Consider the following 186,530-nt stretch of genomic DNA (forward strand, 5'->3'; position numbering starts at 1 on the left):
TCCTCCTAAATGAAAACGCTCTACATTTTCATTGACAACATGTATATACAAGATTACAATTGAACTATATCTTGTATATACAACACAGTATTTTGGAAGCGTTACCGATAGATTAGGAGTTTCTACTCATTCCATATGGGGAATGGTTGTTACAAATGTAAGCGAACACATTTTGGGAGGGATACACATGAGTGTGGATAGACAATCGGTTAAACAGATCATCGAAGCCATCGGGGGAGCGGACAATATTTCGACCGCGACGCACTGCGTGACACGTCTTCGTCTTATTCTGAAGGATGAAGGAAAAGTAGATAAAGAGAAATTGGATGATATCGATATCGTAAAGGGATCATTCTCTTCAAACGGACAGTTCCAGGTCGTCATCGGGCAGGGGCTCGTCGATAAGGCCTATAAAATCCTTGCTGAGGAAACAGGCATCCAGGAAGTATCAAAGGAAGATGTAAAGAATGAAGCATCCAAGAATTTGAATCCGCTTCAACGGGCCATCAAGACCCTGGCTGACATCTTCATCCCGATCCTGCCGGCCATCGTCATGGCGGGTCTGTTGATGGGTCTCAATAACATTTTGACTGGTAAAGGAATTTTCTTTGATACGAAATCCGTCATCGACGTCTATCCACAATGGGCAGACCTCACCAATATCATCAACCTGATCGCCAACACGGCCTTCACCTTCCTGCCTGCACTCATCGGTTGGTCGGCCATGAAGCGTTTTGGCGGGAATCCACTCCTTGGGATTGTCCTTGGATTGATTCTTGTCCATCCGGACCTTCTCAATGCATGGGCCTACGGATCTGCTGAAAAGATTCCGACTTGGAACATCTTCGGTCTTGAAATCGACAAAATTGGGTATCAGGGACAAGTCCTTCCGATCCTCGTTGCTTCTTATGTATTAGCGAAAATTGAGCGTTTCTTGGATAAACATGTACATGATTCAATCAAACTGTTGGTTGTAGCACCTGTTGCCTTGCTTGTCACTGGATTGCTTTCATTCATTGTCATTGGACCAATCACATTCTTCATCGGTAACCAACTGACAGACGGCGTCATCTGGATCTTCAGTCACTTCGGCTGGCTCGGTGGCCTACTGTATGGTGGATTGTACGCAGTCATGGTCATCACCGGGATGCACCATACGTTCCTGGCCGTCGACCTGCAGCTCGTATCCAACACAGGCGGAACATTCCTATGGCCGATCCTGGCACTATCCAACATCGCACAAGGATCTGCCGCACTCGCCATGATGTTCCTTGCCAAAAAACAAAACCAAAAGCTGAGCGGCCTGGCCGGTACCTCCGCCCTATCCGCTTATCTCGGAGTCACTGAACCTGCCATGTTCGGGGTCAACCTGCGCTACAAATTCCCGTTCATCGCAGCCATCATCGGTTCCGCCGTCGGAGGCGTCCTGCTGGCCACAACAGGCACCGAAGCCTTCTCCATCGGCGTAGGAGGAATCCCAGGTATCTTCTCCTTCAAACCGCAATACTACCTGACATTCGCCATCGGAATGGTCATCTGTATCATCATCCCATTCCTGCTCACCATCCTATTTGCCAAATTCAGCAAAAACAAAATCAGCTAAAACAGTTGAACCAACTTGTATATACAAGTTAAAATGAGGGAGCGACAAGGACAACCAGTCCCGCTCCCTTTTTACTAACTAAAAAGAAAAGCAACCTGGTTAGGTCGCTACACACAATTGATTTTGGACAGAATGGGGAATGGTAGCCTTAAAGAGAAGGGGCATGTATATAAACAACCATGAAGTAGGACAGGAATGTCGAACATACCATCCTACCTACCACCATAAAGTGCCTTGCAGCGAAGGCCACCTGACTCCTACGGGAATAGAGGGTAGCTTGAGACCCTGCATGCGCAGCCGAAGCGGCTCAACACCCTCCCCGAGGAAAGCAGGTGGCCGAAGCGGAAAGGCACGAACCCAATCAAATAGTCTATGAAATAGAAGAATTTTTTCACACCTATTAAAACGGATGTCGAACATACCATCCTCTCTATCACAACAAGTGCCTTGCAGCGAAGGGCGGCCGACTCCTTCGGGAATAGAGGCAAGCTTGAGACCCTGGAGGCGCAGCTGAAGCGACTCAACTGACTCCCCGAGGAAAGCGGACGACCGCAGCGGAAAGGCACGAACCCAATCAAATAACCAATGAACCACACCCTAAAAAACCACACTAAAAGGAAGGTGTCCCAAATGACCCAACAACCACAACCATGGTGGAAAAAAGCAGCCGTCTACCAGATCTACCCCAAAAGCTTCAACGACACAACAGGAAACGGAGTCGGAAACATCCAAGGCATCACCCAGAAACTCGACTACCTCAACAAACTCGGCGTCGACGTCATCTGGCTCACCCCCATCTACGAAAGCCCGCAGCGCGACAACGGCTACGACATCAGCGACTACTTCTCCATCCACGCCGAATACGGCACCATGGAAGACTTCGAGAACCTCCTGAGCGAAGCACACGCCCGCGGCATCAAAGTCATCCTCGACATCGTCATCAACCACACCTCCACAGAGAACCAGTGGTTCATCGAGTCACGTCAGTCAAAAGACAGCGAATACCGTGACTTCTACATCTGGCGCGATGGCAAGCCCGACGGATCCGAGCCGACGAACTGGCAGTCGAAGTTCGGAGGAAATGCCTGGCAGTATGACGAAGCGACCGGTCAATACTACCTTCATCTCTTTGATGTCACACAGGCCGACCTCAACTGGGAAAATGACGCTGTCCGCCGCAAGCTCTATGACATGATGCTCTTCTGGCTAGATAAGGGCGTCGACGGCTTCCGCCTGGACGTCATCAACCTGATTTCAAAAGACCAACGTTTCCCTGATGACGACGGCTCCACGGCTCCCGGAGACGGACGCAAGTTTTACACGGACGGTCCTAAGGTCCATGATTACATGCAGGAGATGAACCGTGAAGTCTTCTCGAAGCACGACATCATGACCGTCGGGGAGATGTCGTCTACGACGATCGATAACTGCATCAAATACTCGCGCCCGGACCGGAACGAACTCAGCATGACGTTCAACTTCCACCACTTGAAGGTGGATTACCCCGGCGGTGAGAAATGGACGGTCGCCGACTTCGACTTCCAGCAGCTCAAGGACATCCTTTCCACCTGGCAGAAGGAAATGCATGACGGAGGTGGATGGAACGCCCTCTTCTGGTGTAACCACGACCAGCCACGGATCGTGAGCCGCTACGGAAATGACGGAGAGTTCCATAAGGAATCGGCGAAAATGCTCGCCACAACAATCCACATGATGCAGGGGACGCCTTATATTTACCAAGGGGAAGAATTCGGGATGACGAATCCGAAATTCACAAGCATCGATGAGTATCGGGACGTGGAGTCGATCAATATGTTCAACATCATGAAAGAACAAGGGAAATCGGAAGACGAAATCCTTGAGATCCTGCGTCACAAATCCCGTGACAACTCCCGTACGCCTGTTCAGTGGGATGGAAGTGAAAATGCAGGATTCACTACAGGACAGCCGTGGATCCCTGTTGCAAAGAACTTCCGGGAGTTCAACGCTGAAGCCGCAATGGATGATCCATCATCTGTGTTCTATCATTATCAAAAGCTGATCAAGCTAAGGAAAGAGTACGACGTGATCACGGATGGTGATTACCAGCTCATCCTCGAAGACGACCCACACCTGTTCGCCTATGTGCGGAACGGAGAGGACGAGAAACTGCTGGTAGTGAATAATTTCTACGGAACAGACGCCACATTCACCCTGCCTGAAGAGGTGGACGTGAATGGATGGACGAGTGACATCTTGCTCTCCAACTATGAAGATACCGCCAATGTTTATACCCATATGAACCTCCGACCTTATGAATCCGTCGTGTTCCGCTTGACGAAATAAGTTCACCATACAAAAACCGGGCAGCCCCTTCAGGCTGCCCGGTTTTTATATGGTGATCATATCAAGCCAGGACTTAATTCGTTGATGATCCTCCTGGCTTTGGAGACCATCGGGGATGGCAAGTCATCAAGGGCGAAGTACCTGAGCTCCCGGGATTCTCCACTGGCCTCGAGGGTCCCTGTGACAGTATGCGTCACGTACACCGCTGTGACACCGTAGATTTGATCGCCGTTCGGGTAAGTGTGGCACTCATCCGGTCCCGAGAGGATCCGGATGAACTGCAGCTCCCCTGCGAGGAGCCCCGTTTCTTCATGAAATTCCCGGGCAGCCGTCTCTTCAAGGCTTTCCCCATACTCCATCACACCGCCGGGAAGCCCCCATATATCGGCATCCGTCCGGTACTGAAGGAGTAGTTCTTTCTTCTCATTTATACACAGGACAGTGGATCCCACCACCATAAGTGGCCGGGTTCCCACCAATCTCCTCATTTCCCTGATGTAATCACTCATCCCCACACCCTTTGGATGACAGGTGCGTCTATCGTGAAATCCAACCGATAGATATCCGGGTTTGATAGGGTCTTCCACTGTGTGAAACCGAACGCATCATCGAATTTTTTCAGCAGAAGAGCCATCAGATTCCCATGGGTCGCCATGACCGTGACGGAGTGATGACCTTGAAGGATCTGATCGATTACCTCCATTCCCCTCTGCATCGCTTGGAGGCTCGACTCTCCTCCTGGATATGAAAGCTCCAGATCTGTGAAGGTCCGTTCCAGCATCGTGAGCCAATCGGGATGATACTGCCCCGTCAACACCCTTTCCGAGAGGCGGGGCTCTTCTACAAGGCGGATCCCGTGATTCTCTGCCAGCCCCTTTACCGTCTGGACCGCCCTTAGATAAGGACTCGTCAAGATGGTATCGACGTCGATATCTTTAAAAAATGCCGTGATACGCCCCGCCTGCTCTTCTCCTTCTGCGGTCAAGCGGGCATCAGGTGCCTGCCCTTCAGCTTTACAGTGGCGGACGAGATAGATGGTTTTCTCCATGTTCTTTCCCCCTTTTATGTCATTATTCGATTCATGTAGAATGATACCCTTTTTTGTAAAAAGTTTGATTATATTCTCTGAATATGGGTATATAGTAACCTGTACCTTATCTCCTCTCAACTACCTCCTTTTTTGGTATCTTAGACCTATTTATCTTAAATGTTTCCATTTGATACCATAACATAGGTATATACAACACATTTTTGAAGGGGCTGAATCCTTTGTCCTACCTATCATTCATGGTCACGCAGATCGGGGAAAAGCGTAAGCAGCTTGAACGTCTGAGGACCTCCAAAACCAACATGAATCAACTCCAAGGTGAATTCAATCAGTATACTCAAAAAGTAAAGCAACCCGAGCTCAGTGCAACGACCTGGCAGGGAACCCGCGCCAACGAGTTTGAAGAAGTCCGGGAACAGTTCAATGAAGCCTATCGGGATATCTCCCAAAGTCAGATGGACTCTGCCATCACATCCATCGAATCGAAGATTTCCTCTCTCGAAGCAGAGATCGCTGCCCTTGAAGTGAGTATGGACAAAGAGGTCAAGCGTCTCGAAGAAGAGAATAAGAAGGACCCGATGATGTAACGAACCTCTTGAGAAGGGATTTAGTCCATGACACCAGAACAACATTTCAAGCGGAATACATACCGCATGATTCTGCTCGTATTCGGAATTCTTGGCCTGATAGTGGGAATCATACCACTGATCACTGCCTTGAGTATGATCAGCAAGCATCCTCTTACGGATTATCTTGCCTTCTTGATCGCCGGGGGTGTGAATATCCTTGTTGGATACGCGCACGCTTCTTTCCAAAGGTGTCCGCGTCCGAGGTTCAGCCTTCAACGCCCGGTCCACCTGAAGAACTGACGCCACTGAGGAAGTTTTTGAGAATCGCGATTCTCGTTTATGCACTCTTCATCGTGATCGCGTCGACAATTTCTTCCGGCACTTTGTTCATCGTCTCTCTCATCCACGGCGAGCTCACTTGGAAGAATCTAGCGGGAATTGCATTCGTGCTTGTCTTATCATACGGATTTGCAGGCATCATCCTGTGGATCCGTTCCAGGTTTTTAAGGAAACCCGCATAAAAAGGACTGCCCCATCAGGAGCAGTCCTTTTTCTCATTCCTCGTCATCGCTTGCCTGGAAGAAGATCGCTACAACCTTCCATCCGTCATCCTGACTCTTGAATACCGTTACCTGACGGCCGGATCGCGTCACTTCTTTCCCGCTGTCGGGATCCTTTGTGGTTGCGCTGATTTCAGCGTATACGTCTGCCTTCGCTTCATTGAAGTTGATGATCTTGACGTTTTCAGCTGTACGCTTCGAATCGACAGAATCGAAGATCTGCTTCACGTACTTTTCTTCATCTTCATATTTGAAGTTGATCGGTTGTTTCGAGATGAGATTCATATACGCATCATAGTCCTTCTCATTGAAGGTCTTGATATATTGATCAAACGTCTGGGTCAACTCTTCTTTATCTTCTGCAGGGATTCCTTCTGCTTCCTCCAGCTTCTGGGCCCGTTCGACAATTTTGTCATTTTCGGAGGTCGGGAGCTCTTGTTGAACTTGTTCCTCGCTCTTTTTGCTTTCATCCGCCTTGGATTCTTCAGAAGTCTTCTTGTCTTCCTTCTTCTCTTCGTCTGCGCTGCACGCCCCGAGAAGCAGCGTACTGATGCCTATACCCAACATGATTTTTTTCCAATGCTGTTTCGACAATGCTCTTCACCCTTATTCATTAGATTTGCACTATCTCCATTCTATTGAAAATATTCGCAACACTCAAGTCGATTCTCAATTCTTTGTGACAGATATGGTAAAATGAGAGCAGGTGATCATAATGACAAAACGGAATAAATATTATCAGATCTATACCGATTTATCGGACCATATACAGAACGGTACCTACGCACCCGACACGATCCTCCCTTCGGAGAATGAACTGTCCGACATGTATGATACCTCCCGGGAAACGATCCGCAAGGCGCTTACGATGCTTGCACAGAACGGATACATCCAAAAGCTGCGCGGAAAGGGATCCCTTGTCCTGGACGTATCCCGGATGAACTTCCCCGTCTCGGGACTCGTGAGCTTCAAAGAACTGCAGCAGTCCATGGGCCGCGAATCGATCAAGACACATGTTCACCGTTTCGGTCTCATCCTGGCTGATGATCAGCTCGCCTCCCTTCTCCAGACCACCGTCGGCGATGAAGTATGGGAGGTGGCCCGCTCCCGTGAAATCGGCGGGGAACGGATCATCCTCGATAAGTCGTATTTCCTGAAGTCCCGCGTCCCTCTCCTCACCCAGGAAATCTGCGAGAATTCGATCTATGAGCATCTTGAAGGCACCCTCGGTCTCCCCATCGATTTTGCCAAAAAGGAAATCGTCGTGGAGCCCTGTACGGAAGAGGACGAAAAGCTCTTGGATTTGAAAGGGTATGACCATGTAGTGGTCGTGCGGAACATGGTCCACTTGAAGGATGCCGTCCGGTTCGAATATACCGAATCACGCCACCGACTGGATATGTTCCGGTTTGTGGATTTTGCGAGGCGGAAGCATTGATAGAGGAAGAGCCATGGTGGTTGCCGTGGCTTTTTTCTGCAAAAAAAGAAGGCAGCCAGAACGGCTACCTTCTCAAAATCCGTATTATCGTACTTCCACCCAACCATTTTTGATGGCTGTGACAACTGCTTGCGTTCGGTCGTTCACATTCATCTTCTGAAGGATGTTACTGACGTGGTTCTTGACGGTTTTCTCACTGATGTAGAGTGCTTCACCGATCCCACGGTTGCTTTTCCCATCTGCAAGCATCTGCAGGACTTCACACTCACGGCGTGTGAGGAGGTGAAGCGGGCGGCGAACTTCGGATTGCTGGAATCCGCCAGAGTTGGATGCATTCGCAAGGCGGCGGTATTCGGCCACCAGGTTGTGCGTCACTTTCGGATGGATGTATGATCCACCTTCAGCCACGATCTTGACTGCTTCCACAAGAGCGTCGGAATCCATTTCTTTAAGAAGATAGCCGAGTGCTCCTGTTTTCAGAGCATGGTTTACGTAGTTCTCATCATCGTGGATGGAGAGGATGATGACTTTTGTCTCCGGATATTTATCCATGAGCTCGCGCGTTGCCTCGACGCCGTTGATTTCGGGCATATTGATATCCATGAGGACGACATCCGGCTCGTGCTCTGCCACCAGACCTGAGGCATCAGCTCCGTCATCCCCTTCTGCTACTACGTTGAATGAAGGTTCGAATTCCAAAATCCGTTTTACCCCTTCACGAAATAGCTGATGATCATCGATGATAACGATATTAGTTGTTGCCATGTCATTCGCCTCCCTAAACCTTAGAAAAATTTACATATTCAGAGGTACGCGGATCAGTATGACTGTCCCGCCTCCTACTTTTGAGTCGATCGTGATGTCTCCTTCCAGAAGGTCGACACGCTCTTTCATCCCCATGATGCCAAAGGATCCCGTTTTTTGTGTATGTAGATCGAATCCTTTGCCGTTGTCTTTGATGACGACGGTTATATTGTCTTTCTTTACTTCCACTTTTACTTGAATGTGTGTGGCCTCGGCATGCTTGAGCGAGTTCTGGACGCTTTCCTGCACCATTCTGAAGAGGGCGACTTCGAACTTCGGCGGGAGCCGTATATCAAGTCCCATATTGATGAACTGGATACTTGTCTTATCGTTGTATTCTTCAATGGTACTCAAGTATTTCTTGAGTGTCGGCACGAGTCCCAAATCATCAAGTGCCATGGGACGCAGGTCGTAAATGATTCGACGGACCTCATAGAGTGCCGAGCGGACCATGCGTTTCAGATCGCGGATTTCCTTGATCGCATCATCGGTCGTCTTCTCACGGAAGACCCGTTCGATGAGATCGGAACGGATGAGGACGTTTGCCATCATCTGGGCCGGTCCATCATGGATTTCCCTGGAGACACGCTTGCGCTCATCTTCCTGGGCTTCAATGATCTGGAGGCCGAAATCCTGACGCTGCTTCGCGTCTTCAAGGGCTTCATTCACTTCACGTAAATCACTGTTCAAATAATTGAGAACCACGGAAATCTGCGAGCAGAGATTCTCTGCCTTATCGATCGTTTCCCCCAATGACCTCATACGTCGTTCAAGTTCATCGCGGCGATCGCGCAGCTGCTTTTCCTGCTGTCGGTTCATAAGAAGTTTCATCTGGAAATCGTGGGCTTTTTCATAGGCGTCCCTCACCTGGTCTTCGGAGTAGGTCTGAAAATGCTTGCTCACCTCAGAAAGCCTCAGGCGTGCGAGCCTTGACCTCTTGTGGAGCTCATCCCCCTCGTCGATGACCTGAAGGACCTTATTCTTAACATCTAATAGTTCTTGCATTAAGTCTTGGTAATCATTACGGCATTGCTCACCGATCTGAAAGATTTCACCCTTGCTCTCATCGACCGTGTCGATCATCTTCTCAAGGATTCCATCCAGGATCTTGGTGTCGATTTTTTTCAGTGACACGGTACACCCCTCTTTTGTTCCACGATAATCATGGACATCGATTAGAGTTGGAAACGCTATACTTCTATACTAAGTACACATCCAACAATGTTCAACACGTTTCGGGTGAAAAGACAGTGACCTAAGTCCCAATCAGCATCGAAACATCGCATTCTCTAACCATTTCCATAGGGATAGTTGAAACTCCTTTATTCATCTAGGCATATTCCTACATCCTTTACATACCCAAGGAAGGCATTGGCAAAAACCTGTACCTTTCCAGGAGGTAGAAAGTATGACTATCAGCGTCCATTATACCATGTCGCCTATAGGAGGAGATTAAAGTTTCATTACATTGTATTACCATTATTTCATGTAATACCAACTATTCCCTCGAACGAAGTCGTTCCCTTGTGCATTATGATTCATTTTTTTATATAGTAGGAATAGAGTATTCACGCCGATAGGAGGTAAGCGAATTGCTTCATAAATATTATACTGTAAAAGGACCCGGCGAGAACGAGATCGTCATCGAGCGCTCACGCTTCATCGCCCATGTAGCCCGTGTGGAAACAGAAGAAGATGCACAGGCGTTCATCGCCGATATCAAGAAGAAGCATTGGGACGCAACGCATAACTGTTCAGCCTACATGATCGGGGAAAACAACCTCATCCAGAAGGCCAATGACGACGGTGAACCAAGCGGAACGGCCGGCGTTCCCATGCTTGAAGTGTTGAAGAAACGCGACCTGAAGGATACCGTCGTGGTCGTCACCCGCTACTTCGGTGGCATCAAACTCGGTGCAGGCGGCCTCATCCGTGCGTACGGAAAAAGCACATCCGAAGGCTTGAACGCGACCGGTGTCGTCGAACGGAAGCTCATGCGCATCATGAAGACTAAAATCGACTATACCTGGCTCGGAAAAGTAGAGAATGATATCCGTTCCTCTCACTACCAGCTCAAAGAAATCCACTATCTCGACGCTGTCGAAGTAGAGGTCTATGTCGAAGAAGCAGCGAAGGATGACTTCACTTCCTGGATGACCGAACTCACCAATGGACAAGGTGAAATCACTGAAAGCGAAGTGGAATATTTGGAGACGCTTATATAAACACTAAGGAGACAGATTCCACGGGATCTGTCTTTTTTCATCAAGTGGAGTACGATGGATGGAAAACGGGTATGGAACCATGTTGAGCATGATTGAAGTTGGCTCTAATGTATACCTACTATCTAGAGGATTGCAGCCGCGGGGTTTGTCCCGCTTTTTTTGTAAGTGTACTGTAATAAAAATTTCATTTTACGGTGGTTATGTAACATAGTACAATTGAGCTTAGGTAAAAAACGCGAATATTCTTAGATATTGTAGGTATTACTCGAAAAAAGGAGCTTCTTAAATATGTCGCATAACGGAATATATCGAGATGATCAGATCATGAAAAAGAAGAAACGCCGCAGAAGAATCTTCTTCTTCCTCATCATCCCCCTTCTAATCGTCACCTTTTCAGCCGCCGCATTCGGTGCAGTCGTTCTAAAAAAAGCAGAAACCGTATTCAATAAATCCTACGATAACATCGACGGCCGTGAAAAATCCAACCTCCGCGAAACCGCAGTGAACCCCGACGTTGATAATGTATCCATCCTGTTCATCGGTGTCGATGGCAGTGACGTACGCGGAAACACGAAGGACCGCTCAGACGCACTGATGCTTGCCACCTTGAACGAAAAAGATAAATCAGTGAAACTTGTCAGCATCCCGCGTGACTCGTATGTCTACCTGGAAGACGCAGGCTATAAAACGAAAATCAATCACGCCCATGCCTATGGAGGACCGAAAGCCTCCATTGAAGCAGTGGAACAGCTCATGAACATCCCGGTTGACTACTACGTGAAAATGAACTTCAATGCCTTCATCGATGTAGTCGATGCCCTTGAAGGCATAAATGTCGACGTTCCATATGAATTAAAAGAGCAGAATTCAAAGGACAAAGCCAATGCCATTCACCTGATGCCTGGCGAACAGACCCTGGACGGGGAAGAAGCCCTTGCACTGGCAAGGACCCGACACTATGATAACGACATCGAACGAGGCAAACGCCAGCAGATGATCCTACAGGGAATCGTAAAGAAAGCTGCTTCGGCCAACGCCCTCACGAAGTACGACGACATTCTTGAAGCAATCGGGAACAACATGGCCACCAACATGACGTTCAGCGAAATGAAAGCTTTCTCCAGCTACGGCCTGACCAAGAAGCTGTCCATCGAGAACATCACCCTTGAAGGTGAAGACACCTACATCGACGGCGTATACTACTGGCTCCTCGACGAGACAAGCGTTGCCAACACCAGCCTGGAGCTGAGAAACCACCTTGGACTGTCCCAATCGCAGACAGCGGATAACATCAACACCGAAGAAAACGGTGAAGAAACCGACCCTTATGGCACCGAAGATGATACGACCACTACAGAAGAAGAAAGCGATCCTTACAGCGAGTCTACCGATGAATCCGGAACGTATGATGATACTTCGGATGACACCGGAACCTATGATGAAACCGGAGAAGATACGGGCCCTGCATTGGAAGAGATTCCACATGCAGAAACCGAATCCGATCCATATGCAGAACAGTGATTGGAAGAGCCCCCGCCTGGATGGCGGGTGTTTTTTTGTTGTGGTGGGAGGTGCGTGCGGTGGTGGTGCCAGGCACCTTTTGCCGTTTTTGTGCCTGGCACCATATCCCCTTTTTGTGCCTGGCACCATATCCCCTTTTTGTACCTGGCACCTTTTCCCCTTTTTGTGCCTGGCACCTTTCCCCCTTTTTGTGCCTGGCACCATATCCCCTTTTTGTGCCTGGCACCTTTCTCCCTTTTTGTACCTGGCACCATATCGCCATTTGGTGCCAGGTACAAAAATTCCTCCTCCGCTCCTCCCACCAAACGCAAAAAAGCAGCCAACCCTCAGGGTTGGCTGCTTTCTGCATCAAACATCTTACTTCTTACTCGTCCGCGCCTTTACGAACTTGATGAGCGGTTGGTAGTTGGAGTTGACCAAACCGATGCTCTCGATGAACCATTCGATGGCGAAGAGCAGGATCGTGAGGATGATCAGGCCTCCCCAGACGGTGGACATGGAGAAGATGATGGCGGCCAGGCTGAACATGGCAGCCATGGCGTAGATGATGATGACAGTTTGTTTGTGACTGAAGCCCGCCCTCAGCAAGCAGTGATGCAGGTGGGATTTGTCCGGTGCGGACAATGGGCTTTTGTTCTTGTACCTTCTGAGTATGGCGAAGAAGGTATCTGAGATCGGTACTCCAAGGATGATGAACGGGATGACGAGTGAGACCATCGTGACGTTCTTGAATCCTAGGAGGGCCAGTACGGATATGATGTATCCGAGGAAGAGGGAGCCGGTGTCCCCCATGAAGATCTTGGCCGGATGGAAATTGTAGTACAGGAAGCCAAGGGAGCTTACGAGTACGATCATGGCGAGCGTCATGACGAAGATATCGCCTTTCAGCATGGCCATGAAGCCGATGGTGGCAAGTCCGATGGTGCAGACACCCGCTGCCAGCCCGTCGAGGCCATCAATGAAGTTGATGGCATTGGTGATCCCCACGATCCAAAGGATGGTGATCGGGATGCTAAGCAGTCCGAACTTCAGCTCTGTGTCGAAGAACGGCACGTTGATGAAGTTGATCTTTACACCGCCAAGGACGACGATGAGTGCCGCTGCGATTTGGCCGACGAACTTCCATTTAGCTGAAAGCTGAAAAATGTCATCTGCCATTCCTGTCAGAAGGATTACACCGCTTCCGATGATGATCGGGAGGGCGTATTGATCTTCAGGACGGAGGATGAGATATCCCGTGATGAATCCGATATAGATAGCCAGTCCGCCAAGGCGGGGCATGATTTTGCTGTGCACCTTGCGATCCTCCGGTTTGTCGGTCGCGCCCACTGCGAATGCAAACCGCTTAACAAGGGGTGTGATCGCGATGGTGAGGGCAAAGCATATGAGTAATGTCAGAATTAACATTGGCATTGTCATTGTACACCTCTTAATCGTTAATCTACCCGGTTGGTCGATTGTTGAATACAGGTAATTCTTAGATGCGGCTATCCGAGCAGCCTCAAATATACATTATAAACGTTCTTGGCGAAATGCTCTACTGAAAAATTGTCCCTGCTGTGCATTCTTAACTTTTGTCCTATTTCCCGCAGGCGTTCACTCCGCTTCAGTTCAATGGCGGTGAGGAGCTTTTCCGTCAGGCTCTTCTCATCATCGATGGGGACAATCCATCCGTAGTCTTCTGATGGAATCAGGCGGTCAACCCCGCCGACGTCCGTGGTAATCACGGGGACATTGGAACGTGCGGCCTCTAACAGGACAAGAGGAAAGCTTTCACTATAGGATGTAAGGAGTACAAGGTCCGACAGAGGATATAATCGCTCAACATCATTACGGTGACCGAGGAACCCTACACAGGATGTAAGTCCGTTAGTCTTGACGAAGGCTTCCAGTCCATCCCGTTCCGATCCGTCACCGACAATGAGAAGTTTGATTCCGGTCTGGTGGTGGTGTTGAATCAGGTTCCGAAGTGCGGTGAGTGCCAGCTTATGGTTCTTCACTGCTTCGAGCCTGGCCACCATCAGCATAACGAAGTCTCCTTCTTTTACCCCTAATTCTTCTCTTTCAAACGGTTTCGACAGCGGTTTGTCGAAGTCGATCCCGTTCAGGATGACGGTGATCTTCTCTGGAGGGATGCCGAGATCCATCAGGATGGTCTTGAACCGCTCCGAAATGGCAAGGAAGTGGTCTGCCTGCTTGAGGGCATTCAGGTTGGTCCTGGTGAAGACTTTCCCCGTGATCCCCTGACCCATGAAGTCATCGCGTGGATCACTATGTACGGTCACCACCCACTTCACGCCCGTCCTTTTTCGTATGAAGGGGGCATAGCAGTTCGCTCTCGCTCCGTGGGTGTGAATCATGTCGATTCCATGCTTTCCTATAAAGGTACCAATTTTTCTGACAACCGTAAAGTCGAATCTTGACTTTTGGTCGAAATTTACCAGTTGGATGTTCTGCTCAATCCCACGCTTATACATTTCTCCTTTTTCAAAGACGCCGAGAAAGAATTCTTCCCGGTTCAATTCGTTCAACAATGACAGGATGTGAAACATGCCTCCGCCGCTTTCGTTGCCGGCATTCAGGTGCAGGATCTTCACGGTGGGACCTCCCAGCGTTAGTGTTTGGATTTCATGACAGTGATGATGAATTGTGGCAGCACGAGCATCCTTCTCCAACGGGAAGGCTGCTTCAGGAGACGGTAGAACCACTCCAGGTGAACCTTTTGGAAAAAGACCGGTGCTCTCTTCACATGGCCCGCCAGTACATCGATGCTGCCGCCGACTCCCATGAAGACCCCTTTTTCGACCTTGGGCAGATTGGCAGCGATCCATTTCTCTTGGCGCGGGAACCCAAGGGCGACCAGGATGACATCCGGTTTGGTTCGCTGGATGTCTTCAATGATGGTTTCATCGTCATCTTGGAAGTACCCATGATGATGACCTGCCAGGTGAAGATTCGGATACGTGGTGTGTAGGTTCTGAACGGCTTCTTCAAGGATTTCGGGTTTTGCTCCCACTATATAGAAAGAAATGGGGTTTTCATTCCCGAGTGCAAGCAAGTCCTCCATCAGTTCAAAACCAGGCACGCGCTCCATCAGGGGCGTCTTCTTCATCTTGGAGGCGATGATCACACCGATCCCGTCGGGGACGATGATGTCGGCTGTCTGCAGGATGGCGTGGTATTCTTGATCTTCCCTCGCCTGCATGACGATTTCTGGATTGGCCGTGACCACAAGTGCTTTCTTTTCTTCTTTTATATACTGATGATAGAGATCATGTACGACCTCGGATTTACGTTGATTCACAAAAGGTACGTCGAGTATGGTGATGGTTTGATTTGTCATTATCGTGTCTACCTCTCTTGTCGATTCTCCCCTTTATTCTATCCCAGCCGCCCCGCTACTGAAACAGTTATTGTGTTACAACTCCATGACGTTGGAGGAATTTCCGATTCGATTCTATAATAAGATAGATTGTCGGCGGATGGTTCCATGTCATCAATTTTTTACCATTCCTTTAGGAATCTTTACAAAATGTTAAATAAAACAATAAATTCGTTTATTAAGCTTATACTAGGAAATAACCTCTCAGAAGGGTGGTCATGTTTTGTTGTCGAAGCTTCAGCATCTGGTATTGTTGGCGGTCATTGCGCTAGTGGTACCTTCCGTATTTACACATCCGGTGGTTGCCTATCTCTCCACCCTCCTTAGCTTATTCTTCATTGCATGGAATAAGAAGAACGGATTGTTGCTCTTATTCATATACTTCCCAATCCGCCCGTTCTTACTAGAATTGAATCCTGGCTTCAAGCTCATGGGCGACTGTCTGCTGATCGTCTTGTTCCTTGCCGCCCTTTACGGGTTCATCCGGGACCGTGGTTCGTGGAAGACGTATGCCTTTACGGGCTTCATCCTGCTGTTCTGTCTCGTCGGGACGATTGCAGCCTTTCAGACGGGCGTCGGCCTGTCTGCCATCATCTTTCAGAATCGCGCCTATCTCATCACCTTCCTGATCCTCTTCATCGTCGGTCAGTGGAAGATGAATAAAGAAGATATCGGATATTTCCTCCAACTCTCTATCGTGATGGGGTCAATCCTGTCTGTACACGGAATCATCGAGTACCTCTTTTCTAGGACATTTCTTGTTCCGGAGGCATGGACGAACTGGAATCTGTCCTCTGTAAATGAGATGAGGGTGTACGGCCTGACGGCGAATCCGAACGTACTTGGTACATATTTATCCATCTGTCTCTTTATCACCCTTTATGTCCTGTCCGTTGCGAAGCGATGGCGGATCCTTTACGTTCTTGCCTCCATCCTGATGCTCGGCACCCTCTGCCTCACCTACTCCAGGGGTTCGATCCTGGCATTCGGGATTGCCTTCATCGTCTATGTGCTGTGGAAGAGGGCTTGGAAAATGGGGGCGGGACTGATTCTATCCATTGTATTGGGGCTCTTCCTCATCTATTACCCTGCCGGTATTGCACGGGAAGAGATCGACGCCCATACGATCAGCGATGGGCATATGCCCGATGTTCCACAGGAAGAAGTTGAGCCTGACAGCGCACCGCCGCCGAATGAACGGTCATCCGCATTCTCCAATCGCTTCAAGGAAATATTCTCTGACGACATCATTGAGAAAAGCAGCCAGTGGGGCAGGCTGTATGTGGTATTCAAGGGGCTTGATATCTATCTCATGAATCCTGTGATCGGGACAGGATTCGGGACGTTCGGGGATTCTGCGACGCTGAGCTACGGGACACCGATCGCCGAGAGGTATCAGCTGCCGGACAGGATGTACTCGGATAATCAATACATCCAGCTCCTCGTGCAGACCGGGACACTGGGGACAGTGAGCGTCTTAGCATTTGTGGTGGCGATCTTCATCATCACGTGGAAGAGGAGAAAAGACCCCATTGCTCCGGTGCTTTTCTGCCTGACCCTGGCGACATTGCTCATGGCCCTGTTTTATAATGTACTGGAGGAGAAGATTCTTACGCTGTATTTCTACTCCGTACTGGGCTATTTCCTTACGAAAGAAAGGACGCCCCATTCTCTTGAAAAATGAGGAATTCATATGAAATCGCTCATCAAAGCCGTCGGGCTTGTCACAATCATCTCCGGTCTTGGAAAACTGCTCGGATTCGCACGGGAGAGCATCATTGCCGCGTACTTCGGCACATCTGACGTAGCAGACGTGTTCTTCGTCTCGAGTCTTGTCCCGACCCTGCTCTTCACAGCGATCGGGACGGCAATTCAGGCAGGGACGATTCCGCTCTTCATGGAAGCACGTGAGAGAAGCAAGAGGGAATCTCGGGAGCTCATGAGTCTCCTCGGCACGTTTTTCCTTGTCATTTCCATCGCCTTCATCGCAGTGACGCTCCTCTTCACGGAGCCGCTCATGAAGTTGATGGCACCGGGCTTCACCCCGGGTCAGCTCGATCTCGCGGTGGATCTTACGCGCATCATGATCCCAAGTATGATCTTCCTGACGTTGACGGCGATCTCGACAGGAGTGCTGAACGCCAACAAGCAGTTCGTCCTGCCGGCGTTCACATCCACGGTGCAGAATATCGTCATCATCCTGGCGACCGTCCTCCTGACAAACATGTACGGGGTGTTCGGACTCGCCGCCGGTGTCCTCATGGGAGCTGCCGGACAGTTCTTCATCCAGTATCCTTCGTTCAGGAAAGAAGGGATCGGGTTCAATTTCGCCTTCAAGGAAAACAAGGAGCAGATCAAACGCATCATGATCCTGTTTTATCCGATCATCATCGCGGCGATTTGCATCCAGTTGAACAGTCTGGTGGACCGCATGGTGTCATCGGGACTCGAAACGGGAAGCGTCTCGGCTCTGAATTACGGGAACCGGCTTCTCTGGCTCCCCCTCAGCGTGATCCTGACGCCGCTGATCACGGTACTCTACCCGTCACTCGTGGAAGGAGCACTCGAGAGCTACAAGCGATTTTTCACCATCATACATAAAGGGACGGCGATCATCCTGTTTGCCGGACTACCCTTCACGGTGCTGCTTGCCGTGAGTGGGGATGACCTGATCCGTCTCGCCTTCGAGCGGGGAAGCTTCGATGCGGGTGCAACCTCCATCACCTTCCAGGCCCTCTTCTATTACGGGATCGGCCTTGTCTTCTTTGCCCTCAGGGACTTCCTGATGAACGGGTTCTACGCCTTGAAGAAGACGAAGATCGCCATGTACTCTTGTCTCGGTGCGGTCGCGGCCAACGTGGTCCTGAGCATCATCCTGGCAAGGTTCATGGGTGTCGGAGGGATCGCCCTCGCATCGAGCATCTCCATGCTCATCCAGTGCATCGTGCTCTTCAGCTATTTGCTGAAGGGATACGAAGAAAAGAAAACCTACTCAAAACGACTCGGAAAAGAATCAGGTAAGCTCCTCCTCACGACGGCAGGAGCTGCAGCAGGGGCGCTTGCGACAAAGGCCTTGCTCGCAAATGACCTGAACATCATCATCCATACGGCGATCATGACCGCCGTCATCTTCATCATCTATTGTATGCTGGCCTTCCTCTTCAAGGTACAGGCCGTATCACCGCTCACCCAAAAGCTGAAAAGGAGCCGATAACCATGAAGATCCTTTTATCCACCATATTCGAATACCCCCACGAGGGCGGCCTCTCCACCCATGTGGCGACACTCAAGAACGGACTCGAGGCCCTCGGGCACCATGTGGACGTCCTTTCCTTCACCAACCTGAATCCACTCGTGCGAAAAGCATACGCCCAGGCACCGGGATTCATCGCGAGTAAGATCAAACCGGGATCCGGCCAGCTCATGAACGATCAAAACCGGATGACGCTTATCCACAAAGAAATGAACAAGCTCAAAGGACAGTACGATGTCGTGAACACCCAGGATGTTTATGCCACATTGGCAGCGGAAGGAACCGGGACCCCCGTCGTGGAGACGGTACACGGCTACTATTCCTTCGAGGCCATCAGCCGAGGAGCGATCGCAGAAGGCAGCAAGGAAGACATCACCGTCAGAGAGCGCGAAAAAAGGGCCTACACCCTCGCTGACGAAGTCGTCACCGTCGATCAGCGGATCAAGGAGTATGTGAAGTCCATGTCAGGGGTTGAAGCGACAGCCATCAAGAATTTCATCGATGTGGAAGACTTCGACCCGGGGAAACTTGATCTGTCAGGCATACGGGAGGAATTCGGCATCCCGGCAGATAAGAAGATGCTCTTCGTCCCAAGGAGGATGACGGAGAAAAACGGGGTCATCTATCCGACCCTTGCCCTCAGGAAGGTCCTTGACCGCCATCCTGATACCGTCCTCGTCTATGCAGGGACCGGTGAACAGATGCCCGCCATCAAAAGGGAAGTCGAAAAGCAGGGCCTTGATGGAGATGTCCTTCTCCTTGGTACGGTGCCTCATGAAAAGATGAAGTATCTGTACGGGACGTCGGACGTCGTCCTCGTGCCGAGCGTCCATTCCTACGGTGTCGAAGAGGCTACCTCAATTTCCGCCCTGGAAGCGATGGGTTCACGATCCCCTGTCATCGCCGGCGCCGTCGGCGGTCTGAAGGAAATCATCGAGCACGAGAAGGACGGTCTCCTCGTGACAGAGAAGGATGTGGACGGCCTTTCCGAAGCGATCCTGAAGGTATTGGACTCACCCACATTCGCCGAACAGCTCGCCCGGAACGCCAGGACCAAGATCGAGCAGATGTACTCCCATCACTCCGCCGCCGCACGGTTCGAAGAGATTTATATGAAAGCCGCCAACAAGGCTTGAGCCCATCGCTCAAGCCTTTTCTTATGGCGTATAATCCCACTGGGGAAATCATACACTAATTCCTATACTCTACTGGGATGTGACTGTATGCATACGCTTCGAAACCCACTCACGTACATAAATGAACTTCTGTATATCCTGCTCTTCTTCAAAGTGATCCTGTTTCACACGTTCACCGATACCCCCTTATCAAGCGGGGTCTTTTCCACCTCCATCGGTTTCCTTCTTGCCTGCTACGGCCTGTCATTCTTGTTCAGCGGGAAATGGCGTCTTGCATTCAGCGGACTGATTTCCCTCCTTGTGTCATTCGTCTTCCTATCGAATGCGGTGTACCTGGATTACTACAGCTCCCCCATCACCCTGTCGATCTTCGGGCAGATGGCCAACCTCGGCGGACTCGGCGATAGCATCACGTATCTGTTCAAGATACGGTACCTGCTCTTTGTGGCCGACCTGGTCATTCTTCCTTTCTTCCTTTGGAGCAAGTTTCGCTACACGAAAAAACGAGAGATGGTAAAGGGCGTCATCCCCTTTCTCACCCTTGGCCTCCTCTTCCTGGTCATGAAGCCCGCAAAGCTCATGTTCGTTGACGGCATGGAGAACCCGGTCCAGGCCTACGATTCTCTGGATCACGTTGTCCAATACGGCCTCATCGGCCATCACATGCTGGATTCGTATTCCTACATCAGGGACCGGAACTACAAGCTGACTGCCGATGACAGGAAGCGGATCGGAACGGCCTTCGCTGCTGAACGTGACCCGGCCGATCACCCTTATAAGGCCTACGGGAAAGATAAGAATCTCATCATGATCCAGGTGGAGTCCCTCCAAAGCTTCGTCCTGAACGAAGAGATCGGAGGCAAGGAAATCACCCCGACCATGAACCGGATGCTGAAGCACAGCCTGTCCTTCCCGCACTTTTACGCCCAGACGATCGCAGGGAACAGCTCTGACGCCGAATTCCTGACGCAAACCGCCCTATACCCTTTAAAGTCCGGATCGGTCTTCTTCCGCTATCCGTCCAATACGTACCACAGCATCGGAAACTCACTCAAAGAGGACGGGTATTCGACCCTCGGCGTCCATGCAGACGAGAAGACGTTCTGGAACCGTCATCTGATGTATCCGTCCCTCGGCTTTGAGGACTACAAGACCATCGAACAGTTTCCCCAAAAAGAACTCGTCGGAATGGGCGTCGGCGATAAAGAAATGTTCACGGAGACAGCCGGCACATTGAAGGAGCAGCCTTCCCCCTTTTACTCCCTGATCGTCACCCTGACCAATCACATGCCGTATGATCTTCCTGTGGAGAAGAAGTCCCTCTCCCTCCCCAAGGAAGTGAACGGTACGTTGCTTGGGGATTATCTCCAGACCGTACGCTATACCGATGAAGCCATCGGGCTGTTTTTAAAGGAACTGGAATCCGATGGACTGCTTGAGGACTCCATCATCGTGCTGTACGGCGATCACAATGGGATCTTCGAGCGTGATAAGTCCCTGATCGAGAAATGGAAGGGCAAATCGATCTCCACCGAGGAATGGTACCGGGAATACGCCACCGTCCCGTTCATGATCTACAACCCAGGGATAAAAGGAAAGGAAATCGATGCGTATGGCGGCCAGGTGGATGTGTATCCGACGATTGCCTCCATCATGGGAACTTCCTACACCTCCGGGCTTGGCGAAAACCTTTTGGGCTCCCCTTCGGGTACGGTCGTGATCCCGAGCGGCGGGTATGTGACGAAGTCGTTGATGATCGGGAAGGACAGAATGAAGAGTGGGCTCAGCGAAAAAGCCATTCATACACTGGACATTTCAGAGTCCCTGATAAAAGGAAATTATTTTGTCGAAGATTGAATAGGCAAAGAGGCTGAGACAAAAGCTTTTTAGCCATGGTAAATCCCGAATTCGTTTGCCTAGGATCAGGCAAATGAATTCGGGTTTTTCATTTGTTTCATGACCATTATGATTTCATTGTTTCCAGCGGTTGATTGGAGGGCAAAACGAAGACTGCAGCGGGAAGAGTAGCTGATGTGAGACGTCGCAGACTTGCCGAGGAGGCTAACGGGCTATCCGCGGAAAGCGGAGTCTTGCACGGAAATCATGAGCGGTATAAAGAACCTATGCTGATATTGTTCGTCATGAAACGATACCTTTTTCGTTTTGCCCAACCCCTTTTTTCTACAAAATACGACACCCACTCATTAGATCTTTCGGCATGTATCTTTTCTCCTTTTACAGGATATAACGGTTACACACATAGAACAATTCGCATTCCAACGACCAAAAACGAGTCTATTTACCTATTATCAATGAATAATTTAACAATATTACAATACTATTATAATTCGACATATGGTAGAATGTTTTGTCATAAGAGTAACTATATTGTAAATTACTCGATTATTTCTACTATTGGAGGGATTATGTAAAGCACTATGAATTTTTACAAGAGAATAAGCTTTTCTTTGCTGGCATTACTATTGGTCTTATCTAGTTTTTCTGGAATAGCGCAAGCAGAGACAAGTGTGGATTCTGTCGTTTCTAAAGCCCTTGTGATAAATGAAGAGAGCGGGGAAGCGGTCAGCGTCTATGCCGATCCTTCCTTGGAGAGTGAAGTCGTACTCGAGCTGGAAAGCGGTTCCGAAGTGGATCTTCAGCCTGAACCTAATCTCGATGAAGCTTTCACTAAAATCTCTGTTAGCAACAAAGAAACACAGGAAACGATTGATGGATACATATTGAGTACGTTCGTATCGTTACCTGAAGATGAGGCTACTGAAGAGAAGGCTCCTGTCGAAAAGTCAGATGCAGATACGCAGGTACCTGAAGAAGAACCTGCTGCGGTTGAAGAGGAAACTGTTGATGAGCCACCTGCAGAAGCAGACCCTATTCAAGAGGACGAGGAAGAAGCAGACACCATGCAGATCCAATCCTTTGCAGCAGCGGCTCCAATTGCTACGGCAGATGCATGGCAGGCTCAGTATTTCGCTAATACGAAATTACAAGGTACCCCTGTTCAGAAAACGCATCCGGCTATCAATTTTGATTGGGGAAGCGGATCGCCCGACAGTAAGATCCCGAACGATAACTTCTCAGCTAGATTTACGAGAGTGATGCAGTTCGACCGGGGTGTGTATCAACTTGTCGGCGAAGTGGATGATCATGTGAAGGTATATATTGATAATAAGCTGGTTTTTGAGATCACCAAAGCCGGTCATCACACGATTAACCAACCCATCCAAGTTCCAGTTGGAAAGCATGAAGTTTATGTGGAATATGTTGAGCTCACGGGTAAAGCAAAGCTCAAGCTTGATTTCCAAAAGCCTACCGGGTGGACTGCTAAGTATTATGGAAATACCACTCAAAAAGGAACTCCCCTCATTAAAACACATGCTCAAGAAAAATTGGCATTTGACTGGGGACATGGTTCACCTGATGCTTCCATTCCCGTAGACAATTTCTCCGCTGAATTTGAAAACATCATGACGTTCAATGAGGGAGTCTACCAGTTGACTGGCAGGGTAGATGACGTAGCGCGAGTATTCATCGATGACAAGCTAGTGTACAAAGTGGAAACTCCGGGGAGTCACCCCGTTGATCAATTGATTGAGGTTCCCCAAGGCAGCCATCGCGTGAAGGTGCAATACGTGGAGTTTACCGGCTCTGCCAAGATCTCACTTGATTTCAAACAACCTGACGGATGGATCGCCAAGTATTACAATAACTTGGATTTCAAAGGGGATCCGGTTATCCACCGTTCAGAAAAGCTTGACTTCAATTGGGGACACGGTTCTCCTGATAAGAAGATTCCGGTTGATAATTTCTCCGCAACCTTTGAGAAAGATGTATCCTTCCAAGGTGGTGAGTATCGCCTAGTCGGAAGAGCGGACGATGTCGCCAGAGTCTATATTGATGGAAAGCTGGTTTATGAGGTCAATAAGGCCGGAAATCATCCCATCGATAAAGTCCTGTCGATCACTCCTGGTACTCACCGCGTTTATGTAGAGTATAAGGAATTCACAGGCGGGGCAGCACTATCCCTTGATTTTGCCAAAGTCAGTGGAGACGGATGGTTCGCAAAATATTACTCCAATAACAACTTTAAAGGAGTACCCGTTTATTACGATACACCGAAGAATCTACAATTCGACTGGGGACACGGTTCACCCGATAAAAGTGTACCTGTGGATAACTTTTCGGCTGAATATACCCGTAAAATGGACTTTGAAGGCGGCGTCTATACCCTCACTGGCCGATCGGATGATCTGATCAAGGTATATATTGACGGAAAGCTGGTTCATGAGATTTCCAAACCAGGAAGTCACGCCATCAACCAACCTGTCGAGATTTCTAAAGGAACCCATGAAGTCAAAGTCCAATACGTGGAATTTACAGGTTCAGCCAAGCTGTCACTTGATTTCACAAGGCCAAATGGCTGGGTGGCAAAGTACTACAAGAATACGGACCTGAAAGGGACGCCCGTTATCAAAGAGCATTCAGACCTGAACTTCAATTGGAAAGCAGGATCACCTGATTCAGCTATTCCGAATGATTACTTCTCTGCTTCCTTCGAAAAAGAAATGAATTTCTCTGGAGGCATCTACAAAGTCACAGGTCATGTGGATGACAAGATCAAAATTTATATCGATGATCAATTGAAATACCAGATCACTAACCCTGGTCATCACGTTATGGATGGACTAATCGATATTCCAAAAGGAAACCATAAGGTTAGAGTGGAGTATGTCGAACTGACAGGGAATGCCCGGGTATCACTCGACTTCACTTCTCCTCAAGGCTGGATCGCGAAGTATTATAAAAATACCTCATTCCAAGGGACTCCTGTTCTCCAGGAACATGATGCAGTGAACTTCGACTGGGGTTACGGCTCTCCGGACCCGCAGATTCCAGTGGATCATTTCTCGGCAACCTATGAAAAATCCATGAGCTTTGATGGAGGAATATACGAAATCACTGGTCAGAGTGACGACTTGGTCAAGGTATCAATAGACGGAAAAGTTGTGTATGACGTAACCAAACCTGGGAATCACTCGCTGAGTAAGTTCCTCGACATTTCCAAAGGAACTCACGCCATCAAGATTGATTATGTAGAATTCACGGGCAAAGCCAAACTATCCGTTGACTTCAAGAAAGCAGATAGCGGCTGGGTAGCAAAGTATTACCCGAATACCACTCTAAGCGGAACTCCTGTATTGAAGGTTGTAAATGAATTGAACTTCGATTGGGCTCATGGATCACCCGATCCAGCAATCCCTGTTAATTACTTCTCAGCAAGTTTTGAGAATACCCTTAACTTCGAAGGCGGTCTCTACAATCTGCGCGGAAACGTCGATGACAAGATGAAAGTATTCGTGGACGGCCAACTGGTCTATGAAATGAACAAAGCCGGTAGTCATAAGATCGATGAGTTCCTTAACATTACGAAAGGGTCACATAAGATTCGAGTCGAGTACGTTGAACTGACTGGATCTGCCAATATGTCCCTGGACTTCACGAAGATGCAGGGAATCATCAAAAAATATGAATCTACCACTTACTCTACTTCACTTCAGGATATGGTGACGAAACAGGTAAACGCACGTGCACAGATTGATCCGTATACGTATGACACGTATATCAGAAGTGACGGTTTCATCAGCATCAGCAACAACGTTGGAATTGTTGATTACTCTAGCAATTGGAAGCTGAGAGAAGGACCTGGAACAAACTTCTGGGAAGTTACCCAGATCTCTTCTTCTAAGAGCAATCCCTATTCGTTGCGAATTCTTGGACAAGTCAAGGGTAGCGACGGTTACATCTGGTACAAGGTCAACTATACCGGTTGGCAAAATGCCAAGCCTGAAGCCGTTGAACGTTTGGTGAACCCATTGAACTATACGGATAAGAATTCAAAAGACTACCTGCAGTTCCTGAAATTATCGGGTACTGCCGGACTCGATGCAAACGAAGTCAATAGTAAGGTACTGTGGAATAAAGGAATACTCGCCAATAAAGCTTCTTCCTTCATTCAAGCTTCGAAAGAATACAACGTGAATGAGGTTTACCTTATCGCACATGCGCTTTTGGAAACAGGTAACGGAACCTCCGCCCTTTCAACCGGTGTAGGAATCATCGTTGAAAATGGGAAACCGCGTCTGGCGAAAAATGGTGAGAAACCACAGGATTACTCTTACAATATGTATGGAATCAATGCCAAGGATAGTTGCGCATTGGAATGTGGAGCACTTTACGCATATCAAATGGGCTGGACAACTCCGGAAAAAGCCATTGTAGGCGGGGCTTCATTCATCGCCTCAGGGTATGTTTCCCAAGGACAGGATACCATTTATAAAATGAGATGGAATCCAGCTGCACCAGCTACACATCAGTATGCTACCGACATTGGCTGGGCTCTCAAGCAGACGGCACGGATCAAAGAAGTCTACGACCAACTGAACAACTATACGATGGTGTTTGATGAACCTGTCTTCAGTAACAAGTAGTAAGCAGCCCCCGCCGAATGTGGCGGGGGCTTTTCTATTGGAATGTTCGACAAATTCTAACAAACTTTAACATAAAGTTGTATATACCTCCAAAAAAATCTATAATGAATCGTATATGATGAAATGAGAAGTTTCTATAAATTCTGAGGTGTATTATGAGTAAAGTCTATACAAACGCTATTGAAATCATCGAATTGAACCAAGATATCATCCATATCTACATGAAAGAGCAAAATGACTTCATCAAAATGAACCTGGAAGAACTGAAAGACGGGGAAGCCGTCCGCTGTCTTGATTATCAAGAAGAAAATCAAGTCCTTCTTGAGCACGAGCTGGGCACCAGTCGACTATATGTATATGTCTTCGAACAGTCTATCTATGTACTGAAAGAAAACCTGAGCAGCATGAACGTGCCTACTGCCGCATACCCCTTCACCATCGAAAACTTCACTGACCTGCTTACTGTCAACCAAATCGGGCTTACCCGTTTAGGCTTATTTGGAGTGAATGACGTATTTATTGCGTCTATAGATGAATTCTTTAACAAAGATGAATTGGTGTATACCATCGACGTTGAGTTGACCTTCCTGGACATTGAAGAGGACAAACGCTTCACCCTACTCGCTAAAGTGAGTTATCTTCAGTATCACCTCGTCGTAACATATGATCACTTGAACAGTTGTATCCAAATTGCCAAGGTGTTACTCAATGTGCTGCAGGAGCACCCCGACATCTCCCTTCAACTGATGAGCAAGAATAAAATTCAGATTGAGCTTCCGTCCCTGGGGACCTCAAAAATCGTTAATTTCAGCCAGATCAAAAAGAAAAGCCCCAAAAAAATCTTCAAACAGGCAGTGGCTAAGGAATTCAAAGGGGAGCATCTACTCTCCATCATCGTAATCAACAAGTCCCGCTATTATATCTACCTGAAAAAAGGCGGAGTCTACCTCGGGAAAAGCAATATTTATAATGTCACCGGGCATATTCCCAAGCTTCGTGTATTATCCACGAAAGATGCTTTCTACATCTATGGGCGGTTCACCCATTATGCCCGGAATTCCGATCAAAAGTACGATTATCTGTATATCAGGAACTCTGAACACCGACTTACACGTTTTGTACGACCATTTAAAAACGTAAAGATCCTTAAGAGATACGGATTCTTCAAAGTTCCCATGGCTGAACTTGATATTAATGAGCGCATTCATAATAATCTCTACGTTGGCAGCGAGGATCGACTCCTTCACAGCTTAAAACTTAAATATAAAGATCAAAAAGTGAAGACCCTTACCTTCAAAAAGCGCGGCGATCTCCTCCATGTTCTGCGCACGAACCTGAAAGGCAACCTCACCTCTACGATCGTCCCATTCTCCGAGGAGTACACTCTCGGAAGCCGATTAAAAGTGAAGCTTGCCAAGTTCATGTCCAAATTCACCAATGGAAGCAAAAATACAAACTTATACTTTGAAAAGAAAAGTGACAAAGCAGATGAGTCCGGATTCAGGGTATTTGAGAAGGTAATGGCAGCAAACCCAACCGGATCCGATAATTTCTTCATCTTGAATAAGAATTCTGCGCACTATCCTTATATGAAGAAAACCTACGGCAAGAACGTCATTGAGAAGTATAGTTATAAGCATTATCTTTCCATCTTCAACGCGAACTATTTCATCTCGAGCGAACTTTCGAATCATTTGTTGAATGACAGGCTGTACATTGACAGCCTTCGGAACAGAATCATGCAGGTTCCTCTCATTTTCCTTCAACACGGGATCATGTTTGCTAAACCGGTTGATAATCCGATGGCATTTGGATTCCACAAGGATAAGAACCTTTATAATATGTATAAATCCGTCATCAGCTCTGAACTTGAAGCCGGTGAATTCTATAAGATGAAATATGATCGTGACGATCTGATTTTGACTGGATTGGCTACCTTCGATTACGCGAAACTCGAACCTGATGCGGATAAGATTGCCTTCATGCCCACTTATCGTTACTGGGAAGAAGGATTGGTTTACAATAACCGCATTGAAGAAACATCCTATTATAAGACCTTGATGAAGGTCATCAAAGCGTTTGAGCAGCATAATCTATTGCATCGACTGTTGATTGTGCCGCACAATAAATTCTCTGAGTTCATTTATCATAATATGCCTGAATACAAACACATCATCTCGGATAATCCGTCCGAAGCGCTAAAGATAGCCAATGTGTTCATCACAGACTATTCTTCAGCCATCTATGATGCTCAATTCAGGGGGGCTTACCCGATCTTCTATTGGGAAGAGAAGGACTATCTGATCCGTCAGTACAAAGCGATCCCGCCGGTTAATGACGAAAACGCACCCGGCCCCATCGCCTATTCCGTCGACGAGCTCCTCTCCATTGTGAAAGAGGCCATCGACAACGATTATAGGCTTGATCAAGCCTATACCGAAAATTATCGACGCATCAATGAATTCGATGATCGTCAGAATACGACCAGGATCCTGGAATTCCTGAAAAAGGAACAAATCATCTGAACCGTTTAAGCCATCCTACTCAGTAGGATGGCTTTTTCTGAAAAACGGTACGTTCAGACACAAAAAAATGATCCTCCACATTCGGAAGATCATCTTATTACAGGCAATCATTGATCAACCTCACTACATTTTCACTTGAGTGACCTTGACTATACTGATTCCATTTCTCACAGAATTCAGCCACTGAGGCACTTTCTTCATTAAAGGGGTCCTCCAGCAGTATGCGGGTTACTTCCTCTGTCGTATACGCTACAGGTCCTGGCAATGATGTTTTGTAGTCCTCCCATACCCCTCTTTCCAAGAGATAGCTCTCATGATCGTACAAGTAGAAGATCATCGGCTTTCTGAGGAGTGAATACTCAAACGGAATGGACGAATAATCGGTAATGAGGACATCCGATACAAAAAGCAGTTCATTCATTCCTGCATAAGTGGATACATCAAAGACCTTATCCTTCAACTCATCCGGAATAACCATTCTGCCTCGAACAGCAGGGTGAAGCTTCACCAACAGGATCATATCTTCAGAGAACGATGGCACCATTTTTTCAAGATCAAGCTGCAGCTTGAATGCTACAAGGTCCTGTTCACGATAGGTCGGCGCATACAAGACCACTTTCTTTCCTTTTAAATAGGGGAACTTCCCGTATAATTTATCAACGATCCTTCGTTGCTTCCGTTTATCAAAAAATGGGTCTGTTCTTGGGATACCTGTCCGGGCAAACTGTTCTTCCTTCGCCCCGAAAGCCTCCCTGAAAATATCAGCCATGGCTTCCGATCCGACAATAATTTTGTTGAATTTGGCGTACACCTTCTTGAACCGGGAAATGGCTTTTGCAGATCTCATCTCGTTAGAAGGATCCTGAAGGCCGAACTTCTTGATTGCGCCATTAGCATGCCATAACTGGATGCAGGTTACTTCTTTTTTAAAGTCGGATACGGCCATGAAGCCATAGTAGTTATCAACTAATACCACTTTGGACGTTGCCAGATGATAGATCCCTTTCAAGAATTGAACCGGATGCTTCACCTCGAACAGAAGGGTCTCTGCTTCTTTCTCCCTCGAGAAAATTGGATGCATTTTATCTGTAGCTAAAAAAATGACGCGACAAGGGACATCCTGCCGCATCATTTCTTTCCATATACGCTGATTGTTCTCGCTGAACGAAACCACAAAGACGACTTTCCTCTTGATGGGGAATCCTTTCGCCAATGCAAAGATCGTTTTGAAGACAATCAGATATAAGGTTATGGCCATTTCTCTAGCCATTATTCACAGTGAAAAGATCGTTTTTGATCTTTGAAGTAGAAATTCCAATCGTCCTAGGAAGATATACGACTTCACAATGTTCCTTAAGGAAGTCAAACTTCCCTTCCCAATCATCCCCCATGACAAATACATCGATGTCACGGTTCACAACGTCGGATACTTTTTGTTCCCAGTCGTTTTCAGCAATGACCTCGTCCACATATCGGATGGACTCAAGAATCATTTTTCTGTTCTCGAAGCTATGATATGATTTCTTGTTCTTGATTGCGTTGAATTCGTCTGATGAAATGGCGACAGTCAGATGATCTCCCAACTGCTTGGCCCTTTTTAGTAGATTAATATGTCCCCAGTGCAACAAATCAAAGGTTCCATAAGTGATGACCTTCTTCATTACTAAATCCCTCCAAAATGATAATCTCTATAGTCAATTTCGTTTACGTTTCTTAAACCATTGTTGCTCATTATACATGCTGTACTTTACGAATAGTTTATAGGAACTTTACAATCTCGTAATAAATAACTGTCGAAAATTGTAAGTGCCCAATACATTCAATTTTAACTGAGACAAAGGAACTTAGCAAGTTGACTTCTGTGAAAAATAGTTGAACATTTTACATACAATACCCACAAAATTAAAAATTGACACCACTTTATAAACTTTCCAGATTTCATTTGTTCCCTTTAGAGTAGAATTTTACAATGGCGACATTTTATCGTTAAATAAGATTACAGGGTTGATGGAAAGTTACCTATTGAAGATTTCCCGCTTTTATAGCAGAATAGTCATGACCAACGATTAAACGCAATGTATACTTTCACAATGTGAACATAAGAAAGGAAAACTTATGAAATCTGCCTTAACCGTTTTGAAAGAACAATTTACCAGCTTCTATTTGATCCAGAGGCTATCTTTATATGAACTGAAAAGCAATAATAAAAACAATTACCTGGGTATGCTCTGGGAATTGATCAATCCCGGAATCCAGATCGCCATTTATTGGTTTGTATTCGGGTACGGGCTGAAAAATGGTGGCCAAGGACGCGCCGATGTCCATGACGTCCCATTCTTCATCTGGCTCCTTGCAGGTATGGTGGTATGGTTCTTCATCAGTCCCGCCATCACGCATTCTTCCAAGTCCGTCTATACCAGGATCAGGATGCTCTCTAAAATGAGCTTTCCCATGAGTGCCATTCCATCATATGTGATCCTGTCCAAGTTCTACCCGCATCTTTATTTGACCGGGATTACCATCATCCTGTTCCAGTTCATGGGTTTTCCGGTGAGTGTGTACTATCTGCAGCTACCTTATTTTATGGTATCCGTATTGGCTGTCATTTTCGCCCTCTCCCTGATTACGTCGACGTTGTCCACGATGATCCGGGACGTCCAGATGGTCGTACAAGCTGTTGTGAGGATGCTTCTGTATATGTCGCCGATCCTATGGAATATGGAAGACTTATTAAGTGACCGGCTTGTTACGATTATGAAATTGAATCCTTTCTACTATATAGTGGAAGGATATAGGAGTGCCCTCCTTGGAGAGGGATGGTATTTCATCGAACATTACCAATATACTCTGTACTTCTGGGGATTAGTACTGGTCCTCTTCATCTTTGGTTCTTATATCCATGTGAAGTTCAGAAGACATTTCGTCGATTTCTTATAATAGAAAGTAGTGGATACAATGCCTAAATCAGTCATTGCCAAAAATGTAACCAAAAAATATAAGCTTTATAATAAACAATCTGAACGCATTCTCGATATGATCACTCCAAAAAGCTTCGGAGAAGACTTCTACGGTCTGCGTAACGTCAGCTTCGAAGCTGAACAAGGAGACATCATCGGATTCGTAGGGGTTAATGGATCCGGTAAATCGACCCTAGCGAATATCCTTGCAGGTATCATACCCGAAACGTCAGGAACGGTTGAGGTGAACGGGAAAACTGCTCTGATCGCCGTCTCTGCCGGTTTGAATAATCAATTGAGCGGCCGCGAGAACATTGAATTGAAATGCCTCATGCTTGGTTTCAATAAAAAAGAAATCAAGGCACTTGAACCTGAAATCATAGAGTTCTCAGAGCTGGGGAAATTCATCGACCAGCCCGTTAAATCTTACTCAAGCGGAATGAAATCCCGCCTCGGCTTCGCCATTTCGGTCCATATCGATCCAGATATCCTTATCATCGATGAAGCCTTGTCAGTAGGGGATAAAGCTTTTTCCGAGAAAAGCCTTGAAAAAATGAATGAGTTCAAGAAGAGCGGAAAGACCATGTTCTTCGTCAGTCATTCCATCGGCCAAATGAAGAAGTTCTGCGAAAAAATCCTATGGCTGGAGTACGGGGAGGTTCGTGCGTTCGGACCTGTGGAAGAAGTGATTCCCCAATATGAAAACTTCTTCAAGGAATACAAAGCCATGTCCAAAAAAGAAAAGAAACAATTCCGTGAAGAAGCGTTGCGGAAACAAAGTGGCGCTGACTTTGTACAGTCCACATAATGAATGGGGGATCCTTTATTGAATAAAGGGTCCTTTTTTTCGGAACAATTGGCCTAAATAGTTTATAAAACTTGGCAAATCGCAAATGCTACTAAAAAATAGGGTTTGAATTCTTTTTATATTCGTATATAATACCGTTTAGGTTTAAAGGACGAATAATTGGCGGAAGGGGATCTAGCACGAATGGCTGAATACGAACTGAAACATAAGCGCATTCATACCCTGCAGATAAAAGAAACTTCTTCAGGAAAAACGCTTTATGTTGAATTTGCGCTTTTGGATCGTTATATAGAAAATTTGACCGATTACGAATTATGTCTCTTCGAAAGAGATACTGAACATTATTTGACTATAGAAACAAAAGAAGTAAGCACCGAAGAGTCTTTTACCATTTTGTCAGGACAATTGGTTCTTGATGGATACTTGGACTCGTTCAAGGCCAATACATTCTGGGATTTGTACTTACGAACCCACAAAGAAGAACATGAAGACCCGAAATTGGTCCGTATCAAAGCAAACAACGAAGACATTCGACTTCATTCCTTCTTCGTATCGGATTACATGTTCATACCCTATCGTACAAAAAAGGGAAATGTTTCGTTTAAAATTGCAGCTCCCGAAATATTTGGCCGCATTGAGCACGTTGACCTGAAAGAAAATGGAGAGTTAACATTTTCAGGATACTCTGTCGTGCCACCGGGAATTACTACAGCTAATAAAACCCTTGTGATTTCAAGCACAGAGACAGAAGAAGAAGTCATCATCCCACTCCCTTCTGAAGATCGTGAAGATTTAAGGGAGCTATTCCAAAATACCGCACTCTCCTTCACAGAGAGTGGATTTCATGGAAGCGTTGACCTAAAAGAACTCTTCCAGGATGGTACGAATACCTATTTCAAATTCTTTGTTGAATATACAAATGTGATTAATGGCGAAGAGGTCAAGATAAGAAGTCACCGGCTTCCTTTCTTCCCTAGGAATCCTGAAACGGAATTCCAGTCTGTCTTCATTCAATCAAACGGAAGAAAGTTGTTGGCGCGTGTAAAACCGACGAAAAAATCCCGTTTCTTATCCATCAGGGTGTTCCAATACAATGCACTCAAAGAAACCGTTCGAAAGGCTAAGAACTTTCTTGTTCGCGTCAAGAGAGGAAGAACGGTCAAAAGAGCATACAAACTTGCCTTTACGTTCTTAGGAAAACTTCCTGCGAAAAAGAAACAAGTGGTTTTTGAAAGCTTCCTTGGCAAACAGTTCAGCTGTAATCCCCGAGCCATATACGAATATATGCTTGAGAATCATCCGGAGTACGACATGTACTGGAGCATCGATCCACGGAGCGCTGCCGTATTTGAAGGCAAGGGACTTAAGACGATCAATCGCTTCTCAATTCCGTGGCTCTTCAAAATGGCCCGTTCGAAATACTGGGTTTCCAACAGCAGGCTGCCGATCTGGATACCAAAACCAAGTCACACGACCTATCTTCAAACATGGCATGGTACTCCGCTGAAACGCCTTGCGGCCGACATGGACGAGGTTCACATGCCTGGTACCAACACGGCTAAGTACAAGAAGAATTTCCTACTGGAGTCGAGCCGTTGGGATTACTTGATCTCACCAAACCGTTATTCTTCAGAGATATTCGCCAGGGCTTTTGGCTTTGAGAAGGATATGATTGAATCCGGTTATCCGCGGAATGATTTCCTTCATAATGCGAATAATGCAGAGACCATGAATTCGTTGAAAGAACGCCTTGACCTTCCTTTGGATAAAAAGGTGATTCTCTATGCACCAACGTGGCGCGACAATGAGTTCTACGCAAAGGGTAAATACAAGTTCAACCTTAAGCTGGAGCTTGATAAGATGCAGGAAGAGCTTGGCGATGAGTATATCGTCCTTCTCCGCATGCACTACCTGATTGCCGAGAACCTGGATATCACTCCGTTTGCCGGATTTGCGTACGATGTATCGCATCATACGGATATCAGCGAGCTGTACCTCATCTCTGATCTTTTGATTACCGATTATTCGTCTGTGTTCTTCGATTATGCGAATCTTGGCCGTCCGATGATCTTCTATGTGTACGATATCGAGAATTATCGCGATACGCTTCGCGGGTTCTACTTCGACTTTGAAGCACAGGCCCCTGGTCCACTGGTGAAGACCACCGAAGACGTGATCCGTCATATCCAACACCCGGATCCAGCATCCCAGGCGAACTTCGATGCGTTTTATCAAAAGTTCTGTTACCTCGAAGATGGAGAGGCAAGCAAACGAGTTGTCGAAAAAGTGTTTAAAACGAAATAAATGTGGGTAAAAGACGCAGGTGATCCCTGCGTCTTTTTTTGTCGATTTTTCTCTCTCTCCTCCCATTTGCTCTTCCGTCATTCGGCACGTTGTGATAACACAGTCCAAAGTACTATTTCTTTTTACATTTTTGGTGATTTTACTCCCTTTTTTCTATTAATTTATGGTAAAATGACAAAAAACTATCAATCTATACATAGAAGGAGAAACCCATTGAAAAAAACGATTGTAACATTTGCTGCTACCGCCGTTCTGTCTTCTACCTATGCATCTGCTGCCGCGGCAAGTTCGCACAAAGTAGAATCAGGAGACTCCCTATGGAATATTGCCCGTAAGTATAATACGTCTGTCTCGAATTTGAAATCGCTTAACAATCTGAAATCTGACATGATCTTCCCGAATCAGGTCCTTAAGGTGAATGCAAAAGCCTCCACTGCACCGTCTAAACCTTCAACGCCAGCGCCGGCACCGTCTTCGCCAGCTAAAACCTATACGGTCAAATCTGGGGATACGCTGATTGCCATTGCCAACCGCCACTCCATTTCACTCGGTGAACTGCAGAAATGGAACGGGATCTCAAGCCACTTGATTTACCCGGGACAAAAACTAGCGGTTTCATCCGGTGGGTCCGGATCTTCTTCCCCTGCACCAGCACCGGCACCTTCCAAGCCTTCACCGGCACCCGGAAACAGTGCAACAGGTTCTTACAAAGTTGTATCAGGGGATACCCTTTCCCACATCAGCTTGCGCTTTAACATGAGCGTGAGCGAGCTAAAGAAACTTAATGGACTATCGGGTAATATGATTTATGTGGGTCAGACACTTAAGGTGAACGGTGGTTCTTCTTCGTCTCCATCACCTGCACCATCTCCATCACCTTCGGCACCTAAGGAAGATACGGTCACTTCTTTTGACGTCAACCGCCTTCTCTCAGCTGCAAAAGGACAGATCGGTAAACCGTATGTATGGGGTGGATCGACCACTGCCGGCTTCGACTGCAGCGGATTCATCTACTATGCCTTCAATCAGGCGGGCGTCAGCATGTCCAGAACGTCTTCAGAAGGATACTACAGTCGCTCATACTATGTCGATAAACCGGCAATAGGAGATATTGTATTCTTCTCGAATACATACAAAAAAGGCATCTCTCATCTGGGAATCTATGTCGGCAACAATCAGTTCATCCATGCAGGTGACAATGGAGTCGAAATCTCCAGCTTGAACAACTCGTATTGGAAATCAAAATTCGACAGCTTCAAACGCTTCTACAGCCTTTAATCACTACCTGGTACTATGTTCCCAACAGGAATGGAAATGTACTACCCGGCAGTGTAAACCGGTTGCCCCTGGCAGCCGGTTTTTTCGTGTCATTATTTGGCGAATAATATTTCGCTTTTGCGTCAAGAAATATATACCAATTAAGAGGGTTATGTGGTTTAATTAATTGATTTTACTAATTAGATATTGGAGGATACTATGAGGAAAAAGTTGATCAAGAGTTTACTAGCTTTGATTGTGATTTTCAGTATTTGCCTGCCACAGCTCCCTCAGGCAAACGCCGCAACGGTGATTGAAGAATTGCCGCTTGCCATGTCGGAATTAACAGAAGGGAGTTTTATTGGTGATGATCATGTTCAGTGGTATAAAATCACCCCTGGAAATGACACCATTGAACAGTTCACACATCTGAGAATCAAGCTTGAATCCGAATCCGAGGTGAACATGAGTGTCTACTCCAGCCTCGAGAATGCCACCAATGACAATACGTTCGAACAATACAGAGGCTATTCCTACGATCAGGAAACCGCGTCCATCGATTTCCCGATCTCATGGGTGGGCCCTTACTATATCAAACTGGAAAGCTATGTAGAAGAGGATGAAGAGGGCAAACTGTTGCCTAACCCTTATAAAATCAGCTACGACGGCGTGTCACTTCCACCTTCCAATGGGGCCGTAGGAGAAGAATGCCCTGCAGAGCTCAGCGTCGAGAAAAAGAAAAACGGAAAAGTGATTTTATCCGACCTTCGTTCGATCCGTGAGAACCTTCTTGCCAAAACAGATAATGGGAAAGAACTGACGGCTGTTTATTATAAGTCAGCTCCATTCATCACGTCTAAAATGCTGTTTGATAAAAATCTGCGTGAAGACGTGTATGCAAACCTGTCCACTTTGAAAAATCTCTTGAGTGACACAGCGAAGAACGGCGGATCAAGTACGTATGCCATTTCTGACAAAGAGCAGGAAGCCATCAGCAACCTGTACGCGATTGCCCATGATGCCGTACCGGGTCCCCTGAAGACCCAGCTTGAAAACTCCGTTAAGAATGTGGATCTTTCAAAGCTATCCGGCACTTCTGTCTCGCAAGTAGTCTCAAAAGCTGGTCTCAGTACGACAAGTTCAACCGCTGATCCTTCCCGCTTGATTGTGAAAGTGAAGGACGGTCAGCCGACAAGTCGCGTCAAATCCAAAGTAGAGTCTTACGGAATTAAATCTGTGGATGACTTATCAAAAAAAGAATTGAAATCAGACCGTTTCCTTGTCGTGGAAGTGAAGAATAATGGTAAAGGATTCTCGGCAAGCTCCAAGACGACCGCCAATCAAATCGCCAAACTTCCTGAAGTCGAATTCGTAGAGCAGGTCCAGACCTACACGGCTCTGTCCGCAGACGTTCAGTATGAGCATCAATGGTCTTTAAATAACGGCGAGAAAAAAGGCAGCGATATCGGGTATGAAGCCCTTGAGAAACTGTTGAAAAATAAGAAACTAGACAAAACTGTGATTGCCGTTGCTGATACTGGTGTTGATCACACCCTTGCCGATCTTTCGGGTAATGTCCTTATAGACAAAGGATACAATTTTGTGGATCGAAACGATGATGCAATGGATGACAATGGCCACGGGACACATGTTTCCTCCATCATTGCTGCAAAGTCCGATAACCATTACTCCATGGCCGGGATCAATCCATATGCTGAAATCCTGCCAATCAAGGTCCTTGATTCATCCGGTGGCGGCGATACCGAACAGATCGCAGCCGGGATTATGTATGCAGCGGATAATGGAGCAAAGGTGCTGAACCTGAGCCTCGGAGGCGGATACAGCCGTACGATTGAATATGCCCTGCGTTACGCAAGTGAAAAAGGGGTTACCATCGTAGCCGCAAGCGGTAATGACGGTATGGAGGAACTGAACTACCCTGGTTCTTCTAAATATGTAATCGCAGTCGGTTCAACCAGCAAATTTGATATCGTTTCCGATTTCTCGAATTACGGAAAAGGGTTGGATCTTGTAGCGCCAGGCTCGGACATCCCTGCCCTCCTTCCAGACGGGAACGTCACCTACATGAGCGGAACATCCATGGCGACACCACATGTTGCCGCAGTAGCCGGTCTGCTCATTTCTCAGAAACCAACGATGAAGGCTTCTGAAGTGCAAGCACTCTTAAACAAGACAGCCGTCGATGTCGCTTTCGACGAACAGGATAACCCGTATACTGGAGAAGAAGAATATTGGGATGAAGAAGTAGATGGTCCATACCCTGTCGAGGTCTTACCGCCTGGATACGATCACGTATCTGGATACGGCCGCCTGGATGCATTCAGTGCCGTCAGTACACTTGACCTGGGGGCAACCATCAATCCGATTCTTAATAACTCAAAAGCCGTTACAGGGAAAGCCAAGAACGGATCCACAGTCGAAGTATGGAACGGGAAGAAGTCACTCGGCAAGGGAACCGTCAAATCCGGCTCCTACAGCGTTGCCATCCCGGTTCAGAAAACCGATCAGATCCTGACCGTCGTCATTACGAACGGCAATGCAAAGACATCCGTGAAACAAGTCGTGGAAAAAGCACCGGACAAACCGAAAGTCAAAAAAGTCACGAATAAAGATACATCCCTGTCAGGTACGGCCCAGGCAAACCTGAAGGTGATTATTAAAAATGCTTCCCGCAAAGTCATCGCAACGGGGAAAGTTGATAAAAATGGTTCATTCAAAGTGACCATCCCTAAACAAAAAGAAAACGCGATCCTCTACGTAACCGTGCAGGATGGCTACAAAGAAAGCTCTGAAACAAAAGTGACCGTCATCGATGTGATCCCACCTGCCGCTCCAAAGGCAAAAGCAATCAGCGATAAGAGCACCTCCATCACCGGCACAACCGAAGCAAAAGCTCAGGTCGTCGCCAAGGTGAAGGGTAAACAGATCGCGAAAGCCAAAGCGGATGCAAAAGGGAAATTCACCCTTAAGATCAAAAAGCAAAAAGCAGGTACCACTGTAGTTGTTACCTCTACCGATGCTGCAGGCAATACGAGCAAAGGCACGAACTTAAAGGTAGCGGACAAAACACCACCTGCTGCACCAAAGGTGAACAGCGTCAACGACAAAAGCACTTCCGTCAAAGGTAAGACTGAAGCCGGTGCCACCGTCACCGTCAAAGTGAAGAACAAAAAACTCGGTGAAGCCAAAGCCAACAAAAAAGGCGAATTCACCGTCAAAATCAAGAAACAAAAAGCGAAGACCGTTCTATCTGTCACAGCCAAGGACAAAGCTGGCAACGTAAGCAAGGCGAAAAACGTGACGGTGAAAAAGAATTAATCCAAAAACCGCTCCAGGGTTCCATACCCGGAGCGGTTTTCTTTGCATAAAAAAGACACCGGACCTTCTTCCTCCGATGTCATGCTGCTTCGTACTTCCTGCCTTTCTCCCTTTTCCGTAATTGAAGGCCCACAAACAGCGAAACCAAGCCGGCAAATGCTGTTGAAATCAAGGTCAACACCGGGTGATCCTGATAAGGGAGACTGGTATGGTAGCCAATGTTATCTTCCGTCAGCCCCCGGATCCACTGTGTCTCAAGCTTCGAATTCGCCCCCGATGAGAAGGTCGACTTTTTCACGACGCCATTTTCATTGATCCGGAACGTCTGGAACTTCTGGTCGCCCTCTTTCATGGCTTCCGGCGTCAATCGGAGGGCCGCAATAAACCACTCTTCCCCCGTTTCCTTCTCCTTCATTACCTTGTACAGGACAATGCCCTTGAACGCCTTCATGTCGCTCTTTTCATCTGTTTGGTCTCCTGGCACCTTCACCTTGGCCCGCTCCTCTTCCTGAAGCTCCAGGAGCACCTCAGTGCCATCCCGGTACGTCTGCACCTTCACCCCATGGAATACCTGAACCGTTTCCGCATCCTCCGGTGACTGGAACGAATAGCGCTTTTCTATTCCATTCTGATACACAAGCTCCCTGACTGACTGCACGGTGAAATAAAGGGCGATGGTGAGCAGGACGGCTCCTGCGGCGAGTAGTAAGACTGAGATGAGTTTTGATAGATTGAAGGGTTTGTTTGGCATTGGGATCACTCAGATCTTTTTAGATTAGCCTAACTCTGATAATTCCTCAATTTTATTCCTAATTAAAGGAGAGAAAACATGGTCATTTTGCAGTTCAAAAACAACCAGTGCTTTTTGCATATATTTCCTTGCTGACTCGTTATTACCTAATAGTTCATGATTATATCCAATTTGATAATGGAGTTGTCCAAGAAGATACAATGAGTCTTTTTCAAGACACCATTTAATTCCTTTCTCACAATAATCACTCGACTCTTTTAGCTGGTTTAGTCTAGTGAGTACCCTGGAATAGTTATATAAATGCCTTGTCTTTATAGTGTAATCATTAAAATGTGGTAAATGCTTTAGACGTTCACTTATCTCTTCAAAAACAAGCAAAGCTTTCTCTAGATTTTCTTTTCCTAGTATTGCCCCTATTGAAAGTAAGATTTCAATTTCTCTTTCAGTATAAACCTTAGTCACTGAATGATTAATTTCTATTGCTTCTTCCATGGTCTTTATAGCTTTATTAACATCTTTTTCTACTTCGTAAAAGTAAATTCCTTTATGCCATAGCAGATTCTGAGAATTTTTTGTGTTCTGAGCAAATAATGGATTTTCTTCTTCAGCCTTTACAATCTCCATCATTTCGTTAAAACGATGTTCTCGTCTCGCTATCTTCAACTGCTTTTCAACTTCTTGAACATAATCCAGTCGAGGTGTCATTCCAATATCGAAAAAATAATTAACATCAACACCAAGTTTTTGTGATATAAGGTATAATGTTGAAGCATACGGAAAAACAATTCCCTTTTCGATTTTACTGATTTGAGCTTGGGTACAGATCCCTTCAGACAGTTCTTCTTGGGATAGGCCTATATTTTTTCTCAACTCTTTTATTTTTTTTCCCACCGCTGAAAAATCCATGACATTATTCTCCCCTAATATTATTCCTAAAGTTATATTTTTAAAGAATTCTTATGAAATGATGTCTGAAAGCGACTAAAAATAGGCTATAAGACCTCTCAATCCAAATGTTATATTTTTTAGAATATGCTTTAATAATAATAACACTTATACAATTATCATAGCCAAAAAAATTCTATTTACGAAAGGGATGAAAGACCCATGAAGAAACATTTGTTCGTATTTTTAACCGCTTCCATCTTGGTATTTAGTTTTGCAGGGCTAACTTCTAGCCCAGATACTGCACCAACTTTCCAACGCGAACTGCCAATCAGCTACTAACTATAAGGATATACCCTTCAGCTTCCTTTGTGGAAGTTTTTTCTTTTCTGAAGAGACTTGATTTGTAAATATGCCCAAAGTTATATATTTACTCAAAAACAGAACATATTTACCCAAAATCAAAGATGCATCAATTATATACCTTACTGAGCCAAAATCCCCTTGTTTTTAAGGTGTGGTAGTATAAAAGTACAATAAAAGAAAGGGGGCTTCATGATGAATAGCATAAGCATGAAAGTAAATCCTCTATATTCTGAAATTGATTTGTCGATTCAGTTCCATTTTGAGTTCTTGCAAGGTGATTGCAAGGTCGGGGAGGCACTCGCATCCACGTATCCGATCGAGAATCATCAGCAAGCCCTCAAGCCTAAGCATTTGTCGTTTCCAAAGGTAGAAAAATGTGCAGTCATTGATTTGTTTGATGTCGTTGGGGATTTGGAGAAGGGCTGTCTGAAAAAGCTCCACCACTTCCTGAAGGTGATCGGAATGAAAGAAGTTCATGCAGGTTATGACATACAGCGCGAAAGCATGGTATAAGAAAAGGCGGTCCTCATGGGCCGCCTTTTCTTATGTGTTGAGAACCGCTGCCGTTTCCACTACAAGGAGCGCTGCGATCCGGCTCGTCATATCCCTGAAATCAAGCGTAGGGTCGATCTCCACGATATCCATGGCCCTGACAACAGGGTGCTTCAGAGCCTCGTGGAGGCCTTCCAGAAGCTCTTCAGGGTTCATGCCTCCTGGACTGATGGCAGGGCAGCCTGGAGCGTAGGATTGATCGAGGACGTCCATGTCTACGGACAGATAGATGACGTCAACCCGCCCCTTCAGCATCTCGATTCCTTGGCGGACAAGTTCTGCCGTCCCCCTCTCCCTTATGTCTTTCATTGTATGAACCGTCACACCCTGATCGAGGGCGTATTCATGATAGGCTTTTGCATTGCTGTAGTTGCGGATGCCGATCTGGATGAGATTCTCTCCCTTTATGATTCCTTCCTGTAGCAGCCTTCTGAACGGAGTCCCGTTGGTGGGTCCGCCATCCTCTGTGTTCCGGAGGTCGTGGTGGGCATCGAATTGGATGATCCCCACCGTCCCTTTTTCTTCACAGAAGGCTTTGACAGCGGATGTGGTGATGGAATGATCCCCTCCGAGCAGGATCGTGAACGGTGCCGCTTCCTGAGTCAGTACATGACGGACGGCTGTGGTGATCCGTTCATGTGATTCCATTATGGAGGTCGGGTGCATCACGACATCGCCGAAATCGATGAGGGGGGAAGTGAGATCTTGCCCGCTCTCGATCCGGTAGGTGGTGAATCCATTCAGGGCGTTCCGGATCGCACCCGGTGCGAAGCTTGCCCCTGAATGGGAAATGGACGGCTTGGATAAGGGGACGCCCAGGATGGCCGCTGCTCCCCTATCCCCTTCTTCCCACGGCTTCAGGAGCTCGGCGACCTTTGTGGTATAGCGATCCTTGAATGCCGCCTGCCCTGCCGGTTTAATAGGCATATTCATGGTCGATTCTCCTGCGGTACACGACGCGGCCCGATTTCACGACGGCAGCCGTGTGATTGACTCCGTAATGATACGGGATGTAGTGGTGGTTCGGTGCATCCCAAAGGACGATATCCGCCTTCCTGCCGACGGCAATCTTCCCGGCCACGTCTCCACGGTTGATGGCATGGGCCGCATTGACGGTGACGGCGTTCCAGATCTCCTCCGGTGTCATCTTCAGCTGTAGGGAAGCGAGGTTCATGATAAGCTGCAGGTTTTCCGTCGGTGAGCTTCCCGGATTGAAATCCGTTGAAAGCGTGACGGCGGCCCCTGCCTCGATCATACCTCTTGCATTCGCATATTTCCCTTTGTTCAGGTAGAACGACGTACCCGGTAACAGGACGGCAATCGTATTCCCTTCCCCGAGGGCCTTGATGCCTTTAGGGGATGCCCCGACGAGGTGATCGCCGCTGATGGCACCGATCCCGACGGCCATTTCCGTACCGCCTAGAGGATCGATTTCATCAGCATGGATTTTCACCGAGAAGCCCTTCTCTTTTGCTTTCAGGAGGAAAGCTCTGGACTGGTCCACGGAGAATACCCCCGTCTCACAGAAGATGTCGACGAATTCAGCAAGCTCGTCTTTTTCGATGTCTTCCAGAAGATGAAGCATGGCATCCAAAAATGCCTCCGGCTTTCCTTTGTATTCAGGCGGGATGGCGTGGGCTCCGAGGAACGTCGAGACGATCTCGACTGGATGATCATGGTTGAGCTGTTTGGCGACCCTGAGCTGCTTCAGCTCGGTTTCCTTATCCAGGCCGTAGCCCGATTTCGCTTCGACCGTGGTGACGCCATGGGAAAGCATCCGGTCGAGATGGAACTTCGCCTTGGCTAGGAGCTCTTCCTCCGTCGCCTGCCGTGTAGCGCCGACGGTGGAAAGGATGCCTCCGCCCTGTTTGAGGATCTCGAGATACGGGACCCCCTGCTGCTTAAGGGCCATTTCGTGCTCCCTCGATCCCCCGAATACGAGATGGGTATGGGGGTCGACAAGACCTGGCGAAACGAGCTTCCCTCCTGCGTCCAGCCGTTCTTTTGCATGAAGGCTTGCTGCCTCTGCCTGTGTCCCGACCCAGGCAACGAGGCCGTCCTTGATGGCAATGGCCGCGTTCTTTTTCACTGGGAGGTGCTTCATGTCTTCTCCCCTGACCGGCCCCTCCCCATGGTCCATGGTGAGGAGTTCGCCAATATGTTCGACGATCAGATCGTATATCATTCTTCATTCCCCCTCTTCATCGGGATATGGATCCCGTGCTTTTCCGCGGTCTCGTTGGCGATGTCATACCCTGCATCAGCGTGACGGATGACGCCCATCCCCGGATCCGAGGTGAGCACGCGTTCCAGCCGTTCCTTCGCGAGGTCCGTACCGTCTGCGACAGCAACCATCCCGGCGTGGAGGGAGTAGCCCATGCCGACTCCACCGCCGTGGTGGAAGGAAATCCACGAACCACCTGCTGCCGTGTTGATGAGGGCATTCAGGATTGCCCAGTCACCGACGGCATCGCTTCCGTCCATCATGCTTTCGGTTTCCCGGTTCGGGGAAGCGACGGACCCACAGTCGAGATGGTCGCGTCCGATGACGATCGGTGCTTTCAGCTCCCCGTTTCTCACCAGTTCATTGATGGCAAGGCCCATCGTCACGCGTTCTCCGTATCCGAGCCAGCAGATCCGTGAAGGAAGCCCTTGGAATGCCACTTTCTCCTGGGCCATATCGATCCAGCGGTTGAGGGCCTCATTCTCAGGGAAGAGCTCCTTGATCAGGCGGTCCGTCCGGTGGATGTCTGCAGGGTCACCTGAGAGGGCTGCCCAGCGGAACGGTCCTTTCCCTTCGCAGAAGAGCGGACGGATATAGGCCGGGACGAAGCCGGGGAATGCGAAGGCATCCTCGACACCTTCATCCTTGGCAACCTGACGGATGTTGTTGCCGTAATCGAAAACGATGCTGCCGCGCTTCTGGAACTCGAGCATCGCCTCCACGTGCTTCGCCATGCTCTTCTTGGAGTGGTGCGTATAGCGTTTCGGATCGGAACTTCGCAGCTCTGCCGCTTCCTTGAGGCTGTAGCCTTCAGGGACATATCCGTTCAATGGATCATGTGCCGACGTCTGATCGGTGACGATATCGATCTTCACTCCGCGTCGCAGCAGTTCATGATGGACTTCTGCCGCATTCCCGAGAAGGCCGATGGATAGCGCTTCCCCTTTGTCACGGGCTTCATGGGCCATGAGGAGGGCTTCGTCGACGGAATCTGTCTTTACATCGCAGTACCGTGTATCCAGGCGCTTATTGATCCGTTCCTCATCCACATCGACGGCGATGACGACCCCACCGTTCATGGTGACAGCAAGGGGCTGAGCGCCGCCCATCCCACCGAGTCCGGCCGTCAGGGTGATGGTGCCCTTCAGGGATCCGCTGTAATGCTTTTTGGCAAGGGCAGCGAACGTCTCGTATGTCCCCTGAAGGATTCCCTGGGTCCCGATATAGATCCAGCTTCCCGCCGTCATCTGGCCGTACATGATGAGCCCCTTCTTGTCGAGCTCATGGAAGTGATCCCAGTCCGCCCATTTCGGTACGAGGACAGAGTTGGACAGAAGCACCCTCGGGGCTGCTGTGTGGGTCCTGAATTTACCGACAGGCTTACCCGACTGGATCAGGAGGGTCTCATCATTCTCCAGTTCCCGTAAGGAGCGGACGATGGCATCGAAGGATTCCCAGTTCCGGGCAGCCTTCCCGATCCCTCCGTATACGACGAGCTCCTCAGGGATTTCCGCTACTTCGGGGTCAAGATTGTTGTAGAGCATGCGGAGGACCGCTTCCTGTTCCCACCCTTTGCATTCAATCTCTGTTCCTTTTTTCACGCGTACGATTCGTTTATCCGCTTTAACCATTGGTCGTTTCCTCCTTCGTCTCTGTCGAAATGATGGTGTGCAGTTGAATGGATTGAAGCCATGAAGCTGCGGCTTCGATATCTTTCGAGAATATACGGTCCTTGGTGATGCTCGGGATGACCTTGCGTGCCTCATTGTAGAAGCGCTTCGTGCTCGGTGCCATGAGATCCACTCCCCGGTGCTCCACAGCTTGAAGGCTGCAGACGAGCTCGATGGCCACGACGCGCCGGGTGTTCTGGAGGATCTGATAGGCGTGGCGGGAACCGATCGTCCCCATGCTCACATGATCTTCCTGGTTCGCAGACGACGGGATGGAATCGACGCTCGCCGGATGGGCCAGGGTTTTATTTTCCGATACAAGGGAGGCGGCACAGTATTGCATGATCATCGCTCCAGACTGAAGACCGGGCTCGGGGCTCAGGAACGGCGGCAGGTCGCTAAGCTGCGGATTGACAAGGCGCTCGATCCTCCGCTCGGAGATATTGGCAAGCTCAGCGACGGCGATCTTCATGAAGTCCATGGCGAAGGCGATCGGCTGACCGTGGAAGTTACCTCCCGAGATGATCTTCTCACCGTCTTCAAAGATCAGTGGATTATCTGTCGCCGCGTTCATCTCGATCTCGAGCTTTTCCTTCACATAGTCGAGTGCCTGCCACGAAGCTCCGTGCACCTGCGGGATGCACCGGAGGGAATAAGCATCCTGGACCCTGAGCTCCCCCTGTCTCGTCGTCAGTCTGCTGCCCTGGAGATAGCCCCGGATCCGCGAGGCTGTGTCGACCTGCTGCGTATAGCCCCTGGCCAGATGCACATCTTCATCAAAGGCATCGGTGATCCCCCTCAGTCCTTCCATTGTGAGGCTGGCGATCAGCTCGCTCTGATGGGCGAGTTCTTCTGCTTCCAGATAGCCGATGACCCCCATGGCCGTCATCGCCTGCGTTCCGTTGATCAAGGCAAGGCCTTCTTTTGCCTGGAGCTGGATCGGGAAAATGTTTTCTTTTGAAAGGACGGTCAGGGTGTCATGGATCCCGCCGCGATAGTGCACCTGCCCTTCTCCCATGAGTGCGAGGGCGAGATGGGAAAGGGGGGCAAGATCTCCGCTTGCACCGAGTGATCCCTGCTGTGGAACGACGGGATGGATTTCCTTATTGAGGAACTCCACCAATCGCTCAACGATGACGGGCCGCACGCCCGAGTACCCTTTCAGCAGGGCATTCGCCCTCAAGAGGAGCATCGCCCTCGAGACGTTCTCTGGGAACGGATCCCCCACTCCGCATGCGTGGGAGTGGATCAGGTTCAGCTGCAGCTCTTCTACATCCTCAGGATCGATGAGAACATCACTGAACTTCCCGAATCCTGTGTTGATGCCGTATACGACCCGCTTTTCCTTCACGATCCGCTCAACCGCTTCACGACTTTTCTTTACCCTGTCCATGCTTTCCTGCGATAGGGTGACGAACACCTTCTCATCGATTACCTGCTTTGCCTGAGCCAATGTCAGGGAGCAGCCTGTCAATTCCACCATCACGATCACCTCGTTATAATTGTTTGTCCACATGAAAAGGAGGCTCGGTCAAAGACAGAATCCTGTCCTTGACCGAGCCTCCTTTCGACTGATTTCTATAGGCTCTTATTTACATATGATTGATTCCGAGACCGATCGTCTCATGTTCAAGTCCCTTCACCGGGGCACCGATGGTCCCATATAGGGCGACGGCGATCCACTCGCCTTCCTCTTCCCTGGGATAGGGTGTTCCCCTGACGACCGCAAAGCTCAGCCCCACTGTCCTGAGGACCTCTCCCAGCTGGGCATGGCCCCTCGTGACGCCCGTGAGTGCTTCCATGATGGCATGGTAAAGAGCGTGCATGTCGCGGTACAGGTCTTCACGGACGATATCGCTCCGCTTCGCAGCGGTCTCGATGGCCGCGACGATCTTTTGGCTGTCCATCGATCCGATCCTGCCGGTGCAGTAGCTCCAGTTCAGTTCGTTGAAATGTCGGTTCCAGTCCTCTTCTGACCTCTCGGTGAGAAGAAGGAGCATGGCATTTTTGCCGATCCGGTTATTCCCTGCTGTTTTCATGGAGTCATCACCTTGAGAGAAAATTCTAAACATACTAATAACTATCTTCATTGTATGTAGGATATCGGCCAAGGTCAACGGAAATCATCGTGATTTTAGAAACTTAGAGAGGTAGTTCGGTAGCGGGGTAAAGCCTCATTCCCCCACGCTTCTTCCTCTTTTGTACACATTGGGCTTCCATTGGAAGGTGACCGTTCTGGCATCGGTCTTTAAACTGAAGAATGAGAGTATATCACTTTTTATGTCGTCATCGAGGGGGTCTTCATGCGGGTGGGAAGGCAGGATATTCAATCGGGTCATCGTATTCGTTTTTTCCAGAATGAGCTTGCATACCGCGATCGTGTTCGCGTCGATATCCACACATTTGAATGGCAAGGAGCTTCCTTCGGCGATCGGAAGGGCATACAGGGTGCAGCCTGCCGTTTCCATGATAAAGTTCGAATACAGGATTCCCTTTAGAGGATGTGAAAATCCGGGCGGTCTGCAGATCGCGACGATCCCTTCCTTGTAGTGCTTCCCTTCGAAGAGGAGCAGGTGCTTATTCTTCCAATCGGCCTTGCGTCTCGTCAGATCATACTCTTCGAAAACAATCAGATATTCTCTTGCCATTGTATCCTCCTTTATAACTAGTAATATTTTACTACTTCTGGTTTATTCTACATATAATGTGGTTTTTCCTCCTTTTTTTTTACAAACATAATAGTATTTTTTAACTTTATAATGCTATTATCCCACCCTTATAGCGGGTGTATGAAATAGGTTCTCTATACCGCTCATGATTTTTGTGCAAGACTTCGCTTTCCGCGGGTAGCCCTAGAGTCGGTCTCACATCAGCTACTCTTCCCGCAGGATTCTCCGTCTTGCACTCCAATCAACCGCTTGAAACGATGATGGTCATGAAACAAATGAAGAACCCGAACTATTGCCTGATCGCAGGCAAGTGAATTCGGGTTTTTCTATGACTCAAACACTTTGACCCAGCCTGGTTTTCAGGTGGACCTTATTCAGACGCCATGATCATTCCCCTTGACCATAGCTCAGGAGATTGGTAAAGATGCGATAGCCTCCCGGAACCTGACCTTGTATCTGGCGATAGAAGACCAGATTGGTATAAAGATAGGTGCCTTCTCCGTAAGGCGCCATGAGGATTCCCCCATCGAATGATTCTTCTCCTGGATCATTCATGCGGACGAATGTTTCATAACGGCTATCCCAATCCATCGGGTAGTAGAGGCCCCTTTCCTGTACCCAGTTGTCCCAGTCGTTCTTGGAGAGAACATTAGGATAAGAGAAGAGACTGGACTCAGGCTTCAGGAGCTCGACGTCTGCATTTTCATCCGTCACTCTCCAGCGAATGGATGGATTACCGATCGTGAGTGGATAAGGTGCCGTTGTGGCTGCATCCCATCTGTCATTCGGTTTATGATACTGAACGACAAGATGTCCCCCCTCCTCCACGTACGTCTTCAACCGTTCGTTATTCTCTGTGAGTGCATCGCGGGAGAGATAGGCCCTGATCCCCGTGACGATCGTATCAAATTGGGATAGATCGCCGGAAGCGAGATCCTCATCCGTCAATTTGGTTATATCCATCCCGACATTGGACAGGTAGTCAGCCACCTGATCGAAGCCGCTCTCGATATACCCCACCTTCATTCCTTCAGGGGTCAGGAGCTCGAAGGAAACCCCATTGATTCCTGCATCATACTGGTAGTAAAACGTACCGATGTGACTGTAGGTGATTTCCTGGACCGTGGTACCGAATGTTTTCCCGTCGACCTTTGCCTGTGCCCTTATCTTGAAATCCCCTTCTTCAATCTCTGCAGGCGGATGAAGGACAAAGTCAGCTGATTTCTTTTCTTTATGTTCCGTTAAGGGGACGTCTACTGATGAAGGCGTAACCGTCCATCCTTCAGGGACCTCGAAGGAAACCCTGGCATTCGCTTTTCCTTTCTTGTAGTTCGTCACCTCGACACTGACGGGTACGTCGGCCTTCACATCCGCCGTGTTCACGACAAGGTCTTCCGGGCTCATGGTCAGACCGACATCCGGAAGGACGGCAATGGTGCCGTTCAGCTCCTCTTTCTGCACCGTTTCCACTGAACCGGAACGGAACTTGACCAATGCCTGGATCACCGGTTCTTCATACGCATGGTATGTTTCTGCGTCTTCTGGAACATCCACTTTGAATGTGAACGTTCGCTCTTCACCCGGCTTCAGGTTTTTCTTCTTCGTCTTTTTCGAGAAGTGGAAAGGCGTGTCCAGGGTGACATCTGCATTCTTCAGAACATGGTTGCCTCCATTTTTCAAGGCCACCTCCACTTTTACTTGCTGCCCACCTGTCAGCACGTCGGATTCCGATGTTGCCTGGACATCAAGACCGGACGACATGTAGCTTACATTCATGAGCTGCTCTTCCTTCAAGGATAGCTTGTGAAGGAGATCCTCCTTCAATCCTGAGTCAAGTTTGGCTTTCTTCGTCTTCTTGGTGGCCTCTTCTACCAGCTTCAAGGATTTCTGGGCCTCTTTGAATGCTTCAGAACGATCCGGATAGCTGGAAATCGTCCGTTCGAGCTGGCTTTGGAGCTTGTGATACTGCTTCACGAGAGATTTCTCTTTCTTTGGAAGCTTCCCCGCCCATTCATTGAAATCATAAGGAACCCCTTTAAAGAGCTGGTCCTTCCCGGAGGACGAATCACGGGATTTTACCAATTCAAGGTGCACCTGTCTTGGAGCCACGGGGATCTCGCTCCCCATTCCCTGGCTTTTATGGAGGAAACGGGATTCTTCCCCGATTTGAGGATATGATTTCCCGTAGATGTCATCGAGCATGCCGATTTCAATCGATGATGTGGCGCTCTCTTTTGACTCTGCCGGTAAGTAAAGTTTTTTGATTTCCCAAGGGGACAGGCCTTCTTCAAGGTGGTCCGGATAAACGGACGGATCGGCTGCATCTTCAAATGCACGCTGAGTCAGGATCGATATCGCCCTGTGATGTCCATGCTGGGAATCGACATCGCGGAAGGACGGCATCACGATATCCGGCTGATATGTTCGGATGAAGCGGATCAACCGCTCATAGGTAAGGTCTTCCCCCCATTTGGAGAGGGTTTCTTCTGGAGTCTTCGAAAATCCGAAGTCATAGATGGGATCAGAGGTGGTTTCACTGAGGTGGTATGCTTTTACGCCTGTCACTTTCGCTGCTTCAATCATTTCCCTCGAACGGATGATGCCCAGGGCATTGTCGAGCTCTTGGCCGATTTCATTCTGGCCGCCTTCCCCCCGGTTGGCAATGAGGCTGGACGTCTTCACGCCCAGGCCCCTGGAGAGATAGGCGAGGAAATCACTCCGTTCATCATCAGGATGCGCTCCTGTATTCAGGAAGGTTACGGTCGTTTCAAGTGGTTTGAGGGCACTCCAAAGTTCGGGGTCCTCTTCGCGGGCCAAAGGATTCATCGGAAGGACGAGTAAGAAGGCGATCAGAAGGCAAATCAGTTTCTTCATGTTCATGCTCCTCTCAAATTGGATTACCGCATGCGAATGACATCCCTCCTCCGGGTTGGTTTGTTTATCTTTTTAACGAACTGAAGGTTGTTTTTTCCGTTCTTTTCATTAGTAGCACAGGCATATATTTCCTGTAAATGGGTCAATGACCCGACCAGTAAAGCGCTCACATGTCATAAGGAGGAAAAATTCGACAAAATCGTTGGAGGTCCTACCCGATTCCACTAGCCGGGAACACAGCTTCACGCGTTGATATGACGGGGTTTTCAACTATTCTTATCAAGTGGGTACAAAGTATGTCGTTTTGTCGATTAATTCTGAATAATAAAAATATTAATTGTGAGAGGAACAGAACTACTGTATATTTTTAGTTGATTAGTTAGGTTCACTAACCAAATACGAAAGCCGTGATGCAATGAATCAACGTGTGCAGCAGTCGAAAGTAATGAACAAAAAACGAGTATTGCACTGCATTCAGCAAGAATCCCCCATCTCCAGAGCCGATATCGCCGCAAAAATCCATCTCAGTAAACCGACCGTCTCCCTTCTCGTCGATGAGCTTCTCCAGGAAAACAAAGTGTATGAAAAAGGCATCGGGCCCTCCTCATCACAGGGAGGAAGAAAGCCCATCCATTTATATTTTAATGCACGTGCAGCTTACGTCATCGGAACGGATATCGGCGGCACGAAAGTCAAAACCATCCTCTCAGACCTAAACGGCACCATCATCCACACCAAAAGCTTTTCTACTGCCAGCCACCTAAGAACCGGTTTACTTGAACAACTGTCGAAGGACGTCTCGTCCATGCTAGCTGCTGAAGGGATCGACGTGACGGATGTCCTCGGCATGGGCATCGGTGTGCCCGGAATTACGAAGAACGGTGTCGTCATCGATGCCCCTAGTCTCGACTGGGTCCGCTATCCCATCCAATCAGAAGCCGAGCGCCACTTCCCTTTTCCCGTTTATGTGGAAAATGACGTGAATGTGGCCGTATTGGGGGAACAGTGGATCGGAAACGCCAGGAATAAAAAGCATGTGCTTTTCATTGCTGTCGGCACGGGAATCGGCAGCGGGATCATCATTCACGATCAACTATACCGGGGGGCCACCCATGCTTCCGGGGAAGTGGGCTATATGGTGACGGACAGACGCGACCTGGAGGGTGACTTCCAGCCGATCTTCCATCGTTACGGCTATCTCGAGAGCGTGGCCGGAGGGAAGGCAATCGGGGCAACGTTCACCCGGTCCGTGGTCCTAGACCCGGCCCACCCGGCTCATCAAGCGGCCATGGCAGGTGAACTGTCTGGTGAACTTGCCTTTCGATACGCATCTGAAGGCGATGCCGCCGCCATGGCGATCGTGGATGATGCCATTACGCAATTGGGTTATGGCATCATCAATGCTGCAAGTGTATTGAATCCTGAAGTCATCATTTTAGGGGGTGGTGTCTTGAAATCGGCAGATTATATCTTGCCGAAGCTTGAGCGGATGGTCAATGAATATCTTCCCATTCCAATCGAGCTGAAAGTGTCTGAATTAGGGTCGAATGCCGGTGTGATCGGGGCCGTTTCTTTATTCCTACGAGAGCATGAAGGCACGGGCCACTTATTATGATCAGGGGGAATGAATGATGGGATCAAAGAAGAAACAATCGGCTTTTGCGGTGTTATCACTGTCAGCGATGCTTGTCCTTTCCGCATGCGGCGGATCAGAAAAAGGTTCAGGAAGCGAAAATAAAGAGGGCAAGGACTTCGAGGATAAGATCGTCGTCTACTCACCTCACGGGAAAGATATCCTCTCGAAGTTCGAGCAGCAGTTCGAGGAAAAATACAACATCGACGTGGAATGGCTGGATATGGGCTCCCAGGAGATCCTTGACCGGGTACGCTCTGAAAAGAATAATCCTCAAGCCGATGTATGGTGGGGTGCCCCATCAACGAACTTCGACCAAGCCAAGGATGAAGGACTGTTGACACCCTATGAACCGACATATGCAGACAGTTTGGCAGACGGCTTCCATGATCCAGACTGGAACTGGTCCGGCACAAGCCAGACGCCTGAAGTGATCATGTACAACAGTAAGAAGGTCTCTGCTGATGAAGCACCGAAGGATTGGGATGAACTCCTTGATTCCAAATGGAAGGATGAAATCATCATCCGCTACCCGCTCGCCTCTGGAACCATGAGGACGATCTTCTCTGCCATGATCTACCGTGACTTCAAAGATTCAAATGATCCGGCCAAGGGCTATGAGTGGCTCGAGAAGCTGGATGCCAATACGAAGGAATACTCAGCCAACCCTGAAATGATGTACAACAAGGTGGCCAAAGGCGAAGGGACCATCTCCGTCTGGGCCATGCCGGATGTCGTCATGCTGAAGGAAAACAAAAATTACCCATTTGAATTCATCATTCCAGAAAGTGGGACACCTGTATTGACTGAAGGGATCGCCCTCGTCAAAGATGCTCCCCATCCGAAAGCAGCTGAAGCCTTCTATGAATTCGTCAACACACCGGAAGCCGCTAAGCTGTTGGCTGAAGAATTCTACCGTATCCCGACCCGGGACGACGTAGAAGGACTTCCTTCATGGATCACCGACACCGAAATCAAAAGCATGGATATCGATTGGAAGGTATTCCAGGAAAACAGCGATGAATGGATGAAGCATTGGGATGAAAACATTAAAAACGGGGACAAAGAAATCAAAGAATAGGATGTGTAAGCGAAAATGGCGTCCATACAAATAGATAGCGTCCAAAAAACCTTCGGAAAAGTCACAGCAGTCGATCACCTTGATCTCGCCATCAAGGATGGTGAATTCTTTACCTTCCTCGGTCCGAGCGGCTGCGGGAAAACGACAACCTTGAGAATGATCGCAGGATTCTACTATCCCACCAAAGGGGTCGTCCGATTCGGTGACAAAGATATGACGCGGGTGCCACCAGAAAAGCGGAATACGGGCATGGTGTTCCAAAACTATGCCCTCTTCCCTCATATGACTGTTTTCGAAAACGTGGCATTCGGTCTCAGGGTCCGTAAATTGAACATCAAAGAAGTGAAAGCGCGGGTGAAGAATGTCTTGGAGAAGGTACGCCTCGACCAATATGCCGAGCGCCAGGTCAGCCAGCTCAGCGGAGGTCAACAGCAGCGCGTCGCCCTCGCCCGTGCCCTCGTCATCGAGCCTGAGATCCTCCTCCTCGATGAACCCCTCAGTAACCTGGATGCGAAACTCAGGGACGAGATGCGGAGCGAGATCCTCCGGTTACAGAAAGAGTACAACATCACGACCATCTATGTTACCCATGATCAGGCGGAGGCCCTTTCCATGAGCAACCGGATCGCCGTCTTCAATTACGGTGTCTGTCATCAGGTAGGGACGCCTGCCGAGATCTATAATGAGCCCGCAAACGATTTTGTAGCTAGTTTCATAGGGGAGATCAATCTCTTGCCGGCCGCCATCGAGGAACGGGAAGGGGGAATGGCGTACGCCACGGTGCTGAGCGGGGCCCTCCCCCGCCCCATTGCGGTGCGCGGGAATAACATTATCACTGCCGGTGCTGCGGGGCAAGGCACCGCATTATCGATCCGTCCAGAAGCGATCAATCTTGTTGACTCTTCAAGGAGCGCAGATGAGAACGTATTCCCAGGCGTCATCAAGGAGATCCACTTCTTCGGCTCCGTGATCAATGTCATGGTCGAAGCGGACAACCAACTCATCCGCGTGCATACGCTGAATGGTGAAGGGTCACGCTCATTGCATGCAGGTTCCCCGGTTTTCATCGAACTGCCGAAGGAGCATATCCGGGTGATTCCCATGGTCAGCGGTGATCCCTCATGATGAAGAACCGCGATCATCGTCTCACCCTATGGCTGCTCATACCAGTCCTGCTCGTCTTGATCGCTTATGTTCTCTACCCGTCGCTTCGGACATTCCTTGAGAGCATGAACACAAAAGAAGGAGTCGGCCTCGGGAACTACGGGGATTTCTTCACACAGGAATCCAAGACGAATCTTGAGGCATTATGGAATTCCGTGTACATTTCCCTATTGAGCGTCCTTGCCAGTGCCATCATCGGGGTGCCCCTTGCCTTCATCTTCAATCGATATGACTTTCCCGGCCGGGGGTTCTTCTCGACGGCAGCCATCATGCCCATCGTCCTCCCTTCCCTGGTCGGGGTCATGGCATTCATGTTCCTTTATGGCGAAACCGGGCTTGTTCCGAATGCCATCAAGGATTTGTTCCATCTTGACGAAGTTCCGTTCAAGATCGGGGGCGTCTCCGGCATTCTCATCGTCCATGCCTATACGATGTATGTGTACTTTTATATGACCGTTTCTGCGGCAATCAATAAGATCGATCCTTCCCTCGAGGAAGCAGCCCATAATCTTGGAGCAAGTCGATTCAGCGTGTTCTGGAAGGTCACCTTCCCGTTGCTCACACCTGCCATTGTGGCCGCTTCCCTCTTGGTGTTCATGATTTCCATGGCATCATTCAGTGCGCCTTTCCTTCTCGCAGGAGGATTCAGGGTGCTCAGCCTGCAAATCTATTTTTCTAAGATCAATGGCGATATGGAGGTCGCTGCGACTCAGTCTGTCATTCTGTCCATCGTTTCGATCAGCTTCCTCTTGTTCATGAGGTGGTATCAGAACCGCAAGGACTACCGGATGGCCTCGAAGGGGATCGGCGCTCACCGGAGCGAAGTGAAGAATCCCTTCATGAAGTGGGTGCTGGTGGCGACGGGGATCATCGGGGTCTTCATCCTGCTCCTGCCTCATTTCACGATCCTTCTTCTCTCCCTTGTGCCCGATGGTACGTGGACCTGGCAGACCTATCCGTCCGTATTCAACTTTGAGAACTACCGGCTTCTCTTCGAAGATCCAAATATCTTTAAGCCGCTGAAAAACAGCTTGATTCTATCATTTATTGCGACGGCGGGGAATCTCGTATTCGGGGTCCTGACCTCCTATCTTCTCGTGAAGCGGAGATTCGTCGGGAAGGGCTTCGTCGACGTCCTTGTCATGATTCCCTGGGCGCTTCCGGCAACGGTCATCGGGATGAACTTGATCTTTGCCTTCAATGAACCTTCCATTTTCTCGTTCGGAAATATCCTGGTCGGGACGTTTTGGATTCTGCCCCTTGCCTATTTCGTCAGACATATCCCGCTTGTGGTCCGCTCGACGAATGCCGCACTGGAACAGCTCGATGATTCCATTGAAGAGGCGGCCAGAAGCCTTGGTGCAAAATGGTTCTATACGTTCCGCAAAGTGATCCTTCCCATCATCATGCCCGGCGTCCTTGCGGGGACATTGCTGGCCTTTGTAGAATCCGTAGGGGAATTCCCGACATCGGTGTTGTTGTACACGATTTCAAACAGGCCCATATCCATTGAAATCATGAATCAGCTCCGCATGTTCAATATGGGGCAGGCGGCAGCCTACGGGATGATCCAGATCACCTTGATCGCCGTCGTCCTCCTGATCTCGAATAAGGTATTCGGAGTAAAAGCTGAGAAATCTTTATCCTAGGAGTGGAACGATATGAAGAATATACAAGAATTCATCCAGAATGAGGGGGATGCGTTTCCGGGAAAAACATATGTAGAGGAATTGTTGAAGCCCGTCTTCAATGACCAGCGGGACTATCTGTTCCATGTAATGTTCGATATCCACCGGGCCCACTGTATCATGCTCATGGAGCAGGGCATCATCGCAAGAGAAGATGCTGCATTGATGCTGAAGGGCATCGATGCCGTCTCCAAAACCGACATCGGAAGCCTGTCATATGAGCCGCAGTTTGAAGATTTATTCTTTATGATGGAGGCAAGGATCGGGGAAGAGATCGGGAGCGAGCTTGCAGGGAAGCTCCATATCGCAAGGAGCCGGAATGATATGGGGGTGGCCATGTACCGCCTCGTCCTCCGTGGACATCTCCTTCAGACGCTGGACGCTGCCATGGATCTCGGGGATATCCTCCTCCGTCAGGCTGCGGCCCATAAGGATACGGTCATGACGGCGTACACCCACACCCAACCGGCCCAGCCTACCACTCTGGGTCATTACCTCCTTGCCGTCCATGATGTGCTCCAACGTGACATCACCCGGCTGAAAGCCGCCTACGCTACAGTGAACCGTTCTCCCATGGGCGCTGCAGCCCTGACGACTACGGGCTTCCCTATCAATCGGGAGCGCGTTGCGGAGCTTTTGGGTTTTGAAGGGCTCGTGGAGAATTCCTATGATGCGATTGGCGGAGCCGATTATCTCCTCGAGACAGGGACCGCCCTCATGACCTGCATGGTGAATACAGGCAGGTGGATCCAGGACTTCCTTCAGCATGTCACAAGGGAATTCGGGACGTTCAAGGTGGCAGATCCATATGTCCAGATCAGCAGCATCATGCCCCAGAAGCGGAACCCGGTATCCATTGAACATTCAAGATCGATTGCAAGCAGCGCCTACGGGGATGCTCTTGCCGCTGTCAATATGATCCACAACACGCCGTTCGGTGACATCGTGGACACCGAAGATGATCTCCAGCCCCACCTTTACCGTGCCTTCCACAATGCCAATCGCGTATTGAAGCTCATGTACGCCGTCATCGCGACCATCTCTGTCGATAAGGAGCATGCCAAATCCATGGCGAAGAAATCGAGCATCACCATCACGGAGCTTGCCGACACCCTTTCCCGGGATTATGGAGTCCCGTTCAGGAAGGCACATGGCATCGCAAGCGCCATCTCCAAGCGTTCGGTTGCTGAAAGAAAAGAGCTCTATGAATGGAAGGTTGCCGACATCAACGAGCTGATCGATGAGGTACAATTGTCGGATGAGGATTGGCAGCGGATCATTTCACCTGATTACTTCGTGGAGATCCGCTCGGTCCGTGGAGGTCCGAATGGTACGGAGGTAGGAAGGATGATTGGGGATCGCATGGAGAGGATGAAAGAATGCAGAAGAGCATGGGCTGAGAAAAAAACAGTCGTCGAAGAAACGCATGAGGCCCTTCATGCGTTTGTGATATGATGGTACACCGCTGAACGACTTCCACGTCGTTCAGCTTTTTTATGGAGCATTATGATTGGAAATGTCAGGTTGATTCCATATATAATGGTTACAACCCCATTCCTTCAGTCGGGGCATCCAATTTATTTTGAGAGGAGGATAAACTCGCCTCACGAAATTAAAGCGTTTCCCCCCTGGTACCTATTCCGGATTGCAGTTCTTGCTCCAGCCACTGAATCATCTTCGCCGTATCCATATCCCCTTGTTGCCCTTTGTCGAATGCCTTTTGCAGCACGGAAAGAACGTGCTCCTTCACTTTATTCTCCATTCGCTATACTCCTTTCTGTGTTTACGTAGATTTCCGAGCGTCTATAAACCACATACTACCAAAAACATGTGCCATTTGACAGATTTTTTATCCTATTCACACAAAAAACACATTATTTACGCGTATTTAACGAAATTCTTTAAAAAATTTAGCGAAAATTGTCGAAATGTTGTATGATTTTAAATAGTTAAAAATAGTGTCGAAAAATAGTTCATTTTTACTATTACAGTTTACAGTAAACAAACCGATAATGATTGTGTGTCGATTTGTCTCATAGCAAAATCATCGAAAGGTGATGACGCAAAGCTACAGGGGCTAACCATGCCAGCCAGCTGCCAAATCAGGAGGGATTGTAATGTCGTTTTTAACACCTGAAGAAATCATCTTAAAGAAGAGGGCCAAAAAGAAGCTCATGTACGCCACCCTTTTCATCTTCACCATTGCTATCATTGCAGGGACCACTGTTCTTGCATACAACATGTAAAAGTGTCCTCAACGGGCACTTTTTTTATTTGCCCCCTGTTCCTTACCCTGCATTCTGATCCAATAGTCCACTCTTCACCAAATGCCTTCGACAATTTATGGTAATATTTCAGAAATTTCGATAGAATAAGAGAAGGATTATCACTATGTTGGAGGCTACTTGTCTATGCACACAGAAGCAAAGCTCATTCAGGGGCTCAAATCCCCATCCACCTTTTTTTACCGCCTCGGTGAAACCGAGATGGTGCCTCGTTTCGGAAAGAGGATGACCTGGCTTTTTGTCCTTTCCGCATCGGTATTCGGATTTCTGGCATTCTTCGGGATCGGGATGGATTCCCTCGCCAAAGAAGCGACTTCCCTTACCCCTTTGGAATATGAACTGGAAAAGACCATGTTCTTCTTTGGACGTCTGATTGCGGGTCTTCTTTACGCCGCTTTGATCCTTTTCTTTTCATCGCTGGTGTTTTGGACGATCTCCGATCACGGCGAATACCGCAAGATTGTGATGGTGCAGGGATTGACGCTTTTGATCCTGCTTCTGGAGAAGCTCACATTCGTGCCGCTCTCCTTATTCTTCTCAATTGAATGGTATTCTTCACCCTTTTCTCTCGGAGTCATCGCCCAGTCCATCACATCGAAGTCCTATGTGGTGTACCTGCTTGGCGCCATTTCCTTATTCAAGGTGTGGATGATCTACCTCCAGTATCGCGGGATCAAATATTTGACCCGACAGAAGAACTGGCTCATCTGGCTTGTGATCGTACTGGTCAACGGGCTTTTCTGGGCATTGAATGCCCTGCTTGCTTATCTTGATCTTTCAACGTTAATTTAAAGGTGATGAATGATGAAGAAACTTATCCGCTACAGCATCGTAACCGTGAGCCTCGTGTTTGTGGGCGTGAATACATACTTAATCGAAAAAGCCGACAGCAGGGTCGAGCGGGAAGTCCGCATCAACCACTGGGAACTGAGCCGGCAGGAAACCCTCAGGAAAATGCTCTACAAGCCTGGAGTTGTCATTCCAGAAGAAGATCAATATCTCTATTTCAATGATGAATCTGCCACCTTCAAGAAGTTCCTTGTAAAAGAAGGGGAACAGATCAAATCCGGGGCCCCGCTATACGAATATGAGGTCACTGACCAGTTCCAGCAACGCGACGTGTTGAAATCGGAAGTGGAGAAGCTGGAAGAAGATGCTTCCAACGTGAAAGACTCCATCAGCGAATTATCCAAGCTGATCTCTTCCCTCCCATCCCCTTCTTCCGATGAAAAGGATGCCCCCATCGAAGCTGGGGCCTTACAATCAGAGTATGATATCAAGCGAGAAATGGTTTCTAAACAGCTTGAAGCCGATCAACTGGAGAACCAGATCAAAAGCCTCGAACGCCAGATTGCCGCTATTGATTCATATGAAACGACCCTTACAGTGGAAAGCAGCGTAAGCGGGACAGTAAAGAGCCTGTCGCACGAAATCCAGAATCCCCTCATCACGATCGCCTCGGATTCCACTGTCGTCACGACCGACCTGACCGAGAAAGAGGTCGATGAGGTGAAGGAGAACCTGAATGTCCGGGTGAAGCATGATGGGAAGAAGTCCCTTGAGGGGATCATCACCAAAGTGGATCGTCTCCCAAAAGCCGATCCCCATCTGAAGACCGAGAGCCTGTACCCCGCTGAGGTGCAGGTCCAGGAAGCACAGTGGAGACCCGGACAGCACGTATCCCTTTCCATCATCATGGAGGAAGCGAAGGATGCCGTGACGGTCCCTGTCTCTGCCATTGAGAAGGTGGACGACCAGTCTTACCTCTGGATGATGATGAAAAACGGCACCGTCAAAAAGCGCAAGATCGAGACAGGGCTTGAAGTCGACGGACGCCAGGCCATCACGTCGGGTGTGAAAGCCGGGGAAATGTACGTAGAGGAACCTGACGAGATTGCATCCCTGAAGGATCAGGAGAGGTTCATCACAGCCCTTGATTGGCGCAGGCTCAAAATCCGTGATTTCAAGACTCTTGACCGTGCTGATGTATACACTAACCTGATGCTTGGAATACTGGAGCGAAAATAGATTGACTCGACACCGTCCATATAAGGACGGTGTTTTTTTATCCCTCATTATCAGCGCTTCCTTGGTTCATACTAAGTTCAACGATGAATAAAGGAGACATACTCTATGAACGGATTGAAAAAGACCGCCTGTATCCTGCTTCCCCTCATCCTTCTGGCGTTTACGGCTCCCGATGAGTGCCTTCATGCCGCTGCCCCCAAAAAGAATGTCATCTTCATGATCATGGATGGCACGAATTCAGATGCTGTCACCCTTTCAAGGTGGTATAAGGGGTCACCGCTCCATCTTGATGGCATCCTCACGGGCGGGGTGAGGACCTACTCCGCCGAATCGGCCATCACGGATTCTGCCGCTGCAGGCACGGCCATGGCGACAGGGGTGAAGACAAAAGCCGATTACATCGGCATGGACCCTGAAGGCCGCCCCCTCATTACGGTACTCGAAGCCGCTAAATTGAACGGCTATGCTACAGGGATCATCTCCACCTCCCCCGTTCAACATGCCACACCTGCCGCCTTCACCTCCCATGCCATCACACGGGAGGAGTTCAGTTCCATCGGTGAACAGCAAGTGTATCAGGATCTCGATGTTGTGCTTGGAGGTGGAGCCGCCTGGCTGGCACCGAAGCAAAAGAACCATCCCCAGGACGACGCTATGCTGAAGACTGATGAAGTCACCCGCAAGGATGGAGAGGACTTGAAGAAATCCCTGCGAGACGCCGGGTATGCCTACGTGGACACCAGGAAGGAACTACTCTTGGAGCCTTCAGCAGGAAAGCTGTGGGGTGCGTTTGCTTCAGAAGACCTTTCTTATGATCTGGACCGCCGCGAGCTGAAGCCGCATGAGCCTACCCTGAGCGAGATGACCCGGTCTGCCATCTCCCACCTGTCCAGGGAAAAGAAAGGATTTTTCCTTATGGTTGAAGGAAGCAAGGTCGACTGGGCCGCCCATCAGAATGATCCCGTAGGCATGATCAGTGAGATCCTGAGCTTCGACCGTGCCGTCGGGGAGGCCCTAGCGTTTGCCAAAAAAGACGGGAACACGATGGTCGTCGCCGTGACCGACCACGGCAACAGCGGGCTCACAATCGGAAACGCTGACCTTGACGGGTCGTATAAGCATCAGTCCGTGAAGCACTTCATCGATCCATTGAAGAAAGCGAGGCTCACGGTCGATGGCGCTGCCTCCCTTCTTGAGGGCAAAGATGCCGGTCACGCCCTCGCTGCATACGGCCTGGACTCTCAATCATGCCGGTGGAGCCCTTCCAAAAAGGAACTCAAGGCACAGATGACCTCCTCCCTTTCACAAAAAGCAGGGCTCGGATTCACTACGCATGGACACACAGGTGAAGATGTATTCCTTTATGCCTTCGGGCCCGGTAAACCTTCAGGACTCCTCGAAAACACGGATCTCCCCGTAAAGATGGCGGACTTCCTTGGCTTTTCTCTGGACAGCTACCGCTCTTGGTACGTAGATGGGAAGACCTTGCTTGAAAAACAGGGATACGACGTGACGTTGAAAACCGGGACGGCCAATCCCGAGATGATGGCCAAAAAAGGGAAGACGGTCCTGCGCTTCCCCGAAAACAAAAACTTTTACATGTCGAATGATGACAAGATTCCACTGAAAAGCGTCACAGTATTCAACGGGAAGACCTTTTATATCCACATGGATTCCATGTAGGCCAGTTCGACAAAAAACACAGCGGCCCCTCTTCCCTCCTCTTCGCACCCGATTTGCGTTATAATAAAAGAATGCGATTTTATAGATTGGAGAGGTTAGCTGATGTCGATTCGTATTGAGGAACTGAAGGAACAACTTTATCACGTGAGCGAATCCCTCGAGGAAGTACTTGACCCTAAGCGGGAAGCGGACCGCAATATCGTTTCCAAGGGGCTTATGCTCTTCAGGCAGAATTCGGTCTCACAGGTGAAGGTGCGCGATGAAGAAGTGACGGCACAGGTCCAGGATGTGACGCCTGTTTCCGTCGGGCTGAACTTCACCTTCCCCCTCATCTCTTCTTGTTCTTGCCCTCAGGACGTCTTTTGCCGTCATCAGCTGGCCGTGTTTTTGTTCTTATTGAATAAGACGGGAAGCGTCAGTGAGTGGGTCGGCAACTGGCGGAGCGGGAAACCCGATACAGCCGGCGGTCTTGAAGACTTGATGAAGAAGCACGGGGGATTGAAGAAGGCGAGCGATCTTCTCAAAGAGCGGAAAACACGGGGGAATACCCCTGAGGAGTGGTGGGAGTACTTCCATACCCTCCTGAAGCCGGATGACTTTGAGCTCCTTCAACGACAGCCCTATATCATGGATGTACTCGTGCAGAACATCATGAAGCGTTTCATGAAGGAATCCCCATTCGAACGGGAATGGAAGCCCCTATACAAGCTGTATGCCACGCTCTATCTGACGATCCATCTCGACCGGTTCATTCAGGAAAAAGGCGTGAAGCCGGGTACGGAGCAATACAGCATGTATGATTACCTTCTCGGTGAAATGGAGGATGCACTGGAGAAGATGTCTGTGCACGCCATGCCGTTCAGCTTCGATCCATTCATTGCGTTCCTGAAGGAAAAAACCGTCTGGCTCAGTGACTCCACCAAAAACAGCACCTTGATCAAGGCCGAAGTGTATCGTTTCCTTTGGTACTTCCTCTTTAAGCAGAAGGCTTGGAGGCAGGAGGAGATCAAACGGATTTCCGAGTCGGGCGAGGACCTTCAGACATTCGATCATCTTGCCCTCCTGCACCACTATCTGATGCTTGAGGAGTTCGATAAAGCCGATGGAGTGGCGAAGGGCCTCGGGAGTGAACTTGTTTCCTTCTCTGAATTCTGGTTGCGCAAGTTCTTCACCGGCAGACGATATGAAGCGGGACTTTTCCTTGTCAGACATCTCCTTGAGCGCCTGCCGGAACACATCGGATACCTCGATCAGTTCGAAGCATCCCGTTTCGTCCGCTGGTTCATCCGCATCATGCCCATGGACTGGCTCACGGAAAAAGATCCGATGCTCGTCAAGGAGCTGCTCCTTGCCATGCTTCCCTACAGCTTCTTCCATTACAATGAATACCTCATCAATGTGAAGGAGTACAAGGAGTGGGTGGAGCTGCAGCGTTATATGAACTACAGCATCCCTGAAATGGAAGGGATGGGGCTGAAGGACCTAACGAAGGAACAACCGGAGCTCGCCCTCCCCCTTTATTTCAGCGGGGTCATGAACTCGATCGAACAGAAGAACCGTGACAGCTACAGACAGGCGGTACGCTATATGAAAAAGATCCGGACCATCTACCGGAAGCTGAAGCAGACAGAGAAATGGGATCAGTTCCTATCCTATATACTTGACCGTTATAAACGCCTCCGGGCTTTCCAAGAAGAATGCAGAAAGGGTAAGTTAATCGATGCTTAAATTGTCTTCAGTCAAGATCAATGTCGAACCATCTGAATATGGCGACCGTTTTGTGCTGACCGCACAGAATGAGAACGGGGAGTGGATCCACCCTGCCGAATGGAAGGGCCAGCTTTTCCTTTGGCATGAAGAGAGCTACTACGGCACCCTCATCGAAGAAGATGGGATGAGTGTATCTGCAGGACACTGGGATTTCCTCACCTTATTGGCAGGTGAACAATTCAGCTCCCTTGTGAGCTGGGATTGGAACGATTCCGGGCAAGCCTATCTTTCCGTCGCACCGGTCCTTCTCGGAGCAATCGAAGCGGGAAAATGGCTACCACGTTTCGATGAATGGCAGGAACAAGGGCTCCAGTTCCACGTTCCCGATGAAGTGTGGGATAATTTCAACAGCGAATTCTGGGACGAAACCCTCCCGGATGGCCGGACTGTCAAGGAACTGACGGATACGTGGTTCCAAACCTCCCTCCAGGACGCCATGAACGCCGGAGGGTCTGGCGCCATGAAGCGGATCAGGAAGCTGAAGGAAAGCACCCTGACGCCTGAAGAGCTTGCCGCTTACTTTGACGAGCAGCGCTGGAGCGAGTGGGTCAGCGGCGAAGAACAGGACCTCCCCTTTACCATTGGCCTGCGCATCACAGAGCCGCTCGATGAGGAAGATACGTGGGAGCTTGAAACGATCCTCCGGGACAAAAAACGGACCAGCCGCGTGATCTCCCTGGTGGAGGATACGGTACCCGCTGCTTGGAAGCCTCATCTGAAGGAAGTCAGCGCCGAACAGGAGCGTTGGGGGAATATGCTCCCGATCCTGAGAGATGAAGACGGGAAGCTACGCACGAGCCTCGGCGAACACGATGCATGGGACTTCCTCTCGATCCTCAGCGAGAAGCTCATCGACCTGAATATCGAGATCCTCCTTCCATCCTGGTGGGAAGCGATGAAGGATGCACAGGTGCTCGTGAAGGCAAAATTGAAGAATACAGATACGACGTATCGCCCTTCCTTTGTGGGCCTGAATGCCATGCTCGATTTCGACTGGCGTCTGTCCATGAACGGCGTCAATCTGTCTGAAGAGGACTTCAACCAGCTCGTCGAAGACCAGCGCCGCCTCGTCAAGATCCGCGGACAGTGGATGAAGCTTGATCCCGCCATGATCCGGCGTATCCAGCAGATGATGACCAAGGCGAAGGAAGAAGGAATCTCAATCCAGGATATGCTCGAGCAGGAGCTTGTCCCGAATGACGGGGAAGGCGGCATGACCGAGGAAGGTGAAGATGAGGACGGGACGAAATATGCCCGCATCCAGCTTGAACTGAACCGTTCCATGAAGAAGATGATTCATCAGCTGACGAACGTATCCACCATCCCGATCACACCTGCGCCTGATGACTTCATCGGTGATCTCCGGCCGTATCAGGAGCTCGGGATGAGCTGGATGCTCTTCCTGAGGAAGTTCGGGTTCGGCGCCTGTCTTGCCGATGATATGGGACTCGGGAAGACGGTTCAGCTCATCACCTATCTCCTTCATGTGAAGGAGCATGAAAAGACCGATTCACCTGCCCTGATCATCGCGCCTACATCGGTCCTCGGGAACTGGCAGCGTGAACTGGAGAAATTCGCCCCATCCTTGAATGTAAGACTCCATTACGGTCAGGTCCGGGCGAAAGGGGAAGAGTTCCAAAAAGCCCTTGAAGGAGTCGACGTACTCCTCACGTCGTACGGCCTGTCCCATCTGGATTTCGAGGAGCTGTCAGAGGTGACCTGGAGCTCCATCTCACTGGATGAAGCCCAGAACATCAAGAACTCCAATACGAAACAGTCCCGTGCGATCCGGAAGCTTAAAGGGAATCATCATATTGCCCTGACCGGGACTCCGATGGAGAATCGCTTATCCGAGCTGTGGGCGATCTTCGATTTCCTCAATCAAGGGTATCTTGGTGGATTCACCTATTATCAGAAGCACTATATCGCCCCGATTGAGAAGGACGAAGATGAAGAGAGGGTCAAGGCTTTACAGGCCAAGATCAAGCCGTTCCTCCTGAGACGTACGAAGAAGGATCCAGAGGTGGAACTCAATCTTCCTGAAAAGCTCGAGCAGAAGGAATACTGCGCCCTCACGGCTGAACAGGCGGCGCTTTATGAGCAACTCGTCAAGGACACCCTGGCCAAGGTGGAAACCCTGAGCGGATTCGAGCGCAAAGGGTTGATCCTGCAGATGCTCAATCAACTCAAACAGCTGTGCAACCACCCTGCCCTCTACCTGAAGGAGCCGGATCCCAAATCGATCCTGAGCCGCTCGGAGAAGATGCAGAAGCTGAGGAGCATCGTGGAGACGGCACTCGATTCAGGGGAAGCATGCCTCATTTTCACCCAGTATATTTCCATGGGAGAAATGATCCAGGACATGATGAAACAAGAATTTGATGTCGACGTCCCTTTCCTTAATGGCAGCATGGCAAAAGCCAAACGGGACGAACTCGTCGACCGCTTCCAGAACGGGGAGTTCCCCGTCTTCCTTCTATCGTTGAAAGCAGGAGGCACCGGGTTGAACCTGACCGCCGCCAACCATGTGGTCCACTATGACCGCTGGTGGAACCCGGCAGTCGAGAATCAGGCGACGGACAGGGCCTACCGGATCGGACAAAATCGATTCGTCCACGTCCACAAGCTCGTCGCTTCCGGTACACTTGAAGAAAAGATCGATGCCATGCTTACGAAAAAGCAGGCGCTCAACGATGAAATCATCCGCAGCGACCAGTGGGTCACGGAGCTATCCGACCAGGATCTCCAATCCCTGCTCGTATTGGACTAATGCCAGGCCACCCCACCGGGTGGCCTGTTTTTTTGCATAAAAAATCCGGTCTTCGTGGAAGACCGGTCTACAGTAGGAGAGATTGAGGAGTTGATTGATTCTTTATATGAAGTCTTACAGAGGTTGGTGTTGCGAGGTTCAAGCGTATAGGTTGGTGATAAGTAAAAGGGTGTATTGGGGATTCTTAAGATGAGGGGATCAAGGAAGGGCCCGCATATTCATAACCCTGTTCAAGGGCGGTGATCCGCTGGGATAGATAAAAGTTCTCTACATTGGTGCGCGCTACTTTCTTGATGAGGTCTTCGTTCAACTGCTCCAAACGATCGATTCGTATTTCCAGCTCTTTCATACCTTCTTCTCCTCTTCATCAAAATGGGATTTCAATCGCTTCCTTCCTTGTTTCTTCGGGAGGCTTGCTGTCGAGGAAACGGACGTTCTCGGCTACCACTTCCGTTACATATGTGCGCTTTCCCGTTTCATTTTCGTAGGATCTCGTCTGGATCCTTCCTGTCACTCCGATAACCGACCCCTTCCGGCAGTATTTCTCCGTATTATCCGCCGCCCGGTTCCATAGCGTGCAGAGGACAAAATCCGTATCGATCTGCCCCTGCTGATTCTTGAATTGTCGGTTCACGGCCACGGTCACATTGAGGACCGATTTCCCTTCAAGGGTCTTCCTGGACTCGGGGTCCTTGGTCAGCCTGCCAACAAGCGTCACTTGATTGATCACATGTTTAACTCCTTTCTTCTGAAATTGTTATCATCATAGCCCCTCCCTGCACTCTTGTAAAATCGTCAATTTAGCAAATTCATAGGGGCATTAAAGAGAATAACAGGAGTTTCTCCTAGGGAAACTCCCTTTTTCCAGGTGAAATCCACCGTGAAAATGCAAAATTCACCTCTAGCGTGATTTTTCTCGTTGGCGAATTGAATTAGGGGTGTGCTCCTTCATATGATATAATTTTTAAAAACCCTTAAGGAGGTTCGGTGATGAAAACATTCAAGGTGGTTTCGCTGCAGGTAGTGCAAAACGAAGAACTCATGGATTTTGATATCGTCGATGGCCTGATCATCAATAAAGAAGATGGAAAGAAAACGTGGCTCGTAGAAACCCTCCTGACCAAAGATCATATTGAATTCTTCCAAGAGGCCCAGCAAAAAAGCGAGGAGCTTGAGATCCAGGTCGTCATCTCCCATAAAGAAAATGATCCTGCCGCCTTCATGACATCGATCAGATGCATCAAAGAGCTCGGCGGGAACATCAGCATCATGTTTGAAGGAAAGCTGAAAAAGCAGAAGAATGAATACGCCGAACTCCTGTTGGACGATTTGATTCAAAAAGGGATGTCAGGCGAAGAGCTCCTGCGTGCATTCAGGGATAAAATGGTGGAAAAACCGCGGATTCCTGCCAGCTCAAAGGCCGGTACCTCATAAACATACACAATTATGTAAAAACAAATAGAGCCTTTCTCTGTATTTTGCTATACTAATAACAACGAGAACGAAAACCCTCAGGCAGGTGAGCTCATTGATCGGAGAACGAGTAAGGAAATATCGCACGGAAAAAAAGATGTCCATGACGGAACTGGCTGATCGGGCAGGCGTCGCCAAGTCCTATCTAAGCTCCATTGAGCGAAACCTTCAACAGAATCCCTCGGTACAGTTCCTGGAAAAAGTGTCGGCGGCACTTGGAATTTCCATGGATGCCCTTCTCCATGATGCACCAGAAGAAACACCACTGGACTATGAATGGATGAAAATCACCGAAGAAGCCATGGATTCCGGTATTACGAAAGAACAATTCCGGGAATTCATCGAGTTCAATAAATGGAAGCTTGGACAAAAATAAAGTCTTGAGAATCATCTATTCTCAAGACTTTATTCATCGGAATGATTTCTCAAGAGACTCACCCAATGCTTTGATATTGTTTATGTGAACGCTCTGTCTGTGGTGCTTCAAGAAATTCCTTGACCTCCCTCAGCGTAATCCCTGCTGTTTTTGCCTCTTTCATCAACTCTACCCATTCTTGATCCAATTCTCGATTAACCATTTCATTCCCTCCCAAAATACATGAATGTATTTCAGGCAATCCAGCCGTCCTAGTATTCGATACGCTCCTGCTGACGGGAATCCTTGCGCATACGTCCAACCTTAGACCTGTGACTTTGCGTCCCTGCCTTTCAACAGGTTTGCCTTTATCTGATTACCTGACTGTGGATGTAATACCATTATAATCCTTATATGTGGAAGAAGATGTTGGATTTTGTCGGCTCAGTAAAATTCTTTACCCTAAATTCCATCAAAATAACCACTTTTACACACTATTCAGAAAATTTTTAATTTTGTTGTTTTTCCTTGTCGAATCTACAGTCTGAGAAATTTCCCTGAAACTTACGGGAGGTTTGACTGGAAGATCCGTCAGGTCGTATCCGCACGCAGGGCAGATCCACTCCCCGCTCTCGGCACTGCTGAAAGATGGACGCGTACAGCGGCTACAATCTTTTTTAAACATAACCTTCACCCCGTACTCTCAGATTTTCGTTTCATCAGAACATTACACGCCAGGATGATGATTCCCGTCGCCATAAGCAGACCCCCGATCAACAGCCATCGGTAAAGATCCGTTCCGGTGTTCGGCAGGAAACCTGTCGGTGAGGGTCCGCCTCCCGTAGAGACCGCCGTTCCACCGTTCGTCCCTTCAACATCCTTCAGACCCGTGTCAGGAGATAAGAATGAGGAGGCCTGCACCTGGATCTCAAATCGTGCCGCGGTTCCTTGGAACTCGTTGCCCAGCTCATAGGGCATTTTAACAATGAAGATCAGTTCATCCGCTGAGCCCTGCGCCAGCTCCCTTGCTTTGAAGGATGAGGCATCCTTCAATTTCCCATCGAACAGAGTCGTTTTGCCACGTAGCATCGTCAAATCCAATTCGTTGTATAGAACATCCGTCTCCGATAGATTAACCACAGCAAGCGTGTAGGTGATATCTTCATCCCCATTATTTCGGACGGTAAGCGAACGTTCTACCCAGTCGCCTGGTTTTGCGTTTTCGATATTGAACAGATAAGGGCCACCTGGTTCAATTGAAATTCCCGGTCCTTCCCCATGGGCAGTCGATAGATGGAAGAACCCGAACAAAAGGGGAAAGAGAATAAAAGAGAGCAGCCGATGCTTCATCATATCCATTCCTTTTTATCAGAGATCGGAACAAAATAGATTGTTCGTTTTAATGAACACTTAAGTGTAGTATACGATTTAAAGGAACCCACTCAAAACATCATATGAACCGATTTAGGGTAATTATTCCATTCATACCGTCTTTATACTCGTCCTCCCGCTTGTTTTCTGAATGTTTTGTACTTTATAAAAGATATATTGTTCTCTATAATGGAATCAAAAACCATAGGAGGAGTTCGATTTATGTCATGGATAAGCCGAAAGGAGATTCGGATAAAGAAAAACTTGCCCATAACCGAACTGTGCCGGCAATGGATCATTTTCACGCCTTCCACCCTTTCCTGGAGACCAGCAGGAAGCCATCCGGTACAATCGGGGTTTCATTGGAGACGGAGGATTCCCCTGTTCTGTGGATTGAATTTGGCCTCTCAAAAGATGAATTCAGCGAGCTCTTCCACGTTCATCTATGAATAAATGGATTTCGCTCGTTGGAATTCTACTGATTTGTACTGGCCTTGTGTATGTGGGGGCGTCCCTCTTCGGCATCCAGCATCAGAAGCACGTTCAGGGTGAATCAATGGCTGCCGCCCAAAAGGCGGTCAGTACGGGGGCGAGTGGTCCCTCCGGAGATCGGCAGAACGGGGAGGCTATCGGAATCCTCCGCATTCCCGCTCTTGACAGGGAGGTACCCATCGTGACGGGGGCTGATGAGGATGATTTGGAAAAAGGGGTGGGCCATGTCCCCTCCACTGCCCTCCCAGGGGAAGGTGAGCGGATTTTCCTTGCTGGACACCGTGACACGGTATTCACGCAGATGGGTGAGCTGAAGCCTGGAGACGTACTGGAGATCCACATGGCTGAGGGGACCTTCACCTATGAGATGACAGACAGCTTGATCGTTGATCAGGATGATCTGTCGGTGATGGATCCTGCGGGGGAAGAGGTGTTGACGCTATCGACCTGTTATCCCTTCGAGTACCTCTCCAGTACCGATCAGCGCTACATCATCCATGCGCGCCCCGTCCATTGATCCCTTCACATGAAAAAAGCCGATCCATATGCGGACCGGCTTTTTGCTTTATTCGCTTTTTTCTCCAAGGGCAAACATCATCTCAAGTTCGCAGGCTACTTCCCCGTCAACGGTGGCAACGCCCTTCCCTTTTCCGATGGCTCCTTTGAAGCGGACCATTTCGACTTCAAGTCTGAGCTGGTCCCCTGGTTTCACCTGACGCTTGAAGCGGCATTTGTCAATTCCAGTAAAGAAGGCCAATCTTCCTCTGTTCTCTTCCTTCTTCAGCATGGCAACGGCTCCAACCTGGGCAAGGGCCTCGACGATGAGGACACCGGGCATGACCGGGTAGTCCGGGAAGTGACCGTTGAAGAATTCTTCATTGGCCGTGACGTTTTTGATGCCGATAGCGCTTTTCCCTTCTTCTACTTCGAGGATGCGATCTACAAGAAGAAAAGGATAGCGATGCGGGATGATGTCTTTGATTTCATTGATATCTAACATGAATGGTCCTCCTACAGTGGTATGTCCCCTTTATTGTACAGAATTGACGGGGAGAATGGAATAGAACGAAGAAAAGGCCCGGAGCTTCAGGGGCCTTTTCTTTATTTTGCTTTTTTCACGATGTCTGCAATATGCTGCCATGTTTCGGCTTTGAACACATCAGAGGCTTTTCCGTCACCGATGACGGCATATCCAAAAACGGCTCCAAGGGCAAGAAACCCGGCGAACAGTACGAGGAATAAAAGGACGCGGAGCCAGATCGGGAAAAGGCGTACCCGTACCCATCTGGGTGCAGCCTGTTCCTCGGCTGTCTTCGTTTCTTCAGTTGGTTGCTCTTGCAACAGTTCTTTTTCGCTCATTTGTTCAAAACTCCTTTAGCGTATACCGTTGACCAATCCCATCATCTGATCGGCCATAGTGATGGATCGTGTCTGGAACTGATAGGAACGCTGGACATTCAGAAGGTCCGTCATTTCCTTACCCATATCCACATTCGATGCTTCCAGGGACTCTTGGCTGATGGAAATGCCCGTTCGCCCGGCGCCGGTCAGATTCGTCAGGACCTCGTTCCGATTCACGCCGACATCGGTCCTGAGTCCGATCAGATTGCCGCCGAGCTGTTCGAGGAACTGGGGTCTGGCAATCGTCACGATGCCAAGGTCTACGTTTTCGGTCCCCTCTGGTCCTGTAATACTCAGCACACCATTGTCGCCAAGCTCAAAGGTGGAAGCTTCACCCGAAAATGTGATGGGGTCATCATTTTCATCCAGGATAGGAAATCCGGAAGCATTCACGAGCATGGATCGGCCGTTATCCATCGGCGTGGAGTAAAAGGCACCGTCCCGTGTATAGCGGACATCGGTTCCATCATCCACTTTGAAGAACTGGCGCTCATCCTTCAGGGCGAAGTCAAGGGACCTTCCCGTGGCCTTCAAGGTGCCCTGCGTGAGGTTCAAAGCGGTTTTGGATAGCCGTGCCCCGCTTCCCTCCCTGACGCCAAGGGGAGTGAGCCTGCCGCTTTCAAAACGGTCCACACGCTGGTTGTTCACCTGTTGGACCAATAGATCGGAAAACGTCGCTTCCCTCTTCTTATAGCCCGTCGTGTCGGCATTCGATAGGTTGTTCCCGATCAAATCCATTTGCTTTTGAAGCTGACCGAGAGTGTTTGTGGCTGTCACCATCATCCGGTTCATGATTTTGTCCCCTTTATTATAAGGTAACTCTTGTCGAATTTCATTGACAATCTTTTACTACCCATTGACACGCCCGATTTCATTCGCGGCTTTGTCCATGCTTCGATCATAGGCCTGAAGGACCTTTTGATTCGCTTCGAACGCCCGATAGGAAGAAAGCATATCGGTCATGCTCCGAGACGCGTCGACGTTCGATCGTTCGAGCTGCCCCTGGACCATGGTGAAGGTGCCTGCCTGAGCAGGGGTAAGAGCCGTTTCCGATGAGAAGAGGCCATCCCCTTCTTTCACCAGGTCTTGGGCATTTCCCGTATAGGCGATGCCCAGCGAGGACTCCTGTGCTCCGTTCACCAGGATCTCCCCATTCTCTCCGAGGGTAAACTCATCGGAATCAAGCTGGATCCGCTCTCCGTTCCCATCAAGGACATAGTGCCCGCTGTTGGTGGTGAGGAATCCGTTCCCGTTAACGGTGAAATTCCCATTTCTCGTGTATCGCTCTTCCCCGCCATCTCCTTCAACGGTGAAAAGGACGGCTCCCCCTTCATCCGGGAGGGTTCCGGTAATCAAGGCAACATCAGTGGCATTGCCCGTTTCCTGCAGGTCTCCTTGAGTAAAGGTAGGGATGGTTTCCTGCATATAGACACCCGTATTCAAGCTCCCGATATTCCGGTGAAGAGGAAGGGACAGCCGATTGTCGGTCGGAACCGTCGTCGAATCCATGCGTTGCATGAGCATTTCTGGGAAAGCCCGCATCGCAGCCGTATCCGCTTTATAGCCGGGCGTGTTGGCATTGGAAATATTATTGGTCAGCATTTCGGTTTTCCGTTGCTGTGACAGCATACCGGATGCCACCGTATAGAATCCTCGGAATATAACGTCCACCTCATTTCTTTCGTCTCTTCTCTTACATCGGAACCTCGCGCGACTATTTCAGTCGATCAGCCGATTTTACGGCGTGAAATTTTATCGATATTCTCAAGCATCAGACCCGTTCCGACCGCTACACAGTCCATTGGGTTCTCCGCTACAAGGACCGGTACTTTCAATTCTTCAGCAAGGAGCGTGTCCATGCCGTGAAGCAGCGCTCCTCCTCCTGTCAGGATCACACCGCGGTCGATGATATCTGCTGATAGTTCTGGCGGAGTCTTCTCCAGGACATTCTTGGCTGCCTGGACGATGACAGATACTGATTCACGAAGCGCCCCTTCGATTTCTTTTGCCGTCACGGTAAGGGTACGCGGAAGACCTGATACCATGTCACGTCCACGGATGTCCATCTCATTCATCTCGCCTTCGCGATTTTCGGAGAAGACCGTACCGATTTTGATCTTGATGTCTTCCGCTGTACGTTCACCGATGAGGAGCTTGTACTCGCGTTTGATGTAATTCAGGATTTCATAATCGAATTTATCCCCTGCCATCTTGATCGACTGGCTTGTCACGATATCACCCATGGAAAGGACCGCTACATCCGTGGTTCCCCCTCCAATATCCACGACCATATTCCCGGTCGGGTTGAAAATGTCCATGCCTGCTCCGATGGCTGCGACTTTCGGCTCTTCTTCAAGGTAGATTTTCTTACCGCCGCTCTTCTCAGCTGCTTCCTTGATGGCTTTTTGCTCTACGCTCGTGATGTTCGTCGGGCAGCAGATCAGGATGCGTGGCTTCGACATGAATCCTTTCACGTTCAGCTTATTGATGAAATGCTTCAGCATCGCTTCTGTTACATCGAAGTCCGCAATGACTCCATCCTTAAGCGGGCGGATCGCGACAATATTCCCAGGCGTCCGGCCAACCATGCGACGTGCTTCTTCCCCTACTGCCAATACTTTATTCGTATTCTTGTCCAATGCTACGACGGAAGGTTCGTTAAGGACGATCCCCTTCCCCTTTACATGAATCAATACATTTGCTGTACCTAAATCGATACCGATATCTTTCGCGAACATTTAATGTGACTCCCTTCTTATCTATCAATTGATCTATGGTTTATTTCCTATGTAGTTACGGTTTAACGTTAAGGTAAAATCTTCACCTAATTAATTATATTACCATAAACGTGTCGAAAGCAGGAGTTGTTTGTCAAAAAAATGAATTTTATTTCAATTGCCCTTCATGACCATACGGAGCAGGCAAAACGCCTTGACCCCACGCTCCTTTTCCAGCTGAAAAAACCTTTTACACGTTACCTCAGACGCAAAAATACGCCATCCGCCCTTCTTCCTGCGGGCGTGGCGCATCGGTTTCAGCTGTGAAGTTCCTCTTTCCTGTATTTTTGCTTCGTTGCTTCTCCCCCTCTTAGGTGTCGGATCGATTTATGATAATCCAGTATCGTCTTCACTTCGTTTGCAAGCTCCGGATTGATTTCAGGCAGCCGTTCCGTTAAATCTTTGTGGACCGTACTTTTGGACACGCCAAACTCCTTCGCAATGACGCGAACGGTTTTCTTTGTCTCCACGATATACTTGCCAATCTTGATTGTTCTCTCTTTGATGTAATCGTGCACACCACTCGACCTCCCCAAATTGGATGTGAGAAGTGTGAAATGAGACTCGCTTCGCATGAGTGATTAGTATAAGTTACGTTGCCGTTATGGCCCGTGGTTTACAGCGTATAAACATATATGTGACTGATTCGCTATGGGATATGGACGATTCCTCACCTCAAACACTCTCTGTATTGATAGGTTTGTTTCATTTTATTAGCATTTGTCCCCATATATGCACACTTTACCGAATAAGGACAAGGTGACGTTTGAATTTTCAGAAAACCTTTTGTGGTATGCGACATATTTTGCTCTATTTCCTGAGAAATAAGTCGAAAACGCCCCTTGAGATCAGGGGCGTTCTGTCTTCATCCTTTAAAATCTACATCTTCATCGATCCATACCTCACCATCCTTGTATGTCATCTGCTCTGGATACCTAAGGTTCTCCACTTCATCCTGAAGTTTCTGCGACGGTGCAGGGGTAAGGAGTGACACGGTGATATTGGCAATGATCGCTGCCAGGGCCCCGAAGACGCCGGCACCTGTGTCGATGATCCCGAGGATGGTATGACCATCCCTTGCCAGGAAGATATACAGCAAGGTGACCCCCAGGCCGACAAGCATGCCTGCCACCACTCCTTGGGCGTTGGAGCGCTTCCACCAGACCCCGAGCAGGAGTGCAGGGAAGAATGTTCCCGAGGCAAGAGCAAACGCCCACGCAACGATCTGGGTGATCACACCAGGCGGATTCAATGCCACTAGACCGGCTAGGAGCGTGGCTATGACAATTGTCCAGCGGGCAACGGCCAGACGATTTGCATCTGTTGCCCCCGGCTTCATGACCCTGTAGTAAATGTCATGGGCAAATGAAGACGAGATGGCGATGAGGAGTCCGCCTGCAGTGGAGAGGGCCGCAGCCATGGCCCCCGCTGCAACGAGACCGATGACGAATACACCCAGGTTGGCAATCTCCGGGGTGGCCATGACGACAATATCATTGGAGATGATGATCTCCTGCCACTGAAGGATGCCGTCGCCATTTGTATCCGCCACTTGAAGCTTCCCTGTATCGACCCACGACTTCGTCCATGCAGGGAGCTCGCTGATCTTACTTCCGGCTACTTTCGTCATGAGGATGAACCTCGAGAATGCTGCATAGGCAGGGGCAGACAAATAAAGGATCCCGATGAAGAGAAGCGCCCATGCCCCGGACCAGCGGGCTGCTTTCATCGTGGAGACCGTATAGAATCGGACAATCACATGGGGAAGCCCGGCGGTTCCGGCCATGAGGGTGAACATAAGGGCGATGAACTGCCATTTTGATCCGTTCGTGAATGGTGCAAAATACTCCGACACACCGAGCTGCCGGTCCAGTTCACCAATCTCTTCCACGATCCTCCCGTACGACAGCCAAGGAGCCGGATTCCCTGTCAGCTGCAGTGACATGAAAATGACGGGGATCAGATAGGCAATGATCAGAACAAGGTACTGTGCCACCTGCGTCCAGGTGATTCCCTTCATCCCTCCGAAGGCTGCGTAGAACGCGATGAGCACGACCCCGATCATCGTCCCGATCTTCGCATCGATTTCGAATAATCGTCCGATGACGACCCCCGACCCGGAAAGCTGTCCGATGGAATAGGTGAAGCTGATGATGATGGTACAGATCGCCGCCGTGATCCGTGCCGGATGGCTGTTGAACCGGTCGCCGATGAATTCCGGAACAGTGTAACGTCCATATTTCCGGAGCTGAGGGGCCAGAAGGAACGTGAGAAGGAGATATCCCCCCGTCCACCCCATGATATAGGCCAGACCGTCATACCCGAGGATCATGACCGTTCCTGCCATCCCTATGAAGGAGGCTGCGCTCATCCAGTCAGCACCGATCGCCATCCCATTGAAGATCGGTGGGACCCCCCGGCCAGCCACATAGAAGTCCGATGTTTCTTTTGCTTTGTTGTATACAGCGATACCAATATATAAGGCAAATGTAACCAAAATGATGATCGTCGATACTAACAGCTGCGAATCCATCTATCCGTTTCCCCCCACACTCTGTCTGTTTTCTTCATCCTAATTTCTCTCATTTATTAATGGTCCAGCGTCTTCCCGTAGCTGAGGGCTTCGTTCTTCTTCGCGTCGATTCCATACTTCCGGTCGATTTTGTCACTTACGACTGCGTTGACGAACAGCAGGAAGATGAAGGTGACGACCGCTCCTTGAGCGCCCATGAAGTAATGGAAAGGAAAACCGCCTATCGTAATAGAAGATAGTGGTTCCGCGAGCAGGACCACACCGAATGACGCTATGAACCAAATGACCAGATACACACCCATATAGATGTTTTTCTCTCTGAAATACCGATCGGCTTTCAGCTTTTCAATCTTCTTCATTCCGTTACCCCCTTCTATTCACATTATCTCAGACTGAAAATGAACTTCACCGTTTCAAAAAACGGAGCCGGCACCATGGCAATCTGGATGATCAGGAATGCAAAAAGTGCCATGAATGGAATGGCCAGATAAAAGATTTTCTTTTTCCTAATGGTGAGAAAGATGCAGAATCCCGTGAGCACAAGAAAAATGAAAAAGTAAATGGATGACACCTCCTTAATGTAAGCGTTTTCTAAAATGAACAGACGTCTCCTTCCTGAATACTTATTCATCATTATGTATAGGGTGCAGGACAGGGTCAATCAAAAAAAGTCGACAGAAATCTCAGGAATCATGAATTTGTTTTCTCACAATAGTAAGATTCCTCTCTCAGAACCGGAAAGCTGCCTGATTTATTTTTCCACTAAACTAACTTCCTGTCGAATGACCACGGAGGTTCTTGACCCACAAAAAGAACCGGCCGCAATGGGCCGGTTCCGTATGGGATCATTCTTCGTCTTTAGTATCAGCTGCGTCCGGGGTAGTGCTGGACTCATCGGACTCTTTCTTCTCCGCGCCTTGTTTAGGCTTGGCTTGTCCTTCGTTTCCTTCAGACTCTTTCTTTTCTTCAGCAGCATCTTTCTTCTCTTCTGTACCTTTGTCTTCAGAAGCTTGCTCTGTGGATACTTGTTGATCCAAGTCAGCTTCTTGAAGAGTGGCAAGGGACTTATTGAAGTACTCAAGCGGATTTACGGCTAAGCTGTCTTTGCGGATTTCAAAGTGTACGTGTACTCCTGCTTCTTCGTTCAGACCGCTCTTGCCTGCTTTCGCAATTTCCTGACCTTGCTTGACTGTGTCACCTACTGCAACCTTGAAGTCTTTGACTGATTGGTAACGTGTGACGACACCTTTGGAATGCTCGATTTCAATCGTGTTTCCAAGTAGGGCATCTTCCTGAACCTTTGTGACTTCTCCACTCATGGCAGCAAGGACATTGAAGTTCTTACCTTCTTTCGAGATGTCGAGCCCTTGGTTCGGGTAGTACTCATTTCCGTGGACGATGAGCGCTGCTTCCTGTTCTTCGGCCGTGGCATTAGCATCATAGAATTCTTTCTCAATGACGGTTTCATCCGGCTTGGCAACTGGCATTACAAAGTTTTCGAGTGAACGGTTGACTTCTTCTGCAGGTTGATCAAATTGATTTTCGGTAGGAACTCCATCATAGCTGTAATCCTTTGCTTTCTCGTTCACATCATTTGATGCCTGGTACCACAAAATCCCTGTGATCACGACTGCTGCACTTGCCAAGTAGATTGCTGGATAGGCCCAGCGCCTTTTCAAAAATTTTGGAGAAGTATGTTTCTTTTCTTCCTCTCTCATTTTCATCACCTCAGCAATCATTCTGAACAGAATTCAGAAAATATATACACGAGGTGAAAAAATTTTTAAATGCTTATCTTTCGACAAAACGAATCGTTCTATGCACGATTTTTTACATCTCTTTGAACTTTTATGCTGATAGGAGAAAAGGAGCGCTCCCCGTGCTACAATGAGAGGATGAAACGAAAGGACGATGTCTGAATGAAATCTGTATTGAAAATCGGGCTGACCGTAGCCCCTTTCTTATATATGCTCTTGATCTGGTATCTCTCAAGCAATCCCGATGACAAGGTCCTGAGCCTCCAAGAACGAGATCTGGATCGTTTCATCAAGGAATCTCTCCACCTGATCGAGTTCGGGATCCTTTACGCCCTATTTGTCCTTGCCCTTCTAGCTCATGGAAAACTCACCTATGCTGTCAATACCGTTGCCGCCTTGATTGCCATCTTTTATGGATTCACAGATGAAATCCATCAGGCCTTTGTTCCGGCACGTTCTGCCACCATGATCGACGCCGCCAAGGATCTGATCGGTGTCACCGTCCTCTATTGGCTCGTCAACCACACGTACTTCCGCTCTCCAGACCGTCCGCTGGGCCGTTGGTTAAAATCAGTAGAGAACTATTTTACAGCGTAAATGAAGAAGCGCCAGGTCCGTAGAGTGGACCTGGCGCTTTTTCAGCGCTGTGCCGTGACTTTTTTCAACAAGGTATCTGCCTGTGTAATCTTCACGTCCTTATAATAATGCTGGACGATCTGCTTATAGTCCTTTCCTTCCTCAGCCATCCCGTTAGCTCCGTATTGACTCATACCCACGCCGTGACCGAAGCCTTTCGTTGAAATGACGATATGATCGCCTTTCAGTGACCAGGTGAAGTCCGATGATTTCAGATTCAGCTTATCGCGTATCTCCCGTCCGGTAAACTTCTTCCCGTTGATCTCCACGTTGGCAACCCGCTTCCCTTCCGTGCGCCCGGTGATCGTACCGACGCTGCCATCCTTCGGCAGGGTGACCCCCAGCTTCTTTTGAAAGTCGCTTGTCTTGATCACGACTTGGTCTTCAAATTTCGGGGATTTAGAATCCCAAGGGCTCTCGACACTCCGTAAGTATGGGAGCTCATTCTCCCAATAGGATTCAGAGTTCTCGGTGTACCCGTTGCTTGTCGAGAAAAAGGCAGCCGTGATCGGCTTATCTTTGTACGTCAGGACTTTGCCCATCGTCCCATGTACGGCATCTTTGATTTTTTTGATTTTCCATTCATAGTCCGCTCCCCATAGTTTGGCGAGCTCTTTTTCATTCTTGTATACCTGATGGGCAACCGTGTCGGTCACATCGGCACCTTTGGGTACGTTGGAGTCATCCACTAGAAGCTGATTCACAATATAGGTCCTGGCAGCCAGCGCCTGGGCCTTCAAGGCTTCGGGTTCAAAGTCGGCAGGCATTTCACCGGCTACGACTCCCACGACGTACTGCTCGAGGGGCAGTTTTTCGATGAGGTCGTCGTTTGAACGATAAACGGCCACCTCCATGGATTGGTCCATGTCTTTGTTGGCGGTTTGTTTGGCTTTGGCTTCGTCCAGGTTGGCTGTTTCTTTTCCTGATGAGAAGGGGAGTACCAGCAGGGCGGGAATCGTGATGATGATGATGATAAAGAGTGAAAAGGTGAGTAGTACGGGTTTCCATTGCTTCATGTGCGCTGCCTCCATATAAAGTGAAATAGGAGATGGTGGTGCGTTTCTCCTCTTTTCAAATGTATGGGGGTGGACAGGCTTTTATGAATGATTTTGTTGGATCGATTGATGTTCATTTTATGAGTTGTTATAAGTTGGAGGGGGTGTTTCTAATTGGGATGTTCCGTTCCGCTGCGGCCACCCGCTTTCCATGGGGCGTGCGGTGAGCCGCTTCGGCGCTGCCTGCAGGGTCTCACCCTGCCCGCTTTTCCCATTGGAGTCGGGTGGCCTCCGCTTCACTCCACTATAGGTGATATATAGATCCTACTCTTAATATTTCTTACAAAAACAGAAAGGGCCCCGCATCAATCTTCTTTGAGAATGGGGCGGCTCCCTTCATATGGGGATGGAGCTAAGTCACTCCCGGTCTCTTTAGGGCTTTTGAGAAATTCAGGAGGGGATGTTCCGCTCCGCTGCGGGTGGCCGCTTTCCGGCGGGGAGGGAGTTGAGCCGCTTCGGCTGGCGCCTGCAGGGTCTCAACCTTCCCTCTTTTCCCGCAGGAGTCGGCCACCCTCCGCTGCTCTTCACTTTTTGGTGGAATGAATGCTGGCTTTCTTTAGAAGTGATTGTACTTTTTTTGAAGGTCACTGAATTTGCAGCATGTTCTAAGTAAACCTTTGTTATCGCATAAGTAATCAAGATCAAATCCCATAAATCATGGGCGTGGCGGCAAGGTTCGCTTACATCTTGATATTTGTATTTTACATACTATAATTACTATTTTTCCACCAAATCTCCGACTACTAAGTGGATTTTATCCCGTACACAAATAAAAACGGACCTCCTGTTGTAAGGAGGTCCGTTTTATTGGATACGCTTATGCGTCTTTGATCATGGTTTCTTCTGTTGCTGGTGTTTCGTCAGCTTCGTTGACGCGTTCGATGTCTGCGCCTAGGGCTGCTAGCTTTTGGTGGAAGTTGACATAGCCACGGTCAAGGTGTTTTAGTTCTGTGACTCTTGTGTAGCCGTCTGCTACGAGTCCTGCGATGGATAGGGCTGCGGCTGCACGAAGATCGGTTGCAGCTACTTCTGCACCTTGAAGGGCAGTTGGTCCATCCATGATGACAGAACGGCCTTCGATCTTGATTTCGGCGCCCATGCGACGGAATTCTTCCGCGTGCATGAAGCGGTTTTCAAATACCGTTTCCGTGATGACGCTTGTTCCGTCAGCTGCAAGGAGCAATGCCATCATTTGGGATTGCATGTCTGTCGGGAATCCAGGGTGTGGCATCGTTTTGATGTCGACGGATTTCAATGAATCCGGACCGATGACACGAACTCCTTCCCCTTCATCGATGATCTTGACGCCCATCTCCTCCATTTTGGCAATAAGAGAAGATAAATGCTCAGGAATTGCACCTTTCACAAGAACATCACCTTTAGTGATGGCGGCAGCAACCATGAATGTTCCGGCTTCAATACGGTCCGGGATGATGCTGTGCTCCACTCCATAAAGGCGATCGACACCCTCGATGCGGATTGTTCCGGTTCCGGCACCTACTACGTTTCCTCCCATTTTGTTCAGGAAGTTCGCAAGGTCCACGATTTCCGGTTCTTTTGCAACATTTTCAAGGATTGTTGTTCCTTCTGCAAGAACGGCAGCCATCATGATATTCTCAGTGGCACCTACGCTAGGGAAGTCGAGATAGACTTTGGCACCATGCAAGCGTCCGTCAACTTCAGCTTCAATGAAGCCGTTACCGACTTTGACTTTAGCGCCCATTGCTTCGAATCCTTTAAGATGTTGATCAATCGGTCTTGAACCGATCGCACATCCTCCAGGAAGAGCTACACGGGCTTTACCTGTACGTCCAAGAAGTGAACCCATCACAAGGACGGATGCACGCATTTTACGTACATATTCAAAAGGCGCCTCTACGAATAACTCCCTTGACGCATTGACGGTGACTTCACCGTTCGCGAATTCTACATCTGTATTTAAATGACGTATAACTTCATTGATCGTATATACATCGGAGAGTGGTGGTACGTTTTTGATGATGCTTTTTCCTTCACTTGCTAATAATGTAGCAGCGATGACTGGTAAAACGGCATTCTTTGCTCCTTCAACTTGCACTGTACCGCTTAAACGCTGACCGCCGCGGACGATAATTTTTTCCAAGAGTATTCCCCTCCGCGTCCAATTTCTCTATATTAATATTCAATAATCAGGATGGGTGTGCCAATGACAAAGGTTGTCTCAGCGCCCATTCCACTTTTCCGTAAACCAAGTTGAATGTTCATGTCTTGATGCTGTTTGGTTTGAATGGTCCGTGACAATTGTTCCGAGTAGGCTGAAATTGAATGAAACTCTTCCTCTTTTAAGGATTCCAATTCATTAGCGTCTAATGTGTCCATCATTTCGACGGCTTGATTCGACAAAACTTCCTCAAGCGTATCACTGAATTTGCCTTTAATACAAGAGAATAACAAGGGTTCATCCGTGAAAATTTCTTCCGCATTTGGGATATATTCACTTTTGATATACGCCTTGGCGCTCTCTCCCCAAGTGGTCTGACTTCCGCGCAGCTCATACATAGTATACGACTGTGATTGCCCGTTTGTGAGGGTATGTAAAATCTTAATGGTTTCTGTTCCGTGAGACGTCTTGCGAAGTCCCGTCACCACTGTTTCTTCCTTCGATTTTTTCGTTACCCATTTGAATCCGGAAAATTTCTCCTGAATCAAATCACTGTGTTTGGCAAACTCTTCTTGTGTGAAGCTAGATGCGTTTTCTCTTGCATACAGAGACCATTCATTGACCTCCCCACCAGCACGTTCGACGGCAAGATCAAGTTTTTCTATATCGGTGAAACGCTTCGCTTCGATAGTGTTGTTCCCATTACTGACATAAAGAAAACCAATTATAATGAAAAAAATTACGAAAATGTAAAAGTTACGCACGATCATTCCTCCCCTTTAGTAAAAGTCTTTCCGTCAGGGTGAGGAACATACTTGCAACTTATCGTCATCTTTTTACAAATCTGTCTTCTTTCAGTCATGTGATCGTTTTCATAATGAAACTTTTTCACAAAGGGCGTAAACACAAAATTAATCTTACTCAAAACAGGTACCTTTGAGAACATGCAGGAAGACCTATTTTTTGTAAGGGTTTGACCCTATTCGAAAAGGGTCGGCAGCTGCTGGGTCCATAAGTAATAGTCCAACAGGAACCTGCTGACGGCAGAACCAATGGCAATGGTCAGTAGGATGTACAGGAGTCTCCCTTGGGCGACCCTGTTTTTTTTAAGGAGCTTATCCAATTGGATGGATTGGAGAGCCCAGAATGTAACTGCGAACACCACCAAGTGAATCAGCATGCTGATCAGCGCCTGCTGGCCAAATGTTACTCCCATTCCCACTCACTCCATAAAAAAAATTAGACACACATAGACTATTTTAACACATTACCTTTGCACTACAATAGTTATTTTTGTAAATGTCAGGTTTTTTTGAGCTGTGTTTTTTAAAGTCCTGTGGATCTGTCCCACGTTTCATTTTACTCCCTTTGTGTAGGTAAAGCTACTTGGAGCACGCAGGATTTTTACTTATTTTTTGTTTCTTCATTATATAAAAATCCACCCTTGAGACAGGTAAGCCCCAGGGTGGATTTTCAAGATCGTATTAGAAGTTACGCTCTGACACGTTGATTCTGTTCATGGCACGTTTCAAGGACAGTTCAGCACGGCGGAAGTCGACGTCATCCCTGCTTCCTTGAAGGCGTCCTTCTGCACGTCCTTTGGCTTCCTTGGCACGTTCGATGTCGATCGCTTCTGCCGTCTCGGCAGATTGTGCAAGAATTGTCACCTGTTCAGGACGGACTTCGAGGAAGCCGCCGCTGACAGCTACAAGCTCAGTGTCGCCACCTTTTTTCAGGCGAACCGCACCGATTTGTAGTGGAGCAACCATCGGAATGTGTCCAGGCAAGATCCCAAGCTCACCGCTTTGGGCTTTCGTACTTACCATGTCCACTTCTGAATCGTACACTGGGCCATCGGGAGTGACAATATTGACTTTTAATGTCTTCATTTTCTTCCCTCCTGGTCCGCGATTATACCTCTACGCCCATTTCTTTAGCTGCAGCCAGTACGTCCTCGATCGGGCCTACCAGACGGAATGCATCTTCAGGAATGTGGTCGTATTTGCCGTCAAGGATATCCCTGAATGCTTTGACTGTATCCTTCACTTCTACGTATGAACCTTTTTGTCCTGTGAACTGCTCGGCCACGTGGAAGTTCTGTGAAAGGAAGAATTGTACACGACGAGCACGGTGAACAGTCAGTTTATCATCATCGGAAAGCTCGTCCATACCGAGGATTGCAATGATATCCTGAAGTTCTTTGTAGCGTTGCAGGGTTTGCTGGACGCTACGTGCTACGCTGTAATGCTCTTCTCCAACGATTTCAGGAGATAGTGCGCGTGAAGTGGAAGCAAGTGGATCCACGGCAGGATAGATACCCATTTCCGAAAGCTTACGCTCAAGGTTCGTCGTCGCGTCAAGATGGGCGAACGTCGTTGCAGGAGCTGGATCCGTATAGTCATCCGCTGGTACATAGATCGCTTGGATCGATGTAACGGAACCGACGTTGGTCGATGTGATACGCTCTTGTAATTGACCCATTTCGGTCGCAAGTGTCGGCTGGTAACCAACGGCAGATGGCATACGTCCAAGAAGGGCTGATACCTCTGAACCTGCTTGCGTGAAACGGAAGATGTTGTCAATGAACAATAGAACATCCTGGCCTTGCTCATCACGGAAGTACTCAGCCATGGTCAGACCCGTCAAGGCAACACGCATACGTGCTCCTGGCGGCTCATTCATCTGACCGAATACCATCGCTGTCTTCTTGATAACGCCTGAATCGCTCATCTCGTGGTAAAGGTCGTTCCCTTCACGGGTACGCTCCCCTACACCGGCGAATACAGAGATCCCACCGTGCTCCTGGGCGATGTTGTTGATCAATTCCTGAATCAAAACGGTTTTACCTACACCGGCTCCACCGAATAGACCGATTTTACCACCCTTGATGTAAGGCGCTAGCAAGTCGACTACTTTGATTCCTGTTTCAAGAATTTCCACCTCTGTGGAAAGCTGATCGAATGTTGGTGCTTGTCTATGAATCGGGTCACGACGGATCCCCTGCTGAAGAGGCTCATCCAGGTCGATTGAATCACCCAGTACGTTGAATACACGTCCAAGCGTGATGTCACCTACCGGTACGGAAATCGGTGCTCCAGAATCGAGTACTGCCGCTCCACGCTGCAGCCCGTCTGTAGAGGCCATGGCGATCGTGCGCACAGAGTCATCCCCAAGGTGAAGGGCAACCTCCAGTGTAAGTTCGCCTCGGTCTGCGATTTGGACCTTCAATGAGTTGTAGATATCCGGTAGCTGCCCGCTAGAGAACTTGACATCGACAACCGGACCCATTACTTGAAGAACATGTCCTGTGTTCATCTCTTTCCCTCCTAACTGGCTTTTGACGATTGATACGTCTCTTTCTATTCGAGTGCTGCCGCCCCGCCGACGATCTCAGTGATTTCCTGAGTGATCGCAGCCTGACGCGCACGGTTATAAGACAATGTAAGATCGCCGATGAGTTCTTTTGCGTTGTCCGTCGCATTTCGCATGGCCGTCATACGTGCCGCATGCTCACTGGCTTTACCATCGAGCAGTGCACCGAAGATGAGGCTCTCTGCGTATTGCGGAAGAAGGACTTCAAGGATCTCTTCAGCGCTTGGTTCAAATTCATAGGAAGTAAGCTTGGTAGAAGTGGATTCAAGTTCCGTCAACGGCAGAACCTTCTTCTGCGTTACATCCTGCTGGATTGCACTTACGTAGTGATTGTAGAACATATAGAGCTCGTCATACGCCCCGTCCGAGAACATAGTGACCGTTTTATTGGCGATATCTTTGATATCGGCAAAATTCGGCTGATCCGGCAGTCCTACGACCCCTTCAAGTACATGGTCTCCGCGCTTCTGGAAGAAATCGCGACCCATGCGCCCCAGTGCAATGATCGTATATTCATCCTTGGAGCTGTGACGCTCCTGGATTGTATTGCTGACAGCACGCAGCACACTGCTGTTATATGCCCCCGCCAAACCGCGGTCAGACGTAATGACCAAGTAGCCGGTTTTCTTTACGGGGCGGGAGACTAGCATTGGATGCGTTACGTCGGTGCTTCCGAGGGATATGGAGGTGACGACTTCCTGGATCTTTTCCATGTAAGGGACGAATGATTTCGCATTCATCTCGGCACGGTTCAGCTTGGAAGCAGAAACCATCTCCATTGCCTTCGTAATCTGACTTGTTTTCTTCGTAGACGTAATACGAGTTTTAATGTCGCGTAACGATGCCACTGGTTCTCACCACCCTTTTTTGAAAATGTTAGACCCTGTCCTTGAATCCAAGACGGAAGGTGCCCCTCAGGACACCGCCCATATTACTCGGATTTTGCGAAAGTCTTTTTGAATCCATCGATGGCAGCTGCCATTGCGCTGTCTTCAGGAAGACCTTTCGTTGTGCGGATTTGATCCAACAATTCTTTTTGGTTGTGGTCGAGCCAGCTTAGGAATTCACCTTCAAAGCGACGGATATCCGCAACCGGGATATCATCGAGATGACCCCTTGTGAGTGCGTAGAAGATCATGACTTGTTTTTCAACCGTCAATGGTTTGTTCAAGTCCTGCTTCAATACTTCTACTGTACGCGCTCCACGGTTCAACTTCGCTTGTGTTGCTTTATCAAGGTCGGAACCGAACTGTGCGAATGCTTCAAGTTCACGGAACGCTGCAAGGTCAAGACGCAACGTACCTGATACTTTCTTCATCGCTTTGATCTGTGCGGATCCACCTACACGTGATACGGAAAGACCTGCGTTGATCGCCGGACGTACACCGGAGAAGAATAGGTCGGATTGTAAGAAGATCTGTCCATCAGTGATGGAAATGACGTTAGTCGGGATATAAGCGGAGATATCTCCTGCTTGTGTTTCAACGAATGGCAATGCCGTGATGGAACCTCCACCTTTTGCATCGCTTAGCTTCGCTGCACGCTCCAACAGACGGGAGTGCAAGTAGAATACGTCACCAGGGAATGCTTCACGACCTGGAGGACGGCGAAGGAGCAAGGAAAGTTCACGGTAAGCGGATGCTTGTTTAGACAAGTCATCATATACAACTAGTACGTGCTTACCATTATGCATGAACTCTTCACCCATCGTGATTCCACAATAAGGTGCAAGGAAGAGCATCGGTGCCGGTTGTGATGCAGATGCCGTTACGACGATTGTGTAGTCGAGGGCACCGTGCTTACGAAGTGTTTCCACGGCATTACGAACCGTTGATTCTTTTTGTCCGATTGCCACGTAGATACAGATCATGTCTTGATCTTTTTGATTCAGGATTGAGTCGATGGCTACAGACGTCTTACCTGTCTGACGGTCACCGATGATCAATTCACGCTGTCCGCGTCCGATCGGCACGAGTGCATCGATCGCCTTGATTCCCGTTTGAAGCGGCTCATGTACGGATTTACGATCCATTACACCAGGAGCTGCGCCTTCAATCGGGCGTGTTTTCGTTGTAGGAATCGGTCCTAGACCATCGACTGGTTGACCCAGTGAGTTTACAACACGACCTACAAGTTCCGGTCCAACCGGTACTTCCATGATCCGTCCGGTACGACGAACCTCATCGCCTTCACGAATGTCTTTATAAGGCCCGAGAATAACGATACCTACGTTGTTTTCTTCTAAGTTCTGTGCCATACCCATGACACCAGTAGAAAATTCAACAAGCTCTCCAGCCATGACATTGTCGAGGCCATGAGCACGAGCGATACCATCCCCGATTTGGATGACAGTACCTACATCGCTTACCTTCATCTCAGACTGATAGTTCTCAATTTGCTTCTTTATCAGCGCGCTGATTTCTTCCGCCTTGATGCTCATGAATTTCACCCCTCATTTATACGAAAGTTAACGAACCAGTTCACGTTCCAGACGATTCAACTTACCTGCAAGCGTACCATCGAAGATCCTGTTCCCAATGCGGATCTTCAAGCCTCCGAGGATGTTGGTGTCTATCACATTCTCGATTCTAAGTGATTGTTTACCTACTTTGTTAGCAAAAGATGTGGAAACGGCTGTTTTCTCATCTTCTGACAGTGGGCGTACAGAGTACACGATGGCATCCGCGATTCCACGTGCTTCGTTGGAAAGATCGATGAATGCGTCCACCACTGCCACGACCTGATCTTCACGATGACGATCGGTCAGGAGTAATAATGTATTCAAGACAGGTGCCGAGACCCCCGCAAATGCTTCCTGGATCAAGGTTTTCTTCTTGACCGCCGTAAGCTTCGGATTCTCAAGCAGGCTGTTCAATTCTTTGTTTTCTGTAAAAACGGTTTTCACTGCGCGGAGCTCTTCTTCGATCGCTTCAAGCTTCAGTTGCTCCTGGGCGATTTGAAAGAGGGCAAGTGCATAGCGTTTTGCGACTGTGGAGCTGCTCATCGCTGATCTCCTGCCTCTTTGATGTAGTCGTTGATCAATTGTTCCTGATCTTCAACCGAAAGCTCCTTCTCGATGACTTTCGACGCGATCATGACAGATAGGGATGCCACTTGCTCACGCAGGGCAGCCATCGCTTGATCTTTCTGCGTCTCAATTTCGCGCTTCGCTGATTCCTTCAGGCGTTCTGATTCCTGGCGGGCTTCAAGGATGATCTGACTGCGTTGGTCATCCCCTTGCTTCTTCGCGCTCTCGATCAGGGCCAGGGCTTCCTGGCGCGCCTCTTTCAATAGCTCACGCTGTTCTTCGAGGTACTTGCTTGCTTCCGTACGGCTCTTTTCCGCCGCATCGATCTCACCTGCTATATGGTTCTCACGTTCTTGCATGATGCCCATCAACGGGCCCCAGGCAAACTTTTTCAATAACGCAAGAAGGACTAGAAACAGGACTAGCTGTACTATAATATCTCCACCTGTGAAGCCTCCTCCGGCTCCAAGGACAAATGCGTTTGATAGCACGCGGTTTCACTCCCTTCAAGAGTCAATGCCTATATGGTACTGCCTTATTTAATGGCCGTGACGCCCCCATCCCCCGAGAGGTCAAAGGACCGCCCGACCTTTCATTCCAAGTCAGGATGTTACTTTACATAAAGGAATGGCGAAGGTTCTCATCGAATGATCTTCGCCATCTGAAACTATTATTATCGACCCAATACCATGAACGCGATAACTGTCGCGATGATAGGAATCGCCTCAACCAATGCAACCCCGATGAACATAGTAGTTTGAAGCATACCGCGAGCTTCCGGTTGACGAGCGATCCCCTCTACTGTACGTGACACGATAAGACCGTTACCAATACCTGCACCTAGTGCTGCTAATCCGATTGCAATTGCTGCTGCTAAAAGACCCATTCTAATTTTCCTCCTTTAATGTATAGAAATCTAAATTTGATTTGTTTTGTTCAATAAGAACAGGGTATATATTAATGGTCATGACTAACTTTATGAGACATATAGACCATCGTTAACATAACGAAAATGAATGACTGGATGGATCCGACGAAAACCGAGAATCCTTGCCAGGCAAGCGTCGGGATGATGGCTCCGATAAAGCCGCCGATTCCCTGGTGAGCGAGCCCTGTGATCAATAATGAAAGCAGGATCTCACCGGCGTAGATGTTTCCGTAAAGACGAAGACCTAATGTTAGGGTGTTCGCAAATTCTTCAATGATCTTAAGCGGGAATAAGAAACCCATCGGTCTGAAGAAGTCTTTACCATACTCACTGAAGCCTTTCATCTTGATGGCGTAGTAGTGAGTCAACACAACAACCATTACGGCCAGTGTCATCGTAACGACCGGATCGGCTGTTGGAGATTTCCACCAGAGTTTATGGTCGATCACGACCGAAAACGGAAGGCCAAGCATATTTGATACAAAAATGTACATGAGGAGAGTAAGACCCAACAGATGGAAGCGACCTCCAGTCTTCCAGTCCATATTACTCTTCACGATGTTCTTCACAAAATCCATAACCCATTCCATGAAGTTCTGGGCGCCCGTTGGCTTTAGCGCCAGTCTGCGGGTACATAACACGGCGATCAGGAACACGATCACGGTCGCCACCGTCATCATCAATACGTTCGCCAGGTTGAATGTAAGGCCCAAAAATTCAGCTGTAGGATTTTCATGTTGCAATGAAATTCACCTCTCTTCCCCGCTATTTATGTGGTTGCAGCTGCTGAATAAAATAATCTATCATAATAACAATATAAATTGTCATTAATCCAATGACCGCGCTCAAGAAATGGAAATATTCAGGATACTTAATCGCGATGATCGCCACGAATGCAGCACCTGCCATCCTTGAAAATGTACCTAATGACCGGACCTTCTGCCCTGCCACGACGGCATCCCCGAAGCGCAACGTTCTCCTCATGATCAGCCAGTGACTGAACAGACTTACGCTTGTCCCTAAGATGAGTCCAAGGAAAATAGACTGATAGGAAGTGAAACCCCAACCGAGGACGTAAAAGGAAAGGAGGAAAAGTATGTACTTCCGATGCCTGTTAAACAGCTCTTGAAGTTCTGGCATTGACATTAATCTCCCGAAAAGAAATGTTGGACTGTGCGAAGCATGGTGTAGATTCCTGTTGTTAACCCGAGAAGCAGTCCAATGATTAAGAATAGTGGTGCGGTGTCCCATAATCCATCCAGCCATCTCCCCCCGAAGATCCCGATTAACATGGAACCAACCAGCTGAGACAGAATGGCAGAATACAAGGCCACCCCTTGATACGGGCGTCGATTTGGTTGACGCATAGTGTCATCCCCACACAGGAATTATAGTGGAAAAACATAGATATAAAACCGTTTTCATTCTGTGGAAGTTTTTGTGAAAACCTTACCATTCTATATCCTTTGTAAGCATACAATAGGGTAAAATCAATGTCAATGCGTACAAAGTAAAAAGTCCACAACCTATCCTAGTGTTCCAATATTGTTCACATTTTAAACACAAAATAAGAAAAGCGGAAGGGGCTTGTTCTGAGGCGACAAGCATAAGGCGGAGACATCGGAAAGGCGCTCTTGGCCTTTTTGATGTCTTTGACTTATGACCTCGAGCCTCAAGCCCCTGGAGCTGGACACCAAGAAATGCGGAGGTGGGTCGTTCTGACCCGACAAGCATAAGGCGAGAATGCCGGAAAGGCGCTCTTGGCCTTTTTGGCATTCTTGACTTATGACCTCGAGGGTCAACCCGCCGGAGCTGGACACCATAGAAATACGGAGGGACTCTCCTCCCGAGGCTATTCACATCAACAAAAATCATTCACTATGTATTCATTTATCCTACTTAACTATTCATTTCACTCAACATTGCTCACCACTGAGCAAACTACCCGAGCATTAAGATACCACAGATTCCGTTGAGACAAAAGAGGAAACTACTGGTTTGTGCCTATTTTTTGTGAAAAAGGAAAAAGGTACACGCATGCAAGCGTGTACCTTCTATATTATAGTCATTCATTTGGAGAGAATGAGTCTGGTCGATCTTCCAGATGACCGAAGTGATAGCGGATCGCTTGGGCAATCCGGTATGAAGCCAGTCCGTCTCCATACGGGTTGGCCGCTTTGGACATGGAGCTGTGCGCTTCAGGATCGGTGAGAAGTTCATGGGCGAGCTTGTAAATGTTCTCTTCATCATTCCCGGCGAGCTTCAGCGTACCTGCTTCGATTCCTTCCGGCCGCTCCGTCGTATCACGAAGCACGAGGACCGGCACCCCAAGGGATGGGGCTTCCTCTTGAACCCCACCTGAATCGGTGAGGATCAAATGGGCCCTGGAGGCGAAGTTGTGGAAGTCGATAACATCAAGTGGTTCGATCAGATGGATACGGGGATCCCGGCCCAACACTTCATCCGCCACTTCACGTACGGCGGGATTCAAGTGGACCGGATACACCACTTGGATATCTTCCTGTTCTTCCACCAGGCGCTTGATGGCCCGGAACATATTCCTCATCGGCTGCCCCAGGTTTTCCCGGCGATGCGCTGTCAACAATACGAGGCGATCTGATCCGATTCGATCAAGTACCTCATGGTGATAATCTTCTTTGACTGTTGTCTTCAGTGCGTCAATGGCCGTATTCCCTGTGATGAAGATACTCTCTTCCTTCTTGTTCTCTTCCAGAAGATTCCGCGCCGATTTGTCCGTCGGAGAGAAGTGGAGATCAGCCATGACACCAGTCAGCTGGCGATTCATCTCCTCCGGGAAAGGTGAGTACTTGTTCCAGGTACGAAGACCGGCTTCGACGTGTCCGACGGCAATCTGATTATAATAGGCTGCAAGACTCGCCACAAAGGTGGTTGTCGTATCACCGTGCACAAGAACGATATCGGGCTTGGCTTCTTTCATGACACGATCCAGTCCTTCGAGGCCTCTGGTCGTGACGTCAATCAATGTTTGCCGGTCCTTCATGATGTTCAGGTCATGGTCAGGACTGATATCGAAGATCGACATGACCTGATCCAGCATTTGACGATGCTGGGCGGTAACCGTCACGATTGTTTCAAAGCTTTCCGGATACTTCTTCAGTTCAAGGACAAGGGGAGCCATCTTGATGGCTTCCGGCCTTGTCCCGAAAATGGTCATAACCTTGATCGGATTCGCCAATGATTTCATCACCCTTCTTATTTCGTTCCGTACAGACGGTCGCCTGCGTCACCTAGACCCGGTACGATATAGCCTTTTTCGTTCAACTTCTCATCAAGGGCCGCAATGTAGATATCCACATCAGGATGTGCTTCCTTGATTGCTTCGACCCCTTCAGGACATGCGACAAGGCACATGAAACGAATGCTTTGGGCACCGCGCTTCTTAAGGGAGTTGATTGCCTCTACGGCAGATCCGCCCGTTGCAAGCATTGGATCGACGAGGATGAAATCGCGCTCTTCTACGTCACTTGGGAGTTTCACATAGTATTCAATCGGTTTCAGGGTTTCAGGGTCGCGGTAAAGGCCGACGTGACCTACTTTGGCTGCAGGGATCAGCTTCAGGATACCGTCAACCATACCCAATCCGGCACGCAGGATCGGAACGATCCCCAGTTTCTTTCCTGCCAGCGTCTTCGCCTGTGCAGGGCTTACCGGAGTTTGAACCTCGATATCTTCAAGGGGCAGGTCGCGTGTGATTTCGAACGCCATGAGTGTGGCAACCTCATCCACCAGCTCGCGGAATTCCTTTGTACCCGTTTCTTTATCACGGATGAATGTTAACTTATGTTGGATCAATGGATGATCAAATACGTATACTTTTCCCACTCGACTCTCTCCTTTAAGTTTGATTTATGTAAATAAGCGGTAGACTTCCTTTACACCTCTGATAATTGTACATAAAAGCGATTTGAAGAGCAACACGGGATTCAGGGTGTAATGGAATCGTTACATATTCTACATGTTCTTTTATTCTATCAGTCCAGCAAAAAACCCCCCGACCATGACGATCAAAGGGGCTTGCACATTATTGCTCCGGATATAATTCGAATCGGCTGGTGAGATCCGTTACACGCTTGCGTGCTTCTTCCAGTTTCGTTTCATCCTCATGGTTTTTCAGTGTAAGGGCGATGATCGAAGCGATCTCGTCCATCTCTCCTGCGCCGAAGCCCCTGGATGTAACGGCTGCTGTACCGATACGGATACCGCTTGTAACGAACGGGCTTTCCGGATCGAACGGGATGGTATTCTTATTCACGGTGATGCCGATATCATCAAGTACCTTCTCAGCTACTTTTCCTGTCAGGCTCAATGAGCGCAGGTCGATCAGGAGAAGATGATTATCAGAACCGCCGGAAACAAGGTTGATTCCTTCTTTCGTAAGGCCTTCCCCAAGACGGGCTGCGTTATCAATGATGTTTTGAGCGTATTCTTTAAAAGAATCCTGCAGCGCCTCACCGAATGCCACCGCTTTTGCCGCGATGACATGCATCAAAGGACCGCCTTGGATACCAGGGAAAATGGATTTGTCGATTTTCTTCGCGAATTCTTCTTTGCACAGGATCATACCGCCGCGTGGACCGCGAAGCGTTTTATGAGTCGTTGTCGTAACGAAATCGGAATATGGTACTGGGTTCTGGTGAAGTCCTGCTGCAACAAGACCGGCGATATGAGCCATGTCCACCATGAGGTAAGCACCGACCTCATCCGCGATTTCACGGAACTTAGCGAAATCGATCTTGCGCGGGTATGCACTCGCTCCGGCTACGATGAGCTTCGGCTTATGCTCAAGAGCTTTCTGACGTACATCTTCATAATTGATCAATTGATTCTCTTCATCTACACCGTACTCCACGAAGTTGTATTGAACCCCGCTGAAGTTCACCGGACTGCCGTGAGTGAGGTGACCCCCATGGGACAGGTTCATACCAAGGACTGTGTCTCCCTGTTCGAGGATGGTAAAGTAAACTGCCATGTTGGCCTGGGCACCTGAGTGAGGCTGAACATTGACGTGTTCTGCGCCGAAGAGTTCTTTTGCACGGTCGCGGGCGAGGTTTTCAGCCACATCGACATGCTCGCATCCACCATAATAGCGACGGCCTGGATATCCTTCTGCGTACTTATTCGTCAACACGGAGCCTTGGGCTTCCATGACTGCTTCACTGACAAAGTTCTCTGACGCGATCAACTCGATCTTAGTACGCTGACGTTCCAATTCTTCTTGAATCGATGCATAAAGTTCCGGATCTTGCTTGGCAATCTTACTCATACGTATCCTCCTTCAATTCATGGACCCGTTTCTACCGGGCTTTGATTCATTCAATCACATTCTAACATGATTGAGCTAAAAGCGAAATAAAAAGAAGCATTTATTAAAAATGTTCGGTTTTACACAAAAACCCTCCTACATACAAGGGCCTTTGCACATAAAAAAAACACCCGACAAAGGGTGCTTTTCACTCATAGACCGCACGGTTTCCACCGATCAATTTAGGGCGGGTCCTTGCCAGGGTGACGTGGGCATGTCCGAGACTGCGCACGCTGACCCGCACAGGAACGGCCACATGCTTCAAATGCATGCCGATGAAGGTATCACCGATATCAATGCCTGCATCGGCCTTGATATGTTCCACAATGACAGGATCCTGAAAGCGATGATAAGCATGGGTGGCCATGGCGCCTCCTGCTTTCCTCACCGGTACGACCGTGACTTCATCAAGACCTTTTGCCTCGGCTGTTTCACGTTCGATGACAATTGCCCGGTTCAAGTGTTCACAGCATTGAAAGGCAAGGGATACGCCTGATTGATCTGCGTACTTCCTCAGCTCTTCATAAATCAATTCAGCCGTATCAATGGTCCCTGCGGTCCCGATCTTTTCCCCCATTACCTCGGAGGTGGAGCAGCCGATGACGAGGACCTGTCCTTTTCTGAGTGGAACCTGATCATGAAACTCCTGAAGAATGGTCTGAAAGGCTTGCTTCAGTTGGATGTGATCCATGATGACCTCTCCTCACTTCTCTTCGTAGCTAGTGATCTTCCCGATGCGGTTTGAATGCCTGCCACCTTCGAATTCGGTCTGGAGCCAGGTTTTGGCGATTTCACGCGCAAGCCCAGGTCCGATGACGCGTTCACCCATGGCAAGGATGTTGCTGTCATTATGCTCACGGGTCGCTTTTGCACTGAACACGTCGTGTACGAGGGCACAGCGAATCCCTTTCACTTTATTCGCAGAAATACTCATTCCGATACCGGTTCCGCAGATGAGGATCCCTCGATCGAATTCACCATTGGCCACTTTTTCGGCAACCGGCAGCGCATAATCCGGATAATCCACGGATGTGCCGCATTCGCAGCCGAAGTCTTCATACTGAAGGCCAAGCTCATCCATCAATGATTTTATTTCTTCACGGATATTCACACCGCCGTGATCGGATGCAATTGCGATCTTCATCTGTCATCCCCCAATTCACTCTTTCCTTCTATTTTGCCACAGGCACCCCATTATATAAAGGAATTGAATTGTTTTTTTCGTTTAACGGGAAAAGCACGGGAACCCCCGTGCTTTTTGGATCATAGATGGAATTTTGTAATGGTTCCTTTGAGTGACTCCGCCTGTGATTTCAATTGATGGGCGAGTTCTTCCACGTTCTTCATGACGCCCGCCTGCTCATTCGTTGCTTCAGACACTTCTTCCGCTCCGGCAGATGTTTCTTCTGCGATCGCCGCGACTTCCTGCGACTGGTTGGACGTGAGCTGGATGCTCTTCATCTGATCGTCCACGAGGACAGAGATCGTCTTGACGGAATCCACGACTTCATGGATGCTTTTGGTCATATTCTGGATGACGCGGTTCGTCTGTTCACCTTTATCCGCTTCCCTGTTCGCGGTGGTCACTTGATCTGTGATCTTACCGACTACCAGCCCGACCTCGGTCTGGATGTTTTGGATCAATCCGGATATTCCCTGGACCGCTTTCCCGCTTTCATCAGCAAGGTTACGGACTTCCTCTGCAACAACCGCAAATCCCTTACCGTGTTCCCCGGCCCTTGCCGCCTCAATGGATGCATTCAGAGCAAGAAGATTCGTCTGGTTGGCGATGTCCCCCACGAGCTGGATGATCTGCTCGACTTCCCGGGCGTGGCCCTCGAGTCGCTTCACGGCCTCAAGGGACGATTCATTCCCCGTCGCCAATCGATTGATTCCTTCCACCAGTGAATGGATGACCTCCTTGCTCTCGTTCAATTCTGCCACCATGGTTTCAGACAGCTTTTCAGAGGATTTGGAATGATCCTGTACTTCCTGTGCGATGCGGATGACATCTTCAACGGATTCCGCCGTTGTCTGGATGGCCGCTGCCGAACTTTCTGCTCCAGCAGAGATTTCGCTGATTGTCCTGGAAACGGAATTAGCCTGGGTGGACGCAAGTTCGGACGCGTCGGAAAGCTCCTGTACATACGTATTGGTCTTGCTGAAATTCTCGTCGATGTTCGCCACCATTTCCCGCAGGTTATGAAGCATCTTGTTATACGCCACCCCGAGGGAGCGGATCTCATCATCGGATTTCGACAGTTCCACTTCTGTGGAAATGTCACCATCCGCCGCTTTCAACGCCGCTTGTTCCAGTCGTTGCAGAGGCTTATCGATATATCCTGCTGCAAGATACGCAAGGAACCCCGACCAGAAGATCCCCATTCCTAGTGTAGCGAGGGTAAACCAGAAATCACTTACATCGGATGCGAATGTCGGTTTGATGAAATAAATGAACGCGGCACTCGTCGTATACGTGATGATTGCCAGAAGTGTGGTGAATAGTACAATCTTCTTCCTGAGACCTTTTTTGGAGCCTTTCCCTTTAGCCATCCTTCTCTCTCCCTGTCTGCTTCACTCACGCTCCAGTTTGTCCATTAACTGACCGATCAAGGAATCCAGTTCATTATATGTATGCCGGTAGATCTCAACGCTGCCTCCATACGGATCGGAAACATCAAGGTCTTCCGGGTCCTCGAGTACGTATTCCTTCAGCGTGAAGATCTTATCGGCGATATGGGGATATTGATCTACGATCGCCCATTTATGGCCCTGTGTCATGGTGAAAATATATGAAGCCCAGTCCAGTTTTTCACGTGTGATGGAGCTGGATTGGTGCTTATGTATTATATCGTTCTCTTTCAGCACTTCTTTAGCTTGAATTGAGGCATCTGCTCCGTCCATGGCGAAAACGCCTGCGGATTTCACTTGGATTCCTTGGTGGTTGTTATGCTTAAGGATTGCTTCAGCCATGGGGCTTCGGCAGGTGTTGCCTGTGCAGATAAATAGAATATTCATTGGATCATCCTCCTTCTTACCTATTATAAATTAATTTCCATTTTGGACAAAGAGCATTCATGCTTATTCGGTTGGAGCGTTTCATGGTGGAGGTGGAAATGTAGTTTTTCTTCATGGGAGCCGTAAGCCGTAGATGGGACGTTTCGTTTCGCTGCGGCCGCCTGCTTTCCACGGGGAGGAAGTCGAGCCTCCTCATTCTTGCGGGGTCTCGACCTTTCCTCTTTTCCCGTTGGAGTCAGGTGGCCTCCGCTTCACTTCACTTCTTGGTGGAGAGGAGGATTGTACTTTTTCATGAGCTATTTTTTATGATTCATGATAGGGCCATTGCATCCATTGGAGTTTTTGATGATTGATCGCTCCCCTTTTGTTACCTGTTGGTTGCTTCTGAATTTTGTTCTTATTCATGACGGCCGCAGACGGGACGTTCCGTTTCACTGCGGCCGCCTGCTTTCCACGGGGAGGAAGCCGAGCCTCCTCATTCTTGCGGGGTCTCGACCTTTCCTCTTTTCCCGCTGGAGTCAGGCTGCCTCCGCTTCACTTCACTACTTGGTAGAGAGTGGGCTTTGATTCTTCAAGAGAATGGTTTAAGATTTTTGATGCGTTTGGGAGCCAACCACCTTGCTCTTATTTAGAAAGAGGTTAAGACTCCAAGGATGGATTTCACTCTTTGAATAAAGATTTTAAACTGGAATCAGTGTTGATAAGATACTGACGCTAATGCCCTCTAAAGAGTGCAATGAAGCGGAGGGCGGCCGACTCCAGCGTGGATCAGAGGCAAGGTTGAGACCCTGCAGACGATAGCCGAAGCGGCTCAACTGCCTCCCCGCAGGAAAGCGGCCGCCCGGAGCGAAATGAAACGAACTATCCCAGAATCCACACACCCTGTCACCATCAAGAGATTCACCTCTTTGCCATTTGAAAATATAAATCTACTTCCAGCCAATCCTTTCCTCTCTACAGAACGCGAAACTTATATCCTCCAACTTTTGCAATGAAGCGGAAGGCAGCGAACTCCAGCGTGGATCAGAGGCAAGGTTGAGATCCTGCAGGCGATAGCCGAAGAACCGCCTCCCCACAGGAAAGCGGCCGACCGCAGCGGCATTCACCCTATCAAGCTACCAAAAAGAAAAAGCCCCAAACAGGGACTTCAAAAAGGAAGAAGCAGCTTGATCCCGAATAAGAACAGGATGCTTCCGCCAAGTGCTTCGCTGTAGGTGCCTAGGACTCCTTGGAATCGCCTTCCTATGAGAAGGCCGGCCCATGTAAGGACGGTGGCGGCAAAACCGAAACAGGCGACTGCGGCAACGGTTCTTGCGCCGAAGATCCCGAGGCTCAGTCCGACAGAGAAGCTGTCGAGACTGACGCTGAGTGCAAAAAGGACGAGACCGAATCCTACGGGGGAAACGAGCGTTGTTTCCTCCTCCTTGAAGCTAGAGAGGAACATCTGGATCCCAAGAACAATCAAGAGGATGCCTCCTGCATATGTAGCAAATGTACCGAACGTGTTGGAAAGGAACTTCCCCGTCATCATCCCGAGCAGCGGCATCCATACGTGGAAAATGCCCACCACGATACCGATATATAGGATCTGCCTTAACCTCAGTTGGAACATCCCCATCCCGATGCCAATCGAGAACGCATCCATCCCAAGTGCAAAGGCCATCAGCATTAGTGTCACCAATTCTCCGATCATTGTCATTCTCACAATTCCTCCCCCGGACATGCCTATAGAGAAATGTATGCATGTCCGGGGAGAATTAGACGAGAGTGTTTGGCTGAAACACAAAAAAGACGCCCTGCAAATGAGCGTCTTTTCCTTTACCATCCTACGATTTCACCGAACCACTCCCAGCCACTTTCTTGACGGCCACGTCCATCCCTTCGATCAGGATCGTTTCGATATGAGCGGTCACCCGTTCTGCGAGCCCATCCATTGCGTCAAGGTCTTCTCCCCAGATGTCCTCACGGCTGAGGATGGAACGGACGGCAGAAAGAATAGTGATCCTGCCCTCTTCAATGGCCTGCCATGTATCAAGAGCGAGAGCGTTTACAACGGGGTTTTCCCGCGTCTCATACTCCTCCTCGCCTCTCTCGGCTATCAGTCCTTTTTCCGTGGTGCGAACCGGCTTGTAGTACACGAGCAGTGCAGCAAGGGCAAGGACCAATGTTTCCGGGAGGTCCCCACGCTCGGCATGGGTCTTCAAGCGGGGCAAAAGCCTCGATGTGTATTTGAAAAAGGAGTTCATTCCGATATCGAGTAGGAAATGCTTATTATAAGGGTTCAGGAAGCGGTCCACGACTCCTGAAGTAAACGCCTTTTTCACCTCCTCTTCCATTGGAAGGGCCTCCTGTATGTCCAGGAATCCCTGCTCTACGAAGGAGCGGAGGGAAGGGGTGGTCATCACGTCCAGGACTGTGTCAGCCCCCGCCAGGTATCCGACGGGTGTCATGAGGGTATGGGGACCGTTGAGGAGTCCCACCTTCAGGTCACGCTGTTCCTTCACTCCACCCCACTTTACATTGAGGCCGGCTTTGTGGAGGGGGAAGATTTCCTTGAATCGTTCATCCGCATCGATGGCGAACAGATGATACGGTTCGCCGACCGTAATGAGCTCATCATCATAGCCGAGGCGTTCTTTGTACTCGGCTTCCTGACCCCGCGGGAACCCGGTGACGATCCGGTCGACCAGCGTGTCGCAGAATACATTCGAGTGGTCTAGCCATTCAAAAAAGGCTTCTGAATATCCCCAGTCTTCCGCTACCTTGTGCACGATGGATTTCAGCTTCTTGCCGTTGTCTTCAATTAATTCACACGGCAGGATGTATAACCCTTTATCCCCTGCCCCCTCGTAATACGTGAACCGATGGTGCAACAGGGCCGCCAGCTTCCCGGGATACGAAAGGGGCGAAGCATCACCGTCATACTGCTCCTCCTGGTAGACGATGCCTGCCTCCGTCGTATTGGACACGATGATTTGGAGGTCTGCGGATTCCACCGCCTGCTTCATGGCCGGCCAATCGGAATAGGGATTGATGCCTCCGCTGATGGAGGAGATGACTTCATGATAATCCACGGTCTCGCCATTCTTGCGCCCCCTCAAGACCGCCGTGTACAGATAATCCTGGGCGGCGAGCTTCGGCAGAACCTTCCCGTGGGGCGTCGGCTGCACGGCGATGATGGAGCCGTTGAAGACGCCCTGTTTATTCATCTCCTGGATCATCCAATCGATGAATCCCCTTAGGAAATTCCCTTCCCCGATCTGCAGGACCTTGGCCGGAAGATGCCGATAGGATGAGCTGGTGGGTACTTCTTTACTAAGCTTCATACAAAATCCTCCCTCTCACAGCGTGACGCCGTCTTTGAAAATGGAAATCTCCTTGAATCCGAGTCGTTCATTATGGGTGCGCGCTTCCCCCGATGCGAGGCCCGTGATGTATTCAAAGAACTCGTCGGCGAGCTCTTCCTTTCCCCTGCCTTCGATTAGCTGTCCTGCATTGAAGTCGATCCAATTCGTTTTCTTCTGGGCAAGTGCTGAGTTCGTGGAGATCTTCACCGTCGGTACAGGACCTCCGAACGGGGTTCCCCGGCCCGTGGTGAACAGGACGATATGGGCGCCTGCAGCCGTAAGGGCGGTGACGGAGACGAGGTCATTTCCCGGACCTTGGACGAGATGAAGGCCTTCACCTTTCGTGCGGTCACCATAGTCAAGGACATCAGCAATCTCCCCGAAGCCGCCTTTCTGGATGTTTCCGAGGGACTTTTCTTCAAGGGTCGTGATCCCGCCTTTTTTATTCCCTGGAGATGGATTCTCATAGACGTTCTGCCCGTGCTTCAGGAAGTATTCCTTGAAGTCATTGACGAGGTCGACGATCTTCCCGAACACGGCTTCATCTTTGGCCCTGCTCATGAGGATCTCTTCCGCGCCGAACATCTCGGGTACTTCCGTCAGGATCGTTGTGCCGCCTTCCGAGATGAGTCTGTCGGAAAATGCCCCGACAAGCGGGTTCCCCGTAATCCCTGAGAATCCGTCCGATCCACCGCATTTCAATCCTACCTTCAACTTTGAAAGGGGTACTTCCTGACGTTTGAATGTCTTGGCATAGTCGGCGAGCTCTTCGATGAGTTCGAGAGATTCGGAGATTTCATCATCGGCACTCTGGACTTCGATGAACTTCACCCTCCGTGGGTCATAATCGCCGATCACCTTCTTGAATTCTTCAATATAGTTATTTTCGCAGCCGAGACCCATGACGAGAATGCCCGCAGCATTGGGATGGTGGACGAGTCCGCTCAGGATCTTCTGGGTATTGTGAAGATCATCCCCAAGCTGGGAACACCCGAAGAGATGAGAGAAGCTGTGCACCCCGTCGATGCCTTCGAATTGATCACCGGCCATCTTTGCCACCATTTCCGCAGTCTTATTGATGCAGCCCACCGTGTTGATGATCCAGATTTCATTGCGGATCCCGACTTCCCCGTTTTCCCTGATATATCCTTGAAAGGTTTTGGTCGACGGCTTCGGTACGATTTTGTCATCTGTGGGCTTGTAGTCATACTGCAGCGTCCCTTTGAGGTTGGTCACCACATTGTGGGTGTGAATCCAATCTCCGCGGTCGATCGGCTCTGACGCCCTCCCGATCGGCATACCGAACTTAATAACGTTTTCATTTTTCTGGATCGGTTCCCTTGCAATTTTATGTCCGGCCGGTACGGCTTCCCTCAGGACGACTTCCCTGTCGCCATCCACCACGCGTTCCCCTGCTTCAAAATCCCTCAGTGCAATCAGGACATTGTCCCGTTCATGAATGACGATCGTTGAACTGTTCAATCCCATTCTCCCCCTCTTGTTGACAAAATAACAACGTTGTTATTATCATAGTATCATTCCTTTTTTCTGTCAATGAAGAGTTGTATCGACAACCGACAGAGAGATATAATGAAAACATCATAGTGCTGGAGGTTACCATGGGAGTCACAATCAAAGATATAGCAAAAGCGGCGGGGGTGAGCTTTTCCACCGTATCAAAAGCATTGCGGGACAGCCCACTTGTCAAGGAACCGACGAAAAAGCGGATCACCGAAATCGCCATGGAGCTCGGATATCAACCGAACGCAGCGGCGAGGAGCCTGGTCTCGAAGAAGTCTCATACAATCGGGATCATCTGGCCGACCATCGAAGGGACCGCCCACTCTTCCCTCATCACCCGCTTGAATACACAGCTGGAGCAGCTCTCGTATACGACCCTGATCTCCATCAACGATAAAGAATTCGCCATCAATCTTTTCAACCGCTATCAGGTGGATGCCATCCTTTGTTTTGATGACAATCCGGAGCTCCAAGCTGATACACCATCGGCGGTTCCCGTCGTCTCATACGGGATTGCCGATAAAGGAAGCGCATCGCCGACGGTAGACGTCCAGCGGAAAAAGGCCGTCTATATGGCGACCAATTATCTTTCCTCCATTGGTCACCGGTTCATCAGCTATATCGGGGTCCTGGATAAACCGATTCAGGATGAAAAAGCGAAGGGCTTCAAACTGGCAGCGGAAGGACTGGGACTCCCCGGTTTCGCACACCAGATCGTGGACGTTCCGAAGCTTGAACCGTATGATGGGTACGTCGCGGCCAAGGAGGTCCTCCAAAGCGTTGAACGTCCCACGGCAATCATCAGCGGGAGTCATGATCTTTCCAAGGGGATCCTGAGGGCTGCAGCAGAGTGCGGAATCAAGGTCCCGGATGACCTTTCCATCATCAGCTACGACAACCTGCCAGATGAAAACGATACCCCCATCCCCCTCTCGACGGTCGGGGTCCCACTGGATCACATCACGTTACGCTTGACAGATGTCCTGATGGATGTCATCAATGAAGATGATATAGAAAAGGTCCTATTCCTGGAACCTGAGCTCAAAGTGACGGATTCTTGCCGTCCACTATCCAACCATTAGGAGGAGAAACCATGTCATTTTCCATTTTTCTTGCAGGTGATTCAACTGTAGCGGATTACCCTGAAACTTCTGCTCCACAAGCCGGTTGGGGGCAAACATTCCCGGCCTTTCTGGATTCGAGCATCTCGGTCCGGAATCATGCCGCTAACGGACGCAGCTCCAAAAGCTTCATCGACGAAGGAAGACTGGATGTGATCGAAAATGAAATCGCTGAAGGGGATTATCTCTTCATCCAGTTCGGTCACAATGACAGCAAGCAGGATGGACGATTCACGGATCCTTTCACCACCTATAAGGAGTATCTGCTCCGCTATATCGAAACCGCAAAAGAAAAGAAAGCGCATCCGGTCCTCATTACGCCCGTGGCGAGAAGGAAATTCGGAAGCGACGGCACTGTGCTGGACACCCACGGGGATTACCCTGCAGCGATGAAGGAGCTTGCACGGGAACAATCCGTCCCTGTCATCGATCTTCACAAGAAGAGCTTGAAGCTCCTGGATACGTTGGGTCCGATCCGGTCCAAAGCGCTCTATATGTGGATAGACCCGCATCCCAATTTTCCAGACGGCGCCATGGATAACACGCATTTTAATGAAGACGGAGCGCGGGAAATCGCCGCTATTGTAAAGAAAGAACTTGAAGGGGTCGTGCCAGAACTGACTCCAACAATAAAATAAATCAACAGAAGCCTGATCCTTTTAATGGGATCAGGCTTTTCTTCATTCAGTATTGAATAACGAAGGAAGGAATTGGATCGTTGAACTGCATCCAGTCCATTCCCATCTCATCATCTGTGAGAAGGCAACGATCCAAGGAGCCCTCGATTTGGTGACGGTCCATATCCATACCGATCATGACGAGCTCGGTCATACGATCCCCGTATTCTGGATCCCACTTTTCCTTGAGCTCGGTTTCCTCTTCAAGAAGCTCGCGGATTTCGCCTTCTGGATAGGTCGCTATCCATGGGCCAGCCCCTTGGATCATGATGGATGGACCCGCTTGTGAAAGAAGGCCGGCAGTATCGTTGCGACTTGCAAGCCAGAAGAAGCCCTTTGCCCTTACAACCTCTTCCGGCCACCCTTCAAGCCATTCCATGAAGCGACCAGGGTGGAACGGCCTCACCCGCCTATAGACAAAGGTCGAGATGTTGTATTCATCCGTTTCAGGGACATGCTCTTCCTGTAGCTCCTTGATCCATCCTGCACTTTGGCTGGCGGACTCGAATTGGAATGAATGTGTGTTCAATACCTCTTCAAGGTCGACCCTTGCATGGCTGGATTCGATGATTCTGGCATCTGCATTGAGCTTCCTCAGGACCGCCCTTAGCTCATTGACAGACTCCTCCGCAACCAGATCGGTTTTGTTCAAGAGGATGACGTTGGCAAACTCGATTTGGTCGATCAGCAGGTCGACGATTTCCCTTTCATCGGTCTCGTCTGCTGCCTGACTTCGATCGAGCAGCGTCTCCCCACTGGCAAAGTCGTGCCAGAAACGGTTGGCATCAACCACCGTCACCATCGTATCCAGCCTTGTTTTCTCGATCAGATCGACACCGGTCGCTTCATCGGCATACGTGAAGGTCTGGGCGACAGGCACCGGCTCGGAGATACCCGAAGACTCAATGACGATATAGTCAATGTCCCCTTGTTCCACAAGGCGATCGACTTCGATAAGCAGGTCTTCGCGCAACGTGCAACAGATGCATCCATTCTGAAGCTCCACAAGTTTTTCATCGGTCCGGGTGAAGCCCTCTTTCTTCACAAGGGACGCATCAATATTCACCTCGCTCATATCATTGACGATGACGGCGATCTTCCTACCCTCCCTGTTGTGGAGAATATGGTTCAATAACGTCGTTTTTCCTGATCCTAAATAGCCGCTCAATACAGTTACTGGTATTCTCAATGGTCTCTCTCCTTTTCATTTACATACTTCCGATGATTCGTTCCGCTGCTTTCCTCGCTCCTGCAATATTCCTGGCGACGGGACCGATCTCCAGTTCGGCCAGTGGTCCGGATACATAAAGGTGATCGCACCATTCCAAGTGCTCGTTGACGATAGGGAATCCGCATTGTGCACATACCAGCCCTTCCTTCCTGACCAGTTCACGGACCCACTCCGTTTCCATTATCTTTGGGCAAAATCCCGTTGCCAGCAACAGTGTTTTCCCTTCCCACCGGGAGTGCTTCAAGGAAAGGGAAAGGGTCGATCCATCCACCCCGCTTCCTTTCACTTCATCCTCGATGAATCGGTACTCACCACGGTCCTCCAGCCTCCTTAACCTGTGCCTGAGCTCGCTTGTCACTGACCCGCGATGGCGTGCATCGTGAATGGCTTGCCTCCTTTTTTTGTACGAAGGGAGTGAGTGGAATCCTCTCAAACACTTCGGACCGAGCCAGCCCGGATCACTGTCGAAATCATGGACCCGATAGGGATGCCTGCTGATTTGAACCACTCTCCCAGGATGTTCCCGAGCAAGCTTGATCACTAGATGGGCTGCTGTGATTCCGCCTCCCACAACGGCGATGTCAGGAGTGACCACCGGGAGCTTCTCTTGAAAGATATGCCCTACTTGGGTCGGTCGACTCGATCGCAACTCCTCGGCCCACTCGGGCACACTGAGCCTTTCATTCATCCCGGTGGCAATCACCAGATTCTTGCCTTCCACTGATCCCGAATCGGTTTCCACCACCCAGTGGTTCCCCGACTTTGTGACCCCTTGTACCCTCCCTTGCTGCCATCTCTCTTGCAAGCCGATGCTGGAGAAAATGGCTTCACTGTGACGATTGAAGAAATCAAGACCCGGCCTTTTGTATTTCCCGTAAAAGACGTCGGATCCCCCATCATTGAAGTAATGGAGGCTGAACGGATGAATATCACAATGATGGACGGATGGAGATCTTAAAAACGGCATGGAAATCCTTGATGTGATGTCCTTCCACTTTTCGATGGGCCCCTTATGAGGATCTATGATACAGATTTGACTCGCAGGAATTCCTTTGCCCTTAATCAGATAGGTTGCGATGGTGCACCCGTGGATGCCGCCCCCTGCAATGATCCATTCCACCTTACCCACTCCTTTTTCGTAATGATTACGATTTATAAGTCATTTGATACCCCGACCTCCCATCAAGGTCGGGATACCATCATTCGACTTTGATATAAAATTCTTCCACATACGGGTTTTCAGGCGGTTCCACCTTTTTAAAGACGGGATGCTTGATGACAGGCATCGCCATCCCATTGAATTCTGCCTTATCCAAGATCCCGCTCACTTGCACCCATGTGTCGGGTTCGAGGGTTGCGAGATCCTCACTTCTTGAAAGGATCCCGTAAACTGAAGCATCCGCGACACAGCACGTCACCGTGAAACGTGATATGACCACTTCATTCTTTGAAAATCCTTCGTCCTTGTAAATGAAGCCCGTAAGCTGGATCTCTTTCCCTATCGAGGAGTCGAGCTGTTCATCCACGACGCTGAGCGTCTGGATGTATTGTTCATCCCTTACGATGATTTTTTCCTTCTGTTTGATCACGTCTTTCAATTTCTCATAATCTTTCTCCAGGGGAAACGTCCCGACGGGATCCAAACTCGCTTCTCCTCCGTGGACCGCTTCGACCGCTTTTCCACTCGATCTTTCTCCTTCATGAGGAGTCAACGTGAATAACCCATTCCCGACCTTCACTCCTCGCTTGGCAGCCACGGACCCATCCAGAAGTTGATCGGGAAGCAGGAAACCTGTGACCAACGGGAGAACAAACAGTGAGTACACCACGAAGGGGCGCACCAACCCCCTTGGCACCTCATGGGCTTCACAGCCGCATTGACCCTTGGCATGGAATCCTGAGGTTCCCCGGATGATTTGAACCGCACCCAGAAGGAAGAAGACGCCTAACGCAAAATATAAATACCCATGCATCTTCGGTGCGACGAAGTTTTGAAGGTTGAATGTCAGAAGCAGCTTCAATAGGAGCAAGGCATAGCCGATCAATATCACCCCACGGATGTATGTATGGAACTGTTGGGTCGATTTCATGGTTCCCCCTCCTTCACGTCAAGATTCCAATCAGCATGGCACATGCATAGACCACGACGGTGACAATGAGAATGAACGCCACGACATATCTCTTCTTGAAATACGACAGCATCAGTAACGTGTTCTTAAAGTCGATCATCGGCCCATAAACAAGGAAAGCCAAAAGCGATGAAGCGGTGAACAAGCTGCCGAAAGAGGATGCGACAAACGCGTCTGCTTCCGAACAAAGAGAAATTACATAAGCGAAGATCATCATCACGGCAGGACCGATCAGGGCGTGTGACCCGATCCCCACCAGCAGCTCACGATCTAAGAACGTTTGAAAAATGGCTGCCACAAGGGCACCGATGATCAGGAATTTTCCCATATCGAAGAATTCATCACTCGCATGGGTCAACGTCAGCATGAGTTTGCTTCCTTGCTCATGATGATGTTGGTGAGGCCCGGTTCCTTTCAGCAGAGGATCCCTATTGTTGAATAACCGGTACCAAGCCCCGCCGATCACTACGGCAGCCACGAAACCGATCACCATCCTCCCCCACACGATCGTCCAGTCCGGCTGGAATGCATAATAGGTCGAAGCAAACACAATCGGATTCAAAATCGGGGCCGTCACCATGATGACAAGGGCCAGATGGGGCGGGACACCTTTTCGCATCAGCCTTCTCGCCACCGGCACAATGGCACACTCACAAACCGGAAGGATGGCCCCGACTATGGCGGCCGGGAAGATGGCCAGGTACGGGAATCGCTTCGGTATCAGCCTTTGCAATGTCTTCTCCGATACGAATACCTGGATCAGAGCTGAAGCAAATACACCGATCAGAATGAACGGGATGGCTTCCAATAGGATGCTAAGGAAGATCGTCGTGACATTCGCCAACCCGGAAGACAGGAGACTTGACGGAATTTCTATGAACTCACCGGCAAGGAATAGGATAACGAGACCGACAAACAACAAAAGTCCAGTCAGATCTTGTCCGATTGTTTTGAGTGTACCCACCTTTTCTCCCCCCTTTTTACAAATCGTAATAATTACGTTTTATATTATAATCTATGTAGCCATAAAAAAACTATGTTTCATTTTTCCTGTTCTCATTTTTCTTGATCTTCCTATTTCATTTCTATGCAGCAGCCTATAAAATCTTTCATTTTTTCTCGAAATGATAGACTATCAAATTACTTTTGGCATTTAAAAAGGATGCTAGCAAGCTAGCATCCTTTTTTCTATCAACTGTGGATAATCTCGTTTTTAAACTTAATATCGTCTATTGCACTGAAGCCTTTATACGCAAGCCACATATTCAAATGAACGAATAATGTGAACCCGAAAAGCGGGATGAAACCGGGAAATGAGATGAAAAAGTAATAGGTCGACAGTGTCGCAATGATCATGAGTACGAGATTCCCCGGCTGTAGGAAACCGATGAACAGCGCCTGCTTGAAGGTCTGGAAGAACTTCAGGTCGTAATGGACATAGACCGGTAGAATATACGTGAGCAGGATGATCAGGACGAAGCCCATGAGCATGAGCAGGTACTGGATGATGGTATAGATCGTCCCTTCCATCTGACGGAAGAAGTGAAGGTCGACGTACCAGAGCAGTGCGAAGCCCGCCAATGAAAAGAACAGTCCGTTGGCACGGAAGAATTCTTTCCTGTAGGTACCCCAAAAGCTCCTGATGAGCGGAAGGTCTTCCACCCCCATGACCGCTTTACGGGTGACGGCATACATTGCCACTGTACTCGGACCTATCCCGAAAACCACTCCTCCAAGGAGGGTACAGCCGATCCAGAGCAGGTTCAAGATGGCAAAGTGCGTGATCCATCGGCAGAAGTTCAACACCCCATTGATCAATCGTCCCATTTCCATGGTATCCCTCTTTTCCGTTCCATTATTGGTGCATCGGTTCTTTCTTCATCAGTTCTTCAATCGTGACGGGACGGTGCTCCTTGACGGATCTCCATACTGCCTCACCCGTCATGACCGCATAGGCACCGTCCTCACTTCCAGATAGGATCTTATACGGGCGGAGCGGATCTTCCCCGAGGAAAAGATCTTCCTGGATCAGGGGATCTCCTCCGCCGTGGCCGCCCTGATTCTTCACGACATGGATCACTTCCTTCGATCCGAAGAGCGGGAAATAGTCGATGGTCTGTTCCGGAACGGGGAAGGGCACCCTGGACGGGGCATGGAATTCCGTCGTTTCCAGACGGCCCTTTGTTCCGTTGATGGCCAGTCGATATCCTTCGTATGGCAGGGAGAAATTGATGGAATAGCTTAAAAGGCTTCCCCTGTCATACTTGACGGTGGCGGTATACGTATCTTCAATGGCAATCTCCGAATCGAAGATACATTGATCGGGACGGTATCCGGTATACGTTTCCTTTCGCTTCTCGTCAGAAGTGATGTGGTCGTCTTCTACCGTGATGCTGTTGCTCCTGGAGTTCCATCTGGAATAGTAGGAGCAATCCCGCTTCACCTCGCAGGTATGGCAGTGACGCCCGTCGACCTGGTCAGGATTGTATTCACTCTCATTCCCGTAGTAGTTCAGATCTCCGTATGCAAAGACTTCCACCGGTTTCTGGTCGAGCCACCAGTTGATGAGGTCGAAGTGGTGACTTGACTTATGGATGGACAGTCCCCCGGAATGATCCCGGTTACGGTTCCAGCGTTGGAAATAACTCGATCCGTGATACGTATCGATATACCAATTCAAGTCGACGGACGTGATCCGCCCGAGCTTCCCGGACAGGATAGTCTCCTTGATCTTGGTGTGATACGGGCTGTACCGGTAATTAAAGGTGACTGTGACCTTTCCCTTGCTCTTTTTCTCCGCCTCCATTACCCTGCGGCTGTCGGCGGCGTTTGTGGTCATCGGCTTTTCTGAAATTACATCAAGATCATGATTAAGCGCTTTCTCAATATACGTGATATGAGTATCATCGCGGCCTGCGACAATGATGACGTCAGGTCTCGTTTCTTCCACCATCCGTTCGAACTCATCTTCCTTATACTCAGGTACTCCCTGGGTGGACGGATGGTCCTGTTTACATACGGCAAACCGCTTCGGATCTTTATCCAGCAAGGCTACAAGTCTTGCCTGCTGGGTGAAGTTGTTCAGCATCGGCTGGATGAACATGGTGATTGCCCGGTTACTAACGCCGCAAACGGCATATTTCTTCATTATGCATTCCTCCCCTTTGTTCATTATTCCATTCTATAGCTCTGGAAGGATATCCTGCATTTCAAGACTGCAAAGCACGAAAGATCCGACGCCATGAAGATCATTTTCAATGACCGGCCGTTCCACGTAGTGTGTGTAGTCCCCCACCCCGGTGCCAATGCAGATTTCCGGCATGATGAAGAGACCGTTCTCGTCAAATTCCATCCGCTTCACAAGGGCGCGGTATCCTTTAATGGCAAACTCTTTGTAGCTTTCATCAAGGACGCCTGATTTCACGGCTCTTGCAATCGTGTAGATAAAAAGAGCCGAGCAGGACGTTTCGATCCAGTTTTTCGGATCATCGGCTTTGTCGACCACCTGATACCACAGATGCTTTTCAGGATGCTGATAGGAAATCAGACTTTTGGAAAGATCCCTGAGGGCACCTGAGATTTCTTCTGTCGCCTGATGGCCTTCCGGGAGGAAATCGAGGATTTCATTAAAGGTGATTCCGTACCAACCGATGGCCCTTCCCCAGAATTCAGGCGATCGGCCCGTTTCGGGATCCGCCCAAGGCTGCACCTTTTGTTCATCCCATGCATGATGGTAAAGACCGGTCTTCTCATCAAGCGTGTGCTTCCTCATGAGACGCTCCTGTTCAAGGACCATTTCGAGGAGGGATGGATCATCGTACTCCTTCCCATAGTTCATAGCGAACACACCGCCCATATAGAGTCCGTCCAGCCACATTTGGTACGGGTAGCGGTCTTTATGCCAGTAGCCCCCGTCAGACGTGCGGTTGAGTGTCGGGAACATATTCAATAGTTTCGTAGCTGCGATCTTATACCTCGGGTCATCCGTTTCCCGGTCAAGGGTGAAGAGAAGGAGGCCAGCTTGGATGGCGTCCAGTTCCCTGCGGCTCCAGAGGAAGTTCCCGTTCTCATCGATATTGTGATCGACATATTCCTTTACATAATCAACGAACGCATCTCCCCCGATCTTTTCCCGGAGCTGGAGCATGCTTACCAGGAACACGCCCTGATGATAATGCCATCTTCCGTCAGGCGGAAGTTCACTTGCCTTGTAGGCTGACATGAGGGATTCGCAGGCTGCTTTCCCCCATGCAAGTGGTGACGTCAATTCATTCTTTCGATTGAGTGCTGTTTCCATTCCACGTTCACTCCCGTTTTAAGTTTTTTCACATTATCCTTTCAATCCGCTCGTACTGATTCCATCCACGATGTAGCGTTGGAAGAAGAAGAAAATGACGAAGATCGGAATGATACTGAGCGTCGACATGGCGAACATTGCTCCCCAGTTCGTGACGGAGTTCGGGTCAGAGAATAGCTTCAAGGCAAGGGATACCGGATACTTCTCGGGGGTGGACAAGTAAATGAGCGGACCCATGAAATCATCCCATCTCCAATAGAAGGAGAAGATGGCCGAAGTCATCATCGCCGGTACAACAAGTGGCACGATGACCCTGAAGAAGATCCCGAACGTGCTGCATCCGTCGATCTTCGCTGCTTCATCAAGCTCCACCGGAATGGTCCGGATGAACTGCATGATCAGGAAGATGAAGAACGGGATCCCGAAGAAGGTCGGGAGGATGAGCGGCAGATACGTATCGATCCAGCCGAATTTATTGAACATGATATACTGCGGGATCATGACCATCTCGAACGGCAGCATCATGGTAAGCATCATACAGATGAACCAGATGCTCTTCCCCCTGAACTTGATCCGTGCAAATCCATAGGCAATGATCGTGGAAGATATGATGCTCCCCACCGTGGCGACGACGGCAATGATGGCCGAGTTGATGAAGAAGGTCTTGAAGGTGATACCGGCGAATCCTTCCCAACCTGTGATATAGTTCTCGAAATGCAGTTCATCAGGTATCAATGAATAGGCGTTGACGAAAACGCTGGAGCTCTCTTTCAACGAGCTGCTGACCATCCAGACGAGGGGATAGATCATGATGAGGGTGAACACAATCAACAGCGTGTGCTGGACGATTTTGAACGTGCGTTTCTTATTCTGCATATGCGCTTCCTCCTTCCCTATTTGCTATCGGATTCATAGTGAACCCAGTGCTTGGATGTTTTGAAGATCAGACCCGTCAGGACGGCGATGATGATGAGCATGAACCACGCCATGGCGGATGCATAGCCCATATCGAAGTATTCGAATGCCCTTCTATACATATACAGGACGTACAGGAGCGTGCTGTTCACCGGACCGCCGTTGGTGACGACAAAGCTCGGCGTGAAGGCCATGAAGCCCTGGATGATCTGCATGATCATATTGAACAGGATGACCGGTGTCAGAAGCGGCAGGGTGATGATGAAGAATTGCTTAATCGGTGAAGCCCCGTCCACGCTTGACGCTTCATAATACGTTTTCGGGATATTCCGCAGCCCTGCAAGGAAGATCAGCATGGAGGATCCGAACTGCCAACCATACAGGACGATCAGCGTCCAGATCGCCGTCTTCGGGTCACCCAGCCATGAATGGGTCGGGATTCCGAGAAGGGCAAGGATGGAGTTGAATGCCCCGTCGTTCCCGAATAGCTGCCTCCACATGATGGAAACCGCGATGCTTCCGCCGACGACGGATGGAAGATAGAGCAGGGTCCGGTACAATCCGGCCATTTCGACCACCTTATTGAGGGCCAATGCCACAAGGAGGGCGAAGATGAGGCGGAACGGAACGGCGACGCCGGCGTACATGAGGGTGACTTTGAACGATTGCCAGAACGTTTCATCCCCTGTGAACATCCGTACGTAATTGTCAAGGCCGATCCAGTTCGGCTCACTCATCAGATCATAGTCTGTAAATGATAGATACAGTGAATAGAGGATAGGGTATAAGGTCAATAGGAAGAACCCAAGAAGGAACGGAGAAATGAACAAGTAACCTGTCACATTCTGATAGTCGGATTTTTTCTTCCGTTTCGGACCGGTGGGCTTCAATTCGGTGATAGGCTTCGGATCAATGGCAGTCTCTCTCAGTACCGGAATCGGATCATCTGATTTATTCGGCAGCACGAAGGTCCACCCCTTTCTTCGATATGATGGAATAATGGCGGCCCGGTCAGGTTCGCCGGGCCGTTACAAACGCTATGGGGATAAGCTTACCTGCCCAGAATGCTTTCAGCTTTCTTGCGGAATTCTTTCGCTCCGTCTTTTGGTGACAGCTGACCGTACATGACGAGCTCATCCACTTCCTGCAGGGCACCGAGTACTTCTGACGCCTGTTGAGGATAGTTGGAATCGATCGGCGAACTGTTATCGGTCACCATTTCGATATAATCGAACACTTTCTTATCCGTATCGCTCAGCGTACTGGCCATTTCATTACGGATCTCTTCTTTGATCGGCACTCCACGGTCGGAACCACCGATTTCATACACTTCGATATTATTCGTGAAGAAGTCGATGAAGCGCGCTGCCTCTTCCTTATGCTTGGAGTTTTCACTGACCGACCAGAGCATGGCAGGTTTCAGGAACATCCCTTCCCTGTTGTTGTCACCCGGCAGAAGGGTCATGGCAAGCTCCTGCTCGCTTGCACTGTCAAGGGCCGTGGCCTGATTGGACCAGCGGAAATCAAATGGTGCTTTGCCGTGGACGATGAGCTCATCTTCCACCCCTTTGATCTGTTGGATCGTGTCGTAACCAGGTGCCACTCCTGCGTCTACCATCTTCTTGTTCAGTTCAAAGTAATCGCTCAGCAGCTTATCATCCTTATAGCCAAGGGCCGTTCCATCCTCATTGAAGAGCTTTTGGCCTTTTTCCCTCAAATAATATTCAAATAGATTCTTAGGTTCCATGAGACGGGTTCCGAATTCACCGGTTTTTTCGTGGACTTTTGTGGCAATATCCACATATTCATCCCATGACCAGTTGCCGTCCAGGTTTTCCACTCCGACTTCCTTCAACATGTCGACATTGTAGAAAGCGGTGAGGGCGTTGGTGCCCGTCGGAATTCCAAGGATCTTATCTCCCTGCTTCCCGGAATCCATGATGATGTCACTTACGCCATCGACGTTGATGGTGCCGTCTTCCACATATTCAGAGAGGTCTGCGAGAAGGTTCTTATCGGCGTACTGATTGAGATACTCCCCGAAGTTCTGCTGCATGATATCAGGCAGATTGTTCCCGGCTGCCTGAGCGGCCATTTTCTCGAAGTATCCGTCAAAGCCCGTGAATTCAGATGTGATCTTGATATCCGGGTTTTCTTCTTCAAATTTCTTGATGATTTCCTGTGTCTGGTCATGACGGCTTTGAGAGCCCCACCAAGTCATCCTCAGTTCTACTTTGCCGTCCTTCGTCTTCCCGTCCTTGCTGTCTGAAGAACTTCCTGTTGAAGACGAACATCCTGCGAGGAACGTCGTCAACACCAATCCAAGAGCCATGGTTTTCATTACTTTCGGTTTCCATCTCATCCCTTTGAACCTCCCTTTGTATTGAAAGCGTTTTCTTATGTCTTGTTTTATCTTAATGGATTAGGATAATTGATTAAATAAAATTTTCAGATATCTTTGTATAAAAAACAGACTTTGTTTTTTATGGGGACGTTTTTCTAATACCGCTGTTGACTTCCGTGACTTTATACCATTTAGGGATTGATACGAAAAGGGGTACGTTCCTTTCCGCTGCAGGCACTTGCTTTCCGCGGGGAGGAAGTCGAGCCTCCTCAGCTGCGCTTCCGGGGTCTCGAGCTTTCCTCCTTCCCGCAGGAGTCAAGTGCCTTCCGCTCCAATCCACTCTGAAGGATCAATCGTAACGTGCATATAATAAAGGACCCCATATGATAGAGAATGGATCTCTACAATGGAGCCTCAGATAAGCACTATTTTATACCTCTTGAACCGTCACTCAAGATTCTTCTTATAATAGTAAAAGTACATGCTGAGCGGCCACCAGGTGATGGCGAAGATGGGGTAGACGGCCCAGATTTCGTGGGGGGTGGTGATGGTGTTGACGGTGATGAAGAATGCACTGATGTAGATGGAGGCGATGATGGAGAATTCGAGGTGCCTCTTGGTTTTTGCATAGTACATGGAGAGCGGCCACCATAGGAAGACGAAGGCAGGGTAGACAGCCCACGGATGGCCCGGCTCGAGGAACAGGTTGAGGCCGACGTAATAAAGGATGGCGACGGCACTTCCGATCCACGAGGCTGCATAGGTCCTTGCCCATCTGCCGAGTACGGTAAAGACCGACCAGCCGATGATCGGGAAAACGGCATAAAGGGCCCACGGATAATGAGGTGTGGTCCTGGTGTTCTCAATGACCAGATACAGGACAAGGATGAAGCTGACGAGGTACGAAAACACCTTGTACCTTCCTTTGCGTGTAAAAAAAACAGAGACCGGCCAGAGGATCATGGCGTATGCCGGGTAAAGGGTCCAGGTAAGGTCGGGATGCCGGAGCACAAAGATGTTCGTCAACGTCAGGAAGATGACAATGAGAACCCCTCCCCCGATGGCAAACGCGATATGCTGCTTTTTCATTTACGCCCACCCTTTTTCCTCAATCTGTAATAATACATGGAGAGCGGCCACCACAGGATGGCAAATGTCGGATAGACGAACCAGATGGTCTTCGGGGTATAGTAGAAATTGATGAACACGAAGAGTGCGATGATCAGGGCGCTTCCCCAAATGGAAAAGCCGAGATTGATCTTCGTCATATCCTTTTTGGCTGTTGGAAGAGTCTCCCCCACACCGAGCTCCCGCTTCAGATCTTTGATATCGCCGAAATCAACGATGGCTTTGTTGATGGCATCTTCTTCTTCCTTGCCCTCTGCCATCAGGTCATAGACCTTTTCCTCAAGATTCTGGATGATTTCCAGTTTCAACGCTTCTGTTCTCTCACTGTAGGGCACATCGTCAAACAAGTCCTCTACATGATGCTGGATCTTTCTCAATTTAACCCCTCCATGAACACATCTATGATTTCTTTCGTCTGCTTCCATTCTGCCGCCGCTTCCCTTAAATAGGCCCTGCCCAATGTGGTGATCCGGTAATATTTCCGTTTTCCTCCGTGGGATACATCCCCGAAATAGGACTCTATGAGGTCTTTTTTCTCGAGGCGCTGGAAGACCGCATAAAGGGTCGCCTCCTTGATTTGGAAGCGGTCGTCGGTCCGTTCGCTGATTTGCTTTGAAATTTCATATCCATACTGATCCTCTTCAAAGATCAGACGCAGGATGATGGAGTCCAGATGACCCCGGATACTGTCGCTTCGAATGATCGTTCACTCCGTTCAGTAAAGGGTTCTGAAGCTCCTTTACATTGGTATATCTCATAGAGTAATTTTACGTTTTATTACTCTATGTGTCAAAGTAATTTTCATATAAAAAGGAGGCGATCCATTAAGGATCACCCCCTTCTTCACCGAATCAAACCTGTTCCTTGTTCAAGTACTCCTTTGGTGTGACGCCGACATACTTCTTGAACACCTGTCCGAAATACCTCGGGTTATTGCCGAATCCCACCGCCTCGGCGACTTCGAAGACCTTGATCTCTCCGCTGCGTTCCATGAGGTCTACCGCTTTTTGGATTCTTTTATCCAACAGGTAGTTGGAGAATTTCTCTCCTTTTTCCTTCTTGAACAGCTTGCCGATATAGTCCGAGTTCATATAGAGGACGTCGTTGGCCACCTGGGAGAGGGAGAGGTCGGGATCCGATAGATGCTCATCCACGTAGTCCATCATGCGCTGGATGATGCTGCTCTGTGAGACCTTATTCCGCTGAAACCGCTCGCCGGCGATGTCACGCGCTGCATTTTCGATGAAACTCCTCAACTCTTCGAAGGAATCCAGGTTGCTGACGATCATCACATCTTTGAGGAGGTCATCCATCCTCTGAGACTGACGGATCATGAGCATGAAGAGCTCGATGCAGTGGGATTTCAACATATTGACAGGATAGCGCTTCTCTTCTATCTCAATGAAAAAATGTCTCAGATGGCACTCGGCTTCTTCGACGTTTCCACTTTTCAGCATATAGAGGAACTCATCGTGATCAAAAAGGAGGGTATCGTTGCTCACCGCTTCATCCCTTACATCCCTTGTCGTAAGGATACTGTTATTCCCCAGATAAAAGCTTTGGGACAAGCACGAGATGGTTTCCCCGTATGCTTCTTTCAGTCCTTCCGGTGTGCTCGGTTCACTTACGGCCGTCGTAAACGTTTTACGATAATAGGAGGTATACTCTTTCCTGAATTCCTTGATATGTTCGATGAGTTCCCTTTCCCCCGCCGCTTCCCCTTCAATGAGGAGCAGGATGCGCTCTCCCGTGATGGTGGAAAGGATGATACGGTGGTGTTTCAAGAGCTCGTTCGTCAGTGCTTCCTTCAATACGAAGCGCTCATCGATGTCATGATCATCATCAAGATGGAAGACGAGGATCCGATACGTCTCTTCCCTGAGATCAAAGAGCTTCCCGTAGTGCTCCCAGTCTTCCGGCCAATAGGTCTTCCCCGTCAGGTAATCCTTGAGGAACTGTTCCTTGGCGATGGGAAGGACCCTGTGCAGACTTTGCTGGATTTCCTGGTAGACCTCCTGCTTCTCCTTCTCCTCATCAAGCCCCTCTACGATCTGTTTAAGGGCTCCCTCGATTTTCTCTTCGTTGCTCGGCTTCAGAAGATAGTGTTTGACGTTATATTCCATGACGCCTTTGGCATATTCAAACTCATCATAGCCTGAGAGGACGATGAAACGGATATGGGGATGAATGGCGTGCACCTTCTGGATGAGCTCGACCCCGTTCATGCCGGGCATCTTGATATCGGTAATGACGATGTCGACGGGATTTTCCCGGATCCACTCGTAGGCCATCACACCATTATGGGCTTTGTACGTCAATTCCGTTCCGCACTCCTCCCAGCGCACGAGGGCCGCGATCCCCTCCAGGATATTCAATTCATCATCTGCAATCAATACGCTATACACGTCCTTCACCTCCACTATAAGGTATGATGATCTTCACCTTGGTTCCGACACCCGGGGTCGACTCGATCCTGACCCCGTATTCCTCACCGAACATGAGCTTGATCCGCTCGATGATATTCTTCAAGCCGATTCCGGAGCTTTTGGAATGGATCTCCCCCCTGTAGATTGCCTGGATGCGTTCCTCGCTCATTCCAGGACCATTGTCCTCGACAACGATCTCAATTTCTCTACCCTTCGGATACATATAAATATTGATCTCGCACTGGGAGGTCATCTCCTCAAGACCATGGGCCATGGCATTTTCGACAATCGGCTGGATGCTGAGCTTCGGAATCAAGTGGCTATCGAGGTCCAATAAACTGTGGAATGAGAATTTCAGCCGATTTTCGAACCGATACTCCTGGATGGTGACGTAATGCTTCACGATTTCCATCTCATCCTTCAGGGTCACGAGGGCATCTTTCTTACTGATGATATTTCGCATCATATTCCCCAGGGCCTCCACCATCACAGAGATTTTTTTCTGCTGACTGATCCTTGCCATCCAGTTGATGGAATCAAGGGTATTGTAGAGGAAATGCGGGTTGATCTGGGCCTGGAGCGCCTTGTATTCTGTCTCCTTGATCATAAGCTGTTTTGTATAGTTTTCCTTGATCAGCTCATTGATCTTATCGATCATGATGCGGAAGTTGGAGTGAAGGAGACCGATCTCGTCTTCATTTTCTGTATCCGCGCGCTCAAGGGTGTGTTCAAAGTCGCCTGACTGCACTTCCTTCATATTCCTCGAGAGATCCTCCAGTGGCTTCGAGATGAATTCCGCCGCCTTCCTGCTCACGATGATGGAAAGGATGAACATCGAGATGAAGGTAAGGATCATGATGCTTTTCACGACGGCATTCTGCTGGGTGATATCACTGAAAGGCAGGAAATGATAATAGGTGAGATCGGAAAAGCGCGAATGCACATAGGTGGTCATATAATCCTTTCCATTGACGCGTTCATTTTCATATCCGCTCCCCCGCTCCTCATCAGGTGGACGGATGGGCCCGATCTCACTGTCCGGATTCTGATAGAAGATCTCATCCCCATTGGTGACAATGAAATTCTTGTTCGGGGAAAAATTAAGGGCTTCCTCGATCAGCTTGTTCATATCAACGGATATGATCAAATAGCCCATTTTCTTCAGCTCTAGATTCTCCTTTGAACGGATGAGCCGCGCAGAGGAAATGATGTTTTCCTCTTCTCTATTCTTCGCCCACACATTGGAGCCTTTGGAGGCAGCGACGATGGGGAGGATTTCTTTCTTATCAAGTTCTACCTTGGTATTGAATCCGTATGTGTATTTTGAGCCGGAACTGTCGATGACCTGGATGGCGGCAATGTAGGGTTCTGAGGTGGCGAAGTAGAGGAGCCGCTCCTGGAGGCGGACTTTCGCCTGATAGATGTCAATATTGACGTCGCTATCCTGGATGATGCGGAGATCTTTCTGGACCTGGTCGTCAGTGAGGACCTGGAAGGATAGATCTTCAACGCCTGCCAGCTCTTCGTCGAGGACGGTGGAGGAAAGTTGGAGCATGGCGGCCGATTCCTCCGAGATCCGGTCTTCGTACATGCTGGTGAAGAATTGGTAGCTGATGATTCCCAGGAGGCCGAATATGCTGAGGAGGAGGAGGGAGACTGCAAATATTTTGTTGCGGATTTTCAGATTTCGGAATATAGGTTTGATCTGCATGCCCCGGCTCCTCCGATCGTTTCCGTCTATTATATCATCGCTGCCTGTTTGTGAGAACGCTTACTTTTGTGGATCGATCTGCTATCTTACTAGGAATTTTTTGATTTGGGAGATGAGAGACTGGTGTTGATTTCTCCTATTTCATCTGCTCATTTGCTCAGAGTGCAATGCTATGGGGAGCGTTTCGTTTCGCTGCGGAAGGCCGCTTCACTACACTCCTTGATGCTGAAGGTAGGGTTGAGATTTACTTGTTCTTGGTTGCAGAATTATCATATTGAATTTGAAAGTACCAATCGGGCTAACTATAAAAATGAACGATCTGCAAAAAGCTTTTGGGTGTTGTGCCTAAGTTCTCTTAAAAGTGGATTGCTCATTATACTTAGGGAGGTTTGACACCGACCTTTTCTATCAAGGTCTCATTCAAAAGCATGGAGGCCATTGAAGCGAAAACGAATCAGCCACATTCCATGTTAAGTAAGGGAGTTCAATGTTTTACTGGTAGATATCTATGCCTGCCACGTCCATTAATAGGATTGCATGCACCAATCTACATATTATGTTTTTTGAAACCGGTCTACCTTACCACTCTCCACCAAAATCGAAGAGTGCATTGTAGCGGAAGGCGCTTGACTCCTGCGGAAAAGGAGGTGTGGCGAGACCCCGCAGGCACGAGGAGGCTCGACACCCTCCCGCTGGAAAGCAATCGCCTGCAGCGAAAAGGAACGGTCTCTTCCCAACTCTCACTTTTCTAAAAGAATTCTACTATTCTCCAGAGGATGCCCCTACCTTCTACACCACTAATAACATTTTCGGTACCATTCTAAATGATCTGGTTTCAATACCAGCCTCCTCACCACTATCTCCCCCAAAACCAAAGAGTGCATTGAAGCGGAAGGCGCTTGACTCCCGCGGAAAAGGAGGTGCGGGGAGACCCCGCAGGCACGAGGAGGCTCACCGTCCTCCCCGCCGGAAAGCAAGCGCCTGCAGCGAAAAGGAACGGTCTCTTCCCAACTCTCACTTTTCTAAAAGAATTCTAATATTCTCCAGAGGATGCCCCTACCTTCTACACCATTAATAACATTTTCGGTACCATTCTAAATGATCTGGTTTCAATACTAGCCTCCTCACCACTACCTCCCCCAAAACCAAAGAGTGCATTGAAGCGGAAGGCGCTTGACTCCTGCGGAAAAGGAGGTGCGGGGAGACCCCGCAGGCACGAGGAGGCTCACCGCCCTCCCCGCTGGAAAGCAAGCGCCTGTAGCGGAAAGGAACGATCTCTTCCCAACTCTCACTTTTCTAAAAGAATTCTAGTGTTCCCCAGAGGGAGGCAAGGCCTACACCTACCACATATCTAATAAAATTCACCGGTCCATTCTAAATGAGATGAAATTCAATACCAGTCCACCCCACCACGATTCCTATCGAAAATCAAAGAGTACATGGAAGCGAAAAGGAACGGTCTCCTTCAAAAACCAAAAAAGAAGAAAGCCCTCAAGCTTCCTTCTTAAGACCAGCCTCTTCGCCCAGCACCCTTGATGCTTTACGGACAATATATATCACAGCGAAAAGACCGATCAATTCCCCGATTGAAACCGCAATGGCCCCGTTTATACCATTCCACTGTGGAACCGTATAAACAAGCAGAGTGAGACATACAACAGCAGCCACGATATTCATCACCTGAGCCATGAGCATCCGCTTCGTCAACCGTTTCAGCATCAGGAAGCCATTCAAAAAGTCCACCCAAGGGAAAACAAGCGTTTTGAAGAGAAAGAACTGCATGACATAGAGTGTAGTCTTGGATAGTTCTGGATCCGCACCCATCACCGACCTCATGAAAGCATCTCCAATCGGCGTATAGCAGAGAATGATCAGAAGAAAAGAAGGCAACAGGCTCACAAAGGAGAAGAATCTGATCACCTTTTTCTTGTTCTTATCATACAGCTGCAGAACGAGCTGATGCGTGTACATAAAAAAGCTCAAAAGTAAGTTCACGATACTATAGGCAAGGGCAAAGGAAGCGATACTCATCTCAATATTTTGAGACTGAGAAAGGAAGATATAAATAATCGGGATCAAAAAGGTCTGAATGACGAAATAGAAGACAAGGGGCGTATAGAATTGCGAGATTTCCTTAATGGTCAGACCCGGACCTTTCGCGGGGTAATAGGTCTTCAAAAGACCATTTCCCTTCCAAACACTGATGGCACATTCCACCATCATCCCGATGAGAAAGATCATGGCACCCGCCATACTCGTTACATGATCGAAGGCAACAAACAAATAGGCGGCTAAAAACATGAGGAACAGCCGAACAACGACCATGATTGAAAGCCACTTGGTTTCAAGCTGACTAATGATGATCCCCTGATAGATTCCTCTTATCCCGGAAAATATGATGACAAGGAAGATTACTTTAAACGTGTCCGAAATGGTCGAGACCATATTGAGATCGGCATTAAAAAGGGTCACATACACCCAATCCCCTACAGAGGTATAAGCCAATAGCAGACTGAATCCTGCAAGCAGGGCAATCACAATAAGCATGAACATATTTAATTTCTTAAATCCAGGACGGTCCTTCACAAGGGTCGAACACGTCTGCCGGAAAACGATGATCGGCCGTTCTACGATACCGAATAGCGAAAGGGCCACGGCGTAACAGGCAATGATAAACGCCGCATTCTCCCCTCTGCTCAGCGTACCATTGATAATGATGTGAGTGAGGGACGTCAAGCTTGCCGAAAAGCCGAGCGGAATGAAGAATGCTGCAAGATTCCCATAGGTGAATCGTGTGGATTGGTCCACTTTACCCCTTCTTTCTAAAGTCGGCGCCTCACCAGGATGGCGGGCCGCTCTTGTTGTGCTCCATCCAGCTGAACCGTTTCCACAGGAAAGTCACCCGTGAAAGTGAGAATCTTTGGTTCATCTTCCACTAGAATGGTATCCTCTGATTTTACTCCTGCAATACTTGGGTTCCAAGCATAAATCTGATCATTTTTCACATATTTCGCCGAAAGTCCGGGAAGAAGGAGCTGCTCTCGGGAGGCGAAACCGCTCAACCCCCCCTGATGATGAAAGGTCCATTCTTCTGGAAATCCTGTATCTTCGTACGCCTGCGTCATTTCATTGAAAAGGTGCGCGTAATCAGTACCGGAACGGGTGGCATTGATTATGCGCGCATCAATGGTGGCGACGGCTTCATGTCTCCTCGTAAGCTCTTCGCCCGGACTGCCGAAATGAACCAGGCGCGAGACAGACATGAACCGCCCCTTCCTCCTTCCGCACAGGACAAGAAGAACGTACTCATCGATCACTGCATCCGTCGGCAGGGGATGCCTTCTCGTAAATACCCGGCGATCTGCCGCCACGAGGTTCACCACCGGTTCGATTCCCCTTTCCCAGCAGGCTTTCGCCACGAGTCCGGCCACTTCGAACTCTGTCATCCCCCTTGTAAGATGGAAGGCCGCGTTCTCGATGGCAGCCGCCGTTTCTTTCCCGAATGTCTTCACCTCTACCTTCTCATCAGGAAGGACGGTGGTCCGCAGGGGCTGCAGGATTCCTTCCAGCTCCTGATCAGTCGTATAGCCTTCCAGTGAAAGGGGCTCATACCAGGGAAACTCCCGAACGTCATCGAAATGTGAGCCAAACTCCTCCTCGATCAGTCTCTTTCCCTCTATATTGTTCACAAACAAGGTGACGTCTTCGCCCGTCAACAGGATGGAGGCCACTGCCCTTTCCGTTGCCGGGTTGACATGACTCCTCCCCCCGGTCAGCCATGATACATTTTTTTGCTGTGTGAGGAGGACCGCTTTTGTATGGCTTTCTGCAAGGACCTTCCTGAGCCCTGTCACTTTCTGTTGAAACAAATTCATTTGGCCACTTCCATTCTTTTCGTGATTTTCGTGAAAAAAGGTCCTGCACATTTCGGTGCAGAACCGTTGGATCTTATTTGTCGTGAAGCCATTTATGGTCTGGGTCTTCGTATGGATTGAGCTTGCGTCCGGTTTCTCCAGCCATGAACCATAGGTAATACACTCTGTAACCGCCGGCGCTTCCGACGGGATGGTAGCCTACATCAATGGCAAAGCTGTCCCCGTGGCGGATCGGATAGGCAGTGTCGATGGATCCGTCTTTTGTGTAGTGGTGCTGGACACCGAAGCCTTGTTCGGGATCAACCTGATAATGGTAGATTTCTTCGAGATTCGGTTCTTCGGGAGCGAATTCCCCGTCATGCTTGTGAGGTGGATAGCCTGACCACTGACCTTCATCATTGATCGTTTCCCCGAGGACGATGCGGTCTACCTTGCCATCTGCATTGTCAGCAAGAATGTCATAGACGGTCCTGTTCCACTGCTTTTCACCGCGCTTATGAACCGTGACTTGATCCGGACCGACGACGAACGGTGCGAATTTATTTTCGGCCTTCACCTTGCAGACGGCAATCTTGACGTCTGTTTCCGCCTTCACGCTGAAAGAAGACTGAATCGGCACATACACGGTCGTCGCCTGGCCTTCGAACACGGAAGAACGACCGCCGAGACCTGTCCATTCTTCTCCGTCTGCCCCAATGCTTGCCTTACCGGTCAATATGACAAGAGCATGCTCATAGTCGCCTGTCTGCCCTGAAAATTCCTCTCCTTCATCAAGTTGAAGCTTTCCGAATGAAAGAAATTCGAGATGTTCATAGTCTTCCCCGAAGATATCCTGGTAGCCTTTTTGATCACTTGCTTTGATGAATCGTGTCATCATGCCATCCCCCTTAAAATAACAACGTTGTTATTTTGAAGTATACGTGATTAGTCAGAATGTTTCAACTCATAAATGAGTAGAAGTGAAAAAAGATGAACCCGGGTTTCGATCAAACCGGGATCATCTTTTCTTTTAAGGGCGGAGAATGCGGTGGCCGGCTGCTTTTTGCAGACGGTTCATGACCGCGAGACCGACGCCCTCTTCCGGGAACACTTCGGAATAGATGATATCAAGTTCATATTTGTTGAACGCTCTCAGCGTGTCATACAGATGATGAGCGACGCTGAGCAGGTCGCTCCTTGATCCCGCTGTCAAGATGACCTCGGCTTCATAAAGAGAAGCACACTCCTCCGTGGTCAGGACCCCCACTTTCAATCCTTCCCGCTTCCTGTCATCAACAAGCTTCTGGATGTCTTCCCGGGTTCCCTCCACAAGATAGACAGGAGCATCCGGGGCATAATGGGTATACTTCATTCCAGGGGACTTCGGCGCCCCTTTCCCTTCCTTCAGTGAAGGATCCACGTCTACCCGGCCCACGACTTCTTCAAGCTGCTCTCTCGTGACGCCTCCCGGGCGGAGGACCACAGGGATATCCGATGTGCAATCCACTACCGTCGACTCCACCCCGATGCCCGTTTCACCACCATCGACGACACCTGCAATCTTTCCATCAAGATCCTCGATGACATGAAGGGCCGTTGTCGGACTCGGCCTGCCGGACCGGTTGGCACTCGGTGCAGCGATGGGAAGTCCGCTTTCCTCGATGAGGGATAGGGCGACAGGATGGTCCGGCATCCTGATTCCCACTGAATCCAAACCGGCGGTCACACGTTGAGAGAAAACGCCTGGTTTATTTTTAAAGATCAAGGTGAGGGGACCCGGCCAATATGCATCCATGAGCAGATGAGCCTTATCCGGAATCTCCTCTACCAGTTCAGTCAGCTGTTGTTTGTTCGCAATGTGGACAATGAGTGGATTATCGGACGGCCTGCCTTTAGCCAGGAAAATCTTTTCGACGGCTTCGTCAGAGGTAGCGTTCGCTCCGAGGCCATAAACGGTCTCTGTCGGAAAGGCCACCGTTTCATTTCTACGTAAATGGGTAGCCGCATCCACAATCTGTGGATAACTTTTTTTGTTACCCACATCGTTTTCCACATTCCAAATTTTCATCATCGTGTTCATCCACCTTTTCCATTCGCTTGGCCACTTATTCACTGGATGGGGATAAACCCTTAATAAATAAGCTTTCTCTGCGATTGCTCTTTTGAAAGTATAAAAGAAAAGAGTGAATTTCTCAAGTGCTATCCACAATCCGTGTACAATTCGGAAACGACTGTGGATAACCCTGTGGATGAGTGTGTATAATTTCTGAAAACATCAATTGTTTTGTCATTATGGTTTTCTCTTTCTGTTGGGATTTCGCTCCAACAGGAATAAAGCGGTTCCCATTTTGACCCTTTCTAGCTCATTTTCATTATAACGAACAATGTCACATCTCCAGCTTCATGACCATACAGTTATCCACAGTGGATAACTTCTGCGCGTGGACGAATCCCGCTAAATCATCAACGAAAGAACTTTCACTGAATCCGAGAAGGTGGAAGAATTGCAGGGAAGCCTGCCGGTTCGTAATGAGATAGAGTCTTTCGATTTCCTTTTCTTTCGCAAGCTTCAAGCTTTCCTGGAAAAGGGCAAATAACTCTTCGGTGCTGAATGATGGTGTGACGACGAGGGAACGCAGGAGCCCCACTTTCCCCCGGGTCTCGATTCCCAATGTCCCGATGATGTCTCCTTCTTCATTCTCTACGACAAGGAAGCGGTCGATGCTTCCGTATACACCTTCCGTGCTTAAGTCCGCCTGCTTTAAAAAGGCAATGATCGGCAGTGCGTCGGCGATCACAGCCTGACGAATGGTCTTCGACATAATGATTGTCCTCCCTTTTCTATCATCCTTACTGTAAGTGTATGAGTAGCTAGAGAAAGTAGAACAAAAAAAGAGAGCCCGCTCGGCTCCCTTCAAGCTTATTGAAATAATCCTTTGACCATATCGACGATGAAGAAGCGTACTTCGACTTCTTCCTCTTCCTCTTCGGCAAATACCGGCTGCTTCTGAGCTTCTTCTGAATCAGGAGTCATCTGTGCCTCAACCGTTTGTACTTCTTCTGTCAGAGGCTGCTTTCCTTCTTCTGCTTTGACCGCGGTTTCTTCCACAGCAGGATCTGTGTCCGCTTTTGGAGTTGCCCCCTCCTCTGGATCCTCGGCAAGGGTGTCCTCTTCTTGAACGTCCGCTTTCGGCGCAGCGTCTTGTTTCACTTCCGGTTCTTCCATCACACGGTCATCCGCTGTGGTGACCTCCTTGCCGCTCGCTTCGACTTTCGTTTCGAATCCCTGGCTGCTGACGGCATTCCCAGTAGAGAAATCAAGGAAGCATAGGGGCGGATACAGGACGCACCACCAGTTGGCTCCTTGTCCTTTTCCCAGGGTGATCAGGACCGCTTCATATTCCCCAGCCGGATAGAGGAACTGACCGTAAAGCTTGGTCGGAAAATCGACTTTACCGAATTCGATGGCTACATCCTGGGTTACCCCTTCTTCTTTCAACACGTCCTGGGCAATTTCCTTCAATTGCGGCAGTCCTTCCTTTATGACGTGCTTGGCTTCTTCCTTATCCTCAAGCTCCGATACCCAGCTCGTGATTTCCTTGTTGACCTCATCGCGGACGAGGCGCTTGACGTTTTGATCTTCATCCCGGTCGCTGTTGGCCAGTATCCTGAGCCTGATCGCATCCTCCGGAATCATGACGGTTTCCTGTGCGCTTGTTACGGCTTCTTGCTTCGGAATATATAAACTCAAGATCGTGCCCACTGATAGAATGAGTAAGTAGCTTAATACCAATTGTTTTGTTTTCATGTTTCTCTCCACCTTCCCTTAGTCACATTGTGGACAAGGTGGGGACATCTTAAACTAGTAAAATGATTTTTTTCTCCTTTTTTATTCTCAGGTCAGATCCTGTCATTCTATCAATCTATGTTCTGGCTAAAACAAAAGCGCCCCTGCCTTCTTAGAAGACAGGGACGCTTGCTATGCTTGCTCACAGAAGACCATCCGGTCCTTTCCGTTGATATCCATGACCACTTCGACGGACGATCGCGGGAATGCTTGGGTGAGCATTTCCGCCACTGTCTCTCCTTGTCCTGCACCGACCTCGAAGCCGATGAGGAATCGCTCGTTCATGATGCGGGGCAGCCCTTCCATGAACCGGCGATACAGGTCATATCCATCTTCTCCACCAAAAAGGGCCAGAGACGGTTCATGATCCACTACCACCTCCGACAACGTTTCACGGTCCGAAAGGGGGATATACGGGGGGTTCGAAAGCAACACGTCGAGGGAGACACCTTCTTCCACCAACGGCTGAAGCAGGTCACCATGATAGAAGGTCACATCTGCCTCCAGGCGTTCTGCATTTCCTTTTGCCACCCCGAGGGCATCCGCTGAAACATCCACGGCCCTTACGTTCACATCTCCAACGTACTCAAGAGCAAGGGAAATCGCGATGGCGCCGCTCCCCGTCCCGATATCGGCGGCTTGGATGGTATGGGAGCCGTTGAACAGCCTTTTCATCCGCTCAAGACTGTAATACACAAGTTCTTCGGTCTCAGGTCGCGGGATCAGCACGTGGCGGTTCACCGTGAAGGTACGTCCATAAAATTCTTCGCTTCCGATCAAGTGCTGAATCGGTATCCCGGACACATGGGCATCCATGCCGCTCCGGAACTCTTCCCAGAGAGAATCCTCCAAGACCGTTTTCTGCTCGGCGAAAAGCCTTGCCCGCGACCAATTCAATAGATGACGGAGATAGAGCTCACCCGCATTCTCATCCCGCCCCTGCTCCTTTAAAAAAGAAGAAGCCCATCTCAGGGCTTCGAATACCGACGGCATCAGACTTCTTCCATCCGTTCAAGAAGCTTGGATTGGTCTTCAATGATGAGTGCATCGATGACATCATCCATCTTCCCTTCCAGGATCTGATCAAGCTTCTGAATCGTCAATCCGATGCGGTGGTCGGTGACGCGGTTTTGAGGGAAGTTGTACGTACGGATTCGTTCCGAGCGGTCCCCCGTACCGACTGCGGACTTACGGGTGGCATCATATTCAGCCTGTGCTTCGCGCTGGAATTTATCATAGACACGGGCACGCAGGACCTTCATGGCCTTTTCCTTGTTTTTGATCTGGGACTTTTCATCCTGACATGATACAACGACACCGGTCGGCAAGTGAGTCAGGCGCACGGCAGACATGGTCGTGTTGACACTCTGTCCTCCGGGTCCGCTGGATGCGAATGTATCGACGCGGATATCTTTATCATGGATATCGACTTCGACCTCTTCTGCTTCCGGCAGGCATGCGACAGTAGCCGTGGACGTATGGATCCTGCCTCCGGATTCCGTTTCCGGCACACGCTGCACACGGTGGGCACCGTTCTCATACTTCATTTTGGAATAAGCGCCATTCCCGTTGATCATGAAGATGATCTCCTTGTATCCGCCCACACCGGTGGAGTTCGCTTCCATCACTTCGATCTTCCAGCCCTGGCTTTCCGCAAAACGACTGTACATGCGGTAAAGGTCACCTGCAAATAGAGCGGCTTCATCTCCGCCGGCTGCACCCCTTACCTCCATGATGACGTTCTTGTCGTCATTAGGATCTTTCGGGATCAGGAGGATTTTGAGCCGATCTTCAAGTGCGGTGATCTGCTCCTCGAGTTCCGACACTTCTTCCTTCACCATTTCGCGCATATCGGCGTCCAGCTTGTCGTCGAGCATGGCTTTGGCGTCCTTGTACTGTTGATTCAGTTCTTTATATTCACGATAAGCTTCCACTGTTGCCTGGATATCAGATTGTTCTTTTGAATATTCTCTTAGCTTCTTAGGGTCATTCACAATTTCCGGATCACTCAGCAATTCGTTCAATTTGTCATAGCGATCTTCCACTGCTTGTAAACGATCATACACAGCTATTCACCTCAATTTTAGTCCATAACAGTCTAATTATATTATACCGATTAGGTAAACACAAGATGGTTCACAACGGGAAGAAGACAAGCAGAACCTGCTCCTGCTTGTCGAAAAATGCTATTGTTCCGTGATCTTGACGTTCATATGAAAACGGGGCAGGGCCCTCTCAAGCTCTTCTTTGAGCATGGCTTCGTTTTTGTCGATTTCGACATGGCCCATCTGCTTCCGGGTGTGAGCCGTGACCCACATCTGGTCTCCGTTGATCCACACTTCATCCGGTTCAAAGGATGATTCATCCGCCACGACTTGCCGGGCCTTATCGACATACTGACCCATGGATGATGACGTGGCGCCCGGCTGGCTGGACAGATTAGGGAAATTTGGATTTCCATTCGACATGTCCTGTACATTCCGGTCGGATTGCTTCAGACCGTTCTTATGGTTGTTCACGAATCGCGTACCGTTTTGATCTTCATTCGTCCCGAAGCCCGATTCATGATTCACGCCACAACCCGCCGTGATGAGCACGAGCCCGCTGCATAAGCAAAAGATGATGTACTTCATCTTCCAACACCTCCTGATGGTTAGGTTTTCCCTTTCATCGGGAGGTATACAGACACAAGAAGCATGGAAAAATATGAGCATAAAAAAACCGCCTCGAAAAGAGACGGTCAGTTTTTGAGCATATCCGGAGTCACACTGACCCCTGTTGGGACTTCATGATGATGGCGGCATCTCGGCTCGTAAGCTTCCGATGCGCCGACAAGGATGATGGGATCATCATAGCATGCAGGTTCGCCGTTGATGAGGCGCTGTGTCCTGCTTGCCGGCGATCCGCATACGGCACAGACTGCTTGCAGCTTCGTCACTTGCTCGGCGATGGACAGGAGCTCCGGCATCGGGCCGAATGGCTCTCCACGGAAATCTTGATCCAGCCCTGCCAGGATAACCCGATATCCACTGTTTGCAAGCTTCTGGGCTACTCCTACGATGGCATCGTCAAAGAACTGCACTTCGTCGATGGCGACCACGTCCACCTTCGGATTCAGATCTTCCAAGATGCTGCTTGCATTCTCCATGGCTTTGGCAATCACGGATGTTCCATTATGGGACACCACGGACTCCTCACTATAGCGGTTATCCAACTTTGGTTTGTAGACGGCAATTTCCTGTTTGGCAAATTGAGTCCTTCTGACTCGGCGGATCAGCTCTTCCGATTTACCCGAAAACATACTGCCGCAAATGACTTCAACCCAACCGGTCTGTTTCATGACATACACGAAAGCGTCGCTCCTTTCCCTGTTTCATCCTTATGTTAAGCATGCCTATATGTAAACGAATCATTCAGGTGATTTTTCCAGAAAAAAAGAGGCACGAAACGCTCCATGCCCGACTTTTGTCCTGGTAATCAGCCCGAAATCGTAAAATGGGCTAATAAAAAACAGGCAAGCATGAACATCCTTGCCTGTTCTGGAATAGAAGGGACGGTGCCCCTCTATTTCATTATTGGTTAGATTTAAGACCGTATTTTTTGTTGAAACGGTCAACACGTCCACCAGCATCCGCGAATTTCTGACGGCCAGTGTAGAATGGATGGCATTCAGAACAAACCTCAACGCGCATTTCTTCTGCTACTGAACCAGTTTCAAATTCGTTACCGCATGCACATTTCACAGTGATGGTGTTGTACTTTGGATGAATTCCTTGTTTCATTACGTTCATCTCCTTCCGCCCTGAATCATCTGAAACAGAGTAATTTATTAACGAAGATAAATATGTGATATGAGCATAAGCCTGATTAAAAGCCAGCCCCTTACCACATCCAGTTATTCAAAACACATTGATTATATTATAACAAGGTCGTCCCTATCTTGCAACCCTGTTATCTTTTTTTCGCTTCATCTGCCAGGACGTTGAAGAACTCTTCATTCGTCTTCGTCTGTTTGATTTTACGCATGAGTTTCTCGGCAAAATCAGGCTGATCCGACATGGCTTTACGGATGGCCCACAGCTTATCCAAGTGATCAGGCTGAATAAGGAGTTCTTCCTTACGCGTACCTGAACGGCGGATGTCAATGGCCGGGAAGATGCGTCGTTCAGCGAGTGAACGGTCAAGGTGAAGCTCCATGTTGCCGGTTCCTTTGAACTCTTCATAGATGACATCATCCATACGTGATCCTGTGTCAACAAGAGCCGTGGCAAGAACGGTGAGGCTTCCCCCTTCTTCGATATTCCGCGCTGCACCGAAGAAGCGCTTCGGACGGTGGAATGCTGCCGGGTCGATCCCGCCCGAGAGCGTACGTCCGCTTGGGGGAATGACGAGGTTATACGCACGTGCCAGTCGGGTGATGCTGTCCATCAGGATGATGACATCGCGCTTATGCTCCACGAGGCGCATCGCACGCTCAAGGACAAGCTCTGCTACTTTGATGTGATTCTCAGGCACTTCATCGAAGGTCGAGCTTACTACTTCCGCTTCAACGGAACGCTCGATGTCTGTCACTTCCTCAGGTCGTTCGTCGATGAGGAGGATGATCAGCTCCGCTTCCGGATGATTGGTGGTGATGGAATTGGCGATCTCCTTGATGAGCATCGTTTTACCCGCTTTAGGCGGGGCAACAACCAATCCACGCTGACCAAAACCGACAGGCGCCATCAAATCCATGATCCGCGTCGAAATTTTATTCGGTGTGGTTTCAAGTTTGATTTGACGATCAGGATATAAAGGCGTCAGCCCCGGGAAGTGGACGCGTTCTTTCGCTGCATTCGGTTCTTCCCCGTTGACCATCTCCACTTGGAGCAGTCCGAAATACCGCTCGTTCTCTTTTGGAGGGCGCACTTTCCCTGATACCTTGTCCCCATTCCTCAGATCAAAGCGTCTGATCTGTGAAGCAGAGATATAGATATCCTCCGAGCTCGGTGAATAATTGATCGGTCGAAGGAATCCGAAGCCTTCCGACTGGATGATCTCGAGCACTCCTTCCATGAAGAAGAAGCCTTCCTGTTCCGCCCTTACTTTCAGGATGGCAAAAATAAGCTCTTTTTTCGTTAATTTACTATAATATGAGACTTTGTATTGTTTGGCCAGCTCATAAAGCTCTTTCAGCTTCATATTTTCCAAGCTGGAAATCGTTAATTCTTCCATAATGACACCACGCTTTATTAATTTGTCCTTCTAAAGGGCATAGGTTTTGAGGAAATGACTGAAGAAATGATGAATGAAGCAGTTAAAATGAGTTCTAGCTGAAGTAAAAACCTTACTCATTGTACCCATACTCGTCCAATTGCGCAAGATATCGTTTTGGCCGGATGGACGATCCGTACAGGGGAAATGAAGGAAGGATATAGTGAAGAAAGGGCATGCGGCAACAGAAGTAATGAAGGGCAGAACCATTTCTGCCCTTCATTCTGTATGAGACTTATTTCATGACGAGATTCGGTTTCTTTTGAAGGCTGTGCCTTCCATCGATGAATCGTACGGTTCCGGATTTGGCACGCATGACGACCGAGTGGGTCAACCCGTAAGCGCCTTTCAGCTGAACGCCTTTCAGGAGCTCTCCATCGGTGACACCTGTAGCAGCAAAGATGGCATCATCCCCGCACACGAGATCCTCCATTCGAAGGATCTTGTCGACGTCGAGGCCCATTCCGATGCACCGTTGAAGCTCGGCATCATTCTGTGGAAGGAGCTTCCCTTGGATTTCTCCACCAAGGCACTTCAATGCGACAGCAGCGAGCACCCCTTCAGGCGCACCACCAGATCCGAAGAGGATGTCCACACCCGTATGATCAAAGGCCGTGTTCATGGCACCTGCGACATCCCCATCATTGATGAGCTTGATCCGGCATCCGACATCCCTGAGCTGCTGGATGATATGCTGATGGCGTTCACGGTTCAGGACCGTTGCCACTACATCCTCGATGTCCTTGTTCTTTGCCTTGGCAACAGCCTTCAGGTTGTCGAGGATGGATGCATTGATATCGATCTGTCCAACGGCTTCAGGTCCGACGGCAATTTTGTCCATATACATATCAGGAGCATTCAACAGATTGCCATCATCGGCTACAGCTAGGACGGCAAGTGCGTTCCAGCCACCGGAAGCGACGATATTGGTCCCTTCCAAGGGATCGACGGCTACATCCACGCGTGGACCATAGCCTGTCCCGAGCTTTTCCCCGATATAGAGCATAGGCGCTTCGTCCATCTCGCCTTCCCCGATGACGACCGTCCCTTTCATCGGTACCGTATCGAATACATCCCTCATGGCAGATGTCGCAGCGTCGTCTGCTTCATCCTTCTTACCGCGTCCCATCCAGCGAGCAGATGCAAGCGCGGCGCCTTCCGTCACCCGTACAAGTTCCATCGATAAACTTCTCTCCATGAATAAAAGCCTCCCATTCCCGTTTATGTGAGCCTTCCGCATATGAAGCGAAACAGCTTAAATTGTATAACCTAATGACAGATTTATTGTATCACATTCAAACGGGAGCGAGAGTCATTTTTCTGAAATAATTGTTTTTACGATTTTAATTGTTCCAATTCTTCCTCGGTCATCTTCTCTCTCCAGATGGTGGCTCCCAATCCTTCGAGCTTTTCGACGAGGTCGCTGTAGCCGCGGTCGATATGTTCCAAGCCCGTGACTTCCGTGACACCTTCAGCCATGAGTCCGGCAATGACAAGAGCAGCACCTGCGCGAAGGTCACTTGCCTTCACCTTGGCTCCCTGCAGTTGTACCGGTCCGTTGACGATGGCAGAACGCCCCTCGACTTTGATCGTTGCATTCATTCTCCTAAGCTCATCAATATGCTTGAAACGCGCAGAATAGATTGTATCCGTCACGACGGCTGAACCTTCCGCCCTGTTCAAGAGGGTCGTGAACGGCTGCTGGAGGTCTGTCGGAAAACCAGGGTACACGAGGGTTTTCACGTCGACGGCTTTCAGCTTGTCCGCCCTGCCGATGAAGATTTGATCATCGTTCGTCTCGACGGGTACACCCATTTCCCTGAGCTTGGCGATGACGGATTCCATATGGAGGGGAATCACATTATCGACCAATACGCCTTTACCGACGGCAGCAGCCAGGATCATGAAGGTTCCGGCCTCGATGCGATCAGGGATGATCGTGTGGCGGCAGCCGTGAAGTTCATCGACTCCATCGATCCGGATCACATCGGTACCCGCCCCTTTGATCTTCGCTCCCATATTCGATAGAAGCGTAGCCACATCGATGATTTCCGGTTCTTTGGCAGCGTTCTCGATGACCGTACGGCCTTTTGCCCGCACGGCTGCCAGCATGATGTTGATCGTAGCCCCTACGCTCACCACATCAAGGTAGATCCTGGCACCCCTGAGTTCATCCGCACGGAGATAGATCGCTCCCTGCTCATTCGTCACTTCGGCTCCCAGGGCTTCAAAGCCTTTGATATGCTGGTCGATGGGACGGGGTCCAAGGTGGCATCCCCCAGGCAGACCGATGACGGCTTTTTTGAAGCGCCCGAGCATGGCTCCCATCAAATAGTAGGAAGCGCGAAGCTTTTTCACTTTTCCGCTCGGAAGAGGCATGGACACCATGCTGGATGGATCGACATTCATTTCTCCATCTTCCCCGAGGCTGACCGTGCCCCCGATTTCCTCGAGTAGGTCCTTGAGCGTCCGTACATCCGAAATATCCGGAAGCCCTTCAATCGTCACAGGGGAATCGGCCAGAATGGTAGCCGGGATCAGGGCGACGGCGCTGTTTTTGGCACCGCTCACCTTGATCGTCCCCTCAAGCGGATAGCCGCCTGCAATTTTAAGCTTTTCCATAGTTAAACTCCCTTCCTTGCTGCACAGGTTTCAGCCCGCCAGCCAAAAGGATTAATTTTCCATAAGTGAACCGTCTAAGAAGTATTGTCTACTAGTGTATACATCTTTCGTCAAATCATGTATGATTTGCTCGAAAAAATTCCACTCTTTACTATAACGCAGAGTCAGCGGTTGTTCCAGTCTGCCAGGAACGCTTCGATTCCTTTATCCGTCAGTGGATGATGGAACAGCTGCTTGAGCACTTTAAGAGGGACAGTGGCGATATGTGCCCCCCGGAGCGCCGCTTCCGTAATATGTTGCGGATGGCGGGTAGATGCCGCTATGATTTCTGTTTCAAGACCGTGGATGGCGAAGATTTCAGCAATCTTCGATACCAGTTCAAGACCGTCATGCCCGATATCATCTAGTCTTCCTAAAAAAGGCGAAACGTAGGTAGCACCTGCACGGGCGGCCAGGAGTGCTTGGTTCGCACTGAAGATTAACGTCACATTGGTCTTGATTCCTTCTTTAGCAAAAGTAGATGCCGCCGTTAACCCATCTGGGGTCATCGGCAATTTGATTGTGATATTCGGAGCGATCTTGGCCAGTTCCAACCCTTCCTTGATCATTCCTTCGGCATCCGTCGCAATGACTTCTGCACTGACAGATCCCGGTACAAGCTCTGTGATTTCCTTGAGGCGCTCTTCAAAGGTTACCCCTTTTTCCTTTGCCACCAAAGATGGATTCGTTGTCACACCAGACACGATCCCCCAGTTGTACGCTTCTCTGATTTCGTCCATGTTCGCAGTATCAATAAAAAATTTCATTTCCCTCTCCCCCAGGTTTCGACAAAATTTTCAATCAATTTAAATGAACGGAAAGGACTGGACCAGTCGTTTCCACTGGTGCCAGTCCCATCCATCTACATTCTATACGTACCACAAAAGGGAAAAGACTAACCTGACGGCACGCTTTTCCTACTTTTGACCTTATTGATTACGCTTGGTTAGAAGAACCGAATTCACGCATTTTACCGATGACTGTCGCTTTGATTGCTTCGCGAGCAGGTCCGAGGTATTTACGTGGATCGTATACTTCAGAATCAGCAGCAAGTACTTCGCGTACTTTCTTAGCTGAAGCGATTTGGTTTTCAGTGTTCACGTTGATTTTGGCAGTTCCGAAAGAGATCGCTTTTTGGATGTCTTTTGTCGGGATACCAGTACCACCGTGAAGAACTAGAGGAACACCAGTAGCTGCTCCGATTTCTTCCATTTCTTTGAATCCAAGGTTTGGTTCACCTTTGTAAGGACCGTGAACAGAACCAAGAGCTGGAGCAAGTGTATCGATACCAGTACGTTCTACTAGTTCTTGACACTCTTTAGGGTCAGCATAGATTACGCCATCAGCGATAACGTCATCTTCTTGACCGCCCACTGTTCCAAGTTCAGCTTCAACAGAAACACCTTTTGCGTGAGCATATTCTACCACTTTAGAAGTGATTTCGATATTTTCTTCGAAAGGACCGTGTGAAGCATCGATCATAACAGATGTGAAGCCAGCGTCGATCGCTTCTTTACATTTATCGAAGCTTGAACCGTGGTCCAAGTGGATCGCAACAGGTACAGTGATGTTCAAGTCTTCCATAAGACCTTCAACAATCTTCACGACTGTTTTGAATCCGCTCATGTAACGTGCCGCACCTTCAGAAACACCTAGAATGACAGGTGATTTCTCTTCTTCTGCAGCTTGCAGGATCGCTTGAGTGAACTCAAGGTTGTTCAGGTTGAACTGACCAACTGCATAGTTTTTTTCTTTTGCTTGAATAAGCATGTCTTTCATAGACACTAAAGGCATGACTGTTTCCTCCTTTTATCCGTCAGTATACCATCCTATCTGGAGATGGCGGTGTTAGTTATAGCACCACGTGACATTGTTTACAATTTCACTTGTATCATACCAAAACAGAATAGATTTTACCAACAGAGAAGACGAAATGCTAAAAATACTACTATTTTTATTTTTCTAACAAATTTTAGGCAGGGATGTACTGTTTGACGGCCCGTCGGATGTCGTCGATATCAAACGGCTTCGCGAAATGTGTTAGAGCCCCAAGGTCTTTCGCCTCTTGGATCATATCAAGCTCACCATAGGCGGTCATGATGATGACCCTGATCCCATCGTCCTTTTGCTTCATCCGTTTCAGGATTTCGATTCCATCCATTCCAGGTATTTTCATATCAAGGAGGACAAGGTCGGGGGAATGCTGATCGACAATTTCCAGTGCCTGTATCCCGTTCGCAGCCTGGAATGTTTGATATCCTTCCTTTTGAAGTACCTCATTCAATAGAATCCTGATACCAAATTGATCGTCCACGATAAGTATTTTCTCGTTCATAAAGCCCTATCCCCTCCGTTTATGGTGTCGGTATGTAAAAACGCTCCTTCACTGATGCCCAACTTTTATTATAAGTAATTCTCTGCCAAAGGGGAATATCCTTCTCTTCCACAACATTTTACTTCTCCACACGTCCCATTTATAATGACGTATAGTCCATTACTCGAAAATAAGGAGAATCCACATATTATGATCAAGATGTTCACGACACAGCTGACCGGTCTCTTTCAGCGGATTTCCGGCAAGCAGGAATTCGAAATCGAAGACTCTTCCCGTCTACTGGCCCAGGCTGCCATAGGAGAGGGCACGATTTATATACAGGCATTCGGTGAAATGGAAGGCGTGGCCGCAGAGGCCATTTCCGGTGCGGAGCCCCTGCCTTCAGCTGCAAGGTATCACGAAGACGTCGAGCTGACGGAAGCCGACCGCGTCCTCATTGTCACCAGGCTTTCCACTGATGAAGAAGCCGTGACCTTCGCCCGCGGTCTCGCAGAAAAAGGCATCCCGTCCGTAGGGATTTCCGGTATGGTGCCCGGAGATGGAAGCCTCGAGGAGATCTGTGACTTCCACGTTGATACGAAAGTCATCAAAGGGCTCCTTCCCGGGGAAGAAATCGGGGAAAGGGTCAGCTTCCCTTCAAGCATGGCTGCCCTCTATATTTATTTCGCTCTATCGTTCCTGATCAAAGAGATTCTATCAGAATATGAAGAATGAAATCGTCCCGCCTGATGATGGCGGGACGATTTTTTATGCACTCCGAAGTTTCCTTGCGTGGATGTAGGTGACCGCGAGCGCAAGCACAAGGACGCTCCCCTTGATGATCTCAAACGCATAGTAGGGAAGATTCATCATGGTGAGTCCATTGAGGAGGACGCCGATGAGGGCTGCCCCGAAGAAGGTGCCCAGCACATTCGGCTTCCCGGCACCGAGGACCGAGAACCCTACGAAGACCGCGGCAACGGCTTCCATCAGAAGCGGAGCCCCGGCATCGATCTGACCGGAACCGACCCTGGCAGTGAACAGGACGCCTCCGATCGAGGCGAACACGCCCGATGCGACATAGGCCAACACCTTCACCCGTTTGACAGGGATCCCCGACAGCCTCGATGCTTCCACATTCCCGCCAGTCATATAAAGGACCCTCCCCCATCTGGTGAAATGAAGGATGGCGTACACGATCGCAACGAGGACGAGCATGATCCAGACCGGTACCGGGAGCCCGAGCCATTTCCCCTGGCCGATGAAGAGGAAGGCATCCGAGAACTCTCCCGGGGCCGTTCCGCCTTTCGACATGGGCATGTGACTGTAGATCGAATAGCCTTCTGTATAGGTCCGGTGAAGCCCGGAAATGATGTACATTGCCCCGAGGGTCGCCAGGAGGTCTGGAATCCCGATCTTGACGATGAGAAAGGAGTTGAATAGACCGACAAGAGCCCCTACGGCAATCGGCAGGAGGATGACCAGCCAGAGAGGCGCCTCATACCATACCATCAGGGAGGCGGTAATGACGGTTGACAGAGAAACCGTGGAACCGACGGACAAGTCGAACCCGTCGACGGCCAGCGTAAAGGTCACGCCAATTGCAACCAGGGTAACAATGGAAATCGACCTGAGGATATCCGAGATGTTTCCATATGTGAAAAACACCGGATTATACAAACTGAAAAAAATCAAAATGATGACCATCATGGCGATGGCCCCGTATTTAAACAAATAGTCGAGCGTCTTCACGTGTGTCCTTCCCTCCTGAAGCGTAGTACAAAATCGTCTCCTGGGTTGCTTCTTCCCTGGTCAATTCCTTCACGACCTCCCCGTCGTACATGACCAGGATGCGATCAGAAATCGCCATGATCTCCTGCAGTTCACAGGAGAAGTACAGGATCCCCTTCCCTTTTTCCGCAAGGGACTGGATCAAGTGGAAAATCTCTTTTTTTGCCCCAACGTCCACCCCTTTGGTGGGCTCATCGAACAATAACAGGGATGCATCCATGGTGAGCCACTTCCCGATGGCCACCTTTTGTTGATTACCCCCGCTCAAATAGTGGGCATGCAGGCTGTCACTGGACGCCTTGATGCCAAGGGATGCAATGACTTCCCGTGACATCTCCCTTTCCTTTTCCTTATTGATCCATAGGTTCTTTGAAATGGATCGTAAAGCCGGGAAGCTCAGATTCTTCCGGATGGACTCATGGACGAACAAGCCCTCCTTCCTCCGTTCTTCCGGTACCAGCGCAAGACCGTTACGGACCGCATCCACAGGGCTGGAGTGGCCGATCTCTTTTCCCTTCAGCTTGAATCGGCCTTTGGCTGGCACGGCCCCGAAGAGCGACTTGGCAAGTTCGGTCTTGCCTGCGCCGACAAGCCCGGCCACGCCTACGATCTCCCCTTCACGTACGGTGAGCGATATATCCTTCAGCAACGCACCATCCGAGACACCACTTGCCTCGAATAATACGTCACCGGTCACCGACTGATTCCGGTTGAACTCCTCTTTGTATGTCCCCCCGATCATCGCTTCGACGATGGCCCTCGGCGTGACTTCCTGCGTTTCGTACGTTCCCACCGTGCCTCCGTCCTTCATGACCGTGATGCGGTCGGAGATCTGGAAGACTTCCGGCAGCCGGTGGGAAATGAAGATGATGGCAACGCCAGACGCCTTCAACTCTTCAATGACACGGAACAGTTTTTCTGTTTCCGTAGAGCTGAGGGGGGCAGTGGGCTCATCCAATATCAGGACCTTGGCATCCCTCAGGAGGCACCTCGTCAATAAAATCATCTGTTTATCCGCAAGACTGAGCCTGCCCACCGGTTCCTGCAAAGGGATCGATTCATGCTTGATCCGCTTCAACCCTTCCCCCGCCTTTTTCTCCATCGCTTTCTTCCGGATGAAGAAGGATCCTCCCGGGGAAAAATCGTCCAACAGGATATTTTCCATGGCACTCAACCCGGCTATGAGCGCCGTGTCGACTTCCTGATACACACAGTGGATCCCATGGTCCTTTGCTTCCTTAGGCGTGCGGCATGTCACCTTCTCACCGTTCAGGCGGATCTCCCCTTCATCCTGCTCATACGCGCCGGACAGGATTTTCATCAGGGTACTTTTCCCTGCACCGTTTGCCCCCAAGAGCGCATGCACTTCTCCTGCCCTTACTTCAAAAGAAGCCTCCTTCAGTGCCTGCACCCCGGCAAACGCTTTGTTCATCTTCACCATTTCCACTACAGCAGACACATCGTCCACTCCTTTACGATTCAAATGATGCCTCGAGCTTCTTCAACTCGTTGGAATACCCTTGTTCGCTCGCCCCCCAGCCGTCGATATGCTCACTCAATTGATCGGTGGTGATCGTTTCTTCCGGAAGCTGCTCTTTCTCGACGAAGACCGGTTCAAGCTTCACCGTTTGAGGCGTTTCCTCCCCGTCAAGCTTTTGGTAAAGGAAGCGGACCTGCACGCGGCCGATATCCTTCGGGTCCACTGCTGCGGACGCCACCCATGGGCTTCCTTCTTTCTGGATGATCTGGAGATCTTCGTCGCTCATATCGATTCCGTACACCTTGATCTCGTTTCTCCCTGCCGCTTCGATGGCACGGACGGCCCCTTTGGCGAATTCATCCCACGCGGCCCATACCGCATCGATTTCTCCTTTCGGATACTGCTTCAGGATCGCTTCCATCTGTGCCTGGGTATCCAGGGCCGTGTTGTTGGTCGCCGCTCCGAATGCAGCCACTTCTTTGATATCCGGGTTCTCTTTCAGGAACTCCTGATACGCGACTTGACGCCTTTCCATCGGAGCGAATCCTGCCACCCAGATTTTCACGATATTCCCCTTGCCTCCAAGCTCATCAGAGAGTTTGGAAAGGGTCTGTTCCGCCATCTGCTGATCCCCCTGTTCAAGGACGGTCACACCATCCGATTCCACATCGGCATCAAACACGACGACCGGTATCTTGGCCTCTTTTGCTTTTTCCACTCCTGATTGCAACGCTTCCTTCGTGCCGTGGTCAATGAGGATCCCATCAAACTTCTGGTTGATGGCCGCATCCAGATTCGAAGACATTTTGGCCAAGTCCCCTTCAGAAGTGAATACCTGTACTTCCCCGCCGAATTTCTTCACCTGCTCTTTTACTCCTTCAATATACTGGGCCGAGAACGTCCCCAGGTTGATCTGCATGATCAAGGCAATCTTCTTCCCTGCCAGCGGGTGCTCGGACGTCCCCTGCTTTTCTTCCCCTTTGGATTCTGACGATACGTTCGGCTGACAGGCAGCCAGTGTGATGAGTAGTGTCGCAAATAAGAGTACTGATAAAACCTTTTTCATTCTCTCTTCTCCTTCCGGGATCTTCCCGCCTCATTTTTTCTCTACAAAAATAAAAACCTCTTTTCCTGAGGAAAAGAGGTGTATGTACGGATGAACGCACTCTTATCACTCAGGAATCACATCCTGCAGGTCTTAGCACCTTTCCGTGTATACGGTAGGTTGCCGGGCATCATCGGGCCAGTCCCTCTGCCAACTCTTTATAAGAGAAAACTATGAAATTTTGATTACATATTGGATATCTTAACGAGGTGAGTGAATATTGTCAATATTCTTTTTGGAATTCTATAAGTTTAAAGCCTAATCGTTCTCTCCTTCAAAAAGCAATGAACAGGAACGGGGGGCGTTCCCTTTCGCTGCAGGGACTTGATTTCCACGGGGAGGCAGTCGAGACACTTCCGCTTCCGTCCACTTTGTGGTGACTATTACGTATGAATAAACCACTGAAAGGGTGGTTAGATGGTCCACGGGGTTTTCTAAGTTAGCATTCAGCTATTCTATGGTGAGTGGTGCGGCACGTTGGATGGAGTGAACGATGGGTTATTTCAAGAAAAGGAGGGGCGATTTTTGCCGACTGGATCAAAAATGGGTGTAGCGGGGCTATGATGGGGCTCTTTCATCCCTTAATTTGTAGAAAATCCAATCATTTTTCACCATTCCCATCCCTTTTACCTCTCCACCAACCCATTTATTACCGACTTTTTCATTTTTATTTTCAACTTCTGGAGTTTTTCTACCGACTTTCAACTTTTTATTACCAACTTCCGCTTTTTTATCGAAATCTACTGACAACTTTGACGGGTTATTTTCAACTTGGAAGCTTTATGATCAACTACCAACTTTTATAATCGACTTCCGACCCTTATTACCAACTTCCCCCTGCCCCTACTCCATCCCTTCCCCACCACCCTTCTCTTCCAAAGCAAAAGAAGATGTGATCCTTTTAAACGTGTCAATTCACAAAAAAACCGCCGGCATAAGCCGGCGGCGTTCATGATCGTGATCAGTTTTCTCCGTAAGCAAGCGTCGCTTCGATGAAATCTCTGAAGAGAGGCTGCGGACGTGTCGGGCGGGATGTGAATTCCGGGTGGAACTGGGAAGCGACGAACCATGGGTGGTCGCTAAGCTCGATGACTTCCACAAGACGTCCGTCCGGGCTTGTTCCTGAGAAGACAAATCCTGCTTTCTCCATTTGCTCACGGTAGTGATTGTTGAATTCGAAACGGTGGCGATGGCGCTCATACACCACTTCTCCATCATAGGCTGCATAGGCTTTTGAGCCTTCAGTCAGCTTACAAGGGTAAAGTCCGAGGCGGAGTGTCCCACCAAGGTCTTCAATATCCTTTTGCTCAGGCAGAAGGTCGATGATCGGATGCGGTGTATCAGGATTCAATTCTGCAGAATGTGCGCCTTCCAGTCCAAGGACGTTACGTGCATATTCTACGGAAGCAAGCTGCATGCCAAGGCAGATTCCAAGGAACGGAACTTTGTTCTCACGTGCATACTGGGTTGCCACGATCTTCCCTTCGACACCGCGGTCGCCGAATCCTCCAGGGACAAGGATCCCATCGGCATCAGCCAGTTGTTCTTGAACGTTCTCTTTATTGATGAGCTCTGAGTTCAACCATTTCACTTGGATGTCGCTGTCGAAATGGTACCCGGCATGGCGGAGTGCTTCCACAACGGAAATGTACGCATCTTGAAGCTCTACATATTTACCGACAAGGGCGATCGTCGTTTTGCGCGATAGGTTGCGGACGCGTTCAACGAGCTCTGTCCATTCGGTCATATCAGGCTCATGGCATTCAAGCTTAAGGTGCTGACACGTGAGTTCATCGAGCTTTTGCTCCTGTAGGGATAGTGGGATGGAGTATAGGGTGTCGGCATCTGTTGCTTCGATGACCGCATGCTTGTCGATGTCACAGAACAGGGCGATCTTGTCCTTCATGTCTTGAGTCATCGGCATTTCTGCACGGACAACGATGACATTCGGCTGGATTCCCAGGCTGCGAAGTTCTTTCACGCTGTGTTGCGTCGGTTTTGTTTTCATTTCACCCGCTGCTTTGATGTAAGGAACAAGCGTACAGTGGATGTACATGACGTTGTCGCGACCCACATCACTCTTGATTTGACGGATGGCTTCAAGGAATGGAAGGGATTCGATATCCCCAACCGTTCCGCCGATTTCCGTGATGACGACATCGGAGTTCGTTTCACGGCCGGCACGGTATACGCGCTCTTTGATTTCATTCGTGATGTGAGGGATGACTTGAACCGTCCCCCCAAGATAATCGCCTCGACGCTCTTTTTTCAGGACCGCAGAGTAGATTTTCCCTGTTGTCACAGAGCTGTATTTTGTCAGGTTGATGTCGACGAAGCGCTCATAGTGACCAAGGTCAAGGTCCGTCTCGGCGCCATCATCGGTTACGAATACTTCCCCGTGCTGATACGGGCTCATCGTTCCCGGATCCACGTTGATGTATGGATCGAATTTTTGGATCGTGACGCTGATGCCACGATTTTTCAACAATCTGCCAAGGGACGCTGCTGTGATCCCTTTCCCTAGTGACGACACTACGCCGCCTGTTACGAAAATATACTTAGTCATGTATATGTCCCCCTTCAAGAATATAGTTTGTTCAAAAAAAGTAGAGGGTGTCTCTTATGTACGCACGCCATGGGTTTATCATGTTCAAAGTACGGGAAGTCCATTCTTTGAATTATTCCATGGCATCATCGTTAAAAAGACAGCCTCTTTTTTTCGTTATACATGAGATTATAAGGGGTGAGGCGAAATCCGCCCCGATACGCCCGTCTTCCGGGATCATTCCCGGAAAAAAATAAAAAACGCCCCGCTTACAAATCGTAAGGGGAGCGTTGATATACTCGATCAGTCCTCTTTTGAGGAGCCCAAATAAAATACTACCTTCCTCAAAGGAAGAAGTCAAGCATAGAATTCAGGACATGGGATGGAGAGATTACTTGTTCTCCTCTTCCTCGTCTTCTTCGAGATCTTCTTCATCTTCATCATCTTCATCAAACTCATCGATATCCAGATCTTCTTCTTCTTCCAGATCTTCCACGTCGTCCGCATCTTCTTCATCCAGATCGTCATCGTCTGTAAGATCGTCTTCTTCTGTATCATCAAGGTCGTCGAAATCAAGGTCTTCATCTTCAAGATCATCGAATTCGTCCAGATCAAGATCGTCTTCATCGGTTTTCTTCGCTTTTTTCTTTTTGGCAGATGATTTCATCGTAGGAACGGTTTCTTCCTCGATTTGATCGACTGGATACCACTCCCTGAGTCCCCAACGATTATCACCAAGGGCCAGGAACTGACCGTCGATGTTGAGGTCCGTATAGAACTGGGCAAGTCTTGATTTCACTTCTTCTTTTGACGCACCTGTCAGACTAGTGATTTCATCAAGGATTTCCTGGAAACCAAGGGCCTGCTTTCTTTCTTTCAAGATGGCGTGGGCAAGCTCGATAAATGCTGTTTGACGCAATTCTTCTTTGGATAATTGCTTTAGACTCAATGTACGCACTTCCTTTCTCTATTTAAACAATCTACTAGGTAGAATAAAAAAGGGCAAAAATTGTCCATTATCAGGTTTAGACCATATTCACCATTATAAACAAATTACAAGTCTTTATGCTAGAATTATCTAGATTTTACCGAACATTTTCTTCGGAAGGTCAGGGCTGTCAGCTTCATGACCGATTCATGGGAATACGCTCATCTTATAGTTTCTAAAGAAAGATGGCAAGCACTCATCCCCCAAAGGATAAAAAAACCGAACTCTGCGCCCGGGTGAGATGGGCGCAGCCGTTCGGATGCATACGTTTTTACATATTTCGGCGGTATTGCCCGCCGACTTCATAAAGGGCTCTTGTAATTTGACCGAGGCTCGCCACTTTGACCGTCTCCATCAGCTCTTCGAAAATATTCCCGCCTTCAACGGCAGACATCTTCAAGCGCTTGAGCGCTTCTTCCGTCTTGTCGCCATGGCCCTGCTGGAACGCTTTGAGATTGCGAATCTGGGTTTCTTTCTCTTCCTTGGTTGCACGGGCAAGTTCCATCCCGTCCACATCCTCTTCAGAAGGAGGATTCGGATTGAGATACGTGTTCACTCCGACGATCGGAAGCTCACCGGAATGCTTCTTCATTTCATAGAACATGGACTCTTCCTGGATCTTACCGCGCTGATACTGGGTTTCCATGGCTCCTAGGACGCCCCCGCGATCATTGATGCGGTCGAACTCTGCGAGCACCATTTCCTCGACCAGATCCGTCAGCTCCTCCACGATGAAGGCTCCCTGAAGTGGATTTTCATTCTTCGAGAGACCGTGCTCCTTCGTGATGATCATCTGGATCGCCATGGCCCGGCGGACCGATTCCTCCGTAGGCGTCGTGATGGCTTCATCATACGCGTTGGTATGAAGGGAGTTACAGTTATCCTGAAGGGCCATGAGCGCCTGTAAGGTCGTGCGGATATCATTGAAGTCGATCTCCTGTGCGTGAAGCGACCTTCCTGACGTCTGAATGTGATACTTCAGCTTCTGGCTGCGCTCGTTCGCTCCGTATTTATCCCTCATGACCGTCGACCAGATCCGTCTTGCCACACGGCCGATGACCGTATACTCAGGATCCAATCCGTTGGAGAAGAAGAAGGAAAGATTCGGTGCAAATGCATTGATATCCATTCCCCTGCTGAGGTAGTACTCGACATACGTGAATCCATTGGCGAGGGTGAAGGCAAGCTGCGAAATCGGATTCGCTCCCGCTTCGGCGATATGATAGCCGGAGATGGAAACAGAATAATAGTTCCTCACCTTATGATCGATGAAGTACTGCTGGATATCCCCCATCATCCTGAGGGCGAACTCCGTGGAGAAGATACATGTATTCTGCCCCTGGTCCTCCTTCAGGATATCCGCCTGGACGGTGCCGCGTACGACACTCAAGGTCTCTTCCCGGACGTTTGCATACTCCTCGACGGTGAGGATGCGCCCAAGCTCTTCTTCTTTGATCTTGATCTGCTGATCGATGGCTGTATTCATGTACATGGCAAGGATGATCGGTGCCGGACCGTTGATTGTCATGGAGACCGATGTGGACGGGGCACAAAGATCGAATCCTGCATACAGCTTCTTCATATCTTCAAGGGTACAGATGCTGACGCCGCTCTCCCCTACTTTCCCGTAGATATCGGGACGGTGATCGGGATCCTCCCCGTAAAGGGTGACGGAATCGAATGCCGTACTGAGACGCTTGGCGTCATCATCTTTGGACAGGTAGTGAAAACGGCGGTTCGTCCGTTCAGGTGTCCCTTCTCCTGCAAATTGTCGCTTTGGATCTTCCCCTTTTCGCTTGAACGGGAACACACCCGCCGTGTACGGGAACGAGCCCGGTACATTTTCTTTATACACCCATTCAAGGATCTGCCCGTAATCCTTATATCTCGGGAGGGCGACCTTCGGGATGCTCAGGCCGGATAAGCTTTTGGTTTTGAGCTCAGTCACGATTTCACGATCGCGGACCTTCGTGACGAATGAGTCTTTGCTGTATGTTTCCTTGAGGTTCTCCCATCCTCCCAGGATCTCCTTCGATTGCTCCGTCAGTTTCTTTTCCACCTCGTCTTTCAACGTGGTGAGGGAGGTCGTGACATCCCCTTGTTCCCCAACGGCTTCAATGGCCCCCTCGAGCTGGAAGAGACGGCGGGCAAGATCGGACTGCTCCTCTGCTTTCCTGTGATAATTCCGGACCGTTTCAGCGATTTCCCTCAAATAGTAACGGCGGTCGTTCGGGATGATGACGTTTTGTTTTTCCACGTCCACATTCTTCGAAAATCCTGTTTCCCATCCGAGGTTCATCTTGCCGTTTACGGTATCGACGACAGCAGCAAACAGGGCGTTTGTTCCGGGATCATTGAACTGACTTGCGATGGTGCCGTATACCGGCATCTCATCGAGGTCCTGATCGAATAATAGATGGCTCCGCTGATACTGCTTTTGCACCTGCCTCCGCGCATCTTCTGATCCTTTGCGTTCGAACTTGTTGATGACGATTAGGTCCGCGTAATCGATCATATCAATCTTTTCCAGCTGTGATGGTGCACCGAACTCGCTTGTCATCACGTACATGGACAGATCACAGATTTCTGCGATTTCAGCATCCCCCTGGCCGATACCGCTCGTTTCCACCACGACAAGATCGTAGCCTGCCGCTTTCACGACATTGATCGCGTCTTGGATGGCGAGGGAAAGCTCGGTCCTGGAACCGCGCGTGGCAAGACTTCTCATGTACACTCTCGGGTTAAAGATGGCGTTCATCCGGATCCTGTCACCTAGGAGTGCCCCGCCTGTCTTCTGTTTCGTCGGATCGATGGACAAGACCGCGATCTTCTTCTCTGGCAGTTCGTTCAGGAAGCGGCGGATCAGTTCATCCGTGAGGGAACTTTTTCCGGCTCCCCCCGTTCCCGTGATTCCAAGGACCGGTACTTTGCTTGCGAGACCTTTGATTTCCGTGAAGACCGATTGAGCGGCTGCTGCCACTTCCTCTTTGGCACCGACCTGGTACTCAGCGAGTGAAATCAACCTGGAGATCGCATTGACGCTCCCACCTGCGAGATTTTCCACTTCCTTACTTTCCGTCCCTTTGATCGTCGGGTAGTCGCATTCCTCGATCATCCGGTTGATCATCCCTTGAAGGCCCTGTGTCCTTCCGTCTTCCGGTGAGAAGATCCGGGCGATGCCGTACTCATGAAGTTCCTTGATCTCCTTCGGGATGATGACGCCGCCACCGCCACCGTAGATGCGGATATGGCCGGCACCCCTCTCGTTTAAAAGATCATACATGTATTTGAAATATTCGACGTGTCCACCCTGGTAAGAGGAGATGGCGATACCCTGAACATCTTCTTGGATGGCTGCATTGACGACTTCTTCCACGGACCGGTTATGCCCAAGATGGATGACTTCCGCCCCGCTTGCCTGGATGATCCTCCGCATTATGTTGATCGACGCATCATGTCCGTCAAACAGGCTCGATGCCGTGACGAAGCGGACATGGTGCTTTGGCTTATAGATCTCTACCGTGCTCATATGACTCCCCCTGTTCTTCCATGTGTCTCATATCCTACGACTCCTGCGAACAGCAGATCGATTTGAAGATTCATATAGTCTTCCAATGAAAAGCGCTTTTGGAGCGCCCAGCGGCGGAATCCCCACATCTGCCCCTGGACGAAGACATTCTGTGCAAGGAGATGGATCCGCTCTGAATCCAGATCCAGTCGTCCCCTGTCTACACAGCTTTGGATGAGCCCTTCTACCATGCCGACCATTTCCATCTCTTTTTTCAAAACGTACGGCAGGGCGTCTTTCGACAGCGACTTCGCTTCCTGATACATGACAAGCACCTCATCCTGCATCCGGTCCATCACCTGGAAGTAATGGGCGATGCCAAGCTTCAGGCTCTCCATCGTCCCTTCTCCCACATCCAATTCTTCCAGCTCCAATCTTACTTGTTCATAGATCCTGTCGCAGACAAGATACAGCACATCTTCCTTTGTCCGTATATATTCATAGAGCGTTCCGATACTGAATCCGGCGGCCTTTGCAATCTCTCTTGTCGTGGTGCGATGAAACCCCTTTTGTTTAAATAGTGAGACAGCCCCTTTGATCATTTGATCCCGCCTCTTCTCTACCAAACGTTCATCCTTGACCGACGCATGGACTTCTCTTTTGTCTTTCACTACAATCGACCGCCTTCCCGTGCTTTATGACCCCTTAACCCCTTTGTTTCTCTTTATTTCGTTACCATCCGTGAGATGACGAGGCGTTGGATTTCCTGCGTTCCCTCATAGATTTGTGTGATTTTCGCATCCCTCATGAACCGTTCCACCGGGTAGTCTTTCGTATAGCCGTACCCACCGAAGATCTGGACGGCTTCTGTCGTCACCTTCATGGCTGTATCCCCTGCCATCAATTTTGACATGGCCGATTCTTTCCCGTATGGAAGGCCTTCCGACTCGAGCCAGGCTGCTTGATAGGTCAGGAGTCTGGATGCCTCGATGCTGGTCGCCATATCAGCAATCTTGAAGGAAATTCCTTGATTCGCAGCAATCGGCTTCCCGAACTGTTCCCTTTCCTTCGCATAGTCAACGGACGCATCGAGGGCACCCTGGGCAATCCCCACTGCCTGGGCCGCGATGCCGTTCCTGCCTCCATCAAGGGTCATCATGGCGATCTTGAAGCCTTCCCCTTCTTTTCCGAGAAGGTTTTCCTTCGGTACTTTGCAGTCTTCAAAGATGATTTCCGTCGTCGGTGAAGAGCGGATTCCGAGCTTCTTCTCTTTTTTCCCTACTGAGAAACCTGGGAAATCCTTCTCGACGATGAAGGCACTCGTTCCGCGCTGACGCTGTGATGGATCGGTCAGGGCGAATACGATGTAGGTATCGGCGATGCCGCCGTTCGTGATGAAGATCTTCGAGCCGTTCAACACGTAGTGGTCCCCATCAAGGCGTGCAGTCGTCTTCATACCGCCCGCATCTGATCCCGATGCCGGCTCCGTGAGACCGTATGCCCCGATTTTCTCCCCTTGTGCCATCGGCCGGAGATATTTCTGTTTCTGTTCTTCCGTACCGAATTTATAGACCGGCCACCCGGCAAGGGACGTATGGGCGGAGAGCGTCACCCCGATCGATGCGCACACCCTGGAGAGCTCTTCTACTGCGATGCAATAGGCGAGGAAGTCACTTCCGATACCGCCATATTCCTCCGGCCAGGGAATGCCCGTCAGTCCGAGTTCGGCCATCTTATGGAAAAGCTCCATATCGAAGCGCTCTTCTTCATCTCTCTCAGCAGCCGTCGGCGCCACTTCGTTCCTGGCAAAATCGCGGACCATCTTCCGGATCATTTCATGCTCTTCGGATAATTTGAAATTCATCTTCGTTCCCCCATCTCATGATTGTTAAACAAGCAGGTGCTTCCCGATCACCATCCGCTGGATCTCGCTCGTACCTTCGTAGATTTCCGTCACTTTGGCATCCCGGAAGAGCCTCTCCACGGGATATTCCTTCGTATAGCCGTACCCTCCGTAAACCTGGATCGCTTCCGTCGAAACGTCGACGGCGGCTTTTGAGGCGAATAACTTGGCCATGCTCGCTTCCTTGCCACAGGAGACTCCCCGCGAACGGAGATCAGCCGCCCGGTATACAAGAAGCTTCGATGCTTCCACGGCCGTTGCCATATCGGCAAGTTTAAAGCCGATACCCTGCTGGGCGGCGATCGGCTTCCCGAACTGCGCGCGCTCTTTAGCGTAAGCCGTTGAGAAATCGAACGCGGCTTCAGCGATCCCAAGAGCCTGGGCCGCAATGCCGATGCGGCCGACATCAAGGTTGTTCATGGCGATCCTGAATCCGTCCCCGCGCTTGCCGAGAAGATTCCCGGCAGGTACCTTCATGTCTTCAAACGTCAGCTGGACCGTCCGTGATCCGTGGAGCCCCATCTTATGTTCGTCCTTCCCGATCACGAGCCCTTCCGTCCCTTTCTCGACGATAAAGGCCGAGACGCCGCGGCTTCCCATATCGGGATCCGTCACGGCGAACACGATGTACGTATCCGCTTCCCCGCCATTCGTGATGAAGACCTTGGAGCCGTTCAACACAAAGTGATCACCCCGGTCTTCAGCCTTCGTTTTCAAGCTCTTTGCATCGGATCCCGCACTCGGCTCCGTCAGGCAGAATGCACCCAGGTATTCCCCGCTGGCAAGCTTCGGGATATAGGTTTGTTTCTGTTCTTCCGTACCGAAATAGAGGATCGGATTCGTGCCGACCGACGTATGGACCGACAGGATGACCCCGATTGTGGCGCTCACCCTCGACAGCTCATGGATGGCGATGATATAAGAGGTGAAATCCATCCCTGCGCCTCCATACTCTTCAGGGATCGTGATCCCCATCAACCCGAGTTCTGCCATCTTGTTCAGGATCTCCCGGGGAAACTCCCCAGCTTCCATCCTCTCGATGAATGGACTGATCTCAGAATCAGCAAAGTCCCTTACCATCTTCCTCATCATCTTCTGCTCTTCTGTGAAACGAAGTTCCATGCTTCATTCCTCCCTGTTGTATGGCCTATGGGACTCAATATTCGTAGAAGCCTCTTCCTGTCTTGCGTCCAAGCCAGCCTGCCTTGACATATTTCCTGAGCAGCGGACATGGACGGTACTTGTCGTCGCCGAACCCTTCATGGAGTGTTTCCATGATGTACAGGCATGTATCGAGTCCGATGAAGTCTGCCAACGTAAGCGGGCCCATCGGGTGATTCATTCCGAGCTTCATCACACTGTCGATGTCTTCCTTGCTTGCGACCCCTTCATACAAGGTGTAGACCGCCTCATTGATCATGGGCATGAGGATCCGGTTTGCCACGAACCCTGGGAAGTCTTCCACTTCAACCGGCGTCTTCTGGAGCTTGTTCGTCATGTCTTCGATGGCTGCATACACTTCGTCTGAAGTGGCCAGACCCCTGATGATCTCAACGAGCTTCATGACCGGCACAGGATTCATGAAGTGCATCCCGATCACCTGTTGAGGACGATTGGTCGCAGCAGCAATCTCGGTGATGGGAAGGGATGATGTATTCGTCGCAAGGATCGTATGCTCCGGCGCAATTTCATCAAGCTGAGCGAAGATCGTCTTCTTGATGTCCATGTTCTCAACAGCCGCCTCGATTATAAGGTCCACCCCTTTGGCATCTTGTAGGTCTGTGGAGGAACTCAGTCTTCCTGTCGTCTGATCTTTCTCATCCGCAGACATCCTGCCCTTCTCTACGGCGCGAGCGAGATTCTTCTCGATGGATGATAGACCCCTCTCGACGAATTCCCCTTTCAAATCGTTCAGTGTCACGTCATATCCTGCCTGGGCACATACCTGGGCGATTCCTGATCCCATTTGACCCGCTCCGATTACCATTACCTTTTGAATCGACACACTCATTTCCCCCTTTTTGGATTTCCTCACTTCTTCGGTACCTCAATCATGACGGCATCTCCCTGGCCGCCTCCACTGCAGATGGAAGCAATCCCGATTCCGCCTCCACGTCTTCTCAGTTCATATGCAAGGGTCAGGATGATCCTGGCTCCGCTGGCCCCGATCGGATGACCGAGGGCTACTGCCCCTCCATTGACATTCACTTTTTCTTTATCAAGACCGGCGATCTTGGCGCTGGTCAATGCCACTGCCGCAAATGCTTCATTGATTTCGAACAAATCGATCTCTTCCAATCTCTTGCCTGTTTTCTCAAGCAGCCCGTTGATGACGAGTCCCGGAGTTTGAGGGAAATCCTTTGCCTCCACGGCTACGGCATGGGAGCCGATGATCGTGGCAAGGGGTTCCTTCCCTTCTTTCCCGGCCCGCTCTTCGCTCATCAGGACCATGGCGCATGCTCCGTCGTTGACTCCCGGCGCATTTCCCGCCGTGATGCTCCCATCGTGATCGAACACCGGTGAAAGCTTCGATAGCGCCTCGAGGGACGTACTCTTTCTCGGTGCTTCATCCTGAGAGATCACCAATGGCTCTCCCCTTCTCTGCGGAACGGAGACCGGTACGATTTCTTCCGACAGCAGTCCAGAAGCTTCCACGGCTCGCTGATGACTGCGCAGCGCCCACTCGTCCTGTTCTTCCCTTGAGAGATCGAATTCCTTTGCGGTTGAATTTCCGTAGGTACCCATGTGGACCCCATTGAAGCTGCAGGTCAGACCGTCATGGACCATGAGATCCTTCACGCTCGAGTCACCCATCTTATAGCCCCAGCGTGCTTTCGGGAGAAGGTAGGGAGCGTTGGACATGGATTCCATCCCGCCTGCGACGATGACTTCCCCGTCCCCGGCACGGATGATCTGATCACCGAACGTCACACTCCTCATTCCGGATGCGCACACCTTATTGATCGTCTCGGTCCTGACCTCCCACGGAAGTCCGGCATGTCTCGCCGCCTGTCGGGAAGGGATCTGACCCTGCCCTCCCTGGAGTACGCTGCCGAGGATCACTTCTTCGACGTCTGCCGGGCTGACCCCGGAGCGCTCCAGTGCTTCCTTGACGGCCAATCCACCGAGTTCCGAAGCCGTAAAACCGCTCAATCCGCCCCCGAATTTACCGAACGGGGTCCTTGCCCCTTCCACTATGACTGTTCTGCCCATCTCCATCGCTCCCTCTCTTCTTTGTATACGCTTACAATATTGTTGAAATAAAAAAGCTGACGACTGAACGCTCGCTCACCAACTGATCAAATGAAGAGGGACTGAAAACGTCCCTCCTTCTTCATTGTACTTGAAATTAATTCCTTTTCAAACCTTTTTTACTAGATTAAGAGGCGGCTTGATCCGGACCGCTTCCACAAACGGCTTTCTCAAGCAGTTCTGCTACATCCAGGGTCGATACCGTTTCTTCCACTTCCTTTGCCTTCGTCCCATCAGACAGCATGGTGAGGCAATATGGACAGCCGGAAGAGATGACAGAAGGTGCGACAGCAAGCGCCTGCTCTGTACGCGATACGTTCACGCGGTGCCCTGCGTCTTCCTCCATCCACATGAGTCCGCCACCGGCTCCGCAGCACATGCCTTTTTCACGATTCCGGTCCATTTCAACCAACGTCACGCCGGAAATGGCTTTGAGGATCTCACGCGGCGGATCATATACTTCATTGTAGCGCCCGAGGTAGCAGGAGTCATGGAAGGTGATCGTTTCCCTCACTTCATACGTTGGCTTCAACCTGCCATCCCTCACCAGTTCGTACAGGAGTTCTGTATGGTGATAGACTTCCGCTTCGAGCCCGAAGTCCGGGTACTCATTCTTAAAGATGTTGTATGCATGCGGATCGATGGTCACGATCTTCTTCACGTCGTTCTTCTCGAACTCTGCGATATTCTGGCCTGCAAGCTCCTGGAACAGGAATTCATTCCCGAGGCGGCGAGGCGTGTCACCGGAGTTCTTCTCCTTGTTACCGAGGATGGCGAATTTCACACCCGCTTCATTCATCAGCTTGGCGAAGGAAAGGGCGATCTTTTGACTGCGGTTATCGAATGAACCCATGCTTCCGACCCAGAAGAGGAATTCGAACTCTTCGCCGGCCTTCTTCAGTTCCTTGACCGTCGGGATGTGAACATCTTCGCGAGCTTCACGCCAGTTCTCACGTTCCTTCCGGTTAAGACCCCACGGATTCCCCTGACGCTCGATGTTCTGCATCGCACGCTGGGCGTCGGCATCCATCTTTCCTTCCGTCAGGACAAGATAGCGACGGAGGTCGATGATCTTATCGACGTGCTCATTCATGACCGGGCATTGGTCTTCACAGTTACGGCAGGTCGTACATGCCCAGATCTCTTCTTCCGTGATGACATCCCCGATGAGGCTGGGGCTGTAGGCAGATGCCGAAGCCGCTTCTTCTGCGGCAGCAGTCGCCCCTGCCATGGCGAGCTGGTTCCCCTTCGTATGATTGAAGGCAAATGTCGGAACCCACGGCTTTTTCTGCGTAACGGCGGCCCCGTGGTTCGTCAGGTTGTCACGCAGCTTCACGATGAGATCCATCGGCGAGAGCATCTTACCTGTACCCGTCGCAGGACACATATTCGTACATCGTCCACACTCCACACACGCATAAAAATCGATCATCTGCGTCTGGGTGAACTCTTCGATCTTCCCAACACCATAGCTTTCGACCGTTTCATCTTCAAAATCGATGGCTTTCAGCTTGCCGGGTGGATCAAGACGGTTGAAGTACACATTGGCCGGTCCTGCAATCAAGTGAGCGTGCTTGGATTGAGGCACGTACACAAGGAATGCCAGAAGGAACAAAAGGTGAATCCACCAGGCGACGTAGAAGATCGCGACAGAGGCCGTTTCCCCGATTCCACCAAGCGCTCCCCCAATGAGGGATGCAACCGGCTCCGTCCATGAAAGTTCTTCAACGTGCCAGATCAGGCTCATGCCGTTCCCGACAAGGACTGACAGCATGAGACCCCCGATGAACAGGAGCACGAGGCCGGACTTGAATCCACGCTTCAAACGCACAAGTTTCTCCACATACCGGCGATGGAAGGCCCATACGACGGCGACCAGGATCATCAGCGTGACGATCTCCTGGAAGAAGGTAAAGCCGGGATACAACGGACCAAGCGGCAGATGACTGCCCGGTGCTAAGCCCTTCACGATGAAATCAATGGCACCGAATTGCACAAGGATGAATCCATAAAAGAACATCACATGGATGATCCCGCTCTTTTTATCCTTTAGTAGCTTTTTTTGACCGAATACATTCACCAGGATCTTCTGGAAACGCTCTTTGAAACGTTGATCGAACTCTACTTTCTTTCCGAGCTTGATGAATTCTATTCTTGTTTTCACCACATAGACGAACAAACTGATTGCGTAGACAGTCACCAAGATGAATGCAATCCAGTTCACGATCAATAATCCGTTCATGGAACAAACCCTCCCCCTTCTTTGGTCCAGTTCCGCGCGAACTTTTCAAACCAAATAAATATTCTGAATAATCCTTACCTCCATTATATAATGAATGAGCATTCAGTCAATGATTTTTCTTTATTTTTGAAAACCTTTTCATTTCCTCCGTTGCAGGATCCATCCCCGCCAGGTTTCCACCGTCATACGAAAGGGAAAAGAAGAAAGGATGCAAAGGAAATACCTCGTACGGACATACTAATAAGAACTCGAATGAGAGAGTGATGTAGATGTGGTGGATCATAATCATTGGAATACTATTCATTGCGGCTGCCTGGGTGGCAGTCGATTTTAAACTAGGAAGACAACATTTCATCCGGACGCGCATGAAACGCGATTACCCTGTACGCGAGAGCGATATCCGGCTCTTTTCGAGGGGACCGGATCTTTTTGACACGATGTTCAAAGAAATGAAGATGGCGACCTCGTCGATCCATGTGCTTTTCTATATTGTCCAGGATGACCATCTCGGCTTCCGGTTCATGGACCTGCTCATGGAAAAGGCAAGGGAAGGTCTGGAAGTGCGACTCCTCATGGATCAACTCGGGAGCTTCAGCGTTTCTAAATCAAAGGTCAGGGAAATGAAAGATGCTGGCGTGGAGGTTGCCTTCACACAGAAAGTAAGGCTCCCCTACCTCTTCTTCTCCTCTCAACAGCGGAACCACCGGAAGATCACCGTCATCGACGGGGTCATTGCCTACATGGGTGGCTACAATGTCGGGAAAGAGTACATCGATGAGAACGACAAGCCAGAGCTTTCTCCTTGGAGGGATTATCATCTGAGGATCGTAGGTGAGGGCGTGCATGATCTGCAGACGGAGTTCACCATTGATTGGTACCGTGGCTCCCGAAAGCAGATCGAGGATGATCCGAAATACTTCCCTGAACCGGAGAAGGGTCTGATCAAGCATCGGATCTTCCCTACAGAAGGAGTCAACATCGAAGATTTCTTCCGGGAATTCATCGACGAAGCCAAGGAAGAAATCATCATCGGGACGCCTTACTTCATCCCTACTCCCATCTTGATGGATGCCCTTTGCCGCGCACTCGACCGTGGCGTTGATGTGTCCATCATCGTCCCGGACAATGCCGACCATATGATCGTCAAAGAAACCGCCTTCCCTTATTTCAGGGAGCTTATCCCAAAAGGTGCGAAGGTTTACCAATTTCTGAATGGCTTTTATCATGCGAAGATTCTTGTCATCGATGACCACTTCTGCGATATCGGCACGGCCAATTTTGATCAGCGGAGCTTTTTCATCAATTTGGAATTGAACAATCTGATCTTCGATAAGGCCTTCATCGGTACGCTGAAAAAAGAGATCGCGAAGGATATGATGGAATCGGACCTGCTTTCAGCAGAGGACCTGTCGAACGTATCCGTCATGACCAGGATCAAGGAAAAGATCGGCGGAGCCATATCAATCTTACTCTAGGAGGGATCGCCTGATGAAGATACGCTTCGGATTCGTGGCCAACTCCCTCAGCCTGTGGGATGCAAGCCCAGCCAAAACAATGACATTCAAACGCTACACGGAGCTTCCAGCCTCCGAACGGATGGATAAATTGAAGGAAGTGACCGCACTCAACCTGTACCATACGAAGCGGATCCTCTACTTCTGCGCCTCCCATGAAATCGAAGTATACCGGCTCTCGAGTTCCCTCGTACCCCTCGCTACCCATCCAGAGGTGGAATGGGACTTCCACGCACTGTTTAAAAATGAATGGAAAGAACTTGGAGACCTGATCCGGAAATTCGGGATCCGTGCAAGCTTCCATCCGAACCAATACACCCTTTTCACCAGTCCCCGGGACCATGTAACGGAAAACGCGGTCAAGGATATGATGTACCACTACCGGATGTTGGAACTCATGGGCATAGAGGATCAAGGCGTCATCAACATCCACATCGGCGGGACCTATGGGGACAAGGAAAAAACCTTGGAACGGTTCCATGAAAACCTTAAAACGCTCCCGGATGAAGCACGCAGGGTCATGACGCTCGAGAATGACGACAAGACCTACGACGCTGGCGAAACGCTGGCTGCGTGCAAACAATCGCACATCCCCATGGTCCTCGATATCCATCACCACGAGGCGAACCTAAGTGAACAGCCGCTCGAGGATCTTTTACCGGACATCTTCAACACCTGGCATCACCGGGATTTAGTACCGAAAATCCACGTCTCTTCCCCAAGATCGGAGAAGGCGTTCCGCTCCCATGCCGATCTCGTCGACTCATCCTTTGTCGAGGGCTTCATGAAACAGGTGAAAGAGCTCGATCAGGACATCGACATCATGGTGGAAGCAAAGCATAAAGATCTCGCCATGCTGAAGCTCGTGGAGGACCTTTCCTCCATCCGGGGTGTCAAACGCATTTCCGGTGCCTCCCTTACCTGGTGAGTTTGATATACTGGGAAGAAAAAGGATGATTCCCATGACCAAAATATGCCTGTCCTGGAGCGGGGGACGCGACAGCATGATGATGCTGGACAAAATCGGAACCGCTCATGGACTACTGACCACGTTCCAAAAGGCCTCTTCCACGATGATGATGCACGAGGTCCCCCTGGAGCTTGTAAAGATCCAGGCTGAAGCCCTGGGCATCCCCCTCTATCCCGTTTTATTCGAAGATACGCCGTCCAATAAACAATACGAAGAGACCATGGGCACAGCCGTCCATGGGCTTTTGCATGAGGGCTTCACCGAGATGGCGTTCGGTGACCTCTTCTTAGCCGAGATCCGGAACTATAGGGAGAAGCAACTGGAGTCGTCTGGACTGCAGCCCGTCTTCCCTTTATGGGGAGAGGACACGAAAAGCTTGTCTAAGCGCTTCATCCAACGCGGCTACCGGGCCATCATCGTCTGTGTGGATGAAGAGCAGCTTGATTCTTCCTTTTTAGGCAGGGAGTATGATGAATCTTTCCTCCAAGACCTGCCTGAACATGTGGACCCCTGCGGAGAAAACGGTGAATTTCATTCCTTTGTCTTCGACGGCCCCCTCTTTGCATTCCCTGTGCCGTTTTCCATTAAAGGGACGTTTCAGAAGTGGGAGCGGTTTGGATATGTGCGTTTGGAAACTTGAGGTCCATCCTTCAGACAGTGGAATGTAGAGTCTGTGCTGGACTTTCCCATGCACAGGGTGACCCGAACTGCCTACACACTGGAACCCGGGCAACTGCATACAACAGGAGGTCAGGACTTCTTGGTTCGCCTTCAAAAGCAATGGGCTATCTTACTTGGTATTGATAGAAAGAGCATATATGCCGTCCCCTTCCGGCCACTCAGCTCTAATGACGTATAGGAATGCCCCCTTTTCATCCGGTAGGTTAATGGTACGGCCGGCAATTCGTTTAAGATCCACGTCTTCATCCTCCCAAACGCCAACCTCAATCAAAGTCGGCTCCTGTTCAAACTCGATCGATACTGTTTCCCCTGCTGCTACCTCATTGGTCCCATCGACAAGGTCAGGAATAGAAGGAGCGTCAGACGCAACCGCCCTTTTATTTTCCGACCAAGTAAACGTACCCAACGTATACGACAAGTCCTCTTCCCCCGCAGAAATGATCAGATCAGGCGGCTTCAAATCATCCCAATCCGTCACCCCACACCCCGTCAAAAAACACAACACAGCAAACACACATAGATACTTCCTCATCATCCATCCCACCGCCTCTTATTGAATGATCATAACAGGAAAATTATTACACATCACTCCCCGAGGAAAGCAGGCGGCCGCAGCGGAATGAAACGGTCCTGATTCCACCTTGTTCCTCATCTAAAGCAGATTGTAGCCTTCACAACCTCCTCCATCACCACAAAGGCAATGCAGCGAAGGTCGACTGACTCCTTCGGGAATAGAGGGATGCTCGAGATCCCGGAAGCGCAGCTGAGGAGACTCGACTCACTCCCCAAGGAAAGCAGGCGGCCGCAACGGAATGAAACGACCCTGATTCCACCATGATCTTCATCAAAAGCAGGAAGCAGCCTTCTCAACCTCCTCCATCACTACACAGTGCAATGCAGCGAAAACCGGCCGACTCCTTCGGAAATAGAGGAAAGCTCGAGACCCCGGAAGCGCAGCTGAGGAGGCTCGACTCACTCCCCGAGGAAAGCAGGCGGCCGCAGCGGAATGAAACGGACTTTGATTCCACCAAGATCCTCTTCTAAAGCAGAAATGCATCATGCCTACCTCCTCCATCACCACAAAGTGCAATGCAGCGAAGGCCGACTGACTCCTTCGGGAATAGAGGGATGCCCGAGACCCCGGAAGCGCAGCTGAGGAGGCTCGACTCACTTCCCGAGGAAAGCGGACGGTCGCAGCGGAATGGAACGGACTTTGATTCCACCAAGATCCTCTTCTAAAGCAGAAATGCATCATGCCTACCTCCTCCATCACCACACAGTGCAATGCAGCGGATTGAACGGCCCCTATTCCCACATCTCTCCATATCCACAACACAAAAAAACGAGCACGCTCCAAAACGAAGCGTACTCGCTAAATAAAAACCTTACATTTTCTCCGGTGCAGAAACCCCAATCAATGCCAAAGCATTCTGAAGCGTAATCCGTACCGTCTTCACTAGCGCCAAACGGGCCGTCGTCAACTCACGGTTCTCCCCATCAAGAACTTTATTCGCATTATAGAAGCTGTGGAAAGCCGAAGCCAAGTCATTGATGTAATTGGCCATGCGGTGAGGCGTACGTTTCTCGGCTGCATCCGCGATCGTCTGCGGGAATTCACCAAGCTTCTTCAATAGATCGATCTCTTTCTCCGTTCCGATCAGGCTCAAGTCCACCTTGTCTTCAGACGCAAGCCCCTGCTCCTCAGCCTGACGAAGGATACTGCAGATCCGCGCATGGGCATATTGTGCATAATAAACCGGGTTCTCATTCGACTGGGAAACGGCAAGATCCAGATCGAAGTCCATATGCGTATCCGCACTTCTCATCGCAAAGAAATAACGAACGGCATCGAGGCCGACTTCTTCTACCAATTCACGAAGCGTCACGGCTTTACCTGTACGCTTGCTCATCTTCATCTTCTCGCCGTTCTTGTACAGATGGACGAGTTGGATGATTTCCACTTCAAGCTTGTCGCGGTCGAAGCCAAGTGCCTCGACAGCAGCCTTCATACGAGGGATGTAGCCGTGGTGATCTGCTCCCCAGATGTTGATGAGGACATCATGGCCGCGGTCGAACTTATCTTTATGATACGAAATGTCAGGGGTCAAGTACGTGTACGTACCGTCATTCTTGATCAACACACGGTCTTTATCGTCCCCGAGTTCAGTTGATTGGAACCAGGTCGCTCCGTCTTTTTCGTATACGTGGCCGTTGTCTTTAAGCGTTTGTAGGGCAGCATCGATCTTCCCGTTATTGTAAAGGGATGTTTCGGAATACCAGACGTTGAATGGTACACGGAACATTTCCAGATCCTTTTGAAGCTTCGCCATTTCAGTCTTCAAACCGTATTCACGGAAGAACGCATAGCGATCCTCTTCACTTGCTTCTGCGTATGTGCGGCCGTGCTCGGCAGCGATATCCTTCCCGATCTGGATGATATCGGCACCGTGGTACCCATCCTCAGGCATGGCTTTGTCTTCGCCGAGTGCCTGGAAGTAACGTGCTTCCACTGAGACAGCAAGGTTATGGATCTGGTTCCCTGCATCATTGATGTAATACTCACGCGTTACCTCATAGCCTGCCTTCTCGAGGACGTTGCACAGGGAATCACCGACAGCAGCTCCACGGGCATGACCAAGGTGAAGGTCACCGGTAGGATTGGCGGATACGAATTCCACGTTCACACGCTCTCCGTTTCCGGCATTGGATTGTCCATAGTCATGACCTTCATCAAGGATGACAGGAATCAAGTCGTTGAGGTAGGCATTGTCCATGAAAAAGTTGATGAAGCCCGGTCCTGCGATGTCCAGCTTTTCGATGGACGCTTTGGATTGATCAAAGTGGTTGATCAGCTCTTCTGCAATCATGCGCGGAGCTTTTTTTGCCACCCGCGCGAGCTGCATCGCCATATTCGTGGAATAATCCCCGTGGGTTTTATCCTTCGGAGTCTCCAGGATCACATCAGGGATCTGGTCTTCAGTGGCAAGTCCCGCTTTAATGACAGCGTCCTTGATTTCAGCTTTCAGTTTTTCTTGCACGTTTTCAACAATATTCATGGGTCTACGCTTCCTCCTTGTAATGAATGGACATGATATACTCTCCAACCGGATTGCCTTGCATCTTCAGTTGATAGGTGAGATTGAAATCCCCTTCAAGGGATGTATCCATCTGTGTGTGGGATAGGGAATGGGTCTTGGTGGTCAATAACAGTGTCCCCAACTGACTTTCATACGAGCCATTCTGTTCTTCCTCTTCGTTGAAGGCCATCCTCATCTTGACGGCTCCGCTACGGAGGATCAGGGCCTGACGGTCGGTCAGCTTGACGATCGTATTGGTGGTGCCCTCTTCTTGTACCTCATCGTATTTCAGGAAAACGGCTCCTGCTTTCTCATAATATCGGCCGAACGAGATCAATTCATATGAATCGCTCTCTTCCCCGATGGTAATCTTCGTTTTCAAGTGAATTTTGACAGGGGTGGAATCGGTCGGTGAAGCTGTCAAACCACTCACATCCTTTTTAGTATGCTGTATTGGTGCTATGTGTAATGGCTCAGATCGGTCTTGTCTCACCTGAACCATTGAATCGTCTATTCATTGGACTCGGCTGCCTGTTGGAGCCTGCCCTCTAACTTATTAATTATAAGAACTATCCTGATAAAATGCAATGGAAGGTCCGGGATTTCGGTGAGGATATGAGGAAAAAGCCCCTTGGACCGGAGTCTCAAGGGGCTTAGGAAAATCATTGATTACATCCAGCCGAGAAGCATTTCACGGATCAGCTTGCTCGCTGTGTTGGCCGTTTGCTCGGATGGATCATAGATCGGCGCAACTTCCACCAGATCTGCACCGACGATGTTCACTTCAGAACGGGCGATTTCATGAATGGACGCAAGAAGTTCTTTGGACGTGATGCCTCCAGCATCCACTGTACCCGTGCCCGGAGCATGGGCCGGATCAAGGACATCGATGTCGATGGTGACATAAACCGGACGTCCCGCGAGTGTCGGCAGGATTTCCTTAAGTGGTTCCAGGACTTCGAATTTTGAGATATGCATCCCATTTTCCTTCGCCCATTGGAACTCTTCTTTCATACCGGAACGAATCCCGAAGGAGTACACATTTTCAGGTCCGATATGCTCAGCGATCTTGCGGATCGGAGTCGAGTGGGAAAGGGGCTCTCCTTCATACTCTTCACGAAGATCGGTATGGGCATCCATGTGGATGATGGCAAGATCCGGATGCTTCTTGGCTACGGCTTTCATGACCGGCCACGATACAAGATGCTCCCCACCCATGCCGAATGGTGTCTTCCCATCTGCCAGCAGACCATCGATGTAGTCTTCGATCATATCCAGACTGCGCTGGGCGTTCCCGAATGGAAGGGGGATATCCCCTGCGTCGTAGTATTTTACTTCTTCCAGCTCACGATCAAGGTAGGCGCTGTACTCTTCAAGTCCGATGGAAACCTCGCGGATACGGGTTGGGCCGAAGCGTGAACCCGGGCGATAGCTGACGGTCCAGTCCATCGGCATGCCGTACAGGACGACTGAACTTTCTTCATAAGAAGGATGACTCTTAATAAATACATTGCCTGAATAGGCTTCATCAAAGCGCATGGTGTTCTTCCTCTCTTCAAGAAGGACGGACCCTGATTCGAAGGTCCGTCCTTTTCATTTGTTTTATTCTGTCAGGTCTTTCACGAATTTAGGCAGGACGAATGCTGCGTTGTGAAGCTCTTTCGTGTAGTACTTCGTTTCGATTTCGTGGAAACGCTCTGCCGGTACGTCTGTCGGATCGTATTTCTTTGAACCGATCGTGAAGGCCCACATGCCGCTTGGATAGGTCGGGATGTTCGCAGTGTAAAGACGCGTGATCGGGAAGATCTCTTTCACGTCCTTTTGTACTTGGCGGATCAAGTCTGCTTTGAACCATGGGTTATCACACTGAGCGACGAAGATCCCGTCTTCTTTCAGCGCTTTGGAGATCCCAGCATAGAAGCCTTTTGTGAAGAGGTTCACGGCAGGTCCTACAGGTTCTGTTGAATCGACCATGATGACGTCATATTCATTTTCACTTTTGGCGATATGCATGAATCCGTCACCGACTTGAACATCGACACGTTCGTTTTCAAGTTCTCCTGCAATCTCTGGAAGATACTTCTTGGAATACTCGATGACTTTTCCGTCGATATCAACCAATACCGCCTTCTTCACGCTTGGGTGCTTCAACACTTCACGGATGACACCGCCATCTCCTCCACCGACGACCAGGACGTTCTCGGGATTGGGATGGGTGAAAAGGGGTACGTGTGCGACCATTTCATGATAAACGAATTCGTCTTTCTGACTTGTCATGACCATTCCGTCTAGGAAAAGCATGTTCCCCCATTCTTCCGTTTCGGCCATTTCAAGATATTGAAAATCCGTTTGCTCCGTATGTAAAGTCTTCTTGATCTTCATCGTGATCCCGAAGTTATCCGTTTGTTTCTCTGTATACCAAAGTCCGCTCATTTGTTCTACTTCCTTTCCTTGTAAAGTATGGCTGCAGTAAAGGTGTGCTGCAGCAGGCTCTATTGTTCAGTCCCTAGACCGGTTGTCTTCATTGTCCAACATTATCCTTCCCTTTCAGGATAAATACAAACATGAGAAAAAGTATAGTGGAAACTCGCAAAAATTCAAGTGAAATTTTCAGGAACATTCCACACTCCCCGAATAGGAAGTGAATATTCGACTGATGATGTTTAAAACCCCTCAAATTATCTCATACTACTAAATAAGAAAGGCAGGTTCTGATAGATTCTGCTTGAGAACGACAGAAAGAGGGGGAAGGAATGGAGACGATGGTCAAACAATTCGGTAAATCGAAAAAATATATCAGGCTGGCAGCAGCCGCTTGCCTTGCCATAGTGGTACTCCTCCTATTGATGCTCCTTGCCATACTCATTTACGCCAAAGTAAAAGGTCCACCCCCGCTCGCTGTCCCCCAGGCCAGTCTCCTTTACGGAGAAGACGGGTCGGTGATCGGTGAAACGAATACGGGCGAGAAGCGATACTGGGTCGACCTTGATAACATATCTCCCTATTTGATCGAAGCGACGATTTCCGTCGAAGATAAACGGTTCTATGAGCACTACGGCTTCGATTTCAAACGGATGGGAGGCGCAGCCCTTGCTGATCTGAAGGCGATGAGCAAGGTGCAGGGGGCCAGCACCATCTCCCAACAGTACGCCCGGAATCTCTTCCTCTCCCATGATAAAACATGGAAACGAAAGATTTCCGAAGCGATGTACACCTTGCGCATCGAAATGAATTACTCCAAGAAAGAAATCCTTGAAGGCTATCTGAATACGATCTATTACGGTCATGGCGCCTACGGAATCCAGGCAGCGAGCCAGTTCTACTTCGGAAAAGACGCGAAGGATCTCACCCTTGAAGAAGCGGCGGTTCTCGCCGGGGTTCCGAAGGCCCCTGTCTACTACTCACCGATCAGCCATCCTGACAACGCGGGTAAAAGACAGGACCTTATCCTGGATTCCATGGTGGAAGATCGTCGCATTACGCAAGAAGAGGCCGATTCTGCCAAAAACCATAAGCTCGCCATTACGGGTACCCATCCGAATCAGACGGCGAATGTCGCACCCTATTTCCAGGATGTCGTCAAAAGCGTGCTTCATTCAGAGCTTGGGATCGATGAGCGCACGATTGAAATGGGAGGGTTGAAAGTCTATACAACCTTGAATCCCGATCACCAGAAGATTGCCGAGAGAGTCGTGGCTGAGCAGATTCCACAGGATTCCGACCTTCAGCTCGCATTCGTCTCGATGGATCCTTCTTCAGGGTACGTATCGGCAATGGTCGGAGGCAGGGATTATGAACAGAGCCCTTTCAACCGTGCCGTCCAGGCCATCAGACAGCCCGGATCCACGATCAAGCCGCTCCTTTACTATGCAGCGCTGAAAGAAGGCTATACGCCGTCGACCAGGATGAAGAGCGAGCCCACCTCCTTCACCTTCAATGACGGAGAGTCGACGTATGAACCCCATAATTATAATAATCAGTACCCCAATGGGGACATCACGCTTGCGCAGGCCATCGCCCTTTCCGATAACATCTACGCGGTCAAGACCCATCTATTCATCGGCCAGGACACGCTGCCGAAAACAGCCAAGGAACAGTTCGGAATCACGACGGATATCAAAAAGTACCCATCCTCTGCCCTCGGAACATCCGGCGCCAGGGTCATCGATATGGTCAACGCCTACAATATGTTTGCCAACGGTGGATACAAAGTGAAACCCGTTTTCATCACCAAGGTGGTGGACTATTCAGGGAAGACGATTTACGAGCATGCTTCCAAGAAGGAACCTGTCCTTGACCATGATCTTGCTTTCGTCATGACCCATATGCTGACCGGTATCTTTGATCCGAAGCTGAACGGCTATGCCAATGTGACCGGCACCCAGATCATCGGAGATGCCACCCGTCCCTATGCCGGGAAATCGGGCACGACGGACACGGACAACTGGATGATCGGGTTCACCCCTCAGCTGACGGCAGGGGTGTGGACCGGATTCGATAAAGGCGAAGAAGTCAATCTCGCCAACGACAAGTATTATGCGAAGAAAATCTGGGTGAACTTCATGGAACAGGCCCTGAAGGACGAGCCCATCAAAAGCTTCAAACCGACGAAGAATGTAATCGGAGTGGCAGTGGATCCACAAAGCGGAAAACTTGCCACCAAGGACTGTCCCGTCCAGCGTTTCACTTATTTTGTGAAAGGGACGGAGCCGACCGACTACTGCCAGACCCATCTCCGTGACGGGAATCATGGCAAAGAGCATCATCCCCCATCCAAGAAGCGGAAGCCATGGCTGGACCGGTTCAAGGAATGGATCTTTTAGACAGACAAAAAAGAAAGACCCGGATCTGTGCGTGATCCGGGTCTTTCCATGTCCTAGTTCATGTGCAAACTGTGCTTTCATTTTACTTTTATTCTCAACAAAGTACAAGATAGGAAAGTCACATAGAGTAAATGTTCACATTTTGTTCACAAACGCTTTCATTGGCTTAACAGTGCGCTTTTCAGCTCATCCTTCGAACGATCCCACATCCCCTGATCATGATTCTTCAGGAACGTTGCGAGGACGCCCTTGGACTTTTCATCCATCTGTTCGACGATGATATGGCGTTTGATCGACTTATCCATGTGGTTCACGTGCTCCGGCATGGATTTATAGCCCCTTCTCTTTTCCCTGTTCACCACAAGCTCACAAGCTGTCACACCTGCATAGTAAGGACCGTCTTCCATCCGGTCGATCGTCACCCATATCAGCCAATAATTTTTCCCGCCTGCCGAATCTTCCCTGTTATTCGTAAACTTGATGCCCTTTTCAATGGGGCTCCGTGCATGCATGGCTCCGACTTCGATGGTGGCTTCGCCTGCTTCCACGTCGATCATGACGGGTGATACATTGTCCAGACTGAGGGCGCCGACACCGTATCCTCCATGCCCATCCGTCGGGTCATTTTTGATGATGTTGAATCCGATATTTTTCTTCTTCTCCATCCTGTCTCACTCCTCTATACTTCAATTGATTTTGACTACGAAAATAGTGAATAGATTGCCGTGAAAATGCTGTTAAACGTTTGATTCACCGCTGCAATCCCGTTGAAAAGCAACGGTCTGATCGTATAGTTCCCCAATGGGGTAATGACGAGTACGATGAAAATCAGTGCACCATACTGCTCATACTGGCTCATCTTAGAACGCACATGGGGCGGTGCCAGATCCTCTATCACCCGGTATCCGTCCAACGGCGGAACCGGTATCAGATTGAAGACGAACAGCAGGACATTTAAGTAAACCATCATCTGAAGAAGATTCACGATGAACGACGGGACCGCGAATCCACTGACGCCAATGAAGAAAAAGAACAGGGCGTAAGCGATGAAGGCCACTAAAAAGTTGCTGAGCGGGCCGGCAAGGGACACAAGGATCCCGGCAAGCTTCGGATTTTTAAAACGCGAACGCTGGACCGGTACCGGTCTTGCCCACCCGAAACCTGCGATCAGGAGCAGAAGCGTCCCGATCGGATCTAGATGCTGAGCCGGATTCAGCGTCAGGCGTCCCTGATCCTTCGCCGTATGGTCGCCGAAGCGGTAGGCCACATACGCGTGGGCAAACTCATGGACCGTGAACCCCACGACGAGGGAAATGATGACAAACGGCATCTCGTTCAGCCGAAAAATGGAAATGGCTTCAAAAAGCTGACGGAATGTTTCCAAGGTATGTACTCCTTTATCTGTTTCATATATTTTCTTATTCCCCAGTATACAGGAAAAGTCCTGCATCCGTAGGCTGAATATGTCTTGCCTGTCCAAGCGTTACCCGATACAGTTAAGGTATAGGCAAAAGCCTATCACAGATTGTATCAAATTCAAAAGCAGGGAGCGAATGTAAATGCCTTATGTTACCGTGAAGATGCTGGAAGGACGCACCGATGATCAGAAGCGCGCACTCGTTGAGAAAGTGACGGAAGCCGTCAGCGAAACGACCGGTGCACCTGAAGAGAAAGTCGTCGTCTTCATCGAGGAAATGACCCCTAACCACTACGCGTCAGGCGGCAAGCGCTTAAGCGACCAATGAACCATGACGGCCCTATGTTGCGGCCGTTTTTTCTTTGCCCAACATAAAAAAGGACCGCTTCAAGCGCAGTCCCCTCCATCCTAGTGAATGACCTTTTTCAAGCTTTCGATGTAGGCATAGGCCTCATCCACTTCTTCATTCGTATACTTTTGTTTGCTCTTCAGGGTGAAGACCTTTTCCGCCACTTCTTCTTTCGGCAAGGTATCAAAGTAAAGGACCGTCGATACGAGCTCAAGGAAACGGGCCGATTGACCGTTCATATCCGTTAAGCAATCCTTGAGGAACGGCATGTCCTTTTCATAGATTTTCAAAAAGTCCTCCCCTTCTTCCGTGACGGAGTAGCGGTATTGATAATAGCCGCCCTTCTTCTCCTTCACTTCCGAGATGAACCCCATATTGCATAATTCTTCCACTCTGAGAGTCAGTTCCTCTGAATAGGGACCATAGAAATGAAATTCAAAGCGCTCCTGAAACGGGAAGGCCAGCTTCTTCGCGATGAAGATCATCTTCTGAAGCTTCTTCCTCCCGATCACTTCTCCCGATGCCATGAAGGCGCTCATCAATTTTGCGTGTTCTTTCAACAATGTACGTCATCTCCTACTCCTAGTATTGCATGTCTAGCCACCGTGTCGTCATGTGAGTTCTAAGATGCTGCGAATCTGTCTTTTTATATTCTTCTTCGTGGATTCGTCATAGAGAAGATCCACTGGATAGTATAGTTTATGGTCTGTCCGGCGCTTCCCGGAGATGGAATCGACGATATCCGACTGCCTTGAAAGCTCCCTCAGCTCATCGTTCTTCATCAGAAGGTGAATCGGAAGGCGTTCCTCCTCTTCACCGGGACGGTAAAAGTCGTACGGCAGATCTGATGAGGAATCGACAACAAGATAGTAGTCGGGATCGATGCCTGCTTTTTTGAAGAGGGCTTCGAGTTCACTATGCTTCTTGTATTCCTTAGCCGGGTCGAATTCGACGTATTTGAACAGGTTGCGATTCATGAACCGCTCGCACAGATCGCGGAGGATCGGGTCTTCTTCTTCCTGCCAAATCTGAAAATAGTACGTGATGACCCCTTCATCAAGCTTCAGGTAATCCTCCAGGGAAACATCCCCCTGGAACAATGAATAAAAGTGGATCGGTTCCTGTTTGAAGGAATAGGAATCTTCGTAAAGCTCCTTCGCCCTATGTAAGATCTTCGTCAGGATTACTTCCGCACTCCGTGTGACGGGGTGGAAGTATACCTGCCAATACATTTGATAGCGGCTCATGATGTAGTCCTCGACGGCGTGCATCCCGCTCTGCTTGATGACGACCTGATCTTCACGCGGTCTCATGACACGAAGGATCCGCTCCATATCGAAGTGGCCGTAGCTTACTCCGGTGAAATAGGCGTCCCTCTGCAGATAATCCATGCGGTCAGCATCGATCTGACTGGATATGAGGCTGACGACAAGTTTATTCTTATAGGTTTTAGCAATCACTTCCGCGACATGTTTCGGGAAGTTCTTTGACACTTTTCTCAGCACTTGGTTGACCTCGGTGTCCCCAAGGATGATCGCCTGGGTGAAATGCTCGTGATCCATATGGAAGACCTTTTCGAATGAGTGGGAGAACGGTCCATGCCCAAGGTCGTGCAGCAGGGCGGCACAAAGGGATAAGAGGCGCTCATCGTCGCTCCATTCTGGTCTTCCTGCGAATACATCATCGATGATCCTGCGGATGATTTCATAGACTCCGAGGGAATGGTTGAAACGGCTGTGTTCCGCACCGTGGAAGGTCAAGTAGGTAGTTCCCAGCTGACGGATCCTGCGAAGGCGTTGAAACTCTTTTGTTCCAATCAAATCCCAGATCACCCGGTCCCTTACATGAACGTATCGATGAACAGGGTCTTTAAATACTTTTTCTTCATGTAATTTCTGCTTGGCATACTCCATCTTTTACCCTCTTCCTAACTAGCATCTTTCTATTATAGCGGCTTTTTACCCACGATTCATCTCGAATTGTGTCGAAAAAAATAGGTAATTGTCTTCGAGGCTTTTCATTCCTGATGTTTTGGGGAATGAAATTTTTTTGTGATTCTGACCCCTCTTGACAGGAGTAGAGAACCGCTGGTTTTTGAATCGTTCTGCATTGTTCCTATATTTCCTTTTTCTGTTTGGTGCAAACCTGTTTGTTGGATTTATGGGTTTTGCGGAGGGTGGTTCATAGTCATTCTGGATGGGACGTTCCATTTCGCTGCGGGACCACGGCTTTCCTCGGGAGGGCGTCCGAGCCTCCTCGTGCCTGCGGGGTCTCGGTCATCCCTCTTTTCCGAAGGAGTCCGGATCCCTTCGCTTCCTTTCACTCTTTGGTGACATTTTGATTCCCTTTTTGCATTCATCGTTTCCGCCTAGCTCATTTTTGGTTCTACTTCATGGTTGTTCTTGATGGGACGTTTCATTTCGCTGCGGGACCACGGCTTTCCTCGGGAGGGCGCCCGAGCCTCCTCGTGCCTGCGGGGTCTCGGTCATCCCTCTTTTCCGAAGGAGTCCGGATCCCTTCGCTTCTTTTCACTCTTGGTGATACTTTGATTCCCTTTTTTCATTCATTGTTTCCGCCTAGTTCGTTTTCGGTTCTGCTTCATTGTTGTTCTTGATGGGACGTTTCATTTCGCTGCGGGACCGGCTTTCCTCGGGAGGGTGCCCGAGCCTCCTCGTGCCTGCGGGGTCTCGGTCATCCCTCTTTTTCCGAAGGAGTCCGGATCCCTTCGCTTCATTTCACTCTTTGGTGACATTTTGATCCCTTTTTGCCATCGTTTCCGCCTAGCTCATTTTTGGTTCTACTTCATCGTCGTGCTGGATGGGACGTTCCATTCCGCTTCGGGGCCGGCTTTCCTCGGGAGGGTGCCCGAGCCTCTTCGTGCCTGCGGGGTCTCGGTCATCCCTCTTTTCCGAAGGAGTCCGAATCCCTTCGCTTCCTTTCACTCTTTGGTAGGACTCAGGATCTCTTTCTACACTTTTCGTTATATTGCAAAATGAACATGTCACTTTAGGTTATAAGTTTGATTTCATTCTTTCTCGCATTCTTTTACTTACATTAGCCGTCTGGCCCTGTTTGTCTTCTGCTGTCTGTGATCAGTATGGAACACCAATATGCTCTTCTTTATAAACAATAAAACTTCCTTCTTGGTGAGGGAAGTTTTGGGTTATTTGAGTCGGTGCGCGGGCTTCTCCACAATGGGTTTAGCAGGCCGTGCTGATCTGTGTTGAGAGTTATGCAGGTAGGCGGTGCAAAGTCTGAAATTCAGATGGCCTAGCCATCTGGAATTGGCATTGATTTGTCCTTTTCAGACGGTTTTTCTACCTTTGATCCAACACCGTTCCATACGATACTCTTTTCGGCTTTGTTTTGCAAGGGAGGTTCACCCAAGCAACGAAACTAGCAGACCAGAATTTTTTTTAGCATATTCGTATAAAAATGGTGCGAGCTGTCAAAGATGATATCAACGACATATTACTATATGGGGGTTGAGAGGAAATGACAGTTAAATCAAGACAAGATGCCTGGACTGAAGAAAATGATCTTTTACTGGCAGAAACCGTCCTTCGTCACGTGCGTGAGGGCAGCACTCAGCTAAATGCATTCGAAGAAGTGGGAGATCAGTTGAATCGTACGTCGGCAGCATGCGGATTCCGTTGGAACGCAGTGGTGCGCCATCAGTATGAGAAAGCTCTTCAACTAGCAAAAAAACAGAGAAAGCAGCGCCATCGAATTCTGGGGAAAGATCAAGGTGGGAAGAAGAAGCTATTGTATCAGCCGCCTGCACCTTCCTTCGATGATCTGGATGCTATGTCTCTATCAATGCCGGAGGATGATATTCCCTTCTCCCTTGATGAGTTCATCCATAAGCCCCAGTCAGAGGAAGCAGGACAGCCGGAACAACCGGTACATGAAGCAGTACCCGTTGCCTCTAAAGGCGAAATGAGCATCGAGAAGGTCATTGCGTTCCTGCAACAGTACGCCCTTTCCAATTCCGATGTATACAAGATTGAGAATCAGCGTTTAAAGGGTGAGATCCATGAGCTCAGAAAAGAAAATGAGGCATTGGGTAAAAAGGTGAATGAGCTGGAGAACAACACAGTGACCATGCAGGAGGATTATGAAACCCTCATGCAGATCATGAACCGGGCACGTAAGCTGGTCCTGTTTGATGAGGATGAAGCTGCAAAATCACCGCGCTTTAAAATGGACCGCAACGGCAACCTGGAAAAAGTGGCAGAAGGTTGATAAAAGAGGGTGGCCCCGACAAACAATCGGGTCCACCCTCTTATTTCATTCCGAGTACCTTCGCATTCCTGTCTACGACGCGCTCGTAATATGCTTCATACATGGCGTATTCTTCCCCTTGGAGGGATGAATTGTAAAGCTGCCCGCTGAATGAGTGGAGGGACGTCAGGAACCTCATCATCACATCCTGGACCGTGAGCTCGACCCCCAAGAGTTCGGCAAGGCTCGCCATGACGCTTGGGTCGATATCAGGGAAGGTGAATTTCGATGGTTCACCCTGCAGCCCCACCTCGTAGAACCGGCGGATGAGCTCTGCACGTTCCGAGCCGCTTCCGTTGACGCAAAGGTAGATCTGGACCGCCACGCCTCCTCGGATCCTGCGCTGGGAGATGCCGGCGAACTTCCGGTCGTCGATACTCAGGTCATAGCCGCCGGGGCAGTAGGAGCGGGTGATTTCTTTCGCTTCGATCTGCCCGCTTACTTCCGGGAACATCTCTTTGACGAGAAGCCACATGGCATCATATCCCCTGTTGATGTCGATCCCCTTTTCCGAATCGGGGAAGACGAGGGACAGGTTGAGGACCCCCTCATCCAGGACGACGGCAAGGCCTCCTGAGTTCCGGACAATGTAGTGATACCCGGCTTCTTCAAGCACTTCAAGGGCATCATCCAGAAATGGGAGTTTGGTGTCCTGGATGCCGAGGACCACGGTCTGGTGGTGGACCCACGAACGGGCAGTGGGGTCGGAGTCTCCTGATCCCGTGACGGTGCATAACGTATCATCCATCGCGAACGACTGCAGGGCACCGAAGACCGGTCCGAGGCTCGATTGATCAATCACCCTCCACCGGTCTTGGCGGAGGAGCTCATATACTTTATCTTTCTCCATCATGTTTCTCCTTCGTATATCTTCGATTTGTCCATTATAGCATAGCGCCCATAAAGCAAAAAAGACCGGTTCCCACCGTGGGAACCGGTCTAAAGCTCTTACAGTGCTTGAGCTGCCGTGATGAGGGCAAGCTTGTACACGTCTTCTTCATTACAACCGCGTGAAAGGTCGTTCACCGGCGCGTTCAATCCTTGAAGGATCGGTCCAACCGCTTCGAAATTACCAAGGCGTTGAGCAATTTTGTATCCGATATTCCCTGCTTCAAGGCTTGGGAATACGAAGACGTTGGCATTTCCTTGGATGTCTGCACCTGGAGCCTTTTTCTCTGCAACGGATGGAACGAACGCTGCATCGAATTGGAATTCTCCGTCCACTGTGATGGAAGGTGCTTTTTCTTTTGCAATGGTTACGGCGTCAACCACTTTTTCTGTTTCAGGTGATTTAGCAGATCCTTTTGTTGAGAAGCTCAACATGGCAACACGAGGATCGATATCGAACATTTCCGCTGTTTTTGCACTTTCGATGGCGATTTCAGCAAGATCTTGGCTGTCAGGGGAAATATTGATCGCGCAATCTGCAAATACATATTTCTCTTCTTCACGTACCATGATGAAGACGCCTGACGTTTTACGCACGCCTTCTTTTGTTTTGATGATCTGAAGGGCAGGGCGCACAGTGTCTGCTGTTGAATGAGCCGCTCCGCTTACAAGACCATGAGCTTGTCCAGTATATACAAGCATGGTTCCGAAGTAGTTTCCATCAAGAAGGATCTTTTTCGCGTCCTCTTCCGTCGCTTTGCCTTTGCGGCGTTCAACGAATGATTTCACCAAATCATCCATGCCTGCAAACGTTGCAGGATCGATGATTTCGCAGCCTGCGAGTTTCACATTCTGTTCATGTGCCTTCGCTTCGACCTGCTCTTTGTTTCCGATCACGATCGGCGTCAGGATGCCGTCTGCAGCAAGGCGGGAAGCGGCAGTAAGGATGCGCTCGTCAGTGCCTTCAGGGAAAACGATCTTCAACTCTTTACCTTTTACTTTATCTGTCAGTGTCGCAAATAAATTACTCAATAGAGGAACCTCCTTGATTTATACATATCCAATCTTAGAATACTCTTCTCATAGAGGAATTCAAGGGAAACTCGATTTGGTATCGCTTCCACTATAAAATTCTTTGTTTTCAAAAAACGATGCACTCTTCCTTTACCCGGAATCTCTATGAATACTCATATAGTCTGTTCCCTCGTGTTACCCTTTATCCCTGATTGTGCCATTTTTACGACATTCAAGTATGGGTATGCGCTTTCATTGGTGAAACTATGATATAGTAATGGATGGATATTGATTAAAGGAGTGATCAAGTTGGCAGAACCGGCACAAACATTGGATGGTTGGTATTCCCTTCATGATTTCCGGGCAATCGATTGGACGACATGGAAGATGCTCTCCAGCGAAGATCGTACGGAAGCCATTGCGGAATTCCACCGCTTTTTAGATAAGTTGAACAGCACACAGGATGCGAAGGAAGGCAGCCATGCCCTCTATTCGATCGTCGGACAGAAGGCTGATTTCATGCTGATGATCCTGCGTCCTACCATGGAAGAACTGAACGAGCTTGAGAACGAGTTCAACAAGTTGAAGATCGCTGAGTTCACCGTTCCGACATTCTCATATGTCTCAGTAGTCGAATTGGGTAACTATATGCCTTCAGAAGGCGATCCTTATGAAAATCCTTATGTGAAAGAGCGACTATACCCGATCCTACCGAAGGCGAATCACGTCTGCTTCTATCCGATGGACAAGCGCCGCCAAGGAAACGATAACTGGTATATGCTCCCGATGGAAGACCGTCGCGATATGATGAGGAGCCACGGGATGATCGGCCGTAAATATGCCGGCAAAGTGAAGCAGATCATCACGGGCTCTGTCGGTTTCGATGACTACGAATGGGGCGTCACGCTGTTTGCAGATGATGTCCTTCAGTTCAAAAAGCTTGTGTACGAAATGCGTTTTGACGAAGTCAGTGCACGTTACGGGGAATTCGGTGCTTTCTATGTCGGGAACCTTCTTCCTGAAGAAAAGATCGAAACATTCCTGCATGTGAACTAAACCAAACGCGTCCCGGAACCTTTTCCGGGACGCGTTTTCTTATGTAAAAAGCTCCTTTCTCCAATCAATAGAGGATTTACATGAATAATCCCCTTTTCCTCCTCATACAGTGAATTAGTGAGACAGTCAGGTACCGTAAATTCTAAAACGGTCCACAAAGTATAGGAATCAAGGTGCTGATTGATGGGCATCTGGAGAATAAAGGGAGGTCAACGCGTTGTCTAATTATCCTAACTATGGGCAAGGATACAACCAGTATAATCCGTATAGTCAGTATGGAGGCCAGCAGAGTCAGAGTCAGGGACAGAACTTCAATATGCCGCAATCAGGGGGGAATTACATCCCTTCCCCGACAAACGCCCCGGCACCATCGTCACAGAACGTTCCCGGCATGCTTCCGATGGAAGAATCGTACATCGAGAACATTCTCAGATTGAACAAAGGGAAAGTCGCCACGGTATATACCACGTTTGAGAATAATAAAGAATGGAATGCGAAAGTCTTCAAAGGAATCATCGAAGCTGCTGGGCGGGATCATCTCATACTCACCGATCCACAGACAGGCATGCGCTATCTTATCCCGATGATCTACTTGGATTACATCACGTTTGATGAAGAAATCGAGTATGAATATCCATATGCTCAAGGATATTCACCTCGAAGATAATGAAAAAGCCGTCATCCTCCGTGGATGGCGGCTTTCCATATTATCATTATAAATTTTTCGTGGCAAAAATGATCAGGAGCACCCAGGCAGCAAGGAAGCTGACACCTCCAAGCGGTGTGATGGCCCCCAGCACCTTGATTCCTGACAGACTCAATACATACAGGCTTCCTGAGAAAAGAATCGTTCCGATCAGCATCAACCAGCCTGACCATGATAAGAGAGAGCTTGGTGCAAGGTTTCCAAGCATGACTCCAATGATCAGGATCCCGATAGCATGGAACATCTGATATTGAACACCTGTATTCCAGGTCTCAATATATTTGGCGGAAATCTTTCCTTCTAGGGCATGAGCACCGAACGCGCCAAGTGCCACGGATAGGAAAGCATTTATTGCTCCGATGATGATGAATGTCTTCATTGCTCTTCGTCCTTTCTTTATTTGAAGCTTTTATTAGAAATCAAAAAGGGATGAACCATTCGCACCATCATCCGTTTCCAGCGGCTCTTCCTTCTGGAGGGAAACCGGCTTGGATATCGGTTCCGGCTGCGGGATATATTGAACGGCTGACTGTTGGAAAACCGCAGGTGCTTCTCCCGCCTGCTCTTCGAGGAGCAATTCGCACATCGCCTTGATGGAATAAATGTGTTCCCGGATCTGGCTGGCCTTTTCAGCATTCCTTGCCTTCCCGATCTCCATCTCCATCTTCTTGATTAAAGACTGATGAGGGATATTCATGTTGTCGTACTCCTTTCAACATCCTCATGAATTCGTTTACCTACTCCATAATCCTAATTGTTCGTGATGAAATTAGCAACTGGTCGGACCCTTCGTTTTCTCAACGAATTTCAAGCAGGGATGTCCTGAGGATTGGTGGACAACAGCCGAGGGCATCGACTTCGTTTTGAAGCCGTATCCCCTGCAGCCACGCGGATGCGCCGGTTCCCAGGTTGTATAAAAATAGGCGCATTGAAAACAGTTTACTTGCGTCGCCTTTGACTTCATTCCTCCACTTCCTTTTCTAAACGTTCACAGAATTGTAAGGAACCCTTCTCCTCACTGGATGTTTCACGTGAAACAAGCTAGTCGATGCACCAATCGATCTCCGGGATATGATGTTCTTTCAAAAACTGATTCGTTCTGGAATATGGTTTGCTCCCAAAAAAGCCTCGATGTGCTGACAGCGGACTCGGATGCGGAGATTTAATGATGAAATGGACGGATTGGTCGATCAATTTTTCTTTTGCCTGAGCAGGTTTTCCCCACAAGATGAATACGATCGGCTTATCCCGATCATTCAACGTTTTGATCACATGATCCGTCAGACGTTCCCATCCATTGTTCCGGTGGGAGTGAGCTTCCCCGTCCCTCACCGTCAATACCGTATTCAAAAGGAGGACACCTTCTTTTGCCCATTTTACCAACGAACCATGTTCCGGCACAGGGCAGCCGATGTCGCTTTCAAGTTCCTTGTACATATTCCGCAGGGACGGGGGAATCTTTACCCCTTTCTTCACGGAAAAGCTCAGTCCCTCTGCTTGATTCGGTCCATGATAGGGATCTTGGCCGAGCAGGACCACCTTGACGTCGTCATATGAGGTGTAGTGGAATGCATTGAAGATATCGAACATGGGCGGGTATACCGTATGCTCGTCATATTCTTTCTTCAGCCACTCCCTCAGAGACCGGTAATAGTCTTTATTCAACTCATCATCTAACAAATCCGCCCAGTCATTTTGAAAAATCATGCCAGACTCCTTTCCACTCTCTCTATTTGGTTATCTGCTCTTCTACTATAGCTTCATCGCGGAACACCTGTAAATCCACTACTCCCTGCCAGAGGGTTTCATTTCTACGGACTGCCCCCCTGACGTTTAACTCTATGTACAGCGGGAACAGTACTCATAAGAAATCACAATTTTTTATTGGAGGGTATTCATTCATGTATAAAGTACACACGGTAGAAAACGTAGTCGAAGCAAAGAAAGAAATCGAAATGCTGACAAGCCAGGGATATACAAAGGACGATATCTTCGTATTTGCACATGATAAGAATCGTTCCCAGCATATCACCGAGGGGACCGATACGGAATCGGTCGGACTCAAGGAACAAGGGGTATTCGACGCAATCGGGAACCTGTTCCAAAAACGCGGTGATGAGCTGCGCTCCAAGATGAAAGCAGTCGGACTCAATCAGGCAGAAGCTGATACGTATGAGGAAGAACTCGACAAGGGGAAATTAGTCATTGTCGCTTCCAAACACGGAATCGATCACAACCAGGGCGTCCTTTAAAACACAATTTGGAGAAGACACCGGCCACCAAGCCGCCGGTGTCTTCTTTTGTATGTCATGAGAATAAACAATTTGATATTCCCTATGTGTTAGTATATTCTTTAGTCAGACTTTTACATTTACACCCGCACTATTTAGGAGGAGTTCAACGATGACATTGAAAAAAACACTAACCATTGCTGGTTCTGATACAAGTGGGGGCGCAGGCATCCAGGCGGACCTGAAAACCTTCCAGGAGCACGGCGTTTATGGCATGACCGCCCTTACCACCGTCGTAACGATGGACCCTGCCGATCATTGGCACCACAACGTACACCCCCTTCCTGTAAGCACCCTTGAAGCTCAGCTTGAGACCGTCCTTTCTGTCGGGATCGATGCGATGAAAACCGGGATGCTGGGTACGGTGGAAGTCATCGAGCTTGCCGCAAAAAAAATCGATCAATACGGCTTAAATAAAGTCGTCATCGATCCGGTGATGGTATGTAAAGGGGAAGATGAAGTTCTTCACCCGGAAACAACCGACGCTATGAGAGAGCACCTCCTTCAGCGCGCCACGGTGGTGACTCCCAACCTTTTCGAAGCTGGACAGCTTGCTCAGACTGGTCCAATCAAAACCATTGAAGGCATGAAGGAAGCCGCAAAGAAAATCCATGACCTCGGAGCAAAGAACGTAGTCATCAAAGGCGGAAAGCAGCTTGAACACACAAAAGCCCTCGATCTCTTCTATGATGGAACGGACTTCACCATCCTGGAAGAAGATAAAGTGGATACCACATACAACCATGGAGCAGGATGCACATTCGCTGCTGCCATCACTGCAAATCTTGCCAATGGACAGGATGTAAAAGAAGCTGTGACAAATGCAAAAACATTCGTAACAGCTGCCATCAAGCACGGATTCAAGTTGAACGAGTATGTAGGGCCTGTCATGCATGGCGCTTACAATCGATTTGATAAATAAGCCTTTCTCAAGAGACCGTCCTGAAGCTGAGCACAGCATCAGGACGGTCTCTTTTTTGATCCTTTGGCCCGGCATACGGATGCAGAAGATGCCGGATGGGAATACTAAAATCCGCATATGCGGATTCTCAAACAGAGTTTTCGCTTTCGGACACTAAATTTAGTAAGATAGTACATAATGGTTTTTTCATTATGAGGAGGATATGATATGAAGCCCATTCAATTAGCGGATGTGCAAGGACTGATCAATCAGTTCGCACGTCAAGATATTTATATACATTTAGAAACGACCAACGGTGCGTACGCATCTCATTTCAACGAGAACTTCTTCTCCGCAGGCGCCTACATCCGAAACGCCAAGGTCAATTATGAGCATGGAAAGATCGTCGGAGACGGTCCCTTCCGTGTCGGATTGAAGCTTGAAATCGGCTGGATCTATGCTGAAGGCTTGACCCATTATGAACAAGATGATGAAGGCAGGCTGCTGATGGCCGGACACGGAGCTGATGGAAAACTGGCCGTTGCCCTCGAAATCAGCCCTACCCCATTCAAGTAGAACGATTTTTTGATAAAGGAGATTTCAAAATGGAAAAAGAAAGACAATTACTCGTAATCTTTCCCCATCCCGACGACGAAGCGTTCGGTGTATCCGGAACGATCTCATCTCATGTCAATAACGGAACCCCTGTCACATATGCATGCCTGACCCTTGGTGAAATGGGCCGTAATTTGGGGAATCCACCATTCGCCACACGGGAATCCCTCCCTCTCATTCGTAAGAAGGAACTGCAAAAAGCAGCTGAGGTCATGGGAATTCAAGACCTTCGCATGATGGGTTACCGCGATAAGACTGTCGAGTTCGAAAATGATGAAAAGCTCGCGAATATGGTGACAGAACTGATCGAAGAGCTCGACCCTTCCCTGATCATCACATTCTACCCTGGCTATTCCGTCCATCCAGACCACGAGGCAACCGCCCGCGCTGTCATCAGGGCCGTACGCCGTTTGCCAAAAGCTTCCCGTCCGAAGCTTCACTGCCTGGCTTTCTCGAATGGATGCGAAAAGGAACTCGGCCAACCGGATATCACAGTCGATATTTCTGCTGTGAAGGAGCAAAAGCTCAACACGATGAGAGCCCATATCTCCCAAACCGCCTGGATGCTGAAAGATTTGGACAAAGGCATCGAGCAAAATGATCCTGAGGCCCTTCGCTGGGTAACCAACGAGCGATTCTGGAGCTATCAGTGGGAAAAAGACTCTGTTGAATAACGTTATTACGTGATAATACACAACCCCCAAGTCCGGGATTTCAGCGGTCTTGGGGGTTGTTTGCGTTCTTTTTATGAGAGGATTACTTAAGATGGGGACCGGTCCTTTTCCACTGGAGTTAAGTACCCTCCACTTCAATCCACTTTTAAGTTTTCATGAGGATCCAAACATTTCTATACGCGTTGTGGGCTCTTTTTTTCGTTTGCATAAGAGATGTTAGTTTCCAGTAAAAACGGGGTGTTTAAACGTGTGTATAAGGCACAGGGATGTTCCTTTCCGCTGCAGGTGCTTGCTTTCCTGCGGGGAGGGCGTCGAGCCTCCTCCTTTTCCGCTGGAGTCAAGCACCTTCCGCTACAATCCACTTTTGGTTTATTTATAGGTAGCATATGAATCCATTTCACTACTAATCAAAGCTTCTTTATTTAGTTGATTATGAAAGGTTTGCGGTTTAATTGGTCCAACCAGGTTAGTCATCTCTTCTACTTCTCATCACTATTGAATCCTTGCATCCTTCCCCTGAATAAAACATTCAAGCCTTCAACCCATTTTTTCATTAGGTATGGATGGAAAAATGGTCCGTTCCGTTCCGCTGTGGCCACCCGCTTTCCATGGGGCGTGCGGTGAAGCGCAGAGAAGTGAAATGCGCCCCTCCCCCCTATTAATTTAAAATATGGTTTGGTTGAGAGCCATTCAAATTCATCCACATCATCCACCAGCACTGCGAACTGGACCCGTTCTGGATGTTTCTTCATATCTTCAAATACCTTTTGTTTAAGTCCCTGTGCTTCTTTTTCATTTCATTCTATTAACTCATCGACAGCGTTTGGATACTTCTTTTAGAAAAAAGAATATGAGAGCCAGTCTCTATATCCCCTCTGTTAAAGATCCGGATAAAAATCAAACCATGATGTTCCAGGGAAGATAAAGAGCATATAAAAATAAGGGTTTAAGGAGGTACACACTCTAACAAGGTGATTAATCAATGCCGGTTTGCTGGCTTGTAAAACAGATCGAGGAGAATAGAAATTGATAGGAAACAAAACGATATGCTTAGACCTAACGGGTTTACTTGTGAGGTGCAAACAGTCAAATATCATATGAAATCTCATAAGTAATAACTAACAAAACACTTGGTAATTCACAAGGTAAATCACACAAAAAAGACCGATTATTGAAAAGTCAGTCTTTTTTATACCCAATAATTGTCTTATTCAATTAACGCACCTGTTAGTGTAAGTGAAAGAATATACAATTCTAATTCCTTATTTAAGTTATGCAAAGAAACAATGCATAGATGGAATAAAAAGGAAACTTCAAATTTCCTGGAAGCTCTTTTTTCTGTCTTTGATACCTTTTTATAATATGTAATTATTTTGCAATTACAGGAACCCAAAGTTCATTTCTCGGTTTATGTTTTGGTGGATAATAGCATTCGATACAAGGAATATCAGCAAGTTCATATACAGAAGTTGGAACCCATTCTGTGTATAATCGCTTCCACGCATTCGTGATGCCTGGAAAGACAGCCCAAGTGCGATGGGTAATATTTAGCGTTTCCATATCACTCGGTACATTTCCATCATATCTGACACCCATAAAGTATGTAAATTCTTCGTCCATAATGGCTGCTTCTTTCCCACAAACGCCCAAAAGACTTTCAAGAGAGCATTTTGGTTCTTCCCAAGACATATCAATCAATTGTTGCATAAATCCATCTTTTTTAGCACTGCTCCAAAGCGTAGGAATTGTTTTAAAGGCTCTATTTGTTTTGACTACTTTACCTTTTCCTATAACTTTTAAATCAAAATCTAGATTTTCAATCCGATACTCCATTTCGGTATCCCCTTTTATTGAAATTATTTAAATGCCAGTAAATTAATTTTATTTCTTCCAATAAACTCCTTCTTACGCTAGCATGCACCATTAGTTGAAGAACTGAACTGAATTTTCTAAATATTATACTTATTTTAACATAAAACTCCACATAACCTTCAAAAAAATCATCCTTATGATATAGGATGATTTCAAAGGAAGTGGTGTGCTTTAGTTGAGACGAATTCAACATTAAACACCTGATAGAAGGCGTTCATGATCGTCTCGTCCCCATCTGAAACGAAACGCCACTTTTGACTTTGTAACATTTGTCTGAGCAACCAAAGGTGGGCAGTCACTGTGTAACCTAACTTAACGTGAAGCCCATCAATATAATTCTTTCTTCGCATAAACAAGAATTGCTTTCTTTTAACCTCCTTTAGAAGCTACCACTACTCCTAAACCGCATAGTGCATTGCAGCGAAGGCCGACCGACTCCCGCGGGAATAGTGGGCTGGTGAGACCCTGCAGGCGC

At 49.1% G+C, this 186,530-nt stretch carries 172 protein-coding genes, 1 pseudogene and 3 riboswitches; of the genes and pseudogenes, 53 read left to right on the forward strand and 120 right to left on the reverse strand.

The window, feature by feature from the left end; translation table 11 throughout:
* The first annotated feature begins 187 nt into the window (after positions 1-187).
* The gene (treP, locus tag ACNA6I_RS20145) at positions 188-1,603 is read left to right on the forward strand and encodes a PTS system trehalose-specific EIIBC component (protein ID WP_148794551.1); all 1,416 of its coding nucleotides are present in this window, start codon (positions 188-190) and stop codon (positions 1,601-1,603) included.
* 630 nt (positions 1,604-2,233) lie between these two features.
* Positions 2,234-3,928: an alpha,alpha-phosphotrehalase gene (treC, locus tag ACNA6I_RS20150; protein WP_416314073.1), complete on the forward strand. Its 1,695-nt coding sequence runs from the start codon at positions 2,234-2,236 to the stop codon at positions 3,926-3,928.
* A 56-nt stretch (positions 3,929-3,984) separates the two neighbouring features.
* Here treC and ACNA6I_RS20155 read toward each other — a convergent pair whose 3' ends face one another.
* Entirely contained in the window at positions 3,985-4,437 is a 453-nt protein-coding gene (locus ACNA6I_RS20155) for an NUDIX hydrolase (protein ID WP_159130173.1), read from the reverse strand.
* Positions 4,434-4,976 (reverse strand): histidine phosphatase family protein, encoded by a 543-nt coding sequence (locus ACNA6I_RS20160; RefSeq protein ID WP_159130174.1) that lies wholly within the window; start codon positions 4,974-4,976, stop codon positions 4,434-4,436. Before ACNA6I_RS20160 ends, ACNA6I_RS20155 begins: the two co-directional genes overlap by 4 nt.
* 239 nt (positions 4,977-5,215) lie before the next feature.
* Between ACNA6I_RS20160 and ACNA6I_RS20165 the strand changes: the two genes are divergently transcribed.
* From ACNA6I_RS20165 to ACNA6I_RS20175, 3 genes are read left to right on the forward strand one after another with little or no spacing between them, the layout of a single operon-like run.
* On the forward strand, positions 5,216-5,563 hold the full coding sequence (locus ACNA6I_RS20165) for a YwqH-like family protein (protein WP_197082339.1): 348 nt from the start codon (positions 5,216-5,218) through the stop codon (positions 5,561-5,563).
* Between the two features lie 27 nt (positions 5,564-5,590).
* Positions 5,591-5,845, forward strand: coding sequence for a hypothetical protein (locus tag ACNA6I_RS20170; RefSeq protein ID WP_416314074.1), 255 nt, complete (start codon positions 5,591-5,593; stop codon positions 5,843-5,845).
* 17 nt (positions 5,846-5,862) lie between these two features.
* On the forward strand, positions 5,863-6,066 hold the full coding sequence (locus tag ACNA6I_RS20175) for a hypothetical protein (RefSeq protein ID WP_416314075.1): 204 nt from the start codon (positions 5,863-5,865) through the stop codon (positions 6,064-6,066).
* Positions 6,067-6,099: 33 nt separating this feature from the next.
* Here ACNA6I_RS20175 and ACNA6I_RS20180 read toward each other — a convergent pair whose 3' ends face one another.
* On the reverse strand, positions 6,100-6,672 hold the full coding sequence (locus ACNA6I_RS20180; protein WP_187427017.1) for a YybH family protein: 573 nt from the start codon (positions 6,670-6,672) through the stop codon (positions 6,100-6,102).
* A gap of 148 nt (positions 6,673-6,820) precedes the next feature.
* Here ACNA6I_RS20180 and treR point away from each other — a divergent pair, with 148 nt between their 5' ends.
* Entirely contained in the window at positions 6,821-7,543 is a 723-nt protein-coding gene (gene treR / locus ACNA6I_RS20185) for a trehalose operon repressor (RefSeq protein ID WP_048004934.1), read from the forward strand.
* An 84-nt stretch (positions 7,544-7,627) separates the two neighbouring features.
* Here treR and ACNA6I_RS20190 read toward each other — a convergent pair whose 3' ends face one another.
* Both ACNA6I_RS20190 and ACNA6I_RS20195 read right to left on the reverse strand, forming a co-directional pair.
* Positions 7,628-8,308 (reverse strand): response regulator, encoded by a 681-nt coding sequence (locus ACNA6I_RS20190; RefSeq protein ID WP_048004933.1) that lies wholly within the window; start codon positions 8,306-8,308, stop codon positions 7,628-7,630.
* A 30-nt stretch (positions 8,309-8,338) separates the two neighbouring features.
* Entirely contained in the window at positions 8,339-9,481 is a 1,143-nt protein-coding gene (locus ACNA6I_RS20195) for a sensor histidine kinase (RefSeq protein WP_048004932.1), read from the reverse strand.
* A 458-nt stretch (positions 9,482-9,939) separates the two neighbouring features.
* On the opposite strand from ACNA6I_RS20195, the gene ACNA6I_RS20200 reads away from it, so the two are divergent.
* Entirely contained in the window at positions 9,940-10,572 is a 633-nt protein-coding gene (locus ACNA6I_RS20200) for a YigZ family protein (RefSeq protein ID WP_416314076.1), read from the forward strand.
* 324 nt (positions 10,573-10,896) lie between these two features.
* Positions 10,897-12,093, forward strand: a complete 1,197-nt coding sequence (locus tag ACNA6I_RS20205) for an LCP family protein (RefSeq protein WP_416314077.1) — start codon at positions 10,897-10,899, stop codon at positions 12,091-12,093.
* Positions 12,094-12,450: 357 nt separating this feature from the next.
* Here ACNA6I_RS20205 and ACNA6I_RS20210 read toward each other — a convergent pair whose 3' ends face one another.
* From ACNA6I_RS20210 to ACNA6I_RS20220, 3 genes are all read right to left on the reverse strand, one after another.
* Positions 12,451-13,500, reverse strand: coding sequence for a glycosyltransferase family 4 protein (locus ACNA6I_RS20210; protein WP_048004979.1), 1,050 nt, complete (start codon positions 13,498-13,500; stop codon positions 12,451-12,453).
* Positions 13,501-13,580: 80 nt separating this feature from the next.
* Positions 13,581-14,690: a glycosyltransferase family 4 protein gene (locus ACNA6I_RS20215; RefSeq protein WP_048014215.1), complete on the reverse strand. Its 1,110-nt coding sequence runs from the start codon at positions 14,688-14,690 to the stop codon at positions 13,581-13,583.
* Positions 14,691-14,707: 17 nt separating this feature from the next.
* The gene (locus ACNA6I_RS20220) at positions 14,708-15,436 is read right to left on the reverse strand and encodes a WecB/TagA/CpsF family glycosyltransferase (RefSeq protein ID WP_048015255.1); all 729 of its coding nucleotides are present in this window, start codon (positions 15,434-15,436) and stop codon (positions 14,708-14,710) included.
* Positions 15,437-15,698: 262 nt separating this feature from the next.
* Between ACNA6I_RS20220 and ACNA6I_RS20225 the strand changes: the two genes are divergently transcribed.
* The 6 genes from ACNA6I_RS20225 (at position 15,699) to ACNA6I_RS20250 (ending at position 28,895) form a co-directional block, all read left to right on the forward strand.
* Positions 15,699-17,159: an O-antigen ligase family protein gene (locus tag ACNA6I_RS20225; protein WP_048015256.1), complete on the forward strand. Its 1,461-nt coding sequence runs from the start codon at positions 15,699-15,701 to the stop codon at positions 17,157-17,159.
* Between the two features lie 9 nt (positions 17,160-17,168).
* Positions 17,169-18,689 (forward strand): murein biosynthesis integral membrane protein MurJ, encoded by a 1,521-nt coding sequence (gene murJ, locus ACNA6I_RS20230; protein ID WP_416314078.1) that lies wholly within the window; start codon positions 17,169-17,171, stop codon positions 18,687-18,689.
* A 2-nt stretch (positions 18,690-18,691) separates the two neighbouring features.
* The gene (locus ACNA6I_RS20235) at positions 18,692-19,864 is read left to right on the forward strand and encodes a glycosyltransferase family 4 protein (protein WP_416314079.1); all 1,173 of its coding nucleotides are present in this window, start codon (positions 18,692-18,694) and stop codon (positions 19,862-19,864) included.
* Between the two features lie 87 nt (positions 19,865-19,951).
* Positions 19,952-21,721: an LTA synthase family protein gene (locus ACNA6I_RS20240; protein WP_416314080.1), complete on the forward strand. Its 1,770-nt coding sequence runs from the start codon at positions 19,952-19,954 to the stop codon at positions 21,719-21,721.
* A gap of 671 nt (positions 21,722-22,392) precedes the next feature.
* The gene (locus ACNA6I_RS20245) at positions 22,393-26,370 is read left to right on the forward strand and encodes a PA14 domain-containing protein (protein WP_416314081.1); all 3,978 of its coding nucleotides are present in this window, start codon (positions 22,393-22,395) and stop codon (positions 26,368-26,370) included.
* A gap of 155 nt (positions 26,371-26,525) precedes the next feature.
* On the forward strand, positions 26,526-28,895 hold the full coding sequence (locus ACNA6I_RS20250) for a CDP-glycerol glycerophosphotransferase family protein (RefSeq protein WP_252265293.1): 2,370 nt from the start codon (positions 26,526-26,528) through the stop codon (positions 28,893-28,895).
* A gap of 97 nt (positions 28,896-28,992) precedes the next feature.
* Here ACNA6I_RS20250 and ACNA6I_RS20255 read toward each other — a convergent pair whose 3' ends face one another.
* Together ACNA6I_RS20255 and tagD are read right to left on the reverse strand one after the other, a co-directional pair.
* Positions 28,993-30,153, reverse strand: a complete 1,161-nt coding sequence (locus ACNA6I_RS20255; RefSeq protein ID WP_197084357.1) for a CDP-glycerol glycerophosphotransferase family protein — start codon at positions 30,151-30,153, stop codon at positions 28,993-28,995.
* Positions 30,154-30,157: 4 nt separating this feature from the next.
* On the reverse strand, positions 30,158-30,556 hold the full coding sequence (tagD, locus tag ACNA6I_RS20260) for a glycerol-3-phosphate cytidylyltransferase (protein ID WP_048015262.1): 399 nt from the start codon (positions 30,554-30,556) through the stop codon (positions 30,158-30,160).
* Positions 30,557-31,010: 454 nt separating this feature from the next.
* Between tagD and ACNA6I_RS20265 the strand changes: the two genes are divergently transcribed.
* The 5 genes from ACNA6I_RS20265 to ACNA6I_RS20285 all read left to right on the forward strand — a co-directional run bounded on the left by ACNA6I_RS20265 (position 31,011) and on the right by ACNA6I_RS20285 (position 39,560).
* Positions 31,011-31,832: an ABC transporter permease gene (locus ACNA6I_RS20265; RefSeq protein WP_048015263.1), complete on the forward strand. Its 822-nt coding sequence runs from the start codon at positions 31,011-31,013 to the stop codon at positions 31,830-31,832.
* Between the two features lie 18 nt (positions 31,833-31,850).
* Entirely contained in the window at positions 31,851-32,660 is an 810-nt protein-coding gene (tagH, locus tag ACNA6I_RS20270; protein ID WP_048015264.1) for a teichoic acids export ABC transporter ATP-binding subunit TagH, read from the forward strand.
* A 183-nt stretch (positions 32,661-32,843) separates the two neighbouring features.
* Entirely contained in the window at positions 32,844-34,964 is a 2,121-nt protein-coding gene (locus tag ACNA6I_RS20275) for a CDP-glycerol glycerophosphotransferase family protein (protein WP_252265294.1), read from the forward strand.
* 213 nt (positions 34,965-35,177) lie between these two features.
* Positions 35,178-36,242: a LysM peptidoglycan-binding domain-containing protein gene (locus ACNA6I_RS20280; RefSeq protein WP_063191943.1), complete on the forward strand. Its 1,065-nt coding sequence runs from the start codon at positions 35,178-35,180 to the stop codon at positions 36,240-36,242.
* Positions 36,243-36,440: 198 nt separating this feature from the next.
* Positions 36,441-39,560, forward strand: coding sequence for an Ig-like domain-containing protein (locus ACNA6I_RS20285; RefSeq protein ID WP_416314082.1), 3,120 nt, complete (start codon positions 36,441-36,443; stop codon positions 39,558-39,560).
* Between the two features lie 79 nt (positions 39,561-39,639).
* On the opposite strand, the gene ACNA6I_RS20290 is transcribed toward ACNA6I_RS20285, so the two are convergent.
* Positions 39,640-40,311, reverse strand: coding sequence for a hypothetical protein (locus ACNA6I_RS20290; RefSeq protein ID WP_416314083.1), 672 nt, complete (start codon positions 40,309-40,311; stop codon positions 39,640-39,642).
* Between the two features lie 24 nt (positions 40,312-40,335).
* Positions 40,336-41,217, reverse strand: coding sequence for a helix-turn-helix domain-containing protein (locus ACNA6I_RS20295; protein ID WP_416314084.1), 882 nt, complete (start codon positions 41,215-41,217; stop codon positions 40,336-40,338).
* Positions 41,218-41,751: 534 nt separating this feature from the next.
* Between ACNA6I_RS20295 and ACNA6I_RS20300 the strand changes: the two genes are divergently transcribed.
* Positions 41,752-42,075, forward strand: a complete 324-nt coding sequence (locus ACNA6I_RS20300; protein ID WP_156183346.1) for a hypothetical protein — start codon at positions 41,752-41,754, stop codon at positions 42,073-42,075.
* A 30-nt stretch (positions 42,076-42,105) separates the two neighbouring features.
* Here the strand turns inward: ACNA6I_RS20300 and hutG are convergent, their stop codons facing one another.
* From hutG to ACNA6I_RS20335, 7 genes are all read right to left on the reverse strand, one after another.
* On the reverse strand, positions 42,106-43,047 hold the full coding sequence (hutG, locus tag ACNA6I_RS20305; protein WP_416314085.1) for a formimidoylglutamase: 942 nt from the start codon (positions 43,045-43,047) through the stop codon (positions 42,106-42,108).
* Positions 43,031-44,296 carry an imidazolonepropionase gene (gene hutI / locus ACNA6I_RS20310; RefSeq protein WP_416314203.1) on the reverse strand — a complete coding sequence of 422 codons (1,266 nt, stop codon included), beginning with the start codon at positions 44,294-44,296 and terminating at the stop codon, positions 43,031-43,033. Before hutI ends, hutG begins: the two co-directional genes overlap by 17 nt.
* Positions 44,296-45,969, reverse strand: coding sequence for a urocanate hydratase (hutU, locus tag ACNA6I_RS20315; RefSeq protein WP_416314086.1), 1,674 nt, complete (start codon positions 45,967-45,969; stop codon positions 44,296-44,298). Before hutU ends, hutI begins: the two co-directional genes overlap by 1 nt.
* On the reverse strand, positions 45,962-47,491 hold the full coding sequence (hutH, locus tag ACNA6I_RS20320; RefSeq protein ID WP_048004904.1) for a histidine ammonia-lyase: 1,530 nt from the start codon (positions 47,489-47,491) through the stop codon (positions 45,962-45,964). Before hutH ends, hutU begins: the two co-directional genes overlap by 8 nt.
* Before the next feature lie 109 nt (positions 47,492-47,600).
* Positions 47,601-48,047, reverse strand: a complete 447-nt coding sequence (gene hutP, locus ACNA6I_RS20325; protein WP_048014200.1) for a hut operon transcriptional regulator HutP — start codon at positions 48,045-48,047, stop codon at positions 47,601-47,603.
* Positions 48,048-48,182: 135 nt separating this feature from the next.
* Positions 48,183-48,656, reverse strand: coding sequence for a hypothetical protein (locus ACNA6I_RS20330; RefSeq protein WP_416314087.1), 474 nt, complete (start codon positions 48,654-48,656; stop codon positions 48,183-48,185).
* Positions 48,657-49,064: 408 nt separating this feature from the next.
* Complete coding sequence (locus tag ACNA6I_RS20335) at positions 49,065-51,551, reverse strand: NEW3 domain-containing protein (protein ID WP_416314088.1); 2,487 nt, start codon at positions 51,549-51,551, stop codon at positions 49,065-49,067.
* Positions 51,552-51,996: 445 nt separating this feature from the next.
* Here ACNA6I_RS20335 and ACNA6I_RS20340 point away from each other — a divergent pair, with 445 nt between their 5' ends.
* From ACNA6I_RS20340 to argH, 5 genes are read left to right on the forward strand one after another with little or no spacing between them, the layout of a single operon-like run.
* Positions 51,997-53,166: an ROK family transcriptional regulator gene (locus tag ACNA6I_RS20340; RefSeq protein WP_416314089.1), complete on the forward strand. Its 1,170-nt coding sequence runs from the start codon at positions 51,997-51,999 to the stop codon at positions 53,164-53,166.
* A 13-nt stretch (positions 53,167-53,179) separates the two neighbouring features.
* On the forward strand, positions 53,180-54,265 hold the full coding sequence (locus ACNA6I_RS20345; protein ID WP_317948418.1) for an extracellular solute-binding protein: 1,086 nt from the start codon (positions 53,180-53,182) through the stop codon (positions 54,263-54,265).
* A gap of 15 nt (positions 54,266-54,280) precedes the next feature.
* Positions 54,281-55,390, forward strand: coding sequence for an ABC transporter ATP-binding protein (locus ACNA6I_RS20350; RefSeq protein ID WP_416314090.1), 1,110 nt, complete (start codon positions 54,281-54,283; stop codon positions 55,388-55,390).
* The gene (locus ACNA6I_RS20355; RefSeq protein ID WP_159130198.1) at positions 55,387-57,078 is read left to right on the forward strand and encodes an ABC transporter permease; all 1,692 of its coding nucleotides are present in this window, start codon (positions 55,387-55,389) and stop codon (positions 57,076-57,078) included. The genes ACNA6I_RS20350 and ACNA6I_RS20355 overlap by 4 nt, the downstream gene beginning before the upstream one ends.
* A gap of 12 nt (positions 57,079-57,090) precedes the next feature.
* Positions 57,091-58,572 carry an argininosuccinate lyase gene (gene argH / locus ACNA6I_RS20360; protein WP_416314091.1) on the forward strand — a complete coding sequence of 494 codons (1,482 nt, stop codon included), beginning with the start codon at positions 57,091-57,093 and terminating at the stop codon, positions 58,570-58,572.
* 157 nt (positions 58,573-58,729) lie between these two features.
* Here argH and ACNA6I_RS20365 read toward each other — a convergent pair whose 3' ends face one another.
* Positions 58,730-58,879, reverse strand: a complete 150-nt coding sequence (locus tag ACNA6I_RS20365) for a hypothetical protein (RefSeq protein WP_156183347.1) — start codon at positions 58,877-58,879, stop codon at positions 58,730-58,732.
* A gap of 265 nt (positions 58,880-59,144) precedes the next feature.
* A riboswitch (cyclic di-GMP riboswitch) is annotated at positions 59,145-59,219 on the forward strand.
* A 15-nt stretch (positions 59,220-59,234) separates the two neighbouring features.
* Between ACNA6I_RS20365 and ACNA6I_RS20370 the strand changes: the two genes are divergently transcribed.
* The 6 genes from ACNA6I_RS20370 to ACNA6I_RS20395 all read left to right on the forward strand — a co-directional run bounded on the left by ACNA6I_RS20370 (position 59,235) and on the right by ACNA6I_RS20395 (position 67,653).
* Positions 59,235-59,363: a hypothetical protein gene (locus tag ACNA6I_RS20370; protein ID WP_258523289.1), complete on the forward strand. Its 129-nt coding sequence runs from the start codon at positions 59,235-59,237 to the stop codon at positions 59,361-59,363.
* A 165-nt stretch (positions 59,364-59,528) separates the two neighbouring features.
* Positions 59,529-60,194 (forward strand): hypothetical protein, encoded by a 666-nt coding sequence (locus ACNA6I_RS20375; protein ID WP_416314092.1) that lies wholly within the window; start codon positions 59,529-59,531, stop codon positions 60,192-60,194.
* Positions 60,195-60,203: 9 nt separating this feature from the next.
* A complete protein-coding gene (locus ACNA6I_RS20380; protein WP_416314093.1) occupies positions 60,204-61,430 on the forward strand; it encodes an efflux RND transporter periplasmic adaptor subunit in 1,227 nt (408 codons plus the stop codon).
* Positions 61,431-61,535: 105 nt separating this feature from the next.
* Complete coding sequence (locus ACNA6I_RS20385; protein ID WP_416314094.1) at positions 61,536-63,113, forward strand: alkaline phosphatase; 1,578 nt, start codon at positions 61,536-61,538, stop codon at positions 63,111-63,113.
* A gap of 102 nt (positions 63,114-63,215) precedes the next feature.
* The gene (locus tag ACNA6I_RS20390) at positions 63,216-64,841 is read left to right on the forward strand and encodes an SWIM zinc finger family protein (RefSeq protein ID WP_048004893.1); all 1,626 of its coding nucleotides are present in this window, start codon (positions 63,216-63,218) and stop codon (positions 64,839-64,841) included.
* Positions 64,834-67,653 carry a DEAD/DEAH box helicase gene (locus ACNA6I_RS20395; protein WP_416314095.1) on the forward strand — a complete coding sequence of 940 codons (2,820 nt, stop codon included), beginning with the start codon at positions 64,834-64,836 and terminating at the stop codon, positions 67,651-67,653. Before ACNA6I_RS20390 ends, ACNA6I_RS20395 begins: the two co-directional genes overlap by 8 nt.
* A 184-nt stretch (positions 67,654-67,837) precedes the next feature.
* Here ACNA6I_RS20395 and ACNA6I_RS20400 read toward each other — a convergent pair whose 3' ends face one another.
* The gene (locus tag ACNA6I_RS20400; protein ID WP_156183348.1) at positions 67,838-68,002 is read right to left on the reverse strand and encodes a hypothetical protein; all 165 of its coding nucleotides are present in this window, start codon (positions 68,000-68,002) and stop codon (positions 67,838-67,840) included.
* 18 nt (positions 68,003-68,020) lie between these two features.
* Complete coding sequence (locus ACNA6I_RS20405) at positions 68,021-68,383, reverse strand: single-stranded DNA-binding protein (protein ID WP_048004891.1); 363 nt, start codon at positions 68,381-68,383, stop codon at positions 68,021-68,023.
* Positions 68,384-68,643: 260 nt separating this feature from the next.
* Between ACNA6I_RS20405 and ACNA6I_RS20410 the strand changes: the two genes are divergently transcribed.
* Both ACNA6I_RS20410 and ACNA6I_RS20415 read left to right on the forward strand, forming a co-directional pair.
* On the forward strand, positions 68,644-69,087 hold the full coding sequence (locus ACNA6I_RS20410; RefSeq protein WP_048004890.1) for a YwpF-like family protein: 444 nt from the start codon (positions 68,644-68,646) through the stop codon (positions 69,085-69,087).
* 94 nt (positions 69,088-69,181) lie between these two features.
* Complete coding sequence (locus tag ACNA6I_RS20415) at positions 69,182-69,502, forward strand: helix-turn-helix domain-containing protein (RefSeq protein WP_048004889.1); 321 nt, start codon at positions 69,182-69,184, stop codon at positions 69,500-69,502.
* A 58-nt stretch (positions 69,503-69,560) separates the two neighbouring features.
* Here ACNA6I_RS20415 and ACNA6I_RS20420 read toward each other — a convergent pair whose 3' ends face one another.
* Together ACNA6I_RS20420 and ACNA6I_RS20425 are read right to left on the reverse strand one after the other, a co-directional pair.
* On the reverse strand, positions 69,561-69,704 hold the full coding sequence (locus ACNA6I_RS20420; protein WP_079514301.1) for an anti-repressor SinI family protein: 144 nt from the start codon (positions 69,702-69,704) through the stop codon (positions 69,561-69,563).
* Positions 69,705-69,735: 31 nt separating this feature from the next.
* A riboswitch (cyclic di-GMP riboswitch) is annotated at positions 69,736-69,858 on the reverse strand.
* A 313-nt stretch (positions 69,859-70,171) separates the two neighbouring features.
* Positions 70,172-70,834, reverse strand: a complete 663-nt coding sequence (locus ACNA6I_RS20425) for an LPXTG cell wall anchor domain-containing protein (RefSeq protein WP_159130202.1) — start codon at positions 70,832-70,834, stop codon at positions 70,172-70,174.
* Between the two features lie 245 nt (positions 70,835-71,079).
* On the opposite strand from ACNA6I_RS20425, the gene ACNA6I_RS20430 reads away from it, so the two are divergent.
* Positions 71,080-71,301 (forward strand): hypothetical protein, encoded by a 222-nt coding sequence (locus ACNA6I_RS20430; RefSeq protein ID WP_416314096.1) that lies wholly within the window; start codon positions 71,080-71,082, stop codon positions 71,299-71,301.
* The gene (locus ACNA6I_RS20435) at positions 71,298-71,861 is read left to right on the forward strand and encodes a class D sortase (RefSeq protein ID WP_048004886.1); all 564 of its coding nucleotides are present in this window, start codon (positions 71,298-71,300) and stop codon (positions 71,859-71,861) included. Before ACNA6I_RS20430 ends, ACNA6I_RS20435 begins: the two co-directional genes overlap by 4 nt.
* A 48-nt stretch (positions 71,862-71,909) precedes the next feature.
* Here the strand turns inward: ACNA6I_RS20435 and fabZ are convergent, their stop codons facing one another.
* The 9 genes from fabZ to ACNA6I_RS20480 form a co-directional block, all read right to left on the reverse strand.
* Positions 71,910-72,344, reverse strand: coding sequence for a 3-hydroxyacyl-ACP dehydratase FabZ (gene fabZ, locus ACNA6I_RS20440; RefSeq protein ID WP_048004885.1), 435 nt, complete (start codon positions 72,342-72,344; stop codon positions 71,910-71,912).
* A 101-nt stretch (positions 72,345-72,445) separates the two neighbouring features.
* Complete coding sequence (locus ACNA6I_RS20445; RefSeq protein WP_048004884.1) at positions 72,446-72,703, reverse strand: DNA-directed RNA polymerase subunit beta; 258 nt, start codon at positions 72,701-72,703, stop codon at positions 72,446-72,448.
* A 15-nt stretch (positions 72,704-72,718) separates the two neighbouring features.
* A complete protein-coding gene (locus tag ACNA6I_RS20450) occupies positions 72,719-73,537 on the reverse strand; it encodes a flagellar hook-basal body protein (RefSeq protein ID WP_048004883.1) in 819 nt (272 codons plus the stop codon).
* Positions 73,538-73,594: 57 nt separating this feature from the next.
* Positions 73,595-74,407: a flagellar hook-basal body protein gene (locus tag ACNA6I_RS20455; RefSeq protein WP_416314204.1), complete on the reverse strand. Its 813-nt coding sequence runs from the start codon at positions 74,405-74,407 to the stop codon at positions 73,595-73,597.
* A gap of 65 nt (positions 74,408-74,472) precedes the next feature.
* On the reverse strand, positions 74,473-75,483 hold the full coding sequence (locus ACNA6I_RS20460; RefSeq protein ID WP_048014190.1) for a rod shape-determining protein: 1,011 nt from the start codon (positions 75,481-75,483) through the stop codon (positions 74,473-74,475).
* 296 nt (positions 75,484-75,779) lie between these two features.
* Positions 75,780-76,040 carry a sporulation transcriptional regulator SpoIIID gene (gene spoIIID, locus ACNA6I_RS20465; RefSeq protein ID WP_048004881.1) on the reverse strand — a complete coding sequence of 87 codons (261 nt, stop codon included), beginning with the start codon at positions 76,038-76,040 and terminating at the stop codon, positions 75,780-75,782.
* 347 nt (positions 76,041-76,387) lie between these two features.
* On the reverse strand, positions 76,388-78,055 hold the full coding sequence (locus ACNA6I_RS20470) for a sodium:solute symporter family protein (protein ID WP_048014189.1): 1,668 nt from the start codon (positions 78,053-78,055) through the stop codon (positions 76,388-76,390).
* 56 nt (positions 78,056-78,111) lie between these two features.
* The gene (locus ACNA6I_RS20475; RefSeq protein WP_048004879.1) at positions 78,112-78,414 is read right to left on the reverse strand and encodes a DUF4212 domain-containing protein; all 303 of its coding nucleotides are present in this window, start codon (positions 78,412-78,414) and stop codon (positions 78,112-78,114) included.
* 486 nt (positions 78,415-78,900) lie between these two features.
* Positions 78,901-79,734 carry a M23 family metallopeptidase gene (locus ACNA6I_RS20480; protein ID WP_231579012.1) on the reverse strand — a complete coding sequence of 278 codons (834 nt, stop codon included), beginning with the start codon at positions 79,732-79,734 and terminating at the stop codon, positions 78,901-78,903.
* A 240-nt stretch (positions 79,735-79,974) separates the two neighbouring features.
* On the opposite strand from ACNA6I_RS20480, the gene ACNA6I_RS20485 reads away from it, so the two are divergent.
* The gene (locus ACNA6I_RS20485; protein WP_048014188.1) at positions 79,975-80,409 is read left to right on the forward strand and encodes a VanZ family protein; all 435 of its coding nucleotides are present in this window, start codon (positions 79,975-79,977) and stop codon (positions 80,407-80,409) included.
* 41 nt (positions 80,410-80,450) lie between these two features.
* On the opposite strand, the gene spoIID is transcribed toward ACNA6I_RS20485, so the two are convergent.
* From spoIID to ACNA6I_RS20605, 24 genes are all read right to left on the reverse strand, one after another.
* Positions 80,451-81,464, reverse strand: a complete 1,014-nt coding sequence (gene spoIID, locus ACNA6I_RS20490; RefSeq protein WP_048004876.1) for a stage II sporulation protein D — start codon at positions 81,462-81,464, stop codon at positions 80,451-80,453.
* Between the two features lie 856 nt (positions 81,465-82,320).
* Positions 82,321-83,625 (reverse strand): UDP-N-acetylglucosamine 1-carboxyvinyltransferase, encoded by a 1,305-nt coding sequence (gene murA, locus ACNA6I_RS20495; RefSeq protein WP_048004875.1) that lies wholly within the window; start codon positions 83,623-83,625, stop codon positions 82,321-82,323.
* 32 nt (positions 83,626-83,657) lie between these two features.
* Positions 83,658-84,407 (reverse strand): YwmB family TATA-box binding protein, encoded by a 750-nt coding sequence (locus ACNA6I_RS20500; RefSeq protein WP_416314097.1) that lies wholly within the window; start codon positions 84,405-84,407, stop codon positions 83,658-83,660.
* A 215-nt stretch (positions 84,408-84,622) separates the two neighbouring features.
* The gene (locus ACNA6I_RS20505; protein WP_048004874.1) at positions 84,623-84,859 is read right to left on the reverse strand and encodes a DUF1146 family protein; all 237 of its coding nucleotides are present in this window, start codon (positions 84,857-84,859) and stop codon (positions 84,623-84,625) included.
* A 268-nt stretch (positions 84,860-85,127) separates the two neighbouring features.
* Positions 85,128-85,532, reverse strand: a complete 405-nt coding sequence (locus tag ACNA6I_RS20510; protein ID WP_048004873.1) for a F0F1 ATP synthase subunit epsilon — start codon at positions 85,530-85,532, stop codon at positions 85,128-85,130.
* A 22-nt stretch (positions 85,533-85,554) separates the two neighbouring features.
* Positions 85,555-86,958, reverse strand: a complete 1,404-nt coding sequence (gene atpD, locus ACNA6I_RS20515) for a F0F1 ATP synthase subunit beta (protein WP_048004872.1) — start codon at positions 86,956-86,958, stop codon at positions 85,555-85,557.
* A 44-nt stretch (positions 86,959-87,002) separates the two neighbouring features.
* The gene (gene atpG / locus ACNA6I_RS20520) at positions 87,003-87,863 is read right to left on the reverse strand and encodes an ATP synthase F1 subunit gamma (RefSeq protein ID WP_048004871.1); all 861 of its coding nucleotides are present in this window, start codon (positions 87,861-87,863) and stop codon (positions 87,003-87,005) included.
* 83 nt (positions 87,864-87,946) lie between these two features.
* On the reverse strand, positions 87,947-89,455 hold the full coding sequence (gene atpA / locus ACNA6I_RS20525; protein WP_048004870.1) for a F0F1 ATP synthase subunit alpha: 1,509 nt from the start codon (positions 89,453-89,455) through the stop codon (positions 87,947-87,949).
* Positions 89,456-89,482: 27 nt separating this feature from the next.
* Complete coding sequence (locus tag ACNA6I_RS20530; RefSeq protein ID WP_048004869.1) at positions 89,483-90,019, reverse strand: F0F1 ATP synthase subunit delta; 537 nt, start codon at positions 90,017-90,019, stop codon at positions 89,483-89,485.
* Positions 90,016-90,534, reverse strand: coding sequence for a F0F1 ATP synthase subunit B (locus tag ACNA6I_RS20535; protein WP_048004868.1), 519 nt, complete (start codon positions 90,532-90,534; stop codon positions 90,016-90,018). The genes ACNA6I_RS20530 and ACNA6I_RS20535 overlap by 4 nt, the downstream gene beginning before the upstream one ends.
* 182 nt (positions 90,535-90,716) lie before the next feature.
* Positions 90,717-90,929, reverse strand: a complete 213-nt coding sequence (gene atpE / locus ACNA6I_RS20540) for a F0F1 ATP synthase subunit C (protein ID WP_048014184.1) — start codon at positions 90,927-90,929, stop codon at positions 90,717-90,719.
* A gap of 71 nt (positions 90,930-91,000) precedes the next feature.
* Positions 91,001-91,714 carry a F0F1 ATP synthase subunit A gene (gene atpB / locus ACNA6I_RS20545; RefSeq protein WP_079514291.1) on the reverse strand — a complete coding sequence of 238 codons (714 nt, stop codon included), beginning with the start codon at positions 91,712-91,714 and terminating at the stop codon, positions 91,001-91,003.
* Positions 91,715-91,736: 22 nt separating this feature from the next.
* Complete coding sequence (locus tag ACNA6I_RS20550) at positions 91,737-92,111, reverse strand: ATP synthase subunit I (RefSeq protein ID WP_048014182.1); 375 nt, start codon at positions 92,109-92,111, stop codon at positions 91,737-91,739.
* Between the two features lie 5 nt (positions 92,112-92,116).
* The gene (locus ACNA6I_RS20555) at positions 92,117-92,338 is read right to left on the reverse strand and encodes an AtpZ/AtpI family protein (RefSeq protein ID WP_048014181.1); all 222 of its coding nucleotides are present in this window, start codon (positions 92,336-92,338) and stop codon (positions 92,117-92,119) included.
* Between the two features lie 698 nt (positions 92,339-93,036).
* Positions 93,037-94,188: a non-hydrolyzing UDP-N-acetylglucosamine 2-epimerase gene (wecB, locus tag ACNA6I_RS20560; RefSeq protein ID WP_416314205.1), complete on the reverse strand. Its 1,152-nt coding sequence runs from the start codon at positions 94,186-94,188 to the stop codon at positions 93,037-93,039.
* A 17-nt stretch (positions 94,189-94,205) separates the two neighbouring features.
* Positions 94,206-94,835 carry a uracil phosphoribosyltransferase gene (upp, locus tag ACNA6I_RS20565; RefSeq protein ID WP_048004863.1) on the reverse strand — a complete coding sequence of 210 codons (630 nt, stop codon included), beginning with the start codon at positions 94,833-94,835 and terminating at the stop codon, positions 94,206-94,208.
* 199 nt (positions 94,836-95,034) lie between these two features.
* Entirely contained in the window at positions 95,035-96,276 is a 1,242-nt protein-coding gene (gene glyA / locus ACNA6I_RS20570) for a serine hydroxymethyltransferase (RefSeq protein ID WP_048015285.1), read from the reverse strand.
* Positions 96,277-96,463: 187 nt separating this feature from the next.
* A complete protein-coding gene (locus tag ACNA6I_RS20575; RefSeq protein ID WP_416314098.1) occupies positions 96,464-97,006 on the reverse strand; it encodes a TIGR01440 family protein in 543 nt (180 codons plus the stop codon).
* Positions 97,007-97,018: 12 nt separating this feature from the next.
* A complete protein-coding gene (gene rpiB, locus ACNA6I_RS20580) occupies positions 97,019-97,459 on the reverse strand; it encodes a ribose 5-phosphate isomerase B (protein ID WP_048004860.1) in 441 nt (146 codons plus the stop codon).
* Positions 97,460-97,578: 119 nt separating this feature from the next.
* Complete coding sequence (locus tag ACNA6I_RS20585; RefSeq protein ID WP_048004859.1) at positions 97,579-98,868, reverse strand: methyl-accepting chemotaxis protein; 1,290 nt, start codon at positions 98,866-98,868, stop codon at positions 97,579-97,581.
* A gap of 21 nt (positions 98,869-98,889) precedes the next feature.
* Positions 98,890-99,333: a low molecular weight protein arginine phosphatase gene (locus tag ACNA6I_RS20590; protein WP_048004858.1), complete on the reverse strand. Its 444-nt coding sequence runs from the start codon at positions 99,331-99,333 to the stop codon at positions 98,890-98,892.
* Between the two features lie 1,147 nt (positions 99,334-100,480).
* The gene (locus tag ACNA6I_RS20595; protein ID WP_079514545.1) at positions 100,481-101,026 is read right to left on the reverse strand and encodes a manganese efflux pump MntP family protein; all 546 of its coding nucleotides are present in this window, start codon (positions 101,024-101,026) and stop codon (positions 100,481-100,483) included.
* Positions 101,027-101,159: 133 nt separating this feature from the next.
* A complete protein-coding gene (locus ACNA6I_RS20600; RefSeq protein ID WP_416314099.1) occupies positions 101,160-102,659 on the reverse strand; it encodes a tagaturonate reductase in 1,500 nt (499 codons plus the stop codon).
* Between the two features lie 15 nt (positions 102,660-102,674).
* Entirely contained in the window at positions 102,675-104,162 is a 1,488-nt protein-coding gene (locus ACNA6I_RS20605) for a UxaA family hydrolase (protein ID WP_416314100.1), read from the reverse strand.
* 137 nt (positions 104,163-104,299) lie between these two features.
* On the opposite strand from ACNA6I_RS20605, the gene ACNA6I_RS20610 reads away from it, so the two are divergent.
* Positions 104,300-105,283, forward strand: coding sequence for a LacI family DNA-binding transcriptional regulator (locus ACNA6I_RS20610; RefSeq protein WP_159645649.1), 984 nt, complete (start codon positions 104,300-104,302; stop codon positions 105,281-105,283).
* A gap of 11 nt (positions 105,284-105,294) precedes the next feature.
* Complete coding sequence (locus ACNA6I_RS20615; RefSeq protein WP_048015289.1) at positions 105,295-105,960, forward strand: rhamnogalacturonan acetylesterase; 666 nt, start codon at positions 105,295-105,297, stop codon at positions 105,958-105,960.
* A 46-nt stretch (positions 105,961-106,006) separates the two neighbouring features.
* On the opposite strand, the gene ACNA6I_RS20620 is transcribed toward ACNA6I_RS20615, so the two are convergent.
* From ACNA6I_RS20620 to ACNA6I_RS20775, 32 genes are all read right to left on the reverse strand, one after another.
* Positions 106,007-107,188: a GTP-binding protein gene (locus ACNA6I_RS20620; RefSeq protein ID WP_416314101.1), complete on the reverse strand. Its 1,182-nt coding sequence runs from the start codon at positions 107,186-107,188 to the stop codon at positions 106,007-106,009.
* 19 nt (positions 107,189-107,207) lie between these two features.
* Complete coding sequence (locus tag ACNA6I_RS20625) at positions 107,208-108,350, reverse strand: SidA/IucD/PvdA family monooxygenase (RefSeq protein WP_416314102.1); 1,143 nt, start codon at positions 108,348-108,350, stop codon at positions 107,208-107,210.
* A 79-nt stretch (positions 108,351-108,429) separates the two neighbouring features.
* The gene (locus tag ACNA6I_RS20630; protein ID WP_416314103.1) at positions 108,430-109,320 is read right to left on the reverse strand and encodes a TIGR03943 family putative permease subunit; all 891 of its coding nucleotides are present in this window, start codon (positions 109,318-109,320) and stop codon (positions 108,430-108,432) included.
* A 13-nt stretch (positions 109,321-109,333) separates the two neighbouring features.
* The gene (locus tag ACNA6I_RS20635; RefSeq protein ID WP_063191970.1) at positions 109,334-110,323 is read right to left on the reverse strand and encodes a permease; all 990 of its coding nucleotides are present in this window, start codon (positions 110,321-110,323) and stop codon (positions 109,334-109,336) included.
* A 227-nt stretch (positions 110,324-110,550) separates the two neighbouring features.
* Positions 110,551-111,186: a YesL family protein gene (locus tag ACNA6I_RS20640; protein WP_197084359.1), complete on the reverse strand. Its 636-nt coding sequence runs from the start codon at positions 111,184-111,186 to the stop codon at positions 110,551-110,553.
* Between the two features lie 28 nt (positions 111,187-111,214).
* A complete protein-coding gene (locus ACNA6I_RS20645) occupies positions 111,215-112,507 on the reverse strand; it encodes a Gfo/Idh/MocA family protein (protein WP_063191971.1) in 1,293 nt (430 codons plus the stop codon).
* A gap of 33 nt (positions 112,508-112,540) precedes the next feature.
* A complete protein-coding gene (locus tag ACNA6I_RS20650) occupies positions 112,541-113,656 on the reverse strand; it encodes a glycoside hydrolase family 88/105 protein (protein WP_416314104.1) in 1,116 nt (371 codons plus the stop codon).
* A 33-nt stretch (positions 113,657-113,689) separates the two neighbouring features.
* The gene (locus tag ACNA6I_RS20655) at positions 113,690-114,532 is read right to left on the reverse strand and encodes a carbohydrate ABC transporter permease (RefSeq protein WP_048004850.1); all 843 of its coding nucleotides are present in this window, start codon (positions 114,530-114,532) and stop codon (positions 113,690-113,692) included.
* A 17-nt stretch (positions 114,533-114,549) separates the two neighbouring features.
* Positions 114,550-115,470, reverse strand: a complete 921-nt coding sequence (locus ACNA6I_RS20660) for a carbohydrate ABC transporter permease (protein WP_142245814.1) — start codon at positions 115,468-115,470, stop codon at positions 114,550-114,552.
* 152 nt (positions 115,471-115,622) lie between these two features.
* Positions 115,623-116,933 carry an ABC transporter substrate-binding protein gene (locus tag ACNA6I_RS20665; RefSeq protein WP_053072105.1) on the reverse strand — a complete coding sequence of 437 codons (1,311 nt, stop codon included), beginning with the start codon at positions 116,931-116,933 and terminating at the stop codon, positions 115,623-115,625.
* A gap of 429 nt (positions 116,934-117,362) precedes the next feature.
* Positions 117,363-118,004 carry a hypothetical protein gene (locus ACNA6I_RS20670; protein ID WP_416314105.1) on the reverse strand — a complete coding sequence of 214 codons (642 nt, stop codon included), beginning with the start codon at positions 118,002-118,004 and terminating at the stop codon, positions 117,363-117,365.
* Positions 118,001-118,420, reverse strand: coding sequence for a permease prefix domain 1-containing protein (locus tag ACNA6I_RS20675; protein ID WP_048004848.1), 420 nt, complete (start codon positions 118,418-118,420; stop codon positions 118,001-118,003). The genes ACNA6I_RS20670 and ACNA6I_RS20675 overlap by 4 nt, the downstream gene beginning before the upstream one ends.
* Entirely contained in the window at positions 118,417-118,746 is a 330-nt protein-coding gene (locus ACNA6I_RS20680; RefSeq protein WP_053429650.1) for a PadR family transcriptional regulator, read from the reverse strand. Before ACNA6I_RS20680 ends, ACNA6I_RS20675 begins: the two co-directional genes overlap by 4 nt.
* A gap of 148 nt (positions 118,747-118,894) precedes the next feature.
* Complete coding sequence (locus ACNA6I_RS20685) at positions 118,895-120,448, reverse strand: response regulator transcription factor (RefSeq protein WP_416314106.1); 1,554 nt, start codon at positions 120,446-120,448, stop codon at positions 118,895-118,897.
* Positions 120,441-122,180, reverse strand: coding sequence for a sensor histidine kinase (locus ACNA6I_RS20690; RefSeq protein WP_063191975.1), 1,740 nt, complete (start codon positions 122,178-122,180; stop codon positions 120,441-120,443). The genes ACNA6I_RS20685 and ACNA6I_RS20690 overlap by 8 nt, the downstream gene beginning before the upstream one ends.
* A 1,491-nt stretch (positions 122,181-123,671) precedes the next feature.
* Positions 123,672-124,988, reverse strand: a complete 1,317-nt coding sequence (locus tag ACNA6I_RS20695) for a multi antimicrobial extrusion protein MatE (RefSeq protein WP_416314107.1) — start codon at positions 124,986-124,988, stop codon at positions 123,672-123,674.
* A 14-nt stretch (positions 124,989-125,002) separates the two neighbouring features.
* On the reverse strand, positions 125,003-126,055 hold the full coding sequence (locus ACNA6I_RS20700; RefSeq protein WP_048014159.1) for a M24 family metallopeptidase: 1,053 nt from the start codon (positions 126,053-126,055) through the stop codon (positions 125,003-125,005).
* 73 nt (positions 126,056-126,128) lie between these two features.
* Positions 126,129-126,932, reverse strand: a complete 804-nt coding sequence (iolB, locus tag ACNA6I_RS20705; RefSeq protein WP_416314108.1) for a 5-deoxy-glucuronate isomerase — start codon at positions 126,930-126,932, stop codon at positions 126,129-126,131.
* A gap of 132 nt (positions 126,933-127,064) precedes the next feature.
* Positions 127,065-128,105 carry an L-threonylcarbamoyladenylate synthase gene (locus ACNA6I_RS20710; RefSeq protein WP_416314109.1) on the reverse strand — a complete coding sequence of 347 codons (1,041 nt, stop codon included), beginning with the start codon at positions 128,103-128,105 and terminating at the stop codon, positions 127,065-127,067.
* Positions 128,106-128,421: 316 nt separating this feature from the next.
* Complete coding sequence (locus ACNA6I_RS20715; protein ID WP_416314110.1) at positions 128,422-128,856, reverse strand: GNAT family N-acetyltransferase; 435 nt, start codon at positions 128,854-128,856, stop codon at positions 128,422-128,424.
* Between the two features lie 98 nt (positions 128,857-128,954).
* Positions 128,955-129,842: a stage II sporulation protein R gene (gene spoIIR, locus ACNA6I_RS20720; protein ID WP_416314111.1), complete on the reverse strand. Its 888-nt coding sequence runs from the start codon at positions 129,840-129,842 to the stop codon at positions 128,955-128,957.
* Positions 129,843-130,013: 171 nt separating this feature from the next.
* Entirely contained in the window at positions 130,014-130,874 is an 861-nt protein-coding gene (gene prmC, locus ACNA6I_RS20725) for a peptide chain release factor N(5)-glutamine methyltransferase (RefSeq protein WP_416314112.1), read from the reverse strand.
* Positions 130,874-131,947, reverse strand: coding sequence for a peptide chain release factor 1 (prfA, locus tag ACNA6I_RS20730; RefSeq protein ID WP_048004839.1), 1,074 nt, complete (start codon positions 131,945-131,947; stop codon positions 130,874-130,876). The genes prmC and prfA overlap by 1 nt, the downstream gene beginning before the upstream one ends.
* A gap of 120 nt (positions 131,948-132,067) precedes the next feature.
* The gene (locus ACNA6I_RS20735; protein ID WP_048004838.1) at positions 132,068-132,514 is read right to left on the reverse strand and encodes a hypothetical protein; all 447 of its coding nucleotides are present in this window, start codon (positions 132,512-132,514) and stop codon (positions 132,068-132,070) included.
* Between the two features lie 107 nt (positions 132,515-132,621).
* Positions 132,622-133,230 carry a thymidine kinase gene (locus ACNA6I_RS20740; RefSeq protein WP_048004837.1) on the reverse strand — a complete coding sequence of 203 codons (609 nt, stop codon included), beginning with the start codon at positions 133,228-133,230 and terminating at the stop codon, positions 132,622-132,624.
* Between the two features lie 223 nt (positions 133,231-133,453).
* Entirely contained in the window at positions 133,454-133,663 is a 210-nt protein-coding gene (rpmE, locus tag ACNA6I_RS20745) for a 50S ribosomal protein L31 (protein ID WP_048004836.1), read from the reverse strand.
* Positions 133,664-133,832: 169 nt separating this feature from the next.
* On the reverse strand, positions 133,833-135,095 hold the full coding sequence (gene rho, locus ACNA6I_RS20750) for a transcription termination factor Rho (RefSeq protein ID WP_048004835.1): 1,263 nt from the start codon (positions 135,093-135,095) through the stop codon (positions 133,833-133,835).
* Positions 135,096-135,369: 274 nt separating this feature from the next.
* Positions 135,370-136,332, reverse strand: coding sequence for a class II fructose-bisphosphatase (glpX, locus tag ACNA6I_RS20755; protein WP_048004834.1), 963 nt, complete (start codon positions 136,330-136,332; stop codon positions 135,370-135,372).
* 137 nt (positions 136,333-136,469) lie between these two features.
* Entirely contained in the window at positions 136,470-137,756 is a 1,287-nt protein-coding gene (locus ACNA6I_RS20760) for a UDP-N-acetylglucosamine 1-carboxyvinyltransferase (protein ID WP_048004833.1), read from the reverse strand.
* 164 nt (positions 137,757-137,920) lie between these two features.
* Positions 137,921-138,562 (reverse strand): fructose-6-phosphate aldolase, encoded by a 642-nt coding sequence (gene fsa / locus ACNA6I_RS20765; RefSeq protein ID WP_048004832.1) that lies wholly within the window; start codon positions 138,560-138,562, stop codon positions 137,921-137,923.
* A 169-nt stretch (positions 138,563-138,731) separates the two neighbouring features.
* Positions 138,732-139,589: a class IIb fructose-bisphosphate aldolase FdaB gene (gene fdaB / locus ACNA6I_RS20770; protein ID WP_048004831.1), complete on the reverse strand. Its 858-nt coding sequence runs from the start codon at positions 139,587-139,589 to the stop codon at positions 138,732-138,734.
* A gap of 178 nt (positions 139,590-139,767) precedes the next feature.
* On the reverse strand, positions 139,768-140,130 hold the full coding sequence (locus ACNA6I_RS20775) for a response regulator (protein ID WP_048004830.1): 363 nt from the start codon (positions 140,128-140,130) through the stop codon (positions 139,768-139,770).
* 189 nt (positions 140,131-140,319) lie between these two features.
* Between ACNA6I_RS20775 and ACNA6I_RS20780 the strand changes: the two genes are divergently transcribed.
* Positions 140,320-140,844 (forward strand): DUF2529 domain-containing protein, encoded by a 525-nt coding sequence (locus ACNA6I_RS20780; protein WP_048004829.1) that lies wholly within the window; start codon positions 140,320-140,322, stop codon positions 140,842-140,844.
* Positions 140,845-140,877: 33 nt separating this feature from the next.
* Here ACNA6I_RS20780 and ACNA6I_RS20785 read toward each other — a convergent pair whose 3' ends face one another.
* From ACNA6I_RS20785 to ACNA6I_RS20845, 13 genes are all read right to left on the reverse strand, one after another.
* Positions 140,878-141,819, reverse strand: coding sequence for an ABC transporter permease (locus tag ACNA6I_RS20785; protein WP_063191985.1), 942 nt, complete (start codon positions 141,817-141,819; stop codon positions 140,878-140,880).
* 16 nt (positions 141,820-141,835) lie between these two features.
* Positions 141,836-143,341: a sugar ABC transporter ATP-binding protein gene (locus ACNA6I_RS20790; protein WP_048014216.1), complete on the reverse strand. Its 1,506-nt coding sequence runs from the start codon at positions 143,339-143,341 to the stop codon at positions 141,836-141,838.
* Between the two features lie 31 nt (positions 143,342-143,372).
* Positions 143,373-144,446 carry a sugar ABC transporter substrate-binding protein gene (locus ACNA6I_RS20795; RefSeq protein WP_416314113.1) on the reverse strand — a complete coding sequence of 358 codons (1,074 nt, stop codon included), beginning with the start codon at positions 144,444-144,446 and terminating at the stop codon, positions 143,373-143,375.
* 99 nt (positions 144,447-144,545) lie between these two features.
* A riboswitch (SAM riboswitch) is annotated at positions 144,546-144,652 on the reverse strand.
* A gap of 391 nt (positions 144,653-145,043) precedes the next feature.
* Positions 145,044-145,190: a hypothetical protein gene (locus ACNA6I_RS20800; RefSeq protein ID WP_416314114.1), complete on the reverse strand. Its 147-nt coding sequence runs from the start codon at positions 145,188-145,190 to the stop codon at positions 145,044-145,046.
* A gap of 256 nt (positions 145,191-145,446) precedes the next feature.
* Positions 145,447-147,051: a CTP synthase gene (locus ACNA6I_RS20805; protein ID WP_416314115.1), complete on the reverse strand. Its 1,605-nt coding sequence runs from the start codon at positions 147,049-147,051 to the stop codon at positions 145,447-145,449.
* Between the two features lie 370 nt (positions 147,052-147,421).
* Entirely contained in the window at positions 147,422-147,988 is a 567-nt protein-coding gene (gene rpoE / locus ACNA6I_RS20810) for a DNA-directed RNA polymerase subunit delta (RefSeq protein ID WP_416314116.1), read from the reverse strand.
* 301 nt (positions 147,989-148,289) lie between these two features.
* The gene (gene icmF / locus ACNA6I_RS20815) at positions 148,290-151,547 is read right to left on the reverse strand and encodes a fused isobutyryl-CoA mutase/GTPase IcmF (RefSeq protein ID WP_048014988.1); all 3,258 of its coding nucleotides are present in this window, start codon (positions 151,545-151,547) and stop codon (positions 148,290-148,292) included.
* Positions 151,544-152,197, reverse strand: a complete 654-nt coding sequence (locus ACNA6I_RS20820) for a TetR/AcrR family transcriptional regulator (protein ID WP_048014989.1) — start codon at positions 152,195-152,197, stop codon at positions 151,544-151,546. Before ACNA6I_RS20820 ends, icmF begins: the two co-directional genes overlap by 4 nt.
* Before the next feature lie 53 nt (positions 152,198-152,250).
* Positions 152,251-153,390, reverse strand: coding sequence for an acyl-CoA dehydrogenase (locus tag ACNA6I_RS20825; protein WP_048004823.1), 1,140 nt, complete (start codon positions 153,388-153,390; stop codon positions 152,251-152,253).
* A gap of 24 nt (positions 153,391-153,414) precedes the next feature.
* Complete coding sequence (locus ACNA6I_RS20830; RefSeq protein WP_048004822.1) at positions 153,415-154,551, reverse strand: acyl-CoA dehydrogenase; 1,137 nt, start codon at positions 154,549-154,551, stop codon at positions 153,415-153,417.
* 34 nt (positions 154,552-154,585) lie between these two features.
* Positions 154,586-155,434, reverse strand: a complete 849-nt coding sequence (locus tag ACNA6I_RS20835) for a 3-hydroxybutyryl-CoA dehydrogenase (protein WP_048014299.1) — start codon at positions 155,432-155,434, stop codon at positions 154,586-154,588.
* Between the two features lie 26 nt (positions 155,435-155,460).
* Positions 155,461-156,642, reverse strand: a complete 1,182-nt coding sequence (locus ACNA6I_RS20840) for an acetyl-CoA C-acetyltransferase (RefSeq protein ID WP_048015006.1) — start codon at positions 156,640-156,642, stop codon at positions 155,461-155,463.
* A gap of 166 nt (positions 156,643-156,808) precedes the next feature.
* A complete protein-coding gene (locus tag ACNA6I_RS20845; protein ID WP_048004820.1) occupies positions 156,809-158,923 on the reverse strand; it encodes a (Fe-S)-binding protein in 2,115 nt (704 codons plus the stop codon).
* 269 nt (positions 158,924-159,192) lie between these two features.
* On the opposite strand from ACNA6I_RS20845, the gene cls reads away from it, so the two are divergent.
* Genes cls through ACNA6I_RS20860 form a run of 3 tightly spaced genes read left to right on the forward strand, consistent with a single transcriptional unit; the run spans position 159,193 to position 162,047 of the window.
* Positions 159,193-160,398 (forward strand): cardiolipin synthase, encoded by a 1,206-nt coding sequence (cls, locus tag ACNA6I_RS20850; protein WP_252265343.1) that lies wholly within the window; start codon positions 159,193-159,195, stop codon positions 160,396-160,398.
* 13 nt (positions 160,399-160,411) lie between these two features.
* Positions 160,412-161,365: a UV DNA damage repair endonuclease UvsE gene (uvsE, locus tag ACNA6I_RS20855; protein ID WP_416314117.1), complete on the forward strand. Its 954-nt coding sequence runs from the start codon at positions 160,412-160,414 to the stop codon at positions 161,363-161,365.
* Between the two features lie 34 nt (positions 161,366-161,399).
* Positions 161,400-162,047, forward strand: coding sequence for a hypothetical protein (locus ACNA6I_RS20860; RefSeq protein WP_063191446.1), 648 nt, complete (start codon positions 161,400-161,402; stop codon positions 162,045-162,047).
* 150 nt (positions 162,048-162,197) lie between these two features.
* Here the strand turns inward: ACNA6I_RS20860 and ACNA6I_RS20865 are convergent, their stop codons facing one another.
* Together ACNA6I_RS20865 and ACNA6I_RS20870 are read right to left on the reverse strand one after the other, a co-directional pair.
* Complete coding sequence (locus ACNA6I_RS20865) at positions 162,198-162,623, reverse strand: hypothetical protein (RefSeq protein ID WP_148794492.1); 426 nt, start codon at positions 162,621-162,623, stop codon at positions 162,198-162,200.
* Positions 162,624-162,736: 113 nt separating this feature from the next.
* Entirely contained in the window at positions 162,737-162,958 is a 222-nt protein-coding gene (locus ACNA6I_RS20870; RefSeq protein WP_416314118.1) for a hypothetical protein, read from the reverse strand.
* A gap of 24 nt (positions 162,959-162,982) precedes the next feature.
* On the opposite strand from ACNA6I_RS20870, the gene ACNA6I_RS20875 reads away from it, so the two are divergent.
* Both ACNA6I_RS20875 and ACNA6I_RS20880 read left to right on the forward strand, forming a co-directional pair.
* Positions 162,983-163,132 carry a hypothetical protein gene (locus tag ACNA6I_RS20875; RefSeq protein ID WP_159130225.1) on the forward strand — a complete coding sequence of 50 codons (150 nt, stop codon included), beginning with the start codon at positions 162,983-162,985 and terminating at the stop codon, positions 163,130-163,132.
* 45 nt (positions 163,133-163,177) lie between these two features.
* On the forward strand, positions 163,178-163,327 hold the full coding sequence (locus ACNA6I_RS20880) for a hypothetical protein (protein ID WP_416314119.1): 150 nt from the start codon (positions 163,178-163,180) through the stop codon (positions 163,325-163,327).
* Positions 163,328-163,473: 146 nt separating this feature from the next.
* Here the strand turns inward: ACNA6I_RS20880 and argS are convergent, their stop codons facing one another.
* The 4 genes from argS to speE all read right to left on the reverse strand — a co-directional run bounded on the left by argS (position 163,474) and on the right by speE (position 167,598).
* Positions 163,474-165,144: an arginine--tRNA ligase gene (gene argS, locus ACNA6I_RS20885; RefSeq protein WP_048004814.1), complete on the reverse strand. Its 1,671-nt coding sequence runs from the start codon at positions 165,142-165,144 to the stop codon at positions 163,474-163,476.
* Positions 165,145-165,148: 4 nt separating this feature from the next.
* Entirely contained in the window at positions 165,149-165,598 is a 450-nt protein-coding gene (locus tag ACNA6I_RS20890) for a DUF1934 domain-containing protein (RefSeq protein ID WP_053072050.1), read from the reverse strand.
* A gap of 236 nt (positions 165,599-165,834) precedes the next feature.
* Positions 165,835-166,704 (reverse strand): agmatinase, encoded by an 870-nt coding sequence (gene speB / locus ACNA6I_RS20895; RefSeq protein WP_048014303.1) that lies wholly within the window; start codon positions 166,702-166,704, stop codon positions 165,835-165,837.
* 63 nt (positions 166,705-166,767) lie between these two features.
* Entirely contained in the window at positions 166,768-167,598 is an 831-nt protein-coding gene (speE, locus tag ACNA6I_RS20900; protein WP_048014304.1) for a spermidine synthase, read from the reverse strand.
* Between the two features lie 320 nt (positions 167,599-167,918).
* Here speE and ACNA6I_RS20905 point away from each other — a divergent pair, with 320 nt between their 5' ends.
* Positions 167,919-169,988: a transglycosylase domain-containing protein gene (locus tag ACNA6I_RS20905; RefSeq protein ID WP_048004810.1), complete on the forward strand. Its 2,070-nt coding sequence runs from the start codon at positions 167,919-167,921 to the stop codon at positions 169,986-169,988.
* A gap of 158 nt (positions 169,989-170,146) precedes the next feature.
* On the opposite strand, the gene ACNA6I_RS20910 is transcribed toward ACNA6I_RS20905, so the two are convergent.
* Entirely contained in the window at positions 170,147-170,653 is a 507-nt protein-coding gene (locus tag ACNA6I_RS20910) for a YwhD family protein (RefSeq protein WP_048004809.1), read from the reverse strand.
* Positions 170,654-170,688: 35 nt separating this feature from the next.
* A complete protein-coding gene (locus ACNA6I_RS20915; protein ID WP_048004963.1) occupies positions 170,689-171,318 on the reverse strand; it encodes a site-2 protease family protein in 630 nt (209 codons plus the stop codon).
* Between the two features lie 229 nt (positions 171,319-171,547).
* On the opposite strand from ACNA6I_RS20915, the gene ACNA6I_RS20920 reads away from it, so the two are divergent.
* Complete coding sequence (locus ACNA6I_RS20920) at positions 171,548-171,733, forward strand: 2-hydroxymuconate tautomerase (protein ID WP_048004808.1); 186 nt, start codon at positions 171,548-171,550, stop codon at positions 171,731-171,733.
* A gap of 80 nt (positions 171,734-171,813) precedes the next feature.
* On the opposite strand, the gene ACNA6I_RS20925 is transcribed toward ACNA6I_RS20920, so the two are convergent.
* Together ACNA6I_RS20925 and ACNA6I_RS20930 are read right to left on the reverse strand one after the other, a co-directional pair.
* On the reverse strand, positions 171,814-172,317 hold the full coding sequence (locus ACNA6I_RS20925; RefSeq protein ID WP_048004807.1) for a YwgA family protein: 504 nt from the start codon (positions 172,315-172,317) through the stop codon (positions 171,814-171,816).
* A 48-nt stretch (positions 172,318-172,365) separates the two neighbouring features.
* On the reverse strand, positions 172,366-173,667 hold the full coding sequence (locus tag ACNA6I_RS20930) for an HD domain-containing protein (protein WP_048004806.1): 1,302 nt from the start codon (positions 173,665-173,667) through the stop codon (positions 172,366-172,368).
* Positions 173,668-175,249: 1,582 nt separating this feature from the next.
* Between ACNA6I_RS20930 and ACNA6I_RS20935 the strand changes: the two genes are divergently transcribed.
* Positions 175,250-175,999 carry an RsfA family transcriptional regulator gene (locus tag ACNA6I_RS20935; protein ID WP_063191069.1) on the forward strand — a complete coding sequence of 250 codons (750 nt, stop codon included), beginning with the start codon at positions 175,250-175,252 and terminating at the stop codon, positions 175,997-175,999.
* A 40-nt stretch (positions 176,000-176,039) separates the two neighbouring features.
* Here ACNA6I_RS20935 and ACNA6I_RS20940 read toward each other — a convergent pair whose 3' ends face one another.
* Together ACNA6I_RS20940 and pta are read right to left on the reverse strand one after the other, a co-directional pair.
* Entirely contained in the window at positions 176,040-176,891 is an 852-nt protein-coding gene (locus tag ACNA6I_RS20940) for a biotin/lipoate A/B protein ligase family protein (RefSeq protein WP_414130893.1), read from the reverse strand.
* 95 nt (positions 176,892-176,986) lie between these two features.
* Complete coding sequence (gene pta / locus ACNA6I_RS20945) at positions 176,987-177,958, reverse strand: phosphate acetyltransferase (RefSeq protein WP_048004803.1); 972 nt, start codon at positions 177,956-177,958, stop codon at positions 176,987-176,989.
* Positions 177,959-178,249: 291 nt separating this feature from the next.
* Here pta and hemQ point away from each other — a divergent pair, with 291 nt between their 5' ends.
* Positions 178,250-178,996, forward strand: a complete 747-nt coding sequence (gene hemQ / locus ACNA6I_RS20950; protein ID WP_416314120.1) for a hydrogen peroxide-dependent heme synthase — start codon at positions 178,250-178,252, stop codon at positions 178,994-178,996.
* A 217-nt stretch (positions 178,997-179,213) separates the two neighbouring features.
* Positions 179,214-179,663 carry a spore coat protein GerQ gene (gene gerQ / locus ACNA6I_RS20955; RefSeq protein ID WP_048004801.1) on the forward strand — a complete coding sequence of 150 codons (450 nt, stop codon included), beginning with the start codon at positions 179,214-179,216 and terminating at the stop codon, positions 179,661-179,663.
* Positions 179,664-179,709: 46 nt separating this feature from the next.
* Here gerQ and ACNA6I_RS20960 read toward each other — a convergent pair whose 3' ends face one another.
* The 4 genes from ACNA6I_RS20960 to ACNA6I_RS20975 all read right to left on the reverse strand — a co-directional run bounded on the left by ACNA6I_RS20960 (position 179,710) and on the right by ACNA6I_RS20975 (position 181,409).
* Entirely contained in the window at positions 179,710-180,081 is a 372-nt protein-coding gene (locus ACNA6I_RS20960; RefSeq protein WP_048004800.1) for a DUF423 domain-containing protein, read from the reverse strand.
* Positions 180,082-180,114: 33 nt separating this feature from the next.
* Complete coding sequence (locus ACNA6I_RS20965) at positions 180,115-180,399, reverse strand: YwdI family protein (RefSeq protein WP_048004799.1); 285 nt, start codon at positions 180,397-180,399, stop codon at positions 180,115-180,117.
* A 100-nt stretch (positions 180,400-180,499) separates the two neighbouring features.
* The gene (locus ACNA6I_RS20970) at positions 180,500-180,631 is read right to left on the reverse strand and encodes a hypothetical protein (protein WP_372907019.1); all 132 of its coding nucleotides are present in this window, start codon (positions 180,629-180,631) and stop codon (positions 180,500-180,502) included.
* A 112-nt stretch (positions 180,632-180,743) separates the two neighbouring features.
* Complete coding sequence (locus ACNA6I_RS20975) at positions 180,744-181,409, reverse strand: uracil-DNA glycosylase (protein ID WP_063191071.1); 666 nt, start codon at positions 181,407-181,409, stop codon at positions 180,744-180,746.
* A gap of 194 nt (positions 181,410-181,603) precedes the next feature.
* On the opposite strand from ACNA6I_RS20975, the gene ACNA6I_RS20980 reads away from it, so the two are divergent.
* The 4 genes from ACNA6I_RS20980 to bshB2 all read left to right on the forward strand — a co-directional run bounded on the left by ACNA6I_RS20980 (position 181,604) and on the right by bshB2 (position 184,183).
* The gene (locus ACNA6I_RS20980; RefSeq protein WP_063191072.1) at positions 181,604-181,954 is read left to right on the forward strand and encodes a general stress protein; all 351 of its coding nucleotides are present in this window, start codon (positions 181,604-181,606) and stop codon (positions 181,952-181,954) included.
* A gap of 151 nt (positions 181,955-182,105) precedes the next feature.
* On the forward strand, positions 182,106-182,915 hold the full coding sequence (gene pdxK, locus ACNA6I_RS20985) for a pyridoxine/pyridoxal/pyridoxamine kinase (protein WP_148794484.1): 810 nt from the start codon (positions 182,106-182,108) through the stop codon (positions 182,913-182,915).
* 207 nt (positions 182,916-183,122) lie between these two features.
* Positions 183,123-183,470 carry a YojF family protein gene (locus ACNA6I_RS20990; RefSeq protein ID WP_048004795.1) on the forward strand — a complete coding sequence of 116 codons (348 nt, stop codon included), beginning with the start codon at positions 183,123-183,125 and terminating at the stop codon, positions 183,468-183,470.
* Between the two features lie 29 nt (positions 183,471-183,499).
* Positions 183,500-184,183, forward strand: coding sequence for a bacillithiol biosynthesis deacetylase BshB2 (gene bshB2, locus ACNA6I_RS20995; protein WP_048004794.1), 684 nt, complete (start codon positions 183,500-183,502; stop codon positions 184,181-184,183).
* A 479-nt stretch (positions 184,184-184,662) separates the two neighbouring features.
* On the opposite strand, the gene ACNA6I_RS21000 is transcribed toward bshB2, so the two are convergent.
* Both ACNA6I_RS21000 and ACNA6I_RS21005 read right to left on the reverse strand, forming a co-directional pair.
* A complete protein-coding gene (locus ACNA6I_RS21000) occupies positions 184,663-184,935 on the reverse strand; it encodes a hypothetical protein (protein WP_416314121.1) in 273 nt (90 codons plus the stop codon).
* A 616-nt stretch (positions 184,936-185,551) separates the two neighbouring features.
* Positions 185,552-186,040, reverse strand: a pseudogene (locus tag ACNA6I_RS21005) (GyrI-like domain-containing protein); the annotation flags it as partial.
* Positions 186,041-186,530 lie beyond the last annotated feature (490 nt).

Source organism: Rossellomorea sp. FS2 (genome assembly GCF_047915635.1).
Classification (GTDB): Bacteria; Bacillota; Bacilli; order Bacillales; family Bacillaceae_B; genus Rossellomorea; species Rossellomorea marisflavi_A.

Bases quoted from the DNA above. Each gene is read 5' to 3' on its own strand.
- hutP (WP_048014200.1), bottom strand. From the start codon at position 48,047: ATGAAAACAGCAGGGAATAACCGGATCGGCAAAAATGCCATGCTCCTT.
- hutU (WP_416314086.1), bottom strand. From the start codon at position 45,969: ATGGTTAAAGCGGATAAACGAATCGTACGCGTGAAAAAAGGAACAGAG.
- ACNA6I_RS20615 (WP_048015289.1), top strand. From the start codon at position 105,295: ATGTCATTTTCCATTTTTCTTGCAGGTGATTCAACTGTAGCGGATTAC.
- ACNA6I_RS20630 (WP_416314103.1), bottom strand. From the start codon at position 109,320: ATGAAATCGACCCAACAGTTCCATACATACATCCGTGGGGTGATATTG.
- ACNA6I_RS20340 (WP_416314089.1), top strand. From the start codon at position 51,997: ATGAACAAAAAACGAGTATTGCACTGCATTCAGCAAGAATCCCCCATC.
- ACNA6I_RS20785 (WP_063191985.1), bottom strand. From the start codon at position 141,819: ATGATGGTCATCATTTTGATTTTTTTCAGTTTGTATAATCCGGTGTTT.
- ACNA6I_RS20780 (WP_048004829.1), top strand. From the start codon at position 140,320: ATGATCAAGATGTTCACGACACAGCTGACCGGTCTCTTTCAGCGGATT.
- spoIIR (WP_416314111.1), bottom strand. From the start codon at position 129,842: ATGAAAACAAAACAATTGGTATTAAGCTACTTACTCATTCTATCAGTG.
- ACNA6I_RS20915 (WP_048004963.1), bottom strand. From the start codon at position 171,318: ATGCCGTTTGTCATCATTTCCCTCGTCGTGGGGTTCACGGTCCATGAG.
- pdxK (WP_148794484.1), top strand. From the start codon at position 182,106: ATGACATTGAAAAAAACACTAACCATTGCTGGTTCTGATACAAGTGGG.
- speE (WP_048014304.1), bottom strand. From the start codon at position 167,598: ATGAGCGGACTTTGGTATACAGAGAAACAAACGGATAACTTCGGGATC.
- ACNA6I_RS20595 (WP_079514545.1), bottom strand. From the start codon at position 101,026: ATGATCGGAGAATTGGTGACACTAATGCTGATGGCCTTTGCACTTGGG.
- ACNA6I_RS20295 (WP_416314084.1), bottom strand. From the start codon at position 41,217: ATGGATTTTTCAGCGGTGGGAAAAAAAATAAAAGAGTTGAGAAAAAAT.
- ACNA6I_RS20390 (WP_048004893.1), top strand. From the start codon at position 63,216: ATGTCGATTCGTATTGAGGAACTGAAGGAACAACTTTATCACGTGAGC.
- ACNA6I_RS20715 (WP_416314110.1), bottom strand. From the start codon at position 128,856: ATGTCGAAGACCATTCGTCAGGCTGTGATCGCCGACGCACTGCCGATC.
- tagH (WP_048015264.1), top strand. From the start codon at position 31,851: ATGCCTAAATCAGTCATTGCCAAAAATGTAACCAAAAAATATAAGCTT.
- ACNA6I_RS20395 (WP_416314095.1), top strand. From the start codon at position 64,834: ATGCTTAAATTGTCTTCAGTCAAGATCAATGTCGAACCATCTGAATAT.
- spoIID (WP_048004876.1), bottom strand. From the start codon at position 81,464: ATGAAGCAATGGAAACCCGTACTACTCACCTTTTCACTCTTTATCATC.
- atpE (WP_048014184.1), bottom strand. From the start codon at position 90,929: ATGGGTCTTTTAGCAGCAGCAATTGCAATCGGATTAGCAGCACTAGGT.
- ACNA6I_RS20345 (WP_317948418.1), top strand. From the start codon at position 53,180: ATGATGGGATCAAAGAAGAAACAATCGGCTTTTGCGGTGTTATCACTG.
- ACNA6I_RS20590 (WP_048004858.1), bottom strand. From the start codon at position 99,333: ATGAATATTCTATTTATCTGCACAGGCAACACCTGCCGAAGCCCCATG.
- fsa (WP_048004832.1), bottom strand. From the start codon at position 138,562: ATGAAATTTTTTATTGATACTGCGAACATGGACGAAATCAGAGAAGCG.
- murJ (WP_416314078.1), top strand. From the start codon at position 17,169: ATGAAATCGCTCATCAAAGCCGTCGGGCTTGTCACAATCATCTCCGGT.
- ACNA6I_RS20485 (WP_048014188.1), top strand. From the start codon at position 79,975: ATGAAATCTGTATTGAAAATCGGGCTGACCGTAGCCCCTTTCTTATAT.
- bshB2 (WP_048004794.1), top strand. From the start codon at position 183,500: ATGGAAAAAGAAAGACAATTACTCGTAATCTTTCCCCATCCCGACGAC.
- ACNA6I_RS20155 (WP_159130173.1), bottom strand. From the start codon at position 4,437: ATGAGTGATTACATCAGGGAAATGAGGAGATTGGTGGGAACCCGGCCA.
- ACNA6I_RS20250 (WP_252265293.1), top strand. From the start codon at position 26,526: ATGAGTAAAGTCTATACAAACGCTATTGAAATCATCGAATTGAACCAA.
- ACNA6I_RS20650 (WP_416314104.1), bottom strand. From the start codon at position 113,656: ATGGAAACAGCACTCAATCGAAAGAATGAATTGACGTCACCACTTGCA.
- ACNA6I_RS20980 (WP_063191072.1), top strand. From the start codon at position 181,604: ATGTATAAAGTACACACGGTAGAAAACGTAGTCGAAGCAAAGAAAGAA.
- ACNA6I_RS20275 (WP_252265294.1), top strand. From the start codon at position 32,844: ATGGCTGAATACGAACTGAAACATAAGCGCATTCATACCCTGCAGATA.
- treC (WP_416314073.1), top strand. From the start codon at position 2,234: ATGACCCAACAACCACAACCATGGTGGAAAAAAGCAGCCGTCTACCAG.
- ACNA6I_RS20450 (WP_048004883.1), bottom strand. From the start codon at position 73,537: ATGAACCGGATGATGGTGACAGCCACAAACACTCTCGGTCAGCTTCAA.
- ACNA6I_RS20375 (WP_416314092.1), top strand. From the start codon at position 59,529: ATGCACACAGAAGCAAAGCTCATTCAGGGGCTCAAATCCCCATCCACC.
- ACNA6I_RS20285 (WP_416314082.1), top strand. From the start codon at position 36,441: ATGAGGAAAAAGTTGATCAAGAGTTTACTAGCTTTGATTGTGATTTTC.
- ACNA6I_RS20220 (WP_048015255.1), bottom strand. From the start codon at position 15,436: ATGACAAATCAAACCATCACCATACTCGACGTACCTTTTGTGAATCAA.
- glyA (WP_048015285.1), bottom strand. From the start codon at position 96,276: ATGAGTAAGATTGCCAAGCAAGATCCGGAACTTTATGCATCGATTCAA.
- ACNA6I_RS20795 (WP_416314113.1), bottom strand. From the start codon at position 144,446: ATGAAAAAGGTTTTATCAGTACTCTTATTTGCGACACTACTCATCACA.
- treR (WP_048004934.1), top strand. From the start codon at position 6,821: ATGACAAAACGGAATAAATATTATCAGATCTATACCGATTTATCGGAC.
- ACNA6I_RS20445 (WP_048004884.1), bottom strand. From the start codon at position 72,703: ATGAGCGAAAAAGAACTGTTGCAAGAGCAACCAACTGAAGAAACGAAG.
- ACNA6I_RS20265 (WP_048015263.1), top strand. From the start codon at position 31,011: ATGAAATCTGCCTTAACCGTTTTGAAAGAACAATTTACCAGCTTCTAT.
- ACNA6I_RS20930 (WP_048004806.1), bottom strand. From the start codon at position 173,667: ATGGAGTATGCCAAGCAGAAATTACATGAAGAAAAAGTATTTAAAGAC.
- ACNA6I_RS20600 (WP_416314099.1), bottom strand. From the start codon at position 102,659: ATGAAGCTTAGTAAAGAAGTACCCACCAGCTCATCCTATCGGCATCTT.
- ACNA6I_RS20510 (WP_048004873.1), bottom strand. From the start codon at position 85,532: ATGAAGACATTAAAAGTCAATATTGTCACTCCCGATGGCCCAGTGTAC.
- ACNA6I_RS20210 (WP_048004979.1), bottom strand. From the start codon at position 13,500: ATGTTAATTCTGACATTACTCATATGCTTTGCCCTCACCATCGCGATC.
- ACNA6I_RS20585 (WP_048004859.1), bottom strand. From the start codon at position 98,868: ATGGCTAAAGGGAAAGGCTCCAAAAAAGGTCTCAGGAAGAAGATTGTA.
- ACNA6I_RS20910 (WP_048004809.1), bottom strand. From the start codon at position 170,653: ATGGAGAAGAAGAAAAATATCGGATTCAACATCATCAAAAATGACCCG.
- ACNA6I_RS20970 (WP_372907019.1), bottom strand. From the start codon at position 180,631: ATGCGCCTATTTTTATACAACCTGGGAACCGGCGCATCCGCGTGGCTG.
- ACNA6I_RS20805 (WP_416314115.1), bottom strand. From the start codon at position 147,051: ATGACTAAGTATATTTTCGTAACAGGCGGCGTAGTGTCGTCACTAGGG.
- ACNA6I_RS20410 (WP_048004890.1), top strand. From the start codon at position 68,644: ATGAAAACATTCAAGGTGGTTTCGCTGCAGGTAGTGCAAAACGAAGAA.
- fdaB (WP_048004831.1), bottom strand. From the start codon at position 139,589: ATGCCTTTAGTGTCTATGAAAGACATGCTTATTCAAGCAAAAGAAAAA.
- ACNA6I_RS20505 (WP_048004874.1), bottom strand. From the start codon at position 84,859: ATGGGAGTAACATTTGGCCAGCAGGCGCTGATCAGCATGCTGATTCAC.
- ACNA6I_RS20290 (WP_416314083.1), bottom strand. From the start codon at position 40,311: ATGCCAAACAAACCCTTCAATCTATCAAAACTCATCTCAGTCTTACTA.
- rpmE (WP_048004836.1), bottom strand. From the start codon at position 133,663: ATGAAACAAGGAATTCATCCAAAGTACAACACCATCACTGTGAAATGT.
- hutG (WP_416314085.1), bottom strand. From the start codon at position 43,047: ATGAATATGCCTATTAAACCGGCAGGGCAGGCGGCATTCAAGGATCGC.
- ACNA6I_RS20435 (WP_048004886.1), top strand. From the start codon at position 71,298: ATGAATAAATGGATTTCGCTCGTTGGAATTCTACTGATTTGTACTGGC.
- ACNA6I_RS20700 (WP_048014159.1), bottom strand. From the start codon at position 126,055: ATGAATTTGTTTCAACAGAAAGTGACAGGGCTCAGGAAGGTCCTTGCA.
- ACNA6I_RS20530 (WP_048004869.1), bottom strand. From the start codon at position 90,019: ATGAGCAGCTCCACAGTCGCAAAACGCTATGCACTTGCCCTCTTTCAA.
- ACNA6I_RS20460 (WP_048014190.1), bottom strand. From the start codon at position 75,483: ATGTTCGCGAAAGATATCGGTATCGATTTAGGTACAGCAAATGTATTG.
- ACNA6I_RS20735 (WP_048004838.1), bottom strand. From the start codon at position 132,514: ATGAAGTACATCATCTTTTGCTTATGCAGCGGGCTCGTGCTCATCACG.
- ACNA6I_RS20640 (WP_197084359.1), bottom strand. From the start codon at position 111,186: ATGGGACGATTGATCAATGGGGTGTTGAACTTCTGCCGATGGATCACG.
- speB (WP_048014303.1), bottom strand. From the start codon at position 166,704: ATGCGCTTTGATGAAGCCTATTCAGGCAATGTATTTATTAAGAGTCAT.
- ACNA6I_RS20365 (WP_156183347.1), bottom strand. From the start codon at position 58,879: ATGGAGAATAAAGTGAAGGAGCACGTTCTTTCCGTGCTGCAAAAGGCA.
- ACNA6I_RS20880 (WP_416314119.1), top strand. From the start codon at position 163,178: ATGCAGCGAAGGCCGACTGACTCCTTCGGGAATAGAGGGATGCCCGAG.
- ACNA6I_RS20940 (WP_414130893.1), bottom strand. From the start codon at position 176,891: ATGATGGAGAAAGATAAAGTATATGAGCTCCTCCGCCAAGACCGGTGG.
- ACNA6I_RS20710 (WP_416314109.1), bottom strand. From the start codon at position 128,105: ATGATGAAAATTTGGAATGTGGAAAACGATGTGGGTAACAAAAAAAGT.
- ACNA6I_RS20420 (WP_079514301.1), bottom strand. From the start codon at position 69,704: ATGGTTAATCGAGAATTGGATCAAGAATGGGTAGAGTTGATGAAAGAG.
- argS (WP_048004814.1), bottom strand. From the start codon at position 165,144: ATGAATATTGTTGAAAACGTGCAAGAAAAACTGAAAGCTGAAATCAAG.
- ACNA6I_RS20960 (WP_048004800.1), bottom strand. From the start codon at position 180,081: ATGAAGACATTCATCATCATCGGAGCAATAAATGCTTTCCTATCCGTG.
- prmC (WP_416314112.1), bottom strand. From the start codon at position 130,874: ATGCCGTCGGTATTCGAAGCCCTGAGATGGGCTTCTTCTTTTTTAAAG.
- ACNA6I_RS20240 (WP_416314080.1), top strand. From the start codon at position 19,952: ATGCATACGCTTCGAAACCCACTCACGTACATAAATGAACTTCTGTAT.
- ACNA6I_RS20335 (WP_416314088.1), bottom strand. From the start codon at position 51,551: ATGAAGAAACTGATTTGCCTTCTGATCGCCTTCTTACTCGTCCTTCCG.
- atpA (WP_048004870.1), bottom strand. From the start codon at position 89,455: ATGAGCATCAAGGCGGAAGAAATCAGCGCGCTGATAAAGAAGCAAATT.
- ACNA6I_RS20550 (WP_048014182.1), bottom strand. From the start codon at position 92,111: ATGCCAGAACTTCAAGAGCTGTTTAACAGGCATCGGAAGTACATACTT.
- ACNA6I_RS20905 (WP_048004810.1), top strand. From the start codon at position 167,919: ATGGAGACGATGGTCAAACAATTCGGTAAATCGAAAAAATATATCAGG.
- ACNA6I_RS20165 (WP_197082339.1), top strand. From the start codon at position 5,216: ATGGTCACGCAGATCGGGGAAAAGCGTAAGCAGCTTGAACGTCTGAGG.
- ACNA6I_RS20775 (WP_048004830.1), bottom strand. From the start codon at position 140,130: ATGAACGAGAAAATACTTATCGTGGACGATCAATTTGGTATCAGGATT.
- ACNA6I_RS20575 (WP_416314098.1), bottom strand. From the start codon at position 97,006: ATGGATCACATCCAACTGAAGCAAGCCTTTCAGACCATTCTTCAGGAG.
- ACNA6I_RS20845 (WP_048004820.1), bottom strand. From the start codon at position 158,923: ATGAACGGATTATTGATCGTGAACTGGATTGCATTCATCTTGGTGACT.
- uvsE (WP_416314117.1), top strand. From the start codon at position 160,412: ATGAAGATACGCTTCGGATTCGTGGCCAACTCCCTCAGCCTGTGGGAT.
- ACNA6I_RS20355 (WP_159130198.1), top strand. From the start codon at position 55,387: ATGATGAAGAACCGCGATCATCGTCTCACCCTATGGCTGCTCATACCA.
- ACNA6I_RS20425 (WP_159130202.1), bottom strand. From the start codon at position 70,834: ATGATGAAGCATCGGCTGCTCTCTTTTATTCTCTTTCCCCTTTTGTTC.
- ACNA6I_RS20400 (WP_156183348.1), bottom strand. From the start codon at position 68,002: ATGAAAGAGCTGGAAATACGAATCGATCGTTTGGAGCAGTTGAACGAA.
- ACNA6I_RS20180 (WP_187427017.1), bottom strand. From the start codon at position 6,672: ATGTTGGGTATAGGCATCAGTACGCTGCTTCTCGGGGCGTGCAGCGCA.
- ACNA6I_RS20255 (WP_197084357.1), bottom strand. From the start codon at position 30,153: ATGGCCATAACCTTATATCTGATTGTCTTCAAAACGATCTTTGCATTG.
- tagD (WP_048015262.1), bottom strand. From the start codon at position 30,556: ATGAAGAAGGTCATCACTTATGGAACCTTTGATTTGTTGCACTGGGGA.
- ACNA6I_RS20385 (WP_416314094.1), top strand. From the start codon at position 61,536: ATGAACGGATTGAAAAAGACCGCCTGTATCCTGCTTCCCCTCATCCTT.
- ACNA6I_RS20920 (WP_048004808.1), top strand. From the start codon at position 171,548: ATGCCTTATGTTACCGTGAAGATGCTGGAAGGACGCACCGATGATCAG.
- ACNA6I_RS20190 (WP_048004933.1), bottom strand. From the start codon at position 8,308: ATGGCAACAACTAATATCGTTATCATCGATGATCATCAGCTATTTCGT.
- ACNA6I_RS20170 (WP_416314074.1), top strand. From the start codon at position 5,591: ATGACACCAGAACAACATTTCAAGCGGAATACATACCGCATGATTCTG.
- ACNA6I_RS20475 (WP_048004879.1), bottom strand. From the start codon at position 78,414: ATGAAGAAGATTGAAAAGCTGAAAGCCGATCGGTATTTCAGAGAGAAA.
- ACNA6I_RS20610 (WP_159645649.1), top strand. From the start codon at position 104,300: ATGGGAGTCACAATCAAAGATATAGCAAAAGCGGCGGGGGTGAGCTTT.
- ACNA6I_RS20350 (WP_416314090.1), top strand. From the start codon at position 54,281: ATGGCGTCCATACAAATAGATAGCGTCCAAAAAACCTTCGGAAAAGTC.
- ACNA6I_RS20235 (WP_416314079.1), top strand. From the start codon at position 18,692: ATGAAGATCCTTTTATCCACCATATTCGAATACCCCCACGAGGGCGGC.
- ACNA6I_RS20790 (WP_048014216.1), bottom strand. From the start codon at position 143,341: ATGGTGAAGATGAACAAAGCGTTTGCCGGGGTGCAGGCACTGAAGGAG.
- ACNA6I_RS20965 (WP_048004799.1), bottom strand. From the start codon at position 180,399: ATGAATATCCCTCATCAGTCTTTAATCAAGAAGATGGAGATGGAGATC.
- ACNA6I_RS20370 (WP_258523289.1), top strand. From the start codon at position 59,235: ATGTCGTTTTTAACACCTGAAGAAATCATCTTAAAGAAGAGGGCCAAA.
- ACNA6I_RS20205 (WP_416314077.1), top strand. From the start codon at position 10,897: ATGAAAAAGAAGAAACGCCGCAGAAGAATCTTCTTCTTCCTCATCATC.
- hutH (WP_048004904.1), bottom strand. From the start codon at position 47,491: ATGGTGGAATTGACAGGCTGCTCCCTGACATTGGCTCAGGCAAAGCAG.
- treP (WP_148794551.1), top strand. From the start codon at position 188: ATGAGTGTGGATAGACAATCGGTTAAACAGATCATCGAAGCCATCGGG.
- rpiB (WP_048004860.1), bottom strand. From the start codon at position 97,459: ATGAAGATCGCAATTGCATCCGATCACGGCGGTGTGAATATCCGTGAA.
- ACNA6I_RS20380 (WP_416314093.1), top strand. From the start codon at position 60,204: ATGATGAAGAAACTTATCCGCTACAGCATCGTAACCGTGAGCCTCGTG.
- ACNA6I_RS20160 (WP_159130174.1), bottom strand. From the start codon at position 4,976: ATGGAGAAAACCATCTATCTCGTCCGCCACTGTAAAGCTGAAGGGCAG.
- rho (WP_048004835.1), bottom strand. From the start codon at position 135,095: ATGGAAGAATTAACGATTTCCAGCTTGGAAAATATGAAGCTGAAAGAG.
- iolB (WP_416314108.1), bottom strand. From the start codon at position 126,932: ATGATGACACGATTCATCAAAGCAAGTGATCAAAAAGGCTACCAGGAT.
- glpX (WP_048004834.1), bottom strand. From the start codon at position 136,332: ATGGAGAGAAGTTTATCGATGGAACTTGTACGGGTGACGGAAGGCGCC.
- ACNA6I_RS20690 (WP_063191975.1), bottom strand. From the start codon at position 122,180: ATGCAGATCAAACCTATATTCCGAAATCTGAAAATCCGCAACAAAATA.
- ACNA6I_RS20330 (WP_416314087.1), bottom strand. From the start codon at position 48,656: ATGGCAAGAGAATATCTGATTGTTTTCGAAGAGTATGATCTGACGAGA.
- ACNA6I_RS20470 (WP_048014189.1), bottom strand. From the start codon at position 78,055: ATGGATTCGCAGCTGTTAGTATCGACGATCATCATTTTGGTTACATTT.
- ACNA6I_RS20990 (WP_048004795.1), top strand. From the start codon at position 183,123: ATGAAGCCCATTCAATTAGCGGATGTGCAAGGACTGATCAATCAGTTC.
- ACNA6I_RS20860 (WP_063191446.1), top strand. From the start codon at position 161,400: ATGACCAAAATATGCCTGTCCTGGAGCGGGGGACGCGACAGCATGATG.
- ACNA6I_RS20665 (WP_053072105.1), bottom strand. From the start codon at position 116,933: ATGAGATGGAAACCGAAAGTAATGAAAACCATGGCTCTTGGATTGGTG.
- atpD (WP_048004872.1), bottom strand. From the start codon at position 86,958: ATGAACACAGGACATGTTCTTCAAGTAATGGGTCCGGTTGTCGATGTC.
- ACNA6I_RS20830 (WP_048004822.1), bottom strand. From the start codon at position 154,551: ATGGAACTTCGTTTCACAGAAGAGCAGAAGATGATGAGGAAGATGGTA.
- ACNA6I_RS20865 (WP_148794492.1), bottom strand. From the start codon at position 162,623: ATGATGAGGAAGTATCTATGTGTGTTTGCTGTGTTGTGTTTTTTGACG.
- ACNA6I_RS20840 (WP_048015006.1), bottom strand. From the start codon at position 156,642: ATGGGCAGAACAGTCATAGTGGAAGGGGCAAGGACCCCGTTCGGTAAA.
- ACNA6I_RS20430 (WP_416314096.1), top strand. From the start codon at position 71,080: ATGGATAAGCCGAAAGGAGATTCGGATAAAGAAAAACTTGCCCATAAC.
- ACNA6I_RS20645 (WP_063191971.1), bottom strand. From the start codon at position 112,507: ATGAAGAAATATGCCGTTTGCGGCGTTAGTAACCGGGCAATCACCATG.
- ACNA6I_RS20760 (WP_048004833.1), bottom strand. From the start codon at position 137,756: ATGGAAAAGCTTAAAATTGCAGGCGGCTATCCGCTTGAGGGGACGATC.
- ACNA6I_RS20555 (WP_048014181.1), bottom strand. From the start codon at position 92,338: ATGCGTCAACCAAATCGACGCCCGTATCAAGGGGTGGCCTTGTATTCT.
- fabZ (WP_048004885.1), bottom strand. From the start codon at position 72,344: ATGTTAGATATCAATGAAATCAAAGACATCATCCCGCATCGCTATCCT.
- icmF (WP_048014988.1), bottom strand. From the start codon at position 151,547: ATGAGCACGGTAGAGATCTATAAGCCAAAGCACCATGTCCGCTTCGTC.
- ACNA6I_RS20825 (WP_048004823.1), bottom strand. From the start codon at position 153,390: ATGAATTTCAAATTATCCGAAGAGCATGAAATGATCCGGAAGATGGTC.
- cls (WP_252265343.1), top strand. From the start codon at position 159,193: ATGTGGTGGATCATAATCATTGGAATACTATTCATTGCGGCTGCCTGG.
- ACNA6I_RS20655 (WP_048004850.1), bottom strand. From the start codon at position 114,532: ATGCAGAATAAGAAACGCACGTTCAAAATCGTCCAGCACACGCTGTTG.
- ACNA6I_RS20875 (WP_159130225.1), top strand. From the start codon at position 162,983: ATGCAGCGAAAACCGGCCGACTCCTTCGGAAATAGAGGAAAGCTCGAG.
- ACNA6I_RS20670 (WP_416314105.1), bottom strand. From the start codon at position 118,004: ATGAAAAAGCAGCATATCGCGTTTGCCATCGGGGGAGGGGTTCTCATT.
- ACNA6I_RS20975 (WP_063191071.1), bottom strand. From the start codon at position 181,409: ATGATTTTTCAAAATGACTGGGCGGATTTGTTAGATGATGAGTTGAAT.
- ACNA6I_RS20935 (WP_063191069.1), top strand. From the start codon at position 175,250: ATGACAGTTAAATCAAGACAAGATGCCTGGACTGAAGAAAATGATCTT.
- ACNA6I_RS21000 (WP_416314121.1), bottom strand. From the start codon at position 184,935: ATGAAGAAACATCCAGAACGGGTCCAGTTCGCAGTGCTGGTGGATGAT.
- ACNA6I_RS20300 (WP_156183346.1), top strand. From the start codon at position 41,752: ATGATGAATAGCATAAGCATGAAAGTAAATCCTCTATATTCTGAAATT.
- argH (WP_416314091.1), top strand. From the start codon at position 57,091: ATGAAGAATATACAAGAATTCATCCAGAATGAGGGGGATGCGTTTCCG.